General features: G+C 64.1%; 226 protein-coding genes, 1 other RNA gene, 3 pseudogenes and 1 riboswitch (2 of these 231 running past the window's edge). Of the genes and pseudogenes, 134 read left to right on the forward strand and 96 right to left on the reverse strand.

Going from position 1 to position 219,089, the window contains the following annotated elements; genetic code table 11:
* The 6 genes from HU825_RS09180 to HU825_RS09205 all read right to left on the reverse strand — a co-directional run.
* Window positions 1-1,188, reverse strand: the 5' portion of a protein-coding gene (locus HU825_RS09180) for an RNA polymerase factor sigma-54 (protein ID WP_043295794.1). It extends 318 nt beyond the left edge of the window; the window shows 1,188 of its 1,506 coding nt (coding positions 1-1,188); its start codon is at window positions 1,186-1,188; its stop codon lies beyond the left edge, outside the window.
* Between the two features lie 152 nt (window positions 1,189-1,340).
* Entirely contained in the window at window positions 1,341-2,066 is a 726-nt protein-coding gene (lptB, locus tag HU825_RS09185; protein WP_054093575.1) for an LPS export ABC transporter ATP-binding protein, read from the reverse strand.
* Window positions 2,066-2,611 carry a lipopolysaccharide transport periplasmic protein LptA gene (gene lptA / locus HU825_RS09190; protein WP_043295795.1) on the reverse strand — a complete coding sequence of 182 codons (546 nt, stop codon included), beginning with the start codon at window positions 2,609-2,611 and terminating at the stop codon, window positions 2,066-2,068. Before lptA ends, lptB begins: the two co-directional genes overlap by 1 nt.
* Window positions 2,598-3,170: an LPS export ABC transporter periplasmic protein LptC gene (gene lptC / locus HU825_RS09195; protein ID WP_054093576.1), complete on the reverse strand. Its 573-nt coding sequence runs from the start codon at window positions 3,168-3,170 to the stop codon at window positions 2,598-2,600. Before lptC ends, lptA begins: the two co-directional genes overlap by 14 nt.
* Before the next feature lie 8 nt (window positions 3,171-3,178).
* Window positions 3,179-3,703, reverse strand: coding sequence for a 3-deoxy-manno-octulosonate-8-phosphatase KdsC (gene kdsC, locus HU825_RS09200; RefSeq protein WP_043295797.1), 525 nt, complete (start codon window positions 3,701-3,703; stop codon window positions 3,179-3,181).
* Window positions 3,703-4,677, reverse strand: a complete 975-nt coding sequence (locus HU825_RS09205) for a KpsF/GutQ family sugar-phosphate isomerase (RefSeq protein WP_043295798.1) — start codon at window positions 4,675-4,677, stop codon at window positions 3,703-3,705. The genes kdsC and HU825_RS09205 overlap by 1 nt, the downstream gene beginning before the upstream one ends.
* A gap of 259 nt (window positions 4,678-4,936) precedes the next feature.
* On the opposite strand from HU825_RS09205, the gene HU825_RS09210 reads away from it, so the two are divergent.
* From HU825_RS09210 to hisC, 11 genes are all read left to right on the forward strand, one after another.
* The gene (locus tag HU825_RS09210; RefSeq protein WP_043295799.1) at window positions 4,937-5,752 is read left to right on the forward strand and encodes an ATP-binding cassette domain-containing protein; all 816 of its coding nucleotides are present in this window, start codon (window positions 4,937-4,939) and stop codon (window positions 5,750-5,752) included.
* A complete protein-coding gene (mlaE, locus tag HU825_RS09215; protein WP_043295800.1) occupies window positions 5,745-6,542 on the forward strand; it encodes a lipid asymmetry maintenance ABC transporter permease subunit MlaE in 798 nt (265 codons plus the stop codon). Before HU825_RS09210 ends, mlaE begins: the two co-directional genes overlap by 8 nt.
* Window positions 6,542-7,000 (forward strand): outer membrane lipid asymmetry maintenance protein MlaD, encoded by a 459-nt coding sequence (mlaD, locus tag HU825_RS09220; RefSeq protein WP_043295801.1) that lies wholly within the window; start codon window positions 6,542-6,544, stop codon window positions 6,998-7,000. Before mlaE ends, mlaD begins: the two co-directional genes overlap by 1 nt.
* A gap of 12 nt (window positions 7,001-7,012) precedes the next feature.
* Window positions 7,013-7,660 (forward strand): MlaC/ttg2D family ABC transporter substrate-binding protein, encoded by a 648-nt coding sequence (locus HU825_RS09225; protein ID WP_156716296.1) that lies wholly within the window; start codon window positions 7,013-7,015, stop codon window positions 7,658-7,660.
* Entirely contained in the window at window positions 7,653-7,982 is a 330-nt protein-coding gene (locus tag HU825_RS09230) for an STAS domain-containing protein (RefSeq protein ID WP_234303349.1), read from the forward strand. The genes HU825_RS09225 and HU825_RS09230 overlap by 8 nt, the downstream gene beginning before the upstream one ends.
* Entirely contained in the window at window positions 7,979-8,470 is a 492-nt protein-coding gene (locus HU825_RS09235) for a phosphate-starvation-inducible protein PsiE (RefSeq protein WP_156716298.1), read from the forward strand. The genes HU825_RS09230 and HU825_RS09235 overlap by 4 nt, the downstream gene beginning before the upstream one ends.
* 100 nt (window positions 8,471-8,570) lie before the next feature.
* The gene (locus tag HU825_RS09240) at window positions 8,571-8,810 is read left to right on the forward strand and encodes a BolA family protein (RefSeq protein WP_234303350.1); all 240 of its coding nucleotides are present in this window, start codon (window positions 8,571-8,573) and stop codon (window positions 8,808-8,810) included.
* Window positions 8,811-8,910: 100 nt separating this feature from the next.
* Complete coding sequence (gene murA / locus HU825_RS09245) at window positions 8,911-10,176, forward strand: UDP-N-acetylglucosamine 1-carboxyvinyltransferase (RefSeq protein ID WP_138299324.1); 1,266 nt, start codon at window positions 8,911-8,913, stop codon at window positions 10,174-10,176.
* 177 nt (window positions 10,177-10,353) lie between these two features.
* Window positions 10,354-10,986 carry an ATP phosphoribosyltransferase gene (gene hisG / locus HU825_RS09250; RefSeq protein ID WP_138299325.1) on the forward strand — a complete coding sequence of 211 codons (633 nt, stop codon included), beginning with the start codon at window positions 10,354-10,356 and terminating at the stop codon, window positions 10,984-10,986.
* A gap of 170 nt (window positions 10,987-11,156) precedes the next feature.
* Entirely contained in the window at window positions 11,157-12,464 is a 1,308-nt protein-coding gene (gene hisD, locus HU825_RS09255; RefSeq protein WP_234303351.1) for a histidinol dehydrogenase, read from the forward strand.
* Window positions 12,465-12,573: 109 nt separating this feature from the next.
* On the forward strand, window positions 12,574-13,638 hold the full coding sequence (gene hisC, locus HU825_RS09260) for a histidinol-phosphate transaminase (protein ID WP_234303352.1): 1,065 nt from the start codon (window positions 12,574-12,576) through the stop codon (window positions 13,636-13,638).
* 24 nt (window positions 13,639-13,662) lie between these two features.
* On the opposite strand, the gene algW is transcribed toward hisC, so the two are convergent.
* The gene (gene algW, locus HU825_RS09265; protein ID WP_234303353.1) at window positions 13,663-14,832 is read right to left on the reverse strand and encodes a Do family serine endopeptidase AlgW; all 1,170 of its coding nucleotides are present in this window, start codon (window positions 14,830-14,832) and stop codon (window positions 13,663-13,665) included.
* Window positions 14,833-15,025: 193 nt separating this feature from the next.
* Here algW and HU825_RS09270 point away from each other — a divergent pair, with 193 nt between their 5' ends.
* The 3 genes from HU825_RS09270 (at window position 15,026) to cysN (ending at window position 18,778) form a co-directional block, all read left to right on the forward strand.
* The gene (locus tag HU825_RS09270; protein WP_234303354.1) at window positions 15,026-15,784 is read left to right on the forward strand and encodes a Nif3-like dinuclear metal center hexameric protein; all 759 of its coding nucleotides are present in this window, start codon (window positions 15,026-15,028) and stop codon (window positions 15,782-15,784) included.
* 165 nt (window positions 15,785-15,949) lie between these two features.
* Window positions 15,950-16,867 (forward strand): sulfate adenylyltransferase subunit CysD, encoded by a 918-nt coding sequence (gene cysD / locus HU825_RS09275; RefSeq protein ID WP_234303355.1) that lies wholly within the window; start codon window positions 15,950-15,952, stop codon window positions 16,865-16,867.
* A gap of 12 nt (window positions 16,868-16,879) precedes the next feature.
* Complete coding sequence (gene cysN / locus HU825_RS09280; protein WP_054093586.1) at window positions 16,880-18,778, forward strand: sulfate adenylyltransferase subunit CysN; 1,899 nt, start codon at window positions 16,880-16,882, stop codon at window positions 18,776-18,778.
* A gap of 137 nt (window positions 18,779-18,915) precedes the next feature.
* Here cysN and HU825_RS09285 read toward each other — a convergent pair whose 3' ends face one another.
* From HU825_RS09285 to HU825_RS18760, 6 genes are all read right to left on the reverse strand, one after another.
* Window positions 18,916-19,800 carry an ABC transporter ATP-binding protein gene (locus tag HU825_RS09285; RefSeq protein ID WP_234303356.1) on the reverse strand — a complete coding sequence of 295 codons (885 nt, stop codon included), beginning with the start codon at window positions 19,798-19,800 and terminating at the stop codon, window positions 18,916-18,918.
* A gap of 14 nt (window positions 19,801-19,814) precedes the next feature.
* Entirely contained in the window at window positions 19,815-20,645 is an 831-nt protein-coding gene (locus tag HU825_RS09290; RefSeq protein WP_054093587.1) for a hypothetical protein, read from the reverse strand.
* A gap of 1 nt (window position 20,646) precedes the next feature.
* Window positions 20,647-21,456, reverse strand: coding sequence for an ABC transporter permease (locus HU825_RS09295; RefSeq protein ID WP_054093588.1), 810 nt, complete (start codon window positions 21,454-21,456; stop codon window positions 20,647-20,649).
* Between the two features lie 76 nt (window positions 21,457-21,532).
* Entirely contained in the window at window positions 21,533-21,712 is a 180-nt protein-coding gene (locus HU825_RS09300) for a type IV pilin protein (protein ID WP_081002739.1), read from the reverse strand.
* Between the two features lie 109 nt (window positions 21,713-21,821).
* Window positions 21,822-22,262 (reverse strand): hypothetical protein, encoded by a 441-nt coding sequence (locus HU825_RS09305; protein WP_152947535.1) that lies wholly within the window; start codon window positions 22,260-22,262, stop codon window positions 21,822-21,824.
* Between the two features lie 12 nt (window positions 22,263-22,274).
* A complete protein-coding gene (locus HU825_RS18760; RefSeq protein WP_284692207.1) occupies window positions 22,275-22,457 on the reverse strand; it encodes a type IV pilin protein in 183 nt (60 codons plus the stop codon).
* 374 nt (window positions 22,458-22,831) lie between these two features.
* Between HU825_RS18760 and pilB the strand changes: the two genes are divergently transcribed.
* The 5 genes from pilB (at window position 22,832) to yacG (ending at window position 27,530) form a co-directional block, all read left to right on the forward strand.
* Window positions 22,832-24,535: a type IV-A pilus assembly ATPase PilB gene (gene pilB / locus HU825_RS09315; protein WP_234303357.1), complete on the forward strand. Its 1,704-nt coding sequence runs from the start codon at window positions 22,832-22,834 to the stop codon at window positions 24,533-24,535.
* A 2-nt stretch (window positions 24,536-24,537) separates the two neighbouring features.
* Window positions 24,538-25,758 (forward strand): type II secretion system F family protein, encoded by a 1,221-nt coding sequence (locus HU825_RS09320; protein ID WP_043295815.1) that lies wholly within the window; start codon window positions 24,538-24,540, stop codon window positions 25,756-25,758.
* Window positions 25,759-25,761: 3 nt separating this feature from the next.
* Window positions 25,762-26,628: a prepilin peptidase gene (locus HU825_RS09325; protein ID WP_284692208.1), complete on the forward strand. Its 867-nt coding sequence runs from the start codon at window positions 25,762-25,764 to the stop codon at window positions 26,626-26,628.
* A 102-nt stretch (window positions 26,629-26,730) separates the two neighbouring features.
* Window positions 26,731-27,336, forward strand: coding sequence for a dephospho-CoA kinase (gene coaE / locus HU825_RS09330; RefSeq protein ID WP_043295817.1), 606 nt, complete (start codon window positions 26,731-26,733; stop codon window positions 27,334-27,336).
* Window positions 27,337-27,344: 8 nt separating this feature from the next.
* A complete protein-coding gene (yacG, locus tag HU825_RS09335) occupies window positions 27,345-27,530 on the forward strand; it encodes a DNA gyrase inhibitor YacG (protein ID WP_043296358.1) in 186 nt (61 codons plus the stop codon).
* Window positions 27,531-27,567: 37 nt separating this feature from the next.
* Here the strand turns inward: yacG and HU825_RS09340 are convergent, their stop codons facing one another.
* On the reverse strand, window positions 27,568-28,251 hold the full coding sequence (locus tag HU825_RS09340) for an energy-coupling factor ABC transporter permease (RefSeq protein ID WP_234303358.1): 684 nt from the start codon (window positions 28,249-28,251) through the stop codon (window positions 27,568-27,570).
* A gap of 372 nt (window positions 28,252-28,623) precedes the next feature.
* On the opposite strand from HU825_RS09340, the gene rplM reads away from it, so the two are divergent.
* The 7 genes from rplM (at window position 28,624) to HU825_RS09375 (ending at window position 33,421) form a co-directional block, all read left to right on the forward strand.
* Entirely contained in the window at window positions 28,624-29,052 is a 429-nt protein-coding gene (gene rplM, locus HU825_RS09345; RefSeq protein ID WP_043295819.1) for a 50S ribosomal protein L13, read from the forward strand.
* A 14-nt stretch (window positions 29,053-29,066) separates the two neighbouring features.
* Window positions 29,067-29,459, forward strand: coding sequence for a 30S ribosomal protein S9 (gene rpsI / locus HU825_RS09350; protein ID WP_043295820.1), 393 nt, complete (start codon window positions 29,067-29,069; stop codon window positions 29,457-29,459).
* A 251-nt stretch (window positions 29,460-29,710) separates the two neighbouring features.
* A complete protein-coding gene (gene petA, locus HU825_RS09355; protein ID WP_043295821.1) occupies window positions 29,711-30,304 on the forward strand; it encodes a ubiquinol-cytochrome c reductase iron-sulfur subunit in 594 nt (197 codons plus the stop codon).
* Window positions 30,304-31,515, forward strand: coding sequence for a cytochrome b (locus HU825_RS09360; RefSeq protein WP_043295822.1), 1,212 nt, complete (start codon window positions 30,304-30,306; stop codon window positions 31,513-31,515). Before petA ends, HU825_RS09360 begins: the two co-directional genes overlap by 1 nt.
* On the forward strand, window positions 31,515-32,294 hold the full coding sequence (locus HU825_RS09365; protein ID WP_043295823.1) for a cytochrome c1: 780 nt from the start codon (window positions 31,515-31,517) through the stop codon (window positions 32,292-32,294). The genes HU825_RS09360 and HU825_RS09365 overlap by 1 nt, the downstream gene beginning before the upstream one ends.
* Before the next feature lie 87 nt (window positions 32,295-32,381).
* The gene (locus HU825_RS09370; protein WP_043295824.1) at window positions 32,382-32,999 is read left to right on the forward strand and encodes a glutathione S-transferase N-terminal domain-containing protein; all 618 of its coding nucleotides are present in this window, start codon (window positions 32,382-32,384) and stop codon (window positions 32,997-32,999) included.
* A 14-nt stretch (window positions 33,000-33,013) separates the two neighbouring features.
* A complete protein-coding gene (locus tag HU825_RS09375) occupies window positions 33,014-33,421 on the forward strand; it encodes a ClpXP protease specificity-enhancing factor (RefSeq protein WP_234303359.1) in 408 nt (135 codons plus the stop codon).
* A 145-nt stretch (window positions 33,422-33,566) separates the two neighbouring features.
* On the opposite strand, the gene HU825_RS09380 is transcribed toward HU825_RS09375, so the two are convergent.
* From HU825_RS09380 to HU825_RS09395, 4 genes are all read right to left on the reverse strand, one after another.
* Window positions 33,567-34,142 (reverse strand): BON domain-containing protein, encoded by a 576-nt coding sequence (locus HU825_RS09380; RefSeq protein WP_043295826.1) that lies wholly within the window; start codon window positions 34,140-34,142, stop codon window positions 33,567-33,569.
* Window positions 34,139-34,732 carry a phosphoheptose isomerase gene (locus HU825_RS09385; protein ID WP_043295827.1) on the reverse strand — a complete coding sequence of 198 codons (594 nt, stop codon included), beginning with the start codon at window positions 34,730-34,732 and terminating at the stop codon, window positions 34,139-34,141. The genes HU825_RS09380 and HU825_RS09385 overlap by 4 nt, the downstream gene beginning before the upstream one ends.
* Window positions 34,733-34,810: 78 nt before the next feature.
* Window positions 34,811-35,173, reverse strand: a complete 363-nt coding sequence (locus HU825_RS09390) for a YraN family protein (protein WP_043295828.1) — start codon at window positions 35,171-35,173, stop codon at window positions 34,811-34,813.
* A complete protein-coding gene (locus HU825_RS09395; RefSeq protein WP_081002740.1) occupies window positions 35,170-36,987 on the reverse strand; it encodes a penicillin-binding protein activator in 1,818 nt (605 codons plus the stop codon). The genes HU825_RS09390 and HU825_RS09395 overlap by 4 nt, the downstream gene beginning before the upstream one ends.
* Before the next feature lie 119 nt (window positions 36,988-37,106).
* On the opposite strand from HU825_RS09395, the gene rsmI reads away from it, so the two are divergent.
* The 18 genes from rsmI (at window position 37,107) to lpxC (ending at window position 56,447) form a co-directional block, all read left to right on the forward strand.
* The gene (rsmI, locus tag HU825_RS09400) at window positions 37,107-37,973 is read left to right on the forward strand and encodes a 16S rRNA (cytidine(1402)-2'-O)-methyltransferase (protein ID WP_054093596.1); all 867 of its coding nucleotides are present in this window, start codon (window positions 37,107-37,109) and stop codon (window positions 37,971-37,973) included.
* 89 nt (window positions 37,974-38,062) lie between these two features.
* Window positions 38,063-38,422, forward strand: an RNA gene (gene rnpB, locus HU825_RS09405) — RNase P RNA component class A.
* A gap of 293 nt (window positions 38,423-38,715) precedes the next feature.
* Complete coding sequence (gene mraZ, locus HU825_RS09410; RefSeq protein WP_009867961.1) at window positions 38,716-39,171, forward strand: division/cell wall cluster transcriptional repressor MraZ; 456 nt, start codon at window positions 38,716-38,718, stop codon at window positions 39,169-39,171.
* On the forward strand, window positions 39,168-40,115 hold the full coding sequence (gene rsmH, locus HU825_RS09415; protein WP_054093597.1) for a 16S rRNA (cytosine(1402)-N(4))-methyltransferase RsmH: 948 nt from the start codon (window positions 39,168-39,170) through the stop codon (window positions 40,113-40,115). Before mraZ ends, rsmH begins: the two co-directional genes overlap by 4 nt.
* Complete coding sequence (gene ftsL / locus HU825_RS09420) at window positions 40,112-40,402, forward strand: cell division protein FtsL (RefSeq protein ID WP_043295831.1); 291 nt, start codon at window positions 40,112-40,114, stop codon at window positions 40,400-40,402. Before rsmH ends, ftsL begins: the two co-directional genes overlap by 4 nt.
* Window positions 40,399-42,126 (forward strand): peptidoglycan D,D-transpeptidase FtsI family protein, encoded by a 1,728-nt coding sequence (locus tag HU825_RS09425; protein ID WP_043295832.1) that lies wholly within the window; start codon window positions 40,399-40,401, stop codon window positions 42,124-42,126. Before ftsL ends, HU825_RS09425 begins: the two co-directional genes overlap by 4 nt.
* Window positions 42,126-43,592 (forward strand): UDP-N-acetylmuramoyl-L-alanyl-D-glutamate--2,6-diaminopimelate ligase, encoded by a 1,467-nt coding sequence (locus HU825_RS09430; protein WP_234301921.1) that lies wholly within the window; start codon window positions 42,126-42,128, stop codon window positions 43,590-43,592. Before HU825_RS09425 ends, HU825_RS09430 begins: the two co-directional genes overlap by 1 nt.
* Entirely contained in the window at window positions 43,585-44,958 is a 1,374-nt protein-coding gene (locus tag HU825_RS09435) for a UDP-N-acetylmuramoyl-tripeptide--D-alanyl-D-alanine ligase (RefSeq protein WP_234301922.1), read from the forward strand. Before HU825_RS09430 ends, HU825_RS09435 begins: the two co-directional genes overlap by 8 nt.
* Window positions 44,958-46,040, forward strand: coding sequence for a phospho-N-acetylmuramoyl-pentapeptide-transferase (gene mraY, locus HU825_RS09440; protein WP_043295834.1), 1,083 nt, complete (start codon window positions 44,958-44,960; stop codon window positions 46,038-46,040). The genes HU825_RS09435 and mraY overlap by 1 nt, the downstream gene beginning before the upstream one ends.
* A gap of 60 nt (window positions 46,041-46,100) precedes the next feature.
* A complete protein-coding gene (gene murD, locus HU825_RS09445; RefSeq protein WP_234303386.1) occupies window positions 46,101-47,390 on the forward strand; it encodes a UDP-N-acetylmuramoyl-L-alanine--D-glutamate ligase in 1,290 nt (429 codons plus the stop codon).
* A complete protein-coding gene (gene ftsW, locus HU825_RS09450; RefSeq protein ID WP_043295836.1) occupies window positions 47,390-48,616 on the forward strand; it encodes a putative lipid II flippase FtsW in 1,227 nt (408 codons plus the stop codon). The genes murD and ftsW overlap by 1 nt, the downstream gene beginning before the upstream one ends.
* Window positions 48,606-49,676: an undecaprenyldiphospho-muramoylpentapeptide beta-N-acetylglucosaminyltransferase gene (gene murG, locus HU825_RS09455; RefSeq protein ID WP_234301923.1), complete on the forward strand. Its 1,071-nt coding sequence runs from the start codon at window positions 48,606-48,608 to the stop codon at window positions 49,674-49,676. The genes ftsW and murG overlap by 11 nt, the downstream gene beginning before the upstream one ends.
* Window positions 49,669-51,129: a UDP-N-acetylmuramate--L-alanine ligase gene (murC, locus tag HU825_RS09460; protein ID WP_077683665.1), complete on the forward strand. Its 1,461-nt coding sequence runs from the start codon at window positions 49,669-49,671 to the stop codon at window positions 51,127-51,129. The genes murG and murC overlap by 8 nt, the downstream gene beginning before the upstream one ends.
* A complete protein-coding gene (locus tag HU825_RS09465; RefSeq protein WP_043295839.1) occupies window positions 51,126-52,070 on the forward strand; it encodes a D-alanine--D-alanine ligase in 945 nt (314 codons plus the stop codon). The genes murC and HU825_RS09465 overlap by 4 nt, the downstream gene beginning before the upstream one ends.
* Window position 52,071: 1 nt before the next feature.
* On the forward strand, window positions 52,072-52,929 hold the full coding sequence (locus tag HU825_RS09470) for a cell division protein FtsQ/DivIB (protein WP_043295840.1): 858 nt from the start codon (window positions 52,072-52,074) through the stop codon (window positions 52,927-52,929).
* Between the two features lie 12 nt (window positions 52,930-52,941).
* The gene (gene ftsA / locus HU825_RS09475; RefSeq protein ID WP_009867941.1) at window positions 52,942-54,189 is read left to right on the forward strand and encodes a cell division protein FtsA; all 1,248 of its coding nucleotides are present in this window, start codon (window positions 52,942-52,944) and stop codon (window positions 54,187-54,189) included.
* 47 nt (window positions 54,190-54,236) lie between these two features.
* Window positions 54,237-55,421 carry a cell division protein FtsZ gene (gene ftsZ, locus HU825_RS09480; protein WP_043295841.1) on the forward strand — a complete coding sequence of 395 codons (1,185 nt, stop codon included), beginning with the start codon at window positions 54,237-54,239 and terminating at the stop codon, window positions 55,419-55,421.
* A gap of 114 nt (window positions 55,422-55,535) precedes the next feature.
* A complete protein-coding gene (gene lpxC, locus HU825_RS09485) occupies window positions 55,536-56,447 on the forward strand; it encodes a UDP-3-O-acyl-N-acetylglucosamine deacetylase (RefSeq protein WP_009867939.1) in 912 nt (303 codons plus the stop codon).
* Between the two features lie 50 nt (window positions 56,448-56,497).
* On the opposite strand, the gene HU825_RS09490 is transcribed toward lpxC, so the two are convergent.
* From HU825_RS09490 to HU825_RS09515, 6 genes are all read right to left on the reverse strand, one after another.
* Complete coding sequence (locus tag HU825_RS09490; protein WP_234301924.1) at window positions 56,498-56,659, reverse strand: hypothetical protein; 162 nt, start codon at window positions 56,657-56,659, stop codon at window positions 56,498-56,500.
* A gap of 8 nt (window positions 56,660-56,667) precedes the next feature.
* Complete coding sequence (locus HU825_RS09495; RefSeq protein ID WP_234301925.1) at window positions 56,668-57,069, reverse strand: Rho termination factor N-terminal domain-containing protein; 402 nt, start codon at window positions 57,067-57,069, stop codon at window positions 56,668-56,670.
* Window positions 57,056-58,426 carry a PQQ-dependent sugar dehydrogenase gene (locus HU825_RS09500; RefSeq protein ID WP_167136097.1) on the reverse strand — a complete coding sequence of 457 codons (1,371 nt, stop codon included), beginning with the start codon at window positions 58,424-58,426 and terminating at the stop codon, window positions 57,056-57,058. The genes HU825_RS09495 and HU825_RS09500 overlap by 14 nt, the downstream gene beginning before the upstream one ends.
* Before the next feature lie 69 nt (window positions 58,427-58,495).
* The gene (locus HU825_RS09505; RefSeq protein ID WP_043295845.1) at window positions 58,496-58,990 is read right to left on the reverse strand and encodes an MgtC/SapB family protein; all 495 of its coding nucleotides are present in this window, start codon (window positions 58,988-58,990) and stop codon (window positions 58,496-58,498) included.
* Window positions 58,991-59,050: 60 nt separating this feature from the next.
* A complete protein-coding gene (locus tag HU825_RS09510) occupies window positions 59,051-60,073 on the reverse strand; it encodes a DUF5924 family protein (protein ID WP_234301926.1) in 1,023 nt (340 codons plus the stop codon).
* A 134-nt stretch (window positions 60,074-60,207) separates the two neighbouring features.
* Window positions 60,208-60,681, reverse strand: coding sequence for an SgcJ/EcaC family oxidoreductase (locus HU825_RS09515; protein WP_054093605.1), 474 nt, complete (start codon window positions 60,679-60,681; stop codon window positions 60,208-60,210).
* A gap of 781 nt (window positions 60,682-61,462) precedes the next feature.
* On the opposite strand from HU825_RS09515, the gene HU825_RS09520 reads away from it, so the two are divergent.
* Together HU825_RS09520 and HU825_RS09525 are read left to right on the forward strand one after the other, a co-directional pair.
* Window positions 61,463-61,666: a hypothetical protein gene (locus HU825_RS09520; protein ID WP_139346466.1), complete on the forward strand. Its 204-nt coding sequence runs from the start codon at window positions 61,463-61,465 to the stop codon at window positions 61,664-61,666.
* Entirely contained in the window at window positions 61,644-62,555 is a 912-nt protein-coding gene (locus HU825_RS09525) for an SDR family oxidoreductase (protein ID WP_077683659.1), read from the forward strand. The genes HU825_RS09520 and HU825_RS09525 overlap by 23 nt, the downstream gene beginning before the upstream one ends.
* Before the next feature lie 32 nt (window positions 62,556-62,587).
* Here HU825_RS09525 and dauA read toward each other — a convergent pair whose 3' ends face one another.
* Window positions 62,588-64,324: a C4-dicarboxylic acid transporter DauA gene (gene dauA / locus HU825_RS09530; RefSeq protein WP_054093607.1), complete on the reverse strand. Its 1,737-nt coding sequence runs from the start codon at window positions 64,322-64,324 to the stop codon at window positions 62,588-62,590.
* A 188-nt stretch (window positions 64,325-64,512) separates the two neighbouring features.
* Here dauA and HU825_RS09535 point away from each other — a divergent pair, with 188 nt between their 5' ends.
* Window positions 64,513-64,800: a PA4642 family protein gene (locus HU825_RS09535; protein WP_043295850.1), complete on the forward strand. Its 288-nt coding sequence runs from the start codon at window positions 64,513-64,515 to the stop codon at window positions 64,798-64,800.
* A gap of 338 nt (window positions 64,801-65,138) precedes the next feature.
* Complete coding sequence (mqo, locus tag HU825_RS09540) at window positions 65,139-66,629, forward strand: malate dehydrogenase (quinone) (RefSeq protein ID WP_234301927.1); 1,491 nt, start codon at window positions 65,139-65,141, stop codon at window positions 66,627-66,629.
* 89 nt (window positions 66,630-66,718) lie between these two features.
* Here mqo and HU825_RS09545 read toward each other — a convergent pair whose 3' ends face one another.
* Window positions 66,719-66,913 carry a hypothetical protein gene (locus tag HU825_RS09545; RefSeq protein ID WP_043295852.1) on the reverse strand — a complete coding sequence of 65 codons (195 nt, stop codon included), beginning with the start codon at window positions 66,911-66,913 and terminating at the stop codon, window positions 66,719-66,721.
* Window positions 66,914-67,084: 171 nt separating this feature from the next.
* Here HU825_RS09545 and HU825_RS09550 point away from each other — a divergent pair, with 171 nt between their 5' ends.
* Window positions 67,085-67,669 carry a YajG family lipoprotein gene (locus HU825_RS09550; protein ID WP_043295853.1) on the forward strand — a complete coding sequence of 195 codons (585 nt, stop codon included), beginning with the start codon at window positions 67,085-67,087 and terminating at the stop codon, window positions 67,667-67,669.
* Window positions 67,670-67,787: 118 nt separating this feature from the next.
* Here HU825_RS09550 and HU825_RS09555 read toward each other — a convergent pair whose 3' ends face one another.
* The gene (locus HU825_RS09555) at window positions 67,788-69,149 is read right to left on the reverse strand and encodes a DUF1329 domain-containing protein (protein ID WP_234301928.1); all 1,362 of its coding nucleotides are present in this window, start codon (window positions 69,147-69,149) and stop codon (window positions 67,788-67,790) included.
* 299 nt (window positions 69,150-69,448) lie between these two features.
* Window positions 69,449-70,615 carry a 1-acyl-sn-glycerol-3-phosphate acyltransferase gene (locus tag HU825_RS09560; RefSeq protein ID WP_138299350.1) on the reverse strand — a complete coding sequence of 389 codons (1,167 nt, stop codon included), beginning with the start codon at window positions 70,613-70,615 and terminating at the stop codon, window positions 69,449-69,451.
* Between the two features lie 214 nt (window positions 70,616-70,829).
* Here HU825_RS09560 and HU825_RS09565 point away from each other — a divergent pair, with 214 nt between their 5' ends.
* The 4 genes from HU825_RS09565 (at window position 70,830) to HU825_RS09580 (ending at window position 72,836) form a co-directional block, all read left to right on the forward strand.
* The gene (locus HU825_RS09565) at window positions 70,830-71,012 is read left to right on the forward strand and encodes a CPXCG motif-containing cysteine-rich protein (RefSeq protein ID WP_009867916.1); all 183 of its coding nucleotides are present in this window, start codon (window positions 70,830-70,832) and stop codon (window positions 71,010-71,012) included.
* Window positions 71,012-71,272, forward strand: a complete 261-nt coding sequence (locus HU825_RS09570; RefSeq protein ID WP_234303387.1) for a putative signal transducing protein — start codon at window positions 71,012-71,014, stop codon at window positions 71,270-71,272. The genes HU825_RS09565 and HU825_RS09570 overlap by 1 nt, the downstream gene beginning before the upstream one ends.
* A gap of 11 nt (window positions 71,273-71,283) precedes the next feature.
* Window positions 71,284-71,904 (forward strand): SOS response-associated peptidase, encoded by a 621-nt coding sequence (locus HU825_RS09575; RefSeq protein ID WP_054093611.1) that lies wholly within the window; start codon window positions 71,284-71,286, stop codon window positions 71,902-71,904.
* Between the two features lie 119 nt (window positions 71,905-72,023).
* Window positions 72,024-72,836, forward strand: a complete 813-nt coding sequence (locus HU825_RS09580) for a M48 family metallopeptidase (RefSeq protein WP_054093612.1) — start codon at window positions 72,024-72,026, stop codon at window positions 72,834-72,836.
* An 18-nt stretch (window positions 72,837-72,854) separates the two neighbouring features.
* On the opposite strand, the gene HU825_RS09585 is transcribed toward HU825_RS09580, so the two are convergent.
* The 4 genes from HU825_RS09585 to HU825_RS09600 form a co-directional block, all read right to left on the reverse strand.
* A complete protein-coding gene (locus tag HU825_RS09585) occupies window positions 72,855-73,298 on the reverse strand; it encodes an ester cyclase (RefSeq protein ID WP_043295858.1) in 444 nt (147 codons plus the stop codon).
* A gap of 80 nt (window positions 73,299-73,378) precedes the next feature.
* The gene (locus HU825_RS09590; RefSeq protein WP_043296364.1) at window positions 73,379-73,966 is read right to left on the reverse strand and encodes a TMEM165/GDT1 family protein; all 588 of its coding nucleotides are present in this window, start codon (window positions 73,964-73,966) and stop codon (window positions 73,379-73,381) included.
* A 27-nt stretch (window positions 73,967-73,993) separates the two neighbouring features.
* Window positions 73,994-74,175, reverse strand: a riboswitch (yybP-ykoY riboswitch).
* Window positions 74,176-74,216: 41 nt separating this feature from the next.
* Window positions 74,217-75,221, reverse strand: coding sequence for a methyltransferase (locus HU825_RS09595; RefSeq protein ID WP_102827551.1), 1,005 nt, complete (start codon window positions 75,219-75,221; stop codon window positions 74,217-74,219).
* Window positions 75,222-75,284: 63 nt separating this feature from the next.
* Window positions 75,285-76,247, reverse strand: a complete 963-nt coding sequence (locus HU825_RS09600) for a 2-hydroxyacid dehydrogenase (protein ID WP_102827550.1) — start codon at window positions 76,245-76,247, stop codon at window positions 75,285-75,287.
* Between the two features lie 71 nt (window positions 76,248-76,318).
* Between HU825_RS09600 and HU825_RS09605 the strand changes: the two genes are divergently transcribed.
* The 6 genes from HU825_RS09605 to HU825_RS09630 all read left to right on the forward strand — a co-directional run bounded on the left by HU825_RS09605 (window position 76,319) and on the right by HU825_RS09630 (window position 87,027).
* Window positions 76,319-76,945 (forward strand): LysE family translocator, encoded by a 627-nt coding sequence (locus HU825_RS09605; RefSeq protein ID WP_043295861.1) that lies wholly within the window; start codon window positions 76,319-76,321, stop codon window positions 76,943-76,945.
* 102 nt (window positions 76,946-77,047) lie between these two features.
* Window positions 77,048-78,730, forward strand: a complete 1,683-nt coding sequence (locus tag HU825_RS09610; RefSeq protein ID WP_054093615.1) for a fatty acid--CoA ligase — start codon at window positions 77,048-77,050, stop codon at window positions 78,728-78,730.
* A gap of 67 nt (window positions 78,731-78,797) precedes the next feature.
* Window positions 78,798-80,141: a D-serine ammonia-lyase gene (locus HU825_RS09615; protein ID WP_234301929.1), complete on the forward strand. Its 1,344-nt coding sequence runs from the start codon at window positions 78,798-78,800 to the stop codon at window positions 80,139-80,141.
* A 144-nt stretch (window positions 80,142-80,285) separates the two neighbouring features.
* Window positions 80,286-80,939: a YiaD family glycine zipper/OmpA-like lipoprotein gene (locus tag HU825_RS09620; protein WP_043295864.1), complete on the forward strand. Its 654-nt coding sequence runs from the start codon at window positions 80,286-80,288 to the stop codon at window positions 80,937-80,939.
* 152 nt (window positions 80,940-81,091) lie between these two features.
* Entirely contained in the window at window positions 81,092-84,799 is a 3,708-nt protein-coding gene (locus HU825_RS09625) for a CHASE domain-containing protein (RefSeq protein ID WP_234301930.1), read from the forward strand.
* Window positions 84,800-84,903: 104 nt separating this feature from the next.
* Window positions 84,904-87,027, forward strand: coding sequence for a two-component system response regulator (locus HU825_RS09630; RefSeq protein WP_043295866.1), 2,124 nt, complete (start codon window positions 84,904-84,906; stop codon window positions 87,025-87,027).
* A gap of 7 nt (window positions 87,028-87,034) precedes the next feature.
* Here the strand turns inward: HU825_RS09630 and HU825_RS09635 are convergent, their stop codons facing one another.
* The 3 genes from HU825_RS09635 to HU825_RS09645 form a co-directional block, all read right to left on the reverse strand.
* Window positions 87,035-87,940 carry a 1-acylglycerol-3-phosphate O-acyltransferase, YihG family gene (locus HU825_RS09635; RefSeq protein WP_054093618.1) on the reverse strand — a complete coding sequence of 302 codons (906 nt, stop codon included), beginning with the start codon at window positions 87,938-87,940 and terminating at the stop codon, window positions 87,035-87,037.
* 129 nt (window positions 87,941-88,069) lie between these two features.
* Window positions 88,070-90,166 carry a phosphate acetyltransferase gene (gene pta / locus HU825_RS09640; protein ID WP_234301931.1) on the reverse strand — a complete coding sequence of 699 codons (2,097 nt, stop codon included), beginning with the start codon at window positions 90,164-90,166 and terminating at the stop codon, window positions 88,070-88,072.
* Window positions 90,167-90,294: 128 nt separating this feature from the next.
* Window positions 90,295-91,482 (reverse strand): acetate kinase, encoded by a 1,188-nt coding sequence (locus HU825_RS09645; protein WP_043295869.1) that lies wholly within the window; start codon window positions 91,480-91,482, stop codon window positions 90,295-90,297.
* Between the two features lie 241 nt (window positions 91,483-91,723).
* Between HU825_RS09645 and HU825_RS09650 the strand changes: the two genes are divergently transcribed.
* From HU825_RS09650 to HU825_RS09665, 4 genes are all read left to right on the forward strand, one after another.
* Window positions 91,724-92,209 (forward strand): FKBP-type peptidyl-prolyl cis-trans isomerase, encoded by a 486-nt coding sequence (locus HU825_RS09650; RefSeq protein ID WP_043295870.1) that lies wholly within the window; start codon window positions 91,724-91,726, stop codon window positions 92,207-92,209.
* A gap of 107 nt (window positions 92,210-92,316) precedes the next feature.
* On the forward strand, window positions 92,317-92,799 hold the full coding sequence (locus HU825_RS09655) for a glutathione peroxidase (protein ID WP_043295871.1): 483 nt from the start codon (window positions 92,317-92,319) through the stop codon (window positions 92,797-92,799).
* Between the two features lie 142 nt (window positions 92,800-92,941).
* Entirely contained in the window at window positions 92,942-93,538 is a 597-nt protein-coding gene (locus tag HU825_RS09660; RefSeq protein ID WP_234301932.1) for a TetR/AcrR family transcriptional regulator, read from the forward strand.
* A 44-nt stretch (window positions 93,539-93,582) separates the two neighbouring features.
* The gene (locus HU825_RS09665) at window positions 93,583-94,692 is read left to right on the forward strand and encodes an NADH:flavin oxidoreductase (protein ID WP_234301933.1); all 1,110 of its coding nucleotides are present in this window, start codon (window positions 93,583-93,585) and stop codon (window positions 94,690-94,692) included.
* A 69-nt stretch (window positions 94,693-94,761) separates the two neighbouring features.
* Here HU825_RS09665 and cysZ read toward each other — a convergent pair whose 3' ends face one another.
* The 6 genes from cysZ to HU825_RS09695 all read right to left on the reverse strand — a co-directional run bounded on the left by cysZ (window position 94,762) and on the right by HU825_RS09695 (window position 98,262).
* Window positions 94,762-95,520 (reverse strand): sulfate transporter CysZ, encoded by a 759-nt coding sequence (gene cysZ / locus HU825_RS09670; RefSeq protein ID WP_234301934.1) that lies wholly within the window; start codon window positions 95,518-95,520, stop codon window positions 94,762-94,764.
* A 227-nt stretch (window positions 95,521-95,747) separates the two neighbouring features.
* Complete coding sequence (locus tag HU825_RS09675) at window positions 95,748-96,086, reverse strand: HopJ type III effector protein (RefSeq protein ID WP_234301935.1); 339 nt, start codon at window positions 96,084-96,086, stop codon at window positions 95,748-95,750.
* Window positions 96,083-96,376: a DUF1244 domain-containing protein gene (locus HU825_RS09680; protein ID WP_003287201.1), complete on the reverse strand. Its 294-nt coding sequence runs from the start codon at window positions 96,374-96,376 to the stop codon at window positions 96,083-96,085. The genes HU825_RS09675 and HU825_RS09680 overlap by 4 nt, the downstream gene beginning before the upstream one ends.
* A gap of 105 nt (window positions 96,377-96,481) precedes the next feature.
* Window positions 96,482-96,856 (reverse strand): dihydroneopterin triphosphate 2'-epimerase, encoded by a 375-nt coding sequence (gene folX / locus HU825_RS09685; protein WP_003287200.1) that lies wholly within the window; start codon window positions 96,854-96,856, stop codon window positions 96,482-96,484.
* A 20-nt stretch (window positions 96,857-96,876) separates the two neighbouring features.
* Entirely contained in the window at window positions 96,877-97,587 is a 711-nt protein-coding gene (gene folM / locus HU825_RS09690) for a dihydromonapterin reductase (RefSeq protein WP_003287199.1), read from the reverse strand.
* A 60-nt stretch (window positions 97,588-97,647) separates the two neighbouring features.
* Window positions 97,648-98,262 carry a PilZ domain-containing protein gene (locus tag HU825_RS09695; RefSeq protein ID WP_138299364.1) on the reverse strand — a complete coding sequence of 205 codons (615 nt, stop codon included), beginning with the start codon at window positions 98,260-98,262 and terminating at the stop codon, window positions 97,648-97,650.
* 204 nt (window positions 98,263-98,466) lie between these two features.
* On the opposite strand from HU825_RS09695, the gene HU825_RS09700 reads away from it, so the two are divergent.
* On the forward strand, window positions 98,467-98,919 hold the full coding sequence (locus HU825_RS09700; RefSeq protein WP_003287196.1) for a flavodoxin: 453 nt from the start codon (window positions 98,467-98,469) through the stop codon (window positions 98,917-98,919).
* 9 nt (window positions 98,920-98,928) lie between these two features.
* On the opposite strand, the gene HU825_RS09705 is transcribed toward HU825_RS09700, so the two are convergent.
* From HU825_RS09705 to olsB, 3 genes are read right to left on the reverse strand one after another with little or no spacing between them, the layout of a single operon-like run.
* Window positions 98,929-99,504, reverse strand: a complete 576-nt coding sequence (locus HU825_RS09705; protein ID WP_043295874.1) for an acyl carrier protein phosphodiesterase — start codon at window positions 99,502-99,504, stop codon at window positions 98,929-98,931.
* Between the two features lie 33 nt (window positions 99,505-99,537).
* The gene (locus tag HU825_RS09710; RefSeq protein WP_234301936.1) at window positions 99,538-100,308 is read right to left on the reverse strand and encodes a lysophospholipid acyltransferase family protein; all 771 of its coding nucleotides are present in this window, start codon (window positions 100,306-100,308) and stop codon (window positions 99,538-99,540) included.
* Window positions 100,308-101,054 carry an L-ornithine N(alpha)-acyltransferase gene (gene olsB / locus HU825_RS09715; protein ID WP_003287192.1) on the reverse strand — a complete coding sequence of 249 codons (747 nt, stop codon included), beginning with the start codon at window positions 101,052-101,054 and terminating at the stop codon, window positions 100,308-100,310. The genes HU825_RS09710 and olsB overlap by 1 nt, the downstream gene beginning before the upstream one ends.
* A 174-nt stretch (window positions 101,055-101,228) precedes the next feature.
* On the opposite strand from olsB, the gene HU825_RS09720 reads away from it, so the two are divergent.
* The 4 genes from HU825_RS09720 (at window position 101,229) to HU825_RS09735 (ending at window position 104,458) form a co-directional block, all read left to right on the forward strand.
* Complete coding sequence (locus HU825_RS09720) at window positions 101,229-102,167, forward strand: acyl-CoA dehydrogenase family protein (RefSeq protein WP_234301937.1); 939 nt, start codon at window positions 101,229-101,231, stop codon at window positions 102,165-102,167.
* 210 nt (window positions 102,168-102,377) lie between these two features.
* Complete coding sequence (locus HU825_RS09725; RefSeq protein ID WP_197424552.1) at window positions 102,378-103,535, forward strand: phospholipase D-like domain-containing protein; 1,158 nt, start codon at window positions 102,378-102,380, stop codon at window positions 103,533-103,535.
* Between the two features lie 60 nt (window positions 103,536-103,595).
* A complete protein-coding gene (locus HU825_RS09730) occupies window positions 103,596-104,177 on the forward strand; it encodes a DJ-1/PfpI family protein (RefSeq protein WP_009867865.1) in 582 nt (193 codons plus the stop codon).
* A gap of 59 nt (window positions 104,178-104,236) precedes the next feature.
* Window positions 104,237-104,458, forward strand: coding sequence for a VF530 family protein (locus tag HU825_RS09735; protein WP_009867864.1), 222 nt, complete (start codon window positions 104,237-104,239; stop codon window positions 104,456-104,458).
* Between the two features lie 63 nt (window positions 104,459-104,521).
* Here HU825_RS09735 and HU825_RS09740 read toward each other — a convergent pair whose 3' ends face one another.
* On the reverse strand, window positions 104,522-106,045 hold the full coding sequence (locus HU825_RS09740; protein ID WP_003287184.1) for a fumarate hydratase: 1,524 nt from the start codon (window positions 106,043-106,045) through the stop codon (window positions 104,522-104,524).
* Window positions 106,046-106,241: 196 nt separating this feature from the next.
* On the opposite strand from HU825_RS09740, the gene HU825_RS09745 reads away from it, so the two are divergent.
* Window positions 106,242-107,369 (forward strand): GGDEF domain-containing protein, encoded by a 1,128-nt coding sequence (locus tag HU825_RS09745; protein WP_054093630.1) that lies wholly within the window; start codon window positions 106,242-106,244, stop codon window positions 107,367-107,369.
* Window positions 107,362-108,300: an iron-sulfur-binding ferredoxin reductase gene (locus HU825_RS09750; protein ID WP_234301938.1), complete on the forward strand. Its 939-nt coding sequence runs from the start codon at window positions 107,362-107,364 to the stop codon at window positions 108,298-108,300. The genes HU825_RS09745 and HU825_RS09750 overlap by 8 nt, the downstream gene beginning before the upstream one ends.
* An 80-nt stretch (window positions 108,301-108,380) precedes the next feature.
* Here the strand turns inward: HU825_RS09750 and pyk are convergent, their stop codons facing one another.
* Window positions 108,381-109,835, reverse strand: coding sequence for a pyruvate kinase (pyk, locus tag HU825_RS09755; protein ID WP_009867860.1), 1,455 nt, complete (start codon window positions 109,833-109,835; stop codon window positions 108,381-108,383).
* Window positions 109,836-109,991: 156 nt separating this feature from the next.
* On the opposite strand from pyk, the gene HU825_RS09760 reads away from it, so the two are divergent.
* From HU825_RS09760 to HU825_RS09770, 3 genes are read left to right on the forward strand one after another with little or no spacing between them, the layout of a single operon-like run.
* Window positions 109,992-110,369, forward strand: coding sequence for a tetratricopeptide repeat protein (locus HU825_RS09760; RefSeq protein WP_234301939.1), 378 nt, complete (start codon window positions 109,992-109,994; stop codon window positions 110,367-110,369).
* A gap of 35 nt (window positions 110,370-110,404) precedes the next feature.
* Window positions 110,405-110,827, forward strand: a complete 423-nt coding sequence (locus HU825_RS09765) for a DUF4124 domain-containing protein (RefSeq protein ID WP_156716335.1) — start codon at window positions 110,405-110,407, stop codon at window positions 110,825-110,827.
* Window positions 110,828-110,875: 48 nt separating this feature from the next.
* Window positions 110,876-111,304: a PilZ domain-containing protein gene (locus HU825_RS09770; protein ID WP_043295882.1), complete on the forward strand. Its 429-nt coding sequence runs from the start codon at window positions 110,876-110,878 to the stop codon at window positions 111,302-111,304.
* Between the two features lie 9 nt (window positions 111,305-111,313).
* On the opposite strand, the gene HU825_RS09775 is transcribed toward HU825_RS09770, so the two are convergent.
* From HU825_RS09775 to HU825_RS09800, 6 genes and pseudogenes are all read right to left on the reverse strand, one after another.
* Window positions 111,314-112,645 carry a DUF58 domain-containing protein gene (locus tag HU825_RS09775; RefSeq protein ID WP_234301940.1) on the reverse strand — a complete coding sequence of 444 codons (1,332 nt, stop codon included), beginning with the start codon at window positions 112,643-112,645 and terminating at the stop codon, window positions 111,314-111,316.
* Between the two features lie 31 nt (window positions 112,646-112,676).
* On the reverse strand, window positions 112,677-113,678 hold the full coding sequence (locus HU825_RS09780) for an AAA family ATPase (RefSeq protein ID WP_234301941.1): 1,002 nt from the start codon (window positions 113,676-113,678) through the stop codon (window positions 112,677-112,679).
* Window positions 113,675-114,832, reverse strand: coding sequence for a DUF4350 domain-containing protein (locus HU825_RS09785; RefSeq protein WP_234301942.1), 1,158 nt, complete (start codon window positions 114,830-114,832; stop codon window positions 113,675-113,677). Before HU825_RS09785 ends, HU825_RS09780 begins: the two co-directional genes overlap by 4 nt.
* Window positions 114,829-116,352, reverse strand: a complete 1,524-nt coding sequence (locus HU825_RS09790) for a DUF4129 domain-containing protein (RefSeq protein ID WP_234301943.1) — start codon at window positions 116,350-116,352, stop codon at window positions 114,829-114,831. The genes HU825_RS09785 and HU825_RS09790 overlap by 4 nt, the downstream gene beginning before the upstream one ends.
* The gene (locus HU825_RS09795; protein WP_223250048.1) at window positions 116,339-117,319 is read right to left on the reverse strand and encodes a stage II sporulation protein M; all 981 of its coding nucleotides are present in this window, start codon (window positions 117,317-117,319) and stop codon (window positions 116,339-116,341) included. The genes HU825_RS09790 and HU825_RS09795 overlap by 14 nt, the downstream gene beginning before the upstream one ends.
* Window positions 117,320-117,328: 9 nt before the next feature.
* A pseudogene (locus tag HU825_RS09800) lies at window positions 117,329-118,021 on the reverse strand (RDD family protein); the annotation flags it as partial.
* Window positions 118,022-118,154: 133 nt separating this feature from the next.
* Between HU825_RS09800 and sbcB the strand changes: the two are divergent.
* On the forward strand, window positions 118,155-119,591 hold the full coding sequence (gene sbcB / locus HU825_RS09805; RefSeq protein ID WP_234301944.1) for an exodeoxyribonuclease I: 1,437 nt from the start codon (window positions 118,155-118,157) through the stop codon (window positions 119,589-119,591).
* 74 nt (window positions 119,592-119,665) lie between these two features.
* Here the strand turns inward: sbcB and mvaT are convergent, their stop codons facing one another.
* The gene (gene mvaT / locus HU825_RS09810; RefSeq protein ID WP_054093637.1) at window positions 119,666-120,046 is read right to left on the reverse strand and encodes a histone-like nucleoid-structuring protein MvaT; all 381 of its coding nucleotides are present in this window, start codon (window positions 120,044-120,046) and stop codon (window positions 119,666-119,668) included.
* 372 nt (window positions 120,047-120,418) lie between these two features.
* Between mvaT and purU the strand changes: the two genes are divergently transcribed.
* From purU to HU825_RS09825, 3 genes are read left to right on the forward strand one after another with little or no spacing between them, the layout of a single operon-like run.
* A complete protein-coding gene (gene purU / locus HU825_RS09815; protein ID WP_102827524.1) occupies window positions 120,419-121,270 on the forward strand; it encodes a formyltetrahydrofolate deformylase in 852 nt (283 codons plus the stop codon).
* A gap of 13 nt (window positions 121,271-121,283) precedes the next feature.
* On the forward strand, window positions 121,284-121,508 hold the full coding sequence (locus tag HU825_RS09820; RefSeq protein ID WP_234301945.1) for a hypothetical protein: 225 nt from the start codon (window positions 121,284-121,286) through the stop codon (window positions 121,506-121,508).
* Window positions 121,509-121,540: 32 nt separating this feature from the next.
* Window positions 121,541-123,010, forward strand: a complete 1,470-nt coding sequence (locus tag HU825_RS09825; RefSeq protein WP_234301946.1) for a helicase HerA-like domain-containing protein — start codon at window positions 121,541-121,543, stop codon at window positions 123,008-123,010.
* Between the two features lie 94 nt (window positions 123,011-123,104).
* On the opposite strand, the gene HU825_RS09830 is transcribed toward HU825_RS09825, so the two are convergent.
* The 3 genes from HU825_RS09830 to yaaA form a co-directional block, all read right to left on the reverse strand.
* Entirely contained in the window at window positions 123,105-123,317 is a 213-nt protein-coding gene (locus HU825_RS09830; RefSeq protein WP_009867834.1) for a hypothetical protein, read from the reverse strand.
* Between the two features lie 380 nt (window positions 123,318-123,697).
* Window positions 123,698-125,140 (reverse strand): mannose-1-phosphate guanylyltransferase/mannose-6-phosphate isomerase, encoded by a 1,443-nt coding sequence (locus HU825_RS09835; protein ID WP_234301947.1) that lies wholly within the window; start codon window positions 125,138-125,140, stop codon window positions 123,698-123,700.
* Between the two features lie 548 nt (window positions 125,141-125,688).
* On the reverse strand, window positions 125,689-126,468 hold the full coding sequence (gene yaaA, locus HU825_RS09840; RefSeq protein WP_054093641.1) for a peroxide stress protein YaaA: 780 nt from the start codon (window positions 126,466-126,468) through the stop codon (window positions 125,689-125,691).
* A 138-nt stretch (window positions 126,469-126,606) separates the two neighbouring features.
* On the opposite strand from yaaA, the gene dmeF reads away from it, so the two are divergent.
* The 5 genes from dmeF (at window position 126,607) to moaE (ending at window position 130,518) form a co-directional block, all read left to right on the forward strand.
* Window positions 126,607-127,602 (forward strand): CDF family Co(II)/Ni(II) efflux transporter DmeF, encoded by a 996-nt coding sequence (dmeF, locus tag HU825_RS09845; protein WP_234301948.1) that lies wholly within the window; start codon window positions 126,607-126,609, stop codon window positions 127,600-127,602.
* Between the two features lie 258 nt (window positions 127,603-127,860).
* A complete protein-coding gene (locus tag HU825_RS09850) occupies window positions 127,861-129,246 on the forward strand; it encodes a PhoH family protein (protein WP_043295896.1) in 1,386 nt (461 codons plus the stop codon).
* Between the two features lie 102 nt (window positions 129,247-129,348).
* Window positions 129,349-129,819: a cyclic pyranopterin monophosphate synthase MoaC gene (moaC, locus tag HU825_RS09855; RefSeq protein ID WP_009867826.1), complete on the forward strand. Its 471-nt coding sequence runs from the start codon at window positions 129,349-129,351 to the stop codon at window positions 129,817-129,819.
* A complete protein-coding gene (locus tag HU825_RS09860; RefSeq protein WP_043295897.1) occupies window positions 129,816-130,064 on the forward strand; it encodes a MoaD/ThiS family protein in 249 nt (82 codons plus the stop codon). The genes moaC and HU825_RS09860 overlap by 4 nt, the downstream gene beginning before the upstream one ends.
* Before the next feature lies 1 nt (window position 130,065).
* The gene (moaE, locus tag HU825_RS09865; RefSeq protein ID WP_043295898.1) at window positions 130,066-130,518 is read left to right on the forward strand and encodes a molybdopterin synthase catalytic subunit MoaE; all 453 of its coding nucleotides are present in this window, start codon (window positions 130,066-130,068) and stop codon (window positions 130,516-130,518) included.
* A gap of 39 nt (window positions 130,519-130,557) precedes the next feature.
* Here the strand turns inward: moaE and HU825_RS09870 are convergent, their stop codons facing one another.
* The 4 genes from HU825_RS09870 to HU825_RS09885 all read right to left on the reverse strand — a co-directional run bounded on the left by HU825_RS09870 (window position 130,558) and on the right by HU825_RS09885 (window position 134,131).
* A complete protein-coding gene (locus HU825_RS09870; protein ID WP_175415014.1) occupies window positions 130,558-130,722 on the reverse strand; it encodes a DUF6095 family protein in 165 nt (54 codons plus the stop codon).
* Window positions 130,723-130,859: 137 nt separating this feature from the next.
* Window positions 130,860-132,266, reverse strand: a complete 1,407-nt coding sequence (gene rhlB, locus HU825_RS09875) for an ATP-dependent RNA helicase RhlB (RefSeq protein ID WP_054093670.1) — start codon at window positions 132,264-132,266, stop codon at window positions 130,860-130,862.
* Between the two features lie 100 nt (window positions 132,267-132,366).
* On the reverse strand, window positions 132,367-133,302 hold the full coding sequence (locus HU825_RS09880; RefSeq protein WP_077683628.1) for a GGDEF domain-containing protein: 936 nt from the start codon (window positions 133,300-133,302) through the stop codon (window positions 132,367-132,369).
* Between the two features lie 172 nt (window positions 133,303-133,474).
* Entirely contained in the window at window positions 133,475-134,131 is a 657-nt protein-coding gene (locus tag HU825_RS09885; RefSeq protein ID WP_054093645.1) for an alpha/beta hydrolase, read from the reverse strand.
* Between the two features lie 336 nt (window positions 134,132-134,467).
* On the opposite strand from HU825_RS09885, the gene HU825_RS09890 reads away from it, so the two are divergent.
* The 7 genes from HU825_RS09890 to HU825_RS09920 all read left to right on the forward strand — a co-directional run bounded on the left by HU825_RS09890 (window position 134,468) and on the right by HU825_RS09920 (window position 144,670).
* Window positions 134,468-135,496, forward strand: coding sequence for an amino acid ABC transporter substrate-binding protein (locus HU825_RS09890; RefSeq protein WP_234301949.1), 1,029 nt, complete (start codon window positions 134,468-134,470; stop codon window positions 135,494-135,496).
* A gap of 97 nt (window positions 135,497-135,593) precedes the next feature.
* Window positions 135,594-136,775, forward strand: coding sequence for an amino acid ABC transporter permease (locus tag HU825_RS09895; RefSeq protein WP_234301950.1), 1,182 nt, complete (start codon window positions 135,594-135,596; stop codon window positions 136,773-136,775).
* Window positions 136,776-136,785: 10 nt separating this feature from the next.
* Window positions 136,786-137,883 (forward strand): amino acid ABC transporter permease, encoded by a 1,098-nt coding sequence (locus HU825_RS09900; RefSeq protein ID WP_043295902.1) that lies wholly within the window; start codon window positions 136,786-136,788, stop codon window positions 137,881-137,883.
* A gap of 9 nt (window positions 137,884-137,892) precedes the next feature.
* Complete coding sequence (locus tag HU825_RS09905; protein ID WP_054093649.1) at window positions 137,893-138,660, forward strand: amino acid ABC transporter ATP-binding protein; 768 nt, start codon at window positions 137,893-137,895, stop codon at window positions 138,658-138,660.
* Between the two features lie 122 nt (window positions 138,661-138,782).
* Window positions 138,783-140,123, forward strand: a complete 1,341-nt coding sequence (locus HU825_RS09910) for a cytochrome D1 domain-containing protein (RefSeq protein ID WP_234301951.1) — start codon at window positions 138,783-138,785, stop codon at window positions 140,121-140,123.
* A 123-nt stretch (window positions 140,124-140,246) separates the two neighbouring features.
* A complete protein-coding gene (gene purL / locus HU825_RS09915) occupies window positions 140,247-144,143 on the forward strand; it encodes a phosphoribosylformylglycinamidine synthase (RefSeq protein WP_234301952.1) in 3,897 nt (1,298 codons plus the stop codon).
* 209 nt (window positions 144,144-144,352) lie between these two features.
* Entirely contained in the window at window positions 144,353-144,670 is a 318-nt protein-coding gene (locus HU825_RS09920; protein ID WP_043295906.1) for a YqfO family protein, read from the forward strand.
* 37 nt (window positions 144,671-144,707) lie between these two features.
* On the opposite strand, the gene HU825_RS09925 is transcribed toward HU825_RS09920, so the two are convergent.
* Window positions 144,708-145,211 (reverse strand): L,D-transpeptidase family protein, encoded by a 504-nt coding sequence (locus HU825_RS09925; RefSeq protein WP_043295907.1) that lies wholly within the window; start codon window positions 145,209-145,211, stop codon window positions 144,708-144,710.
* Window positions 145,212-145,618: 407 nt separating this feature from the next.
* On the opposite strand from HU825_RS09925, the gene HU825_RS09930 reads away from it, so the two are divergent.
* From HU825_RS09930 to purT, 4 genes are read left to right on the forward strand one after another with little or no spacing between them, the layout of a single operon-like run.
* Window positions 145,619-146,236, forward strand: coding sequence for a CoA pyrophosphatase (locus tag HU825_RS09930; protein ID WP_043296375.1), 618 nt, complete (start codon window positions 145,619-145,621; stop codon window positions 146,234-146,236).
* Between the two features lie 49 nt (window positions 146,237-146,285).
* Window positions 146,286-146,807: a gamma carbonic anhydrase family protein gene (locus HU825_RS09935; RefSeq protein ID WP_054093652.1), complete on the forward strand. Its 522-nt coding sequence runs from the start codon at window positions 146,286-146,288 to the stop codon at window positions 146,805-146,807.
* Entirely contained in the window at window positions 146,804-146,995 is a 192-nt protein-coding gene (locus HU825_RS09940; RefSeq protein ID WP_054093653.1) for a DUF1289 domain-containing protein, read from the forward strand. The genes HU825_RS09935 and HU825_RS09940 overlap by 4 nt, the downstream gene beginning before the upstream one ends.
* A 45-nt stretch (window positions 146,996-147,040) precedes the next feature.
* A complete protein-coding gene (purT, locus tag HU825_RS09945; RefSeq protein WP_234301953.1) occupies window positions 147,041-148,222 on the forward strand; it encodes a formate-dependent phosphoribosylglycinamide formyltransferase in 1,182 nt (393 codons plus the stop codon).
* Window positions 148,223-148,242: 20 nt separating this feature from the next.
* Here purT and HU825_RS09950 read toward each other — a convergent pair whose 3' ends face one another.
* Both HU825_RS09950 and HU825_RS09955 read right to left on the reverse strand, forming a co-directional pair.
* Window positions 148,243-149,514 carry an HlyC/CorC family transporter gene (locus tag HU825_RS09950; RefSeq protein WP_054093655.1) on the reverse strand — a complete coding sequence of 424 codons (1,272 nt, stop codon included), beginning with the start codon at window positions 149,512-149,514 and terminating at the stop codon, window positions 148,243-148,245.
* Between the two features lie 16 nt (window positions 149,515-149,530).
* The gene (locus HU825_RS09955; RefSeq protein ID WP_043295911.1) at window positions 149,531-150,331 is read right to left on the reverse strand and encodes a cytochrome C assembly family protein; all 801 of its coding nucleotides are present in this window, start codon (window positions 150,329-150,331) and stop codon (window positions 149,531-149,533) included.
* 163 nt (window positions 150,332-150,494) lie between these two features.
* Between HU825_RS09955 and ffh the strand changes: the two genes are divergently transcribed.
* The 9 genes from ffh to thrC all read left to right on the forward strand — a co-directional run bounded on the left by ffh (window position 150,495) and on the right by thrC (window position 158,982).
* Entirely contained in the window at window positions 150,495-151,871 is a 1,377-nt protein-coding gene (gene ffh, locus HU825_RS09960) for a signal recognition particle protein (RefSeq protein ID WP_138299388.1), read from the forward strand.
* A gap of 176 nt (window positions 151,872-152,047) precedes the next feature.
* A complete protein-coding gene (gene rpsP, locus HU825_RS09965; RefSeq protein WP_009867795.1) occupies window positions 152,048-152,299 on the forward strand; it encodes a 30S ribosomal protein S16 in 252 nt (83 codons plus the stop codon).
* A 5-nt stretch (window positions 152,300-152,304) separates the two neighbouring features.
* Complete coding sequence (gene rimM / locus HU825_RS09970) at window positions 152,305-152,841, forward strand: ribosome maturation factor RimM (protein WP_054093657.1); 537 nt, start codon at window positions 152,305-152,307, stop codon at window positions 152,839-152,841.
* A gap of 5 nt (window positions 152,842-152,846) precedes the next feature.
* Window positions 152,847-153,599 (forward strand): tRNA (guanosine(37)-N1)-methyltransferase TrmD, encoded by a 753-nt coding sequence (gene trmD / locus HU825_RS09975; RefSeq protein WP_054093658.1) that lies wholly within the window; start codon window positions 152,847-152,849, stop codon window positions 153,597-153,599.
* A gap of 48 nt (window positions 153,600-153,647) precedes the next feature.
* Entirely contained in the window at window positions 153,648-153,998 is a 351-nt protein-coding gene (rplS, locus tag HU825_RS09980; protein WP_234301954.1) for a 50S ribosomal protein L19, read from the forward strand.
* A 132-nt stretch (window positions 153,999-154,130) separates the two neighbouring features.
* Entirely contained in the window at window positions 154,131-155,027 is an 897-nt protein-coding gene (xerD, locus tag HU825_RS09985) for a site-specific tyrosine recombinase XerD (RefSeq protein ID WP_234301955.1), read from the forward strand.
* A 138-nt stretch (window positions 155,028-155,165) separates the two neighbouring features.
* Complete coding sequence (locus tag HU825_RS09990) at window positions 155,166-155,891, forward strand: thioredoxin fold domain-containing protein (RefSeq protein ID WP_054093671.1); 726 nt, start codon at window positions 155,166-155,168, stop codon at window positions 155,889-155,891.
* 297 nt (window positions 155,892-156,188) lie between these two features.
* Entirely contained in the window at window positions 156,189-157,493 is a 1,305-nt protein-coding gene (locus HU825_RS09995; protein WP_234301956.1) for a homoserine dehydrogenase, read from the forward strand.
* A 64-nt stretch (window positions 157,494-157,557) separates the two neighbouring features.
* Window positions 157,558-158,982 (forward strand): threonine synthase, encoded by a 1,425-nt coding sequence (gene thrC, locus HU825_RS10000; RefSeq protein WP_054093672.1) that lies wholly within the window; start codon window positions 157,558-157,560, stop codon window positions 158,980-158,982.
* 102 nt (window positions 158,983-159,084) lie between these two features.
* Here thrC and rnt read toward each other — a convergent pair whose 3' ends face one another.
* Window positions 159,085-159,759 (reverse strand): ribonuclease T, encoded by a 675-nt coding sequence (rnt, locus tag HU825_RS10005; RefSeq protein ID WP_043295918.1) that lies wholly within the window; start codon window positions 159,757-159,759, stop codon window positions 159,085-159,087.
* The gene (gene pyrC, locus HU825_RS10010) at window positions 159,756-160,799 is read right to left on the reverse strand and encodes a dihydroorotase (protein ID WP_054093673.1); all 1,044 of its coding nucleotides are present in this window, start codon (window positions 160,797-160,799) and stop codon (window positions 159,756-159,758) included. Before pyrC ends, rnt begins: the two co-directional genes overlap by 4 nt.
* A 162-nt stretch (window positions 160,800-160,961) precedes the next feature.
* Here pyrC and HU825_RS10015 point away from each other — a divergent pair, with 162 nt between their 5' ends.
* The 3 genes from HU825_RS10015 (at window position 160,962) to gloA (ending at window position 163,631) form a co-directional block, all read left to right on the forward strand.
* A complete protein-coding gene (locus HU825_RS10015) occupies window positions 160,962-161,855 on the forward strand; it encodes a flagellar protein MotY (RefSeq protein WP_054093674.1) in 894 nt (297 codons plus the stop codon).
* Between the two features lie 75 nt (window positions 161,856-161,930).
* On the forward strand, window positions 161,931-163,151 hold the full coding sequence (locus tag HU825_RS10020) for an argininosuccinate synthase (protein WP_054093675.1): 1,221 nt from the start codon (window positions 161,931-161,933) through the stop codon (window positions 163,149-163,151).
* An 87-nt stretch (window positions 163,152-163,238) separates the two neighbouring features.
* Window positions 163,239-163,631 (forward strand): lactoylglutathione lyase, encoded by a 393-nt coding sequence (gene gloA, locus HU825_RS10025; protein WP_003287095.1) that lies wholly within the window; start codon window positions 163,239-163,241, stop codon window positions 163,629-163,631.
* A gap of 32 nt (window positions 163,632-163,663) precedes the next feature.
* On the opposite strand, the gene HU825_RS10030 is transcribed toward gloA, so the two are convergent.
* The 8 genes from HU825_RS10030 to rsxA form a co-directional block, all read right to left on the reverse strand.
* A complete protein-coding gene (locus HU825_RS10030) occupies window positions 163,664-163,843 on the reverse strand; it encodes a PA3496 family putative envelope integrity protein (protein WP_003287094.1) in 180 nt (59 codons plus the stop codon).
* 107 nt (window positions 163,844-163,950) lie between these two features.
* Entirely contained in the window at window positions 163,951-164,589 is a 639-nt protein-coding gene (nth, locus tag HU825_RS10035) for an endonuclease III (protein ID WP_008566806.1), read from the reverse strand.
* Between the two features lie 10 nt (window positions 164,590-164,599).
* Window positions 164,600-165,313: an electron transport complex subunit E gene (locus tag HU825_RS10040; protein ID WP_043295923.1), complete on the reverse strand. Its 714-nt coding sequence runs from the start codon at window positions 165,311-165,313 to the stop codon at window positions 164,600-164,602.
* Window positions 165,310-166,068: an electron transport complex subunit RsxG gene (rsxG, locus tag HU825_RS10045; RefSeq protein WP_043295924.1), complete on the reverse strand. Its 759-nt coding sequence runs from the start codon at window positions 166,066-166,068 to the stop codon at window positions 165,310-165,312. Before rsxG ends, HU825_RS10040 begins: the two co-directional genes overlap by 4 nt.
* Before the next feature lies 1 nt (window position 166,069).
* A complete protein-coding gene (rsxD, locus tag HU825_RS10050) occupies window positions 166,070-167,098 on the reverse strand; it encodes an electron transport complex subunit RsxD (protein WP_043295925.1) in 1,029 nt (342 codons plus the stop codon).
* Between the two features lie 78 nt (window positions 167,099-167,176).
* Window positions 167,177-169,684: an electron transport complex subunit RsxC gene (gene rsxC / locus HU825_RS10055; RefSeq protein ID WP_234301957.1), complete on the reverse strand. Its 2,508-nt coding sequence runs from the start codon at window positions 169,682-169,684 to the stop codon at window positions 167,177-167,179.
* Entirely contained in the window at window positions 169,681-170,256 is a 576-nt protein-coding gene (gene rsxB, locus HU825_RS10060; RefSeq protein WP_054093680.1) for an electron transport complex subunit RsxB, read from the reverse strand. The genes rsxC and rsxB overlap by 4 nt, the downstream gene beginning before the upstream one ends.
* The gene (gene rsxA, locus HU825_RS10065) at window positions 170,253-170,837 is read right to left on the reverse strand and encodes an electron transport complex subunit RsxA (RefSeq protein ID WP_043295927.1); all 585 of its coding nucleotides are present in this window, start codon (window positions 170,835-170,837) and stop codon (window positions 170,253-170,255) included. The genes rsxB and rsxA overlap by 4 nt, the downstream gene beginning before the upstream one ends.
* Before the next feature lie 196 nt (window positions 170,838-171,033).
* On the opposite strand from rsxA, the gene HU825_RS10070 reads away from it, so the two are divergent.
* Window positions 171,034-171,396: a hypothetical protein gene (locus HU825_RS10070; protein WP_054093682.1), complete on the forward strand. Its 363-nt coding sequence runs from the start codon at window positions 171,034-171,036 to the stop codon at window positions 171,394-171,396.
* Between the two features lie 16 nt (window positions 171,397-171,412).
* Here the strand turns inward: HU825_RS10070 and HU825_RS10075 are convergent, their stop codons facing one another.
* Window positions 171,413-172,231: an enoyl-CoA hydratase gene (locus tag HU825_RS10075; RefSeq protein WP_054093854.1), complete on the reverse strand. Its 819-nt coding sequence runs from the start codon at window positions 172,229-172,231 to the stop codon at window positions 171,413-171,415.
* A 136-nt stretch (window positions 172,232-172,367) separates the two neighbouring features.
* Window positions 172,368-173,612, reverse strand: a complete 1,245-nt coding sequence (locus HU825_RS10080) for an ABC transporter substrate-binding protein (protein WP_043295929.1) — start codon at window positions 173,610-173,612, stop codon at window positions 172,368-172,370.
* Between the two features lie 254 nt (window positions 173,613-173,866).
* On the opposite strand from HU825_RS10080, the gene ung reads away from it, so the two are divergent.
* Window positions 173,867-174,562, forward strand: coding sequence for a uracil-DNA glycosylase (ung, locus tag HU825_RS10085; RefSeq protein WP_054093684.1), 696 nt, complete (start codon window positions 173,867-173,869; stop codon window positions 174,560-174,562).
* A gap of 20 nt (window positions 174,563-174,582) precedes the next feature.
* Here ung and HU825_RS10090 read toward each other — a convergent pair whose 3' ends face one another.
* Both HU825_RS10090 and HU825_RS10095 read right to left on the reverse strand, forming a co-directional pair.
* On the reverse strand, window positions 174,583-175,419 hold the full coding sequence (locus HU825_RS10090; RefSeq protein ID WP_054093685.1) for an HDOD domain-containing protein: 837 nt from the start codon (window positions 175,417-175,419) through the stop codon (window positions 174,583-174,585).
* Between the two features lie 81 nt (window positions 175,420-175,500).
* Window positions 175,501-176,448 (reverse strand): CAF17-like 4Fe-4S cluster assembly/insertion protein YgfZ, encoded by a 948-nt coding sequence (locus HU825_RS10095; protein WP_234301958.1) that lies wholly within the window; start codon window positions 176,446-176,448, stop codon window positions 175,501-175,503.
* 158 nt (window positions 176,449-176,606) lie between these two features.
* Here HU825_RS10095 and HU825_RS10100 point away from each other — a divergent pair, with 158 nt between their 5' ends.
* A complete protein-coding gene (locus HU825_RS10100; RefSeq protein ID WP_003287075.1) occupies window positions 176,607-176,861 on the forward strand; it encodes an FAD assembly factor SdhE in 255 nt (84 codons plus the stop codon).
* The gene (locus HU825_RS10105) at window positions 176,845-177,300 is read left to right on the forward strand and encodes a protein YgfX (protein WP_054093687.1); all 456 of its coding nucleotides are present in this window, start codon (window positions 176,845-176,847) and stop codon (window positions 177,298-177,300) included. Before HU825_RS10100 ends, HU825_RS10105 begins: the two co-directional genes overlap by 17 nt.
* Here the strand turns inward: HU825_RS10105 and nadB are convergent.
* Window positions 177,269-178,885, reverse strand: coding sequence for an L-aspartate oxidase (gene nadB, locus HU825_RS10110; RefSeq protein ID WP_043295934.1), 1,617 nt, complete (start codon window positions 178,883-178,885; stop codon window positions 177,269-177,271). The two genes, HU825_RS10105 and nadB, sit on opposite strands and share 32 nt — an antisense overlap.
* Window positions 178,886-179,235: 350 nt before the next feature.
* Between nadB and rpoE the strand changes: the two genes are divergently transcribed.
* The 12 genes from rpoE to pdxJ all read left to right on the forward strand — a co-directional run bounded on the left by rpoE (window position 179,236) and on the right by pdxJ (window position 189,682).
* Complete coding sequence (rpoE, locus tag HU825_RS10115; protein WP_008566789.1) at window positions 179,236-179,817, forward strand: RNA polymerase sigma factor RpoE/AlgU; 582 nt, start codon at window positions 179,236-179,238, stop codon at window positions 179,815-179,817.
* Between the two features lie 31 nt (window positions 179,818-179,848).
* Window positions 179,849-180,445 carry a sigma-E factor negative regulatory protein gene (locus tag HU825_RS10120; RefSeq protein ID WP_043295935.1) on the forward strand — a complete coding sequence of 199 codons (597 nt, stop codon included), beginning with the start codon at window positions 179,849-179,851 and terminating at the stop codon, window positions 180,443-180,445.
* Between the two features lie 8 nt (window positions 180,446-180,453).
* Window positions 180,454-181,386, forward strand: coding sequence for a MucB/RseB C-terminal domain-containing protein (locus tag HU825_RS10125; RefSeq protein ID WP_054093688.1), 933 nt, complete (start codon window positions 180,454-180,456; stop codon window positions 181,384-181,386).
* Window positions 181,383-181,838, forward strand: a complete 456-nt coding sequence (locus tag HU825_RS10130; protein WP_043295937.1) for a SoxR reducing system RseC family protein — start codon at window positions 181,383-181,385, stop codon at window positions 181,836-181,838. The genes HU825_RS10125 and HU825_RS10130 overlap by 4 nt, the downstream gene beginning before the upstream one ends.
* A gap of 34 nt (window positions 181,839-181,872) precedes the next feature.
* Window positions 181,873-183,282 (forward strand): DegQ family serine endoprotease, encoded by a 1,410-nt coding sequence (locus tag HU825_RS10135; RefSeq protein WP_043295938.1) that lies wholly within the window; start codon window positions 181,873-181,875, stop codon window positions 183,280-183,282.
* A 175-nt stretch (window positions 183,283-183,457) separates the two neighbouring features.
* Entirely contained in the window at window positions 183,458-185,257 is a 1,800-nt protein-coding gene (gene lepA / locus HU825_RS10140) for a translation elongation factor 4 (protein ID WP_043295939.1), read from the forward strand.
* Window position 185,258: 1 nt separating this feature from the next.
* Window positions 185,259-186,113, forward strand: a complete 855-nt coding sequence (gene lepB / locus HU825_RS10145) for a signal peptidase I (RefSeq protein ID WP_043295940.1) — start codon at window positions 185,259-185,261, stop codon at window positions 186,111-186,113.
* Window positions 186,114-186,203: 90 nt separating this feature from the next.
* Window positions 186,204-186,581 carry a DUF4845 domain-containing protein gene (locus HU825_RS10150; RefSeq protein ID WP_054093690.1) on the forward strand — a complete coding sequence of 126 codons (378 nt, stop codon included), beginning with the start codon at window positions 186,204-186,206 and terminating at the stop codon, window positions 186,579-186,581.
* Entirely contained in the window at window positions 186,578-187,267 is a 690-nt protein-coding gene (gene rnc / locus HU825_RS10155) for a ribonuclease III (protein WP_043295942.1), read from the forward strand. Before HU825_RS10150 ends, rnc begins: the two co-directional genes overlap by 4 nt.
* On the forward strand, window positions 187,260-188,171 hold the full coding sequence (era, locus tag HU825_RS10160; RefSeq protein ID WP_156716358.1) for a GTPase Era: 912 nt from the start codon (window positions 187,260-187,262) through the stop codon (window positions 188,169-188,171). The genes rnc and era overlap by 8 nt, the downstream gene beginning before the upstream one ends.
* A gap of 70 nt (window positions 188,172-188,241) precedes the next feature.
* Window positions 188,242-188,943 (forward strand): DNA repair protein RecO, encoded by a 702-nt coding sequence (gene recO / locus HU825_RS10165; protein ID WP_234301959.1) that lies wholly within the window; start codon window positions 188,242-188,244, stop codon window positions 188,941-188,943.
* The gene (pdxJ, locus tag HU825_RS10170; RefSeq protein WP_234301960.1) at window positions 188,936-189,682 is read left to right on the forward strand and encodes a pyridoxine 5'-phosphate synthase; all 747 of its coding nucleotides are present in this window, start codon (window positions 188,936-188,938) and stop codon (window positions 189,680-189,682) included. Before recO ends, pdxJ begins: the two co-directional genes overlap by 8 nt.
* Before the next feature lie 38 nt (window positions 189,683-189,720).
* Here the strand turns inward: pdxJ and cmoB are convergent, their stop codons facing one another.
* The 5 genes from cmoB to HU825_RS10195 all read right to left on the reverse strand — a co-directional run bounded on the left by cmoB (window position 189,721) and on the right by HU825_RS10195 (window position 192,868).
* Complete coding sequence (gene cmoB, locus HU825_RS10175; protein ID WP_234301961.1) at window positions 189,721-190,683, reverse strand: tRNA 5-methoxyuridine(34)/uridine 5-oxyacetic acid(34) synthase CmoB; 963 nt, start codon at window positions 190,681-190,683, stop codon at window positions 189,721-189,723.
* Complete coding sequence (gene cmoA, locus HU825_RS10180; protein ID WP_234301962.1) at window positions 190,680-191,423, reverse strand: carboxy-S-adenosyl-L-methionine synthase CmoA; 744 nt, start codon at window positions 191,421-191,423, stop codon at window positions 190,680-190,682. The genes cmoB and cmoA overlap by 4 nt, the downstream gene beginning before the upstream one ends.
* Window positions 191,424-191,485: 62 nt before the next feature.
* On the reverse strand, window positions 191,486-192,055 hold the full coding sequence (locus tag HU825_RS10185; protein ID WP_008566773.1) for a hypothetical protein: 570 nt from the start codon (window positions 192,053-192,055) through the stop codon (window positions 191,486-191,488).
* A 110-nt stretch (window positions 192,056-192,165) separates the two neighbouring features.
* Window positions 192,166-192,570, reverse strand: a complete 405-nt coding sequence (locus HU825_RS10190; protein WP_043295948.1) for a protease inhibitor I42 family protein — start codon at window positions 192,568-192,570, stop codon at window positions 192,166-192,168.
* 73 nt (window positions 192,571-192,643) lie between these two features.
* Entirely contained in the window at window positions 192,644-192,868 is a 225-nt protein-coding gene (locus HU825_RS10195) for a DUF3203 family protein (RefSeq protein WP_043295949.1), read from the reverse strand.
* A gap of 223 nt (window positions 192,869-193,091) precedes the next feature.
* On the opposite strand from HU825_RS10195, the gene HU825_RS10200 reads away from it, so the two are divergent.
* Entirely contained in the window at window positions 193,092-195,107 is a 2,016-nt protein-coding gene (locus tag HU825_RS10200; RefSeq protein WP_234301963.1) for a TonB-dependent receptor, read from the forward strand.
* Window positions 195,108-195,117: 10 nt separating this feature from the next.
* On the opposite strand, the gene HU825_RS10205 is transcribed toward HU825_RS10200, so the two are convergent.
* Complete coding sequence (locus HU825_RS10205; protein WP_043295951.1) at window positions 195,118-195,744, reverse strand: TetR/AcrR family transcriptional regulator; 627 nt, start codon at window positions 195,742-195,744, stop codon at window positions 195,118-195,120.
* 275 nt (window positions 195,745-196,019) lie between these two features.
* Window positions 196,020-196,469, reverse strand: a complete 450-nt coding sequence (locus tag HU825_RS10210; RefSeq protein WP_234301964.1) for a DMT family transporter — start codon at window positions 196,467-196,469, stop codon at window positions 196,020-196,022.
* 343 nt (window positions 196,470-196,812) lie between these two features.
* Between HU825_RS10210 and HU825_RS18880 the strand changes: the two are divergent.
* Both HU825_RS18880 and HU825_RS18885 read left to right on the forward strand, forming a co-directional pair.
* Window positions 196,813-197,796 (forward strand): annotated as a pseudogene (locus HU825_RS18880) (cache domain-containing protein); the annotation flags it as partial.
* A 357-nt stretch (window positions 197,797-198,153) separates the two neighbouring features.
* Window positions 198,154-198,699, forward strand: a pseudogene (locus HU825_RS18885) (methyl-accepting chemotaxis protein); the annotation flags it as partial.
* A 208-nt stretch (window positions 198,700-198,907) separates the two neighbouring features.
* Here the strand turns inward: HU825_RS18885 and HU825_RS10220 are convergent.
* The 8 genes from HU825_RS10220 to puuE all read right to left on the reverse strand — a co-directional run bounded on the left by HU825_RS10220 (window position 198,908) and on the right by puuE (window position 207,645).
* On the reverse strand, window positions 198,908-199,732 hold the full coding sequence (locus HU825_RS10220; protein WP_054093696.1) for an outer membrane protein OmpK: 825 nt from the start codon (window positions 199,730-199,732) through the stop codon (window positions 198,908-198,910).
* 381 nt (window positions 199,733-200,113) lie between these two features.
* Window positions 200,114-201,694, reverse strand: coding sequence for a cation:proton antiporter family protein (locus tag HU825_RS10225; protein ID WP_234301966.1), 1,581 nt, complete (start codon window positions 201,692-201,694; stop codon window positions 200,114-200,116).
* Between the two features lie 139 nt (window positions 201,695-201,833).
* Entirely contained in the window at window positions 201,834-203,165 is a 1,332-nt protein-coding gene (locus HU825_RS10230; RefSeq protein WP_234301967.1) for a nucleobase:cation symporter-2 family protein, read from the reverse strand.
* A gap of 134 nt (window positions 203,166-203,299) precedes the next feature.
* On the reverse strand, window positions 203,300-204,529 hold the full coding sequence (locus tag HU825_RS10235) for a urate hydroxylase PuuD (protein WP_234301968.1): 1,230 nt from the start codon (window positions 204,527-204,529) through the stop codon (window positions 203,300-203,302).
* A gap of 48 nt (window positions 204,530-204,577) precedes the next feature.
* Window positions 204,578-205,081: an ureidoglycolate lyase gene (locus HU825_RS10240; RefSeq protein WP_077683605.1), complete on the reverse strand. Its 504-nt coding sequence runs from the start codon at window positions 205,079-205,081 to the stop codon at window positions 204,578-204,580.
* 59 nt (window positions 205,082-205,140) lie between these two features.
* Window positions 205,141-206,136, reverse strand: a complete 996-nt coding sequence (gene alc, locus HU825_RS10245) for an allantoicase (RefSeq protein WP_156716365.1) — start codon at window positions 206,134-206,136, stop codon at window positions 205,141-205,143.
* A gap of 64 nt (window positions 206,137-206,200) precedes the next feature.
* The gene (uraD, locus tag HU825_RS10250) at window positions 206,201-206,716 is read right to left on the reverse strand and encodes a 2-oxo-4-hydroxy-4-carboxy-5-ureidoimidazoline decarboxylase (RefSeq protein WP_234301969.1); all 516 of its coding nucleotides are present in this window, start codon (window positions 206,714-206,716) and stop codon (window positions 206,201-206,203) included.
* Window positions 206,713-207,645 (reverse strand): allantoinase PuuE, encoded by a 933-nt coding sequence (puuE, locus tag HU825_RS10255; protein ID WP_054093702.1) that lies wholly within the window; start codon window positions 207,643-207,645, stop codon window positions 206,713-206,715. The genes uraD and puuE overlap by 4 nt, the downstream gene beginning before the upstream one ends.
* 289 nt (window positions 207,646-207,934) lie before the next feature.
* On the opposite strand from puuE, the gene uraH reads away from it, so the two are divergent.
* Entirely contained in the window at window positions 207,935-208,288 is a 354-nt protein-coding gene (gene uraH / locus HU825_RS10260) for a hydroxyisourate hydrolase (RefSeq protein ID WP_043295961.1), read from the forward strand.
* A 626-nt stretch (window positions 208,289-208,914) separates the two neighbouring features.
* On the opposite strand, the gene HU825_RS10265 is transcribed toward uraH, so the two are convergent.
* Together HU825_RS10265 and HU825_RS10270 are read right to left on the reverse strand one after the other, a co-directional pair.
* Entirely contained in the window at window positions 208,915-209,541 is a 627-nt protein-coding gene (locus HU825_RS10265) for a LysE family translocator (protein ID WP_234301970.1), read from the reverse strand.
* Between the two features lie 64 nt (window positions 209,542-209,605).
* On the reverse strand, window positions 209,606-210,952 hold the full coding sequence (locus HU825_RS10270) for an NCS2 family permease (RefSeq protein WP_234301971.1): 1,347 nt from the start codon (window positions 210,950-210,952) through the stop codon (window positions 209,606-209,608).
* 437 nt (window positions 210,953-211,389) lie between these two features.
* Here HU825_RS10270 and HU825_RS10275 point away from each other — a divergent pair, with 437 nt between their 5' ends.
* From HU825_RS10275 to pcaD, 9 genes are all read left to right on the forward strand, one after another.
* Window positions 211,390-212,145 (forward strand): GntR family transcriptional regulator, encoded by a 756-nt coding sequence (locus tag HU825_RS10275; protein WP_043295964.1) that lies wholly within the window; start codon window positions 211,390-211,392, stop codon window positions 212,143-212,145.
* A gap of 239 nt (window positions 212,146-212,384) precedes the next feature.
* Window positions 212,385-212,564: a hypothetical protein gene (locus tag HU825_RS10280; protein ID WP_043295965.1), complete on the forward strand. Its 180-nt coding sequence runs from the start codon at window positions 212,385-212,387 to the stop codon at window positions 212,562-212,564.
* Window positions 212,565-212,717, forward strand: coding sequence for a hypothetical protein (locus HU825_RS10285; RefSeq protein WP_223250042.1), 153 nt, complete (start codon window positions 212,565-212,567; stop codon window positions 212,715-212,717).
* Window positions 212,718-212,796: 79 nt separating this feature from the next.
* The gene (locus HU825_RS10290) at window positions 212,797-213,231 is read left to right on the forward strand and encodes a hypothetical protein (RefSeq protein WP_156716369.1); all 435 of its coding nucleotides are present in this window, start codon (window positions 212,797-212,799) and stop codon (window positions 213,229-213,231) included.
* Between the two features lie 122 nt (window positions 213,232-213,353).
* Window positions 213,354-214,196 carry an IclR family transcriptional regulator gene (locus tag HU825_RS10295; RefSeq protein WP_054093705.1) on the forward strand — a complete coding sequence of 281 codons (843 nt, stop codon included), beginning with the start codon at window positions 213,354-213,356 and terminating at the stop codon, window positions 214,194-214,196.
* Window positions 214,197-214,376: 180 nt separating this feature from the next.
* Window positions 214,377-215,228, forward strand: coding sequence for a CoA transferase subunit A (locus HU825_RS10300; protein WP_234301972.1), 852 nt, complete (start codon window positions 214,377-214,379; stop codon window positions 215,226-215,228).
* Complete coding sequence (locus tag HU825_RS10305; protein WP_054093707.1) at window positions 215,228-216,016, forward strand: CoA-transferase subunit beta; 789 nt, start codon at window positions 215,228-215,230, stop codon at window positions 216,014-216,016. The genes HU825_RS10300 and HU825_RS10305 overlap by 1 nt, the downstream gene beginning before the upstream one ends.
* The gene (gene pcaF / locus HU825_RS10310; RefSeq protein WP_234301973.1) at window positions 216,013-217,218 is read left to right on the forward strand and encodes a 3-oxoadipyl-CoA thiolase; all 1,206 of its coding nucleotides are present in this window, start codon (window positions 216,013-216,015) and stop codon (window positions 217,216-217,218) included. The genes HU825_RS10305 and pcaF overlap by 4 nt, the downstream gene beginning before the upstream one ends.
* Window positions 217,219-217,374: 156 nt before the next feature.
* The gene (gene pcaD, locus HU825_RS10315) at window positions 217,375-218,163 is read left to right on the forward strand and encodes a 3-oxoadipate enol-lactonase (protein ID WP_043295971.1); all 789 of its coding nucleotides are present in this window, start codon (window positions 217,375-217,377) and stop codon (window positions 218,161-218,163) included.
* A 210-nt stretch (window positions 218,164-218,373) separates the two neighbouring features.
* Here the strand turns inward: pcaD and HU825_RS10320 are convergent, their stop codons facing one another.
* Window positions 218,374-219,089, reverse strand: the 3' portion of a protein-coding gene (locus HU825_RS10320) for a DUF2726 domain-containing protein (protein WP_234301974.1). Its footprint extends 67 nt past the window's final position; only the last 716 of its 783 coding nucleotides appear in the window; the start codon falls outside the window, past its right edge; its stop codon occupies window positions 218,374-218,376.

Here is a 219,089-nt window from a genome sequence, read left to right on the forward strand (position 1 = left end):
GGCGATGTCGTGTAGCACAAGGGGCTTCATCGCTTCGTCGCCGTGTTCGAGAAAGCCACGCTGATGCTCGACGATCTGCGTGGCGACCTTCATCAGCGTCTCGTTGCGGCTCAGCAGGCTCTTGATGAACCAGCGCGCTTCCTGCAGCTGGTTGCGCATGAAGGTGTTGTCGGCGCTGGAGTCGGCGCGCTTGACGAAGCCGGCGTATTGCGCGTTGACCCGCAGGCGCGGCATGGCGTCCTGGTTCAACTCCACCAGCCAGCGATCGTTGTGCTTGCGCACAATCACATCTGGCACCACATATTCTGGCTCGCTGGCCTCGATTTGCGAGCCGGGGCGCGGGTTGAGGCTCTGTACCAGCTCGATCACCTGGCGTAGCTCATCTTCCTTGAGCTTCATCCTGCGCATCAGCAGGCTGTAGTCGCGATTACCCAGAACATCCAGGTAATCGCTCACCAGTTGCTTGGCCTGCTCCAGCCAGGCGGTCTGTTCGGGCAGCTGGCGCAGTTGCAGCAGCAGGCATTCGCTCAGGTTGCGGGCGCCGATGCCGGCGGGTTCGAACTGCTGGATACGGTGGAGCACCACTTCAATCTCGTCGAGTTCGACCTCGAGCTCGGGGTCCAGCGACTCGAGCACCTCTTCCAGGCTTTCTTCCAGATAGCCTTGGTCATTGATGCAGTCGATGAGGGTCGTGGCGATCAGGCGGTCGGTATCGCTCATTGGCGCCAGGTTGAGTTGCCAGAGCAGGTGGCTTTGCAGGCTGACGCCGCTTGAGGTGCGGGTGGTGAAATCCCAATCGTCATCGTCACTGCTCGGCAGGCTGCTGGCGCTGGTCTGGTAGATGTCTTCCCAGGCCGTGTCGACGGGCAGTTCGCTAGGAATGCGCTCGCCCCAGTCGCCTTCTTCCAGGTGGTCGGCGTTATGTGCGGGTTCTTCGTAACGATTGTCGCTGCTTGTCTGGCTGGCAGAGGAGCCTTCGCCGTTCTGGTCGGCGGCTTCGGCCATGGGATCGGCGTGGCTGAAGTCATCGCCGTCCTCCTCGCGCTCGAGCATCGGGTTGGAATCCAGGGCTTCCTGGATTTCCTGCTGCAGATCCAGCGTAGAAAGCTGCAGCAGTCGTATGGCTTGTTGCAGCTGCGGCGTCATCGTCAGCTGCTGGCCCATCTTCAGGACTAGCGATGGTTTCATGGCAGAGGACTTCGAACCTTATGTGCCGGCGCAACCGCGCCTATTCCCAATAGGCGCCAGGCGCCGAATGAAAGCAAATTATATGCCTGCCAGCGAAGCCTTTGCCTAGGCCAGAACTGTTGGATTACGCAAAAAACCGACGTGCCGACCGCTCACAGGCGGAACTCGTGGCCCAGGTAGACTTCTTTGACCAACTGATTGGCCAGGATGGTTTCGGCGTCGCCCTCGGCTATCAGCTGGCCGTCGTTGACGATGTAGGCCGTTTCGCAGATATCCAGTGTTTCGCGAACATTATGGTCGGTGATCAGAACGCCGATACCTTTGGCCTTGAGGTGTTGGATGATCTGCTTGATATCGCCCACGGAGATCGGATCGACGCCAGCGAAAGGTTCGTCCAGCAGGATGAACTTGGGCGCTGTGGCCAGGGCGCGGGCGATTTCTACCCGGCGTCGTTCGCCGCCGGACAGGCTCATGCCAAGGCTGTCGCGAATATGACTGATGTGAAACTCCTGCAACAGCGCTTCGAGCGCCTGTTGTCGACCGGCGCGATCGAGGTCCTTGCGCGTCTCCAGGATCGCCATGATGTTGTCCGCCACCGAGAGTTTACGGAAGATCGACGCTTCCTGTGGCAGGTAGCCGATACCGGCGCGGGCGCGGCCATGCATCGGCAGGTGGGTGACGTCCTGCTGGTCGATCAGCACGCGCCCCTGATCGGCGCCCACGAGACCGACGATCATGTAGAAGCAGGTAGTCTTGCCGGCACCATTGGGGCCGAGCAGGCCGACGATCTGCCCGCTCTCGATCGACAGGCTGACGTCGCGCACGACCTGGCGACTCTTGTAGCTCTTGGCGAGGTGCTGCGCTTTGAGAACGGCCATTACTGCGCCTGCTCCGCCGGCTGCTCTTTCTTGCGTGGCTGGATGACCATGTCGATGCGCGGCTGCGGCGTGGTCACCGCGGTATTGGTGGCACGCCCGGCGTTGACGATCTGCCGCTGGGTGTCATAGACGATCTTCTCGCCCTCGAAGGTATTGCCTTCCTGCACCACTTTGGCTTGGTCGATCAGCACGATGCGCTCGTTCGCTGCGAAGTACTGGATGGTCAGGCCGTAAGCCTTGACGATCTCTTTGTCTACTGCCGGCTTCTGCTCGTAATAGGCAGGCTTGCCGATGGAGGTGAAGACCTCGACATCGCCATTGCCGTCCTGGGTAATAGTTACGGTGTCACCGGTGATCTTCATCGTGCCCTGGGTGATCACCACGTCGCCGCGATAGACCGCGACGCCCTGCTGGTCGTCCAGTTCGGCCGTGTCGGCCTGAACGCGGATCGGCTGGTTGCGATCTTCTGGCAGTGCCGAGGCAGTGGTACCAAGCAACAATGCGCTCAAACCGAGCAGGAGGGGGAGGGTCTTAACGCAGCTCATGCTTGCCTCTTACATTGGACAGCAGGTGCATCCTGCCATCATCCAGATACGCTTTCATTCCCGTGGCCGTCGTGACGCCGTTGGCGGCCTCGATTCTAACGGCTTGCCGGGTTTCGGCATAATCCTTCTCCGGCCACACCGTCATCCGGCTGGTGGTGAGAATGGTGGGGCGGCCCTTGGCGTCGGTACGCTCGACGCGCACCTGGTCGATCAGTTCGACTTCGCTGCCGCCAGCGGCAACTTCGCCGCGCTCGCTGCGAACATGCCAGGGCAGTTCGGTGCCGCGGTAGGCATACAGGTCGGGGCGTGTCAGCAGGCTGACATCGTTGGCTTTGAGGTGCTCCATCTTGTCCGCGGTCAGCTCATAGTGGCGCTTGCCATCCGGTTGGAACTGTACGGTGCGGGCGTTGAGCACGTAGAAATCGATCGGCGATTCCGCCGGGGCGGCCGCTGCCGGCTGCTGCATGAAGCTCTCCGGGCGGATGTTCCAGTAGCCGACCGCCACCAGTAGGGCGGCAATCAGCATCAGCAGGGCGGGAAAGCGCAGTTTGCGAAGCATCGGAACCTCTACAGGTAGGCCGATTGAGCGGCCGCCAGGTTGCCCTGGGCGTGCAGAATCAGCTCGCAGAATTCGCGGGCCGCACCCTCGCCGCCGCGCGCTCGGGTGACGCCGTGGGCATGCTGGCGCACGAAGGCATCGGCGCTGGCCACGGCCATGCCCAGGCCGACCCGGCGGATAACCGGCAGGTCGGGCAGATCGTCGCCCAGATAGGCGACTTCAGCGTAGCTCAGTCCCAGTTCGTCCAGCAGCTCGTCGAGCACCACCAGCTTGTCCTCGCGCCCCTGATAGAGATGCTGGATGCCGAGGTTCTGAGCGCGGCGCTCGACCACGGGAGTCTTGCGGCCACTGATGATGGCGGTGCGCACGCCGGAATTGATCAGCATCTTGATGCCGTGGCCGTCCAGTGTGTTGAACGTCTTGAATTCGCTGCCGTCAGTGAGAAAGTACAGGCGGCCGTCGGTCAGTACGCCATCGACGTCGAAGATCGCCAGGCGGATGTCGCGAGCGCGCTGCAGCAGATCCTGGTGCATCACATCACTCCCGCACGTAGCAGGTCGTGCATGTTCAGCGCGCCGATCGGCAGCCCTGTGGCGTCGATCACCACCAGCGAGTTGATCTTGTGATCCTCCATGATCTTCAGCGCTTCGGCAGCCAGCATGTCGGCATTGGCTGTCTTGCCGCGGGCCGTCATGACATCGTCGATGAGTGACTGGCGCACGTCGATCCCCTTGTCGAGGGTGCGGCGCAGGTCGCCGTCGGTGAAGATTCCCGCGAGGCGTCCATCGTGCTCCACCACAACGGTCATGCCCAGCCCTTTGCGAGTCATTTCCAGCAGGGCGTCGCGCAGCGAGGTGCCGCGCTGGACTTTGGGCAGACGCTCGCCGGTGTGCATCACGTGCTCGACCTTGAGCAGCAGGCGGCGGCCGAGTGCGCCTCCCGGATGTGAAAATGCGAAATCCTCGGCGGTGAAGCCGCGCGCTTCGAGCAGCGCGATGGCAAGTGCGTCGCCGAGTACCAGGCTGACGGTGGTCGAGGACGTGGGGGCAAGATTGAGCGGGCAGGCTTCCACGGCCACGCTGGCGTCGAGATTGACTGCCGCGGCCTTGGCCAGTATTGACTCGGGATTGCCGGTCATGCTGATCAGATTGAGCCCAAGGCGTTTGATCAGTGGCAGTAGGGTGACGATCTCGCTGGTGGTGCCGGAGTTGGACAGCGCCAGTACTACGTCGTCGCGGGTGATCATGCCCATGTCGCCGTGGCTGGCTTCGGCCGGGTGCACGAAGAATGCCGGGGTGCCGGTGCTCGCCAGAGTCGCGGCGATCTTGCGGCCGATGTGACCGGACTTGCCCATGCCCACGACTACCACGCGTCCCTTACAGGCAAGGATCAGCTCGCAGGCATGCACGAAGCGTTCGTCGATGCGGCTGCGAAGCTGTTCGACGGCTTCGGTTTCCAGCTGGATGGTGCGTTGCGCGGTGTCTATCAGTTGGCTGCTCTGACTCATCGTGGGCGAGGTCGGTCGATTAAAAGGGCGGGATTATAGCGCCAATCGAGCGCGCGCTGATGAGAAAAATGCCCATGCACAGATCGCGATTGCAGCGTCGGAGGGTGGGCAAAGTCTGCGCTGACATCTCCGGAAACTCCGGTCGGTTGGGTCGCTGTGAGGGCGGTGCTATAGTGCGCCGCCGAAAACGGTCATGGCAGAAAGTATCCCGCAGCGGTCGGGAGCCGTCTGTTTCGCAGACTGCATGCAAGGAGACCAGATGAGCGCCTGCAATGACTTCGCCGTCGAGCTGAAGGGAGTGACCTTCATGCGTGGTGAGCGAAGTATCTTCGACAACATCGATATTGCCATTCCTCGCGGCAAGGTCACTGCGATCATGGGGCCGTCCGGCTGCGGCAAGACGACCCTGCTGCGCCTGATAGCCGCCCAGCTGATGCCGCATCGTGGCGAGATCTGGGTGGCCGGCAACAACCTGCCGAGTCTTTCGCGTAGCGAACTGTTCGACATGCGCAAGCAGATGGGCGTGCTGTTCCAGAGCGGTGCGTTGTTCACCGATCTCGATGTGTTCGAGAACGTCGCGTTCCCGCTGCGGGTGCACACCCGGCTGCCGGAGGAGATGATCCGCGATATCGTGCTGATGAAGTTGCAGGCGGTTGGCCTGCGCGGCGCCGTCGAGCTGATGCCCGACGAGCTCTCCGGCGGGATGAAGCGTCGCGTGGCGCTGGCGCGGGCTATCGCGCTGGATCCGCAGATTCTCATGTACGACGAGCCGTTCGCCGGTCAGGATCCGATCGCGATGGGCGTTCTGGTGCGGTTGATCCGACTGCTCAACGATGCCCTCGGAATCACCAGTATCGTCGTGTCCCACGATCTCGCGGAGACCGCATCGATCGCCGACTACATCTATGTGGTCGGCGACGGTCAGGTGCTTGGCCAGGGCGTGCCGGCAGAGTTGATGGAGTCTAACAATCCGCGCATCCGGCAGTTTATGACTGGGTCGGCCGACGGCCCGGTTCCGTTTCATTTTCCTGCGCCGGCCTATGCTGACGATCTGTTGGGAGGCGCCGATGCGTAAGCGTTCGCTGTTGGACAGGATCGCCCTGCTCGGTCGCGCGGGGCTCGATGTGCTCGCGGCACTGGGGCGCTCGACGATCTTTCTGGTCCACGCGCTGTTCGGCCGTAGCGGGCTACGCAACGGCCTGGCGCTGCTGATCAGGCAGCTCTACTCGGTGGGTGTGTTGTCGCTGGCGATCATCGTCGTGTCTGGCATCTTCATCGGCATGGTTCTGGCGCTGCAGGGCTACAACATCCTCAGTAGTTACGGCTCGGAACAGGCGGTCGGCCAGATGGTCGCTCTGACCCTGCTGCGCGAGCTTGGGCCGGTGGTTACGGCCCTGCTGTTCGCGGGTCGTGCGGGCTCGGCGCTGGCGGCCGAGATCGGCAACATGAAGTCCACCGAACAGTTGTCGAGCCTGGAGATGATCGGGGTCGATCCGCTCAAGTACATCATCGCACCGCGCTTGTGGGCAGGCTTCATCTCGTTGCCGCTGCTGACGCTGATCTTCAATGTGGTCGGCATCTGGGGTGGGGCAATGGTTGCCGTTGATTGGCTCGGTGTTTATGAGGGGTCGTACTGGGTCAACATGCAGAACAGTGTCGACTTCCGCTCGGATGTGCTCAACGGCGTGATCAAAAGCCTGGTGTTCGCGCTAGTAGTGACCTGGATCGCGGTGTTTCAGGGCTATGACTGCGAGCCGACCTCCGAAGGGATCAGCCGGGCCACGACGCGTACCGTGGTATACGCCTCGTTGGCGGTGCTGGGCCTCGATTTCATTCTGACCGCGTTGATGTTTGGAGATTTCTGATGCGTATCCGCTCACTGGAAATGGGTGTCGGCCTGTTTCTGCTTGCCGGTCTGCTGGCGCTGTTGCTGTTGTCGCTGCGGGTCAGCGGGTTGAGTGTCGGTAATGCCGATACCTACAAGGTGTATGCCTTTTTCGACAATATTGCCGGTTTGACGGTCAGATCCAAGGTGACCATGGCCGGCGTGACCATTGGCAAGGTCACTGCCATCGATTTGGATCGCGATAGCTTCACTGGTCGCGTGACGATGGAAATACAGCAGGATGTCGACATGCTGCCGGTCGATTCCACCGCCTCGATCCTTACCGCCGGGCTGCTCGGCGAGAAGTACATCGGCATCAGTGTTGGCGGTGACGAGGAAGCGCTTGGTGATGGCGACACGATCAGCGACACCCAGTCTTCGCTTGTGCTCGAAGACCTGATCGGCAAGTTCCTGCTCAACTCGGTTAACAAGGAATAAGGAGTGCTTCGAATGATGACTGCCCTGCGTCGCGGGCTGCTGGTTCTGCTGGCCGTACTGCCGCTGTTTGCCCAGGCGGCGGTGAGCCCGCACCAGCTGATTCAGCAGACCACCGATCGGCTGCTGGCCGATCTGAAAGCCAACAAGGAGCAGTACCGCAGCGATCCTTCGGCGTTCTACGATGCGCTGAACGGCATTCTCGGGCCGGTCGTGGATGCCGAAGGCATTTCGCGCAGCATCATGACTGTCAAATACTCGCGCAGCGCTACACCCGAGCAGATGGCGCGCTTTCAAGAAAACTTCAAACGCAGCCTGATGCAGTTCTACGGCAATGCCCTGCTCGAATACAACAACCAGCAGATCCGCGTTTTGCCGCCGACCGGCAAACAGGACGGCAAGCGTACCAGCGTCGGCATGGAAGTGGTCGGGCGCCAGGGCGAGGTCTACCCGGTTTCCTACACGATGGTTAACGACGGCGAATGGCGTGTGCGCAACGTGATCATCAACGGCATCAACATTGGCAAGCTGTTCCGCGACCAGTTCGCTGACTCGATGCAGAAGAATGGTGGCGATCTGGACAAGACCATCGATGGTTGGGCCGAGGTCGTGGCTCGCGCCAAGGACACGTCGGCCGGTCAGCAGGCCAGCGGAAATGAATGACGGACGCATCGAAAGCCTGCCCGGCGGAGCATTGCGTCTGCTGGGTGTGCTTGATCTGCGTACCGGTCCGGTTCTGCGTGAGCAGGGTCGGGAGCTGATTCGTGCAGAGATGGGCGCGGCGCTGGTGCTCGACTGTTCGGCGGTGGAGAAGTCCAGCAGCGTCGGCCTGTCGCTGTTGCTGGCCTTCATGCGCGACGCCCGGGCGGCACAGCGTCAGGTGCGCATCACCGGGATGCCGGCCGACATGCTGGAAATCGCCCGGGTCTCCGGGCTGCTGGACATCCTGCCGCTGGATGCGGTATCTGCGGGGGGCGACACATGAGTCTGCGCTGGGCCGAACGCATGCGCGACCAGCTTCATGGCCTGGCCGAAGCGCTGGGCAACCTGCTGGTCGAGGGGTTTCATTATCTTGCGTTGTTCGCTATCGGTGGCGTGACGGCGTGGGCGGCTTTCCTGGCCTTCCTCGGCATGGTCGAGAAGGGGCATATTACGGTCGACGATATTCTGCTGCTGTTCATCTACCTCGAGCTGGGCGCGATGGTCGGCATCTATTTCAAGACCAACCACATGCCGGTGCGCTTCCTGATCTATGTGGCGATTACCGCGCTAACCCGACTGTTGATCTCTGATATTTCCCATCACCATCGCCCGGACATGGGCGTCGTCTACGTGTCTGGCGCGATCCTGCTGCTGGCGCTGGCGATTCTGGTGGTGCGCTTTGCCTCATCGCGCTTCCCGGCGGTGCAAAGCGATAGCGGCCGCCACGCGCGGCGTCCTGAACGCGACCAGGCGGCCGAGACGCTGGAATGAGACGAACCGCGTCTCGCCAGCGCGGTTCGGGGTTCGCAGCCTCCGGGCTTTTTTGTATGATGGCCGGCCCGTGCGCGTCCTGCGCCGATCGAGGTTGAACATGCAGGCCCTAGAAGTGAAGAATTTTCTGGAAGCGAAGCTTCCCGGAGCTGTGGTGGAAGTGGAAGGCGAAGGCTGCAACTTCCAGCTCAATGTGATCAGCGACGATCTGGCCACCCTGGGGCCGGTCAAGCGGCAGCAGCAGATCTACGCGCATCTCAATCCGTGGATCGCCGATGGCAGCATTCATGCCGTCACCATGAAATTCTTCAGTCGTGCCGACTGGGCCGCGCGCGCCTGAGCGGCGGTCGAGGCGATTCACATTCCAGGCCGCGCGCGTCGCGAAGACCGCGCCACGCCCTTCGACAGAGCTTTCCAGCCTGCGGGTTACGGGAACATTCATGGATAAACTGATTATTACCGGTGGTGCTCGCCTCGATGGCGAGATTCGCATTTCCGGCGCGAAGAACTCCGCCCTGCCGATTCTGGCTGCGACCCTGCTGGCCGACACGCCGGTCACCGTCTGCAACCTACCGCACCTGCACGACATCACCACGATGATCGAGCTGTTCGGACGCATGGGTGTTCAGCCAGTCATCGACGAAAAACTCAGCGTCGAGGTGGACGCCAGCAGTATCAAGACGCTGGTCGCGCCCTATGAGCTGGTCAAGACCATGCGTGCATCGATCCTGGTGCTCGGCCCGATGGTCGCGCGCTTCGGCGAGGCTGAAGTGGCATTGCCGGGTGGTTGTGCCATCGGTTCGCGCCCGGTAGACCTGCACATTCGCGGTCTGGAGGCGATGGGGGCGCAGATCGAGGTCGAAGGCGGTTACATCAAGGCCAAGGCACCGGCTGGCGGCCTGCGCGGCGCAACCTTCTTCTTCGATACCGTGAGCGTCACCGGCACCGAGAACATCATGATGGCTGCTGCCCTGGCCAACGGTCGCAGCGTGCTGGAAAACGCCGCGCGCGAACCGGAAGTGGTCGATCTGGCCAATTTCCTCAATGCGATGGGGGCCAAGGTTTCCGGTGCGGGCACAGACACCATCGTCATCGACGGCGTCAAGCGCCTCGGTGGCGGCCGCTACAGCGTCATGCCCGATCGTATCGAGACCGGCACCTATCTGGTAGCTGCGGCAGCGACTGGCGGCCGTGTGCGCCTGAAGGATACCGACGCCACGCTGCTTGAGGCAGTGCTGCACAAGCTGGTTGAGGCTGGCGCGCACATCGACAGCGGCAGCAACTGGATCGAGCTGGATATGAAGGGCAAGCGGCCGAAGGCCGTCAACGTGCGTACCGCACCTTACCCAGCATTCCCCACCGACATGCAGGCGCAGTTCATTGCCCTCAACGCCATCGCCGAAGGCACTGGCACGGTGATCGAGACGGTGTTCGAAAATCGCTTCATGCATGTTTACGAAATGAACCGCATGGGCGCGCAGATCCTCGTCGAAGGCAATACCGCCATCGTGACCGGTGTCGATCGGCTCAAGGGCGCGCCGGTGATGGCGACCGACCTGCGCGCATCGGCGAGCCTGGTGATCGCCGGCCTCGTGGCCGAGGGCGATACCCTGATCGATCGCATCTACCACATTGACCGTGGCTACGAGTGCATCGAGGAGAAGCTGCAGTTGCTGGGGGCGAAGATTCGCCGCGTTCCGGGCTGATAGCAATCCGCGACGCAGCGGTCGTGTTGCGCTGAAACAGGCTCGGAATGCTCGTTTACGGATTGTAGACTCCGCTTCCTGGCTTGTTCCTGTCATGCATGACGCTCGCTTGCGAGATCGTAGTTGGTCATGTGGTCGCCGTTAAGGTTGACCGTTGCCGTTCAAGGAAAACGCTTCATGCTCACCATCGCCCTATCCAAAGGCCGCATTCTCGACGATACCCTGCCGCTGCTCGCGGCCGCGGGCATCGTGCCCACCGAGAACCCGGACAAGAGCCGCAAGCTGATCATTCCGACCACGCAAGATGATGTGCGCCTGCTGATCGTGCGTGCCACCGACGTGCCGACCTATGTCGAACACGGCGCAGCGGACCTCGGCGTTGCCGGCAAGGACGTGCTCATGGAGTACGGCGGCCAGGGGTTGTACGAGCCGCTCGACTTGAGGATCGCCAACTGCAAGCTGATGACCGCCGGCAAGGTCGGTGCGCCGGAGCCCAAGGGACGGCTGCGGGTGGCGACCAAGTTCGTTAACGTCGCCAAGCGTTACTACGCCGAGCAAGGTCGCCAGGTCGACATCATCAAACTCTACGGCTCGATGGAACTCGCACCGCTGGTAGGGCTGGCCGACAAGATCATCGACGTGGTCGATACCGGCAACACCCTGCGTGCCAACGGTCTGGAGCCGCAGGAGCTGATCGCCACAATCAGCTCGCGGCTAGTGGTCAACAAGGCGTCGATGAAGATGCAGCATGGGCGCATCCAGGCGCTGATCGACTCGCTACGCGCTGCCGTCGAGCGACATTCGCACTGACTTCGCCTCGGCGCCGCTCTGCTCGCGCCTATCCGTGCCATACCGAAAATCTCGGGTGCGCGCGCGGTCGGCTTGCTAATCTAGCGGCGCTTTAGAGCCTGATCTTCGGGTCGTTGTGCGTACAACGACCACGAGCAGTTCCCGATGCCTAGCCAACCATGAGGCCCGCCATGACCGTTCCCGCCGCTATTCGCCGACTCAATGCTGCCGATGCCGATTTCGCCCGGCATCTGGATCATCTGCTGAGCTGGGAAAGCGTCTCCGATGACGGTGTGAATGCGCGAGTGCTGGAGATCATCCAGGCAGTGCGCACCCGCGGCGATGCGGCACTGGTAGAGCTGACCCAACGCTTCGACGGTCTGGAAGTTTCCAGCATGGCCGACCTGATCCTGCCGCGCGCGCGCCTAGAGCAGGCGCTGGAGCGCATCACGCCGGAGCAGCGCAAGGCGCTGGAGCTGGCTGCCGACCGGGTGCGCATCTATCACGAGCGGCAGAAGCAGGATTCCTGGACCTATACCGAGGCCGACGGCACGGTACTCGGACAGAAAGTCACCCCGCTGGACCGCGCCGGCCTCTACGTGCCGGGCGGCAAAGCGTCCTATCCGTCGTCGGTGCTGATGAATGCCATCCCGGCCAAGGTTGCCGGCGTGCCTGAAGTGGTAATGGTGGTGCCGACTCCGCGCGGCGAGGTCAATGAGCTGGTGTTGGCCGCAGCCTGCATCGCCGGGGTGGATCGTGTGTTCACCATCGGCGGCGCGCAGGCTGTAGCTGCGCTGGCCTATGGCACCGAAAGCGTGCCGCCGGTGGACAAGATCGTCGGTCCCGGCAACATCTACGTCGCCACGGCCAAGCGTCATGTGTTCGGCCAGGTCGGTATCGACATGATCGCCGGCCCGTCGGAGATTCTCGTGGTCTGCGATGGACAGACCGACCCGGATTGGATCGCGATGGACCTGTTCTCCCAGGCCGAACACGACGAGGATGCGCAGTCTATTTTGGTCAGCCCGGACGCGGCGTTCCTTGATCGCGTCGCCGAGAGCATTGCCCGGCTGCTGCCGACGCTGGAGCGTGCCGACATTGCGCGTACCTCCATCGAAAGTCGCGGCGCGCTGATCCAGGTCGCCGACATGGCTCAGGCCATCGAAGTGGCCAACCGCATCGCTCCTGAGCACCTGGAGCTGTCGGTGGAAAATCCCGAGCAGTACCTGGAGCAGATCCGCCATGCCGGAGCGATCTTCATGGGTCGCTACACCGCCGAGGCGCTGGGCGACTATTGCGCCGGTCCCAACCACGTGTTGCCGACCTCCGGCACTGCGCGCTTCTCCTCGCCGCTGGGCGTGTACGACTTCCAGAAGCGCTCGTCGATCATCAATTGCTCGGCCGAGGGCGCTTCGCAGCTGGGTAAGGTCGCATCGGTACTGGCGCGCGGCGAGTCGTTGACCGCTCACGCGCGCAGCGCCGAGTACCGCATCAAGTAAGCCGGAGGGTGGAAACGGCCGCAGGCCTTTCCACCACACCTCACTTGGTGGAAAACACCGCGCGGTTTTCCATCGACGCCAAGCATCGAATTCGAGGAGAGAAGGGCGGATGAGCAGATTCTGGAGCCCCTTCGTCAAGGACCTGGTGCCCTATGTCCCGGGCGAACAGCCGAAGCTGAGCAAGCTGGTCAAGCTCAATACCAACGAGAACCCCTACGGCCCGTCGCCGCGGGCGATCGCTGCGATGCAGGAGGAAGTCGGCGACGACCTGCGCCTGTACCCCGACCCCAACGGCGAGCGCCTCAAACAGGCGGTAGCCGACTATTACGGCGTGCAGCCGAACCAGGTGTTCGTTGGCAACGGTTCCGACGAGGTGCTTGCACATGCCTTCCACGGCCTGTTCCAGCACGGACGTCCGCTGCTATTCCCCGATGTGACCTACAGCTTCTACCCGGTTTATTGCGGACTTTACGGTATTGCCTACGAAACTATCGCGCTGGACGAACAGTTCCGCATCGACGTAGCCGATTACGCGCGCCCGAACGGCGGCATCATCTTCCCCAACCCGAACGCGCCGACCGGCTGCCTGTTACCGCTAGACGCCATTGAGCGGCTGCTGCAGGTCAACTGCGATTCCGTGGTGCTGGTGGACGAGGCCTATGTGGACTTCGGCGGCCAATCGGCCATCGCGCTGATCGATCGCTATCCGAATTTGCTGGTGACCCAGACGCTGTCCAAGTCGCGTTCGCTGGCAGGTTTGCGCGTCGGCCTCGCGGTCGGCCATCCGGAGTTGATCGAGGCGCTGGAGCGGATCAAGAACAGCTTCAACTCCTACCCGCTGGATCGCATCGCCATTGCCGGTGCCGCCGCGGCATTCGAGGATCGTGCGTATTTCGAGCAGACCTGCCAGCAGGTAATCGCCAGTCGCGAACAGGTCGTTGCGGCGATGACGGCACTGGGCTTCGAGGTGCTGCCGTCATCCGCCAACTTCATCTTCGCTCGTCATCCCCAGCACGATGCCGGCGGGCTCGCCGCCGGATTGCGCGAGCAGGGCGTGATCGTGCGTCACTTTCGCCAGCCGCGCATCGAGCAGTTCCTGCGCATCACCATTGGCACGCCGGAGCAGAACCAGGCGCTGCTGGCGGCATTGGGCGGGCTCTGCCGGCGGGCATAACTCGAGCCTGTCGGCAGCGGCGCGCTACTCGGGTTTGGTGGGCTTCTGCGTAGTGGCCGCGACCGGCGGCCGCATGCCGACTTCCGCGGTTAAGGTCAGCGGCTTGCCATTGCGCAGGATGTCGATGTCGATCTTGTCACCAGGGCGGGTGCGCGCAACCTGATTCATCGAGCTGCGCCCGTCGCTGGCCTGTTCACCGTCGATGCTCAGGATCAGGTCGCCGGGCTGCAGTCCGGCGCGCTCCGCCGGCCCATCGCGATAGACGCCGGCGACGACGATGCCCGGGCGGCCTTCCTGTCCGAACGACTCGGCCAGTTCCTGCGTCAGCGACTGCACCTCGACGCCCAGCCAGCCGCGGATGACCTGGCCGTGCTGGATGATCGACGTCATTACCTCCAGCGCCAGCTTCACCGGGATCGCGAAGCCGATGCCTTGTGAGCCGCCGGACTCGGAAATGATTGCCGTGTTGATGCCGATGAGGCTGCCGTTGGCGTCCACCAGCGCGCCACCCGAGTTGCCGCGGTTGATCGCGGCGTCGGTCTGGATGAAATCTTCGTAGGTATTGAGGCCCAACTGGTTGCGTCCGGTGGCGCTGATGATGCCCATCGTCACTGTCTGGCCAACGCCGAACGGGTTGCCGATGGCAAGGGCGACGTCGCCGACACGGATGCTGTCGGAGTGCCCGACCTTGATCACGGGTAGTTCGGCCAGGTCGATCTTGAGCACCGCCAGGTCGGTTTCCGGGTCGCTGCCGATAACCCGGGCCAGGGTTTCCCGACCGTCGCGCAACGCCACCACGATCTGCTCCGAGTTGGCGGTGACGTGGTTGTTGGTCAGCAGGTAGCCTTCCGGGCTCATGATCACCGCCGAACCGAGGCTCGATTCCATACGACGCTGACGCGGCAGGCTGTCGCTGAAGAAACGCTGGAACACCGGGTCCTTCGCCAGCGGCTGCTGTTGGGGCTTCTCGACCACCTTGGTGGTGTACAGGTTGGCCACCGCCGGTGCGGCTCCGCTGACGGCCGCTGCATAGGAATTCGGTCCGGGAGTCGTCGCGATGGGTTGCGGTGCGCGCTCCAGGGTGTAGCTCTCAGCGGCACCGCCGACCAGTTGTGGGTAGCGTTGAATGAGCAGCAGCGCGACGAGAATACCTACCAGCAGCGGCCAGCCAATGAAACGCAGGGCATTGAGCATCGCGAAGGATCCGGACAGGTTGCGAGCGCAGGGAGCGCCCCTTTAAGGTGGCGGCATTATACGAAGCTGCAAACGAAATGCAGCTGCGCTCTGCCGTATCGCGGTGTGTGCGAGATGCCTCAGACGAGTGCGCCCGGCCGAGCTTCGCTGCCGCAGAATCTGTTCGCTTTCCCATTGAATTCGAGAGGTGCGCATGTCCGTTGCGCTTACGACACTGGTCGCCGAGTGTGATCGTTATCTGAATGTGGCGAAGATCGCCGACTATTGCCCCAACGGTCTGCAAGTCGAAGGCCGGGCGCAAGTGCGGCGTATCGTCAGCGGCGTGACGGCCAGCCAGGCGCTGCTGGACGCTGCGGTCGAGGTGCAGGCTGACGTGGTGCTGGTGCATCACGGCTATTTTTGGAAGAACGAGGACGCGCGCATCGTCGGCATGAAGCAGCGGCGGCTGAAGACGTTGCTGAACCACGACATCAGTCTGCTCGCCTACCACCTGCCGCTGGATGTGCATCCGGAAGTCGGCAACAACGCGCAGCTCGCGCGGGTGCTGGGCTTGCGCGTCGAGGGGGCGCTGGAGCCGGATAATCCGAAATCAGTGGGGCTGGTCGGCTCGCTGCGTGCGCCCATGTCGCCGGTGGAATTCCAGCGCCAGGTGCACCAGGCGCTCGGCCGCGAACCGCTGTTGATTGATGGGCAGCGACCGATCCAGCGTATCGCCTGGTGCACCGGCGGCGCGCAGGGTTATATAGAGCAGGCGGTGGCCGCCGGCGTCGATGCCTACCTGACTGGCGAAATATCCGAGCCGACGGTACACATCGCGCGTGAGAATGGATTGAGTTTTTTCGCCGCCGGGCATCACGCCACCGAGCGCTATGGCGTGCAGGCGCTGGGCGACTATCTGGCCACGCAATTCGGCATCGAGCACCGCTTCATCGATTGCGCCAACCCGGCCTGACGACCGGATTCTTCGTCTAGCGCAAGCGCCGTTGCGCGCAGATCTGCGGCTATAAATCTATAAGATTTCGATCTAACTGACGCCCTGATTAGAATCGGGGCGCGTGCTAGAGTTGGCGCCTTTCCACGGCCCTGTGCCGTTCATCTGCACAAACCGCGAGTAGATATGGTCGACAAACTGACGCATCTGAAACAGCTGGAGGCGGAAAGCATCCACATCATCCGTGAGGTTGCCGCGGAGTTCGACAACCCGGTGATGCTCTATTCCATCGGCAAGGATTCGGCCGTGATGCTGCACTTGGCGCGCAAGGCCTTCTACCCCGGCAAGCTGCCCTTTCCGGTAATGCATGTCGATACGCGTTGGAAGTTCCAGGAGATGTACCGCTTCCGCGAGCGGATGGTTGCAGAGATGGGGCTGGAGCTGATCACCCACATCAACCCGGATGGCATCGCCCAGGACATCAACCCGTTCACTCACGGTAGCGCCAAGCACACTGACGTGATGAAGACCGAGGGGCTCAAGCAGGCGCTGGACAAGTATGGTTTCGATGCGGCCTTCGGTGGTGCGCGCCGCGACGAAGAAAAGTCCCGCGCCAAGGAGCGCGTCTATTCCTTCCGCGACAGCAAGCATCGCTGGGATCCGAAGAACCAGCGTCCCGAGCTGTGGAACGTATACAACGGCAAGGTCAAGAAGGGCGAGTCGATCCGCGTGTTCCCGTTGTCCAACTGGACCGAATTGGACATCTGGCAATACATCTATCTTGAGCAGATCCCAATCGTGCCGTTGTACTTCGCCGCCGAACGCGAGGTGATCGAAAAGAACGGCACGCTGATCATGATCGACGACGAGCGCATCCTCGAGCACCTGTCCGATGACGAGAAGTCACGCATCACCAAGAAGATGGTGCGTTTCCGCACCCTCGGCTGCTACCCGCTGACCGGCGCCGTGGAATCGACCGCCACCACGCTGCCGGAAATCATCCAGGAGATGCTCCTGACCCGTACTTCCGAGCGCCAGGGCCGCGTGATCGACCACGATCAGGCCGGCTCGATGGAAGAAAAGAAACGCCAGGGCTACTTCTAAGGATTTCGCACCATGTCTCACCAATCCGATCTGATCAGCGAGGACATCCTCGCGTACCTGGCCCAGCACGAGCGCAAGGAGCTGCTGCGCTTCCTCACCTGCGGCAACGTCGACGATGGCAAGAGCACCCTGATCGGGCGTCTGCTGCACGACTCCAAGATGATCTACGAAGATCACATGGAGGCCATCACCAAGGACTCCAAGAAGGTCGGCACCACCGGCGACGACGTCGACCTGGCACTGCTGGTCGATGGCCTGCAGGCCGAGCGCGAGCAGGGCATCACCATCGATGTCGCCTACCGCTATTTCAGCACTGCCAAACGCAAGTTCATCATCGCCGACACCCCCGGCCACGAGCAGTACACCCGCAACATGGCTACCGGCGCATCCACTTGCGACCTGGCGATCATCTTGGTGGACGCCCGCTACGGTGTGCAGACGCAGACGCGCCGCCACAGCTATATCGCCTCGCTGCTGGGCATCAAGCACATCGTTGTGGCCATCAACAAGATGGATTTGATGAACTTCGATCAGGCCGTATTCGAGCGCATCAAGGACGACTACCTGGCGTTCGCCGAGCGCATCGGGCTGCAGCCGACCTCGCTGTTCTTCGTGCCGATGTCGGCGCTCAAGGGCGACAACGTGGTCAACCGTAGCGAACGCGCCCCGTGGTACGACGGCCAGTCGCTGATGGAGATTCTCGAAAGTGTCGAGATCGCCGGCGATCGCAATTTCGACGACCTGCGTTTTCCCGTGCAGTACGTCAACCGGCCCAACCTGAACTTCCGCGGTTTCGCCGGCACCCTGGCCAGCGGCATCGTGCGTAAGGGCGACGAGATCGCTGTGCTGCCGTCCGGCAAGACCAGCAGAATCAAGTCCATCGTCACGTTCGACGGTGAGCTGGAGCAGGCCACGCCGGGCGAGGCCATTACTCTGACGCTGGAAGACGAGATCGACGTCTCGCGCGGCGACATGCTGGTGCATGCCGACAACCGCCCGCGTATTGCCGACAGCTTCGACGCCATGCTGGTGTGGATGGGCGAGGAGCCGATGCTGCCGGGCAAGAAATACGATATCAAGCGCGCTACCAGTTACGTGCCGGGTTCGATCGCCAGCATCATCCACAGCGTGGACGTGAACACGCTGGAGCGAGCTGCGGCGAGCAGCCTGCAGCTCAACGAGATTGGCAAGGTCCGGGTCAGCCTGGATGCGCCCATCGCGCTGGATGGCTACGCGCAGAACCGCACCACGGGTGCCTTCATCGTCATCGACCGGCTGACCAACGGTACCGTCGGCGCCGGCATGATCATCGCCGATCCGGTGGCTCACGGCGCCGGTGGCCACCACGGCACGCTGGCCCACGTCTCCACCGAGGAGCGAGCGACGCGTTTCGGCCAGCAACCAGCCACCGTGCTGTTCAGCGGCCTGTCCGGGGCCGGCAAGAGCACCTTGGCTTATGCCGTGGAGCGCAAACTGTTCGACATGGGGCGGGCCGTGTATGTGCTTGATGGTCAGAACCTGCGGCACGACCTGAACAAAGGACTGCCGCAGGATCGTGCCGGTCGCACCGAGAACTGGCGCCGCGCCGCACACGTGGCTAAGCAGTTCAACGAGGCCGGACTGCTGACGCTCGCCGCCTTCGTCGCTCCAGATGCCGAGGGCCGCGAGCAGGCCAAGGCCCTTATCGGCGCTGATCGGCTGATAACCGTGTATGTGCAGGCATCGCCGCAGACCTGCCGCCAGCGCGACCCGCAGGGGCTGTACGCGGCCGGCGATGACAACATCCCGGGTGAGTCCTTCCCCTACGATGTACCGCTGAATGCGGACCTGGTGGTCGATACCGAAACCGCGACGGTGGAAGAAGGCGCAACGCAGGTGATCCAGATGCTGCGTGAGCGCGGGGCGATCTAAATGGCCGCATAGAAGAAAAGAACGCCCTGCGGATGCAGGGCGTTTCTTTTTACGGGTAGATGACCGTCAGTTCTGCATCGATTCCAATCTGCGTAAACGGTTTGGATCGGCCGTAGGCGTGAAGGTGCAGGTGGCGCTCAGGAGGCTTCGGCGAGAATGCGAAAGAACACACTTTCCAGCGATATTGCCGGCTGGATGGCGAGCAGGTGCCCGCCGGTGTTGTTGAGGTGAGCAATGGCATTGGGGAGTTCGTGCTGTTCCATCTCACATTCGTACTCGCCGGGGCGAAGGGTAACGCAGCTTTTCCCAAGCGCCTGGTCGGCCTGGTAGCGCACAAGGAAATGGTCGGCCCGTTCGGCTGCCAACTCACGCGGTGAGCGGACCGTCAGCAACTGGCCCTTGTTGATGAAGCCGAACCGGTCGGCGATGCGTTCAACATCGTGCAGAACGTGCGATGTAAAAAAGATCGCGCCGCCCTGCTGCTTGTAGTCGTTGAGAATGTCGACCACATCCTTGCGACCCACCGGGTCCAGGCCGGACAGCGGCTCGTCGAGCACCAACAGCCGCGGCTGGACAGCCATCGCGTGGGCCAGCGCCGTGCGCTGCACGTTGCCCTTGGATAGATGCCGAATGCGCCGCTTGGCGTATTCTGCGATGGAAAAGCGTTCCAGCCACTGCATGCACCAAGCTTCGGCGTCGCTACGGTCGATGCCATACATCGACAGCCCCATACGCAGTATTTCCAGCGGCGTGAACTGGTCGTAAAGCGCTGGCGCTTCCGGAACGTAAGCCATGCCGCGCCGGGCTTCGGCCTGATGCGCATCGGTGCCGTAGAGCGTCACTTGTCCCTGGTAGTCGTTGATGATGTCCAGCATGATCTTGATCGTGGTGGACTTGCCCGCACCGTTGGGGCCCACGAAGCCGAATACTTCTCCTTCATCCAGGCGGAAGCTTACATCGCGTACAGCCTCGACCCGCTTGCCCTTGGTCCGGAAGGTATGGCTGACGCCCTTGAATTCCACGGCTGCGCTCAAGGCTATTCCTCCAATCCGGCAATCTTCAGTTTTTTCAGTTCGACCTGTCCGCCGCGCAGTTCATAGCCAAGGCGCAATGGATCGGCAGGTAGGTTGTCGAGGATATGCGTTTCGACCAGCTGTTCCAGATGGGTCAGCGGACCATATGTGGACTCGAAACGGCGCTGCGCTTCGCGCAGCATGAGCAGGCCCTGCAGTCGGATGACGCGCTTGTCGAGCATCTCCCGCAGCTGCGGGTCTGAGGTGCTGTCGCGTTGTTGGATCAGGTAATTGAGTGCCAGGCGCTCGTTGGCGAGCTGCTCGGCGCGCAGCATGATCGCCAGCTTGCGCATGGCCGCGGCATTACCTGTTGAACGCTGCGCGCCGATCTCCAGCATACGGGCCGCGGCTTCTTTATCGCGCTGAAAGAAGGAAAGGTTGATGCCATAGAAGAACGGCGGAAATTCATCCCAGAAGCGGCAGTCGACCGCAGCGCGCAGCACGTCATTGCCCTGCTCCACGGCGCCGCCCCAGGTGAGCAGGCCGTTGGCCAGATAGTAATTGTCTTCATGGCAGGCGTTGAGGCGGGCGACTTCGCGCTGGGCACGGACCAAATAACCGGTATCCACGCCGCGATCATCCATGCCAGTCGCAGCCAGGCGCATGGTTTCGAGATCGGCGGCCAGAAAGCGGTCACCGCCATGCAGGACGACCAGCAATGGCGCGGGAATTACCACGCGATCGGCGAAGAAGGCCGGTGTCAGCGTTACCGGTTGTTGGGCGCGCCAAATGGCGAGGGCTGCGAACAGCGCGAAACCCAGCAGGGCGACGCTCAGCGAGCGATGCATACGCATGTCAGGCGAAACGCTTACGCTGCAATGCCCATACCGCCAGTCCCAGCAGGCCGACCGTGTAGACTAGGCAAGACAACAGCAGCCAAGGCCAGTCGGCCGGCAGCAATTCCATTCGGCCATACAGGGCGATCATGCGCACATCCAGCGCGCCCAGGTCGGGCAACAAGTAGCCCAGAAGCCCGATGCCGGATCGATAATTTTCCGCATCGGTTACCACAGCGGTATTGCGGGTCAGCAGCTCGACAATCGCGCCGAACGAGCGCGCCACCAGCATGAAACCGAACGTGCCGATCAGGACGAAACTCGGTGTGGACGCGACCACCGCGAGCAAACTGGCGACTGCCGCAAGCAACTGTAGATCAACGGCGATAAAAGCAATCGTAACCAGATACTGGGGGCCCAAGGCAACCGGCGTTGCTTGTGCGTAATTCTGGCCAATCAACCAGACCAGCAGCGCCAGCGCGGCGGCCAACAGCACCAACAATCCGAGCGTCAGGGCTACAACGGCGGCGAAGCGACCCAGCAACAGATTGCGTCGCGGATTAGGATAGGAAAGCGTATTGAGGATATAGCGACGGTCAAATTCGCGCGACAGCAGTTCCTGGGTCGTCAGGACGAGTATCAGAGGCAACAGTAGTCGTAGCAATGACAGGCCGATATCCAGCGCCACGGTGGCGGGCTGACGACCGCTGAACTGTGCGGAAAGAAACACTGCAATGGTCAGTGCCAGCAGAGAGCTTGCCGCTAGCCAAGCAAAGCGAGCGCGAGATGCGAGGCGAAAGGCGATTACGACATCGGGAGAGGCTGCCATGAGTAAATTACCATGTGCGAATCTTTCGGAATTTTAGCTCCAATGTTGATTCGTTGTATTATTCAATGCTGGTGGATTATCTCGCTTTGCTTGCTGCTAAGATATTTATTGAGTTCTTGGCGTCTGCCCATGCGGAGGTGTCATTGCTGGTTGCTTGGAGCTCAAAAAACCTAGGAATGGCAATCGCGATTAGCGTAGAAATTATGGCAACAGTAATTAGCACTTCAATGAAGGTGAATGCTGATGAGTGCTTCATTTTAGTCTCATGGAGAAAGGGGCTGCGCGCCCCTTTCTGGTTTGGTAACGTTAGAGCGCCTTCGCGTATGTTGCATTCTTCACTTGCGCTGCTAAGCGTAGTTCCATTATTACTTAACAGCGGCTTCTAGCGGAGTTGCGCTATCGCAAAAGCCAGACAGGCTTTTTGCAGCAACGCTTCCGCCAGCGGTGGTTGCAAATGCAGCTTTGCCGAAATTTTGAGACTCGAACGTGTCATCGGTGGATTTGCAGGACGAGTCATTCCATACCGAGTTACCCGCTTCGTCTTTGTCTACTACGGCGCACTTGATCGTTTCGATTTTACGGTTGCCGCCTTTATGACAGGTGGCGACTTTGATTACATTGTTTGCTTTTTGGCAGGAGAAGGCGCCAAAGACATTGCTCGAAAGATTAATGGTTACTTCCTGGGAGAGAAGCTCGCAGCCCGCAGCGTCTGCAGTAATTGGAGTGCCGGATTTGATTTCTGCTGCATAGCCGTTTGCGGCAAAGATGCTGGTGGCCATAGCCAAGCCGATTAGGTATTTTTTCATGTTATGTGCTCCTTAAAGCTGGGCGGCTGCTAAAACGCTGATGGAATTTTTTGCATCGGCCGTTGCGACAGTGTCATTGGATTTTGCGCGGTATTCGTTGAACTGCGGAATAGCGATAGCAGCCAGAATGCCGATGATTGCAACTACGATCATCAATTCAATCAGGGTGAAACCTTTTTGCTTCTTGGACTTCATGGAAAAGCTCCTGTGTTGGTAAGGTCTTGGACCCGGCGTAACAGGAGCAGCTTCTATGCCAGGCGTGGCGGGATAGTTCGAGGTGAGGTCAAGGGTGTGCGCTGGCTCACTATTTGGTCTTCCCGATCTGGATTGGTTTTACGTGGCGGGCGCCGTGTGGCGGCGTTTACCCGTTTTTCGTCGCCATCCTTGCTCGGCCACGGTGCTCCTCCACGATTCTTGATAGGCCTGGGCGCCGAGGCGGGCGAATGGCAGTCACTACGGCTGCGCTCGTCAGCAAGTGACAAAAAACGCCACACGGTTTCTGTCGGTTTGGCTCGCTCTCGGAACTGCGTTATAAGGCAGCGATTCTTTCCCGCCTCTGGTTCGCTTTCATGAACGAAACTGTTTCCCTCGGTGGTCTCGCGCGGCAGTTGGTGCTGGCGGGCCAGTTGGATGAAAAGGCTGCGATGCAGGCGCAGCTGCAGGCACAGCGCAATCAGTCGTCGCTTGTGACGTGGCTGGTACAGAACAAGCTGGTCAAGAGTCGTGTGCTTGGGGAGATCGCCGCCGACCAGTTCGGCGTGCCGTTCTTTGATCTCTCGGCGCTAGATAAGGATACCCAGCCGCGCGATCTGGTCAGCGAAAAGCTGGTGCGCCAGCACCGTGCTCTACCGTTGCAACGCCGTGGCAATAAGCTGTACGTGGCAGTGTCGGACCCGACTAATCATCAGGCCATCAGCGATATCCAGTTCAATACCGGACTCTCTGTCGAGGGCGTGCTGGTCGAGGATGACAAGCTGGGCGAGGCCATCGAAAAGTTCTTCGAGTCGGCCGCTACGGCACTCGACGGTTTGAGCAGCTCGGATCTGGAGGATCTGGATGTTGAGGTGGCCGGAGAGGCGAAAGATGATGGCGCGGAGCACAGCGAGGCCGATGACGCGCCGGTGGTGCGCTTCGTCAATAAGATGTTGTTGGATGCCATCAAGGGTGGCTCGTCCGACCTGCACTTCGAGCCTTACGAGAAGACCTATCGCGTGCGCTTTCGTACCGACGGCATGTTGCACGAGGTTGCTCGCCCTCCAGTGCAGTTGGTCAGCAGGATTTCGGCGCGATTGAAGGTCATGGCCAGCCTGGATATCGCCGAGCGGCGTAAGCCGCAGGACGGGCGAATCAAGATGAAGGTGTCAAAAACCAAGTCCATTGATTTTCGCGTGAACACGCTGCCCACGCTGTGGGGCGAGAAGATCGTGATGCGGATTCTGGATTCGGCCAGCGCGCAGATGGGGATCGATGCCCTGGGTTATGAGGACGACCAGAAAGAGCTGTACATGAACGCCCTTAAACAGCCGCAGGGCATGATCCTGGTGACTGGCCCCACGGGATCGGGCAAGACGGTTTCGTTGTATACCGGCCTGAACATCCTCAATACCGTTGACGTGAACATCTCTACCGCGGAGGACCCGGTGGAGATCAACCTGGAGGGGATCAACCAGGTCAACGTCAATCCGCGTCAGGGAATGGATTTTGCTCAGGCGTTGCGTGCTTTTCTGCGCCAAGACCCAGATATCATCATGGTCGGCGAGATTCGTGACCTTGAAACCGCCGAGATTGCTATCAAGGCGGCGCAAACCGGGCATATGGTCATGTCGACGCTGCACACCAATAGCGCAGCGGAAACGCTGACGCGTCTGCGTAATATGGGGGTGCCGGCTTTCAATATTGCGACTTCGGTCAACTTGATCATTGCGCAGCGGTTGGCGCGCAAGCTTTGCCCGGCGTGCAAGAGGGAGGTTGACGTGCCGCGCGAGGTGCTTCTCAAGGAGGGGTTCCCGGTTGAAAAGATCGGCACATTCAAACTATTTGGTCCAGTGGGCTGCGATAGTTGCAAGGGTGGCTACAAGGGGCGTGTCGGTATTTATGAAGTGGTTAAAATCACGCCAGCGTTGCAGCGGCTTATCATGGAAGAAGGTAACTCCATCGATATCGCCCAGCAGGCGCGCAAAGATGGTTTCAATGATTTGCGCACTTCGGGACTGGTCAAGGCCATGCACGGCGTCACCAGCCTGGAGGAAGTCAACCGCGTGACCAAGGATTAACCATGGCGGAAAAAGCGTTGAAAACCAGTGTGTTCACCTGGGAGGGCACCGATAGAAAAGGTGGCAAGGTCAAAGGTGAGTTGACTGGTCAAAGTCCGGCGCTCATCAAGGCGCAGCTTCGCAAGCAGGGCATCAATCCGCTAAAGGTCCGCAAGAAAGCCGTTTCGCTGTTCGGCTCGGGTAAGAAGATCAAGCCGATGGATATCGCGCTGTTCACCCGGCAGATGGCGACGATGATGAAGGCGGGGGTTCCACTTTTGCAGTCGTTCGACATTATCGGCGAGGGTTTCGACAATCCCAACATGCGCAAGCTGGTGGACGAGATCAAACAGGAAGTGGCCGCGGGTAACAGTTTCGCCGGTTCGCTGCGCAAGAAGCCGCAATATTTCGACGATCTGTATTGCAATCTGGTCGAGTCTGGCGAGCAGTCCGGTGCGCTGGAAACGCTTCTGGATCGCGTAGCGACCTACAAGGAAAAAACCGAAGCGCTCAAGGCGAAGATAAAGAAGGCCATGACCTACCCGATCGCGGTGATCGTGGTGGCGATCATCGTTTCGGCGATTCTGCTCATTAAGGTCGTTCCACAGTTCGAGAGCGTATTCGAAGGGTTTGGCGCCCAACTACCGGCTTTCACCATGATGGTGGTCTACCTTTCGCGTTGGTTGCAGGAGTGGTGGTACGTAGTATTCGCGGTTATGTTTGCCGCAGCATTCGTATTCAAGCATGTCTACAAGTCATCGGAAAAATTTCGCGACTCGCTCGATCGGCTGCTGCTTAAGCTGCCGATCGTTGGAGATATTCTCTACAAGTCGGTAGTGGCGCGTTACGCGCGAACACTGTCTACCACGTTCGCGGCGGGTGTACCGCTGGTGGATGCGCTGGATTCGGTCGCCGGCGCCACGGGTAACGTGGTGTTTCGCAATGCGGTGGCGAAGATCCGTAGCGATGTTTCGTCGGGCGTTCAGCTCAATTTCTCCATGCGTACCACTGGGATCTTCCCAACGATGGCCATTCAGATGACGGCAATCGGCGAGGAGTCCGGCGCGCTGGATGAAATGCTGGATAAGCTGGCGAGCTTCTACGAGGCCGAGGTCGATAACATGGTGGACAACCTGACCACCCTGATGGAGCCGATGATTATGGCTGTCCTGGGTGTGTTGGTTGGGGGGTTGATCATTGCGATGTACTTGCCGATCTTCCAGTTGGGCAGCGTGGTCGGCTAATCGATGATGCTTGAATTTCTGGCCAGCCATGCGCTGGCCTTTGTTTTGTGTGCGGCGCTGCTTGGGCTGTTGGTAGGCAGCTTTCTCAATGTCGTCATCTATCGTCTTCCGATCATGATGCAGCGCGAGTGGCAGGCGCAGGCGCGGGAGTTTCTGGAGCTGCCGGCCGAGTCGGCTGAGGCGACGTTCAACCTATTCCTGCCTCCTTCGCGATGCCCGCATTGCGCACATTCGATTCGGCCATGGGAGAACATTCCGGTACTGAGCTGGATGGCGCTGCGGGGCAGATGTTCGTCTTGCAAGAAGCCTATCCCTGCTCGTTATCCGCTGGTTGAGCTTGCTTGCGGGCTTCTCTCGGGTTACGTGGCCTGGCACTTTGGCTTTACTTGGCAGGCTGGCGCCATGCTATTGCTGACCTGGGGGCTGCTGGCGATGAGCCTAATCGATATCGATCATCAGCTATTGCCGGATTCGCTGGTGCTGCCGCTGCTCTGGTTGGGGCTAATCGTTAATAGTGGTGACCTTTTTGTGCTGCTAGGAGACGCCCTGTGGGGAGCGATCGCCGGATACCTAAGCCTGTGGACGGTTTACTGGCTCTTCAAGCTGGTTACCGGCAAGGAAGGCATGGGGTACGGCGACTTCAAGCTGCTTGCGATGATTGGCGCCTGGGGAGGCTGGCAAGTGCTGCCGCTCACCATTCTGTTGTCCTCGCTGGTGGGGGCGGTGCTTGGCAGCGTCCTGCTGCGCGTGCGCGGTGCTGCGCACGGCACGCCGATTCCTTTCGGGCCTTATCTGGCCATTGCCGGGTGGATCGCGTTGCTGTGGGGTGATCCCATTACTCGTGGCTATTTGCAGTTCGCGCATATATGAGCCTGCGCTGCTTTAATGGTGGGCCGCAAGGCTGGCTGCGGCTTGCACTGGGCGCGGTGATTGAGTACTACTGCGAAACCATTGATTTGCGTGGATGTGTTGATGAGGCCTTGGATTCTCGGCTTGACCGGCGGTATTGGCAGCGGCAAGACTGCGGCGGCCAATCACTTCGCTAGTCTCGGCATACATGTGGTGGACGCCGATCAGGCTGCTCGTTGGGTGGTGGAGCCGGGGCGTCCGGCGTTGCAGCAAATTGTCGAGCATTTCGGCGCGGGCATGCTGCATGAGGGAGCTTTGAATCGAGCAGCGCTTCGCGAGCGGATCTTTGTGGATCCAAGTGAGCGCGTGTGGCTCGAGCGGTTGTTGCATCCGCTGATTCGTGCTGAGGTTGCCACACATCTGGCCAAGGCCGAATCGCCGTACGCGATCATGGTTTCGCCCTTGCTGGTGGAATCAGGGCAGTACCGGGAGGTCGATCGAGTGCTGGTGGTGGATGTTCCGGAGGCACTGCAGATCGAGCGCACCGTAGGGCGGGACCAGGCGAGTGAAGAGCAGGTCCGGGCTATTCTGAAAGTGCAGGCATCACGCGAGGAGCGACTGCGCCACGCTGACGATGTGTTGCTGAATGATCGTGACCTAACTTGGCTGCAGGCAGAAGTGGAGCGCTTGCATCGTTTTTATCTAACGTTACGGGGAGGTCGACCGTGACCGCGACCATGGTCTTGTGCCCTACCTGTGGAGCGCAAGTGGAGTGGGGTGCGCAGAGTCCGTACCGGCCGTTCTGTTGCGAGCGCTGTAAGCTGATCGACTTGGGGGCGTGGGCTGCCGAGGAGCATGCGATCCCCGGGGATGGCGTGGAAGACGAGCTGTTCTCCGCGGATCTGTCGTCGCGCCAGCATTGATTACGTGCTGTGCGGCGCTCCGTTTGGGGTGCGGTTGCTAGCGTTCTTCGTCCTTCCAGGGCGCTTGCAGGTAGCGGCTGCGGTTGAAGCTTTCCAGCCAGTCTGGATAGAACACCACCATTGCGGTAACGGCGGTGCCGTTGATGAACGCTTCCGGAAACATCACCAGCCAGAGATAGCCCGCAAAATCTTCGAGCCACGGTGGCATGGGAAATCTGCCGTCCATCAGCAGGATGCCAAGCGAGGCCAGCACGCAGAACATTGCGGCCAGCGCTGCTGGGAAGAATCCGGAAAAGAAGATAAACACGAACAGGTTGCGCGGTTGTGCCCGTTCGACCAGGCGGGCGCAGATTACGGTGACCAGTACGGGAATAAGCACCAGCAGAACGCCGTTCATTCCTAGTGCGACTGAGTGCTGGTGGCCGGTAAGGGTCAGGCCGAGCTGGGCGCTGAACGCGGCGAGGATCGCCAGCGGCCAATCCAGCAGGAGCGTAACGGCGGTCAGTCCGATGAAGTGGAAGGACAGCCCCGAATCGAAGTCGCGCCGTACCAGCCAGAGTAGGAAAATCGCCAGCATTGCGCCAAACAGCAGGTGCTGGCGCCTCGTGTCGCTGAACAGTTCGATCCAGGGGGCGCGCCAGGCAGCCCAGAGCAGGGCTAGGGCATAGATCAGCCAGCCCGCGAAAAGGCTGGTCGGCGCGAGCAGGTGCGCGGAAATCATTCGAAAGGCAATCCTCGGTGTTTGGCCTGCGGGCTTCGGGTTTGGTAGGCGCGCAGCTTAGCGGCGTGGTAGCGCAGGTGTCATTGGTGGCACGCTGTCGAAAATGCCAACGCGGTGCTGGGCGGCGTCGCAAAAGGCGGTTGCTATTTCTCCGGCAATCAGGATAATTCCGCAGCCTGTCGCCGGGGATGCCTAGCCTGGTGACACAAACAAGGCAGGGGATGCCTAGCCTGCCGAATCACCGCCGTAGCGGACGCGCTGACCCGAGCCCCCGATAGCGTCTGTTTCCGGCTGTCCTGGCCTTGCCAGGGCGAGCACCATTCAGTAAGATTCGCCGTCTTATTTTCAGGGCGGCCCCTGAGGCTATAACGAATGAAGACTTTTACTGCTAAACCGGAAACCGTCAAGCGCGACTGGTTCGTCGTCGACGCTGCCGGCCAGACCCTGGGTCGTCTGGCAACCGAAATCGCTAGCCGCCTGCGTGGCAAGCACAAGCCGGAATACACCCCGCACGTCGATACCGGCGACTACATCGTCGTGATCAATGCTGAGCAGGTGCGTGTTACCGGTGCCAAGACTTCCGACAAGATGTACTACTCCCACTCCGGCTTCCCGGGTGGCATCAAGTCGATCAACTTCGAGAAGCTGATCGCCAAGGCGCCCGAGCGCGTGATCGAGACCGCGGTAAAAGGCATGCTGCCGAAGAACCCGCTGGGTCGCGACATGTACCGTAAGCTGAAGGTGTACAAGGGTGCCAGCCACCCGCACACTGCCCAGCAGCCCCAAGAACTGAAGATTTAACGGAATAGTTCATTATGTCGGCGACTCAAAATTACGGCACTGGCCGTCGCAAGACTGCAACCGCACGCGTTTTCCTGCGTCCGGGCACTGGCAAGATCTCGATCAACAATCGTGAGCTGGATAACTTTTTTGGCCGCGAAACCGCTCGCATGGTGGTTCGTCAGCCGCTGGAGCTGACCGATACTGCCGAGAAGTTCGATGTATACGTTACCGTTCTCGGTGGTGGCGTGACTGGCCAGGCTGGCGCCATTCGCCACGGCATCACCCGCGCACTGATCTCCTATGACGAGACCCTGCGTAGTCCGCTGCGTAAGGCTGGCTTCGTCACTCGCGATGCTCGCGAAGTGGAGCGTAAGAAGATCGGTCTGCGTAAAGCGCGTAAGCGTCCGCAGTACTCCAAGCGTTAATACGCTTGCCAAAAGAAGCGCCCGGCTCCGCAAGGTCCGGGCGTTTTTTTTATGGGCGAGATATTCGCTGCGACAGCATGTCGCGCGCCAGAAGCCGCGATCTTGTAGGGCTCCAGCCGATTTGTGTCAGGCTATTACCTTGTCAGGTGGGGGGCTTTTCTTTACCATTTGGCGAATTTTTCGCGGCCCGATTTTACGTAGTAAATGCCTGCTTCCACGCAGGTCATAAGAAGCTGATGGGAGACGACTGAATGAGCAATGACGGCGTGAATGCTGGTCGGCGTCGCTTCCTCGTAGCCGCCACTTCGGTGGTAGGTGCTGCAGGAGCGGTGGGCGCCGCGGTCCCGTTCGTGGGATCGTGGTTCCCGAGTGCCAAGGCCAAGGCTGCCGGTGCACCGGTGAGAGTGAATGTCAGCAAGATCGAGCCGGGACAGCAGATGGTCGCCGAGTGGCGGGGTCAGCCGGTATTTATCGTGCGTCGCACCGAGGAGGTGCTCGGCAATCTGGAGAAGCTGACTCCACAGGTGGCCGACCCTGAATCCAAGGCTTCGGTGCAGCCGACATATGTCGACCCGAAGAACCGCGCGATCAAACCGGAACTGCTGGTGGTCGTTGGACTTTGCACCCATCTGGGATGCGCGCCGTCTTTCCGTCCTGAGGTGGCTGCGGCTGACCTCGGTGCTGACTGGCTGGGCGGCTACTTCTGTCCTTGCCACGGCTCCAAGTACGACATGGCTGGGCGTGTCTACAAGGCGCAACCCGCTCCGTTGAACCTGCCGGTGCCCCCGCACTCGTACGAAACCGATAATGTCATCATTATCGGCGTGGACCAGGAGAAAGCCTGATGAGCAAGTTCATGGAATGGGTCGATGCCCGCTTCCCCGCGACGAAAATGTGGGAAGACCATCTGTCCAAGTATTACGCGCCGAAGAACTTCAACTTCTTCTACTTCTTTGGCTCGCTAGCTCTGCTGGTGCTGGTCAACCAGATCCTGACCGGTGTCTGGCTGACGATGAGCTTCGAACCTTCGGCCGAAGGCGCCTTCGCGTCCGTCGAGTACATCATGCGCGACGTGGAGTACGGCTGGATCATCCGCTACCTGCACTCTACCGGCGCTTCGGCGTTCTTCGTGGTGGTGTATCTGCATATGTTCCGTGGGCTGCTCTACGGTTCGTACCAGAAGCCGCGCGAGCTGGTGTGGATCTTCGGCATGATGATCTACCTAGCACTGATGGCCGAAGCCTTCATGGGTTATCTGCTGCCTTGGGGCCAGATGTCCTACTGGGGCGCTCAGGTGATCATTTCGCTGTTCGGTGCGATTCCGGTCATCGGCGATGACCTGACCCAGTGGATCCGCGGTGACTACCTGATCTCCGGCATCACGCTGAATCGTTTCTTCGCGCTGCATGTCATCGCGCTGCCGATCGTGATTCTAGGCCTGGTCGTGCTGCACATCCTGGCTCTGCACGAAGTCGGTTCGAACAACCCGCTGGGCGTCGACATCAAGAAGACCAAGGACGAAAACGGCGTACCGTTGGATGGTATTCCGTTCCATCCGTACTACACCGTCAAAGACATCGTCGGTGTGGTGGTGTTCCTGTTCGTTTTCTGCGCCATCGTGTTCTTCTTCCCCGAAATGGGTGGCTATTTCCTTGAGAAGCCGAACTTCGAAGTAGCTAACGCATTCAAGACGCCCGCGCACATTGCGCCGGTCTGGTACTTCACTCCGTTCTACGCGATTCTGCGCGCGGTTCCGGACAAGCTGCTCGGCGTAGTGGCGATGGGGGCTTCGATCGCGGTGCTGTTCGTGCTGCCGTGGCTCGACCGCAGTCCAGTCAAGTCCATGAAATACAAGGGTTGGATGAGCAAGATCGCGCTGGTGGCCTTCTGCGTCGCCTTCGTCATCCTGGGTGTTCTGGGCGTTCTCGCGCCTACTCCGGAGCGCACGCTGCTGGCTCGGATCTGTACTGTTATTTACTTCGGATACTTCGTTCTGATGCCGTTCTACACCCGGCTCGAGAAGACCAAAGTGGTTCCGCAAAGGGTGGATGGCTGATGAAAAAGCAATTTGCTGCATTGATTCTCGCGATTCTGCCGGTCTTTGCGTTCGCTGCCGGCACCGAGGCTCACCTGGACAAGGTCGAGATCGATCTGACCGACAAGGCCGCGATGCAGGATGGTCTGAAGACCTTCGCCAACTACTGCATGGGCTGCCATGGAGCGCAGTACCAGCGTTATGAGCGTGTCGCTACCGATCTCGGCATTCCGGAAGACGTCATGATGAAGAATGTCGTCTTCACCGATGCCAAGTTTGGTGATCATATGAAGACCGGTATGAAGGCCGAAGACGCCAAGGTCTGGTTCGGTGCTCCGCCGCCGGATCTGACGCTGGTCGCGCGTGTTCGCGGTAATGACTGGCTCTATACCTACATGCGTAGCTTCTACGAGGACCCAGCTCGTCCGTACGGCGTCAACAATACTGTGTTCCCGAACGTCGGTATGCCGCACGTATTGGCACCGTTGCAGGGCCGTCGCGTGATGGGTTGCAAGCAGGTGCAGGTCGTTGAGGACGGGCGCAAGCAGTTTGATCCGCTGACCGGCACGCCGATCACTCAGGAAGCTTGCGATCAGCTGGTTGTGGAGCCGGGTACCGGCACGCTGACCGAGGCGGAGTATGACGAGAAGATCAAGAATCTGGTGACCTTCCTGGCTTACTCGGCCAACCCGGTCAAATTGGAAAGTCAGCGTATCGGCACCTATGTGCTGCTGTTCCTGGCATTCTTCTTCGTCTTCGCCTACCTGCTCAAGCGCGAGTACTGGAAAGACGTTCACTAAGTACTCTGCTGTTCAAGCTGTACCTAACGCGCGCCCATTGGGCGCGCGTGTTTTTTTGCCTTCGGATAATCGCATGAGGAAGGACCTATGGCCGCAGCCAACCGGTTGATCTGCTATTCCGATCCTGCCGATCATTACTCTCATCGAGTGCGCCTTGCGCTTGCGGAGAAGGGCGTCGCTGTCGAGGTCATTGACGTTCAGGCGGGGCAGTGCCCGGCGAGGCTGGCCGAGCTGAACCCCTATGCTGGTGTACCAACGCTGGTTGACCGTGATCTGGTGCTGTATGAGCCAGGGGTCATCCTCGAATATCTAGAGGAGCGTTATCCGCATCCGCCGCTGCTGCCGGTCTATCCGGTGGCGCGCGCCCACACGCGGCTGCTGGTGCATCGTATTCAGCGGGACTGGTGCTCATTGGTTGATCGCATTCTGGATCGGCGTACCCATGAAGAGGCGCGCACGCAGGCGCGCAAGGAACTCAGGGAAAGCCTGAGCGGCGTTTCGCCGATTTTCGCCGAGAAGCCGTACTTCATGAGCGACGAGATGAGCGTCGTCGATTGCGGCCTGTTGCCGATTCTCTGGAGGCTGCCGCTGCTCGGAGTTGAGCTGCCGCGAGCGTCCCGGCCGTTGCTTGACTACATGGAGCGCAACTTCGCCCGCAAGACTTTTCAGGATAGTGTTTCATCCATTGAGCGCACTATGCGTTGAAGGAGGACTTTCACATGAATTCGAGTCGCCCTTATCTGGTCCGAGCGCTTTACGAATGGATTGTTGATAACGATTGCACGCCCCATCTGTTGGTCGATGCCGAATACCGTGGGGTGCAGATTCCAGCCGGTTTTGCCAACGATGGCCAGATCGTGCTCAATGTGGCACCGAGTGCGGTGCGTAATCTACAAATGGGCAACGAGGCAATAAGCTTCGAGGGACGCTTCGGTGGCGTCTCGCACTCCTTGCACATTCCCGCTGGTGCGGTGATGGCCATCTACGCGCGGGAGAACGGACAAGGTATGGTCTTTGAAATCGAGCCGACATTCCCGGACGATTCGCCTGCCGATGGGAGCGGCCCGATGGATGGTGAGGGCGGCCAGCGCCCGGCGGGTCGACCGAGTCTGAAGGTTGTTAAGTAGGGAGCGGCGGAATCGGGGTGGGGCGACCAGGCGCGCTGTAACGCGGGAGTTGCTGAGTGCTCCCGGTTCCGGACGGCGACCGTTTCGTTTCTGCTCAGTGGCAGTCGGGTTGCTTTGCACAGCCCGGCCACCTGCCGCTCAATCGCTAATCGATATATTCAAATAGCTTGACGATGCGTTGTACGCCGCCGACACCCTGCACCAGACTGGTGGCGCGATTGCCTTCCTGGCGGGTCACCAAGCCCAGCAGATAGACAATACCGTTCTCGGTGATCACCTTGATGCGCGAGCCGGGAACACTGTTATCGGCGAGCATCTGAGCTTTGATCTTGGTTGTCAGCCAGGTGTCGTTGCTGCGCGCCAGGGCCGATGACGGTTGCAGTACCTGCAGCTCGTTATGGACGCGCTTCACGCGCTGCACGGAACTGGCCGCCTGCTCGGCCATCTGCTTGAGATCGCTGCGCGGCGTTTGTCCGGCCAACAGAACGACACCGTTGTAGCTGGCGACAACAATATGCGACCCCTGATCAAGGTCGGCGTGGGCCTTGGCGATATTGACCGCCGCCTTGGTTTCGATCAGCGAGTCGTCGATGGTGCTGCCGATGGTGCGAGTGCCGCGATTATCTGCAATCGGCTCATCGCGCGTGGCGTTCAATACCGAACTGCAGCCTGTAGCGAGCAGGCATAGGCCAAGAAATGCTGGCAGGCGCAGCGCTTTCATTCTTCACTCCCAAACAACTGATTATCTATCAGGTCACACAGGCAATGGATCGCCAGCAGATGGACCTCTTGGATGCGTGCGGTGACGTTGGCCGGTACCCGGATTTCGACATCTTCGGGAAGCAGCAGCGAAGCCATGCCGCCACCGTCTCGTCCGGTTAGAGCCACCACAAGCATCTCCCGGTCGTGCGCGGCCTGGATGGCCTGAATCACATTCGCGGAGTTACCGCTGGTGGAAATGGCCAGCAGAACATCGCCCGGCTGGCCCAGCGCGCGTATTTGCTTGGAGAAAACTTCGTTGTAGCTGTAGTCGTTGGCGATAGAGGTCAGCGTCGAACTATCAGTCGTCAGCGCGATGGCGGGCAGGCTCGGGCGTTCGCGTTCGAAGCGGTTCAGCAATTCGGAGGAAAAATGCTGGGCATCGCCGGCCGATCCACCATTGCCGCAGGTGAGAATCTTGCCCTCGCTTAGCAGTGCGTTGACCATCGCCTGCCCGGCTTGTTCGATGCTGGGCGCGAGAACGTCCATCGCTTGCTGTTTGGTGTCGATGCTGGCCTGAAAAAGCTGCCGAATACGGGTTTGTATATCCATCGATGGATGACCTTCAATGATGGGCAAGCCAGGGGAGGCCTGCTGTAAGCGTGCTCGATGCCGCGCTGTGGTAAGCGTTCAGCTGTCAAAGGCGTTGCGGATCCAATGCTGATCCGTGATCGGCTCGTTGGCGTCCAGTGCGATGACGTCGAAGCGGCAAGGATGTCTGGCCCAGCGAGCCTCTTTCTGCAGAAACAGTTCGGCGGCTCTGATCAGCTTTTGCTGTTTTCGGCCATCGACGCTGGCTGCAGCGCCACCCCAGGCCGCGTGGCGTCGGTAGCGAACCTCGACAAATACTACTGTATCGCCGTCCAGCATGACCAGATCGAGCTCGCCGCTGCGGCAGCTCCAATTCTGTGTCAGCAGACGCAGCCCCTGACGGACGAGATAATCGTGCGCCAAGGCTTCGGTGCTGCGTCCTCGTGCCAGATGCTCGCTCATGGTAGAGGATTGAGTGGCAGGCGCTCGACTTGACCGTCGCGGAATTGTGCCCAAGGCAGCTGTCGTTCGATGCGTTGCTGCGGATTGAGACTTAGTGTCCCCGACAGTCCATCCAGTCGTGTGTTCGGCAGGGCCAGCAGCTGATTTAGCCGCGGGGCGAGGAGGTAGGCATCGGCACCCATTGCGTATAGACGTCCCAGACTGCCCGCGGCTTGCGGCCACTGTCGCTCGATCTGCTGGCGCAGCGGGAGCTGCGGATCGAGTAGCCATGGCGTTTCAGCGAAGCGGATGCCGTCGAGATCGAGATACTGGGTGCGGTTCTGATTCGCCGCGTGCAAGTGGGATGTGGCGTATACCGGGATGTCGCCGGCGTACTGGAAGATCAGTGTCGGGCGGACCTGCTGAGCTTGCTGCGGGGTGGCCGCAAGGAATATGAAGTCGACATCCTGGCGGCGTGTGGGCTGGCTGGTCACATCCTTGCCGAGCGTGTTCTGCACGCTTTGCGCGCGCGATTCGCTGTTGCGCAGCTGGAGCAGTGCGGCGATCTGGTTGGCCAGTTCGACGGGTTCTGCCAGCGGCTCGGCGGCGACCAGCGTACCGCCGGCGTCCTCCCAGCTCTGGCGAAAGGCTGCGAGGATTCGCGCACCCCATTCGCCGCGTGGGGCTAAGGCTATAGCGCGGCGATGGCCGTCCGCCCATGCGCGCCGGGCCACTTCGCGCGCTTCGTCTTCGGCTGCCAGACCGAACTGGAACAATTGCGGCGGTGTGGTCCGGCCCGCGTCGCTGTAATTGAGCGCCAGCGTTGTGATCGGCAGTCGCTCGCGCTCGCTTAGCTGGCGGACCAGATCTTTTTCCAATGGACCGATGATGAGTTGGACGCCATCTGCTTGCGCCTGCTGGTAGACCGCGTCCAACGAGGTAATGCGCGAGCTGTCGTAGAGTTCGATCCGTAGGTCGGTTGCGCCTGCTTGCTGGGCCTGCAAGTGTGCGGCAAGGAAGCCGTCGCGCAGTGCCTGCGCTACGGACGCCAGCTGGCCCTGCATGGGCAGCAGCAGTGCGACGTGCGTAAGCGGCTGATCGGCGAGCTGGCGTAGCTGCTCGAGCGCCGCAGGTAGCTGTTTGGCGGCGGGGTGTTGAGGGTGCTGCGCAATCCAGCTGTCTATCGCTCGTTGCTGCTGCGCAAAGGTGCCGGCCTGCTTCACTGCTGTTGCGAGGGACAGCCAGCCGTCGAGATCGGTATCGCCACCAGCGCCTTGGCTTTCCCCGGCTGGCAGCGCGGAAAGCAGGCCCCAGATCGCCTCATGATTTTCCTTTGCTGCGGTGCCGCTGAGCAGCGGAGCGGTGAAAATGCGCTCGCGTGCGGCGGCCAGCGTCTGTCCCGTGGCTTCCAGTGTCCGGGCGCGAACCGTCTGGCTGCGAATTTGCTGGTCGACCGGTAGCTCGCCGAGGCGCTCGAAAGCCGGATGTGCAAGTGCTTGCTGAGCCTGTTGTGGTTGCCCTTCGATCAGTGCAATTTCGGCCAAAAGGGTACTGGCGAAGATCTGCTGGGCGGGCTTCAGGCTGTCCAGTGGCACCTGCTCGAGAATGCCGCGGGCACGCGCTGCCTCGCCCTTGGTGAGGCTCTGATCGGCCGCCGCCAGGCGCAGCTCGGCGGCTTTCGCAGGGTCGCTCTGGTCGGCCTGCTGCAACAATTGCTGCGTCGTCGCCTGCGGTGTGCGCGGCAGCTCGCCCAGCGTGGATGAGGGGGAGCTGGCGCAGGCCGTGAGTAGTGCGGCGAGGCCGAGAATCAGCAGCGGGCTTAGGCGAGCCATCATGTAGTTGTTCCTGAAAGGCAATGGCGAAATGCGCGGATTGTACCCAAGCACCGGCGCGGTCGCGATGTTACGGCCGGCAATAGGGCTACAATGCTTGCTTTTGTGATGAGGTAAGCCCTGTGACTGCCACGGTCGCTGCGAATTCCGGTGCGGGTACGCTCTATGTGGTCGCTACGCCCATCGGCAATCTGGAAGACATCAGCGCGCGGGCGCTGCGAGTTTTGGGCGAGGTCGCTCTGATCGCTGCCGAGGATACTCGCCACTCGGCGCGTCTGATGTCGCATTTCGGAATCGCCACGCCATTGGCGGCTTGCCATGAGCATAACGAGCGTGACGAGGGGGGGCGTTTTCTTGAGCGTTTGCAGACGGGCGACGATATCGCGCTGATTTCGGATGCCGGCACGCCGCTGATTTCGGACCCCGGTTATCATCTGGTGCGGCAGGCACGTGCGGCCGGTATTCGCGTGGTGCCGGTGCCGGGGGCGTGTGCGTTGATTGCGGCGCTGTCGGCGGCCGGGTTGCCCTCGGATCGCTTCATCTTCGAAGGATTTCTGCCGGCCAAAGCTGCCGGGCGCAGAGCGCGGCTGGAGTTGTTGAAGGAGGAGCCGCGCACGTTGATCTTCTATGAGGCACCGCATCGGATTTTGGAGTGTGTGGACGATCTCGAAGCAATCTTTGGCGCCGATCGGCCTGCCGTTCTCTGTCGTGAGCTGACCAAGACGTTTGAAACATTAAAGGGGCTGCCGCTCGGGCAGTTGCGCGCCTGGGTCGCCGGCGATAGCAACCAACAGCGTGGTGAGTGCGTGTTGCTGGTAGCCGGTTGGCAGGCGCCGGAGGGCGACCAGGCTGTCAGTGCCGAGGTGGTGCGTGTGCTCGATTTGCTACTGGGTGAGCTTCCGCTCAAGCGGGCTGCAGCTCTGGCGGCCGAGATCACCGGCGTACGCAAGAACCTGCTCTACCAGCTGGCACTTGAGCGCAAGACTTGAAATGGCTGCAGCGCCAGGTGGTCCGTAACGACCGCTACGCATCGGTCCGCCTTGCAGCGCCCTGCGCGCGACGGTACTCTGACGGCCGGAGAGTCGATCGGACAGTCGCTGTCTCTTTTTGTTCCGGCAAAAGGGGAGGGAGGAAAGTCCGGGCTCCATAGGGCGAAGTGCCAGGTAACGCCTGGGAGGCGCGAGCCTACGGAAAGTGCCACAGAAAATAACCGCCTAAGCGCTTCGGTGCCGGTAAGGGTGAAAAGGTGCGGTAAGAGCGCACCGCACGGCTGGCAACAGTTCGTGGCTAGGTAAACCCCACTTGGAGCAAGACCAAATAGGGATCCATTGGCGTGGCCCGCGCTGGATCCGGGTAGGTTGCTAGAGGCAGTCAGCGATGGCTGTCGTAGAGGAATGACTGTCCTCGACAGAACCCGGCTTACAGATCGACTCTCCGATTTTTCTGCGCTCCAACAACTCCGCAATTATTCCGAAAGATTATTGCTCTTAACAAAGCACTTTAACTTTGTTGAGTAACTCCTTCCGCCATCTCGTCTTTGATTTTCAGAATCCGTCCTTTTATTCCGTCTGTCCCGCTTAGCGACGCTAAATAACCGCGCCATAAAGGTTTTTCCCGTCGGGCTCGCCTTGACGGTGGGGGGCGGGCATTTCTATAGTGCGCCCAAGTGGTAGAAAGTGGCACGAAGTGGTTTATTTGGGCATGGATAGCTAATTCAGGGGAAGCGCAGCCGTGTTTCGCGGAGCCAACGCCATCAGTCTCGACGCCAAAGGCCGGCTGGTTATGCCCAGTCGGTATCGTGACGAGCTGAATTCGCGTGGCGAAGGCCAGTTGATCGTCACGATCGACGCGGTTGACCGCTGTCTGTGCATCTATCCCTTGCCCGAATGGGAGCTGATCGAGGCGAAGCTGCGTGAGCTGCCCTCGCTGCGCGAAGAGACCCGCCGGCTGCAACGTCTGCTCATCGGTAACGCTGTGGACGTGGAGATGGACGGCAGCGGTCGCGTGCTGGTGCCGCCGCGCCTGCGCGAGTACGCCCGGCTCGACAAGCACGCGATGCTGGTTGGGCAGCTGAACAAGTTTCAACTGTGGAACGAGGACGACTGGAACGCGATTTCTGACGCGGATCTGGCGGCCATCAAACAACCCGGCGGTCTGCCGGAAGAACTACGTGACCTAATTCTGTGAGCCAGATCAGCGAGCTGCGACATATCACCGTGTTGCTCGACGAAGCCGTCGCGGCGCTGGCCGTGCGGCCAGACGGTCGCTATCTGGACGGTACGTTCGGGCGCGGTGGGCACAGCCGGCTACTGCTCGAACAGCTTGGCTCGGAGGGGCGGTTACTGGGGTTCGACAAGGACCCGCTAGCGATCGCTACGGGGCAAGCACTGGCGGCCGAAGACGGCCGCTTTGTCGTTGTGCAGCGAAGCTTTGCGGAGCTCGGTGACGAAGTGGCGCAACGCGGCTGGACCGGTACGCTGAGCGGTATCCTGCTGGATTTGGGGGTTTCCTCTCCGCAGCTGGACGATCCGGAGCGCGGTTTCAGTTTCCTCAACGACGGCCCGTTGGACATGCGCATGGACCCGTCGCGCGGCGTCAGCGCGGCCGAGTGGATCGGTCAGGCAAGCGAAGAAGACATTGCCCGGGTCTTCAAGGATTACGGCGAAGAGCGCTTCGCCAGGCGCATGGCGCGTGCTGTGGTACAGCGGCGCGCGGAAAAGCCGTTCGAGCGCACGGCTGACCTGGCCAAGGTCCTGACCGACGCCAATCCCGCCTGGGAGAAAGGCAAGAATCCGGCGACTCGTGCGTTTCAGGGCCTGCGCATCTATATCAACAACGAGCTGGGTGACCTTGAGACTGGTTTGGACGCTGCCCTCGAAGCGCTCGAGGTCGGTGGTCGGCTGGTGGTGATCAGCTTCCATTCGCTGGAAGATCGCATCGTCAAGCAGTTCATGCGGCGTCACGCCAAGGGTGAGGCGGACCAGTTGCCGCGTGGCCTGCCGGTCATGCCGAAGCCATTCGAACCGCGCTTGAAGTTGATCGGCAAGGCGCAGTTTGCCTCCGAAACCGAAGTCCGCGCGAATCCCCGTTCGCGCAGCGCCGTCATGCGCGTCGCGGAGAAAGTGCGATGAGTCGCCGGCTTTCCGCGATGCCGCGTGGCAGCCTGCTCATGCTGGTGCTGTTCGTCTGCGTGCTGCTGTCTGCGATTGCGGTTGCCTACAGTGCACACTGGAATCGTCAGTTGCTCAACGAGATGTATGCCGAGTTGAGTGTGCGCGATAAGGCGCAGGCCGAGTGGGGAAGGCTGATTCTAGAGCAGAGCACCTGGACCGCTCACAGCCGTATCGAGGCGCTCGCTACCGAGCAATTGAAGATGCACATCCCCGCGGCGGCGGATGTGCAGTTGGTGGCGCCATGAAACTCGACGGCGCGCTGTATCCCTGGCGGTTTCGTATCGTTCTGGCCCTGCTTGCGCTGCTGGTCGGCGTGATCGCCTGGCGTATCGTCGATCTGCAGGTGATGGATCAGGCTTTCCTGCAGGGGCAGGGTGATGCGCGCAGCGTGCGGCATATTCCTATTCCGGCGCATCGAGGGCTGATCACCGACCGCAACGGCGAGCCGCTGGCCGTCAGTACCCCTGTCACGACTCTGTGGGGCAATCCCAAGGAGCTCCAGGCCGCGCGCGCGCGTTGGCCGGAACTGGCCGCTGCGCTGCGGCAGGATCCCGCCGCATTGAGCGAGCGTCTGCAGCAGCTGGCAACGCGCGAATTCACCTACCTGGTACGCGGCCTGACGCCCGAACAGGGCCAGGCCGTGCTCGACCTGAAGATTCCCGGCGTTTATGCGCAGGAAGAGTTCCGCCGCTTTTATCCGGCTGGCGAAGTGACTGCTCATCTGGTGGGTTTCACCGATATCGACGATCGCGGCCGCGAGGGCATGGAGCTGGCCTACGACGAGTGGCTGGCGGGTGTGCCGGGCAAGCGGCAGGTGCTCAAGGACCGTCGCGGGCGCCTGATCAAGGATGTGCAGGTCGTCCAGAACGCCAAGCCGGGCAAGCCAATGGCCCTTTCAATCGATCTACGTCTGCAATATCTGGCTCACAGCGAGCTGCGCAATGTCGTGCAGGAGTACGGCGCAAAAGCCGCCAGTCTGGTGATGGTTGACGTCGAGACCGGCGAAATCCTCGCGATGGCCAACCAGCCGACCTACAACCCCAACAACCGCCGCAACCTGCAGCCAGCAGCGATGCGCAACCGCGCGATGATCGATGTGTTCGAGCCTGGCTCGACTGTCAAGCCGTTCAGCATCGCCGCTGCTCTGGGAACCGGCAAATACCAGCCCGATTCGGTGGTCAATACCTTGCCGGGCTGGATGCGCATCGGTCGCTACACCATTCGCGACGTCTCGCGTGGCGGCATGCTCACGCTGACCGGCATCTTGATGAAGTCGAGCAACGTCGGCATCAGCAAGATCGCCCTGGATATCGGTGCCGAACCGGTCTACACGGTGATGCAACAGGCCGGTTTCGGCCAGGACACCGGTCTGGGCTTTCCTGGCGAGCGCGTCGGCAATCTGCCCAATCATCGCAAGTGGCGCGATGCCGAAACCGCCTCGCTGGCCTACGGCTACGGCCTTTCCGTGACTGCGGTGCAGCTCGCGCATGCCTATGCCGTGCTCGGCAACGAAGGCGTCAACGTGCCGCTGTCGCTGCTGCGTCTGGACCGTACGCAGGAAGGCGTGCAGGTCATCGACAAGCAGATTTCCAGCACGGTGCTGCAGATGCTGCAGGCCGTCGTCGAGGAAGAAGGCGGTGGCGGTGCGCGCGCGCAGGTGCCGGGTTACCACGTCGGTGGCAAGAGTGGCACCGCGAAGAAGATCTCCGGTACCGGCGGCTACACCAAGGACGCCTACCGTTCGTTCTTCGCCGGCGTCGCGCCGCTGTCCAACCCGCGCATCGCCGCCGTGGTGGTGGTCGACGAGCCGAGCAAGGGGCAGTACTACGGCGGCCTGGTGGCCGCGCCGGTGTTCGGCAAGGTGATGGCGCGGGCGCTGCGGCTGATGAACGTGGCTCCGGACAATCTGCCACCGCCGGCGCCGGTCCAGACCGCCGAGGCCACCACGAGCAAGGGAGGGCGTGGCTGATGCCGATGCCATTGAACCAACTGCTGCCCCAGGCCGACAGTTCCGTGCTGATCCGCGAGCTGACCCTCGATAGCCGGAAGGTGCTCCCGGGCGACCTGTTTCTCGCCGTTCCCGGTCTGCAGCACGACGGTCGCAGCCATATCGCCGACGCCATTGCACGTGGCGCCGCGGCCGTTGCCTATGAATCCGAAGGCGCTGCGCTGCAGCCTGCCGGCACTGATGCGGTGCTGGTGCCGGTTCGCCAGCTCGCCAGCCAGCTGTCGGCAATCGCCGGCCGCTTCTACGGCGAGCCGAGCCGCAGCCTGCATCTGCTCGGGGTGACCGGCACCAACGGCAAAACCAGTGTCAGCCAACTGATCGCGCAGGCGCTGGATCGTCTCGGCGAGCGCTGCGGCATCATCGGTACGCTGGGCCACGGCTTTCATGGGGAGCTGGAGCAGGGCTACCACACCACGCCGGACGCCATCGGCGTGCAGGCGACGCTGGCCAGCCTGAAGCAGCACGACGCGCGCGCCGTGGCGATGGAGGTCTCCTCGCACGGGCTGGAGCAGGGCCGCGTGGCCGCGCTGGCGTTCGACGTGGCGGTCTTCACCAACCTGTCGCGTGACCATCTGGATTACCACGGCAGCATGGAAGCCTACGCGGCGGCCAAGGCGCGTCTGTTCGACATGCCGGGTCTGCGCTGTCGTGTGATCAACCTGGACGACGCCTTCGGCCGTCGACTGGCTGCGCAGCCGCAAGAGTCGCGCCTGATCACCTACAGCCTGGAGGACGCCTCGGCCGATCTGTATTGCCCGGATCCGCAGCTGGACGACGACGGCATTCATGCGCGACTGATCACGCCGCAGGGCGAGCGCTCGCTGCGCAGCCCGCTGCTGGGGCGCTTCAATGTCAGCAACGTGCTGGCAGCCGTCGGCGCGCTGTTAGGCATGGACTGGCCGCTGGATGAAATTCTCGCCGTGCTGCCGGAACTGCACGGTCCGGCCGGTCGCATGCAGCGTCTGGGCGGCGGCGACCTGCCGCTGGTGGTGGTCGATTACGCCCATACGCCCGATGCGCTCGAAAAGGTGCTCACCGCATTGCGTCCACATGCGCGCGGACATCTGGTTTGCCTGTTCGGCTGCGGGGGCGAGCGCGACCGCGGTAAGCGTGCGCTGATGGCGCAGGTCGCCGAACGGCTGGCCGATCGGGTGGTGGCGACCGACGACAATCCGCGCAACGAGCCGGCCGACCAGATTCTCGAAGACATTCGCCAGGGCTTCGCCCAGCCGGAGCGGGTTCAATTCCGCCCGGGACGTGGAGCCGCGATCGCCGCGGCGATTGCCGCCGCGCAGCCGGAGGATGTGGTGGTGCTAGCCGGAAAGGGGCACGAGGACTATCAGGAGATCTGCGGCGTGCGTCAGCCGTTCTCCGACCTGGATGAGGCTCGCAAGGCCCTGACCGCCTGGGGGAAGCATGATGCGTGATGCCATGCGCCTGAGCGCGCTGACGCTCCCACTCGCTGGCCGGCTGGTCGGCTCTGATGCTGTCTTTACTGCGGTCAGCACCGACAGCCGCGCCATCGAACCGGGGCAGCTGTTCGTCGCCCTCAGCGGTGCGCGCTTCGACGGCCATGCCTATCTCGCCGAGGTGGCGGCCAAGGGCGCAGTCGCGGCACTGGTGGAGCGCGAGATGCCGGACGTGGCGCTGCCGCAGCTGGTGGTGGCAGATACCCGTCTGGCACTTGGGCGGCTCGGCGCGCTGAACCGCGACGGCTTCGATGGCCCGGTGGCGGCGATCACCGGCTCCAGCGGCAAGACCAGCGTCAAGGAAATGCTCGCCAGCATCCTGCGTGCCGCCTACGGCGAAGACGGCGTGCTGGCCACCCGCGGCAACCTGAACAACGACCTCGGCGCGCCGCTGACGCTGCTGGAGCTGGGTTCCCGGCATCGTGCCGCGGTCATCGAACTGGGTGCCTCCCGTCTCGGCGAAATTGCCTACACCGTCGCGCTGGTGCGCCCGCAGGTCAGCGTGATCACCAACGCCGGTACCGCCCACGTCGGTGAGTTCGGCGGACCGGAAAAAATCGTCGAGGCCAAGGGTGAGATTCTCGACGGCCTGCCGGCGGACGGTATCGCTGTGCTCAATCGTGACGACAAGGCGTATTCACTATGGGCTGCACGTGCCGCCGGCAAGCGCATCGTCAGCTTCGGTCTGCAGAGCCCGCTGGCGGATTTCCATGCCGAGTCGATTGCCTTCGATATCCGCGGTTGCGCCAACTTCGTTCTGAACGGCCCGCGCGGCACCGCACATGTCCAGCTCAACCTGCTGGGACGCCATAGCGTCGCCAATGCCCTGGCTGCCGCCGCCGCGGCGCATGCGCTGGGTGTCGCACCGCAGGCCATCGTCGATGGGTTGCAGAACCTGCAGCCGGTCAAAGGGCGCGGCGTCGCGCAGATGCTCGGCAGCGGCATGCGCCTGATCGACGACAGTTACAACGCCAACCCGGCTTCCATCTGCGCGGCGATCGACGTTCTCAGTGGTTTCGCCGGGCGCACCGTCCTCGTCCTCGGCGACATGGGTGAGCTGGGTGAATGGGCCGAAACGGCGCACCGCGACGTGGGTGCCTATGCACGCGGCAAGGTCGATGTGCTCTACGCGGTCGGTCCGCTGATGGCGCATGCGGTAACGGCATTCGGCGCCGGAGCCCGGCATTTCGCCGATCAGGCAAGCCTGATCGAAACGCTGCGTAGCGAGCAGGGCAACACCACCATTCTGGTCAAGGGCTCGCGCAGTGCGGCGATGGACAAGGTTGTCGCCGCCCTGAGCGATGTCGTCATGGAGAAACATTGATGCTGCTGCTGCTCGCCGAGTACCTGCAACAGTTCCACAAGGGCTTCGCGGTCTTCCAGTACCTGACCCTGCGCGGGATTCTTGGTGTGCTTACCGCACTGGTACTGTCGCTGTGGATGGGCCCCTGGCTGATCCGCACCCTGCAGCTGCGCCAGATCGGCCAGGCGGTGCGGACCGATGGCCCGCAGTCGCACCTGTCGAAGTCCGGTACGCCGACGATGGGCGGGGCGCTGATTCTCAGCGCCATCGCCATCAGCACGTTGCTCTGGGCTGATCTGTCCAATCGCTACGTCTGGGTTGTGCTGGCGGTAACCCTGCTGTTCGGAGCCATCGGCTGGGTCGATGACTACCGCAAGGTGATCGAGAAGAACTCGCGTGGCCTGCCGAGCCGCTGGAAGTATTTCTGGCAATCGGTGTTCGGCCTCGGTGCCGCGGTCTTCCTCTATACGACCGCGCAGACGCCGGTGGAAACCACGCTGATCCTGCCGCTGTTGAAGAACATCGAGATTCCGCTGGGCATCGGCTTCATCGTGCTGACCTACTTCGTGATCGTCGGCGCGAGCAACGCGGTGAACCTCACCGACGGCCTCGATGGCCTGGCGATCATGCCGACGGTGATGGTCGGTGGCGGTCTGGGCATCTTCTGCTACCTGTCGGGCAACATGAATTTCGCCGAGTACCTGCTGATCCCCTATGTGCCGGGTGCGGGTGAGCTGATCGTGTTCTGCGGTGCGCTGACCGGCGCCGGCCTGGGCTTCCTCTGGTTCAACACCTATCCGGCCCAGGTCTTCATGGGGGACGTTGGTGCGCTAGCGCTTGGTGCCGCGCTGGGCACCATCGCCGTCATCGTCCGCCAGGAAGTGGTGCTGTTCATCATGGGCGGTGTGTTCGTGATGGAAACCCTGTCGGTGATGATTCAGGTCGCCAGCTTCAAGCTGACCGGCAAGCGCGTGTTCCGTATGGCGCCGATCCACCACCATTTCGAACTCAAGGGCTGGCCCGAACCCCGAGTGATCGTGCGCTTCTGGATCATCACGGTGATCCTGGTGCTCGTCGGCCTGGCCACATTGAAACTGAGGTAATAGAGAGTGCTGATCGCTTCCGACCAGTTCCGCATCGTTGTCGGCCTCGGCAAGAGCGGCATGTCCGTGGTTCGCCATCTGGCGCGCCGTGGTCTGCCGTTCGCGGTCGCCGACACGCGCGCGAATCCGCCGGAGCTGGCCACGCTCAAGGCACAGTACCCCGGCGTGGAAGTGCGCTGCGGCGAGCTGGACGTCGAATTCGTCTGTCGCGCCAGCGAACTGCTGGTCAGCCCCGGCCTGGCCATCGCCACCCCGGCGTTGCAGGCGGCTGCCGCGCGCGGCGTGAAGCTCTCCGGCGATATCGACCTGTTTGCCAGGGAAGCGAAAGCGCCGATCGTCGCCATCACCGGCTCCAATGCCAAGAGCACCGTGACCACGCTGGTCGGCGAGATGGCGGTCGCGGCCGGCCGCAAGGTCGCCGTGGGCGGCAACCTTGGCACGCCAGCGCTCGATCTGCTGAATGATGAGGTCGAGCTGTACGTGCTGGAGCTGTCCAGTTTCCAGCTCGAAACCACCGACCAGCTGAACGCCGAGGTCGCCACCTGCCTGAACGTCAGCGAAGACCATATGGATCGCTACAGCGGGCTGCCGGCCTACCACCAGGCCAAACACCGCATTTTTCGCGGTGCCCGGCAGGTGGTGATCAACCGTGACGATCGTCTGAGCCGCCCGCTGATCGGCGAGGATGTGCCGGTCTGGTCGTTCGGCCTCGGCAAGCCGGATTTCAAGGGCTTCGGCCTGCTCGAGGAGGGTGGCGAGAAGTATCTGGCGTTCCAGTTCGAGACGCTGATGCCGGTCGGCGAGCTGAAGATTCGCGGCGCGCACAACCAAGCCAATGCGCTGGCGGCGCTGGCGCTGGGGCATGCGGTTGGTCTGCCGTTCGACGCGATGCTGCAGACGCTGCGTTCGTTCGCCGGTCTGGCGCATCGCTGCCAGTGGGTCGGTGAGCGCGGCGGCGTGGCGTTCTACGATGACTCCAAGGCCACCAATGTTGGCGCTGCGCTGGCAGCTATCGACGGGCTGGGTGCGGATATCCCCGGCAAGCTGGTACTGATTGCCGGTGGCGACGGCAAGGGCGCGGATTTTTCCGCCCTGCATGCACCGGTGGCGCGCTACTGTCGCGCTGTCGTTCTGCTCGGACGCGATGCCGACGTGCTGGCCGCCGCGCTGGACGGCGCCGCGCCGCTGCTGCGCGTGCGCACGCTGGAAGAGGCCGTACAGCAGGCGGCGACCTGCGCCACGACCGGCGATGCGGTGCTGCTATCGCCGGCCTGCGCCAGCCTGGACATGTTCAAGAACTTCGAGGAGCGCGGCCGCCTGTTCGCCGCTGCGGTGGAGGCGCTCGCCTGATGTTGGCCTTCCTGCGTGGTGCGCCTTCACCGCTGTTCGGTCCTCGCGGCCTGGATCTGGACTTCCCGATGCTGGCTGGCTGCTTGGCGCTGCTCGGCCTTGGGCTGGTGATGATCACCTCGGCCTCGTCTGAAGTGGCGGCGGTGAATTCGGGCAACGCGCTGTATCACATGACTCGCCACATGGTGTACGTGGTGCTCGGCCTGGGCGCCGCCGGCCTGATGCTGCTGGTGCCGGTTTCGACCTGGCAGCGGCTGGACTGGATGCTGCTGCTGGCGGCCTTCGGTCTGCTGATCCTGGTGCTGATCCCCGGTATCGGTCGCGAAGTGAACGGTTCGATGCGCTGGATCGGCTTCGGCGCATTCAACGTGCAGCCGTCCGAGCTGGCCAAGGTGTTCGTGGTGATCTATCTCGCCGGTTATCTGGTACGCCGCCAGGAAGAGGTGCGCGAGAGTTTCTGGGGCTTCGCCAAGCCGTTCTTGGTGCTGCTGCCGATGGCCTTCCTGCTGCTGATGGAGCCGGACTTCGGCGCCACCGTGGTGATGATGGGCTCGGCGGTGGCCATGCTGTTCCTCGGGGGCGTCGGCCTGATCCGCTTCAGTCTGCTGGTTGCCGCGGCGGTTGGTGCGGTGTTCGTGCTGGTGCAGACGCAGGAATATCGCCTGCAGCGCCTGATTACCTTCACCGATCCGTGGGCCGACCAGTACGGCGCCGGCTACCAGCTGACCCAGGCGCTGATCGCCTTCGGTCGCGGCGAATGGTTCGGCGTCGGGCTGGGCAACAGTGTGCAGAAGCAGTTCTACCTGCCCGAGGCGCACACCGACTTCGTGTTCTCCGTGCTGGCCGAGGAGCTGGGCATGGTCGGCGCGTTGCTGACCATCCTGCTCTTTGCCTTCGTCGGCGTGCGCGCGTTGTACATCGGCTTGCAGGCCGAGAAGGCGCGCCAGTTCTTTGCCGCCTACGTCGCCTGGGGCATGGCATTCCTCTGGCTGGGGCAATTCCTCATCAATGTCGGGGTGAACATTGGCCTGCTGCCGACCAAGGGACTCACGCTGCCGTTTCTCAGTTATGGCGGCAGCTCGCTGGTGGTGACCTGCGCGAGCATGGCGTTGCTACTGCGTATCGAGTGGGAAAGCCGCACGGTGCTCGGCAGCGAGGATGTCGAGTTCAGCGAAGCCGACTTCGAGGAGGCGCCAGCCGCCAAGGAGGTCGTCCGTGGCCGCTAACGTACTGATCATGGCCGGCGGGACCGGCGGCCACGTGTTTCCGGCGCTGGCCTGCGCCCGCGAATTCCAGGCTCGCGGCTACGCGGTGCACTGGCTGGGTACGCCGCGTGGTATCGAGAACGAGTTGGTACCGGCCGCCGGTCTGCCACTGCATCTGATCCAAGTCAGCGGATTGCGCGGCAAGGGCATCGCTTCACTGATCAAGGCACCGCTGCAGCTGATTCGCTCGCTGTTGCAGGCGCGTCGCATTGTGCGCGAGCTGCAACCGGTCTGCGTGCTGGGGATGGGCGGCTATGTCACCGGTCCGGGCGGTCTGGCGGCCTGGCTCGCTGGCGTGCCGCTGATCATTCACGAGCAGAACGCCGTCGCCGGCACTGCCAATCGCAGTCTGGTGCCGCTGTCGCGCCGTGTCTGCGAGGCGTTCCCGGATACGTTCAAGGCCAGCGACAAGCGTCGCACCACCGGCAATCCGGTACGCGAGGAGCTGTTTCTCGAAACGCCGCGCGACGCCCTGGTCAACCGCCGTCCGCGCCTGCTGGTGCTCGGCGGCAGCCTGGGCGCCGAGCCGCTCAACAAGCTGCTACCTGCTGCGCTGGCGCGTGTGCCGGGCGAGCTGCGTCCCGAGGTGTTCCACCAGGCCGGTAAGCAGCACGCTGACATCACAACCGAGCGTTACGCCGAAGCTGGCGTCGCCGCCGACGTGGCGCCGTTCATCAAGGATATGGCGCGCGCCTATGCCTGGGCCGATCTGGTGATCTGCCGCGCTGGCGCGCTGACCGTCTGCGAGCTGGCCGCCGCGGGTCTGCCGTCGTTTCTGGTGCCGCTGCCGCACGCGATCGATGACCACCAGACGCGCAATGCCGAATATCTGGCGAAGGAGGGCGCGGCCGTCCTTCTGCCGCAAGCCAAGACCGATGCTGCCGTCCTCGCCGCGCAGCTTGAAGAGGTACTGATGCACCCGGAAAAACTCAAGGTCATGGGCGCCACCGCTCGCCGGCTGGCGCGACCCGATGCGACGCGGCGCGTCGTCGATATCTGCCTGGAGGTGGCCAATGGCTAAGTCCCCGGCTGCGGTAAAGGCTGAAGTCCGGCGCATGCGGCGCATTCGCCGCATCCATTTCGTCGGCATCGGCGGCGTGGGCATGTGCGGCATCGCCGAGGTGCTGCTGAACCTGGGCTACGAGGTTTCCGGTTCGGATCTGAGGGAATCGGCCAGCACCGAGCGCCTGCAGAGTTTCGGCGCGCATATCTTCATCGGCCATCAGGCCGGTAACGTCGCCGGTGCCGACGTGCTGGTGGTGTCCAGCGCCATCAATGCCAGCAATCCCGAGGTCGCACTGGCACTGGAACAGCGTATCCCGGTGGTGCCGCGCGCGGAAATGCTCGCCGAGCTGATGCGCTACCGCCACGGCATCGCGGTGGCCGGTACCCACGGCAAGACCACCACCACCAGCCTGCTGGCTTCGGTGTTCGCCGCCGGCGGCCTGGATCCGACCTTTGTCATCGGTGGCCGGCTGACCGCGGCGGGCACCAACGCCCAGCTCGGCGGCAGCCGCTACCTGATCGCCGAGGCGGACGAAAGCGACGCCAGCTTCCTGCATCTGCAGCCGATGGTGGCGGTGGTCACCAATATCGACGCCGATCACATGAGCACCTACGGCGGCGACTTCGGCAAGCTGAAGAAAACCTTCATCGAATTCCTGCACAACCTGCCGTTCTACGGGCTGGCCGTGCTCTGCGTGGACGACCCGGTGGTGCGAGAAATCCTGCCGCAGATCGGCCGGCCGACCACCACCTACGGCATTAGCGAAGACGCCGACGTGCGCGCCATCAATATTCGCCAGGAAGGCATGCGCACCCATTTCACCGTGCTGCGCGCCGGCTGCGAACCGCTGGACGTGACGGTGAACATGCCCGGTACCCATAACGTGCTCAACGCGCTGGCGACCATCGCCATTGCCACCGACGAAGGCATCGATGACGAGGCCATCGTTCAGGGGCTGTCGCAATTCGCGGGCGTGGGGCGGCGCTTTCAGGTCTACGGTCAGCTGCCGGTTGAGGGCGGCAGCGTGATGCTGGTGGACGACTACGGCCACCATCCGCGCGAAGTGGCTGCGGTGATCAAGGCCGTGCGTGGCGGCTGGCCGGAGCGCCGACTGGTGATGGTCTATCAGCCACATCGCTTCAGTCGCACCCGCGATCTCTACGACGATTTCGTGCAGGTACTGGCCGACGCTAATGTGCTGTTGCTGATGGAGGTCTACCCGGCCGGCGAGGAGCCGATTCCGGGGGCCGACAGTCGCCAGCTCTGCCACAGCATCCGTCAGCGCGGCCAGCTCGATCCGATCTATGTCGAGCGAGGCGCCGACCTGGCCTCGATCATCAAGCCGCTGCTGCGCGCTGGCGACATTCTGCTTTGCCAGGGGGCTGGCGATATCGGCGGCGTAGCCCCGCAACTGATCAAGAGTCCCCTGTTTGGCGATGCCAAAGGCACCGCGAGGAAACAACCATGAGCGCCCTGCATTCGACCCGTGACCCGCAGGCGTTCGGCCGGGTTGCCGTGCTGTTCGGCGGCAAGAGCGCCGAGCGCGAAGTATCGCTGAAGTCCGGCGCGGCCGTGCTGCAGGCACTGCAGGCAGCCGGTGTGGATGCCTTTGGCATCGATGTCGGCGACGATCTGCTGCAGCGTCTTGATCGCGAGCGTATCGACCGGGCGTTCATCGTTCTGCACGGACGTGGCGGCGAGGACGGCAGCATGCAGGGTCTGCTGGAGTGCGCCGGCATCCCCTACACGGGCAGCGGCATCCTGGCGTCGGCGCTGGCAATGGACAAGCTGCGGACCAAGCAGGTCTGGCAGAGCCTTGGCCTGCCGACTCCGCGTCACGCCGCGCTGGCCAGTGTCGAGGACTGCCACGCGGCGGCTGTCGAGCTGGGGTTCCCGCTGATGGTCAAGCCGGCCCACGAAGGGTCGAGCATCGGCATGGCCAAGGTGGACGACGTCGAGGCGCTGATAGCCGCTTGGCGCGAGGCCAGTCGCTTCGATTCGCAGGTGCTGGTCGAGCAGTGGATCCAGGGCCCGGAGTTCACCATTGCAGTGCTGCGCGGCGAAGTACTGCCGCCGATTGGCCTGGGCACGCCGCACAGCTTCTACGACTACGACGCCAAGTACCTGGCCTCCGACACCCAGTACCGTATTCCCTGCGGGCTCGATCCGGTGCGTGAACAGCAGCTCAAGGACTTGTCGGCTCGCGCCTGCGAAGCGGTGGGCGTACGCGGTTGGGCACGGGTCGACGTGATGCAGGACGCCAACGGCGACTTCTGGTTGCTGGAGGTGAATACCGTACCGGGGATGACCGACCACAGTCTGGTGCCGATGGCGGCACGGGCCGCGGGTCTGGACTTCCAGCAACTGGTGCTGAGCATTCTCGACGACAGCGTCGGGGCGGAGAACTGAGATGATCACCACGCTGCGTCACTCGCAACCGGGAGGCGGCCGTGCGCTGCGCAAGCCGGCGCCGCGTGGGGCCAGCCGGCTGGTGGCCCGCGAGCCGCTGTCCGCACGGTTGCCGCGACCGAATCTGACGGGGCTCAAGCGCGCTGTCTGGCCATTGCTGCTCGTCGGTCTGGCCTTCGGCCTGTACGAGCTGGGTGAGCGCCTGCTGCCCTACGCTGACCGGCCGATCGCCAAGGTCAGCGTGCAGGGTGAGCTGAGCTACGTGGCGCGCGAGGCGGTGCAGCAGCGTATTGCGCCGTTCGTCGAGGCGAGCTTTTTCAAGGTTGATCTGAACGGCATGCGTCACGATCTCGAGCAGATGCCTTGGATCGCCCATGTGGAAGTGCGCCGTGTGTGGCCGGACCAGGTGCAGGTGAATCTCGAGGAACAGCTGCCGATTGCCCGCTGGGGCGACGAAGCGCTGCTGAACAACCGTGGGCAGGCCTTCGCACCGAATAACCTCAATCATTATGAACACTTGCCGCAATTGCATGGTCCGAAGCGGGCTCAGCAACGGGTCATGCAGCAGTACCAGATGCTCAGCCAGATGCTGCGGCCGCTGGGCTTTTCCATCGCGAGCCTGGAACTGCGCGAGCGTGGCAGCTGGTTCCTGACCACCAGCCAGGGCATCGAGCTGCTGCTGGGACGGGACCACGTGGTGGAAAAAATGCGTCGCTTCAATGCCATCTATCAAAAGGCGTTGCAGGCGCAAAGCGAGAAAATTGCAAGGATCGACCTGCGTTACGCCAACGGCCTCGCCGTCGCCTGGCGCGAACCGATCCCGACTGCGACGGACATGACCGTCGCGGCGAAGAATTGAGGAATGAAACACATGTCTAGCGTGCAAAGCGGCAAGATGATCGTCGGTCTCGATATCGGCACCTCCAAGGTGGTCGCGCTGGTGGGCGAGGTCACGGCCGACGGCGATCTGGAAATCGTCGGTATCGGTACTCACCCGTCCCGTGGCCTGAAGAAGGGCGTGGTGGTGAACATCGAGTCGACCGTGCAGTCGATCCAGCGTGCCATCGAGGAAGCCCAGCTGATGGCTGGCTGCCGCATTCACTCGGCGTTCGTCGGCCTCGCCGGCAACCATATCCGCAGCCTTAATTCGCACGGCATCGTCGCGATTCGCGACCGTGAGGTCAGCACCGCCGACCTGGAACGGGTGCTTGATGCCGCCCAGGCCGTGGCAATCCCGGCCGACCAGCGCGTGCTGCACACGCTGCCGCAGGATTACGTGATCGACAATCAGGAGGGTGTGCGCGAGCCGCTGGGCATGTCCGGCGTACGCCTGGAGGCCAAGGTGCACGTGGTGACCTGTGCCGTGAACGCCGCGCAGAACATCGAGAAATGCGTGCGTCGCTGTGGCCTGGAAGTGGACGACATCATCCTCGAACAGCTGGCCTCCGCTCATGCGGTGCTGACCGACGACGAGAAGGAACTGGGCGTGTGCCTGGTCGACATCGGCGGCGGTACCACCGACATCTGCATCTTTACCGAAGGCGCGATTCGCCACACCGCGGTAATTCCGATCGCCGGCGATCAGGTCACCAACGACATCGCGATGGCCCTGCGCACCCCCACGCAGTACGCCGAGGAAATCAAGATCCGCTACGCCTGCGCGCTGGCCAAGCTGGCCGGTGCCGGCGAAACCATCAAGGTGCCCAGCGTCGGCGATCGCCCGCCGCGCGAGTTGTCGCGCCAGGCTCTGGCCGAAGTGGTCGAACCACGCTATGACGAGCTGTTCACGCTGATCCAGGCCGAGCTACGGCGCAGTGGCTACGAGGATCTGGTACCGGCCGGCATCGTGCTTACCGGGGGTACGTCGAAGATGGAAGGCGCGGTCGAACTGGCCGAGGAAATCTTCCACATGCCGGTACGCCTGGGCGTCCCGCATACGGTCAAGGGGCTCAATGATGTGGTGCGCAACCCGATCTATGCGACTGGCGTTGGCCTGTTGCTGTACGGCGTGCAGAAGCAGGTCGATGGCGTCGGTCCGCGTGGCACCGGCAGCCTGAACGAAGAACCCAAAACGTCTGTTCTGGATCGGCTCAAGGGCTGGATTCAGGGCAATTTCTAATCAGTACGCGGCAACCCAAAACTAGAAAGCTGGAAGGAGAGAGGGCCATGTTCGAACTCGTAGATCATACCCCGCAGAGTGCAGTCATCAAGGTCATCGGCGTCGGCGGTGGTGGCGGCAACGCCGTCAATCACATGGTGCGCAACAACGTCGAAGGCGTGGAATTCATCTGCGCCAACACCGATGCGCAGGCGCTGAAGAAGATCGAAGCGCGCACCGTGCTGCAGCTCGGTTCGGCCATCACCAAGGGCCTGGGCGCCGGCACCAATCCAGACATCGGTCGCCAGGCGGCGATGGAAGATCGTGAGCGCATCGCCGAGGTGCTCGAAGGTGCCGACATGGTGTTCATCACCACCGGCATGGGTGGCGGTACCGGTACCGGCGCTGCGCCGATCATCGCTTCGGTGGCCAAGGAAATGGGCATCCTCACCGTTGCTGTGGTCACCCGTCCGTTCCCGTTCGAGGGCCGTCGCCGCATGCAGGTGGCCGACGAGGGTATTCGCGCGCTGTCCGAATGCGTCGACTCGCTGATCACCATTCCCAACGAGAAGCTGCTGACCATCCTCGGCAAGGACGCCAGCCTGCTGTCCGCCTTTGCCAAGGCTGACGACGTGCTGACCGGTGCGGTGCGCGGCATCTCCGACATCATGCAGCGTCCGGGTCTGATGAACGTCGACTTCGCCGACGTCAAGACCGTCATGGGCGAGATGGGCATGGCGATGATGGGTACCGGCTGCGCTACCGGCCCGAATCGTGCGCGCGAGGCCACCGAGGCGGCGATCCGCAATCCGCTGCTGGAGGACGTGAATCTGCAGGGCGCCCGCGGCATCCTGGTGAACATCACCGCCGGCCTGGATCTGTCGCTGGGCGAATACGCCGCGGTTGGCGAGATCATCGAGGCCTTCGCTTCCGACGAGGCAACCGTCAAGGTAGGCGCAGTGATCGATCCGGATATGCGTGACGAGCTGCACGTCACCGTGGTGGCTACCGGCCTGGGGCCGCGCAATGAGAAGCCGGTCAAGGTCATCGACAATACCCTGCAGGCTTCGGTTGCTCCGTCCGCACCGGTTGCACCGCGTCAGGAGCAGGTGGCAGTCAACTACCGTGACCTGGAGCGTCCGACTGTCATGCGCAATCAGGCCCATGCCGCGGCCACTGCCGCCAAACTGAACCCGCAAGAGGATCTGGATTATCTGGACATCCCGGCGTTTCTGCGTCGTCAGGCCGATTGACTGAAGTTATCAGGAGTATTGTTGTGATTGGTGTTCAGCAAAGTTGGCATCTGCTATTATCGCCGGCAATTGTTGAAAACAATTCGCAACTAGTGCAATAGCGAACCAAAGGCCATGATCAGACAACGCACCCTGAAGAACATCATTCGCGCCACTGGCGTCGGCTTGCATTCGGGAGAGAAGGTTTACCTGACCCTGAAACCGGCGCCGGTGGACACCGGAATCGTGTTCTGTCGCACCGATCTCAACCCGCCCGTGGAGATTCCCGCGCGGGCCGAGAACGTCGGCGAAACCACCATGTCCACGACGCTGGTCAACGGTGACGTCAAGGTCGACACAGTGGAGCATCTGCTTTCGGCAATGGCCGGGCTGGGAATCGACAACGCCTACGTCGAACTCTCCGCCTCGGAAGTGCCGATCATGGATGGCAGTGCCGGGCCGTTCGTATTCCTGATTCAGTCAGCCGGCCTGCAGGAGCAGGACGCGCCGAAGAAGTTCATTCGCATCAAGCGCGAAGTCACCGTCGAGGAGGGCGACAAGCGTGCGACCTTCCTGCCGTTCGACGGCTTCAAGGTGAGCTTCGAGATCGATTTCGACCATCCGGTGTTCAAGGGCCGTACCCAGACCGCCAGTGTGGATTTCTCCAGTACTTCCTTCGTCAAGGAAGTCAGCCGTGCGCGAACCTTTGGCTTCATGCGCGACATTGAATTCCTGCGCTCGCACAATCTGGCGCTCGGCGGCAGCGTGGATAACGCCATCGTGGTGGACGAGAACCGCGTGCTCAACGAAGACGGCCTGCGTTATGAGGACGAGTTCGTCAAGCACAAGATCCTGGATGCTATCGGCGATCTGTATCTGCTGGGCACCAGCCTGATCGGCGAGTTCCGTGGCTTCAAATCCGGGCATGCATTGAACAACCGCCTGTTACGCACCCTGATGGCCCAGAAGGATGCGTGGGAGCTGGTCACTTTCGATGACGCTCAGACCGCCCCGATCTCCTACATGCGTCCGGCGGCAGCCGGCTAAGCAATACCTCCTTCCTTAAGTATTCTTGAGCCACCTTCGGGTGGCTTTTTTTATGCCGTGGTGAACGCGTTGCCTTGCTCGGGCTCGCGCGCAGGCGGTTTTTCGACCGGTGGCGGCTGGCGCGGGTCGTCGATCGGTAGCGGCTCGCCCGGCTCCTCGCGCTTGGGGTTGGTAGTGGGATCGGGTGTGGTCGGGCAGTCAGGCGCGTGCATGTGTTCGCTCAGCTCAACGCGTGCAGCAATTCGGCTTTGCGCATCTTCGAGCGTCCGCGGATGCCGCGCTCGCGGGCCTTCTGCAGCAGTTCGTCGCGCGTCATTTCGGCGAGAGACGTACTGGCTGCGCCGCCGCGCTGACGTGTCGAGCCGCGATTGGGCGAGGTGCCGGCGCGCGTCTGCGCGGCGCGGTGTGCCGAGTCCTTGCGGTCAGCGCGCTTGGCCGTCTCGCTTTTCTTGCGGCCCGCGCCGCCCTTGCGCTCGCCGCCCCCGGATTGCTTGTTGACCGTGGCCCAGGCGCGCGCTTCGGCCTCCTTCGGCGCTACGCCGCGTTCTTCGTAGCTCTCCTCGATGTGTTCGGCCTTGCGCTGCTGCTTGTCGGTGTATTTGGATTTGTCACCGCGGGGCATCGGAACCTCCTTCGCGCGGTTGCGCGCGGGTGTCTTGATTGGGGGTGGGGGTTACGCGCCAGACACGGTTGCCGACATCATCGGCCACCAGCAGCGCGCCGCTGCGGTCGATCGCGACGCCGACCGGACGCCCCTGAGCGTCGCCGTCCGGGTTGACGAAACCGGTCAGCACGTCCTCGGCCGGACCGGCGGGCCTGCCGTCGCGAAACGGCACGAAGACCACCTTGTAGCCGCTGAGCGGCTTGCGGTTCCAAGAGCCGTGCTGTCCGACGAAGGCGCCTTTGGCATAGCGTCCGGGCAGCAGGTCGCCCTCGTAGAAGGCCAGACCCAGCGACGCGGTATGCGCGCCCAGTGCGTAGTCGGGCACGATGGCCTTGGCGACCAGGTCCGGGCGCGGCGGTTCGACTCGCTTGTCCACGTGCTGGCCGTAATAGCTATAGGGCCAGCCGTAGAAGCCGCCTTCCTGAACCGAGGTCATGTAGTCGGGAACCAGATCGCTGCCGATCTCGTCGCGCTCGTTGACGGTAGTCCACAGCTGGCCGCTGTCGGGCTGCCAGGCCAGCCCGTTGGGATTGCGCAACCCTGAAGCGAACAGGCGCAGCGTTTTGGCTTGTGGATCGACTTCGAGAATCGCTGCGCGGTTTTCCTCAGCCTGCATGCCGTTTTCCGCGACATTGCTGTTCGAGCCGCTGGTGACGTACAGCCGCGTGCCATCCCGGCTGGCGATGACATTCTTGGTCCAATGGTGGTTGATCGGCCCTGCCGGGAGGTCGACGACCTTCTCGCCAGCGGCCAGCTCCAGGCGCGTGGCGCCTTCCCGGTATGGAAAGCGCAGCAGGGCGTCGGTATTGGCGACGTACAGCTGGTCGTCGACCAGTGCCATGCCGAACGGCGAGTTGAGTCCTTCGAGAAAGACGCTGCGCTGTTCCGGTCGGCCGTCACCGTCGCGGTCGCGCAGCAGGGTGATGCGATTGGCGCTCGGTGTTCGCGAGCCGGCGCGGGCCATTACCTTGTTCATGATCCAGCCGCGGATGCCCTGGCTACCTTCCGGTTTGGGCGGAGCATCTGCTTCGGCAACCAGAACATCGCCATTGGGCAGCACGTGAATCCAGCGCGGATGCTTCAGGTCGTCGGCAAACGCGGCGACTTCCAATCCGGGCGCGGCCTGCGGTTTGCCGCCTTCGGGCCAGCCTTTGGCCGGGGCGATGTTGACGGTCGGCAGCAGCGTCTTGTTCGGAGCCGGTAGCGCCGGATCAGGACCATAGCCGGCTTCGACTGGCGTTTTCGCGGTATCGCCGCAACCGCCCAAGGCGAGGGCGAGTGAGGTGGCGATCAAACAGGGGCGGGCAGCGGGCATGGTCTCGGCTCCGGGACGCGGACTGTCTGATTTACGACCCCCCTGGCGGCGTCATCGTTCGCGCGTTCGTCAGGACGGCGGCGTGTCTTTCCGCTTGTGTGCCGCGTGACGTTCCACCGACGGCATGAGCAGCAGCACCAGCAATGTCAGCAACGTGCTCAGCACTGCGGTCGCCTCGTGACCGAGGCCGGCGGCGACACCGATGGCCGCCGTCATCCAGATATTGGCGGCGGTGGTCAGCCCCTGCACGTCTTCGATGGAGGTGCCCTTGAGGATGGTCCCTGCGCCGAGAAAACCGATACCGGTGATGATGCCCTGCATCACCCGCGAAACCTCCACGCCGGCATGCGCCGGCACCAGTACGAACAGTGCGGCACCGAGTGCCACCAGCATGTGCGTGCGCAGGCCGGCGGCGCGGCGTTTGAGTTCGCGTTCGTAGCCGAGCAGGCCGCCCAGCAAGGCAGCGAGCAGCAGGCGCGTGGCGATGCGCACGGCCTCGTCCAGATCGGGGATATCCGCGAATTCCGCGGCGATCGTCCGGGCAACGATGTCCCACCAGTCCATGTCAGCCTCCGATTCGCGCTGCGCTTTCTCGTTAGGAGTGGCGGCGCGCACGGACGTTCGCTATTCGCTGACCTCGAAGCGCAGCATGCCGATCATCTGGCCCGCCTCCGTCACGACCCGTACGCGCCACTTGCCGGTCGATTGTGGCGGGAAGTTGCGCTTGTGCGTCCAGGCGCGGTAGCCGGCCTCGCGGCCGCCGCTGATGTCCAGGGCGATGCGGTCGACCTGACGTCCTTCGTGCAGCCACTCGTGGTAAATGCGCTCTTTCAACCCGCGCGGGGCATTGATCGCGGTGAAGGCGTAGAGGCCGGTGGCGTGCAATTGAGCGCTGCTGAGCTGGCGCAGACCCTTGCCCGGCTTGCGCTGACGGTCGTCCAGGTGAGTCGTTACGGCGACATCGGTGAGCCACAGCGTCGCCGGCGGCACCCAGGTGCGCCCGAGCCAGCCTGCGCCCGCGAGCGCGACGGCCAGGCCGGCGATGCCAAGCAGGCTGCGCCAGCTCCACTGGCGGAACAGGCTGCCCAGGCTGGGCAAGGCCAAGAGCACCGTCACGGCGAGCGCCAACTGATAGCTCTGTGGCGTGGACAGATGAAGGATGATCGGTAGCGCGGTGAGCAGCACGGCGAACAGCGTCACGGCATGAAAGCCCAGGTAGACCCAGCGGCGGGGCGCCAACCAGCGGTAGTACAGCGGATCGATCAACGAGATCAGCGCCGCGCCGCCAAGCAGCCCGGTGAACACCGCCTGCCCGCTGTTCCAGGTCGTGGTGATGGCGAAGAACGGGATGATGAAGAACAGGCTTTCCTGGTGGACCATCTGCGTCGCATAGCGCAGCAGCGGCGCCGGCAACTGCCAGCCGAACCAGCGCTTCAGGCTGCGCCGCAGGCTGTGTTCGAGGGTCAGCCAGACCCAGCTCACCAACATGATGACGGCGATGCCCTTGGCCAGCCCGGCATGGCGCTCGACCAGCAGGAAACTGGCCACGCCCGAGCAGAAACCGAACAGCGCAACGGTGCCGGGGAAACGGCGGATGAGCGCGCTGATTCGGTCGATCAGCAGCGCCAGGCGGGATTTCAGGCGCATGCGAGGATCACTTCGAGCCGGTGGGTTTATCCGTTTGGACAGTGCAGGAATGCTGGGATTGCATGCGGCAGACGTGCTGCCCGCACATGCGGGCGGCACAATGGCCCGCTGCGACGGGCCGGTCAAGGGGGTTGTCAGGGTGTCGTCGCGGCACGCTCGGGCATTGCCGACGAGTGATGACTGCTGATCAGCCAGCGCGCCTGCTGCGGATCCCATCGGTAGGTGAAGGTATAGCGTGCCTGCACCGCCGAACCATCACCGAAGCGGAAGGTGTAGAGCCCGGTATCCAGCGCGGTGCGGCAGTCGATGCGGATCATGCGCGAGTCGATGCGCCCGTCCGGACGCTTGGCCATGAAGTGCGAGAAGTAGTCTTCCTTGCCCTCCGCGGTTTCGCGTGGGGTATTCGACAAGGTCGGCAGCAGCAGCGAGTCGGTCGCATAACGTTGGACTACTCGCTTGGGATCGCCGCTGCGCAGGTCTTCGTTCCATTGCGTGAACAGTGCGGCGATATCGTTCTCGCTGGTGCTCGGACAGGCATCGTCGGCGGCCTGCACGGTGAATGGCAGCAGTGCCGCCGTGGAGATGATCAGGGAGAGGGCGTATTTCATTCTTTTTTTCCGGATCGGTTGTTGGAAGCGAACAGTGTCCGTCGCCGGCAAGGCCGACCCGGTTGTGACCGCACGGTCGCCTCGGCAGTGCCCGCTCCGGTCGGGACAAATCAGCGCACCAGGCTTATCCACTCGTGCTGTGCGCTACCTTGTGGATAACGTCTGCATGGATGCGTGCACCTCAATCGTGGCGGGCGCTTGCCGCAATTGCTCGCTTTCTGAGCAGGTGCGTCGAATGGACATCATCGCGAGGGGCAGCGCGAGTTCCGTTATCCACGAATGCTGTGCAGTGATTTGTGGATAAGGTGGGCAAACAGCGCCGTACACCCCGCAGCATGAGGGCTACGGCGCATTGGGTAATATTTGAGCAACGATATCTTTGGGGTTATTCGTCCGCGCAGGTACCGCTGACAGCCGAGGCATAGTTGGCGAAAAGGCATTGCAAGATGGCATGACTGATCATGGCGTGACTCCGGGCTGCGACTGGCAGCTGAAGGTTACGCCTGGACCCGGCCGAGGACTGGTTGATTTAGGCCATGGCGGTAATAGCCATACGGCAATCGTGTTATCCCCGCGATCTGTGCAGCGTTCTGTGGATAACCTTTGGAGCAATGCTCGCCGAGGTGATGGCGCCTGGCCTGTGAAGGACTGCTCGATTTTTGATCGATCCGCTTTTTTGGCTTGATACCTCTAGTTAAATCAGCTGCTTGCAGTTTTCCAGCGAGCGCTGCTATGTGGGCGCGCGTGAAATTTTTTATCCCCGAAAACTGTGGATGCCGCTGTGGATAAACTGCTGGAAAAGCGGGCGAAGCGCCGTGGCATCGGGGCTGCGGGCCTGCGGTACAAAAAACGATCAGTGGACATGATCGACCGTTATGCCGGTCTATTCATTTCGAGGCGTTTGATTGTCGCGGCACCGGGCGACGGGGAGACTCGCGGCATTCATGACCGAGGAGCAGTCCATGTCGCAACCCATTCGTTTTGAAGACAAGGTGGTCATCGTGACCGGAGCCGGTGGCGGCCTGGGGCGCGCCCACGCGCTGCTGTTCGCCCGGCACGGCGCGCGGGTGCTGGTCAACGATCTGGGCGGGACTGCTGAGGGCGAGGGTGCCAGCAGCTCCGCCGCAGACCGGGTCGTCGAGGAGATCCGCCAGGCCGGCGGTACCGCTGTGGCCAACCATGACTCGGTGACCGACGGCGAGCGTATCGTCGAGCAGGCGCTGGATAGCTTCGGGCGTGTCGACGTGGTGGTGAACAACGCCGGCATCCTGCGTGATCGCACGTTCCACAAGATGGAGGATGCCGACTGGGATCTGGTCTACCGCGTGCACGTCGAGGGCGCCTACAAGGTCACGCGCGCCGCCTGGCCGCTGATGCGCGAGCAAGACCACGGGCGGGTGATCTTCACCGCGTCCACCTCCGGCATCTACGGCAACTTCGGTCAGGCCAACTACGGCATGGCCAAGCTCGGCCTCTATGGCCTGACCCGCACGCTGGCGCTGGAAGGACGCAAGAGCAACATCCTGGTCAACGCCATCGCGCCGACCGGGGGCACGCGGATGACCGAGGGGCTGATTCCGCCGCAGGTGTTCGAGCAGCTCAAGCCCGAGCTGGTAAGCCCGCTGGTGGTGTATCTCGCCAGCGAGCAATGCCAGGACAGTGGTGGGTTGTTCGAGGTTGGCGGTGGCTGGATGGGCAAGGTGCGCTGGGAGCGCAGCCTGGGCGTCGGCTTCGATCCGCGCACCGGTTTCGCGGCAGAGGACGTCGCCTCCAACTGGTCGCGCATCTGCGACTTTCACGAGGCAGCGCACCCAGCGGACAACCTCGAGGCGCTGCGGGAAATGATGGCCAACCTGCAGAAGTACGCCGGCTGACCATCACCGTGGCATTGGCTGCCGCGCGGCCCTCAGGCCGGCTGCGGCAGCGGTTTGTCTTCGTCCTGCAGCAGACGCAGGGCCTTTTCCCGCGCCTGGGTCAGATCGCGTACGTATAGCAGGCGACCCGGCAACCGGTGGATGCCGGCACGCCGCAGCTTCAGCCGCACGCGCGCATTGCTGCCGCTGAGAATCAGCGTGACGCCGAGCCGCCGGTAATCCACCAGCACGTTCTCCAGCGCCGCCAGGGCGGTCATGTCCAGCATGGGCACGGCGCTGATGTCGACGATGACCACCCGCACGTCGGGATTGAAGCGGCGCAGTGCGCCCAATGCCTTTTCCGCGGCGCCGAAGAACAGCGGACCGCGGATGGCATAGGCCGCCACGTGCTCCGGCAGGTCGGCCAGGACGCGACGCTGATCGCGTGACAGTTGACCGGTGTCGGTCAGCTCGCTCATGCGTTTGATGAACAGCCCCGCGGCCAGCAGCAGGCCAACGCCCACCGCCAGTACCATGTCGAACAGCACGGTCAGCACCAGGCAGGTCAGCAGCACCAGCACGTCGCTGCGCGGCGCGATGCGCAGCACATGCACAACGTGCGGCGCTTCGCTCATGTTCCACGCCACCATCAGCAGCAGCGCCGCCAGCGCCGCCATCGGCAGATAGCTGAATAGCGGTGCCAGCCAGAGAATCGCGACCAGCACCACGCCCGCATGGATGATCGCCGCCAATGGCGAGAAGGCGCCGGCGCGGATGTTGGCGGCGCTGCGTGCAATGGCGGCAGTGGCGGTGATGCCGCCGAACAGCGGGGCGATCAGATTGCCCAGGCCCTGGCCGATCAGTTCGCCATTGGGTTCATGGCTACTGCCGGTCATGCCATCGGCGATCACCGCGCAGAGCAGCGATTCGATGGCGCCCAGCATGGCGATAGCGAACGCCGGTGCGAGCAACTGGCGGAACAGCTCGTAAGTCAACTGCAGCGGCTGGCCGTCCGCGCCCGGGAGCAGCCACGGCCAGGTGAAGTCCGGCAGCAGCGGCGGGATGCCCGGATGACGGATGCCATCGAGCTCATAGCTGAAACGTTCGCCCAAGGTAGCGACCGCCAGGCCGGACGATTCCAGGGCGAGGCCGACCAGTGCGCCGATCGTCAGTGCGACCAGATGGCCGGGCACGCGCGGCACCCAGCGTGGCCAGAGAATCAGAACAGCCAGGCAGACGATAGCGACCAGCCCATCACCTATCTGCGCCCCCGGCAGCGAGCGCGCCAGCAGGACGACCTGGTCGACGTAGTGTTGGGGCTGTTCGCTAAGCGTCAGGCCGAACAGGTCCTTGACTTGCAGTGTGGCGATGACGATGCCGATGCCGGCGGTAAAGCCCAAGGTGACCGGATAAGGAATGAAAGCGATCAGCCGGCCGGCGCGCAGCACACCGAGCGCGATCAGAATCAGCCCGGCGAGCATGGTGCACAGCAGCAGGCCGCCGACGCCGAACTGCTGGGTGATCGGCAGCAGGATCACCACGAACGCGGCGGTCGGACCGCTGACGTTGAAGCGCGAACCTCCGGTCAGCGCGATCAGCGGCGCGGCTATCAACACCGTGTACAGGCCGTGCTGCGGCGGCGCGCCAACCGCGATCGCCAGCGCCATCGCCAGCGGAATGGCGATGATGCCGACGGTCAGGCCGGCGCTGAGATCGCCACGCAGCTGCGTCGGGCCGTAACCCAGGCGCAGCGTCTGACGCCAGGCGGCGAATAGAGGCGGTAGGTTCATGCCGTGACGCTCCTTGTACGCAATGCAGCAGTATAAGCACCGGCGTGGCGCTCGGATCGATGGTAATCCCCTGTCCGGGTACGCCGCTGCGAGTACGACCTTGGTCGCAAGCCGCCCTGGCGCGTTGAGCGTGCCGGCCGCGAGGAGTAAACTGCCGCCCCGGTGAGAAACCGCGGAGCAGAATCGACATGCGTAAAGACAAGAAGCAGGTGATTGGCGAGGAGATCGGCGACGAAGCGATCAAACTGTTTCTTCTGCCGGAACCGGCTGACGATACGCCGCCGTCGCTGCACAAACTGATCAAGGCCTATCGCGGGCTGCGCATCGATGACTTCGAGCGCTACATCGGTTTCTTCCAGGCCGCCGGCTACGACCTCGGCGCACGTGACGCCAAGGGGCGGGATTTCATCGAGCTGGTCGCCGATCAGCATCAGGCGCGGCCATACATCGAGGTGATCGAAGCGGCTCTCGGCTGACGAGGCTGCACCTACGCATTGGATATCCGGTGATCGGTGAGCGCGTGGCGCGCTCGGTATCGATCGCCAGCAGGATTCGCAAATCGTTTTTTTCGCCGCATCCGGCTGTAGAGCCCGGGTCTAACCCCGCTCCGGTCCGATCGAGGCGTCAGGAAGGAAGCCAAAAGCCGTCCTTCCAACAGCTGGCAGGCGTTCTTCTCGCCTGTTCTCGGGCACAGATATCCCGAGCAGCGGATACAGAGACTTCCTCCGTTTCTGGCCGTCTGGCTGGTGGGGTTATACGCGGCCGCGTACTGCGGACGTGACAGTTTAATGCTGTGATTCTGGAGAACGCGTTAATGACGCAACACGATAGCGAAGCAGTGGATATGGTGTTGGTGGGGGCCGGCATCATGAGCGTTACCCTCGCGGTACTGCTCAAGGAACTCGACCCCAGCATCAAGCTTGAGATCGTCGAACTGCAGGAATCCGGAGCCATCGAAAGCTCCAATCCCTGGAACAATGCCGGTACCGGCCACGCGGGGCTTTGTGAGCTGAACTACACCCCCGACAGCAAGGACGGCACGATCGATATCAAGAAGGCCGTCCATATCAATACCCAGTTCGAGGTCTCGAAGCAGTTCTGGGCATATCTCGCCGATCGCGAAGGCTTCGGCTCTCCCCGCGACTTCATCAATGCCGTACCGCATCTGAGCTTCGTGCGCGGAGCCAAGAACATCGATTTCCTCAAGCGCCGCTTCGATGCGCTGACGACCCACCACGCGTTCGCCGACATGGTTTATTCCGAAGACCGTGCCACGCTGGCCGAGTGGATGCCGCTGATGATGCCGGGACGCGCGGCCGACGAGCCGATTGCCGCGACCCGTGCGATGAACGGCACCGACGTCAACTTCGGCGCAGTCACCAACCAGATGCTCAGCTATCTGTCGCGCAGCGCCGGCGTCAAGGTCTCCTACAACCAGAAAGTCACCGGCCTGGCGCGCACCGCGACCGGCTGGAAGGTCGACATCAAGAACACCCGCAGCGGCGAGTCCCGTGAAGTGGCTGCCGGCTTCGTATTCCTCGGCGCCGGTGGCGCCGCTCTGCCGCTGCTGCAGATGTCCGGCATCGAGGAAGGCAAGGGTTTCGGCGGCTTCCCGGTCAGCGGTCAGTGGCTGCGTTGCGACAACCCGGAAATCGTCGCTCAGCACCAGGCCAAGGTCTACAGCCTGGCCGCGGTCGGCGCCCCACCGATGTCGGTGCCGCACCTTGATACCCGCGTAGTCGATGGCAAGAAGTCCCTGCTGTTCGGCCCCTACGCTGGCTTCACCACCAAGTTCCTCAAGCGTGGTTCCTTCATGGATCTGCCGCTGTCGATCCGCCCCAGCAACATCGGCCCGATGATGGCGGTGGCGCGCGACAACATGGATCTGACCCGCTACTTGATCAAGGAAGTGATGCAGTCCATGGAAGATCGCCTGGAAACCCTGCGCGGTTTCTATCCCGAGGCGAAGGCCGAGGACTGGCGTCTGGAGATCGCCGGGCAGCGCGTGCAGATCATCAAGAAGGATCCGAAGAAGGGCGGCATCCTGCAATTCGGTACCGAACTGGTTGCCGCGAAGGACGGCAGCATCGCCGCGCTGCTCGGCGCCTCGCCGGGTGCCTCGGTGACGGTTTCGATCATGCTCGAGCTGATCGAGCGCTGCTTCCCCGAGCAGTACCGGTCGCAGGCCTGGTCGACCAAGCTGGGCGAGATCTTCCCGGCACGCGAAGACCAGCTGCAAAGCGACGCGACGGCCTATCGCGAGATCAGCGCGCTGTCGGACAAGCGCCTGGGCCTGGCGGACTGATCACTGCCGCGTTCTTTGGCTGAACGAAAAACCGCCCTGTCTCCTGGAGGCAGGGCGTTTTTTTTGCAGGTGTTGCGACCTTGGCCGGTTCAGCGGCCTGCGAGGATCGCGTCGGCCGGCAACGGGCGGCCGATCCAGTCGAGCCGGACTTCGCCTACTTCGATCCAGCGGTGGCCCCGCGGGCGGTTGGTGGCGGTGCACAGCATGCGACAGCAGCCTTGCTCGTCGACGAATGCGTAGTGCTGGCGTGAGCGCAGGCGCAGCAGGCGGCGCAGGAAGTTCATAATCGGACACCTCAACGGAAGCGGTGCGCGCTTTATCGCAGGTGTCGATGACAGGCGAATGACGGAACGCGCCGGCCGGCCGGTCGGTCTGAAGCGCATCACTGTCGGGGTACGGAAGCGCCCGGTATACTGCGCCGCGTTCGTCATCCCCCTCACTTGGAGAAAAACAGCATGCTGCAGCGCCTGTTGTTCGGACTTGTCGCGGTTATTGGACTGGCTCTCGCAGGCTGTGCCCACAGCCCGCAGCAGCTCGATCCCAGCCCCAAACTGCTGGGCACCATCAATCCGGTCGGCCAGGGCCAGCCGGTCGTCGTGCGGGTTGTCGACGGACGTCCGTCGCCCACGCTGGGTACGCGTGGCGGTCTGTACCCGGAAACCAGCGCGGTGATCGTGCCGAGCGAGAAACTGCTGCCCAAGCTGCAGGCGCAGACCGAAGCGGCCGTGCGCCTGCTGGGCTTCACACCTTCGCCCAATGCCTACAACGCACCGCAACTGACGCTGACCCTGGCCGAACTGAAGTACCAGTCGCCCAAGGAAGGCCTGTACGTCACCGAGGCCAACATCGGCGCAACCCTGCGCGTCGACGTGCAGAACTCCGGTCGCCGCTACAGCGGGCGCTATGGCGCCTCGCTGAATCAGCGCTTCGGCATGGCGCCCAACGAGCAGACCAATACCAAGCTGGTCAGCGACGTGTTGAGCGATGCGCTGACCCGCGTGTTCAAGGACCAGAGCATCGGTCAGTTGCTGGCCCAGTAAGTGCTGACGAGGCACTTGCCGCACCCATGAAAAAGCCCGCAATTGCGGGCTTTTTCGTTTCCTACGAGTTGGTGCTGGCGGAATGAACGCCCGGTCCCCGGGGCGTTCTTCCTGTGCCTCAGCGGACGCCGGCGTTGCGCAGGGCGGCCGGGGTGTACTGGTTGGAGTTGGCCTTGTAGTTGTAGGTGTAAGGCGTCTTCTCCTCGTTCTTCATGCCCATCACCAGGTAGCGCCCGGAGATCAGGTCATACAGGGTTTCCACGGCATACAGCGGCACCTGCACGTTGTAGACCTGCTGCGCATGCGCCTCGGCAACGCGCCACAGCTGGTTGCGGCCGTCGTAGTGGTCGATCACTGCGGCCTGCCAGGTGTCCTCGTCGATGAACAGGTGGCGCTTGGCGTAGATGTGGCGGTCGCCCGGCTTGAGCGTCGCCTCGACTTCCCAGACGCGGTGCAGCTCGTAGCGCGTCAGGTCCTGATTGATATGGCCGGGCTTGACGATGTCGTCGTACTTCAGCTGCGGCGAGTCCAGGCGGTAGGAGTTGTAGGGAATGTACAGCTCGCGCTTGCCGACCAGCTTCCATTCGTAGCGATCCGGCGCGCCGTTGAACATGTCCAGATTGTCGGCGGTGCGCAGTCCGTCGGCCGCCGTGCCGGGGCCGTCGTAGGCCACCTGCGGAGCGCGGCGCACACGGCGCTGGCCGGCGTTGTAGATCCAGGCCATGCGCGGTTCTTTCACCTGATCGAGGGTCTCGTGCACCAGTAGCACATTGCCCGCCAGGCGCGAGGGCTCGGTCACCTGCTGCTTGAAGTAGAACAGCACGTTGCCATGCTTTTCGGCGTTGTAGTCGGTCAGGGTATTGGCGTAGACCACCTCGTCGATGAATTTGACGAGGCTGTAACTACCGTTGACCTGCGGTGTGGCCTGTGCGATCACGCGGCGCACGGAGGCACCGCGATAGCGGGTGATGTGGTTCCAGACCACCTGCAGGCCGTCCTGCGGGATCGGGAAGGCCAGTGCCGTGTCGAAGTTCTCCAGGCCGTTGCCGCCACGCACCAGCGTGGTGTTGCGCGCGTTGCGCGCCGCGGCATCGTAGATGTGCTGCGGCAGCGCGGCGCTGCGGCGGGTTTCGTATACCGGCAGGCGATAGGTTTGCGGATAGCGCTTGAGCATGGCGATCTGGCCGGGGCTCAGGTTGTCCTGATACTGCTCGTAATTCTGTGCGGTGATGGTGAACTTTGGCTGGTCGGCGGCGAACGGATCGCCGACGAAACCCTCGGCGCTCACCGGCGCGGCATCCACGGAAAGGCCGCCGGTCCAGGCCGGAATGGTGCCGGCGGCATTGCCGGCGCGCTCGGCGCCCACCGGGGTCAGGCTGTCGCCGAGCTTGGCGGCGTCCGCCTCGGATACCGCCGCGCTGGCGCTGCCGGCCAACAGGGCGAGTGAAAGAGTCCCCAATTTGAAAAGTGTCGTGCGCATCGTTGTGGTCCTGTGATCCTTGTTGTTGTGTCCCGGCGAAATGCCTGCGCAGTGCCGCATGCGAACCCTCATCGCGCGCGGCGCAGGCTGGTGGCGGGCCCCTCGAATTGCCTTCGCCGCCTGGGCGGAGGCTCTAGTTCGCCCCTTCGGGGGTATTCGGAGGGTGAGGGTGGGGAGCCCCCCACGTCAAGCCGATCCGGCGAAGGGCGGAGCATCAGCGGCATCAATAATGCAGCCGTGCCTCTTGCCAATTGGCACGGCACGGCATGGACAGCGGGAGCGCCGGCGCGGCGCCCCCTTCAGAGGGGCAGGCCGGCGTTCAGACGGTACTGGTTGCGGACCGGGTTGGCGTACTGCTGGATCAGGTAGGGTTGCTGCTCGGGCGGGCAGGCGGCCAGGCGCGCGCCCCACTGCGCCTCGGCGCGTTGCAGCTCGGCCGGTTCGAACAGCTCGGCCGCGCTTGGCACGCTGATCGCGGGATCCTGCGCGTCCCACATGCGGTACGCCAAGTAGTGCACCGGAAACAGCCGGTAGCCGCAGAGAATTTCGCGGTCGAGGGCGGAGGCCAGCTCCTTCGGATCATCCGCCACCTGGCTCATCGGTGCGCCGAAGTGCACGTGTACCCGGCCCTTGTAGCCGGTGATGCCGAGCGCGATGCTGGCGTCGTCCTCGCCCGGCGCCTTGGTGTAACTGCCGGTGGTGGCGCGGGTATACAGCTCGCGCGCCTTGGCCAGGTCGCAGGGGTCGTATTCGTAGCTGATCGCCACCGGTGTCGGTTGCAGCGCCGCCAGCACCTCGGCGAAGGGCTGGTCCTTGCGGCTCATGTGCAGCATCTTGAGGATCGCCGAATCGGTGCGATCATCACCGTCCTTGGCACGTCCCTCGGCCTGGGCGATCCATACCGATTCGCCGTCCTCGCGAATGGAGTGGTTGATGTACGCCGAGAGCACCTGGTAGGCCGCGAGCTTCTCGCGTCGCGCGGTGATCGAGCGGCGCACGATGAAGCTCTTGTTCAGTCGCATCAGATCGCTGACGAAGGGGCGTTGCAGGAGGTTGTCGCCGATGGCGATGCGCGGGGTGCGGATGCCGGCGTGGTAGACCGCGTAGTTGACGAACGCCGGGTCCATCACGATGTCGCGGTGGTTGGCGAGAAACAGGTAGGCGCGTCCGCGTTGCAGGTGTTGCACGCCTGAATAGGTCACCCCGTCGGTGGCACGTTCGATGGTCCGGTCGACGTAGGCTTCGATCTTGTGCTGCAGCGCGTCGACCGAATCGATCGTGGCGAATTCGCGGCGCAGACGATGCGCGATGATCGGCTTGAGCAGCCAGCCGAAGGTGTTGGCCAGCCGCGGGAAGCGAAAGCGCAACAGGATGTCGAGAAAGTCCCGATCGGTGAACAGGCGGGACATGACTGCCGGTACTTCGGCGTCGGCATAGGGTCGGATGGCTTCGAATTCGTCCATCATGCTCTCTGGTTGGAAGGAAACGGCGCAAGACCGTGCGACCTCACTGCAACACGGACGCGCTATACAGTAGGAGGGCGACGGTGCATGGCTCGCGCCAACGCGGATGCGCCCCGAGCCTGCTGTCCGGCCGTGCCTGCCGGGTTGTCACGGCGAGTTGCGGTAGTGGGCTGAAACTGGACGGCGATTATAGCGGCAAGTCACGAGGGAGACGTCCATGCTGGAATCACAGCTTTACCAATGTCCGTACTGCGGCGAACCGGCTGAGGCGCTGCTCGATCTGAGCGGCGGCGATCAGCAGTACGTCGAGGATTGTCCGGTGTGCTGCCGGCCGGCGGTATTCGACCTGAGTGTCGACGGCGAAGGGTGGCAACTGCAGGTTCGCCGGGAGGACGAATGATGCAGCGCATCTACGAGCCGCGAGACCTGCTGGAGGCGCAGATGCTCACCGGCATGCTGGCCGATGAAGGCATCGAGGTGTTTGTTGCCGGCGGCCATTTGGTCGGGGCGGTGGGCGAGCTGCCGGCGATCGGCCTGCTCGGGCTGATGGTGGCGGACCACGACGCGGCGAAGGCGCAGCAGCTGATCGCCGCGTACAATGGTGCGCTGCCGCTGCCGGAGAATGAACCGCAGAGTTATCCCGGCGAACTGATCTGCTGACGAGTGCCGTTATGTGTGGCCGCTATGCCTTTTTCCGCTGGAGCCCGGCGTTTGCCGCGTTGTCCGGGTTTCCCGCCGATCAGGCGCCGCACTGGAACCTCGCGCCTGGTGCCCAGGTGCTGCTGTTGCGCCGGCTCGACGGCGGCCTCACGCTTGACCGCGTGCGCTGGGGGCTGACGCCGGCCTGGCTCAGCGACCTGACCCGCACGCCCGCGCAGGCACGCGCCGAGACGCTGGCCGAGCAGCCGATGTTCCGCGAAGCCTTCCGCCTGCGTCGCGGGCTGCTGCCGGCCAACGGCTTCTACGAGTGGCGCGGCACGGCGCGCAAGCGCCCGTACTGGATGACCGCCGAAGGCTCGCTGATGTACTTCGCGGCGCTGTGGGAGGCCTATCCGGTCGAGGGCTACACCTACCTCAGCGCCGCGGTGGTCACCGTCGCGGCCGCTAACCAGCGGCGACCGTTGATTCTCGATGAGGCCGCGCAGGCCGCCTGGCTCGACCCGCAGGCTTCGCCGCAGACGCTGCAGGCACTGCTCGGTCAGGTGCAGCCGCCGCTGCGCGAGCGCCCGCTGGCGACGTTGGTCAACGACCCGCGCCTCGATGCACCGGAGTGCCTGACGCCGGCCAACTGAGGCGGCCGAACGGCGCTCAGCCGGTCGCCAGACCAGCGCCGGCAGCCGGCCAACAGCCTTGGTTGCCTGAGCGGCGACGCCGCTCTAATCTACCGCGCAGATTCCCCGGAGAACGCTCCATGCCCAAGCTGCAACCCTTGTCCGTGCTGATCGCCGCCGCGCTGCTGGCCGGCTGCCAGGCCGTCAACACCACCAGCGGCGGCGCCGTCGGCGTCGACCGTAAGCAGTACATGTTCAGCATGCTGTCGACCGAACAGGTCAACCAGATGTATGCCCAGTCGTATCAGCAGACCCTGAGCGAAGCCTCCAGCAAGGGCGTGCTGGCCAAGAGCGGACCGCTGACGCGGCGTGTCGACGCCATCGCGCAGCGCCTGATCGCCAAGGTTCCGGTTTTCCGCCCGGATGCGGCGCAGTGGGACTGGGCGGTCAACGTCATCGACAGCCCGGAACTCAACGCCAATTGCGGCCCGGGCGGCAAGATCATCTTCTACACCGGGCTGATCGAGAAGCTTCAGCTCAGCGACGACGAGATCGCCGCGGTGATGGGTCACGAGATTGCCCACGCCTTGCGCGAGCACGGCCGCGAGGCGATGTCCAAGGCCTATGGCGTGCAGATGGCCACCCAGCTCGGTTCGGCGATGGGGGTCGGTAGCGGCAGCCTGCAGCTGGCGAACATGGGCGTCGAATACCTGATGACGCTGCCCAACAGTCGGGGCAACGAAAACGAGGCGGATCTGATCGGTCTCGAGCTGGCCGCGCGGGCCGGCTACAACCCCAACGCGGCGCTGACCCTGTGGGAGAAAATGGCTTCGGCGGGCGGTTCGGCGCCGCCTGAGTTCATGAGCACCCACCCGTCTTCCAGCACGCGTACCGCGACGCTCAAGGCCAACATCCCGAAAGTGATGCCGCTGTACGAGCAGGCGCGTCGCTGACTGTCGTCCGGCCGCCGCTCAGCTGGCCGGGATAAACCCGGAGAGCGCGCTATGCAGCCCGAGCTGCAGGCGCGCATTTTCCAGATCGATCAACGTGCTGATTTCCTCGATGTCACCGGCGCTGTTCAGCGTCCAGGTGCTGATCGCCGCGATGGCGAGAATCTTGTCGCTCGCCGGCCAGCCCAGCAGCGGTTGAGTCAGGGTGCCCATCACCGTGCTGGTGGTGATGACCTTGTGGCCTTCGCAGAGACACTCATCGACCATCACTTCCAGGTCCGGCATCGCACCGCGAACGGCGCGCACCAGCTCAGCGAAGCCGGCCGCGTTCAGGGGCTGGCTGAGCAGCGAGCTCTTGTAGCTGAAATAACGGCTCTGCAACTGCTCGGAAAGGGCCAGGCGGCCCTTGTTCCAGCTCAGATCGATATGAGTGCAGACTCGTTTCTTGCGTCCATCCGCTGACATGCAGCCGGTCTCCTCGGGGTGCTGGGTGCTGCGGCTGAGCACTCTAGCAGCTCCCCCGATTCGCGGATTTGCGCTGCGTATCAGCCTGAGAGCATGCCGCTGAGCTTCAGCGCCTCGTACACGGCATACAGCGCCAGCAGACCGAAGCCGGCGGCGGCCACGCGGCGGATCAGCGTCAGCGGCAGGCGGTCGGCGGCGAAGTGGCTGACCAGCACCACCGGCACGTTGGCGATCAGCATGCCGGCGGTGGTGCCGAGAATGACCAGCAGGAAATCCGGGTACTGGGCGGCGAGCATCACGGTGGCGATCTGCGTCTTGTCGCCCATCTCTGCAATGAAGAAGGCAATCACCGTGGCGACGAAGGGGCCATAGGGTCGGCCCAGCTTGGCTTCGTCTTCATCCAGCTTGTCTGGCACCAGCGTCCACAGCGCGACGGCGGCGAAGCAGGCGGCGAGAATCCAGCTCAGTGCGGCGGGCGAGAACAGCCCCGAAACCCAGCTGCCCACAGCACCGGCAGCCGCGTGATTGGCCAGCGTGGCGACCACGATACCCCAGATGATCGGCCACGGGCGCCGATAGCGGGCGGCGAGCAGAAGGGCAAGCAGCTGCGTCTTGTCGCCGATCTCGGCGAGCGCAACGATCAGTGTGGGGATGAAGAACGATTCCAAGCGATATTCCTCAGGGCGGGTCGACATGAACACCATGACATGCACGACCTGCCCGCCCCGGGCCAGGTGTTCATGTCATGGGTCTTGTCAAACCGACGGCGAAACGTGGTGGTCACGATCGCGCGGGTCGCATGCGCCATGATCTGCCGATCAAGTGTGTTGACGCATGCCAGGCGGGCTGGCGCTCGCCCGAGACTACTCCCCCAGGGACGGGCGCGAGTTTGCCCAAGCGCTACGGGTTTCGCAACCGCTACGGCTGATGTACGGCGCGGTAGATGCGAAAACCGTCGGCCTCGGCGAGGGTCTGGCAGTGGCCCAGATGGGTCTCGATCAGCGGCGGATAGCGCAGAAAGGCGTTGGCCACCAGACGCAGCTCGCCACCAGCGGCCAGGTGCCGCGCGGCGCGTTCGAGCAGCGCTTCGCTGGCCTCGTAACTGGTGTGCACGCCGTGGTGGAACGGCGGATTGCTGACGATGGCGCTCAGCTCGAACGGCGCCGCGTCGATGCCGTCGCCGGCGATCAGCGTCGCCTCCAGACCGTTGGCGGCCAGGGTCAGGCGGCTGCTCTCGAGGGCGAAGGCATCCACGTCCAGCAGGAACAGCTCGCTCTGCGGATAGCGCCGCTTCAGGGTGGCACCGAGCACGCCGGCGCCGCAGCCGAAGTCCAGCAGTCGGCCGGTCGCGGGCAGGTCGTCGAGGTGTTCGAGCAGCAGGGCGCTGCCGCGATCCAGCCGGCCGTGGCTGAACACCCCGGGCAGACTGACCACCTGCAGCGGACCGTCCGCCAGCTCCAGCTGGAAGCGTTCGGCCAGCGCGCTCAGCTCGGGGTGGGCCGGGGTCTGCTCGACCTGCACCTGCCAGAGCTGGCAATGCCGCGCGCTGTCGAGCTTGCGTGCATGGCCGAAGGCGGCCAGCTGGCGTGCGGCGCGCTCCACGCCGGCGCGTTTCTCGCCGACCAGATACAGCGGGCGGCCGGCGAGGCGCGCGGCCAGCGTCTGCAGCAGGTACTCGGTCAGCTCGCGGGATTTGGGCAGGAACAGCACGGCGGCCTCGAAGTTGCCGGCCGGCGCATCGACGCCGAAGCTGCAGCGTCCGGCAAAACGCCGCTGCAGACGCTGCTGCTCGCCCGCATGCCAGCTCCAGCCGGACGCCTGCGGCAGCTGACCGAGCAGGTCGTCGGCCGGCAATCCGGCCAGCAGCAGCTTGCCGTCGAACAGCTGCGCCTGCCGCAGCATTACTTCGCTTCGCGGGTCCATGAGGCCTCCGGAAAAAGCGGCGAGCTTAACAGCCTTTACCCACCGCCATCAGCGCCCGTCGCTTCAGTTCACCTGCCGCGTCGGCGTGCCGGCGGCGAATGCCGTGGCGTTCTCCGCCAGCTGGCCGACGATGCGCTGGCGTGCCTCGCGGCTGCCCCACGCGCTGTGCGGCGTGACGATCAGCCGTGGCACATCGGCGGCCAGCAGCGGATTGTCATCGCTGGGTGGTTCGCTGGTCAGCACGTCGGTGGCCGCGCCGCCCAGGTGGCCACGGCGCAGGGCGTCGGCCAGCGCCTGTTCGTCGACCAGCCCGCCGCGCGCCGCGTTGATCAGAAATGCGCTGGGCTTCATCAGCTGCAGTTCGCGCGCGCCGATCAGGTTGCGGGTCTGCTCGGTCAGCGGGCAATGCAGTGTCAGCGCATCGACCTGCGGCAACAGCTCCTCCAGATCCAGGCGTCCCGGACGTGGCGGACGCCCCGGCAGGTTGCCGGTCAGGACGCGCATGCCGAAGGCTTCGGCCAGGCGCGCCACGGCGCTGCCGAGTTCGCCGTGACCAAGCAGGCCGAGCGTTTTCCCCTCCAGCTCGACGATTGGGTAATCCAGCAGACAGAACTGCCCGCTCTGCTGCCAGCGCCCGCGGGCGACGGCGGCCTGGTAGTCCGGCAGGCGGGTAGCCAGTGCCAGCAGCAGCATCAGCGTGTGCTGGGCCACGGTCGGCGTGCCGTACGCCTGGCAGTTGCAGACGGTGATGCCGCGCCGGCGCGCCGATTCCAGGTCGACATTGTTGGTGCCGGTGGCGGCGATCAGGATCAGCTTGAGGTCGGCGCAGCGGGCGAGCGTTTCGTCGGTCAGGGCGAGCTTGTTGACGATCGCCACCTGCGCGCCCTGCAGGCGCTCGACGATCTCCTGCGGCGCGCTCTGCGTGTGGCAGATCAGCTCGTCGAAGGCGGTCCGCAGCGGGGCGAGATCGAGATCACCCTGGTCAAGCGGGGCGAGATCGAGGAAAACGGCGCGATAAAGGGTCATCAACTGTACCTTTCGAAGTGGCACGGACTGGTCGAAAATACAGCCCGAGACGAATGAGCGAGGGATAGATCGTGTACTGGATGGAGTTTCTGACCGTAGCGCTGGTGCATCTGCTCGCCGTGGCCAGCCCCGGACCGGATTTCGCGGTGGTGGTGCGCGAGAGCGTGACGCAGGGGCATCGGATCGGCAGCTGGACGGCGCTGGGCGTCGGCTGCGGCATCTTCCTGCATGTCGCCTACTCGCTGCTCGGGATCGGCCTGATCGTCTCGCAGTCGATCGTCCTGTTCAACCTCTTCAAATGGCTGGCGGCCGCCTATCTGCTCTATCTGGGCTGGCGTGCGCTGCGTGCCCGGCCGCAGGCGCCGACCGACGTGACGGCTGCCGGTGGAACGGTACGTTCGGCCGGCAGCGCCTTCGCCATGGGCTTCGTCACCAACGGCCTGAATCCCAAGGCCACGCTGTTCTTCCTGTCGCTATTCACGGTGGTGATCAACCACGATACGCCGCTGCTGGTGCAGGCCGGCTACGGTGCCTATCTGGCGATCGCGACGATCTGCTGGTTCCTGCTGGTGGCCTGGCTGTTCAGCCGGGCCCGCGTGCGCGCTGGCTTTGCGCGCATGGGGCACTGGTTCGATCGTGCCACCGGAGCGGTGCTGATCGCGCTCGGCGCACGGCTGGCGCTCAGCGAAATTGGCTGAAGCGCCATGGTGGCACGACGGAAAAATCCTACTTTGGACTGATTTTGCCCCGCTTGCGACGCTCTAGAGTGCAGCTACAACTCCAAGAAAAAGGATGCCCTCATGCTGCAGACCCGCGTGATCAAGCCCGCCGCGACCGCCTATCAGTACCCTCTGTTGATCAAGCGCCTGCTGCTGTCGGGGCTGCGTTACGAGCGCAGCCGCGAGATCGTCTACCGCGACCAGCTGCGTTTCGACTACCGCACACTGAACCAGCGCATCGCGCGACTGGCCAACGTGCTGACCGCTGCTGGCGTCAAGGCGGGCGATACGGTGGCGGTGATGGACTGGGACAGCCATCGCTACCTCGAATGCATGTTCGCCATTCCGATGATCGGCGCGGTGGTACACACCATCAACGTGCGCCTGTCGCCAGACCAGATCCTCTACACGATGAACCACGCCGAGGATCGCTTCGTGCTGGTCAACAGCGAATTCGTGCCGCTCTACCAAGCCATCGCCGGGCAGCTGAGCACGGTGGAGAAGACCCTGCTGCTCACCGACGGCGAGGCCGTCGCGACCGATCTACCGGACTGCGTGGGCGAGTACGAAAGCCTGCTGGCGGCGGCCGAGCCGCATTACGACTTCCCTGACTTCGACGAGGATTCGGTCGCCACCACCTTCTACACCACCGGCACCACCGGTAATCCGAAGGGCGTGTATTTCACCCATCGCCAGCTGGTGCTGCATACGCTGGCGGCGGCGGTGACCGTCGGCTGTCGCGAAAATCCGCAGCTGATGGGTGCCGGCGACGTCTACATGCCGATCACGCCGATGTTCCACGTGCACGCCTGGGGCCTGCCGTACGTCGCCACCATGCTCGGGCTCAAGCAGGTGTATCCGGGGCGCTACGACCCGGATTTCCTCATCGAGCTGTGGCGTCGCGAGCGGGTGACCTTCTCTCACTGCGTGCCGACCATCGTGCAGATGCTGCTCAACGCCAAGGCCGCGCAGGACGTGGACTTTGCCGGCTGGAAGATCACCATCGGCGGCAGTGCGCTGACGCGCGGGCTGTACGATGCGGCCCGTGCACGCGGAATGAACCTGATCGCCGCCTACGGCATGTCGGAGACCTGCCCGCTGATTTCCGGTGCGCACATTAACGACGAGCTGCTCGCCGCCGATGACGAGACCCGTATCGCCTATCAGCTCAAGGCCGGCGTACCGGTGGTGCTGGTGGACGCCGCGATCCAGACGCCGGATGGTCGCTTCCTGCCTGCCGACGGCGAGTCGCAGGGCGAGCTGGTGCTGCGCGCGCCCTGGCTGACCCAGGGCTATTTCAACGAGCCGGAGAAGAGCGAGGAACTCTGGGCGGGCGGCTGGCTGCACACCGGCGATGTGGCAGTGATCGACGAGATGGGCAACATCGATATCCGCGACCGCCTCAAGGACGTGATCAAGACCGGCGGCGAGTGGATTTCCTCGCTGGCGCTCGAAGGACTGATCAGCCAGCACGCGGCGGTCCGCGAGGTGGCGGTGGTGGGCGTGCCGGACGAGCGCTGGGGCGAGCGGCCGTTCGCCTTGCTGGTGCTCCGCGAAGGACACACGCTGAGCGCCCAGGCGTTGAAGACATTCCTCGAGCCCGCCGTGGCGCAGGGGCATATCAACAAGTGGGCAGTGCCGCAGCAAATCGCGGTGGTCGGCGAGATCCCCAAGACCAGCGTGGGCAAGCTGGACAAGAAGCGTATCCGCGTGGATATCGCGCGCTGGCTGGAGGAGGGGCACGCGGCGATCTCGGGCCTCTGAGACTGCGGCTGACGTCCATGGGTCGCTCCTGTTAGGGTCGATACACACCGTCGACAGGAGCCCTCCGATGATTCACGGCAAGACACTCGAAGCCTGGTGCACCAGCCATCCGCTGCTCAGCGAGCTGCTGGCCCTGCGCGAAACCACGTGGTTCAACCCGGCCATCGCACCGACCGCGACGGCACTGGCCGATGTCGGTCTGACGGCGAATGACGTCGCCGAGGCCAGTGCCCGCCTGCAGCGCTTCGCGCCCTATCTGGCCAAGGTCTTCCCGGAAACCGCGGCGGCCGGCGGCATCATCGAATCGCCGCTGGTGCCGCTGCCGACGCTGGGGCGTCAGCTGCTGGACGAGATCGGCGTGGCCGCGGGCGGCGCGCTGTGGCTGAAGGCGGACAACCAGCTGCCCATCTCCGGCTCGATCAAGGCGCGCGGCGGTATCCATGAAGTGCTCAAGCACGCCGAAGATCTCGCGCTGCAGGCAGGCCTGATCCGTCCCGGCGATGATTACGCCGCGCTGGCCAGCGACGCCGCCCGGGCGTTCCTCGGCCGCTACCGTATCGCTGTCGGGTCCACCGGCAATCTCGGCCTGTCGATCGGCATCGTCAGTGCCCGGCTGGGCTTTCAGGCGACCGTGCACATGTCGGCGGACGCCCGCCAATGGAAGAAGGACCGGCTCAGGGCCAGCGGCGTGACGGTGGTCGAATACGCCTCGGACTACAGCGTCGCGGTGGCCCAGGGGCGCGAACAGGCGGCGAGCGATCCGAACTGCTATTTCGTCGACGACGAGAACTCGCCGCAGCTGTTTCTCGGTTACGCGGTTGCCGCCGAACGCCTGGCGCGGCAGTTCGAGCAGGCCGGCATTCAGGTCGATGCCGAACACCCACTGTTCGTCTATCTGCCCTGCGGCGTCGGCGGCGGTCCCGGTGGGGTTGCCTTCGGCCTCAAGCTGGCCTTCGGCGATGCGGTGCATTGCCTGTTCGCCGAGCCGACCCACTCGCCGTGCATGCTACTGGGCGTCTACAGCGGGCTGCACGATGCGGTCTGCGTGCAGGATTTCGGCATCGACAACGTCACCGCCGCGGATGGGCTGGCGGTCGGGCGACCGTCCGGTTTCGTCGGCAGGGCGATGCAACGGTTGATCGACGGCTACTACACGGTGACGGATGAGACGCTCTCGCGCCTGTTGGCCAGCGCCTGGGAGCTGGAACAGGTGCGCCTGGAGCCTTCGGCGCTGGCGGGGATGCCGGGCCTGCAGCGCGTGCTGCGCGCGCCCGACTATTTGCAGCGGATCGGCGTCGATCCGGCGCGGTTGGCGCGGGCGACGCATCTGGTCTGGGGAACCGGTGGCAGCATGGTGCCGGACGCGGAGTTCGCCGCCTATCTGGCCCAGGGGCGCGCGCTGCAACGGTAGGCATGAACCGGTGCGTCCCACGCCGCGCGGTTCTGCTGTCTTGGTTGCAGTCCTGCGACGTTGGCCGGTGTTAATCTAGCGCTGCGTTCGGGGCGCGCCGGCACGCTGCGCGCCCTGGTCACTGACGAAACGAAGGAAGTCCATATGAAAAAGCTGAACTTGACTGCCGCTGCGGTGGCCGTTGCCCTGCTGGTCGGTTGCACCACCAACCCTTACACCGGTGAACGCGAAGCCGGCAAGGCGGGTATCTATGGCGGCATCGGGGCGGTCAGCGGCGCGGTGATCGGTGCGGCGACTTCCAGCAAGAAGGACCGTGCCAAGGGCGCGCTGATCGGTGCGGCAGTCGGTGGCGCGGCCGGTGGTGGCTATGGCTATTACGTCGACACCCAGGAAGCCAAGCTGCGCCAGACGCTGCAGGGCACCGGCGTGCAGGTGCAGCGTGAGGGCGACAACCTGACCCTGATCATGCCGGGCAACATCACCTTCGCCAGCAGCTCGGCGGACATCGCCAGCAACTTCTATCCGACGCTGAATTCGCTGGTACAGGTGTTCAAGGAGTTCGACAAGAACGGTGTGGATATCGTCGGCCACACCGACAGCACCGGCTCGCTACAGCTGAATCAGGACCTGTCCAACCGTCGCGCGCAGAGCGTGGCGTCCTACCTGATCAGCAACGGCGTGCCGTCCTCGCGCATCTCCGCCTCGGGTGTCGGCCCGAGCCAGCCGGTCGCCAGCAACGACACGGCCGCCGGCCGCGCGCAGAACCGCCGCGTCGAGATCAATCTGCGTCCGCTGTAACGCCCGCAACATCCGGCGGAGCCGCAACGGCTCCGCCACTGCCGGAAAGCCGGCGTCATGGAATTCTCCCGCCGTTCGTCGCACGGAACCTCTGTCCGCTTCGTGACTCTCAAGCACTTGAAGCACGCCAGTAATGGCGCAGAGGAGGTCGAATGGATGATCGTCCCGCTCTCCATTCCCGCAAGCCTTGGCTGCCATTGTTCGTCACGCTGGCGTTGATGGCGGGGCTTGGTGGATGGATCGGCTGGCAATGGCATGCTCAGGAAACGCGCAACCGCATCGAGCAGGAACAGCGCTTCACCTTTGCCGTCGATGACATCGAGCACACGCTGCGCGAGCGCATGCGTGCCTATGAAATGGTCCTGCGCGGCGTGGCCGGTCTGGTCGCGGGTAGCGACAGCGTTTCCCTGGACGATTGGATGCGCGCGGCCGATCAGCTGCAGCTGCAGGATTTCTACCCGGGCATCCAAGCGGTGGCGCTGGCGCGCTATGCCACCAGCCAGACGGTCGAAGCGCAACTGCAGGCGATCCGCAAATCCGGGCGCGAGCGCTTTCGCATGTATCCACCCGGCGTGCGCGACGAATACTTGATCGTCGACTACATCCATCCCGTCGACTGGCGCAACCGTCGGGTGTTGGGGTTCGATCTGTTCAGCGAGACGTTCCGGCGCGAGGCCGCTGCGGCGGCGCGAGATAGCGGCAATCCGGTCCTGACCGGGCCGTTGCGGCTCAAGCAGGAAACCGAGCAGAACGTGCAGACCGGCGTGCTGCTCTACCTGCCGCTGTACCGTACCAACGCGCCGACCACTACCGAGGAGGAGCGACGCAGCGCCTTTGTCGGTACCTTGCATGGCGCCTTCCGGTTGACCGACCTGATGGAAGGCATCCTCGGTTCGCGCAGCAGCGCGCTGCAACTGCAGCTACGGGACGCCGCTGCACCCGACGTGCCGTTGCTCGCCGGGCGTCGGCCGGCCAATGAGGAGGCCGGCTTCCAGCGCACGCGCAACATCTACATGTATGGCCGCAGCTGGCAGCTGAAGGTGGCGAGCACGCCCGAGTACGAAGCGGTGCTGCGCCACAGCAATCGCACGTTCGATCTGGTGTCGCCGCTGCTCGCGGCTGCGCTGTTCTCGCTGCTGATCGGCGGCTATCTCTATCTGCGCGAGCGCGCGTTGCGGGCCAGCCAGCGGTTGAGCGTGCAGGCGCAGGAACGCGAGGCGCGCTTTCGCCAGCTCATCGAGCAACTGCCGGTGGCCACCCTGCTGTGCAATGCCGCCGGACGTATCGAGCTGGCCAACCAGAGCGCCGCCAGCCTGCTCGGCTCTAACGCCGGGCTGCTGGCCGGCGAGCGGGTCAGCCGCTACCTGCCGTTCCTGCTGGGCGGCGATTCGCTGGCCCAACGCAGCGGGCTCCATCAGCAGGAAACCCAGGCGCTGCGCGAGGACGCCAACCCGGTGCCGGTTGCGCTCAGCCTGACCAGTTTCAACCATGACGAGGCGCGCTACTACGTGCTCAACCTGCTCGACCTGCAGGCGCGCAAGCGCGACGAAGAGCGATTCCGCAACGTGGTCGAGGCGTCGCCCAATGCCTTCGTGCTGGTCGACAGCGAAGGACGCATTGTCATGGTCAATCGCCAGACCGAGTTGCTGTTCGGCTATGAGCGCGAGCAGCTGCTCGGCCAGCCGGTCGAATTGCTGTTGCCTGAAGCGGCGCGCGAGGCTCACCGCGGGGCTCGCCAGGCATATGTTGCGCATCCCGAACCGCGGCGGATGGGCGGCAACCGCGAGTTGTTCGGCCGCCATCGCGACGGCAGCCAGGTGCCGGTGGAGATCGGCCTGTCGCCGCTGCGCAGCGGCGACGAGCAATTGGTGCAGGCGGTGATCATCGACATCAGCCATCGCAAGGCGGCCGAGCGCCGCCTGCGTGACCAGGCCGACCAGCTGGTGGTCGCCAATCGCTACAAGTCGGAATTCCTCGCCAACATGTCCCATGAGCTGCGCACGCCGCTCAACAGCATCCTGATCCTCAGCGACCAGCTGCGTCAGAACGGCGCCGGCAACCTCACCGACAAGCAGGTACGGCATGCCGACATCATCTACCGCGCCGGCCACGATCTGCTGCAGCTGATTAACGACGTGCTCGACCTGGCCAAGATCGAGGCCGGGCACCTGCAGCTCAAGCTCGAGCCGTTGAATCTGCGCGACCTGTTGGCCGAGACCGAGGCGGCGCTGGCGCCGATGGCGCAGCAGAAGGGCCTGAAGCTGACGCTGGAAGTGGCGTCCAACGTTCCCGAGCGGCTGGAAAGCGACCGCCTGCGCCTGCGGCAGATACTGCATAACCTGCTGACCAATGCGCTGAAGTTCACCGAGCACGGCGAGGTGCAGGTGCTGGTGCGTTGCCTTGCGCAGGGCGGCGCGAGTGGTGGCGATACGTTGCAGATCGAGGTGCGCGACACCGGCATCGGCATCGCCCGGGACCAACATGAGCGGATCTTCCAGGCCTTCCAGCAGATCGATGGCTCGATCAGCCGGCACTACGGGGGTACCGGCCTGGGGCTGGCGATCACCCAGCAGCTGGTGACCGTACTGGGTGGCCGGATCGAGCTGCAGAGCGAGCCGGGACAGGGTTCGCGCTTCACCGTCGAGCTGCCGCTGCCGGAGCGTCGCCTGGCGCTGCCGGGCACCGAGCGGCCACGCGGCGACGAGCCGAGCCTGCTGATTGTCGAGGGCGATGGCGTGTTTGCCGCGCTGCTCGATGAAGTCGGCCAGAGCCACGGCTTCGTCAGTACGCGCTGCGCCACCGGCAACGAAGGACTGGCGATGCTGCGCGAACGGCGTTTCGCAGCGGTGATTCTCGACATCCTGCTGCCGGATATCAGCGGCTGGCAGGTCTATCGCGAGCTGCGCGCCGACGAGCGTTTGCAGGGATTGCCGGTCGCGATCATTTCCAGCGTGCCGCAACCGGGCGACTGGCACGACGATGACGCGCGCTACCTGACCAAGCCGGTCGACCGGGTGACGCTCGAACAACTGTTCATCGAGCTGCGCCGCCAGGGCCACAACCCGCTGCGCCTGCTGCTGGTCGAAGGCGATCCGCAGCGGCGACGGGAGATTCGCGACTGTTTCGAGACGCTGGGCTACAGCGTGACGGCCACCGGGCACAGTGAGTCGGCGCGCCTGGCGTTCGCCGAGCAGGCGTTCAGTGCGCTGGCTATCGATTTCGATCTGGCCGATGGCAACGGCCTGGAGCTGCTCGAGGCGCTCGAGCGCCTGCGGCCGCTGCAGGGCATGCTGGTGCTGGTGAGCAGCCAGGCACCGCTGGACGATGAGCAGCTACAGCGTCTGCGGCGCTATTCGGCGGTGCTGCTGGCGAAATCCGACAGCCCCGAGCGCATCGGCGAGTTGGTGCGCCAGGCCTCGGCGACGGAGAGGTCCGAGACGATGCACCAGACTCCGCGCCCGGAACTGGGTCGTCAGGTGCTGCTGGTCGGCGACGACGTGCGGCTGATCTATTCGCTCAGTGCCGATCTCGATCAGCTGGGCCTGCAGGTTGAGCCGGTGACCAGTGCCGAGTCGGCGCTGGCACGGTTTGCCGAGGGTGCCTTCGATCTGGTGCTGCTGGACATGAGCCGAGCGGACGCAGAAGGTGTGATGTTGCCCGCCGCGCTCAAGGGCGAACACGGCTGCCAGGTGCCGATCATCGCCCTGGTCGAGGATGCCGGCGAGGAGCAGCGCCAGCGCTGTCTGGCGCTCGGCGCCGATGATGTGCTGGCCAAACCCGTGGAGCGCGCCGCGTTGGCGACGCTGTTGCAGCACTGGCTGGGCCTGCAGGCGGAGCAGGGCAAGGCTGAAGAGGAGTAGGGGAGCGGTGGGAGTAGACGCTGGATTGGCCGCAAACAGGTACGGCGCCGTGACGCGCGAGGGTGCCCGCGTGCACGTGCGCACAGCGATGCGGGAGGGCTTCTATGGGCCGAGCGCAGCTTAGAACGCAGCCGCGCAGCCGCACGCTGCTGGTGGTGGATGATCGCGAGGCCAATCTGGTCGCGATGGAGGCCCTGCTCGGCGACGGCGACTGGCAGGTGCACAGCGTCAATTCCGGCGAGGCGGCGCTCAAGGCGCTGCTCGAACTGGACGTCGAGCTGGTCCTGCTGGACGTGCAAATGCCCGGCATGGATGGCTTCGAGGTCGCCCGGCTGATGCGCGGCAGCCCGCATACGCGCTACACGCCGATCATTTTCGTTTCGGCCATCGCGCACACCCGCGAGTCGGTGCTGCGCGGCTACGCCAGCGGCGCGGTGGATTTCATTCTCAAACCGTTCGATCCACAGGTGCTCAAGCACAAGATCAACACGCTGCTGGCACACGAACACAACCGTCGCGACCTGCAGTTGCTTTCCCAGCAGCTCGACAGTGCCCGGGCCTTCAACGCCTCGGTGCTGAGCAACGCCGCCGAGGGCATCCTGGTGGTGGGTGAGGACGGCTATGTCACGTTCGCCAATCCGGCCATCGCCGAGATGCTGCACGCCCGCGTGGAGGACCTGCAGGGCACCGCGCTGCTGGCGCATCTGGCGGTGCCCGAGGTGGGCGTGCCGTGGCGCGAGTCGGAGTTCTACGAGCACTGGCGCAACGGCGCGACCTACCGTCTGCACGAGGCGCAGCTCTACAAGAGCGACGGCTCGACGCTGCCGGTGGCGCTGTCCAGCTCGCCGTTGCCACGCCAGCAACGCTCGATGGTGGTCATTGCGCTGGATATGTCGGTGGTTCGCAACCTGCACGTGCAGCTGGAGACCCAGGCGGTGACCGACTCGCTGACCGGGCTGCTCAATCGCCGCGGTTTCCACCAGGCGCTGGAGTCGGCGCTGGCGCGGGTCGACCGCAACGGCAAGCGCATGGCGATCCTGTACATCGACCTGGACGGCTTCAAGCGCATCAACGATTCACTCGGTCACGACGCCGGCGACGAGATCCTCTGCAAGGTGGCGCGGCTGTTGGAAACCTGCATGCGGCCCTACGACATCATCGCGCGCATGGGCGGCGACGAATTCACCGCGCTGCTGGACTCGCTCGATCATCCGGAAGATGCGGCGCGCGTGGCGGAGAAGCTCATCGAGCTGATCTCGGTGCGTCACCGTGTCGAAGGCACCGAGGTCACCCTGGGCGCGAGCATCGGCATCGCGCATTTTCCCGACAGCGGGCAGAGCGTCGACGAGCTGCTGCGCTCGGCGGACATGGCCATGTACGAGGCCAAGCGTGCCGGGCGCCGACAGTATCGCTTCTTCTCCGACGAGATGAACGGCCGCGCCCACACCCGCCTGATGATGGAGGAGAACCTGCGCAGCGCCATCGAACGCAACGATTTTGAGCTGGCCTACCAGCCGCAGATCATGCTCGAGAGCGGCCGGCTGCGTGGTTTCGAGGCATTGCTGCGCTGGCCCAACGGGCAGAGCGGGCAGGTCGAGCCGGGGGTGTTCATTCCGCTGCTGGAGGAGACGCGGCTGATCGAGCGAGTCGGCGACTGGGTGCTGCGCGAGGCCCTGAATCAGCATCGCCTGTGGCCGCAGGCGCTCGACGAAGGGCTGATTCTCAGCGTCAACGTCAGCCCGGTGCAGTTTGCCCGCGCCGGCCTGCTGGATAGCCTCCAGCGCCTGCTCGACGAGTACCAGCTGCTGCCGGCGCAGCTCGAGCTGGAGGTCACCGAAGGCACGTTGATGCAGGATCTGGAGCAGAGCTGCGACAAGCTGCGGCGCCTGCGCAAGCTGGGGGTGCGCGTGGCGATCGACGATTTCGGCACCGGCTATTCGTCACTGGCCTACCTGCGCCACTTCGAGCTGGACACGCTGAAGATCGATCGCTTGTTCATCACCAACATGCTTGACTCTCCACGCGATGCGGCGGTGGTCAATGCCATCATCGACCTGGGACGCAACCTGGGGCTGGAGGTGATTGCCGAAGGCGTCGAGAGCCTGGCGCAGCGCGAGTGGCTGCTCGCCAATGGCTGCGATGTGATGCAGGGTTTCCTGGTCTCGCCGGCGGTCGCCCCGGCACAGGCAACCGCCTTTCCGGCGCGGGTGAGCTGGGAGTCGTGCTGAGACCGCCTCAGCGCGGCGGGAATTGCGCGTGCAGGCTGGCCAGCTGGGCATCCTTGGCGGTCCACAACTGGTTGACCCACTGCTGGAACGCCAGCCGATACGCCTCGTCCTGATCGTAATTGCGGCCGAGAAACTCGCCCGGAATCTCCCGTCGTTCGATGCGCAGCACCACCTGGCGGATGCGTCCGGCGAGCAGGTCCCAGAAGCTGGGGCGACCGTCGGGATAGTGGATGGTGATGTCGATCAGTGCGCTCAGCTGTTCGCCCATCGCGTCGACCACGAAGGCGATGCCGCCAGCGCGCGGCTTGAGCAGGTGGCGGAACGGCGAGTCCTGCTGGTCGTGCTTGGCGGGTGTGAAACGCGTGCCTTCGAGGAAGTTGAACACCGACACCGGATTGGTGCGGTAGCGCTCGCAGGCGCGGCGGGTGGTGGCGAGGTCCTCGCCGCGTTTTTCCGGGTGCTTGGCCAGGTATTCCTTGCTGAAGCGCTTCATGAAGGGGAACTCCAGCGCCCACCAGCACAGACCGATGACCGGCACCCAGATCAATTCCTGCTTGAGGAAGAACTTGAGGATCGGCATGCGGCGGCTGAGCTGGTACTGCAGCACCAGAATGTCGGCCCAGCTCTGATGGTTGCTGGTGACCAGATACGAATGGTGCATGTCGACCAGCTCGCGGCCTTGGACATTCCAGTCGATGGTCCGCGCCAGGTTCATCCAGAAGCTGTTCACCGACATCCAGGATTCAGCGATCCAGTGCATGCCGTAGCGCAGCGTGCGCTGGATCGGCGCGAAGGGCAGCACCAGCTTGAGCAGGGCGAGGGCGAACAGTGGCCAGCACCAGAACAGGGTATTGAGCGCGAGGATAAGCGCGGAAAGTACGCCGCGCAGCGGCGCGGGAAGAAAGCTAAGCATGGCTGGCTCATCGATACGGCTGAGTCGAGTCGCCAAGAGTAGCGATTATGCAGGCATCTGTAACTATCTGAAGTGACAGTAAAAAGCCCGCCCGCGCGAGGCGCGGGCGGGCTTTTTGGGGCGCGGACGTCAGGCTTTCCGGTTGGCCGCCTGCAGTGCGGTGAGGGCGATGGTGAAGACGATGTCCTCGACCAGCGCGCCGCGCGACAGGTCGTTCACCGGCTTGGCCAGGCCCTGCAGCATCGGGCCGACGCTGAGGCAGTTGGCGTTGCGCTGCACAGCCTTGTAGGTGGTGTTGCCGGTGTTCAGGTCGGGGAAGATGAACACGGTGGCCTGGCCGGCGACCTTGCTGTCCGGCGCCTTCTGCTTGCCGACGCTGAGTACCGAGGCGGCGTCGTACTGCAGCGGGCCGTCGATCGGCAGCTGCGGTGCGCGCTGTTGGGCGATGCGGGTGGCTTCGGCGACCTTCTCCACCTCGGCACCACTGCCGGAGCTGCCGGTGGAGTAGCTGATCATCGCCACGCGCTGCGGCACGCCGAGGGCGGCGGCCGATTCGGCACTTTGCAGGGCGATCTCGGCCAGTTCGGTGGCGCTCGGATTCGGGTTCACCGCGCAGTCGCCATAGACCAGCACCTGATCCGGCAGCAGCATGAAGAACACCGAGGACACCAGGCTGTAGCCCGGCGCGGTCTTGATCAGCTGCAGGGCCGGGCGGATGGTGTTGGCTGTGGTGTGCACGGCGCCGGAAACCAGGCCGTCCACCTCATCCAGCGCCAGCATCATGGTGCCGAGTACGACGGTGTCCTTGAGCTGCTCGCGCGCATCTTCGGGCGTCAGGCCCTTGGCCTTGCGCATTTCGCACATCGGCTCGACGTAGCGGTTGGCGATCAGATCCGGATCGAGGATTTCCAGGCTGGCAGGCAGGTTGATGCCCTGCTCGTGGGCGACCTGCTCGACTTCGGCCGGCTTGGCCAGCAGCACACAGCGGGCGATGCCGCGCTCCTGACAGATGGCCGCGGCGCGAATGGTGCGCGGCTCGTTGCCTTCCGGCAGGACGATGCGCTTGTTCGCGTCTTGCGCACGCTTGACCAGTTGATAGCGAAACGCAGCCGGCGACAGACGCGGCTCGGCACGCGGGACGCTGCAGCGGGTGTGCAGGAATTCGGGGTGCAGGTGCTTGGCGATGTAATCGGTGACCAGGCTGGCGCGCTCGATGTCGTCCGACGGGGTTTCCTTGTTCAGGCCGAACAGGTTGTTGGCCGTGTCATAGGAGTTGGTGCTCACCATCATCACCGGCAGGCCACCGGCCAGTGCGGTCTTGCACAGTTCGAGAATGCGCGGGTCCGGCGTGAAGTCGCCGGTCAGCAGCAGGCCGGCGAGCTTCTCGCCGTTGAGCGAGGCCAGGCTGGCGGCGAGGATGATGTCGTCGCGGTCGCCGGGCGTCACCACCAGTACGCCGGAGCGCAGCAGCTGCACGGTGTTCGGCACGGCGCGGGCGCACAGCACGATCTTGCCGACGCGGCGCTGATCAGCTTCGCCGGCGTTGAGCACCTGCGCACCGAGCAGTTCGACGATGTCACGGGTACGCAGCGCGTTGAGTTCTTCGGCGAAGGGAATAGCGCCGAGCAGCTGGAAGTCGGAGCTGCCGAGCAGCGGCAGATGTTCCTTGAGGCGCTCGACGAAGGCCGGCACGCCGTCCTCGCTCTTGACCTTGTTGAGGATCACGCCGAGCACCTTCGGGTCCTTGGCGCCGCCGAATTGCTGCGCCTGGATCTCGATGCGCTCGGCCATGCGCTTGATGCTGTCCTTGCCCTGGGCGGCGATCAGGATGATCTCGGCGTCCAGGCTCTTGGCCAGCTGGGTGTTGATGCGCGAGGTGTAGTCGGAGCTGGTGGTCGGCACCATGCCTTCGACGATGACCACGTCCTTGCCGGCAGCGGCCTGCTGGAAGCGGCTGACCACTTCCTCGAGCATCAGGTCCAGCTCGCCGTCGGCCAGCTGGCGCTCGACCTGTTCCAGCGCCAGCGGTTCGGGCGAGGGCAGGTTGAGGGTCTTTTCGACGAGGATGCAGGAGCGCTCACGGCCCTGGTCGACCGGGAAGGGTTGTGCGATCGGTTTGAAGAAACCGACCTTCAGGCCGGCGCCTTCGAGCGTGCGAATCAGGCCGAGGCTGATGGAGTTCAGACCGCCGCCGAAACCGGTTGGGGCTAGAAACAGAGTGTGCATGGGTTCTCCTTCAGGGGAGCGGGGAGCTCTGGCTGCAGAATGCGGGGCCGCAGGCGGGACGAGCGAAGGCCCGGCGACCTTTCGGTCTCCGGGCCTGCGAGACAGGCATCCCGCCTGTCGGGGGCGAATCAGGCGTCGAGCAGCGCAAGGGTGTCCAGAGCGATCTGGCGCTCTTCGTTGGTCGGCACCACCAGGACGCGGCGGCTGCCTTCGGCCTGGATCTCGCCGGACACACCGCGGGTGCAGCGGGCGTTGGCCGCGTCGTCAAGCTTGAAGCCGAGCAGCTTGAGGTGCTGGAGGGTGCGTTCGCGCACGGCAGCGGAGTTTTCGCCGATGCCGCCGGTGAATACCAGGCCGTCCAGGCTATCCAGGCCGCAGGACATGGCTGCCAGCGACTTGGCCAGGCGATAGCAGAACACCTCGAACGCCAGCACGGCGCCCGGATGACCGGCATTGCGGGCGTCGGCGAGGGTGCGCATGTCGTTGGACAGGCCGGACAGGCCCTTCAGGCCGCTTTCCTTGTTCAGCAGGTTGTCGATCTTGGCCAGATCCCAGCCGAGGGTGCGGTTGAGGAAATAGTGCAGGCTCGGATCGACATCGCCGCTGCGGGTGCCCATCACCAGGCCTTCCAGCGGGGTCAGGCCCATGCTGGTGTCGCGGCTCTCGCCGTTCTGCACCGCACAGGTGGAGCAGCCATTGCCCAGGTGAGCGACCAGCCAGCCGCTATTCTCCACCGGCAGGCCGGTCATTTCGGCGGCGCGTCGGCTGACGAAGCGCAGGCTGGTGCCGTGGAAGCCGTAGCGACGCACGCCGTGCTCCTCATAGAGGAAGCTCGGGATCGCATAGCGATAGGCATGCGGCGGCATCGTCTGGTGGAACGCGGTGTCGAACACGCCGACCTGCGGCAGTTCGGGGAACAGGTTGATGGCTGCGTGGATGCCGCTCAGGTTGGCCGGGTTGTGCAGCGGTGCCAGCTGGATGTTGGCTTCGATGCTGGCCAGGGTTTCGTCGGTGAGCAGAGTGGAGGCGAAGAACTTCTCGCCGCCGTGCACCACGCGGTGGCCGATGCCGTCCAGATGACCGCCGGCGGCGTCTTCGACGCGCGGCAGGATCTGCGCGAGCGCGGCCTGGTGGTCGGCGTTCGGCACCTTGACGCTTTCCTTGCCGGCAGCGCTCTCGAAGTGGATGACAGCCTCTGCGGTACCGATGCATTCGGCGAGACCTTGCAGCGGGAAGGTAGCTTGCGCTTCGTTGACCAGGGCGAACTTGATCGACGAGCTGCCACAGTTGATCACCAGGATGTTACGAGCCGGCATCGGTGCTCCTTGATTCACTGAAAGTTATTGATATGAAGTGACAAAAGAATCTCAGGCAGCCGGATTCTTGCATAACCATAGTAAAAGCGATGCCATCCAAAGGTTGTAGTCGGGCTGTCGATGGCACTACACGATTTGCTCATCGGGAACCACGCTGTCCGTTGCTCGGCCTTCGGTTCACATTCGGCCTGGCGCGCGGTTAGACTGTGTCGTCCATTTCCCCAAGCAAAGGTTTGAGCCCATGCTGATCGCCGCTAACAAGGCTGTCTCAATCGACTACACCCTCACCAACGACGCCGGTGAGGTGATCGACAGCTCCGCCGGCGGCGCGCCGCTGGTCTACCTGCACGGTGCAGGCAACATCATTCCTGGCCTTGAAAAGGCGCTGGAAGGCAAGCAGGGCGGCGATCAGATTCAGGTCACCATCGAACCGCAGGACGCCTATGGCGAGTACAGCCCGGAACTGGTCGCCACGCTGAACCGTGCCATGTTCGAAGGCGTCGACGAGCTGGAAGTCGGCATGCAGTTCCATGCCTCCGGCCCGGATGGCGGCATGCAGATCGTCACCATCCGTGACGTCGAGGGTGATGACGTGATCGTCGACGGCAACCATCCGCTGGCTGGCCAGCGTCTGAGCTTCGACGTCAAGATCGTCAGCGTCCGCGACGCCAGCGAAGAAGAAGTGGCCCACGGCCATGTGCATGGCGAAGGCGGTCATCACCACTGATCGGCACGCCCGCGGCGCCGGTCATTCGAGACCGCGCCAGGTCGAGCTGATCGTGTAGAAGGCGCTCCGGTCGCGGCCGGGGCGTTTTTTTTGTCTGGAGGGAAGACATGAGCGCATTTCATCAATTGGTCCTGCCGGGGCTGGGTGGTCAGGAGCTGCCGCTGGCGTCGTTCGGCGACAAGCTCACGCTGGTGGTCAACGTTGCCTCGCAATGCGGTTTGACGCCCCAGTACGCGGGCCTCGAGCGACTGCACCAGCAGTATCGCGAGCGTGGCTTCAGCGTGCTCGGCGTGCCGTGCAACCAGTTCGCCGCGCAGGAGCCGGGCAGCGACGAAGAGATTCGTGCGTTCTGCAGCCTCAATTACGGCGTCAGCTTCCCGCTGACCGGCAAGCTCGACGTCAACGGGCCGCAGCGTCATCCGCTGTACCGCCTGCTGGCAGGCGAGGGGGCGGATTTTCCCGGCGACATCAGCTGGAACTTCGAAAAATTCCTGGTCGACCGCGACGGCCGCGTGCTGGCGCGTTTCTCGCCACGCACCAGTCCGGACGATCCGGCGCTGATCCAGGCGATCGAGGCGGCGCTGCCCTGATCCCCAACACCCCGGCGCCTGCAACGGGCGCCGGGGTTGCGCGCTCGCCGGGCAGGTCGGTAGCGCCATCGTAAAACATCGCGGCCGATAAGCCCGGGTGATGATCCTAGGCTGGCGAGACGACCGGTCATATCCTCGCCGCATGACCGCTCAAACCCGCAACGACAAGCACGCATTGATCCTCGCCAGGGGTGCCCAGGTGATGATTCGTCGCGGCTATCACGGCACCGGCGTGCAGGAGATCGTGCAGGCCGCGGGCGTACCGAAGGGCTCGTTCTATCACTACTTCGCCAGCAAGGAAGACTTCGCCCTGCAAGCGCTCGAGGCGTTGTATTGCCCGCGCCTCGAACGTTACCGGGTGGCGCTCAACGAGGCGCCCGGCACCCCTTGCCAGCGCATTCTCGCCTATTACCGCGAGCTGACCGCGCACTTCTCGCGCCAGGAAAAGCCCGAGTACCACTGCTTCATCGGCAGCCTGAGTTTCGAGATGGCCGAGCTGTGTCCGCCCATCGGTCAGAAGGTATTGGCGATTCTCGGGCAGTCGGTCGAGCTGCTGGCCGACTGCCTGGAACAGGCGCGCCGTCAGGGCGAAATAGCCGCCGACAGCGATTGCGCCGCCATCGCCGAATTCATCGGCAACGCGTGGGAAGGCGCGCTGCTGCGTATGAAGGTCAGCGGCAGCGTGACGCCGCTGCAGCGTTTTCTCGATCAGCTGGCGCGGCTGCTGGAGTGCCAATGAGCCTGCGCCCCGCACCGTCGCAACACACACAACAGGAGAGTCGCATGACCGCTACCGTAAATGCCTTGTTCCAGCCGTTCGAGCTGGGTTCGCTGCACCTGCCGACCCGCGTGGTGATGGCGCCGATGACCCGCTCGTTTTCGCCCAACGGCGTGCCGACCGCCGATGTGGTCGAGTACTACCGGCGGCGGGCGGCATCCGGGGTGGGGCTGATCATCACCGAGGGCACCACGGTCGGACACGCGGCCGCCAACGGCTATCCGCAGGTTCCGCGGTTCTATGGCGCCGATGCACTGGCCGGCTGGAAGCAGGTGGTCGACGCCGTGCACACCGCCGGTGGACGCATCGTTCCGCAGCTCTGGCACGTCGGCAACGTGCGCCGCATCGGCACCGAGCCGGAGGCGAGCGTGCCGGGGTACGGCCCGATGGAAAAGCTCAAGGACGGCCAGGTCGTCGTGCACGGCATGACCAAGCAGGATATTCAGGACGTCATCGCCGCGTTTGCCCAGGCCGCCCGCGATGCTCAGGCGATCGGCATGGACGGTGTGGAGATCCACGGCGCTCACGGTTATCTGATCGACCAGTTCTTCTGGGCCGGCAGCAACCAGCGTATCGACGAATATGGCGGCAGCCTGGCCAACCGTTCGCGCTTCGCCATCGAACTGATCCAGGCGGTACGCGCGGCTGTAGGGCCGGACTTCCCGATCATCTTCCGCTTCTCGCAGTGGAAGCAGCAGGACTACAGCGCACGGCTGGTGCAGACCCCCGACGAGCTGGGCGAATTCCTCGCGCCGCTGTCGGCGGCGGGTGTGGATATTTTCCATTGCTCGACGCGGCGTTTCTGGGAGCCGGAGTTCGAGGGCTCGCCGCTGAACCTCGCCGGCTGGACGCGCCAGCTGACCGGCAAGCCGACCATCACCGTGGGCAGCGTCGGCCTGGACGACGAGTTTCTGCAGTACATGGTCAAGACCGACAAGGTCGCCCAGCCGGCGAACATCGAAGGTCTGCTGGAGCGTCTGAACCGGCAGGAATTCGATCTGGTCGCGGTGGGACGTGCGCTGCTGGTCGATCCGGACTGGGCGCAGAAGGTGCGCGAAGGGCGGATGCAGGACGTGCTGCCATTCAGCCGCGAGGCGCTGAAGACGCTCGCCTGACGCATTCGTCGCTATGCAAAAAGGCCGGAACGCTTGCGGCGTTGCGGCCTTTTTCTTTTTCGCCCGGCGCTAGGTCGGGCGTTTGACCAACGCGTGACTTTGGCCACCCTCGCGGACCCACAGCAGCGTCGCCCCGGCGACCGCGGCCGGCATGATCAGCAGGTTCAGGCCGGGCACCAGCAGCGCCGCATAGGTCACCGCGCCGAAGCTCAGGCTCTGCCAGCGGCGCTGGCGCAGCCAGGTCAGCATCTCCGCCCAGCTCACCCGGTTGTTGTCCGCCGGATAGTCGATGTACTGCACCGCCATCATCCAGACGCCGAACAGCAACCACAACGGCGCGGCGACGATGTTCAGCACCGGAATGAACGACAGCACCAGCAGCGCCAGTGCGCGTGGCGCAAAATAGGCCAGCTTGCGCGCTTCGCGGGCCAGGGTGCGCGGCAGCATGGCCAGCAGTTCGGCCCAGCTGAAGGGGGGCGCCGTATCCTCGCCGCGCGCCACCACCTCGACCTTCTCCGCGAGGAAGCCGTTGAACGGCGCGGCGATGACGTTGGCGAGCAGGGTGAAGGTGAAGAACACCATCAGCACGACCAGCGCGACGAACACCGGCCAGAGCAGATATTCGAGAAAGGTCAGCCAGTCCGGCAGGCTCGGCATGAACGCCTCGACCCAGAGCCCGAACTGTCGCATGGCAAGCCAGATCAGGCCGACGAACAGCAGCACATTGACGGTCAGCGGTAGGAGCACGAACAGCCGCAACCCCGGGCTGAGGACCAGTTTCAGGCCTTCACGAAGGTACTGCGGGCCGGAAAGGGCGGGCAACGACATGCGCAAGCTCCAGCAGAGGAAAACGACGGGACCATACCGGCTTTGCCCGGCGGCGCAAAGTCGCGGGCGAGCGATAGGCCAGGTCTATAGTGAGGATGCACGCGCTGAATTTTACCGGGCAGCGCGGGGCGCCTAGAGTGGCGCCATCGGTTTTCCCAAGGGCCATCCACTCACAGCCTTCCCCTAGCGCTTTGGGATGGCCCTTTTTTCTTCTGGCGACGCGGCGCTCAGCGCCGGCTGAGCGGCTGGCGGTCGAAGCGAACGCCTGGCAGACCGGTTTCCATCAGTGCGCGGATGTTGCGATGGTCGGAGCCGGTCGGCGAGGCCAGCACGGTCTGGTAATGCTCGCCGAAGGCCAGCAGCGCTTCCTCGGTGGAGAAGCCTTCCAGCAGCGCGAGGCCCAGCGTCTTGCAGGAACCCTCGTTCTCCCCCGCGGCGTTTTCCACGCCACCGTTGATGAAGCGGCTCGGCTGGTAGTCGTAGTGCTCAGCGATGAACGCCAGCGTGGCGCTGAACGGGTGGTTGCGGTTGCGCAGGCTGGCGCGAAAGTCCTTGAGGCTGCTCATGGCTTCTGGCCCTTGTCGAAGGCGGCCTGTTGCTCGGACGTCGCTTCCTTCTGGTAGCGCTTCTTCCATTCGGCGTAGGGCATGCCGTACACCTCTTCGCGCGCCTCGTCGACGCTGACGGCGACGTCGAGGTCGTCGGCGGCGGCCTTGTACCACTTGGACAGGCAATTGCGGCAGAAGCCGGCGAGGTTCATCAGGTCGATGTTCTGCACGTCCGGGCGGCTGCGCAGGTGCTGGACCAGGCGGCGGAAGGCGGCGGCTTCCAGTTCGGTGCGTTCTTGCTCGTTCATGTCTGCTTCTCGGCGTTGGCTGAGGTGGGCCGGATCATAACCTCGGTGTTGGGCAGCGACCAGCCTCGCCAGTGCCGGCTACGCGAGGCGCTGAGCCGTCGCGCTTCAGTCGCGGTGCGCGGCCAGGGTGATCGAGACGGACTCGGCGAAGCGCAGCGCGTGGGGCTTGTCGACTTCCACCTCGGCATAGCGCACCTGCGGGTGCTGCATGATCAGGTCGAGGATTTCCTGGGTGAGGCGTTCCAGCAGAGCGAAGCGGTTGTCCTCGACGTGACGGATGATCGCCTTGGTGATGGTGCGGTAGTTCAGCGCGTGGTCGATGACGTTGTCACGCACCGCATCGGCGGCGGGGTAGAGCATGGTCAGGTTGATCAGCACGTCCTGCTTGTTGAGGATCTCCTCTTCCTTGATGCCGATGAACGTGCGCAGGCGCAGGTCTTTGACGCGGATGCGTGCCATCGAGGGTTCCAGTCTGGGCATGGGGTCTCCTTGTGGGCGGGTCAGATCAGGTGGCGGCCGCCGTTCACCGTGAGGATGGTGCCGGTGACGTAGGGATTGTCGAGCAGATAGCGCAGACTCTGGTAGATCACCTCGGCGCCGGGCTCGATGCCCAGCGCCGATTTGGCCAGGGCCTTGCGCCGGTAGGCCTCGTCATCGTCGGGATTGAACTGGATCAGCGCCGGAGCGATGCCGTTGACCTTGATCTGCGGCGCCAGGCTGGCGGCGAACGACAGCGTTAGATTGTCCAGGCCGGCCTTGCTGGCCGCGTAGGCGATGTGCTTGCTGCTGCCGCGGCGGGTGACGTCGTCGCCGATGTGCACGATGTCCGCGGCGCCGCCGTGACGTAGCAGCGCGGCGCCGTGCAGGTTGATCAGGTATGGCGCGAGCATGTGCACGCTGAACATGCGCTGGAACAGCTCGGCTTCCTGGCCGGACGTTTCGCTGTGCCATTCCGAAGCGTTGTGCACGATGGCACGCAGGCCGTCGGTGTGCGCCTTGAGTGTTTCGATGAAGGCCTGAATGCCGGCCGCATCGGCGAAATCGGCCGCCAGCGTGATCGCTCCGCGGCTGCGCAGATGCGCCACGCCTTCGCGTTCGCGGCGGTAGCTGATGATGACGGAGTGGCCGTCGTCGAGCAGGCGCTCGGCGCAATGCAGGCCGATTCGCTGGCCGGCGCCGGTGATCAGGATGGGAAGCGGGGATTGGCTCATCGGGCGCCTCGGTCGGTCAGGCGCTGTCGTCATGCCGGTGCGCAGCGCTGGCCGGCCAGCTTACACCAGATCGGCGGACGACTCGGGATGCAGGCGCCGATGCTGGCGGTAGAGGAAGCTGCGGATGCGTTCGGCATCCTGCTCGCCGTTGAACTCCACCTCATAGGCCGCCAGGTCGTCGTCGATCTCGCGTACCCGGTGCGCTTCGACTTCCAGCGGCGCGTCGTCGGGCAGCGCCAGGCACAGATGGAAGTGTTTGGGGGGCTTGCGCCCGCGGCCGGCCTTGACCAGCAGCCCGTGCGAGGACAGCTCGCAGACGCGCAGCGGACTCGCCTCGCCGTCGCGCTTGAGCAGCGCCAGCGGCTGTTCGAGGTGCAGGCGCCAGGCCCGGTTGATCGGGCCGCGCTCGAAGATGACCGGCGGCGCCAGATGCAGATGCAGGCTGTGAAATTCGTCCTCCTTGATCTGCACCGGGAAGCTCATGCGGAACTCGGCGGTTTTCGCTTCGAGCGAAAGCTCCGCGTGGGTCGCCAGCGCCAGCAGCAGCTCGTTGGACTGCGGTCCGCCATCGAGGCGAAAGCCGGCGGTGCGCTCGCCATGGCCATTGGCCGCGCGATGCATGAGCTTGTTGATGAAGGCCAGCTCATCGCTGGTCAGGACTGTCCGTTCGGCCATGTCACTTCCTCGAGGAGTCGGCGCGGCGGGCGCCGACGACCGCGGCACGGCGATCCGTGCCGGGCGGTTTGTTGCGCGCTGTGATCGTGATTTCCAAGAGTAGTTCAGTACGGTTGTCGGATTTTGGCGATTCGCTGCCCGGGATGTCCGACAGGCGAGCGCCTTGCGGCATAATGGCCGGCTTCAATTTGCGGAGATTCCCTCATGAAAGTCGCCATCCTTTCCGGCAGCGTTTACGGCAGCGCCGAGGACGTCGCTCGTCATGCCGAGCGCCAGCTCAAGGCCGCCGGTTTCGATGCCTGGCACGATCCGCGCGCGCAACTGCCGCAGGTGCTGGAGTTCGCGCCGCAAGCGCTGCTGGTGGTGACCTCCACCACCGGCATGGGTGAGCTGCCGGACAGCTTCGTGCCGCTGTATTCTGCCATCCGCGAACAGTTCCCGGCCTGGCACGGACTGCCCGGCGGGGTGATCGCCTTGGGTGACGCCAGCTATGGCGATACGTTCTGCGGCGGTGGCGAGCTGGTGCGCGAGCTGTTCGCCGAGCTGGGCGTGCGGGAAGTGCAGGAAATGCTGCGGATCGATGGCAGCGAGACGGTCACGCCGGAAGTCGATGCCGAGCCCTGGCTGGCGCGCTTCGCCGAAATCCTGCGCGGCTGAGACGGGCGCTCAGCCCGCGGCGCGGCGGGCGAAGGCGCACAACTGCGGATAGAAGGCGCGAAAGTCATCCTGCAGCGGCGCGTACAACTGCTGCAGTTCCTCCAGGCCGCCGGCGAGGCCTTCCGGGCGACTGAGCCTGCGGCTCATGCCAGCCAGCACCTGTTCCAGCACGGCGAACTCGCGGTAGCTGCCCAGCCAGTCCTGCGCCGCCATGCGCGGTGCGATCAACGCCAGCTTGCCGGGCAGCTGCGGTTCGTTCTGCAGCACGCGGTAGACACGCAGGGTGAACTGCTCCAGCGGCTCGCTGGAATAGTCCGGCCAGTTGGCTGCCAGGCAGTGATCGAAGAACAGATCCAGCAGGATGCCGGCGTAGCGCCGCCGCTCGGCCGGGAAGCGCGCCTTGGCCTGCAGCACCAGCGGATGGCTGTCGGTGAAGGCGTCGATCTGCCGGTGCAAGCGAATGCCCGCTTCAATCTGCGCCGGCCAGCGGCCCTGCAGCGGTCCCTTGACGAAATCGCCATAGAGGCTGCCGAGCAGTTCGGCCGGCTGAGCGCCGCCCAGGTGCAGGTGTGCGAGGTAGTTCATCGGTCGAGCTTAACCAGTTGCCGGCCGCCGGCGCTAGGCCGCTCGCTGCAGTTGCGGGGTGTCGCCGAACAACCTCAGGGCGATCGCTTGCTGCGCCTGGCGTGCCAGTTCACGCGGGCTGCGGTCATGGCTGGCAATTGGCGGCAGCAGGTAGATTTCCACCTCCGCCACCTCGGCGTCGAGCAGACGCAGCAGGTGCGCGGGCAGCTCGTCGTCGTCGATGAACGGCGCCAGCGGATCGGCCTGGCCGTCGCGCCGATAGCGGATCGCAACGGGCTGAACCGGACAGCCGCATTCCACCGCGCAGGCGAACAGCCGCGAATGGAAGGTGCGCAGGGTGCTGCCATCGGTCGAGGTGCCTTCCGGGAAGATCAGCAGATGCCGGCCCTGGTGCAGGTGCCCGGCCAGTTCGCGGCTGACCCGCCCCGCATCGCCGGCGCCACGACGGATGAACAGCGTGCCGGCCTGCTGCGCCAGCCAGCCCAGTACCGGCCACTGACGCACCTCGGCCTTGGCCAGAAAGGAGATCGGCAGCAGGGCGCCGAGCAGCGGAATGTCGCTCCAGGAAATGTGGTTGGCGACCCACAGCATCGGCTCGCGCGGACGTTCGCCGATGATCCGCACGCGCAGCGGCAGCGCCCGCGCCAGACGGGCGAGGAACCAGCAGGTCAGGTGCTGCTTGCGTGCCATCGCTGTCTGCAGGCCGAGCCGCCGGCCCAGCTCGATGGCGCTGGCGAGCGCCAGACCCGCCAGCAGCACCGAGGCGATCCGTGCCAGCCGCCGGTAGCGGCGCAGTCGCCGCATCACACCGCCGCCTTGAAATGCCGTGCGTAGCGCGGGCAGAGCTCGTCGCGCTTGAGCAGGATGAACACGTCTGCCACCTGGAAGTCCGCGTCCCAGCACGGCTCGCCGCAGATCTTCGCGCCCAGGCGCATGTAGGCCTTGAGCAGCGGCGGTAACTGCGCGGTGACGTTCGCTGCCAGCTCCAGCGCGGGCAGCGGCGTCTTCGGTTCGGCGCGCAGCAGTTCGGTGCTCAAATGGCCCTCGCGCAAGCGCTGCATGATCGCCTGCGCCTGCACGCCGCCATCACGCATGGAGATGCTGGCGCAGCCCATCAGGTAGCGATAGCCGCCCTGGTTGAGCACCTCGGCCAGCTCGCCCCAGAGCACGGCGATGGTGGCGCCGTTGCGATAGGCAGAATCGACGCAGGTACGGCCGATCTCCAGCACGGGCTCGTCCAGCGCTGCCAGCCCGTGCAGGCTGAACTCCTGCTCGCTGTAGAAATGGCCGATGCGCCGCGCGGTGAGGTGATCGAGCAGGCGCGTGGTGGCCACCAGCGCGCCGCTGGACAGATCGCGCACGCCGATGTGGCTGCAATGCGCATCGTAGTCATCGATGTCCAGACCGAACTCGGCGCCTTGCAGGCGTGCGTCGAACTCGCTGCTGAACACGCGGTAGCGCAGCGCCTGGGCTTCGCGCAGGGCGGCGGTGCCGACCAGGCGCTCGGCTTGCAGTTGACGGGTGCTGCGGGGGTGAGCGATGGCGTTCATGCTGTCTACTCCTGTTCCGCCCGGCTGTGGCGGGTTGGTAATCGGCGGCGCCTGGTTGTTATGGTTGCGCTCGGTCGATCTGATGGCCGGGTCAGGCTAGGTAGCTGGCGTGTCACGCCTGTGACGGATCGGTGATGGTTGGGTGACGCCCGTAGCGGCGGTTCGGGAGGCAATATGGCTTGGCATGAATGGCTGGGGCCGCTGGCGCGGCTGCCGGCAGACGGGCGTTTGGAAGACTGGTACGCCGCGGTGCAGCAGCGTACGGCTGGCACCGAACCCTTCGCCGGTGCGCTGCTGGGTGGCCGGTTGGCGGCGACGCCGGGGCTGGCCTTTCTCGCCGGCTACCAGCAGGCGTTGCGGGCACTGTGGGCGGACGCACCGGCGGGGCTCGGCGCACTCTGCGCCACGGAAAACCGGCGGTTGCGCCCGGCCGACATGACCACCCGCCTGCGCGACGGCCGTCTGGACGGCCGCAAGGATTTCGTCACCGCCGGCGATGCTGCCGCCTGGCTGCTGGTGCCGGCCCGCGAAGAACGCATCGGCGACGCGCCGCGGCTGGGCATGTACGTGCTCGCGGCCGACGCTGGCGGGGTGGTGCTCGAAGCCGGCGCACCGCTGCCGCTGCTGCCGGATATCGCGCATGGGCGGCTGGTGCTGGTCGAGGCCATCGGCGAGCGTTTGCCGGGCGACGGCTGGGCCGACTACGTCAAACCCTTTCGCACGCACGAGGACCTCTACGTGCTGGTCGCGCTGCTCGGCTGGCTGTACGGCGTGGCGCTGGAGCATCGCTGGTCGCAGGCGCTGCTGCTGCGCCTGGTCGGGTTGCTGGCCGGCGCGGCGGAAGTCGCGCGCCAGCCGGTCGAGGCTGCCGCCACGCACGTGCTGCTGGCGGCGTTGAGCGAGCAGTTTGCCGCGCTGCAGGCGGAACTCGAAGGCGCCCTGGCGGCGACGCCCGGCGAATGGTCGGCGATGTGGCTGCGCGATCGCGGTGTGCTCGGACTGGCGCGTGGCGCGCAGGCCGAACGACTACGCAAGGCCTGGCTGCGGCTCGGGCTGGCGGGCACGGAGGAAGAAATTCAGGGGAACTCGACTCGCGGCGGCGCGCCTATATAGACGGGCGGCGATATCTGCCGGACGACTCGCCAGCGCGCGTGCTGGGCCGGTGGCAGCTCTTTGCCGGGACCGGCGGACTGGTTAAGCTGCCCCGGCCTCAGTCACACCGCCATGGCCGTCCTCGCGGCGACTCCATCGGAAAAGGGATTTCATGTCACTGCTTCGTTTGCCTGCCCTTGCCGGCATACCCACCGAGACTGGTCGTCGATGATGCTGGCCGGTGCGGTATTTCCCTGGCGCAAGGCCAATCGTTTTCGCCTGCTGATCGACGGCCCGCAGTTCTTTCCGGCGATGCTCGAGGCCATCGCCCGAGCCGAGCGGCGGGTGGATCTGGAACTCTATCTGGTCGAGGACGGCGGCTGCCTGGAGCGTCTGCTGGAGGTGCTACTGGCCGTGGCGGCGCGAGGCGTGCGGGTACGCTGTCTGTTCGACGGCTTCGGCTGCCTAAAGATGGGCCAGACGAGCCGCGACCGCCTCGCCGCGGCGGGCGTTGAGCTGCGGCTGTACAACCCGCTGGCGCTGCGCTTGAAGTTCCGCAACCTGCACCGCGACCACCGCAAGCTGTTGCTGGTCGACGGTTGCATCGGTTTCGTCGGCGGGGCAGGTGCGACCGATCAGTTCTGGAACCCGCAGCGCCCGGACGAGCATTGGCACGAGGTGATGGTCGAGATGAGCGGGCCGCTGCTGCAGGACTGGCAGACGCTGTTCGATGCGCAGTGGGTGAACTGCCAGCGTCGACGCATCTGGCAGCTGCCGCTGCCGCGCAAGATCCCGCGGATTCCGCTGCTGCCGACCGGCTCGGGTCTCGGTCGGGTGGCCTATGCGGCGGCACGCCAGCACACCGACATCCTGCACAGCCTGTTGCACAACCTGCGGCGCGCGCAGACGCGCATCTGGCTGGCTACCCCGTATTTCCTGCCTACCGGCAAGGTGCGCCGCGCGCTGATCTACGCGGCCCGGCGCGGGGTGGAGGTGCGCCTGCTGCTGACCAGCCGCAACACCGATCATCCGCCGGTGCGCTATGCCGGACAGCGGTTCTACCCGCGATTGCTGCGCGCCGGCGTGCGCATCCATGAATACCAGCCACACTTCTCGCACCTGAAGATGGTGCTGGTGGACGACTGGGTCAGCGTCGGTTCGTGCAATTTCGATCACTGGAACCTGCGCTGGAACCTGGAGGCGAACCTGGAAGCAATCGATCCGTCACTCACCGAGCAGGTCGTGCAGAGCTTCGAGCGCGACTTCCAGCAGAGTCAGGAAATCGATCTGCGCAGCTGGTATGCCCGACCGCTGCACATGCGTCTGTATCAGCGCATGTGGGGTTGGCTGGATCGCCTGCTGGTCAACATCTTCAACCGCGGCGGCTGATCAGCCGATGGCCGCCCTGCACCGGAGCGCAGCTCCCTATCTGGAAAAGAGGACGATCCAATGGCAGCGAAGAACATCCTGATGCTGGTCGGCGACTATGCCGAAGACTACGAGACGATGGTGCCGTTCCAGGCGCTGCAGATGGTCGGCCACCGCGTGCACGCGGTGTGCCCGGACAAGCAGGCCGGCCAGACCGTGCGCACCGCCATTCACGATTTCGAGGGCGATCAGACTTACAGTGAGAAACCCGGGCACAACTTTGCGCTGAACTTCGACTTCGCCGCCGTGCGCGCCGAGGACTACGACGCGCTGGTGATTCCCGGTGGCCGCGCGCCGGAGTACCTGCGCCTGAACGAGCAGGTGCTGGCGCTGGTGCGTGCCTTCGATGCGGCGAACAAGCCGATTGCCGCGGTTTGCCACGGTGCGCAGCTGCTGGCTGCCGCCGGCGTGCTCAAGGGCCGCGCCTGCAGCGCCTACCCGGCCTGCGCGCCGGAAGTGAAGCTGGCCGGTGGCGAGTATGTCGACATTCCGGTGGATCAGGCGCATACGCAAGGTAATCTCGTCAGTGCGCCCGCCTGGCCGGCACATCCGGCGTGGCTGGCGGGCTTCCTCAAGCTGCTCGGCACCGAGATAACCCTGTAGCATGCCGGACCGCCGCCCGCCGGCGGCCACGCTTTCGTCACCAACAAGGAGAACCGCAGGTGAGCAGCGCCCCGAACAATCCACTGCACGGCGTCACCCTCGAGGCGATGCTGGTCGAACTGCAGGCGCACTACGGCTGGGAAGGGCTGGCGCAGCGGGTCGATATCCGCTGCTTCAAGAGCGAGCCGAGCATCAAGTCGAGCCTGACGTTCCTGCGCCGCACGCCGTGGGCGCGGCAGAAGGTCGAAGCGCTGTTCGTGCAGCTGCGCCGCCGCGGCTGATCCGCGCGATGCGAAAGCAAAAAGCCCGGCACTAGCCGGGCTTTTCGTTTGCCGCTGAGACGATTACTGCACTTCCACCGCCAGGCTGTCGGCGATCTTCTGCTTCCAGATCGCCGGGCCGGTGATGTGCACCGATTCGCCCTTGGTGTCGACGGCGACGGTAACGGGCATGTCCTTCACCTCGAACTCGTAGATCGCTTCCATGCCCAGTTCGGCGAAGGCCAGCACCTTGGACTTCTTGATCGCCTGGGCGACCAGGTAGGCGGCGCCGCCGACGGCCATCAGGTACACGGCCTTGTTGTCCTTGATCGCCTCGATGGCGATCGGGCCGCGCTCGGACTTGCCGATCATGCCCAGCAGGCCGGTGCTTTCCAGGATCTGCCGGGTGAACTTGTCCATCCGCGTGGCAGTGGTCGGGCCAGCCGGGCCGACTACTTCGTCACCGACTGGATCGACCGGGCCGACGTAGTAGATGAAGCGGCCCTTGAGGTCCACCGGCAGCTCCTCGCCCTTGTTCAGCATGTCGACCATGCGCTTGTGCGCGGCGTCGCGGCCGGTGAGCATCTTGCCGTTGAGCAGGATGGTCTCGCCCGGCTTCCAGCTCTGCACTTCTTCCGGGGTGATGGTGTCGAGGTTGACGCGGCGAGCGCTCGGGCCGGCTTCCCAGACGATTTCCGGGTAGGCGTCCAGCGACGGCGCTTCCAGGCTGGCCGGGCCGGAGCCGTCGAGCACGAAGTGAGCGTGGCGGGTGGCGGCGCAGTTGGGGATCATGCACACCGGCAGGGAAGCGGCGTGGGTCGGGTAATCCATGATCTTCACGTCGAGGACGGTGGTCAGGCCGCCCAGGCCCTGGGCGCCGATGCCCAGCTGGTTGACCTTCTCGAACAGCTCCAGGCGCAGCTCCTCGATGCGGTTCTGCGGGCCGCGGGCCTTCAGCTCGTGGATGTCGATCGGGTCCATCAGCACTTCCTTGGCCATCACCGCGGCCTTTTCGGCGGTACCGCCGATGCCGATGCCGAGCATGCCCGGCGGGCACCAGCCGGCGCCCATTTCCGGCACGGTCTTCAGCACCCAGTCGACGATCGAGTCGGACGGGTTGAGCATGGCCATCTTCGATTTGTTCTCGGAACCGCCGCCCTTGGCCGCGACGTCCACTTCCACCTTGTCGCCGGGAACGATGGAGTAGTGGATGACGGCCGGGGTATTGTCCTTAGTGTTCTTGCGGGAACCAGCCGGGTCGGCCAGGATCGAAGCACGCAGCACGTTTTCCGGCAGGTTGTAGGCGCGGCGCACGCCCTCGTTGATCATGTCGTCCAGGCTCATGGTGGCGCCGTCCCAGCGCACGTCCATGCCGACGCGGACGAACACGGTGACGATGCCGGTGTCCTGGCAGATCGGCCGGTGACCGGTGGCGCACATGCGCGAGTTGATCAGAATCTGCGCCATCGAGTCGCGCGCGGCCGGCGATTCTTCACGCAGGTAGGCTTCGTGCATCGCCTGGATGAAGTCGACGGGGTGGTAGTAAGAAATGAACTGCAAAGCGTCGGCGACGCTTTGAATCAGGTCGTCTTGCTTGATCACGGTCATGCAGCGCGTCCTCTTGACGGGGCGGGGATTCGGCGCGTCGAGCGTGGCAGCCGGCGTGCCGAGTGAAAAAGGCGCGGCAGTATAACGCGTCGGGCTGGCGGGTACACGGATGGACCGGGAGCGAAGGGATGTTGGCTAGGTTTTTGAAATTTGCTCGCGTAGAGTGCGACCCATTGCCACGGCGGGATGGATCCCTATGAGTGCGCGTGTCGAGCTTGATCAGCAGGCGTTGCAGCAGTTGGTAATGAAACGGTTCGCGCTGGCGGCGCTGACCTACGGGCTGGCGTTGCTGCTGACCTGGGTGTCGGTTGCGGCGGGTTTCTATACCGCGCCGGTCTCCGTCGCGCTGGGCAGCTCGCTGCTCATCGTGCTCAGCCAGCTGGTGTTCCTCGCGCTGTTCTGGAGCGGCTTCAACCAGCGCTTCCGGGACCCGAGCCTGACCCAGCCGCAGGTGCTGGTGGCGCTGCTGTGGCTGACCTGCCTGCTGTTCAACCTGGGTAGCGCTCGCGGTTCGCTGCTGGTGCTTTACCTGCTGGTGCTGATGTTCGCGGTGTTTTTGCCGCCGAGAATCTTCATCCGCTATGCCGTGCTGGCGTTTCTCAGCTTCGTCGGGCTCACCCTGCTGGACTTCCACCTGGGGCGCCTCGCCGAGCCGGCGGCGTTCCTGCTCGAGGCGTCCGTACTGCTGGTGACGCTGGTGTGGATGTGCCTGTTCGTCAACTACGTCTACCAGCTGCGTCAGCGCATGCGCCAGCGCCGCTTTGCCCTGCAGGTCCACCAGGACACATTGCGCGGCATGTTGCGCCAGCTCGAGGATCTGGCGTCCACGGACGAGCTGACCGGCCTCTACAACCGCCGGCGTTTCCTGCGCATCGCCGAAGGTGAGCTGGCGCGGCTGCGCAAGGGGCATCAGATCGGCCTGGCGCTGATCGATCTCGATCATTTCAAGCGGATCAACGATGTGCACGGTCATGCCGCAGGCGACCGGGTGCTGCAGACCTTTGCGGCGATTGCGCGGGCCTGCCTGCGCGACGGCGACGTGCTGGCCCGCTACGGCGGCGAGGAATTCGTGCTGTTGCTGCCGGATACCGACGCCGAACAGTTCGGCATCTGCTGCGAACGCTTGCGCGAGGCGTTCGCCAACGCCCAGCCGGTGGACCCGGGCATCCCGGTGGGGCAGCTGAGTCTGTCGGTCGGGCTGACGCTCCTGAACGCCGGCGACGATCTCGATGCCTCTCTGCAGCGCGCCGACGAGGCGCTGTATCGCGCCAAGCGCGGCGGGCGCAACCGCTGCGAGGCGGCCTGGACGTCCGACAATGCCTGAGCTGGCGTGTGCCGGTCGGCGCTGGACGGTGGCAACCGGCAGCAATCTGCTCGATGCGCTGAATGCGGCTGGACTGCGCGTGCCTTACAGCTGCCGGGCGGGCAGCTGCCAGGCCTGCATGGTGCGCTGCCGCGGTGGCGAACCGCTCGATGAGCGTCCCGAGGCGCTGCCGGCCACGCAGCGCGAGCAGGGCTGGCGATTGGCCTGCCAGTGCCGGATCGATGGCGATCTGCAGGTGGAGCTGTTCGATCCCGTCCGCGATGGCCTGGCGGCGCAGGTGCAGGCGGTCGACTGGCTGCGGCGCGACGTCCTGCGCCTGCGCCTGTTGCCCGAACGACCGCTGCGCTACCGCGCCGGCCAGCACCTGCTGCTGTGGACGCCGGACGGCATCGCGCGACCCTACTCACTGGCGAGCCTGCCGGACGACGATCGCTGGCTGGAATTTCATCTCGACTGTCACCGCCCGGGTGCCTTCAGCGAGGCGGCGCGCCGCTTGCGCACTGGCGATGGCCTGCGGCTGGGGCAGCTGCACGGTGGCGCATTGCATTACGACCCGGACTGGGCGGAGCGCCCGCTGTTGTTGCTTGCCAGCGGTACGGGCCTGGCGCCGCTCTGGGCGGTGCTGCGCGAGGCGCTGCGCCAGGGCCATGCCGGGCCGATCCGCCTGCTGCATCGCACGCACGGCACCTCCTACCTGGCCGAACCGCTGCTGCAGCTCGCGCAGCAGCATGATCTCGACGTGCAGTGGCTCGACGCGGATCAGCCGTGGAACGATCAGGCACTGCGAATCGCGTCGCGACAGGAGATTGCGCTGGTCTGCGGTCATGCCGATTTCGTTGCCGCGTGCTGCCGACGGCTGTTTCTGGCCGGCCTGCCGCGCGGACAGGTGTTCAGCGACACCTTCATCGAGCGGAATGTGAGCGAGGACTGAGTGCTCGGCCGAACTGCGATGGGCAGCGGCCATGCGTTGCAAGGGAAGGCGCGAGCCGGCGGGCCGGCTCGCGTGGTCGATCAGTTCAGCGGAGCGCCGACCTGAAGGATCTTCAGCGTGTTGGTGCCGCCGGTGCTGTCGTGGTAGCTGTCGCCCTTGGTCAGGATCACCCAGTCGCCGGGCTGCACCATGTTGCGCTTGAGCAGCTCCTCGACCGCCATCTGGCTGACCTTGTCGGCCGGCAGCACGGCCGGATCGAAGGGGATCGTCTGCACGCCACGGAACAGCGCCACGCGGGCCTGGGTTTCGCGGTGCGGCGAGAAGGCGAAAATCGGCACCGCCGAGCGGATGCGCGACATGATCAGCGGGGTGTAGCCGCTTTCGGTCAGGCTGATGATGGCCTTGACGCCCGGGAAGTGGTTGGCGGTGTACATCGCCGCCAGCGCCGTGCTCTCGTCGCAGCGGCTGAAAGTCTGCCCCAGACGGTGGCCGGATTTGGTACTGGTCGGATGCTTCTCCGCGCCGCAGCACACGCGCGCCATGGCCTTGATTGCCTCGACCGGGTACTCGCCGGCGGCGCTCTCGGCCGAGAGCATCACCGCGTCGGTGTAGTCGAGCACGGCGTTGGCGACATCGGACACTTCCGCGCGGGTCGGCATCGGGTTGTGAATCATCGACTCCATCATCTGGGTCGCGGTGATCACCACCTTGTTGTTGCGCCGGGCGTGCAGAATGATCTTCTTCTGGATGCCGACCAGCTCGGCGTCGCCGATTTCCACGCCCAGGTCGCCACGCGCGACCATCACGCCGTCGCTGGCGCGGATCAGGCCGTCCAGGGCTTCATCGTCGGCGACCGCTTCGGCGCGTTCGATCTTGGCGATCAGCCAGGCGCTGGAGCCGGCCTCGTCGCGCAGGCGGCGGGCCAGATCCATATCGGCGGCGTCGCGCGGGAAGGACACGGCCAAGTAGTCGAGTTCGAGGTCGGCAGCCAGTTTGATGTCGGCCTTGTCCTTGGCGGTCAGCGCCGGTGCGGTGAGGCCGCCACCACGGCGGTTGATGCCCTTGTTGTCCGACAGCGGACCGCCGATCAGCACGGTGCAGTGCAGTTCGTCGGCGGTGGCGGCGTCGACGCGCATGACCACGCGGCCGTCGTCGAGCAGCAATTCGTCACCGACGCCACAGTCCTTGACCAGGTCCGGGTAGTCGATACCGACCACTTCCTGGGTGCCGGCATCACGCGGGTGGGTGACGGAGAAGCGGAAACGGTCGCCTTCTTTCAGCTCGATGCGCTTGTTGGCGAACTTGGCGATGCGAATCTTCGGACCTTGCAGATCGCCCAGCAGCGCGACGAAGCGGCCGTGGCGGGCGGCGATGGTGCGCACCAATTCGGCACGGGCGCGATGCTCATCGGGCGAGCCGTGGGAGAAGTTCAGGCGGGCGACGTCCAGCCCGGCGAGGATCATCTTTTCCAGGACTTCGGGCGAGCTGCTTGCCGGGCCCAGGGTGGCGACAATCTTGGTGCGACGCGGTGTCATTCGATGGCTCCTTTTTCGGTCTGGCCGCGAGGCTACTATGCCCGTTCGCTGTAGTCATCGTTATGCGGCACTACTCTTTTACCCGCGCGAAAGGCCGCCGGACGGCCTGCAGTTTTTCGCCCCGCGGTCGATAAGCCGGCTCCGGAGGAGCCATCCATGCGTACCCTGATCATTGCCTGTCTGACCCTGTTCACCGCTGGCTGCAGCAGCCAGCACGCCGTCGACCGCCAGCTCAACGAGGCCTACAGCCGTTACGAGGCCGGCGACTGCGGGGGCGCCATGCTCGCCCTGTCGCAGGCCGAGCGCCGCACGCGCGGACGTGGCGAGGTGCAGCCGGAAATTTCCCTACTGCGTGGCCAATGCCTGGAGCGTCAGGGGCTGTACGTCGATGCGGCACATACCTACCGCTTCATCCGCATGCGCTACCCGGCCAGCGAATACGCCTATCGCGCCGCCGCGCGACTGGAGACGCTGCGCCAGCTCGGGCACTATGAGCCCGCCGAACCCGCGATCAGCCACCCGGCACGCCCCTGAGGCGCATCGCGAGCAGCTCATCCACGGAGGGAATGATGCGCGTGCTGTTATTGCTGCTGGCTCTGGCGCCCATGCTGGCGATGGCCGAGATCTACCGCTGGACCGATGCCCAAGGCCAGGTGCATTTCGGTCAGCGTCCGGCGGCGGGCGCCGAGCGGGTCGACGTGCGACCGCAGGTGGTCGAGCGCGACGAGGCGACGCGACAGCGCGAACAGCGCAGCGAGAAGTTCTTCGAGGCACGGCGCGAGGAGCGCCAGCTCGCCGGCGAGCGGGCCGGGCATCAGCGGGCGCAGCGCGAGCGTGAGTGTCAGGGGCTGCGCGAGGAGCTGGAGGTGCTGCAGCGTGGCGGGCGTTACTTTCGTACCGATGCAGCGGGTGAGCGTGTCTACTACAGTGAAAACGAAATTGAGAAAGCCCGGCAGCAACTGGCCAGCCGTATTCGCGAACGATGTGACTGAGCGAACTGGAAGCAGTGGCAGGGGCGTGCGCACAGGCAGGCTCGAACCATGAATATCTCGAATCAGCGTCGCATCCAGCGGCACCAGCTGCCGTATTACCTGAACGTGTTCAATCGCCATACCGACAAGCCGCTGGGCTTCATCGGTAACCTCTCCGAGGGTGGCCTGATGCTGATCAGCCGCTATCCGATGATGCTGCAGGAACGTTTCGACATGCGCCTGAAGATTCCCGGGCAGGTCGGCCAGCTGCGCTTCGTGGATTTCAGCGCCATCAGCCTGTGGTCGCGCGAGGACGTCACTCCGGGCAGCTACGACACCGGCTTCGAGCTGATAACGCCGCCGGCCGAGATCATGGAAATGATCGCCGCGCTGCATCATTACTTCAGTTTCCAACCGAGCCCGCATGCCCCGCTGACCCAGCCGCCGCCCTTCGCGGCCGATCGCTCGCCCGATCACGACTGCTGCTGCGGGCGCTGACGGGGCGGTTCAGAGCACGCCAGCGCGTTTCCAGGCCAGGTAACGGCTGAGCAGCTCGGGCGCCACCTCGCGCGGACGTGCATCCAGCACGTGCAGGCCGTGCGCGATCAGGCGCCGGGACAGGGCCTCGCGCCGCTCCAGATGCGCCAGCGTTGCGCAGTAGCCGAGGGCGTCGTCGAGGTTGGTCACCGGCTGCTGACGCACGCGGTCGAGGACGTCCTCGCGCAGGCTGACCAGCAGCACCCGATGCCGGCGCGTCAGGCGCCGCATGGCGGCGAGCAGCTCGTCGTCGTCCTCGTCGCGCAGGTTGCTCAGCACGATCACCAGCGCGTGGCGCCGCTGCTGCGCCAGCAACTGATCAGCCGCGGCGGCGAAGTCGGCCGGCTGCAGGGTGCATTGCAGATCGTAGACGCTGTCGAGCAGCTGGCTGAGCTGGGCCTGGCCCTTGGCCGGGGCGACGCGCCGTGGCATATCGCTGGCGAAGGTCTGCAGCCCGACCGCGTCGCCCTCGCGCAGCGCGGCATAGGCCAGCAGCAGGCTGGCATTGAGCGCATGGTCGAAATGCGCCAGCTCGTCGTCCTGACTGCGCATACGCCGACCACAGTCGAGCAGCAGGATGATCTGTTGGTCGCGCTCGTCCTGATATTCGCGCGCAATGGGCGTGCGCATGCGCGCGGTGGCTTTCCAGTCGATCTGCCGCAGGCTGTCGCCGTCGCGGAATTCGCGCAGCTGATGGAACTCCAGGCCGAGGCCGCGGCGTGGCTGCTGGCGGACGCCGAGCCGGCTCAGCCAATGATCGACGCCCTGTAGGCTGGCGCCATGCAGTTGAACGAAGTCCGGGTAGACGCGGGTGCGCCCGGGCAGTTCCAGCAGGCGCCGGCCGCGCCACAGGCCGAGCGGCGACTGCAGACGGATCTCGCAGTGGGCGAAGGTGAATTGCCCGCGCTGCAGTGGACGCAGCCGGTAACTGAACGCGCACCGCTCGCCGGACCGCAGCGAAACGTGCCGCGGCAGCTGGTCGAAGGCCATCTGCGCCGGCGGGTGGTCGAAGATTTCCAGCTGCAGTGGCGCGACGCCGCGATGCTGTAGCTGCAGGCGTACCTCGCTCCAGTGTCCCAGCGGCAAGCGCGCCGGTAGCAGGCGTTCGACCTGCGGCGTGGCAATACGCCGTAAACGCAGCGCATCGGCGGCGGCGAGCAGGCCGAGCGCCAGCAGCAGCCCCCACCACAGCGAGCGCCAGGCGCTGGCCGGCGCATGGCCGAGGGCATCGAGCACGCCCAGCGGCAGCCCCGCTATCAGCAGCACGGCGACAGCAGCGAGCAGACGCACGGACGGGTTCACGAGCGCACCCGGCAGGTCGCAGACGGGCGATTCACAGGCGCGGCGCCGCGACCTGGTCGAGCAGCTGGCGCAGCACGCGTTCCACCGACAGCCCCTCGATATCCATCTCCGGCGTCAGCCGCACGCGGTGGCGCAGCACATCCGCCGCGCAGCCCTTGACGTCGTCCGGCGTGACGAACTCGCCACCGCGCAGCAGCGCCCGCGCCCGTGCGCCGCGCACCAGGGCAATCGAGGCGCGTGGCCCGGCACCCAGCGCCAGCCCCGGCCAGTCACGGGTGGCGCGCGCCAGGCGCACGGCGTAGTCGAGCACCTGATCGTCCAGCGGCAGGTCGCTGGCAATCTTCTGCAATGCCAGCACGTCCTTGGCGGTGAGCTGCTGACGCAGCGCGCTGACGTCCAGCATGTCGGCGCGGGCCGAGCGGGTCACCTGGCGCACCAGCCGCAGCTCTGCCTCGGCGTCGGGGTAGTCCATGCGCAGCTTCAGCATGAAGCGGTCCAGCTCCGCCTCCGGCAGCGGGTAGGTGCCCTCCTGCTCGATGGGGTTCTGCGTGGCCATCACCAGAAACGGCTGTGGCACCGCCAGCGCGCGGCCTTCGAGCGTCACCTGGCGTTCCTGCATCACTTCCAGCAGGGCAGCTTGGGTCTTGGCCGGGGCGCGGTTGATCTCGTCGGCCAGCAGCAGGTTGGTGAACACCGGCCCCTTGCGCAGCTTGAACTGCTCGCTCTGCAGGTCGTACACCGCATGGCCGGTGACGTCGCTGGGCATCAGGTCCGGGGTGAACTGGATGCGGCTGAACTCGCCGGCGAAGCAGCGGGCCAGGGCGCGCACCAGCAGGGTCTTGCCCAGGCCCGGCACGCCTTCGACCAACACGTGGCCGCCGGCGATCAAGGCGGTCAGCACGCCGTCTATGACTGCGTCCTGGCCGATCAGAGCCTTGCGCAATTCCTCGCGCAGCGCCTGTGCCAGCTGGCTCGCACGTTGGCGTGGGCTGGCGGTGGCGCCGGGAATGGGGTCGGCATGGGATTCGCTCATAGGGCATTCCTGAGTGCTTGCAGGTCGGCGACCTGCCGGGTGAAGTCGATGGCGCTGGCGTCCGCCGCCGGGCGCATGGCCTGTTCGATGGAGCCGGCCGGCAGTCCGCTCAGCGTGCCGAGCAGTTCGTGCTGCTGCGCGGCCGGTAACAGGTCGAAACCGGCATGGCGCCGGCCGGCGCGCTGCAGGATGTCCTGCTGCAAGCGCTGCAGCAGCACCGCGCGCCCGCCGTGGCGCTGAATGAACTCCGCCGAAGCCAGCAGGTGCTCCTGCAGGCGTCGGCGGGCAAGACCTGCCGGCGCCTGCAGCGGGCCGTGGCGCTGGCCGAAGTGCCAGGCGCTGAGCAGGATGAGCAACACAAGGGCGGCCAGCACCTCGGGAAAGTGACGCAGCAGCAGACTGGGCAACCCCGGGTGATCGGCGCGGTAGACCAGGGTGACCTGGCTGTCCTGGGTCAGATACCACAGCAGCCAGGCATGGTCGTATTCACCGATGCGGTCGTTGTGCCAGATCCAGGCGTCTGTCAGGGCGGTGACCAGCCCCTCGCCGTGACGCAGCTGCAGCATGTGCGTGGCGCCGGCGCTGTTGGCCCAGGCGTGGGCGCGCTTGTCCGCATCGTAGAGGTGGAAGCCGGTATCGAAGGCGAGAAAGGCGGGGCTGGCTTCGTTGTCCAGATACAGCCGCGTCAGTTGCGGCTGCTGCTCGTCGCTGGTCGATTCGCCTTGGGCGTTCGCGGTATCGCGATTCTCGCTGGTGTACTGCTGCAGATTAAGGCGGTCCGCCAGCAGGTCGCCGCTCTTGCCGTCCGCTTCGTTCCATAGCCGCTCGGCGACGAACAGCAGGTGGCCGCCGCGCGCAGCCCAAGCGAGCAGTCGCTGGGTCTGCCGCGGCGTCAGCTGGCTACGATCACCGAGCAGCAGCAGGCTGTGCCCCTTGGCCGGCGCCTGGTCGAGATCGGCCAGGTGCTCGTTGTGGCTGACCGGGCGGCCGATATCGGCGAGGAAGTGTTCGGCTGCCAGAAATGGGTTGGCGCGTGCCTGCGCCGCCGGGCCGCGGTCGACGACTTCGTCGTAGGGCTGCAGCGCGGTCAGCAGGCGCGCGCCGGCCAGCAGCGCCAGCGCCACGCCGAGCAAGATCAGCAGGCGTCGTTTCACGGCCGCGACTCCCGTTCGAACAGCCGGCGCCAGCCGGCGCACAGCGCAGTCCACGCCGCGTCGTCGGGTATCTGCCGGCCATAGGCGAGGCCTTGCCAGTGGTGCGTGAGGGTTGCGGCGAAGGAGTTCAGCTCGGGCTGCGCCAGGGTGTGCACGACCTCCAGCACTTCGCCTTCGGTGTGACCGGCCACCAGCGGTAACCGGTGGTCATGCAGCAGGCGGCTGAGCATGGCGCGATAGAGCAGGCCGAGCGCCTGACGGGGCTGTGTCGGCCAGAGCCGTTCGGCCGCGCTGGCGACATCGTCCGGCAGGCTTTCCGGGGTTACGGCAAGGCCGAACAGCTGTGCCGGCGGCTGATGACGTCTGTCACGTCGCGGCAAGCGCCGACCGAAGGCCTGCAGCCAGTCGCGACGGTGCCACAGCAGCAACGCGACCAGCAGTGCCAGCGCGCTCCACAGCAGGGTCTCGATCAGCAGCGTCAAGCGTTCGCGACCGTGCCAGAACGAGTCGAGCCGCAGCAGGTTCTCCAGCAGACGCGCCAGGACGCCGGGCTCGGCATCGGCCGGCGATTCGGCGAAACGCCAGCGGGTGACGGCCTCGCGCTGGGTGAAGGGAGGCTGATCGAGCAGGTCGCGCACTCGCTGGCGGGCCTCGTCGCGGCTCAACGGTGCGGGGGCGGTTGCGGGGGCGGCAGCGCCGTCGCTCGCAGCCCACACAGGGGTATTCGGCGACAGCAGGCAGAGGCCGAGCAGCAGCGCCGGCAGTGCCGTCAGCAGGTGTGCGCGCAGGCGGCGGAAGGCCAGTTCCAGGTCCCAGGCTTCGAGCCGGGTGCGGCGATTCAGGTAGAGGCTGAAGCCGCAGGCGACGTAGATCGGTTCCCAGACAATCAGCACCAGCACGTAGAGCAGGTTGGACAGGTGCTCCAGCCACAGCCAGTCGTCGTTCGCGCGCAGCAGGTCCTCCCAGCTCCAGCTGTCGTAGGCCAATTGCGCCGGCAGGAAGAAATACAGCAGCGCCAGCAGACCGAGCCAGAGCGCGCCTTCCAGGTGCATGCCGACCACCGTGAGCCAGCGCGCCACGCTGCGCTCGCGCTGGCTGAGTACCGCCAGGCGGCGCTGGCGGGCCGCACCGGCGAGCCCTTCGAGCTGCAGCACCGGCAGATCGAAGCTGCGCGTCGAGCTGAAGCGGCGCCAGGTCAGGCTGGCCAGCCACTGCGGGCGCAGCACGCCGGGCAGCGCCCGCAGACTCTGACGCACGCCGGGCGTCTGGCCGAAGACCGCCTGCGAGAGAATATGCAGCGGCAGGCGTTCATAGAGGGGTTTGAGCCACCAGAACAGCAGCAGCGCCAGGCTTGGCTGCTGCCAGCACAGCGCGCTGAGCAGGCCGAACACCGGCAGCGTCAGCGCCGCCCAGGCGAACATCAGTACACCGGCATGGCGTCGCGCCAGCAGCGTGCCCAGATCCAGCGCCTCCCAGGCGCTGCGCGGGCGGATCGTCAGGTTCGCCTCAGCCGGACGCATGGTGATTCCTGCCCGCGAAGAGGAAATAGAGCGCCACCAGCAACCAGAGCAGGGCACCGACCGCGTACTTAACGCCGGCCGGGCCGTAGGTCATCGACGACCAGTACGCTTCGATGAACGCCGCGATCAGCAGCATCAGCGTGGCACCGGCAACCAGCCGCACGCCGCGTTCGGCGGCCTGGCGCAGTGCTTCGCTACGGCGCAGTCGACCGGGTGTGAGCAGCGCTGCACCGAGCTTCAGGCCCGCCGCACCGGCCAGGGTGATGGCCGTGAGCTCGAAGGCGCCGTGGCCGATGACGAACGACCAGAACGGTTGGTGATAGCCGATCTCGCTCAGGTGTCCGGCCACTGCGCCGATGGTCAGGCCGTTGAACATCAGAAAGAAAAGACTGCCGACGCCCAGCAGCAGGCCGCCGGCGAAGGTCTGGAAGGCGATGCCGATGTTGTTCATCACGTAGTAGCCGAACATCATCCAGTCCTCGGCCGAGCCGCGCTCGCCGAAGCGCCCGAGCCGACTGGCGTCGGGGTCGTAGAGGGTTTCCATCTCGGCGACCTGATCGGCCGACAGCACGCTGTAGGCCAGCTCGGGGAACGCATAGACCAGCACGCCCATACCCAGCAGGCTGCCGTAGAACAGCAGGCTGGCGGCGAGTACGCCGCGCCATTCCTCGCGTGTCAGGCGGGCGAAGCCGCCAAGGACGAAGCCCAGCAGCCGGCCGAGCAGCGGACTGCGCTGGCGATAAAGCTGCTGATGGCCGCGCAGCACCCGCCGGCGCAGCTGTTCCAGCAACGGGCTGCTGTAGCCGCGCTGCTCGGCCAGGGCCAGCTGCTGGCATAAGCGACGGTAGGCGGCGGGGAAGTCCATGGCCTCGTCGGGGGCGGTCCGGCGACGTTCGAGAGCATCCAGATGGGCGTCGAAGCGCTCCCATTCGGGCTGATGCCGCTGCTCGAACTCTTCCTGCTTCAGCGTCACGCGCAGCAGCCCCTGGGCCATCGCGAGCAAACCGGGTACGGCCTGCGTGGCGGGCAGGTGCAGGGGCTCGGCTAGCAGCGCGGCCAGCTCCTGGGCGCGCTCCGGGCTCAGCGATGCCTGGCGTTCGGCGAAATCGAGCAGCGCCCGCTGGCCATCGCGATCCAGTTCGACCGGTGGCCGCTGTGCCTCCACGATCGGCAGGGCGGGACGCCTGCCGGGGCGCTCGACGTAGACCACCAAAGTGCCGGCGGCCAGATCGCCGAGGCGCTTGAATGCCGGGTGCGCCAGGCAGCTCAGGGCGCCGAGGAAATAGCCGAACGGCAGCATGTCGACGAAACGCAGCAGGTTGCGCGTGAGCGAAGCGGCCCAGCCGACCGGAGTGCCGTCGTCGTGCACCACGCGAAGGCCCAGCCACTGCTTGCCGGGCGTGCGGCCCTGGTTGAGCACTTCGAACAGCACCATGTACCACCACTGCACGAGAAAGAGCAGCAGCGCGCTCAGCCCGCTGCCGAACTTGCCAAGCAGGCCGAAACCGAGAAACAGCGCGAGCAGGATCGCCGCACGCAGCGCCAGATCCACGGTAAACGCCAGGGCGCGCGGCACCAGCCCGGCCGGCCGCAGCAGCAGGTCGATACCCTCGGGCGTTTCGACCCGATGGCGATTATCCAGCGGCGGGGAGGGTTGGGGGGAGGGCAAGACGAGGGCTCTGTGCGCGCGGCGGAGGCTGATGCTATGCGGCAACCGCCCGCCGGATCAATGCGCGACGGCTGCGGCTGTGGCGCGCGTGGCACTGTTAGACTGGCGGCCGATGACTGAGAAGGACCTTCGCGTGAGCCCGAGCATCTACTGGTACGACTACGAAACCACTGGCATCTCGCCGCGCCGCGACCGGCCGCTGCAAGTCGCGGGCATTCGCACCAACGAGGCGTTGGAGGAGATAGGCGAGCCGCTGAACCTGTATTGCCGCCCCGCCGACGACATCCTGCCGCACCCGGCGGCCTGCCTGGTGACGGGCATCACGCCGGGCGTCCTGCAAGAGCGCGGACTGTGCGAAGCCGAATTCATCACGCGCCTGCATCAGGAGCTGGCGCTGCCCGGCACCTGCGGCGCCGGTTACAACAACCTGCGCTTCGACGACGAGATGACGCGTTACAGCCTGTATCGCAACTTCTTCGATCCCTACGCGCGTGAGTGGCAGGGCGGCAACAGCCGCTGGGACCTGATCGACCTGGTGCGCACCGCCTATGCGTTGCGTCCGGAGGGCATCGAATGGCCGCAGGAGAACGGCCGGGTGACCCTCAAGCTCGACCGCCTGACGGTCGCCAACGGGCTGGAACACCTGCACGCGCACGATGCGCTGTCCGATGTGCGCGCCACCATCGCGCTGGCGCGGTTGTTGCGCGACCGGCAGCCGCGCCTCTACGACTATCTGTACCAGTTGCGGCGCAAGCAGGCGGTGCTGGACCAGATCGAGCTGCTCAAGCCGCTGGTGCATGTGTCCGGGCGTTTTTCGGCCGAGCGTCATTATCTGGCCGTGGTGCTGCCGCTGGCCTGGCATCCGCTCAACCGCAATGCGCTGATCGTCTGCGACCTGCAGGCCGAGCCGGCGCTGCTCTGCGATGAAAGCGCGCAGACCCTGCGCGAGCGTCTGTATACCCGCCGCGACGAGCTGGCCGCGGAGGCGCTGCCGGTGCCCTTGAAGCTGGTGCATGTCAATCGTTGCCCGGTGCTGGCGCCGTTGAGCGTGCTGCGCGAAGGCGACCTGGCGCGTCTGCAGCTCGATCTGACGCAGTGCCTGCAGCGCGCCCGCTGGCTGTGCGAAACCCGGGAGGCGTGGTTGCCGAAACTGGGGCAGATCTACGAACAGGAAGCCTTCGAGGAATGCCTCGATCCCGAACAGCAACTCTACGATGGCTTTCTCGGTGACCGTGATCGGCGGTTATGCGAGCAGGTGCGCAGCCTCTCGGCGGCAGAATGTGCCGCGCGCCGCTGGCCATTCGATGATCCGCGTCTGGCTGAGCTGCTGTTTCGCTACCGCGCACGCAACTTTCCCGAAGCGTTGTCGGCGGCCGAGCGGGAGCAGTGGGCGAGCTTCTGCCGGCAACGCTTGATCGAGGCGCGGTATGGTGCGCCGAATACCCTGCAGCAATTCGAGGAAGGACTTCGACAATACGCGGTCACGGCAACTGCGGCGCAGAGCGAAGTACTGGAGCAGTGGCGCAGCCATGTCCAGCAGCTGCGCGAGCGCTATGCAATAACCGACTGAACTGTTTTGGCAGGAAAACAAAAACGCCGCAGCCCAGTGAAGGGATGCGGCGTTCTGTTATTTCGTCCGAGAAATCAGTCGAGCAGAGTTGCCCAGCTTTCCACGGTGTCGGCGCCCCACTTGGCTTTCCACTCTTTCAGAGTCTTGTGGTTGCCGCCTTTGGTTTCGATAACTTCACCGGTATTCGGGTTCTTGTATTGCTTGACGCGGCGTGCGCGCTTGCTGGCGGTCGGCGCCTTGGCTGCACCGCGCGGAGCCTTGGTGCTGCGAGCGTCCGGATCGAGCAGGGCGATGATGTCGCGCAGCGACTTCTGGTATTCGCCCATGAGTTCGCGCAGTTTTCCTTCGAACTCCAGTTCCTTCTTCAGCTTGTCATCGGCAGAGAGGGATTTCAGCCGCTCTTGAAGTTCCTTGATGGCTTCTTCCGTGGCGCGGTATTCACTAATGAGAGACATATGGCTTCCTTGGGATAGGGTGTACGCAAGTGGCGTCAATCATAGTCATGCACAATCTGCAAGTAAATATAGCCGCCGCTGGAAAATGTGTTTTTTATTTGTATATAAATCATTCTTCGCGGCGCGCGTTGCAGCCAATAAAAGGGATGCGTACAACTCAAGGCGTGCGGCGAAAAGCTAAGCACCTTTGATAATTGCCTTAACGCGCCGAGGCAGATTCGCTAGTTATAACGACTATGCGCTTACCCATCGGCGAAGCGATCCGGCCGGGCGCATGGCTGACGGCTGATATTCCATCGATTGTCCCGATGGGCGCCAGTTGGTGGCTGGGCTAGAATGCCGCGTCTTTTGTTTAGAGCGGAGTCATCTCTAATGCGCACTTTCAGGCTGGTTATTGCCTGTCCCGACGGCGTCGGCATCGTGGCCAAGGTCAGTAATTTCCTCGCGACCTATAACGGCTGGATTACCGAAGCCAACCACCATTCGGATCATCAGAGTGGCTGGTTCTTCATGCGCCACGAGATTCGCGCCGACTCGCTGCCGTTCGATCTGGACGGTTTCCGTCAGGCCTTCGCGCCGATTGCCCGCGAGTTCTCGATGGAGTGGCGCATCACCGACTCCGAGCGGCGCAAGCGCGTGGTGCTGATGGCCAGCCGCGAATCGCACTGCCTGGCCGATCTCCTCCATCGCTGGCACAGCGGCGAGCTGGATTGCGACATCCCCTGCGTGATTTCCAACCACGACGATCTGCGCAGCATGGTCGAGTGGCATGGCATTCCTTATTTCCATGTGCCGGTCGATCCGGCCCGCAAGGAGCAGGCATTCGCTGAAGTGACCCGACTGGTGCGCGAGCATGAGGCGGACGTCATCGTGCTGGCGCGCTACATGCAAATTCTGCCGTCGGAGCTGTGCGAAGAGTTCGCCCAGCGCGTGATCAACATCCACCACAGCTTCCTGCCGTCCTTCGTCGGTGCCAAGCCGTACCACCAGGCGTCGCTGCGTGGCGTGAAGCTGATCGGTGCGACCTGTCATTACGTGACCGAGGAGCTGGACGCCGGCCCGATCATCGAGCAGGACGTGGTGCGCGTCAGCCACCGCGACAGCATCGAGGACATGGTGCGGCTGGGCAAGGACGTGGAGAAGATGGTGCTATCGCGCGGCCTGCGCTATCACTTGCAGGACCGCGTGCTGGTCCACAGCAACAAGACGCTGGTATTCAACTGATCGAGGAGCAGCCATGACCGACCCGCTCGCACGCGCCACGGCCGAGGCGCCGCCGATCATCGGCAGTGGCTGTACGCAACGCTACGATCCCGCTGCGCTGGGCACCGAACTGGGCACCGACTTTCCCGGCGCTGCCGAACTCTGGGAGCGCCTGCGCGCCGCAGATGAGCAGGCACCTGCCGATGTCGCGCGTGGCACCGGGCGACCGGCTGGTCGCGACCACGACGCGCTCGACTGAGCGCGCGTTTCCCCGCCTTGGAGAACCCCTTGATGGAAGCATTCGCCGATCATCTGGTACTGGGCGCTGACACCCACGGCCAGCCCAGCCTCCACCCGCTGCGCCTGGCCAACCGCCACGGGCTGATCGCCGGCGCCACCGGAACCGGCAAGACGGTGACGTTGCAACGCCTGGCCGAGCAGTTCAGTGATGCCGGAGTCGCGGTGTTTGCCGCCGATATCAAGGGCGACCTGAGCGGTCTGGGGGCAGCCGGTGCGCCGACGGGCAAGATCGCCGAACGCATCGCCAGCATGCCCTGGCTGGGGCACCAGCCGCGCGCCTATCCGGTGACGCTGTGGGACGTGCAGGGTCGCAGTGGCCATCCGCTGCGTACCACTCTCAGCGAGATGGGGCCGCTGCTGCTGGGCAACCTGCTCGAGCTGACCGACAGCCAGCAGGCGGCGCTCTACGCGGCGTTCAAGGTGGCCGATCGTGAAGGTCTGCTGCTGCTCGATCTCAAGGACCTCAAGGCGCTGCTGGGGCACCTGCGCGACCATCCCGAGGTGCTCGGTGAGGATCGTGCGCTGTTCACCGGCGCCTCGTCGCAGGCTTTGCAGCGGCGCCTGGCGACGCTCGAACAACAGGGCGCCGAGGCGCTGTTCGGCGAGCCGGCGCTGCAGCTGGAAGACCTGCTGCAGCCGGACCGCGACGGTCGCGGGCGCATCCACCTGCTCGACGCCAGCCAGCTGGTGCACGAGGCGCCCAAGGTTTATGCGACGTTCCTGCTCTGGCTGCTGGCCGAACTGTTCGAGCAGCTGCCCGAACGCGGCGATCAGGACCGTCCGCTTCTGGCGCTGTTCTTCGACGAAGCGCACCTGCTGTTCAACGACACGCCCAAGGCGCTGCAGGAGCGTTTGGTGCAGGTGGTGCGGTTGATCCGCTCCAAGGGCGTGGGTGTCTACTTCGTCACCCAGTCGCCGGGCGACCTGCCGGACGATGTGCTGGCCCAGCTCGGCCTGCGCGTCCAGCATGGCCTGCGGGCGTTTACGGTGAAGGAGCAGAAGGCGCTGCGCTCGGTGGCCGACGGCTTCCGCGAAAACCCGGAATTCTCCGCGCTTGAAGTGCTCACCGAACTGGGTATCGGCGAGGCGCTGGTCGGCGGTCTGGAGGCCAAGGGCACGCCGGCGATGGTGCAGCGGGTCGCGGTAGCGCCGCCGCAATCGCGCGTGGGCGTGCTGAGCGAGGCCGAGCGTGCCGAGCTGATCGCGCACTCGCCGTTGCGTGGTCGGTACGACCAGCCGGTCGATCGCGAATCGGCCTACGAGATGCTGACGGCGCGGGCACGCCAGGCCGCCGAGGCTGAGCCTGCGCCGGCAAACGCTGGCAAGCGCGGCAGCGAAGGCGGTGCGGTCGGCGATTTCGCCGGGCGGGTACTCAAGAGTGCCTTGAACCAGGCGGCCAGCCAGATCGGCCGGCAGATCGTGCGCGGCCTGCTTGGTTCACTGCTGGGTGGCAAGCGCTGAGTGACGGTGGCCGCTGATTGCCCGCGGCGGGTACTCAGCGGCTATCGATGTCCGGCACGCGGTTCCGGCCGTGTATTGAAAGTCGCCGGGCTTATCAGCTTTGCGCGTCTGCTTCCTGCCGGGCTTTTTCTTTTTCCATCTTCTGCAGTTCTTCCTGGAAAACTCGATCTTGCAGGGTTGCCTTCTTGCGCCAGGGTTTGCGCTCCGGCTCGGTCTTGGCTGCATAAGTTGTAACTTCGCCGCCATAGATATCCTGGTAGCGCTGCGCCTGACGCTCGAGTTCGATGCGCAGTTGTTCTTTTGTCACGTAATTGGACCTGTCTGTTTGTGTACGAATGAGTAGGGTGCTGAAGCGGTATATTGCCGTACCGTCAATCGAATGCGGCGGCGCCGCGGCCCGCGTGCATCTTTTCAGGCGTTGTAATGCCGGGGAAGTTCTGCCGTCTGGCATCTCTTCCTGCATTCGGGCTTGAAAAACGGGCAGCAGTTCAAAGAACTGGCAAAAGGTTTTGAAGCAAACCTGTGGACTCTGGAACGCGGAAAACGCATGTCGCATGAGTTCGCTGCGGACTTGCCATGCTTCAGCAGACCGCATTATGCGCCGGATCGTGGAGATTGGGCGACTTTACTTTGCAGCAAAATAAAACCCGCGGAGATGCGCGGGTTTTATTCGGCGTGAAACTTCGGTCAGCGAGCGACCTTGGCTTCGACACCCTCGGTACGACCGTAAACATCATCCAGGCGTTCGATATCGTCTTCGCCCAGATAACTTCCGGACTGCACTTCGATGATCTCCAGCGGAATCTTGCCCGGGTTGGCCAGACGATGTACCGAAGTGACCGGAATATAGGTCGACTGGTTTTCCGTGAGCAGGAACGTCTTTTCGTTGCAGGTCACCTGTGCGGTACCGGAGACGACGATCCAGTGTTCGGCGCGATGGTGGTGCATCTGCAGCGACAGGCTGGCGCCCGGGTTGACGCAGATCCGCTTGACCTGGAAGCGTCCGCCCATGTCGACCGAGTCGTACCAGCCCCACGGGCGGTACACGGCGCAATGGTTCTGCGTTTCCGGGCGCGCCTGTGCATCGAGGCGGGCTACGAGTTTCTTGACGTCCTGCACCTTGTCCTTGTGGGCGATCATGATGGCGTCCTTGGTTTCCACCACCACGACGTCCTCCAGTCCCAGCACAGTGACCAGCTTGCCGTTGCCGTGAACCAGACAGTTACGGGTGTCTTCGGCGATCACGTCGCCCTTGAGCACGTTGCCGTTGGCGTCCTTGTTGTGCACGTCCCAGATCGACGACCAGGAGCCGACATCGCTCCAGCCGGCGGACATGGGCACCACGCAGGCGAGACTGGTCTTCTCCATGACGGCGTAGTCGATGGAGTTGTCGGGGCAGCAGGCGAAGGTCGCCGGGTCGATCAGCAGCTCGTCGCCATTGAGGGTGCTGCGTTCGAGCGCAACGCAGCAGGTGTCGTAGATGTCCGGGTCGTGCTTCTTCAGTTCCTCCAGGAACACGCTGGCGCGGAACAGGAACATGCCGCTGTTCCAGTAGTAGTCGCCCGATTCGACATAGCTCTGCGCGCGGGCTTCGTCCGGCTTCTCGACGAACTGGCTGACGCGGCTGATGCCTTCCGGCAGCCCGCTGTTGTCGTTCGGATCGCACTTGATGTAGCCGTAGCCGGTTTCCGGGCGTGTCGCCGGAATGCCGAACAGCACCATCTCGCCGTTTTCCGCAGCGTTGGTGGCCAGGGCTAGCGAGCGCTGGAAGGCGCGCTGGTCGTCGATCACGTGATCGGCCGGCAGCACCAGCAGCAGTTCGTCGCGACCTTCTTCGACGAGCTTCATCGCGGCGATGGCGATCGCCGGGGCAGTGTTGCGTCCGAAGGGCTCGAGCAGCATGCCCTGGACCCCCAGTTTGCGTGCGGCCAGTTGCTCCTTGACGATGAAGCGATGCTCCTTGTTGCATACCAGCAGCGGCTGCTGGATGCCCTCGAAGGCCAGGCGCTCGACGGTTTGCTGAAACAGCGTCTGCTCACCGGTAAGGGCGAGAAACTGCTTGGGGAACAGCTTGCGCGAGAGCGGCCACAGTCGCGAACCGCTACCGCCTGAAAGAATTACCGGAATCATGTCGTCTCTCCTGCATCGTTAGAGCGTTCTGTTGCGAGCACACCGTCGGCATGCTCGGGAAAATGGGATGGGTCGAGCGGGATCAGGTGCGTGGTCGGCGCGCAGAACGCAGGCAGTGGCTGCGTGTTCGGCCGCGGCGCGCGCCACCTGCGCTTGGCGCGGATGCTCCGCCGCGGCGAGTCAGCCGGCTGATGGCTGCTTGGCGCGCGACGACGGGGGCAGGCCAGGCGCGATTGCCAAGCCGGGCGAGCGTTGGAGCGAGGCCCGTCTGAGTTCGGGCGGCATCACGCGCCGCTGCCGTTCGTGTCGCCAGCCGCTGGAGAGGCTGGCAGTGGTCAATGTTCGAGAACCCGAGCACGTTCATGTGCGACGTTCCTTTCCAGTCTGGAGTTGTCGGTACGCGCTTTATGATTCTCGGCGTCGCTCGATAGTTCCCGCGGGGAGAACCGTTGATCGGCCAGCATGAGGAGAGGGGCGGGGGAGCTGCGTCGTACCGGGTCTACGACGCGCTCGGGAGGCTTGCGGCGCGGCGCGCCACACGTGGCGGATCAGGCGGCAGGGGTGTCGCGCAGGAACACCAGGTGATCGTTCGAGGAGTCGGCGGCGCTGAACCGATAGCCTTCGTAGGCGAAGTCACGCAGGTGATCGACCGTCTGGATGCGTTCTTTGATGACGTAACGTGCCATCAGTCCGCGGGCCTTCTTGGCGTAGAAGCTGATGATCTTGTACTGGCCGTTCTTCAGATCCTTGAAGTCCACGTCGATCACCCGCGCCTGCAGCGCCTTGCGCTTGACGGCCGAGAAGTACTCGTTGGACGCCAGGTTGAGCAGCACTTGATCGCCTTGCGCCTGCAGTGCCTGGTTGAGCCATTCGCTGATGCGCTCGCCCCAGAATGCGTAGAGGTCCTTGCCTCGCGCGTTGGCGAGTTTCGTCCCCATCTCCAGGCGATAGGGCTGCATCAGGTCCAGCGGTCGCAGCAGGCCATAGAGTCCGGACAGCATGCGCAGGTGCTGCTGCGCGAAGTCGAAGTCGGCTTCGGAGAAGTCTTGCGCGGCAAGTCCGGTGTAGACGTCGCCCTTGAAGGCGAGCAGGGCCTGTTTGGCGTTCGCGCGGGTGAAAGGCGTGCTCCAGCTGCCGAAGCGGGCGACATTCAAGGCCGCCAGCTTGTCGGAAAGGTGCATCAGCTCGGCAATCTGTGCCGGCGAGAAGTCGCGCAGCTGTTCGATCAGCAACTGCGAATGGTCCAGGTGTTCGGGCTGGGTGAAGCGCTGGGTTACCGGCGGAGTCTCGTAGTCGAGGGTCTTGGCGGGGGAAATCACCATCAGCATGTAGTTGCTCTCCTGTGTGCAGCGGCGATTCTAGGCGCGATGGCGAGCCCGCCTCCAGCTATCGTGCCCATTGAGGGCGGTTGACCTTCTCCAGGGGGCAAGGTGCAAGCTACGTCCGCCCGATAATGAGGAGGCGGTATGAGTACGTGCGATCACTCGAACTGGCAAAGCTCACACGATTACCGTCCGCTGGAGCAGGGCGCCGAACGCCAGACCTGGGCGGTGGCGCTGCTTACCGGTGTGACGATGGTGGTGGAGATCGCCGCCGGCTACTGGTTCAACTCGATGGCGCTACTTGCCGATGGCTGGCACATGTCCTCGCACATGGTGGCGATCGGCCTGGCGGCGCTGGCCTACATGCTTGCCCGGCGTTATGCCGATGATCGGCGTTTCGCCTTCGGTACCTGGAAGATCGAGGTGCTGGCGGGCTTTTCCAGCGCGCTGTTCCTGGTCGGCATCGCGCTGATGATGATCTTCGAATCGCTGCTGCGGTTCTGGTCGCCTGCGAACATTCGCTTCGATGAGGCGCTCTGGGTCGCAGTGATCGGCCTGCTGGTTAACCTGGCGTCCGCCTGGCTGCTGCACGACGGCCATGATCATGGCCACGCGCAGGGTCATCATCACGATCACGATCACGATCACGATCACGATCACGATCACGACCATGCTGCGTCCAGACACGGGCGCGATCTCAATCGTCATGCCGCATTCATCCATGTGCTGACCGACGGGCTGACCTCGGTGGCGGCGATCGTGGCCCTACTGGGTGGCAAGTTTTTCGGCTGGAGCTGGCTGGACCCGCTGATGGGCGTGATCGGCGCGTTGGTGATCCTGATCTGGGCCAAGGGCCTGCTGATGGAAACCGCCAAGGCGCTGCTGGATCGGGAAATGGACGATCCGTTGGTGCGCCGCGTGCGCAGGCAGCTGGAAGCTGTGCCAGATACCGAGGTGACCGACCTGCATCTGTGGCGCGTGGGCCGCGCCCAGTACAGCTGCATTCTCAGCGTGGTCACGCATCAGGACCACAGCTCCGACGATTACAAGCGTGCCCTGCAGGACCTGCCGCAGCTGGTGCACGTAACCGCCGAAGTAAACCGCTGCGGCGAATCGGCGCACCTGAATTCCCGACTGTAGTCGGCTGCATTTCACACGCCAAGGGCGTTCCGTCGATACGGGCAATAAAAACGGAAATCGCATAAAAACGCTTTTGCCCGTCATCGGTTTTGGGTTATTACCAAATCAGACCGCCGAACCCTGCGACACAGGTGGCGGCCCCTGGGTGGCCCCGAACCCCTGGCCTCCCAAGCCCGTTCATCTGGCCAGCACGGTGGTCTTTCTGCGGCGGAGCGCCTATGGCTCTCCGTCGACTGACCCAACGAAAAGGTGATCGGTATGGATGATTTCGGCAGATCCCGCGCGACTCAGCCCACCCTGTATGTTCTCGACACCAACGTCCTGATTCACGATCCCAACGCCTTGCTCAACTTCCAGGAGCACCAGGTCGCGATACCGATGACCGTGCTCGAGGAGCTCGATCAACTGAAAGCTGGTAAGCACAGCGTCGCCGCCGAGTGTCGCCAGGCGATTCGCCTGATCGACCGCCTGCTCGGCAATGCCACGCCCGCCGAGGTGGAGGCGGGCGTACCGATCCAGCGGGACAAGAGCGGGCCTCGCGGCAGCCTGTCGATCCTGATGAGCCAGCGGCTGGAGAACGGTCTGCCGGAAGACCTGAACGACAACAAGATCATCAACCTGGTGGTCGCGGTCAGCAAACAGCGGCCCGGCGTGCCGGTCGTGCTGGTCACCAAGGACATCAACATGCGCCTCAAGGCGCGTGCCTGCGGCGTGGCCGCCGAGGATTACCACACCGATCAGCTGGTCGACGACGTCGGGCAGCTGTCGCGCGGTTATCACAGCTTGAGCGGCTCGTTCTGGGACCGCGTGAGCACGGTCGAGACCCATCAGGGGCACGGTCGCACCTGGCATCGCGTGCAGCTGATCGACAATCTGCCGGCGGTGCATATCAATGAGTTCATCCTCGACGAGCAGGGTTTCGTCGGCTGGATCAAGGGCATCAAGGAAGACGAGCTGCTGCTGCTCGACATGCACCAGGAGCCGCTGCTGCATCAGGAGGCCTGGGGCCTGCGTCCGCGTGACATCCATCAGGCGCTGGCGCTGTTCGCCCTGCTCGATCCGGATATCCACCTGGTCAACCTGTCGGGCGCGGCCGGTTCGGGCAAGACCATTCTGGCGCTGGCCGCCGCGATCGAGCAGACGGTGGTGAGCAAGCGCTACCGGCGCATCATCGCGACCCGCAGCGTGCAGGGGCTGGACGAGGACATCGGCTTCCTGCCCGGGACCGAGGCGGAGAAGATGGAGCCCTGGCTCGGCGCGATCACCGACAACCTCGAAGCGCTGCACATGGACGACGAGAACACCCCCGGCAGCATCGATTACATCCTGCAGAAGGTACCGTTGCAGTTCAAATCGCTGAACTACATCCGCGGGCGCAGCTTCCAGCAGAGCCTGATCCTCATCGACGAGTGCCAGAACCTCACGCCGCACCAGATGAAGACCATCATCACCCGCGCCGGCAACGGCTCCAAGGTGGTCTGCCTGGGCAACCTGGCGCAGATCGATACGCCCTATCTGTCGGCCACCAGTTCCGGCCTCACCTACCTGACGGAGCGTTTCAAGGACTTCTCCCACGGCGTACACATCACCCTGCAGGGCGTGCCGCGTTCGATTCTGGCCGAGTACGCCGAGGCGCACATGTAACTCGCGGTCGCGGCGAAGGGGTGTCGGTGGTACCCCTTCCGGGAGCGGGCCGAGCGTGGCTGGCTGGGTTAGACTCGCGACTTTCCCAGCCAGGAGCGTCATATGCTCACCCATCTCGATTCCCAGGGCCGTGCCAGCATGGTCGATGTGACCGAAAAGGCCGTCACCGCGCGCGAGGCGACGGCCGAGGCGCGCGTGCGGATGCTGCCGCAGACGCTGCAGATGATTCAGCAGGGCGGCCATCCCAAGGGCGATGTGTTCGCCGTGGCGCGCATCGCCGGCATCCAGGCGGCGAAGAAGACTTACGAACTGATCCCCCTGTGTCATCCGCTGCTGCTGACCAGTGTGAAGGTCGAGCTGCAAGCCGAAGGCGACGACAGCGTGCTGATCCGCGCCACCTGCAGGCTGGCCGGGCAGACCGGGGTGGAAATGGAGGCGCTGACCGCCGCCAGTGTTGCTGCCCTGACTATCTATGACATGTGCAAGGCGGTCGACCGCGGCATGTGCATCGAAGGCGTGCGCCTGCTGGAAAAGCGCGGCGGCAAGAGCGGGCATTGGCAGGTGCAGGCATGATTTGCGTACAGTTTTTTGCCCGTTACCGCGAGGCGCTGGGCAGCGATGGCGAACGCCTTGACTGGGACCCGTCGCTCACCTGCCTGGATGACCTGCGCCAGCGCCTGCTCGCCCGCGGCGGCGCCTGGGAGGTACTCGGTGAGCAGAACCTGATGTGCGCGCGCAATCAGGAGCTCTGCGGCCTGGACGAACCGCTCGTCGATGGCGATGAAGTGGCGTTCTTCCCGACCGTGACCGGAGGTTGAAATGAGTGTTCGGGTACAGCAGGCGGCCTTCGATCCCGGGGCCGAACTGAACGCGTTGCACGCGGCTAATCTGGGCATCGGTGCGGTCGCCGCCTTCGTCGGCTACGTGCGCGATTTCAATGACGGTCATGAGGTCGCCGGCATGTTCCTCGAGCATGCGCCGGGCATGACGGAGAAGGCGCTGGGCAAGATCGTCGCCGAGGCCGAGGAGCGCTGGCCGCTGCTGAGCATCGACGTGCTGCACCGCGTCGGCTCGCTGGAGCCGGGTGAGCCGATCGTGTTCGTCGGCGTGACCAGCGCGCATCGCGAGGCGGCGTTCGATGCCTGCCGTTTCGTCATGGATTACCTGAAGACCCGCGCACCGTTCTGGAAGAAGGAGAACACGCCGGACGGCGAGCGCTGGGTCGATGGGCGCGACAGCGATCAGGCCGCCGCCGAGCGCTGGCAGCGCTGAGCACCGTCGGCGTTGGCGCTGGTCGCGGCGGCCGGGCGGTCAGTGGAGCGCGATGTACAGCTTGAACGACACCGTGGAGAACATGACGATGATGCCCAGGCTGAGCAGCACGATGCCCCATTGCCGGTCGCGGTTGGCGAAGCCGGCGCACAACAGTACGAAGCCGGTAAGGATGAGCAGCAGCAGCCAGTCGAGGTTTTCCATGAAATCTCCTTGTACGTGCCGTCAGTACTTGTACGGTAGTTCCGTTTCGGTGGTGGCCGGCTGACCTGGGTCACGCACGGCGCAGCGCACAGAAAAAAGGCGAAGCCGCGGCTTCGCCCGTTGTTTTTCCGTGAGCCTCAACGGCTGCGTGGTACCGGCACCAGCAGCTCGGCCGGCGGCATCTCGCAGTGAATCTTGCGCCCGATCAGCTCCTCGATCGGCGGCAGGGCGAAGGCGTCATCCTCGCCGGCGAAACTGATCGAAGTGCCGCTGGCACCGGCACGGCCGGTACGACCGATGCGGTGCACGTAGTCGTCCGGATCTTCCGGCAGGGTGAAGTTGATCACGTGGCTGATGCCGTCGACGTGAATGCCGCGACCGGCGACGTCGGTGGCCACCAGGACGCGGATCTTGCCCTCACGGAAGCCTTCCAGAACCTTGATGCGCTTGTGCTGTGGCACGTCACCGGACATCTGCGCGGCGCTGATGCCGTCCTTGGTCAGGCGTTCTTCGATGCGCCGGACTTCGTCCTTGCGATTGGCGAAGACCATCACTCGGGTCCAGTCGTTCTGGCTGATCAGGTTGTAGAGCAGCTTGTACTTGTCGCTGCCGGCCACCGCGTAGACGTGCTGTTCGACGGTGTCGCTGGCGACGTTTTCCGGCTCGATCTCGACGATGGCCGGGTTCACCGTCCACTGGCGGGCGAGGTTCATCACGTCCTCGGTGAAGGTCGCGGAGAACAGCAAGGTCTGGCGTTCACCCTTCATCGGCGTTTGCCGGATGATCTGGCGCACCTGCGGGATGAAGCCCATGTCGAGCATGCGATCAGCCTCGTCCAGCACCATCACCTCGACCATGTCCAGATGCACCTCTCCGCGCTGGTTGAAGTCCAGCAGGCGGCCGGGCGTGGCGACCAGGATGTCGCAGAAGCGCGATTCGAGCTGCTTGAGCTGCTTGTCGAAGTCCATGCCGCCGACGAAGCTCATCACGTTCAGGCCGGTGTACTTGGCCAGGTCCAGCGCGTCGTTGGCGATCTGCACCACCAGCTCGCGGGTCGGCGCGATGATCAGCGCGCGTGGTTCGCCCATGTAGCGTTCCTTGGGCGGCGGCGTCTGCAGCAGCTGGGTGATGGTGGAAATCAGGAAGGCCGCGGTCTTGCCAGTGCCGGTCTGCGCGCGGCCGATGGCGTCCTGACCCTTGAGCGTGAAGCCCAGCACCTGCGCCTGGATCGGCGTGCAGTACGGGAAGCCCAGATCCTGGATGGCGTGCATCAGCTCGGGGGCGAGCTTGAAGTCATGGAAGCGGGTCTTGCCTTCGACCGGCTCGACTACGAAGTCTTCGAGCTTCCAGGCCGGAGCGGCCGGTTTGCTGTGGCGCGGGCGACGTGGCTTGTCGGCGGCGCGCTCGGCTTTCTTGGTGTCCGGCTGCGCGGGCTGGGTGTGCTGCGTCTGGGCAGTGTCGGCGGCGGAGCTGCTGGCGGCGGGCGTTATGGGCGCCGGCTGGGGCTCGTCCTTGGCAAAGATTTTCTTGAGTGCTTTGAGCACGGCCTTCTCGTTCATCAAATGGGAAATTCGCGCGCCAGTGTAATGCAAGAAGCAGGCATGGCGAAGTATTGGCCCTTTTCCGGGTTGACAGCGTTGCCGTTCAGACGCACAGGCGGTTTCGGCCCTGTTGCTTGGCCTGGTAAAGCGCCTTGTCGGCGCGATCGATCAGGTTGGTCAGCTCGTCGTCCGCCTGCATCTGCGCCAGCCCAATGGACACGGTGACGCCCGGCAGAGCGCCGATGGCGGTATCGAAGGTGCTCACCTGTTCGATGCTGCGCAACAGCCGCTCACCGATCAGCCGGGCCTCGGCCGTGTCCAGCTCCGGCAGCAGGATGACGAACTCCTCGCCGCCGAAGCGGATCAGGCTGTCCTTGGGCCGCAGCTGGCCGCCCAGCGTGCGGGCGACCATCAGCAGCGCGTGGTCGCCGGCCAGGTGGCCGTATTTGTCGTTATAGGCCTTGAAGTGATCGACATCGAGCATTAGCAGACACAGCGGCAGCTGGCTGAATGCACAGCGTGCGCGCTCGCGTTCGAAGATGTGCTCCAGCCAGCGCCGGTTGAAAACGCCGGTGAGCATGTCGACGTTGGCGTTGTGCTCGCTGTCGATGATCAGCCGGTCGCTCAGGCGAACGCGCTCGCAGAGCAGACCGACGAGATTGCGCATGAGCCGGGGCGAGGTTGTCAGGCAGACGAAGTCCCGGTTGTGCAGGCGCAGCAGCCGGCTCGGCTGGCTGGCGACGACATAGGTAGGCGGCGGAAGCCGGTCGATGAAGCTCACTTCGCCGGCGCACTCACAGGGCTCGATCAACCGCAGCGCAGGACTGTCCAGCGTGTCGAGGTGGACCGTCAGTTGGCCCTCGAGCAGCAGATAGAGGAAGCGGTTGACGCTGCGCGGCGACAGCAGCACCTCGTCGACCGCCATTTCGCACAGCTCGAACCGATCGGCGAGCATGCGCAGATGGCCGATGTCGACGTGCTGCATCAGGCGCATCTGGCTCAGTTGCAGCAGGTCAACCGGTTGTTGGAGCAGCTTCATCGCCGCGGGCCCGTATCGCGGCGACACTCTCTGGCGGTACTCATCGCGCCCCCTCCCACGCGCCGCGAACTGGCGGACGTGCGTCACGCGCAACGACTCCGAAGCATTCGGCCTTGCGACAAGCGTAGCTCCGTAACGTCGGCCGCGCCGCTTCGCTTTGCCGGACGAATTTTCAGGCCAGGCGTTCGGCCAGCCACTCGCCGATGTCGCGGATTTCCTGCGGCAGTACCTCGTGGCCCATGGGGTAGTCCCGCCAGGACGCCGCGACGCCCGCGGCCTGCAGGCATTCATAGGCCGCGCGCCCCATCGGCAGCGGCACCACGTCGTCACGGCTGCCATGCAGGCAGAGCACCGGCTGGCGGCGCGCCGTTTCGGCGAGCTGGAGGTTTTCGCTGAACGTCGGGGCGTAGGTGGACAGCGCGATGACACCGCCCAGCGTGCCCGGCCAGCGCAGGTAGGCGGTATGCAGCACGACCGCTCCGCCCTGGGAGAAGCCGGCGAGGAAGATGCGCGCCGGATCGATACCACTGTCGCGCTGCGCCTCGATCAGGCGGATGACCAGCTCGGTGGATTCCTCCAGTTCGTCGCGGTTGATCGCGCGTGCCGGGCTCAGCGCCTGGATGTCGTACCAGCTGGGCATCTGCCAGCCGCCATTGATGGTGACCGGGCGGGTTGGCGCCTGTGGCAGCACAAAGCGGGTGCTGAGCAGACGCTGCTGCAGGGCTTCGGCGACCGGCTGGAAATCATAGCGGTCGGCGCCCAGACCGTGCAGCCAGATGACGCAGGCATCGGCCTGCCGGGTTGGTTCGATGATCAGGGGTTCGCTCATGGGATGGCTCCGGCGGCTGAAGGCGGCATCGCCCTATCTTGGGGCGCGGGCGAATCGCCCGTGGTGAAAGTCGTGCGAGGTTACCCGGTTGTGCGGCGCCGGTGCACCCGTGGCACCGCGCAGCCTGGCGTTGTGGACGCTGGTACGCCGCTTGCAATCGCCTGCATTGTCGCCGCCAGCGTGCCGGGCGCCTTCGCTGGCGGCGAGATCAGGGCAGATCGACGACATTGCCGATCACTCAGCTGCGACTAGACTCAGGTCTGGCTCTGCCGTTACGCGCTCGCGCGACGGCAGACGGCCCCGACCCGAGAATAAGAAAGCAAACTGGAGGTTTCGATGATGAGGGTGAAATCCACACTGGCCGTGCTGAGTGCTGCGACGCTGTTCGCCATCAGCGGGGCGGCGCATGCCGGGGCGACCCTGGATGCCGTGAAGAAGAAGGGCTTCGTACAATGTGGTATCAGCGACGGACTGCCGGGGTTCTCCTTCGCCGACGCCAAGGGTCAGTACAAGGGAATCGACGTGGATGTCTGCCGCGCGGTGGCTGCGGCGGTGTTCGGCGACGCCGGCAAGGTCAAGTTCAGCCCGTTGACGGCCAAGGAGCGCTTCACCGCGTTGCAGTCCGGCGAGATCGACATGCTGTCGCGCAATACCACCTGGACCAGCTCGCGGGATTCGGCAATGGGGCTGAATTTCACCGGGGTGACCTATTACGACGGCCAGGGCTTTCTGGTGAACAAGGAACTCGGGGTCAGCAGCGCCAAGGAGCTGGATGGTGCCACCGTCTGCATTCAGGCCGGTACCACCACTGAACTCAATCTCTCCGACTACTTCCGCTCCAACGGCCTCAAGTACACCCCCATCACCTACGACACCTCCGACGAAAGCGCCAAGTCGCTGGAGTCCGGGCGCTGCGACGTGCTGACCTCCGACCAGTCGCAGCTCTATGCGCAGCGCATCAAGCTGGCCAATCCCGATCATTATGTCGTGCTGCCCGAGGTGATTTCCAAGGAGCCGCTCGGCCCGGCCGTGCGCCAGGGCGACGAGGAATGGTTCGATATCGTGCGCTGGACGCTGTTCGCCTTGCTCAACGCCGAAGAGCTGGGCGTGACCTCGGCGAACGTGGAGAAGACCGCCAAGGAAACCAAGAACCCGGACGTGGCGCGCCTGCTCGGTGGTGAGGGCGAGTACGGCAAGGACCTCAAGCTGCCGGCGGACTGGGCGGTGCAGATCGTCAAGCAGGTGGGCAACTATGGCGAGATCTTCGAGCGCAACGTCGGCGCCGGCAGCGAGCTGAAGATCGAGCGCGGCCTCAATGCCCTGTGGAATAAGGGCGGATTGCAGTACGCACCACCGGTGCGTTGAGGTATCCGGGGCCGTCAGCCAGCGCTGCCGGCCCGTTTCCAGGGAACGGCACTGACGGCGCGCGCGGCGTTCCGGCGGTGCCGCACGAGGGTTTTCGATGCGCAGCACTGAATCAAGGCTGGTGCGACGCTCGCCGCTGACCGATCCACGTGTGCGTGCCTGGGTGTTCCAGGTGCTGGCGGTGGCCGTGGTGGTGGCGTTCGGCTGGTTCCTGTTCATCAACACGCAGGCCAATCTGGCCCATCGCGGTATCACCTCCGGTTTCGGCTTTCTCGATAATGCCGCCGGCTTCGGCATTTCCCAGCACCTGATCGACTACAGCGAAAGCGACTCCTATGGCCGGGTATTCTGGGTCGGGTTGCTCAATACGCTGCTGGTGAGTGTCATCGGCATCATTCTCGCGACGCTCATCGGTTTTGCGCTCGGCGTGGCAAGGCTGTCGTCGAACTGGCTGATTCGCCAGCTGGCGACGCTGTATATCGAAACGTTCCGCAACATCCCGCCGCTGCTGCAGATCTTCTTCGTCTATTTCGCGGTGATCGGTCCGCTGCCCGGCCCGCGCGACAGCCTGAGCCTGGGGGGCGTGATCTTTCTCAACAACCGCGGCGTGCAGCTGCCGGCGCCCAGTGCCGCGGAAGGTTTCTGGCCATTCTGGCTGGCGCTACTGGTGGCGGTGCTGGCCGTCGTGGTGCTCGCGCGCTGGGCGCGTGCGCGTCGGCATGCGACCGGGCAACCGTTTCCGTTGCTCTGGTCCAGCCTGGGGTTGCTGGTGGCGATTCCGACCTTGAGTGTGCTGCTGTGGGGCGCGCCGTTCGACTGGGAGGTGCCGCAGCTGCAGCGCTTCAATATCCGCGGCGGCTGGATCGTGATTCCCGAACTGGTGTCGATTGTGCTGGCGCTGGCGGTCTACACGGCGGCGTTCATCGGCGAAACCGTGCGTGCCGGCATCCAGGCGGTCAGCCACGGACAGAGCGAGGCGGCTGCATCGCTGGGGCTGCGCACTGGGCAGACGCTGCGGCTGGTGATCATCCCGCAGGCGCTGCGGGTGATCGTCCCGCCGCTGACCAGTCAGTACCTCAACCTGGCGAAGAACTCCTCGCTGGCGGCGGCCATCGGCTACCCGGATATGGTCTCGCTGTTCGCCGGTACGGTGCTCAACCAGACCGGCCAGGCGATCGAGACGATGGCGATCACCATGAGCGTGTACCTGGCCATCAGCATCAGCATTTCCCTGTTGATGAACTGGTACAACCGGCGCATCGCGTTGATCGAACGGTGAGGACCAGGCCATGACGACTCATCGTTTCAAACCTGACCTGCCACCGCCATCGAGCAACCTGGGCGCCATCGGCTGGCTGCGGGCGAACCTGTTCTCCGGTGTCGGCAATACGCTGCTGACTCTGCTGGGGCTGTATGTAGTCTGGCTGGTGATTCCGCCGCTGCTGGACTGGGCGGTCTTCAGCGCCGATTGGACGGGCGAAACCCGCGCCGACTGCACGCGCGAAGGTGCGTGCTGGGTCTTCGTGCAGACGCGCTTCAGCCAGTTCATGTACGGCTTCTATCCGGCGGAGCTGCGCTGGCGGGTCGACCTCAGCGTGTGGCTGGCGATCCTCGGGGCGACGCCGTTCTTCCTGCGCCAGATGCCGCACAAGGTGCGCTACGGGTTTGCCTATCTGCTGATCTACCCAGTGCTGGCGTACTGGCTGCTGCATGGCGGCTTCCTCGGCCTGCAGACGGTGCCGACCAGTCAGTGGGGCGGCCTGATGCTGACCATCGTCATCGCTGCCGTGGGCATCGCCGGCGCGCTGCCCATGGGCATTCTGCTGGCGTTGGGGCGGCGTTCCGACATGCCGGCGATCCGCGTGTTGTGCGTGACGTTCATCGAGTTCTGGCGCGGCGTGCCGCTGATCACCGTGCTGTTCATGTCGTCGGTGATGTTGCCGCTGTTCCTGCCCGAGGGCATGAATCTGGACAAGCTGATGCGCGCCATGCTGATGGTGATCTTCTTCGAGGCGGCCTATATCGCCGAGGTGGTGCGCGGCGGCCTGCAGGCGATTCCGAGGGGGCAGTACGAGGCCGCCGCGGCAATGGGGTTGGGCTACTGGCGCAGCATGCTGCTGGTGATCCTGCCGCAGGCGCTGAAGCTGGTGATTCCCGGCATCGTGAACACCTTCATCGCGCTATTCAAGGACACCAGCCTGGTGATCATCATCGGCCTGTTCGACTTCCTCAACAGCATCAAACGCGCCACGGCGGACCCGGCCTGGCTGGGCATGTCCACCGAAGGCTACGTATTCGCCGCGCTGGTGTACTGGCTGTTCTGCTTCGGCATGTCGCGCTATTCGATGCACCTGGAGCGCAAGCTCGATACCGGTCACAGGAACTAGGAGAGGGTTATGAGCGATACCGTGGCACGACCGGAGCAGGCGAGCGAGCCGGTCATCCAGATGCAGGGCGTGCACAAGTGGTACGGCCAGTTCCATGTGCTCAAGGACATCAACCTGAGCGTGCGCCAGGGCGAGCGCATCGTGCTCTGTGGGCCCTCCGGCTCGGGCAAGTCGACCACCATTCGCTGCCTGAACCGGCTGGAAGAACACCAGCAGGGACGCATCGTCATCAACGGCGTCGAGCTGACCAGCGATCTCAAGCAGATCGAGGCGATTCGCAGCGAAGTTGGCATGGTGTTCCAGCATTTCAACCTGTTCCCGCACCTGACGGTGTTGCAGAACTGCACGCTGGCACCGATGTGGGTGCGCAAGCTGCCGCGCCGACAGGCCGAGGAAATCGCCATGCATTATCTGGAGCGGGTGCGCATTCCGGAACAGGCCGGCAAATATCCCGGCCAGCTCTCCGGCGGCCAGCAGCAGCGCGTGGCGATCGCCCGGGCGCTGTGCATGAAGCCCAAGATCATGTTGTTCGACGAGCCGACCTCGGCGCTCGATCCGGAAATGGTCAAGGAAGTGCTGGATACCATGATCGCCCTCGCCGAGAGCGGCATGACCATGCTCTGCGTCACCCACGAGATGGGCTTTGCCCGCACCGTGGCCGACCGGGTGATCTTCATGGACCGCGGCGAGATCGTCGAACAGGCCGAGCCGGAGGTGTTCTTCAGCAATCCGGTCAACGACCGGACCAAGCTGTTCCTCAGCCAGATCCTGCATTGAGCGAGGGCTGGGCGGAATACTGCTGCGCGGCGTCGCCCGGCCTTCGGTTGACGCCGGTCATGGGGTTGCGTTTGCGCCTGGCATGTAATCGTTGCCCATCGTCGCAGTTCGGGAAGCGGGTCATGTCCAAGCGCAGAAAAAGTGGTGTCATGCGGTCGCTGCAGGGCCTGGTCGCCGGACTGCTGGCGAGCCTGCTGGCCACCGCCGCGCAGGGGCGGGAGTCGTGGCGCGAGCAAGACATCCGCGCGTCCCGCCAAGTGCTGCGCGAGGCCACGATGGCGCAGGCGCCGGTCTACCAGGCCGATCCGCTGGGGCTGATGCTGGTGGTCGAGACTGGCGATTCTCACATCACGATCCTCGATGGCGACAAGTTCGATCCCTTGCATCGCTTTGCCACCCGGGCGCAGCTGCATGGCAGTCCGACATTCACCCGCGACGGTCGCTACGCATTCTTTGTGTCCCGCGATGGCTGGGTGACCAAGTATGACCTGTGGACGCTGGAAGTCGTGGCCGAGGTGCGCGCGGGGCTGGACACCCGCAACATTGCCGTCGACCCGACGGGCGAGCACGTCGCCGTGGCCAACTACCAGCCCCATACCCTGGTGCTGCTGGATGGCGACCTGAACCTGCTCAAATCGATGTCGGCGCTCGACCAGAAGACGCAGCGCAGCTCCCGGGTGTCGGCGGTCTACAGCGTGCCGTCGCGACGGTCGTTCGTCGTGGCGATGAAGGACATCGCCGAGTTGTGGGAGGTCAGCTATGACCCGCAGGCCGAAGACATGGCGATCGGTCTGGTGCACGACTTCCAGTATCGGGAGGGCACCTTCGTCACCGGATATCTCAATCCGCGACGTATCGAGCTAAATGCGCCGCTGGAGGATTTCTTCTTCAATCCCGGTCAGGCTGAGCTGTTCGGCGTGTCGCCGCAGGGCGAGGTGCAGGTGATCCACCTGGATGCGCGCCAACGAATCGGCGGCTTGCCTTTGCAGGGGCGCCCACACATGGGCACGGCCGTCACCTGGCGTCGCCAGGGGGTGACGCTGATGGCCAGCACCAACCTTAAGCTACCGGAAGTTGCGGTGATCGACCCGCAGCGGCGCGAGCGGGTGCAAAGCATTGCCCTGCAAGGGCCGGGGGTTTTTCTCGCTGGCCATGAGAACAGTCGCTACCTGTTCGTCGATTCGATGCTGGCGGTCGATTCGCGGCATGTGCTGCAGGCGATTGACCGGGACACCCTGGAGGTCGCCTGGCGCTTCGCGGCCGAGCCGGAAGACACGCTGGCGCACGTCGAATTCACCCGCGACGGTCGTTACGCGCTGGCCAGCCTGTGGCGCGACGACGGCGCCGTGATCGTGTTCGATACGCAGAGCCTGAAAGAGGTCAAACGTCTGCCAATGAAGCGGCCGGAGGGCACATACAGCGTCTGGCGTGGCATCGAGGCCCAGCAGGGCGCTGCGCGTTAGCGTCAGCCGGCTGGCCGGGCGTTCGTCGGCGGCTGCGCTTGCAGCGGGTCGCTGCCCCTTTGACCGCCGTCATGGGCTAGAATACGCGCCCCGACTGCTCCCCTCTTCGAGGCTGTTCCGACGATGTTGATTCTGCGCGGCGCTCCCGCTCTTTCCGCCTTCCGTCACGGCAAGCTCCTGGCACAACTGACCGAGAAGGTCCCCGCCGTGAGCGGGTTGTATGCCGAGTTCGCCCATTTCGCCGAGGTTTCCGGCGCGCTTGGCGCGGAAGAGCAGCAGGTCCTGACCCGCCTGCTCAAGTACGGCCCCAGCGTGCCGGTGCAGGAGCCAGCCGGTCGGCTGTTCCTGGTGGTGCCGCGTTTCGGCACCATCTCGCCCTGGTCGAGCAAGGCCAGCGACATCGCCCACAACTGCGGTCTGGAGAAGATCCAGCGCCTGGAGCGCGGCATCGCCTACTACGTGCAGGGTGAGCTGTCCGACAGCGACGCCGCACTCGTCGCCGCCGCGTTGCATGACCGCATGACCCAGCTGGTGCTCGGCCGCTTCGAGGAAGCCGCCAACCTGTTCAGCCATGCCCAGCCCAAGCCGCTCACTGCCGTGGATGTGCTCGGCGGCGGTCGCGCCGCGCTGGAAAAGGCCAACGTCGAGCTGGGCCTGGCGCTGGCCGAAGACGAGATCGACTATCTGGTACAGGCCTTCACCGGACTGGCACGCAACCCGCACGACATCGAACTGATGATGTTCGCCCAGGCCAACTCCGAGCACTGCCGTCACAAGATCTTCAATGCCAGCTGGGACATCGACGGCGAAAGCCAGGATAAGTCTCTGTTCGGCATGATCAAGAACACCTACCAGCTGCACAACGAGGGCGTGCTATCGGCCTACAAGGACAACGCCGCCGTCATCGTCGGCAGTGTTGCTGGTCGCTTCTATCCGAATCCGGAGACGCGCGAGTACGCTGCGAGCCAGGAGCCGGTGCACATCCTGATGAAGGTGGAGACCCACAACCACCCGACGGCCATCGCGCCGTTCCCCGGTGCCTCCACCGGCTCCGGCGGCGAAATCCGCGACGAGGGTGCGACCGGGCGTGGCGCCAAGCCCAAGGCCGGTCTGACGGGCTTCACCGTCTCCAACCTGAATATCCCCGGTTTCGAGCAGCCCTGGGAGAAGCCCTACGGCAAGCCCGAGCGCATCGTCACGCCGCTGGACATCATGATCGAGGGCCCCTTGGGCGGCGCCGCGTTCAACAACGAGTTCGGCCGCCCGGCGCTGACCGGTTATTTCCGCACCTTCGAGCAGGCGATCGACTCGCCGCGCGGCGAGGAAGTACGCGGCTACCACAAGCCGATCATGCTTGCCGGCGGCATGGGCAACATCCGTGAAGATCATGTGCAGAAGGGCGAGATCTCGGTCGGCGGCAAGCTGATCGTGCTCGGCGGCCCGGCCATGCTGATCGGCCTGGGCGGCGGTGCAGCGTCGTCGATGGCCACTGGTACCAGTTCGGCTGACCTGGACTTTGCCTCGGTGCAGCGCGACAACCCGGAAATGGAACGTCGCTGCCAGGAAGTCATCGACCGCTGCTGGCAACTGGGCGAGCACAACCCGATCAAGTTCATCCACGATGTCGGCGCCGGCGGCCTGTCCAACGCCTTCCCCGAACTGGTCAACGATGGCGGTCGCGGTGGTCGCTTCGAGCTGCGCAACATCCCCAACGACGAGCCGGGCATGGCCCCGCACGAAATCTGGTGCAACGAGTCCCAGGAGCGCTACGTGCTCTCGGTCGATGCCGTCGATCTGGAGCGCTTCGCGGCGATCTGCGAGCGCGAGCGCTGCCCCTTCGCGGTCGTCGGCGAGGCCACCGAGGAAGCGCACCTGACCGTCGCCGACAGCCACTTCGGCAACAAGCCGGTGGACATGCCGCTCAACGTGCTGCTCGGCAAGGCGCCGCGCATGCATCGCAGCGCACAGCGCGAAGCCGGGCAGGGCGATGATTTCAACGCCGCGTCGGTCTACCTCGACGAGGCCGTGGGCCGCGTGCTTCGCCACCCGGCAGTGGCGAGCAAAAGCTTTTTGATCACCATCGGCGACCGCAGCATCACCGGCCTGGTGGCGCGCGACCAGATGGTCGGCCCCTGGCAGGTGCCGGTGGCCGATTGCGCAGTGACCGCCGCCAGCTATGACGTCTACACCGGGGAGGCGATGGCGATGGGCGAGCGCACGCCGCTGGCCCTGCTCGACGCGCCGGCCTCGGGGCGCATGGCGATCGGCGAGACGCTAACCAACCTGGCCGCGGCACGCATCGAGAAGCTCTCCGATATCAAGCTGTCGGCCAACTGGATGGCCGCTGCCGGTCACCCGGGCGAGGATGCGCGGCTGTACGACACCGTGCGTGCCGTCGGCATGGAGCTGTGCCCGCAACTGGGCCTGACCATCCCGGTGGGCAAGGACTCGATGTCGATGAAAACGCGCTGGTCGGACGAGGGCGCCGAGAAGAGCGTGACCTCGCCGCTGTCGCTGATCGTGTCCGGCTTCGCGCCGGTGGTCGACGTCCGCCAGACCCTGACCCCGCAGCTGCGTCTGGACAAGGGCGCCACCGACCTGATCCTGATCGACCTCGGCCGTGGGCAGAACCGCCTGGGCGGCTCGATCCTCGCCCAGGTCTACGGCAAGCTCGGCCGTGAAGTGCCGGATGTCGATGATGCCGAGGACCTGCGCGCGTTCTTCGCGGTCATCCAGGGGCTTAATGCCGATGGCCTGCTGCAGGCCTATCACGATCGCTCCGACGGCGGCCTGCTGACCACCGTGCTGGAAATGGCCTTCGCCGGCCACTGCGGCCTCGATCTGAATCTCGATAGCCTGCTGGACGACGCCGACGACGTACCGGCCGTGCTGTTCAGCGAGGAACTGGGTGCGGTCATCCAAGTGCGTCAGGACGATACTGAAATCGTGCTGGCGCAGTTCAGCGCCGCCGGCCTCGGCGATTGCGTCGCGGTGATCGGTCAGCCGACCAACAACGGTTACGTGTCGATCCGTCTCGCCGGCAGTGAAGTGTTCAGCGGCGACCGTCGCCTGCTGCAGCGCCAGTGGGCCGAAACCAGCTACCAGATCCAGCGCCTGCGCGACAACGCCGACTGTGCCGATCAGGAATTCGATGCGTTGCTGGAGGAAGACAACCCCGGCCTCAGCGTCAAGCTTGGCTTCGACGTCAACCAGGACATCGCCGCCCCGTACATCAAGCGCGGCGTGCGTCCGCAGGTGGCGGTGCTGCGTGAGCAGGGCGTCAACGGCCAGGTGGAGATGGCAGCGGCGTTCGATCGGGCCGGCTTTGCAGCGGTGGACGTGCACATGAGCGATATTCTCGCCGGGCGCGTCAGCCTCGAGGCGTTCAAGGGGCTGGTCGCTTGCGGCGGCTTCTCCTACGGCGACGTGCTCGGCGCTGGTGAAGGCTGGGCTAAGTCGATCCTGTTCCATGCCGGCGCCCGCGACGCGTTCCAGGCCTTCTTCGAGCGCAAGGACAGCTTCGCTCTCGGCGTGTGCAACGGTTGCCAGATGATGAGCAACCTGCACGAGCTGATTCCGGGCACCGAGAACTGGCCGCACTTCGTGCGTAACCGCTCGGAGCAGTTCGAGGCGCGCGTAGCGATGGTCCAGGTGCAGGATTCGCCGTCGATCCTGCTGCAAGGCATGGCAGGGTCGCGTATGCCGATCGCCATCGCTCATGGCGAGGGGCATGCCGAGTTCGCCAGCGAGGAGGCTCTGCTGCAGGCCGATCTGTCCGGCACCGTGGCGCTGCGTTACATCGACAATCACGGCAAGGTCACCGAGCGCTATCCGGCCAACCCCAACGGCTCGCCGCGCGGCATCACCGGCCTCACCAGTCGTGACGGCCGGGTGACCATCATGATGCCGCACCCCGAGCGGGTGGTGCGTGCCGTGACCAACTCCTGGCGCCCGGACGAGTGGCGCGAAGACGGCGGCTGGATGCGCCTGTTCCGCAACGCCCGCGTCTGGGTGGATTGATCACGCGGATCGATCCATAACGCACAAGCCCGATGGACCCCGTGGCCATCGGGCTTTTTTGCGCCCGGGTGCTGTCGCCGAGGAGGTGAACCCGGATCGTCTTACCGCGTCTTAGCTTTGATCGACCGCACCGTTTCGCTGTGCATCGTCATGCCAAAATGCCATCCATTGTCGGTGGGCACTGGTCCACCTCCCGTCTGGAGAACCCGATGTACAAGCTGTGTTTCTACGTTCCGGAGAGCCATCTGGATGCAGTCAAGAAAGCAGTGTTCGCAGCCGGTGCCGGCCGTATCGGCGCTTACGATAACTGCTGCTGGCAGACGCTCGGGCATGGCCAGTACCGTCCGCTGGAGAACAGCCAGCCTTTTCTCGGGCAACTGGGGCAGGTGCAACAGGTCGCTGAGTGGAAGGTCGAGCTGGTGGTTGCCGACGAGCTGATTCATGACAGCGTCAAAGCGTTGAAGAAGGCGCATCCCTACGAAACGCCGGCGTTCGATGTCTGGCGTCTGTCGGACATGCAGTTCTGACGGAACGAAATCGGGCGTCAAAGGCGCCCGCGGTGATTCAAGGCCGGATTTCGATCAGCGTACCGTTGCGCACCAACTGCCAGATTTCCTGCATGTCGGCGTTCTTCAGCGCAATGCAGCCCTCGGTCCAATCGAGGGTGTGGAAGAACCACTCAGGATACTCCTCGTCCAGCGGCGTGCCGTGCAGCATGATCATGTCCCCGGGCGGCACGCCCTGCGCCTCGGCGCGAGCGAGGTCGCGGGCGTTGGGGTAGGAGATGTGCATGGACAGATTGAATTTGTCGCTGGGCTTGCGCCAATCGATCCAGTAGAGCCCTTCGGGAGTGCGCTGGTCACCCTCGCGCAGCTTGGCGCCGGCTGGCTGTTTGCCGAGCGAGACGCGATAACTCTTGAGGGTCTTGCCACGGCTGAGCAGATGTAGCTGGCGTTCGGACTTGATGACCAGCACCTTGTCGATTGACGTCCCGTCCAGATGCGGCGTTGCATTGGCATGGGAAAGAGTGGCGAAGGTAAAACAGAAAACGGCGAACAGCCAGCGCATCTGAACTCTTCCTGCAATACGACGACATCAGACCTGGGGTTGCGATGGCATGGCGCCTGCTCGTACCGGGAGGGTCTGCTGCACCCGGTCAGTGAGGCGACATTCTAGGTTACCGGTGGATGCGCGCAAAGGCGGGCCGACCGGAAGTGCGTCGCGCGAGCCTTTGGCGCCGGCTCTGCGGATTGGGATGTCGCCAGCGCATTGGCGAGCGGCGCGACAGGCTGCAACATTCCAGGCGCTTTGCGGGTCATTGCTACGGAACACACCAGCCGGATCATTGGCTCCGCGCAACGACCCGCGTGCTGGTCCGGCACGCCGTTCAGGCTGGCGTACAGGGCGCTGCGGCGGGCCTTGGGCGGTTGCGCCTTTCATGCCATGATGCCGGTCAAAGATGAATTGAGATGATTATGCTGGATACCATTCTTCGCCGGGTGCGCGACTACTCTCCGCATCTTCTGGAGCCGGAGGGGCGACTGCCCGAGGCGGCCGTCCTGATGCCCATCACCCGAAGCGAGGATCCGGAGCTGGTGTTGACACTGCGCGCCAGCGGGCTGTCGACGCATGGCGGCGAGGTGGCGTTTCCCGGGGGGCGCCGCGATCCGGAGGATCGCGACCTCATGCATACAGCGTTGCGCGAGGCGGAGGAGGAGGTCGGTCTGGCGCCGGGCATGGTTGAGGTCATCGGGCCACTGAGCAGCCTGATTTCGGTGCACGGCATTCATGTCACGCCCTACGTCGGCATCGTTCCCGATTACGTGGAGTATCGCGCCAACGACGCGGAGATCGCCTCGGTGTTCTCCGTCCCGCTGAGCTTCTTCTGTCAGGACCCTCGCGAGGTCACGCATCGTATCGATTATCAGGGGCAGAGCTGGTACATCCCATCTTACCGATATGGCGAATACCAAATCTGGGGGCTGACGGCGATCATGATCGTCGAGCTGGTGAATCTGGTTTACGACGCCGGTATCGAGATGCGCAAGGCCTCGGCATCTTTCATCGATCTCACCGGGCGCGCCGCACGCTGACAACCAGCACCGCGCGCCTTTTTCGTCGGAATTCAGAGAGGATCCGCATGTGAAATACCGTCTGGGAGAATCGCGCGTCCAAGCCCATCCGCAGAGCTGGGTTGCTCCGACGGCGACGCTGATCGGCAAGGTTCGTCTCGATGAGGGGGCGAGCGTGTGGTTCGGCGCCGTGTTGCGTGGCGACAACGAACTGATCCATGTCGGCCCGAACAGCAACGTTCAGGATGGCAGCGTGATGCATACCGACATGGGGCATCCGCTGACGCTGGGCACCGGCGTCACCGTCGGCCATAACGCCATGCTGCATGGCTGCAGCGTCGGCGATTACAGCCTGATCGGCATCAATGCGGTGATCCTCAACGGCGCGAAGATTGGCAAGCACTGCATCATCGGCGCCAACACGCTGATTGCCGAGGGCAAGGAAATACCTGACGGCTCGCTGGTGGTGGGCTCGCCAGGCAAGGTGGTGCGCGAACTGAGCGAGGAGCAGAAGAAGATGCTCGAAGCCAGCGCTGCGCACTACGTACACAACGCCCAGCGCTACGCGCGCGAGTTGGAGCCGGACGAGTGAGCGACCGCGACAAGCCTGTCAGCTCGCCCTGCGTCAGCCTCTGCGCGTTGGATGAGGACGACGTGTGCGTGGGCTGCCAGCGCAGCGCCGATGAGATTCGTCGCTGGGGGCTCATGGACAATGATGAGCGACGCCAAGTGTTGCGCCAGTGCGCCGAGCGAGCCCGCGCCAGCGGACAACTGATTTAGGTATGCGCATCGTGCGCCGCTGATTGACGAACGACGAGGACTTCCATGCCCCGAATTGGCACCCCGCTAACTGCCAGCGCCACGCGCGTCCTGCTGTGTGGCTCCGGCGAGCTCGGCAAGGAGCTGGTGATCGAGCTGCAGCGTCTGGGCGTGGAGGTGATCGCGGTGGATCGCTACGCCAACGCTCCGGCCATGCAGGTGGCGCATCGCTCCCATGTGATCGACATGCTTGATGGCGCGGCGCTGCGCGCTGTGATCGAGCGGGAGCAGCCGCACTACATCGTCCCGGAAATCGAGGCCATTGCCACTGCCACGCTGGTTGAACTGGAGGCCGAAGGTTTCACCGTGATCCCAACTGCGCGAGCCGCTCAGCTGACCATGAATCGCGAGGGTATTCGGCGCCTGGCAGCGGAGGAACTGGGCTTGCCGACGTCTCCCTATCATTTCGCCGACTCACTGGCAGAATGCCGGGCGGCGGCACTGGCGCTGGGCTTTCCCTGCCTGATCAAGCCGGTGATGAGTTCGTCCGGCAAGGGGCAGACGCTGCTGCGCAGCGAGGCGGACATCGACGCCGCATGGGAATACGCGCAGGCCGGCGGGCGCGCCGGGCGTGGTCGGGTCATCGTCGAGGGATTCATCGATTTCGATTACGAGATCACGCTGCTCACGGTGCGGCATGCCGGCGGCAGCACCTTCTGCCAGCCGATCGGACACCGGCAGCAAAAGGGCGATTACCAGGAGTCCTGGCAACCGCAACCGGTTTGCGCTGCGGCGCTTGCCCAAGCCGAGCGAATTGCGCTGGCGGTGACCGACGCACTGGGTGGCCGTGGCGTGTTCGGTGTGGAGTTGTTCATCAAGGGCGAGCAGGTCTGGTTCTGCGAGATTTCGCCGCGTCCGCACGATACCGGCCTGGTTACGCTGGTATCGCAGGACCTTTCGGAATTCGCCTTGCATGCGCGGGCGATTCTCGGCTTGCCGATCCCGGCGATTCGCCAGCTCGGCCCCTCCGCCTCGGCCGTCATTCTGGCGGAGGGCGAGTCGACCGAGGTCTGCTTCGGTAATCTGGAAGGAGCGTTGTCTGAGCCGGACACGTCGCTGCGCCTGTTTGGCAAGCCGGGTGTCAGCGGCCAACGGCGGATGGGAGTGGCGCTGGCCCGCGACGTGTCGCTCGAGACTGCGCGGGCGAAGGCTCAGCGCGCCGCGGCGGCGGTCAAGATTCAACTCTAGCGGTCGGGCCAGAGCGCCGCCTACTCGTCTCGAGGAGGCTCGATGGCCCAGGCGCGAACGCTTTTCACCCGGTTGTCCGCGGCCTGCAGGATTTCCAGCCGGTAGCGGCCGATCTGCAGGCATATACCGCTGTCGGGAATGTGTTCGAGGGCTTCGGTAATCAGCCCGTTGAGCGTCCTGGGCCCGTCGCAGGGAAGCTGCCAGCCGAGTGCCCGGTTGATCTCGCGCAGGTACGCGGCGCCATCGATAACCTGCGTGCCGTCGTCCTGAGGATGGATGTCTGGGCTGCGCAGGGTGTCCTGGTTGCTGAACTCGCCGACGATTTCTTCGAGGATGTCTTCCAGGGTCACGATCCCCATCACATCGCCGTACTCGTCGACGACGATGCCGATGCGGCGCTTCTGTTTCTGGAAATTGAGCAGCTGGGTGGAGAGCGGCGTGTTCTCCGGCACGAAGTACGGCGGGCTGCAGGCCTCGAGCAGGCTGTCGCGGGTCAACTGATCATGGCTGAGCAGGCGGGCGATATGCCGCATGTGGATGATGCCTTCGATCTGGTTGATGTCCTTGCGGAACACCGGCAGACGGGTGTGCGAGGTGGTGCGCAGCTGGCCGATGATGGTTTCCAGATCGTCTTCGAGATCAATGCCCGCGACCTCGTTGCGCGGGATCATGATGTCGTCCACCGTCACCCGCTCGAGATCCAGAATGCCGAGCAGCATGCTCTGGCGATTCAGTGGCAGATCGCTGCCGGACTCACGCACTACGCTGCGCAATTCCTCGCTGGACAGGCTGTCGCTGCGCTTGGCGGTCGGATCGATGCCGGCCAGGCGCAGCAGGCCGTTGCTGATCCAGCCGAGCAGGGCGACCACCGGATACAGCACCTTCTGCAGTGCGGCCAGCGGCAGGCTGACTGGATAGGCCACCGTTTCCGGATGCAGCGCGGCGAAGGTCTTGGGCGCGATTTCGCCGAAGATCAGCAACAGCAGCGTCACGCCGAGGGTGGCGATGGCGATACCGGCTTCGCCCCACAGCTGCACGGCGATCACCGTAGCGATCGAAGAGGCGAGGATGTTGACGAAGTTGTTGCCGACCAGAATGGTGCCTAGCAGCCGATCCGGTCGCGCCAGCAGGTCGATGGCGCGCCTGGCTCCGCGATGGCCTTCTCTGGCGCGATGGCGCAGGCGATAGCGGTTGAGGCTGAGCATCCCGGTTTCGGAGCTCGAAAAGAACGCGGAACATAGGATCAGGAAAACCAGCAGTCCGACCACTAGGCCGGGATGTAGATGTTCCACGTATCTGTCCCGTGTCTTAGATGTGCAGGATGAATTCGCGAACCAGCTTGCTGCCGAAGTACGCCAGCATCAACAGGCAGAAGCCGACCAGGGTCCAACGGATGGCCTTGTAGCCACGCCAGCCGAGCTGGTGGCGACCCCACAGCAGCAGGCCGAAGACCACCCAGGCGACCACCGACAGCAGGGTTTTGTGCACCAGATGCTGGGCGAACAGGTCGTCAAGGAACAGCCAGCCGGACAGCAGCGAAGCCGAAAGCAGCAGCCAGCCGGCCCAGAGGAAGCCGAACAGCAGGCTTTCCATGGTTTGCAGCGGCGGGAAGTTGCGGATCAGCCCTGATGGGTGCTTGTTCTTCAGATGGTGATCCTGCAGCAGCAGCAGCAGCGCCTGGAACACCGCGATGGTGAGCATGCCGTAAGCCAGGATCGACAACAGGATGTGTGCCAGGATGCCCGCTTCTTCAGTAATCGCTGGCGCGGTGCCGGTCGGCGCGAACTGTGCGAACAAAACCGTCAGGCAGCCGAGCGGAAACAGCAACACCAGCAGGTTCTCAACCGGCATCCGTTGCAGGGCCAGGAGAATCAGCAGGATCACGGCGGCGGCGATCAGGCTTGAGGCATTGAAAAAGTCCAGGTGCAGGCCGCTCGGGGAAAGCAGCTGCATGAACAGGCTGGCGCCGTGCGCCAACAGTGCCAACGCGCCGAGCACGAGCAGCAGACGTTTGTCCGGGACAGAACGTTGTGCCAGACGCAAACTTTGATAGCCCGTGACGCCAGCATATAGAAGAGCGGCAGTGAGGCTGGGCAGCAGAGGGTGCATAGGTTCTGGTAGCGACTCGAAAGGCCGTGAGTGTGGCACAAACCCCCAAGGTGCAAAAGCGGCGGGAGGTCGCTTACATGAAAAGCATCATTGCCGGGGTACCGGCCGGATGCCCCGAGTCTCTATAATCGCTGCCTTCACCACATCCAACGTGGAACGCCTCATGTTCGAGAACCTAACCGATCGCCTGTCACAAACCCTTCGCCATGTCACGGGCAAGGCGAAGCTGACCGAGGACAACATCAAGGACACCCTGCGCGAGGTGCGGATGGCCCTGCTCGAGGCCGACGTCGCGCTGCCGGTGGTCAAGGACTTCGTCAACAAGGTCAAGGAGCGTGCGGTCGGCACCGAGGTGTCGAAGAGCCTGACGCCGGGCCAGGCGTTCGTGAAGATCGTGCGTGCCGAGCTCGAGGAGCTGATGGGTGCCGCCAACGAGGATCTGGCGCTGAGTGTCGCGCCGCCGGCAGTGGTGCTGATGGCAGGTCTGCAGGGTGCGGGCAAGACCACGACCGTGGGCAAGCTTGCGCGGCTGCTCAAGGATCGCAAGAAGAAGTCGGTGATGGTCGTGTCGGCCGACGTCTACCGTCCGGCGGCGATCAAGCAGCTGGAAACGCTGGCTGGCGAAGTGGGTGTGACCTTCTTCCCCTCTGATATCAGCCAGAAGCCGGTAGAGATTGCCCAGGCGGCGATCCGCGAGGCGCGGCTGAAGTTCATCGACGTGGTGCTGGTGGATACGGCTGGCCGTCTGGCCATCGATGCCGACATGATGGCCGAGATTCAGGCGCTGCATGCGGCGATCAATCCTGTCGAGACGCTGTTCGTAGTGGACGCCATGACCGGCCAGGATGCCGCCAATACCGCACGTGCCTTTGGCGACGCGCTGCCACTCACTGGCGTGGTGCTGACCAAGGTCGATGGCGATGCCCGTGGCGGTGCCGCGCTGTCGGTACGTCACATTACCGGCAAGCCGATCAAGTTCCTCGGTATGGGCGAGAAGAGCGACGCGCTCGAACCGTTCCATCCTGACCGCATCGCATCGCGCATCCTCGGCATGGGCGACGTGCTCAGTCTGATCGAGCAGGCCGAGCAGACCCTCGATCGCGAGAAGGCCGAGAAGCTCACCAAGAAGCTAAAGAAGGGCAAGGGCTTCGACCTCGAGGACTTCCGCGACCAGTTGCAGCAGATGAAGAACATGGGCGGGCTCGGCGGGCTGATGGACAAGCTACCGTCGATCGGTGGCGTTAACCTTGCGCAGATGGGCAATGCCCAGGGCGCGGCAGAAAAGCAGTTCAAGCAGATGGAGGCCATCATCAACTCGATGACGCCGGCCGAGCGCCGCAATCCCGATCTCATCAGCGGTTCGCGCAAGCGTCGCATCGCGCTAGGCTCCGGTACCCAGGTGCAGGACATCGGTCGGCTGATCAAGCAGCACAAGCAGATGCAGAAGATGATGAAGAAAGTCACCGGCAAGGGGGGAATGGCCAAGATGATGCGCGGTATGGGCGGCATGTTCCCCGGTGGCGGGATGCCGAAGTTCTGAGCTGCAGCGGTACTTTGAACGACGGGTCGCCTGCAAGCGGCCCTGCTTGCCGGGATTACTTGTGGCTGGCAGCTTGAAGGTTGTCGCTTTTACTCGTAAAATGCGCGGCCTTTCGGGCCTAGGCCCATTTTAAGTGTGTGCCTTAAGTTAGCACCGACTACAGGAACGATGTTCACATGGTAACTATTCGTCTCGCCCGTGGCGGCTCCAAGAAGCGCCCTTTCTACCACCTGACCGTGACCAACAGCCGCAATGCGCGCGATGGTCGCTTCGTCGAGCGCATCGGTTTCTTCAATCCGATCGCCAGCGGTGCGGAAGTGAAGCTTTCGGTGAACCAAGAGCGCGCCGCGTACTGGCTGAGCCAGGGCGCCCAGCCGTCTGAGCGTGTTGCTCAGCTGCTGAAGGAAGCTGCCAAGGCTGCTGCCTGAATCGCATGAGCGCAACGTCTGCTCCGGCCGAGGATCTTATCGTCATCGGCAAGATCGTTTCGGTGCATGGCGTGCGAGGTGACGTAAAGGTCTACTCCTTTACCGATCCGATCGACAATCTGCTCGACTACCGTCACTGGACGCTGCGGCGAGGTGACGAGGTCAAGCAGGTCGAGCTGGTCAGGGGCCGCCTTCAGGGCAAGATCCTGGTGGCGTCGCTGAAAGGGCTGAATGATCGCGAGATCGCGCGTTCGTACGCGGATTTCGAAATCTGCATTCCACGTACGGAACTGCCCGCGCTGGCCAGCGATGAGTACTACTGGTACCAGCTTCAGGGGTTGAAGGTCATCAACCAGCTCGAGCAGTTGCTCGGTGTTGTCGATCATCTGCTCGAGACCGGTGCCAATGACGTTCTGGTGGTCAAGCCCTGCGCCGGCAGCGTGGATGAGCGGGAGCGGCTGCTGCCCTATACCGATCAGTGCGTGCAGCGCATCGATTTGGAGCTGGGTGAGATGCGGGTCGACTGGGATGCGGACTTCTGAGCCTCATGTCTGGTTTGCGCGTTGAAGTCATCAGTCTGTTCCCAGAGATGTTCGCTGCGATCCGCGATTACGGGATAACCAGTCGCGCGGTCAAGCAGGGGCTCTTGCAGCTGCGCTGCTGGAACCCGCGGAGCTACACCGACGATCGTCATCAGACCGTGGATGACCGACCATTCGGTGGCGGCCCCGGAATGGTGATGAAGATCCAGCCACTGGAGCGCGCCTTGACGGACGCACGTCATGTGGCTGGAGAGGCGGCGAAGGTGATTTATCTTTCGCCGCAGGGACGTCAGCTGAAGCAGGCGGACGTCCGGCAGTTGGCGAAGGAGGAGGCACTGATCCTCATCGCTGGCCGCTATGAAGGCATCGACGAGCGTTTCATCGAGGCGCACGTAGATGAGGAGTGGTCGATCGGTGATTACGTGCTGTCCGGTGGCGAGCTGCCGGCGATGGTGCTGATCGATGCAGTGACCCGTCTGCTCCCCGGAGCGTTGGGCCATGCTGATTCCGCCGAGGAGGATTCGTTTACTGACGGCCTGCTCGACTGTCCGCATTACACGCGACCTGAGGTGTATGCGGACAAGCGTGTTCCTGAAGTGCTGCTCAGCGGCAACCATGAACACATCCGGCGCTGGCGTTTGCAGCAGTCCCTTGGGAGAACCTGGGAGCGCCGTGCCGATCTTCTGGATAGCCGCTCGCTTTCTGGAGAAGAACAGAAGCTGCTGGAGGAGTACATCCGCCAGCGGGACGATAGTTAACGCAACGTATCGATGGCAGGCCATAAGGGCTTGTCTTAGGAGCACAGCATGACCAACAAGATCATCCAGCAGCTCGAAGCCGAGCAGATGAACAAAGAAATCCCGGCATTTGCCCCTGGCGACACCGTGATTGTCCAGGTGAAGGTGAAGGAAGGCGATCGTCAGCGTCTTCAGGCCTTCGAAGGTGTGGTGATCGGCAAGCGTAACCGCGGCCTGAACAGCGCCTTCACCGTCCGTAAGATCTCCAACGGTGTGGGTGTCGAGCGTACCTTCCAGACCTACAGCCCGGTCGTCGACAGCCTGAGCATCAAGCGCCGCGGCGACGTACGCAAGGCCAAGCTGTACTATCTGCGCGATCTGTCTGGTAAGGCCGCACGCATCAAGGAAAAGCTGTCCTGAGAGCGCATTTCTCGATGCACGAAAAAAGCAGCCTGCGGGCTGCTTTTTTTATGCCCGTCCCCCACGTTATTGCCGGTGAGGCACGGGCGGTGCTGAGTGGCAGATTCGCGGGTAATTTACGAGAGTCTCGATATGCCGGCACTACACGATCCAATCATTGATCGTTTTCTGGATGCGCTGTGGCTGGAGAAAGGCCTGGCAGACAATACGCGCGACGCCTATTGCAGTGACCTTGCCCTGTTCAATGGTTGGCTCGCGGAGCGTGGGGCTTCCCTGGTCGGTGTGGGCCGCGACGCCATTCTCGATCACTTGGCCTGGCGCCTGGCTAATGGCTACAAGGCGCGTTCGACCGCGCGGTTTCTCTCCGGTATGCGTGGCTTCTATCGCTATCTGCTGCGTGAAGGTTTGGTGGAGAGCGATCCGACGCTGAGGATCGAGCTGCCGCGACTGGGCCGATCGCTACCCAAGGCCTTGTCCGAGGCCGACGTCGAAGCGCTGCTGGCCGCGCCGGATATTGGTGATGCGCTTGGCCTGCGCGACCGCGCGATGCTCGAGGTGCTCTACGCCTGCGGCCTGCGCGTCAGTGAGCTGGTCGGTATGCATCAGGAGCAGATAAGCCTGCGCCAGGGTGTATTACGCACCTTCGGCAAGGGCAACAAGGAGCGCCTGGTGCCGCTGGGCGATGAAGCTATGTACTGGCTGGAGCGCTATCGACGCGACGCGCGTGGCCTGTTGCTTGGCGATAAGCCGGGCGATGTCGAATTTCTGAGTCGGCGAGGCGATCCGATGACTCGCCAGACGTTCTGGCATCGAATCAAACTGCATGCCAGACAGGCCGGGATCGCTGCCGCCATCTCGCCGCATACCCTGCGGCATGCCTTTGCAACGCATCTGCTCAATCATGGCGCCGATCTGCGCACCGTGCAGATGCTGCTTGGCCACAGCGATCTATCGACTACGCAAATCTATACGCACATCGCGCGCGCGCGCCTGCAGGCGCTGCATGCCGAGCACCATCCGCGGGGCTAGCTGCGAGTGGTTGAGGAAAATCGCACCAATCTGCGACGCGCTTCGGTGTTTGTGCCTGTCGGCTTGCATGCAACGATTTGCAGGCGGCTGCTGTGATAGGCTGTACGCCTTTTCTCGACCGTCGTTGCAGGAGTTTTCATGGGCGCGATTCGTTTGTTTACCGTCGTGGTCGCCAGCCTGGCCAGTACCTTCGTCTTCGCTGCTGACCCTGATCAGGCGATTCGCAAGACGCTGCAAACGGCTCAGCCGGACCTGCCGATCGAGGCGATTGCCGAAAGTCCGATGTCGGGGCTCTATCAGGTGCAGCTGAAGGGCGGTCGCCAGCTTTACGCCAGCGCCGACGGCCAGTTCGTCTTGCAGGGCTTCCTCTATCGTTTTCAAGACGGCCGGGCAGTCAACCTTACCGAACAGGCGCAGAGTCAGTCGGTCGCGCGGGAGATCGACGCGATTCCGGCGAGCGAGATGGTGGTGTTCGCGCCGAAGAATCCGAAAACCCACATCACCGTCTTCACCGACACCGATTGCGGTTATTGCCAGAAGCTGCATAGCGAGGTTCCCGAGCTGAACCGTCTGGGCGTGGAGGTACGGTACGTCGCCTTTCCGCGCCAAGGCATGGGTAGTCACGGTGCCAATACTCTGACCAGCGTCTGGTGCGCGAAGGATCGCCAGGCCGCGATGAACTTGGCCAAGGCGCGTAAGGATGTGCCGCAGGCCAGCTGCGACAGCCCGATTGCCAAGCAGTACGCTCTCGGCCAGCTGATCGGCGTGCAGGGTACGCCTGCCATTATCCTCGCCGACGGTCAGATGATTCCTGGTTATCAGCCCGCACCGCAGCTGGCGGAGCTGGCGCTGCAGGCCAACTGACGGCTGGCCCGAGCTGATTCGTCGCCACGCCTCGGCGGGTCGATGCGCAATCCGCCGAGGCGTGCACCTGATGGTGGGCTCGTGCCTCGGCCGGGCGCGGTACGACATTGCTAGGGGCAGCAAAAGCCTCAGCGCACAGGCGGATGAGTTGCTGGCGTAGCGGCATCGGCGGCTGGGCCTGGCTGGTGTCGATGACGCGGCGATGGCCGATTGACTAACGGCGACGCCCTTCGTAATGTGCGACTCTTTTGTTCGGCCGGTGCCCCCGGTCGATCGCCGTAAATGGGGGAGTGCAGCTTGAAACCGGTGAAAGTTGGCATCTGTGGGCTGGGAACCGTCGGTGGCGGTACCTTCAATGTGCTCAAGCGCAACGCCGAGGAGATTGCCCGCCGCGCCGGACGTGGCATCGAGGTCGCGCAGATCGCCACACGCCAGCCAAACCCCAAGTGCGACACCACCGGCACCCCGGTAACCGATGACGTGTTCGACGTCGTCAACAATCCCGAGATCGATATCGTCGTAGAGCTGATCGGCGGTTATACGCTGGCGCGCGAGCTGGTGCTCAAGGCCATCGATAACGGCAAGCACGTGGTTACCGCCAACAAGGCGCTGATCGCTGTCCACGGTAACGAACTGTTCGCCAAAGCCCGCGAGAAGGGCGTGATCGTCGCATTCGAGGCGTCGGTGGCCGGTGGCATTCCGGTAATCAAGGCGATTCGCGAAGGGCTGGCCGGCAACCGTATCAACTGGGTGGCCGGGATCATCAACGGCACTGGCAACTTCATTCTCACCGAGATGCGCGACAAGGGGCGGGCCTTCGCGGACGTGCTCAAGGAGGCACAGGCACTGGGTTACGCCGAGGCCGATCCGACCTTCGATGTCGAAGGCATCGACGCTGCGCACAAGCTGACCATCCTAGCTTCCATTGCCTTCGGCATTCCGCTGCAGTTCGACAAAGCCTATACCGAAGGCATCGGCCAGCTGACTACCGCCGACGTCAACTATGCCGAAGCGCTGGGCTACCGCATCAAGCACCTCGGCGTGGCCCGTCGCACCGAAGCGGGCATCGAACTGCGGGTGCACCCGACCCTGATTCCCGCCGATCGCCTGATCGCCAACGTCAACGGTGTCATGAACGCGGTGATGGTCAATGGCGATGCCGTGGGCAGCACGCTTTACTACGGCGCCGGGGCCGGCATGGAGCCGACCGCATCGGCGGTGGTCGCCGATCTTGTCGATGTCGCCCGCGCGCTGACCACCGACCCGCATAATCGCGTGCCGCATCTGGCGTTCCAGCCGGATTCGCTGTCCGATCATCCGATCCTGCCGATTGCCGCCTGCGAGAGCGCCTACTACCTGCGCATCCAGGCCAAGGATCATCCGGGTGTGCTGGCGCAGGTCGCCACCATCCTCTCCGAGCGCGGGATCAACATCGAGTCGATCATGCAGAAGGAAGTCGAGGAGCATGATGGCCTGGTGCCGGTGATTCTGGTCACCCATCGGGTTGTCGAGCAGCGCATCGATGACGCGATTGCCGCGCTCGAAGCGCTCGACGACGTGGCGGACAAGGTCGTGCGGATTCGCGTCGAACAACTGAACTAACCGGAGCTTACGAGCCGTAGGCCTTGCTGCTTGCGGTTTCAGGCTCAAACCGAAGGTTTGCAAAATGCGCTACATCAGTACCCGCGGCCAGGCTCCGGCCCTGAATTTCGAAGATGTGCTGCTGGCCGGTCTGGCCAGCGACGGCGGCCTCTATGTGCCGGAAAACCTGCCGCGCTTCACCGTCGAGGAGATCGCCTCCTGGGCGGGGCTGCCGTACCACGAGCTGGCTTTCCGGGTGATGCGGCCGTTCGTCAGCGGCAGCATTCCGGATGCCGATTTCAAGCAGATTCTCGAGCAGACCTACGCCACTGGCGAAGGTGGCGTATTTGCCCACGCTGCGGTGGCGCCGCTGCGCCAGCTGAACGGTAACGAGTGGGTGCTGGAGCTGTTCCACGGCCCCACCTTGGCCTTCAAGGATTTTGCCCTGCAGCTGCTCGGCCGCCTGCTCGACTACGTGCTGGCCAAGCGCGGCGAGCGCGTGGTGATCATGGGTGCGACCTCCGGCGATACCGGCTCGGCCGCCATCGAAGGTTGCCGCCGCTGCGAGAACGTCGACATCTTCATCCTGCATCCGCATAACCGAGTGTCGGAAGTGCAGCGCCGGCAGATGACCACCATCGCCGGCGACAACATCCACAACATCGCCATCGAAGGCAACTTCGACGACTGCCAGGAGATGGTCAAGGCCAGCTTCGCCGACCAGGGCTTCCTCAAGGGCACCCGGCTGGTGGCGGTCAACTCGATCAACTGGGCGCGGATCATGGCCCAGATCGTCTACTACTTCCATGCGGCGCTGCAGCTGGGTGGTCCTGCACGTTCGGTAGCGTTCTCGGTGCCGACTGGCAACTTCGGCGACATCTTTGCCGGTTACCTGGCGCGCAACATGGGCCTGCCGGTGAGCCAGCTGATCGTCGCCACCAACCGCAACGACATCCTGCACCGCTTCATGTCCGGCAATCGCTACGACAAGGACACCCTGCACCCGTCGTTGTCGCCGTCGATGGATATCATGGTGTCGTCCAACTTCGAGCGTTTGCTGTTCGACCTGCACGGGCGTAATGGCAAGGCCGTGGCTGATCTGCTGGATGCGTTCAGGGCCAGCGGCAAGTTGTCGGTCGAGGAAGACCGCTGGACCGAGGCGCGCAAGCTATTCGATTCGCTTGCGGTGGATGATGCGCAGACCTGCGCGACCATTGCCGAAGTGTTCCGCGAAACCGGTGAATTGCTCGATCCGCACACCGCGATTGGCGTGCGCGCCGCGCGTGAATGTCGACGCAGCCTGAGCGTGCCGATGGTGACGCTGGGCACCGCTCATCCGGTGAAGTTCCCTGAGGCAGTGCAGAAGGCAGGAGTGGGCAAGGCGCTCGGGCTGCCGGTGCACCTGGCCGATCTGTTCGAGCGGCCTGAGCGCTGCACGGTGCTGGCCAATGAGTTGAAGGCGGTTCAGGCCTTCGTCAGTCAGCATGGTAATCGCGGTAAGCCGCTGTAAGCGGAGCGCAGCAAGGTAAAAGGCCAGTCGCGAGACTGGCCTTTTACATTCTAGCGGGGGCGTTTCAGACGCCTCGCCGCCGCGGCGGATGTCGCTGTGGGGTTATTCGTCGAACTCTTCCCAGCCACCCATTTCCCGCCAGCGGTTGACGATCCCACAGAACAGTTCGGCCGTCTTCTCGGTGTCGTAGCGTGCCGAGTGTGCCTCGCGCCCGTCGAAATCGATCCCGGCAGCCTGGCAGGCCTTGGCCAGTACGGTTTGGCCGTAGGCAAGGCCGGCGAGCGTGGCGGTGTCGAAGCTGGAAAATGGATGGAACGGGTTGCGCTTGATATCGCAGCGGGCGATCGCGGCGTTAAGGAAGCCCAGGTCGAAGCTGCTGTTGTGACCGACCAGAATCGCCCGCTTGCAGCCACTGGACTTCACTGCCTTGCGCACGTTGCGGAAGATCTCGTGCAGCGCGTGGTCTTCACTGACTGCCATGCGCAACGGGTGATCGAGCTTGATGCCGGTGAATTCCAATGCTGCCGGCTCGATGTTGGCGCCGGCGAACGGTTCGACGCGAAAGAACTGCGTCTCCTGCGGATAGAGCAGGCCCTGCTCATCCATGCCGATGGTCACCGCGGCGATTTCCAGCAAGGCGTCGGTGGCGCAGTTGAAACCGCCGCACTCGACGTCGATGACGACGGGCAGGAAGCCGCGGAAGCGACGCGCCATCGGCGAGCGTGGGCGGCCCGGCTGGTTGGCGTCCAGCTCGTCGTCGAAGTGCTCTTCGCTCATCTGCTTGCCTCCAGGCGCCAGCGCAGGATTTCCCCGGCGCGCAGCGGAATCAGCTGCTGCTCGCCGAACGGCAGGCTGGCCGGCATCTCCCAGGCGTCGCGCACCAGCGTGATCTGCTCGGTGTTGCGCGGCAGGCCATAGAAGTCGGCGCCGAAATGGCTGGCGAACGCTTCCAACCGGGCCAGTGCGTTGCGCTGCTCGAAGGCCTCGGCATACAGCTCGATGGCCGCATGCGCGGTATAGCAGCCTGCGCAGCCGCAGGCGGATTCTTTGGCGTGCTGGGCATGTGGCGCCGAATCGGTGCCGAGGAAGAACTTCCGATTGCCGCTGGTAGCGGCATCCAGCAGTGCTTCCTGATGCACGTTGCGCTTCAGAACGGGCAGGCAGAAGAAATGTGGGCGAATGCCGCCGACCAGCATGTGGTTGCGGTTATACAGCAGGTGGTGGGCGGTGATGGTGGCGCCGACATTGGCCCCGGCCGCCTCGACGAACTGCACGGCATCGCGCGTGGTGATGTGCTCGAACACTACCTTCAGCTGCGGGAAGCGCTCGGTCACACGGCTCAGCTGCTCGTCGATGAAATGCTTCTCGCGGTCGAAGATGTCGATCTCGCTGCGCGTCACCTCGCCGTGCACCAGCAGAGGCAGCCCGACCTCGGCCATCGTTTCCAGTACGGGGAAGATGTTGTCGATCCGCGTTACGCCCGATGCCGAGTTGGTGGTGGCGCCGGCAGGGTAGAGCTTGGCCGCGTGCACGAAGCCGCTGGCCTTGGCCGCGCGCACATCTTCGGCGCGGGTGCTGTCGGTGAGGTAGAGCACCATCAGGGGCTCGAAGCGACTGCCGTCCGGGCGGACGGCGAGGATACGCTGGCGATAGGCGGCGGCTTCATCGGCGTTGCGTACTGGCGGCACCAGGTTGGGCATGATGATCGCGCGGGCGAACTGGCGCGCGACGTCGGCCACGGTGTGCGATAGCACCGCGCCGTCGCGCAGGTGGATATGCCAGTCGTCGGGGCGCAGCAGGGTGATTCGGTCGGACATGCGGGTTTCCTGGCGGGTGAAACGTGCGCGAATGCTACCGGAAAAGCCTGCCGGCGGCACGTGTCGCGCCCGGGAGCCCGGAGCGTGCGCGGGCGGTAGCGACTCAAGTTTTGTGGCATCGCTCCGATACCCCGGAGGAATGCGTTCTCTCCGGAGTTTCCCGTGCGCCTGCGTCCGCTCGTGCTGTGCTGCCTGTTGGCCTCCCCGGCCGACGCTATCACCTTCCAGACCCGTCTGGAGCGGGTGCAATGGCATGTCGAGGGGGATCAGTTCGAGTGCCGCCTGAGCCAGCCGATCGCCGGTTTCGGCAGCGGGCAGTTCGTCCGGCGCGCCGGCGAGGAGGCGATCTTCCGTCTGCAGTCCCCGCAACGCTGGCTGGGCGCGGGGGCGGCCACGCTCTATGCGGCCGCGGCGCCCTGGCAGCCGGCGCGAGGCGATATCAACCTGGGCGTGGTATCGGTCGGTGGCGGGGAGATTCCGTTCAACAGCTCGCATCTGCAGGCCGGACGCCTGCTCAGCGGGCTGCTCGAAGGCCGTAGCCCGGTCGTGCGTCACCGCACCCTGCACGGCGGCGAAACGCTGGAGGTGCGCCTGCTGCCGGCGCGATTCGCCAAGGCGTACGAAGACTATCGCGCGTGCGCGGCCAAGCTGCTGCCGGTCAACTACGATCAGGTGCGCCAGTCGCAGGTCGGTTTTCCGTCCGGCGACGTGGTGCTGGACGATGTCGCTCGGGCCAAGCTGGACATCATCCTGCAGTTCCTCAAGGCCGATCCCAGCGTCAATCGCATCGTGCTCGACGGGCATTCGGACAACAGCGGCAACCGCCTGACCAATCGCGATCTGTCGCGCAGAAGGGCGGTGGCGGTCCAGGAGTACTTGCAGGCCAACGGCGTGCCGGAGGCGCAGATTACCCTCCGCTTCCATGGCGAGCGCTATCCGCTGGTACGCAACGACAGCGCCGCGGCACGGGCGAAGAATCGCCGCGTGACGCTGCGTCTGGAGCGCGAACCGGTCAGCGAGACCGCAGCGACGGCGCCGACGACACCGGCTAGCTGAGGCGCGCGCCCCTGTAAATACAGCCCCGTGATCGGTAGAATCCACGGTTTTCCGTACAACCGTGGAGCTGATGGCATGGCGGACGTTAAGAAGGTGGTTCTGGCCTATTCCGGTGGCCTGGACACCTCGGTGATTCTCAAGTGGCTGCAAGACACCTACAACTGTGAAGTGGTGACCTTCACTGCCGATCTGGGCCAGGGTGAGGAAGTCGAGCCGGCTCGCGCCAAGGCACAGGCGATGGGCGTCAAGGAAATCTACATCGACGACCTGCGCGAAGAATTCGTCCGCGACTTCGTGTTCCCGATGTTCCGCGCCAACACAATCTACGAAGGCGAATACCTGCTGGGCACCTCCATTGCCCGTCCGCTGATCGCCAAGCGCCTGATCGAGATCGCCAACGAGACCGGCGCCGACGCCATCTCTCATGGCGCCACCGGTAAGGGCAACGACCAGGTGCGTTTCGAGCTGGGCGCCTATGCGCTCAAGCCGGGCGTGCAGGTGATCGCGCCCTGGCGCGAGTGGGACCTGACTTCCCGTGAAACGCTGATGGCCTACGCCGAAAAGGCGAAGATCCCGGTCGATTTCGCCAAGGCCGGCAAGAAGTCCCCGTACTCCATGGACGCCAACCTGCTGCACATCTCCTATGAAGGCGGCGTGCTGGAAGACACCTGGACCGAGCACGAGGAAGACATGTGGCGCTGGTCCGTCTCCCCAGAGAAGGCGCCTGACGTTCCCACCTACATCGAACTGACCTACCGCAAGGGCGACATCGTCGCCATCGACGGCGTCGAGATGACCCCGGCCACCGTGCTGGCCAAGCTGAACGAGATCGGCGGCGCCAACGGCATCGGTCGCCTGGACATCGTGGAAAACCGCTATGTGGGCATGAAGTCCCGCGGCTGCTACGAAACCCCCGGCGGCACCATCATGATGAAGGCCCACCGCGCCATCGAGTCGATCACCCTGGACCGCGAAGTCGCTCACCTGAAGGATGAGCTGATGCCCAAGTACGCCAGCCTGATCTACAACGGCTACTGGTGGAGCCCCGAGCGCCAGATGCTGCAGACCATGATCGACGCCTCCCAGGAGCACGTGAACGGCGTGGTGCGCCTGAAGCTGTACAAGGGCAACGTCATCGTCACCGGCCGCAAATCCGACGACAGCCTGTTCGACACCCGCATCTCCACCTTCGAGGACGATGCCGGCGCCTACAACCAGGCCGACGCCGGTGGCTTCATCAAGCTGAACGCCCTGCGCATGCGCATCGCCGCTGGCAAAGGCCGTTCGCCGCTCTGATAAGCTGCGCGGACCCGAGCCTGACCCGACCCCGGCCCTGCGCCGGGGTCTTGCTTTATGCACCGTATCTGCGAGGAGAACCTACCCATGAGACTGCTGCATACCATGCTGCGCGTTGGCGACATGGACAAATCCATCGCCTTCTATACCGAAGTGCTGGGCATGACGCTGCTGCGCCGCAAGGATTACCCGGATGGCCAGTTCACCCTGGCGTTCGTCGGCTATGGCGACGAGGCGCATAACAGCGTGATCGAGCTGACGCAGAACTGGGGAGTGGAGCATTACGCGCTGGGCGATGGCTACGGCCATATCGCCCTGGAGGTGGAAGATGTCTACAAGGCCTGCGAGGACATTCGTGCCCGTGGTGGCAAGGTCACCCGTGAGCCGGGGCCGATGAAGCATGGCTCGAGCATTCTGGCGTTCATCGAGGATCCGGACGGCTACAAGATCGAGCTGCTCTCGCCGCAGCGCCGCGACTGACCTATAAAAAAGCCCCGAAAGGGGCTTTTTTTTTACAGGTCGAAATCGAAGTCGTTGAGCTGCTTCTGCAGGCGTCGCTCTTCTAGCAGGTTGTCGATGATGCGGCGCTTGGTCAGGTTGGTCTTGGCGACTTCGGCAGGGGCATCGGTGGTTTCGTCGTCGTCTTCGGCGATGAAATCGTCTTCGATCTGGATATCTTCTTTCTCGGCCACGTGTTCACTCCAAGGCTACTGGGCGCTTTGGCGCACCTTATAGCGGCAAACCCGGGCTCGGTAAAAAAGATTTTTTCAATCGTGACAGAAGAATTTATCAGGTGAACTCAATCGTCTGAGGTCTTGTGCTTGTATTCGCACAGGTCCTCGATACGACAGCTCCCACACTGCGGTTTGCGAGCCTTGCAGACATAGCGACCATGCAGGATCAGCCAGTGGTGGGCGTCGAGCAGATACTCCTTGGGCACGAACTTGATCAGCTTGCGCTCGACCTCCAGCACGTTCTTGCCTGGCGCGATGCCGGTGCGGTTGCTGACGCGAAAGATGTGCGTATCAACCGCCATCGTGAACTGGCGAAAGGCCGTGTTGAGCACCACGTTGGCGGTCTTGCGACCCACGCCCGGCAGCGCCTCGAGGTCTTCGCGATTGTCCGGCACCTGGCTGCCGTGCTTTTCCACCAGAATCCGGCAGGTCTCGATGACGTTCTTTGCCTTGCTCGGATACAGACCGATGGTCTTGATGTACTCGCAGAGCCCGTCATAGCCGAGGGCGTAGATCGCTTCCGGGGTATTGGCTACCGGAAACAGCCGAGCGGTGGCCTTGTTCACCCCGACATCGGTCGCCTGCGCCGAAAGAATCACAGCGATCAGCAGCTCGAACGGTGTGCTGTACGCCAGCTCGGTCTTGGGCTCGGGGTTGTCTTCGTGCAGGCGTCGGAAGATCTCCCGGCGTTTTGTGGCATTCATTCAGGCAGCTTCATTCGATGACCCCGGTGACACGCACCCGCCGGCTCGCTGCGGCGACCTTCGGTTCGCGCGCCGCGGCGCGGGCGGCGAGTTGTTCGTCGATGCGGTTCTTCAGCGCGATCAGCAGGCCCAGCACGATGAAGGCGCCGGGCGGTAGAATCGCCAGCAGGAAACCCTGGTAGTCCTTGATCAGCGTGATCTGCCAGTTGGCCGCCAGCGGGCCGAGCAGCAGCTGCATGTTGGCGAACAGCGCGCCTGTACCAAGCAGTTCGCGGATGCTGCCGAGCACCACCAGCACCAGACAGAAACCCAGGCCCATCACCAGTCCGTCGTAGCCGGCCACCAGCGGCTTGTGCTTGGCGGCGAAGCCGTCGGCGCGGCCAAGGATGATGCAGTTGGTGGTGATCAGCGGGATGAAGATACCCAGAATCTGGTACAGCTCGTAGGTGAAGGCCTGCATCAGCAGCTCGATGCAGGTGGTCAGTGCGGCGATGATCATCACGAAGGCCGGCAGGCGCACGGCGGTATTCACCACGCCGCGTACCAGCGATACGGCAATGTTCGAGCAGGCCAGCACGAGCATGGTCGCCAGCCCCAGGCCCAGCGCGTTAACGGCCGAGTTGCTCACGCCCAGCAGCGGGCACAAGCCCAGCAGCTGTACCAGGCCGGGGTTATTTTTCCACAGTCCGTTGAGGGTCAGTTCGCGGTAGCTGGGTGTGCTCATGGCGTGCTCCCTTGCGGCGTGACGGCCGGCTCGCGGGCACGCAGCTCGTCGCTGGTTGCCGTGCCGGCGCGCGAGTGGATGGTGCTGACAGGCTCGTCAGCCGGGGCGGTCGCGTCGTCCGCAGCGGTATTGGCGCCCTGCAGCAGTTCGTCCTTGTGCGCATCGAAGTACTGCAGGGCGCGATGCACAGCGCCGACCACGGCGCGCGGGGTGATGGTGGCGCCGGCGAACTGGTCGAAGTCGCCTCGATCCTTCTTCACTGCCCAGCCCGCTTCGTCGGGGTCGCTCAGCGACTTGCCGGCAAAGGCATGGATCCAGTTGCTTTTTGCCAGCTCGATCTTGTCGCCCAGGCCCGGGGTTTCCCGGTGGCTGAGTACGCGTACGCCAGCCAGGCGGCCGTCGGCGAGCACCCCGACCAGCAGGCGGATGGCGCCGCTGTAGCCGTCCGGCGCGGTGGCCTGGAGAATGACCGCAACCGGCTGGCCATCCTTGCGGGCAATGTAGGCGGGCAGCGGCTGGCGGTTGCCCAGCAGCCGATCATGCACCTCGACCACGTTGTCAAGCAGATGATTGTCGTAGCTGCCCGGGGGCAGGATCTCGCCGAGCGCGCGAACCTGCGCCTCGCGCTCGGCGGCCTGAATGCGTTCGGCGGTGCCCTGCTGCAGCAGTGTGACGGTGCCCACGGTGACGATGGCGAACAGGCCGAGTACGGCGGCGTTCTTCAGCATCGAGCGGCTGATTTCCGGAAGCATCATGTCATTCGCCCAGCTTGAAGCCGCGCTCGGCCTTGCGATGGCCATAGGTGCGCGGGCGCGTGTAGTAGTCGATCGTCGGCGCCGCGAGGTTCATCAGCAGCACGGCAAAAGCGACGCCATCCGGATAGCCGCCCCAGGCGCGGATCACATACACCAGGACGCCGACGCCGGCACCGAAGATCAGTCGGCCCCGGGTGCTGGTGGCGCCGCTCACCGGGTCGGTGACGATGAAGAAGGCGCCGAGCATGGTGGCGCCGCTGAGCAGGTGGAACAGCGGCGAGCCGTGGCTGTCGGAGCCGGCGCCGTTCCAGAACAGCAGGCTCATCAGCGCCAGCGCGCCGAGCATGCCGACCGGTGCGTGCCAGCTGAACAATCGCCGATGCAGAAGAAACAGGCCGCCGGCGAGGAAGGCGAGATTGACCACCTCCGAGCCGATGCCGCCGAAATGCCCGAAGGCGGGGTTGCGCCACAACTCCTCGATGGTCAGCCGGTTGTTGAGTTTGAGCACGTCCAGCGCGGTGGCCTGGCTCCAGCCGTCGGGCAGCGAACCGATACCGAGTATCTGCCGCAATCCATCCAGAAGGCCGACGCCATGGGGCACCGGCCAGGTGGTCATCTCCACTGGGAAGGAGATCAGCACGACTACGTAACCGACCATCGCCGGGTTGAAGGGGTTCTGCCCCAGCCCGCCATACAGCTGCTTGCCGAAGACGATGGCGATGCCAGTGGCGATGAGCGTCAGCCACCAGGGAGAGTAGGGTGGCAGCGCCAGCGCCAGCAGCACGGCGGTGACCAGTGCGCTGCCATCGCGCAGGAAGAAGCGCACCGGACGGCCGCGCAGCTGGAGGACGGCCGCTTCGCAGGCCAGTGCCACTGCGCTGGCCCAGCACAGGTTGATCAGCGTGCCGGCGCCGTACAGCCAGGTCAGGGCAATCACGCCGGGCAGCGTCGCGGCGAGCACCAGCAGCATGACGCGCTGGGTGCGGTTGCCGCCCTGGGCATGGGGCGATGTGATGCGGGGCAGGGCCATTGGTGCTGTGGTTCCTGTGGTTTTGTGCGGTGGCACCGATGCCGGCGCGACCATGAGGGTGTGTTCGGTGCGGCCTCGTCAGCCGTCCATATGCTCGGCCAGGCGTTGCTCTGCAGTCAGCAGACGAGCGCGTGCCGATTCGATGCTGGCTGCGGCGCTGGCCGGGTCGCGTTCGAGCTTGCGCAGGTCGGCGCGGGCAAACGCCACGTCGGTCTTCAATTCGCGCAAGCGTTCGTCGACGCCCGGCTTGCTGGTGCGCAGGAGGACCGGTGCGGGCTTCCCGGAGTCCGCCTCGGCGGCATGCAGGGCCTGCTCGGCGGCAGCGAAGGCGTCGCGCAGGCGGGCCAGCTCAGCATCCGCGCAGCCCGCCTGTTCGGCTTTCTTCAGCTCGGCGCGCTTGAGTGCTAGTTCGATCTTGGCTTTCTTCAGTGCCTCGTCGCCCTCGGGTTTGGCGGGTGCGCTGGGCCTGGCGCTTTCAGCTTCCGCCAGGGCCGTCTCGGCTGCGTGCAGCTGCTGGCGCAGGCGGGCGAGTTCGGCCTGCTGGTCGTCGTCCGGGGCTTCGATTTTTTCCAGCTTGCGAATCTGCGCCCGGAGCATCGCGGCTTCGATCTTGGCTTTCTTCAGGGCCTCGTCGCCTGCGGGTTTGGCGGGTGCGCTGGGCGCGGCGCTTGCGGCTGTGCTCAGGGCCGTCTCGGCCGCGTGCAGCTGCTGACGCAGGCGGGCCAGTTCGGCCTGCTGGTCGTCATCCGGGGCTTCGGTTTTTTCGAGCTTGCGGATCTGCGCGCGGAGCATCGCGGCCTCGATCTTGGCTTTTTTCAGCGCTTCGTCCCCCGCAGGCGGAGGCGCAGCCGGCGGTACGGCAGCGGCCAGCGCCCGTTGTGCAGCTTCGGCAGCTTGCCGCAGTTCAGCGACCTGCGCCTGCAGTTCCGCAGTGGCGTGGGTCGCCAGCTGTTTTTCGGCTTTCTTCAGCGTGACCTGGGCCAGACTGGCCTCGATCTTCAGGCGCTTCTGCTCATCGCTCAACGGATTGCTCTTGCCGGCTGCGGGATCGTCCTCTCCTGGCGCGCCGGCGGACGGTGTCTGCGCCGCTTTGGCGCGTGCAGCTTTCTCGGCGCGGGCCTTGCGCTCGGCTTCCTTGTGTTCCTCGGTGCGGCGCAAGCGCTCCTGGCGCAACTCGAAGCGCTGCTTGGAGTGTTCGGCCTTCTGCTGCTTGAGCTCCAGCTCGCGGATTTCCGCCTTGGCCGCCCGGTAGTACTGCACCAAGGGAATGCTCGATGGGCAGACGTAGGCGCAGGCGCCGCATTCGATGCAGTCGAACAGGTTGTGCGCGCGCAGCTGCGCATGCTCGTGGCCGAGCGCGAAGAAGTGCAGCTGCTGCGGCAGCAGGCTGGCGGGACAGGCTTCGGCACACTCGCCACAGCGAATGCATGGCAGCGCCGGGGCGGGTGGCGGTAGCTCGGCGGCCGTGACGGCCAGCAAGCAATTGGTGGTCTTGATCAGCGGCACATCGAGACTGGGCAAGGTGAAACCCATCATCGGGCCGCCCATGAGCAGGCGGTCGAGGCGGGACGCGTCGAGCCCGGCGAACTCCAGCAGTTCGCGCACCGGCGTGCCGATCAGCGCCTCGACGTTCATCGGGCGAGCCAGCGCTTCGCCGGTGAGCGTGGTGACACGTGAGATCAGCGGTTTGCCGAGCAGCACCGCGTCGTGGATGGCCACGCAGGTGCCGACGTTCTGGCAGAGCATGCCGATGTCCGCCGGCAGGCCGCCGCTGGGCACCTCCTCGCCAGTGAGGATCTGGATCAGCTGTTTCTCGCCGCCCGACGGATACTTGGTCGGGAACACCTTGACGGTGAATGGTCGCTCACCGACCGCCGCGCGCACGGCGGCGATGGCCTCGGGTTTGTTGTCCTCGATGCCGATGAGGATCGTCTCGGGTCCGATCAGATAGGCAAGAATCTCGATCCCGGCCACCAGTTGTTCGGCCTGCTCGCGCATCAGCAGGTCGTCGGCGGTGATGTACGGCTCGCATTCGGTGCCGTTGATGATCAGGGTGTGAATTTTCTGCGTGGTGCGTGCGCCCAGTTTGACTGCGGCGGGAAAGCCCGCGCCGCCAAGACCGCTGACGCCGGCCTGGCGGATGATTTCAAGCAGCACGGCGGGCTCGACAGAGCGGTAATGCGGCTGCGGATGCAGTTCGGTCCACTGCTCCAGGCCGTCGCTGTCGATGACGATTGCGGTGCTGGGCAGGCCGGATGCGTGCGGGTAAGGCTGTGGGCCGATGAAACTGACCACGCCCGAAGTCGGTGCATGCACTGGCGCGCTGATCAGGCCTGCAGCATCGGCGATCTTCTGCCCCTTGAGTACGCGCTCGCCGAGCTGCACGCACGGCTCGGCCGGTGCGCCGAGGTGCTGCGCCAGCGGCACGATCAGCCGCTTGGGCAGCGGCGCCGGCTGGATCGACGTGCGGTTGGACAGCGCCTTGTGCTCGGCCGGGTGAATGCCGCCGGGAATGTCCCAGACTTTCGTGGCATCCGCATGGCTTGTGCGTGCTACGCCCGCGTCGTTCTTCGCTGTGACACTCATGCGGCCTGCTCCCGATCCGTGCCGATCAGCTGGCCGGGCGCCAGCGGCTGATCCCATTTCCAGCTTTGCAGGTTGCTGCCCAGTTCGATCATGTCGATGCAATCCACCGGACAGGGCTCGACGCACAGGTCGCAGCCGGTGCATTCGCTGACGATCACCGTATGCATCTGCCGCGCCGCGCCGACGATGGCGTCCACCGGGCAGGCCTGGATGCACTTGGTGCAGCCGATGCACTCGGCCTCGCGGATATAGGCAACCATCTGCGGTTTCTCGCCGCCTTCAGCGTCCAGCGGCTCGGCTTCGACGTCCAGCAGGTCGGCCAGCGCCTGGATGGTCGCTTCGCCGCCGGGCGGGCATTTATTGATCTTGTCGCCGGCGGCAATCGCCTCGGCGTAGGGCTTGCAGCCGGGATAGCCGCACTGGCCGCACTGGGTCTGTGGCAACAGGGCATTGATCTGTTCGGCGATGGGGTCGCCCTCGACGCGAAAGCGCACTGCGGCGAAGCCGAGAATCGCACCGCACGCCAGACAGAGCGCCAGCAGGGCGAGAACCGCCACGAGCACCAGGCTCATAGCTTGATCAGCCCGGTGAAGCCCATGAACGCCAGCGACATCAGGCCGGCGGTGATCAGGCCGATGGAGGCGCCCTGGAACGACCGGGGCACGTCGGCGATGGCGATGCGCTCACGCATGGCGGCGAACAGCACCAGCACCAGTGAGAAGCCGAGCCCGGCGGCGAACCCGTTGACGGTGGCGGTCAGGAAGGTGAACTCGCTCTTGTTGGCGTTGAGCAGGGCGACGCCGAGCACGATGCAGTTGGTGGTGATCAGCGGCAGGAAGATCCCTAGCACGCGATAGAGCAGCGGGCTGGTCTTGTTAACCACCATTTCGGTGAACTGCACCACCACCGCGATCACCAGAATGAAACTGATGGTTCGCAGAAACTCCAGATCCAGCGGCTTGAGCACATACTGCTGCACGAGGTAACTGCACATCGCCGCCAGTGTGAGCACGAAGGTGGTCGCCAGGGACAGGCCGATGGCGGTCTCGATCTTCTTCGAGACGCCCATGAACGGGCATAGACCGAGAAACTGTACCAGTACAAAATTGTTGACCAGGATGGCGCTAACCATGATCAGGGCGAGTTCGGTCATCAGAAGTTCCGTCGCGCGCTGCGGAGCCATGAGGCTGAAGGGCCGCTATTATCGGGAAGCCACCGCAGGCAAACAAGCTGCGACTGGCCGTCGCGGTGGCGAACGCGCCCATTGCAACGTTTTGCTCGTCCGCATTCGGATGCCGCCGGCCGCGGTCAAACCGACAGATGGGGGCCTTGCGCTTCGGAGGTGACAGATGAACATTCGTGTCGTGTTGCTCCTGTGCAGTCTGGTGTGGCTGGCGCCAGCGCAGGCTGATCGTGACAATCGCGTGTGGGCGCCAGCGAACCCGCCAATCCATCGCGGTGATGTGCCGCCGTATCGCTACGATCCGCGCAATCCATATCCGTATTACCCGCGTCATCAGCCCAATCTGCCCCCGCGCTATCAGGGGCAGTTGCCGCCGCGCTATTACCAGCGGCATTGGGAAACGGGGCGGCCGTACTACTGGCAGGATCGGCATTACCAGCAGCGGCCGCCGTTGATCCGCGACGGGCGCGACTATCGCTCGCTGCAGCAGCGCCGCTACGACTATCGCCATCGCTACGAGCGCTACTGAACGCGCCGCGTGGGTATTAGCGATTACGCCAGCGTGGCTCTCGCTCTTCCAGGTACGCGTTGATGCCCTCCAGCGTGTCCTCGGCCTCGAACAGTTCGACGAAGGCTTCACGCTCGGCGGCCGCGAAGGTATCCGGCAGACGCTGGCGAGCGCCATTGATCAAGGGTTTGATCGCGCGGATTGCCACCGGGCTCTGGCGGGCGATGCGAGCCGCCAGCAGCAGGGCATGTCCACGTGATTCGCCGGACTCTGCGAGCTGCTCGACCAGGCCGATGCGCAGTGCCGTTTCGGCGGTGATGCGTTCCCCACAAAGAATCATCCGCTTGGCCCAGCCTTCGCCGACCAGCCACGCCAGTGCCTGGGTGCCGCCTGCGCAGGGCAGTAGGCCGACCGCCGCGTCCGGCAGGCCGAGCTGCGCATGTTGTTCGGCGATGCGTAGGTCGCAGGCCAGCGCGCATTCCAGCCCGGCGCCGAGCGCGAAACCGTTGATCGCCGCGATGGTGACACCGCGAAAGTCACGCAGCGCCTCGAAGGCCTCGCCGAAGCGGCGCGCCATTTCCCGGGCGCGCAGGCGGTCGCCGTCGGCGAACAGCTGTAGGTCGGCACCGGCGCTGAAGAATTCGGCACCCCGGCCGGTAATCACCAGCGCATAGATGGCGTCGTCATGGTCGAGATGCTCGATCAGCAGCTTGAGGCCGATCAGCGATTCGCGATCCCAGGTATTGGCCGGCGGATGGTTGATAGTGATGAGGGCGGTGTGACCGTGCTTTTCCACGGTCAGTTTGTGGGTCAGGTCGAAGACCCCGGACTGATACGGTTCGAGTGCGGTGCTCATGTGGTCGTCCTCGGCGATGCCCGCCGGCATGCGCAGCGGGGCGGCTCTATCAAGGCAGCGAGGAGCGCGAGTCGTCGGGGATCAGCCCGTCCGCTAAGGGCGGGCCGCCTGTGCTGGCAACCCGCTTCCGAGGTGCTTACTGCAGGGCGTTGGCCTGTCCGGCGCTGCGCCGCTCTTCCTGCCATTGGGCAAGTGTAGGCGCTGCCTGGTCGCCATCGAGGCGATGGACGATCTCGAAGTAGTCCTGCTTGAAACGGTCCCTGAGCACTTCCTCGCGCGGCTTGACGCGTACGGCATACACCGTCTGCACGTTCTGGTGATCGAAGCTGCGCCAGTGCTGCTCATCCTTGAGCAATTTGTAGCGATGGTTTTCCAGCGCGGCGATCACCGACTCGCTGGCAAGGCTGCGGGCACGCGTGACGGCGTCGGCCCATTGATGCACGATGCTGTATGCCGAGGCGGCGGAGCTGGACGGATGGGTCTGGTAGCGCTCGTCGAAGTTGCGAACGAAGGCCTGCCCGCGTTCGGAGCCCTCCAGTTCGGGAACGCGCCAGGTCCAGGGCTCGGTGCCAAGGACGCCGCGCATGATGTCCGGGCCGGCGAGCTCGACCATGCTCTGGGTCAGGTTGGGCACAGCGATCTGCATCTTGGTGTTCAGGCCGAGTTCATCGGCGATGCGCATGGCGCGCACCAGATCCTCGCCGAACAGCACGAGCACCAGCACTTCGGTGTCACTGCTGGCCGCCTGCTGCAGGGCCTTGCGATAGTCGGACAGCCGGGCGCCGGGGAAGGCGGTCTTCACCCCAGGGTGCTTGTTCTGGTCAGTGGTGCCGGTGGCCTGGCGCAGCGAACTTTCGCTGGTGTGGCCCCAGGTGTAATCGGAGGTGACGTAGAAATAGCGTTTTCCCGGCAGATTCTGGTTGAGGTATTGCCCCAGCACCTGAGCGCTCATCCAGGCGTTGTTGCACTCGCGGAACATATAGCGATGGCCGTCCTTGCCGGTCGTGTCGTTGGAGTAGGTCAGGGTGCCGAAGTACAGCAGGCCATGTTCCTTGGCACGCTTGCTGGCAGCGATGGCAACGGCGCTGGACACCCCGCCGAAGAGCATCGCGACGCCTTCGTCGGCCATCTTGTCGACGTTGGCGACAGCCTTTTCCGGGCGCGAGGCGCTGTTGCGGCTGATCAGCTCCAGCGGACGACCAAGCACGCCGCCGCGGGCATTGATTTCGTCGATGGCCAGCAGCGCGCCGCGCATCTGGGCGAGGCCCTCTTCCTTGTAGCTGCCGGTGCGGGGGTAGTTCAGGCCCAGTTTGATGGGATCGGCTGCCTGGACCGCAGCGCAGCAGCTCAGCATGAGCGCCAGGAGGGTAGTCCGTTTCATCGCGGGAGTTCCTTGCTTACTTGTTATGGTTGTTGGCAATTGCCGCTTTTTACTCCGACGTGGAACGGGCGTCATTACCTCGGGGAAGCTTCGCGGCCGCCAATGTGACTGCGGCAGCATTTTGATGGCGTTTCGACTTTCGCCTTGTTGACCCGGCGCAACGCATCGGTTGGAGACGGCGCTGGGGTTTGCGTTGACAGCGCGCCGCGGCTTTTCTAGGGTGCGGCAGCTCCGTCGCAAGCAAAGGTGAACCGATGACCCAGGATGATCGAATCAAGCTCGAACCGAGCTGGCGGGATGCGCTGCGTGAGGAGTTCGATAAGCCTTATATGCATGAGCTGTCCGCTTTCCTGCGTCGTGAGAAAGCGGCTGGCAAGATCATCTACCCACCCGGGCCGCTGATCTTCAATGCGCTGAATTCGACGCCGCTGGAGCGGGTCGAGGTGGTCATCCTCGGACAGGATCCCTACCACGGGCCCGGGCAGGCCCACGGGCTGTGCTTCTCGGTGCAGCCGGGCGTTGCGCCGCCACCGTCGCTGCAGAACATTTTCAAGGAGCTCAAGCGCGATCTGAACATTGATCCGCCGGGTCACGGCTATCTTCAGCATTGGGCGGATCAGGGGGTGCTGATGCTCAATACCTCGCTGACCGTGGAGCAGGGCAATGCCGGCTCGCATGCCGGCGCTGGCTGGCAGCGCTTCACCGATCGGGTCATCGAGGTGGTGAGCGAGCGGCGGCCGCATCTGGTTTTTCTGCTCTGGGGTGCGCATGCGCAGAGCAAGGCGCGGCTGATCGACCCAACCCGCCATCTGATTCTCAAGTCGGCGCACCCTTCGCCGCTCTCGGCGCATCGCGGTTTTCTGGGTAACGGCCATTTCAGCCGCACCAACCAGTTTCTCCGGCAGCACGGCATGCAGCCGATCGACTGGCAGCTACCCGCGCAGGTCTAGCGCGGGCAGCTCAGTTCCGCTTACTGAAGCATGCTCATCGCCGCGTCCATTGCGGCCGAGAGGTCCTCGTCTTCCTGAAGCAGGGTGCTTGGGTCCAGGCCGAGCTTGGTGAATGCCGGAATCTGGCTCCAGTCCAGCTGCGTGTAGGGGTGATTGCTGCCCAGGTAGCTTTGCAGTGTGGCGACTTGCACGATGTCGACATAGTCGACCGTCGGCGAGTTTCGGGTGAAATCGCTGTATTGGCCGGGCACGATCGCGATCGGCTCGCGAAAGTCCCAGGCGCGCAGGATCTTTTCGCCAAGCAAGGGATGGATGCGGTCGATCACATGATTGAGGCTGATGGAATCGGCCATCAGTTCGCCGTGCTCCTCGGCATAGGTGAGGATGGGCAGGATGCCGATCTGGTGCACGAGGCCCGCCAGCGTCGCCTGATCAGGCAGCAGGCGCGTGTAGTGCCGGCACAGCACGTGGCTGATGGCCGCCACCTCCGTGCTCTTGTTCCAGACTTCCCGCATCTTGCGATCGACCACATCGGTCGTGGCCTGAAACATCTGCTCCATGGCCAGGCCCGTGGCGAGGTTGCAGGTGTAATTGATGCCCAGGCGGCTGATCGCCATCTGCAGATCGGTGATCTCGCGATTGGTGCGCAGCAGCGGGCTGTTGACCACCTTGATGATGCGAGCGGTCAGCGCGGCGTCGTTGCCGATCACCTTGCTCAGCGCGAGGATGCTGACGTCCGGGTCTTCTGCGGCTTCGCGCACCTGCAACGCCACTTCTGGCAGCGTCGGAAGAATCAGTTCGTCGTTCTCGATGGCGTGGGTCAGTTCGCGTTGAACCTTGTCGGCGAGGGTGCTCATGCGATTCCTTCAGTCGTGGAGTGCTGCGTCATGGCCAGCCGCGATGTGCTGTCGGCCGTGTGACCGCCGTTTATACGGGCTTCAGCGCTGGATTTCCTGGTCGGCGTTCAAGGTGTAGGGAAGGTCAAGCAAATTCAGCGGTATGCCATCGGGCGAACCGAGGAAGATGCGGCCGTCTGCGACGGCGTCTTCCTGGACCACCGCCAGCAGTTCCATGCCATTTCCGGCGGCTGCCGCCAACACGACCTCGCCCACGCTCGAGCCGTGCACCGGCGAGAACAGCTCGACGCCTGCGGCTGGCAGTTCGCTCTGCGCGCCTTCCGCGGCAAGGCGATACAGCCTGCGTTTGAGCTTGCCGAGGTATTGCATGCGCGCAACGATTTCTTGTCCGGTGTAACAGCCTTTCTTAAAGCTGACCCCGCCCAATGCCTGCAGATTGATCATCTGCGGAATGAACAGCTCGCGCGTGGTCCCGAAGACCTGGCCCACGCCGGCGCGAATCTGGTCGAGCAGCCAGCGCTGGAGCGGGGCTTCGGCAAGCTGGGCACCTAGACGCAGGCGGACCTGCTCGGCATCCTGCGCCTTGCACCACAGCTCGGCACGTCCGTCGGCCAGACGCAGCGCAATCAGACCATTGCCGCGTACCACCTGATCGGCGGTCTGGGGCAACTCGAGCCCGAGGCCGACCAGGGCGCCATCTCCCTGGCTCAGGCCGAAGCGACACCAGAGCGCACTTTCATCGCTCAGTTGCGACTTGGAAAATACGGCGTACTTGCCGAGATCGGCGAGTTGCGGCTGCAGCAGCTCGCTGGCCATCGCCAGCAGCAGGCCGTTGCCTTCAGTCAGAATGCGAAAACTCGATTGCATCCGCCCCTTCGGGGTGCAGCGGGCGCCGAGGCTGGAGGTGGCGTGATCGAGGTAGTTGAGGTTGCAGGTCAGCTGACCCTGCAAGAACTTGCTGGCGTCTGGGCCGCGTACGGCAAGGACGCCTTCATGCGACAGGACGCAAAAATAGGCAGTGTCGGTCATGGTCGGTCGCCGTGAGAAATCCGGGCGGCCATCATAGCAGGCGGCCGCGAAAAGGCAGCCGCCCCGCAACGGCCGCGATGTACGAATAGACGGTCGTCGGCGTGCCGCTTGCCGGCGGCTGTCGCTATAATGCCGGCCCCCTACGAAGGAGCCGTCGCATGGTCGATCAATCTGAACTCAACCGCCTGTTCTGGCAGAGCCGTCGCGGCATGCTCGAGCTGGACGTGCTGCTGGTGCCATTCGTCAAGGAAGTCTATCCGGGGCTGGATGAGGCGGATCAGCAGCGCTATCGCAAGCTGTTGAGCTGCGAGGATCAGGATCTGTTCGGCTGGTTCATGCAGCGGGGCGAGCCCGAGGATGAGGACCTGCGTCGCATGGTTCGCATGATCCTTGATCGTGTCCAGCCGCAGTAAGGCGCCCTTCGAGTGCCACTGGCAGGCGTCGCGCCTGCTGCTGGGACTCTATCTGTTGCTACAGGGGCTGGCGCTGGTCGGTGTCGGGCTGTCCGCGGCGCCGCTGTCGCTCAAGACTCTGTTGTGGATGTTCGGCGCCGCGCATGCGGGGTGGGTCCTGCCAAGGTCCATTCTGCTGAACAGTCCTGCCGCCTGGCGCGGGCTGCGCCACGATGATGATGGCTGGAGCCTGTGGTCGAAGCGCACCGGCTGGCAGCCGATCCAGTTGCGCCCCGACAGCCTGGCATTGCCGATTGCGATAGTGCTGCGTTTTCGTCTGCCGGGGCAGCGCGTCACCCGTGGCATCTGCATTGCGCGCGATGCGCTGCCGGTGGGGGACCACCGGCGGTTACGGGTGCGGCTGAAGTTCAGTCGCAATAGGTGGGCGGCTGCAGAATAGTATCGACCGCCACCGGCAGTTGCTCGGGGTAGTCCAAGGTGAAGTGCAGGCCGCGGCTTTCCTTGCGCTGCATCGCCGAGCGAATCATCAGGTCCGCTACCAGTGCGAGGTTGCGTAGCTCCAGGAGATCGCGGCTGACCTTGTAGTTTGAATAGAACTCGTCGATCTCATCCAACAGCAGCTTGACCCGATGCTGCGCGCGCATCAGGCGCTTGTTGGTGCGCACGATGCCGACGTAGTCCCACATGAAACGCCGCAGTTCGTCCCAGTTGTGCGCGATAATCACGTCCTCGTCGGAGTCGGTGACCTGGCTGGCATCCCAGGCCGGCAGGTTGCCCGCCAGCTCTATTTCCGGCAGCTGGCGGAGCATGTCCTCAGCGGCCGCGCGCCCATAGACGAAGCATTCGAGCAGCGAGTTGCTCGCCATGCGATTCGCCCCGTGCAGGCCGGTGAAGCTGGTTTCGCCTATCGCGTACAGTCCCGGAATGTCGGTGCGGCCATGCTGGTCGACCACCACGCCGCCGCAGGTGTAATGCGCGGCTGGAACCACCGGGATGGCCTGGCGGGTGATGTCGATGCCGTACGTCAGGCAGCGTTCGTAGACCGTCGGGAAGTGGCCGCGGATGAAGTCGGCCGGTTTGTGGCTGATGTCCAGGTAGACGCAGTCGATGCCAAGGCGTTTCATCTCGTGGTCTATCGCACGGGCCACGATATCGCGTGGCGCCAGTTCCTCGCGCGGATCGAAGCGCGGCATGAAGCGTTCGCCGTTGGGCAGCTTGAGCAGCGCCCCCTCGCCGCGCAGTGCTTCGGTGATCAGGAAGCTCTTGGCCTGGGGGTGGTATAGGCAGGTCGGATGGAACTGGTTGAACTCCAGATTGCCCACTCGGCAACCCGCGCGCCAGGCCATGGCGATGCCGTCGCCACAGGCGCTGTCGGGGTTGCTGGTGTACAGATACACCTTCGCGGCGCCGCCGGTGGCCAGGGCGACGAAGCGGGCCTGGAAGGTCTCCACTTCACCGCTGTTGCGGTTCAGCACGTACGCGCCGAGGCAGCGCTTGCCGGCAAGACCCAGCTTGCGCTCGGTGATCAGGTCCACCGCGACGCGCTGCTGCAGCAATTCGATATTGCTTCGGGCCTGCGCGCGAGTCAGCAGCGTATTGAAGATGGCAGCGCCGGTGGCATCGGCAGCGTGGATGATGCGCCGATGGCTGTGGCCTCCCTCGCGCGTCAGGTGGAACTCGAAGCTGCCATCCTCGCGGTCCGGCGTGTCGTCACGAGTAAAAGGTACACCCTGCTCGATGAGCCACTTGATAGCATCGCGGCTGTGCTCGACGGTGAAACGCACAGCCTCTTCGCGACACAGTCCTCCGCCCGCCACCAGGGTATCGGCGACGTGGGATTCCACCGTGTCGGTGTCATCCAGTACGGCGGCAACTCCGCCCTGGGCCCAATAGGTCGATCCGTTGGCAAGGTCGCCCTTGCTGAGCACGGCGATGCGCAGATGGCTTGGCAGGTTCAGCGCCAGCGTCAGGCCGGCGGCCCCGCTGCCGATGACTAGTACGTCGTACCGATGATGGTGGCTCATGAGCGAGTTCCGCGGAGAAATCGTTTCGTAGTATATAGAGCGAGGCCCGCGACGAGACAGTGGCCGGATTTATATGTTGCTGAGTCAGTGGAACTTTTTTGGGTCCGATTCGCTCAATAAATAGTTGTGGATGCAGACCGGACTCTTGGTGCACGACGGTCCGGTCTGCCAGGGACACCAGGGCGGCATAGACCGCGAATTTCGATTGCGACACCAGGGTGCAATCGCCGTCAGGTATTGCAGGATAGCTTGCTAGTAGGGGGAGAACTTTTGCGTAGAGCCCGTGTCTATTCTGGCAGGTCGGTTTGCTGGTGTGAGCGATACCCCTTCGGTAGGACGGAGGCGTATACATGCTGACCCAGGAGCAGGACCAGCAGCTGGTTGAGCGAGTGCAGCGGGGCGACAAGCGAGCGTTCGATCTCCTTGTGCTGAAGTACCAGCACAAGATTCTTGGTCTGATCGTGCGTTTCGTTCATGACTCTCATGAGGCCCAAGATGTGGCGCAAGAGGCTTTCATCAAAGCCTATCGTGCACTCGCAAATTTTCGCGGTGACAGTGCGTTCTATACGTGGCTGTACCGCATCGCCATCAATACGGCGAAGAACCATCTGGTGGCGCGTGGCAGACGTCCGCCGGACAGTGATGTGAGTTCCGAAGATGCCGAGTTTTACGAAGGCGATCACGCCCTGAAGGATATCGAGTCTCCCGAACGCTCGCTGCTTCGGGACGAAATCGAAGATACGGTACATCGGACCATTCAATTGCTTCCCGAAGATTTGCGCACCGCTCTAACGTTGCGTGAATTTGATGGTCTTAGTTACGAGGACATCGCGAGCGTGATGCAGTGTCCCGTAGGAACGGTGCGCTCTCGGATTTTTCGGGCGCGCGAAGCCATAGATAAAGCGTTGCAACCCTTGTTGCATGAGTCCTGAGACAGCGGCGACAGCCAAGAGAGGAACCGCCATGAGTCGTGAAGCCCTGCATGAATCGCTGTCCGCGGTGATGGATAACGAAGCGGACGAGTTGGAATTACGTCGTGTGCTCGCCGCAGGTGATGACGGTGAGATGCGGTCGACCTGGTCGCGCTACCAGATTGCCCGTGCTGCCATGCACAAGGAGTTGCTCGAGCCGCGCCTGGATATTGCAGCTGCCGTCTCCGCAGCGCTGGCCGACGAGGCTGTGCCAGTCAAACCGCAGGGCTCGCCTTGGCGCGGCCTTGGCCGGCTGGCGGTAGCGGCTTCGGTTACCGTCGCCGTTCTGGCGGGTGTTCGTCTGTACAATCAGAGCGAAGTTGCCGGTCCGCAGATGGCACAACAACAAGCTGCTCAGCCTGTCCTCGCTGTTCCGCAGGTTGGGCAGGGCCCGGCGGTTCTGGCCGGCTACAGCGAAGGGCAGGTTGAAGCGCCGGCGCAGACGGCGGCTCAGACGGCTCCTGTGGAGCGCTGGCACGAAGAGCGGCTGCCGTCCTACGTGCGTCAACACGCACAGCAGGCCGCATTTGGTAGTGGTGCAGAGGGTGCACTGCCATATGCGCGTGCCGCGAGCATGGAAGAACGTTAGGGAGAAGCATGCGCGTCTTACCGCTGTGTGTGATGTTCGGAGGCTGGCTATCGATGCCGGCCTTCGCTGTTGATGCCGGAACGTGGATGAGCAAGCTTGCCCAGGCGGAACGGACTCAGAACTATATGGGCACGTTCGTCTACGAGCGCAATGGCAGTTTTTCCAGTCATGCGATCTGGCGACGGGTCGAGGAAGGGCATCTGCAGGAGCGCATGCTCCAGCTCGACGGGCCGGCGATAGAGGTTGTACGGCGCGACGGTCAGGTGCAATGCGCTACCGACGGGTTGACGACCCAGGTCGACCGCCAGGGCACTTGGGATGATCGGCGCCTCGACGTAAAGGCGCTCTCGGAGTGGTACGAGTTTCGCCTGATGGGCGAGTCCCGGGTTGCCGGCCGACCTGCGGTTGCGCTGGGAGTGCTGGCTAAAGACCAGCATCGTTACAGCTTCGAGCTTCATCTCGACCGCGAGACGGCTCTACCGCTCAAGTCGCTCATGCTGAGCGACAAAGGACAGCTGCTTGAGCGGTTTCAGTTTACTCGTTTCGAACCCGACGCGGCCGATGCGCAGTCAGTGCGTCAGGGCCCAGCATGTGAAAATGTCTCGCTTAAAGCCGCCCCTCATCAGGTCGATACGGCATGGCGTTCCGACTGGTTACCGCCTGGTTTTGTATTACAGGGGGCGGACGTGCGGCCGAGTCCAGTTTCAAGCGAATCGGTTTCCTGGCTGTCCTATAGTGACGGGCTGACGAGTTTTTCCGTGTTTCTCGAGCCGCTGGGCGACGCGACGGTCAGTGACGCTCGCAGTCAGATGGGACCGACGGCGTCGGTTGCTAAGCGCATCAGCACGCCGGAAGGCGACGTGATGGTGACTGTCGTGGGTGAGATCCCGCTCGGAACCGCAGAGCGCGTGGCGCTTTCGATGCGCGCGGCCTCGCAATGATCGAAGAGCAGGGACGCGTTGTCGCTGTGGAACCAGGCGCCGTCTGGGTCCAGACGCAGCGTCGCAGCACTTGTTCAGGATGCGTTGCAAAAAATGGCTGCGGGCAGGGCCTGATGGAGCGTCTGGACGTACGCGAGCGAAGCGGGCTGGTCCGTGCGGTGTCGGCGCTGCAACTGCAGGTCGGTGATGCCGTCGTGCTGGGTATCGAGGAGCGCGTATTGCTGCGTGGGGCGCTCCTTGTCTATCTTTTTCCCCTGCTCATGATGCTGATTGCCGCCGCAGCGGCGGCACAGTGGTCGGCTAGCGAGCCTTGGATCATCGCGGCGGGGTTGGGTGGATTCGTTATCGCCTGGGGTATCGTGCGCCTGCGTAGCCGGCGCGTGGCGAACGATCCGAGTCTGCAACCCGTGGTACTGCGGGCCATGCTCGCCGGTTCGCCTGGCATGCAGTGAGATTTTCCGTTCGTTCGTCAGTGGGGGCTAGTTCATGTTCAATCGAAACAGCTGCTTCGCCTTTTTGGCGGGGCTGGCGTTGCTGGGGCAGGCGGTTGTTGCGCAAGCGGCGCTGCCGGATTTCACGCCGCTGGTAGAGAGCGCATCCCCGGCAGTGGTCAACATCAGCACCAAGCAGAAACTCCCGACACGTGGCGCGTCGGCGCAGATTCCCGATCTGGAGGGCTTGCCTCCGATCTTTCGGGAGTTCTTCGAGCGCAGTATTCCTCAATTACCCGACGGTCGCGGCCAGCAGCGCGAGGCGCAATCGCTGGGTTCGGGTTTCATCATTTCAGCTGATGGTTATGTGCTGACTAACAATCATGTCGTTGCAGACGCCGACGAGATCATTGTGCGTCTGCCCGATCGCAGTGAGTTGGAAGCCAAGCTGGTCGGTGCCGATCCGCGTACCGATGTTGCCGTGTTGAAAGTCGAGGGTGAGGGATTGCCGACCGTCAAACTGGGTGATTCCAGTGCGCTCAAGGTTGGCGAGTGGGTGTTGGCGATTGGCTCGCCGTTCGGCTTCGATCACACCGTGACCGCAGGTATTGTCAGCGCAACCGGGCGCAGTCTGCCGAACGAGAGCTATGTGCCGTTCATTCAGACCGATGTTGCGATCAACCCAGGCAACTCCGGCGGTCCGCTGTTTAATCTCGCGGGTGAAGTCGTCGGGATAAATTCGCAGATATTCACCCGGTCAGGCGGTTTCATGGGCTTGTCCTTCGCCATTCCGATCGATGTGGCGATGGATGTCGCCAATCAGCTGCGCACAGAGGGCAAGGTCAGTCGTGGGTGGCTGGGCGTGGTCATCCAGGAAGTGAACAAGGATCTGGCGGAGTCGTTCGGCCTCGAGCGTCCGGCCGGGGCTCTGGTGGCCCAGGTGATGGATGGTGGCCCAGCTGCTCGCGGTGGATTGCGCGTGGGTGACGTGATTCTGAGTATGAATGGTAAGCCCATCATCATGTCGGCTGATCTGCCGCACCTCGTCGGTGCGCTCAAGCCAGGAAGTACCGCTCGAATGGAAGTCGTACGCGAGGGTGAGCGGCGCGAGGTCAGCGTGCAGATCGGTGCGCTGCCGGAAGAGGGCGACGAAATCGCCGCGGCGGGCGCCGGGCCGGAGCAGAGCGACAACCGCCTGGGGGTCAAGGTTTCCGAGTTGACTGCGGAGCAGCGCGCCAGCTTGGATCTGCAGGGCGGGGTGGTTATCACCGAAATTCTAAATGGTCCGGCTGCGATGATCGGTCTGCGTCCGGGTGATGTGATCACGCATCTGAACAACCAGGCCATCGATTCAGCCAAGACCTTCGGTCGGGTGGCCGCCCAATTGCCTAAGAATCGTTCGGTATCGATGCGGGTGTTGCGTCAGGGACGCGCGAGCTTCATCACCTTCAAATTGGCGGAATGACGCGGGCGTCATGTTGAAGAAAAAGGGCGGCGATGGCCGCCCTTTTTCTTGTGTCCGCGTTATGCAAGTGAGTGTCGACCCGGTTGGGCGCGTGGCGCTCGCGGGGCTGATCAGTTAAACTTCGCGGCTATTTTCGGCGGGCAATCGGCCTGCGGCATTTTTCGAGTGTTCAGCTGTGAGTGACCTGAGTCATATCCGCAACTTCTCCATCATCGCCCACATCGACCATGGCAAGTCGACCCTGGCCGATCGGTTCATTCAGATCTGCGGCGGCCTGTCCGAACGCGAGATGGAGGCTCAGGTCCTCGATTCCATGGATCTCGAGCGCGAGCGCGGCATCACGATCAAGGCGCACAGCGTGACCCTGCACTACAAAGCGCAGGACGGCAAAACCTACCAGCTGAACTTCATCGACACCCCTGGTCACGTCGACTTCACCTATGAAGTCAGCCGCTCGCTGGCGGCCTGTGAGGGCGCGCTGCTCGTGGTGGACGCTGGTCAGGGCGTCGAGGCGCAGTCGGTGGCCAACTGCTACACAGCCATCGAGCAAGGCCTCGAGGTCATGCCGGTGCTGAACAAGATGGACTTGCCCCAGGCCGAGCCGGAGCGGGTCAAGGAAGAGATCGAACACGTCATTGGTATTGACGCCACCGACGCCGTGGCCTGCAGCGCCAAGAGCGGCATGGGGGTGGAGGATGTGCTGGAGCGCCTTGTGCAGATCATCCCGCCGCCCGAGGGAGATATCGAGGCGCCATTGCAGGCACTGATCATCGACTCCTGGTTCGACAACTATCTCGGCGTAGTGTCCCTGGTCCGCGTGCGCCACGGGCGAGTGAAGAAAGGCGACAAGATCCTCGTCAAGTCGACCGGCAAGATCCATCAGGTCGACAGTGTTGGCGTCTTTACTCCGAAGCACACTGCTACCGCCGATCTCAAGGCTGGCGAGGTGGGCTTCATCATCGCCGGCATCAAGGACATCCAGGGCGCCCCGGTGGGCGACACCCTGACCCTGTCCACGACCCCGGATGTCGAGGTGCTGCCGGGTTTCAAGCGGGTCAAGCCACAGGTCTATGCCGGCCTGTTCCCCGTCAGCTCGGATGATTTCGAAGACTTTCGCGACGCCTTGGAGAAACTGACGCTCAACGACGCCGCGCTGCAGTACGAGCCGGAAAGCTCCGACGCGCTGGGTTTCGGCTTCCGTATTGGTTTCCTTGGCATGCTGCATATGGAGATCATTCAGGAGCGCCTGGAGCGCGAGTACGACCTGGATCTGATCACCACCGCACCGACGGTAGTGTTCGAGGTGGTGCTGAAGAACGGCGACACCGTCTACGTCGACAACCCTTCCAAGCTGCCTGATCTGGCCTCGATTGCCGAGATGCGCGAGCCGATCTGCCGCGCCAACATCCTCGTGCCGCAGGATCACCTGGGCAGTGTGATCACCCTGTGCATCGAGAAGCGCGGCGTGCAGCGCGACATGCATTTCCTCGGCAGCCAGGTGCAGGTCAGCTATGACCTGCCGATGAACGAGGTGGTGATGGATTTCTTCGACCGCCTGAAGTCGGCCAGCCGCGGCTATGCCTCGCTGGATTACGGTTTCGACCGCTTCCAGCCGGCCAATCTGGTGCGTCTGGACGTACTCATCAACGGCGAGCGAGTCGATGCGCTGGCGCTGATCGTCCACCGCGACAACGCGGCGTACAAGGGGCGCCAGCTGGTGGAGAAGATGAAGGAACTGATCCCACGGCAGATGTTCGACGTGGCGATTCAGGCGGCCATCGGCGGGCAGGTGATCGCGCGCTCGACGGTCAAGGCGCTTCGGAAGAACGTCCTCGCCAAGTGCTATGGCGGTGACGTCAGCCGCAAGCGCAAGCTGCTGGAGAAGCAGAAGGCGGGCAAGAAGCGTATGAAGCAGGTCGGCAGCGTGGAGATTCCACAAGAGGCGTTCCTCGCGGTACTGAAGGTAGATAGCTGATATGTCGATCAATTTCCCGCTGGTGCTGGTCCTTGCGGTCATTGTCTGTGGGCTGCTGGCGCTGAGCGACCTGCTGTTCTTCGCGCCCAGGCGTCGCGCCGCCATCGCCAGTTATGAGGGGCGCAATGGTGCGATCGATTCGGCTACGCTCGAAGCGCTCAGCCGCGAGCCGGTACTGATCGAGTACGGCAAATCGTTTTTCCCCGTGCTGGCGATCGTGTTGGTGCTGCGCTCGTTTCTGGTCGAGCCGTTTCAGATTCCCTCGGGATCGATGAAGCCGACGCTGGAAGTGGGCGATTTCATTCTGGTCAACAAGTTTGCCTATGGCATTCGCCTTCCGGTGGTTGATACCAAGATCGTCGAGGTAAGCGACCCGCAGCGTGGCGACGTCATGGTGTTCCGCTATCCGAGCGATCCGAACGTCAACTACATCAAGCGGGTGGTCGGCTTGCCGGGCGACGTGATTCGCTACAGCAGTGAACGTCGGCTGTACGTCAACGATCAGCTCGTGGCCGAGACATTGATTGGCGACGAGCCGGGCAGTCTGGGCAGTGCGCGCCTGTATCGCGAGAAACTGGGCGAGGTAGAGCATCTGATCCGTAAGGAAATGGGGCGATATCGGATGGAGCCCAGCCGCCAATGGACGGTCCCGCAAGGCCATTACTTCATGATGGGCGACAATCGCGATAATTCGAATGACAGTCGCTATTGGCAGGATGATGCGATCCCCACGACATTGGCCGGAATGGTACCGGATCGCAATATCGTCGGTAAGGCATTCGCGGTGTGGATGAGCTGGCCGGATCCAAAGTTCAGCAACCTGCCGCATTTCTCCCGCGTGGGGCTGATTCACTAAGCTGTGAATTATGGCCTCCGCGCCAGCAGCATGGCTGTTTATAGTGGCGCTGCCCCGATCGGTGGGTATCGCAACGACATAGAGGTCGACATGAGCTTTGCGCATTCGCAAAAAGGGCTGTCCATGCTCAGCTGGATCATGGTGCTGGCGCTGGTAGCATTTCTGGCCAGCACGGCATTTAAGATGCTTCCTCACTACTTTGACTACATGTCCATGGACAAGATCATCCAGTCCGTGGAAACCGATACGGCAGCGGAAGTCCGCAGCGTGGGCGAGTTCTATACTCATGTCAGCAAGGGCATGCAGGTCAACGGTATTCAGGACGTCAATCTGAAAGAAGTGCTCAAGGTCGAGATCCAGGAAAACGAATTCCGAGCGCACCTGAAGTACGAAAAACGCGAGCCGCTGATCCGCAATCTCGATCTGGTGGCCAACTTCGACAAACACTATCGCCTAAGGATGCCGTGAGCACTTCGCTAGCCCGCCTCGAGCGCAAGCTCGGCTACCAATTCAAGGATCAGGAGCTGATGCTCCTGGCGCTGACCCATCGCAGCTACGCCGGGCGCAATAACGAGCGCCTGGAGTTTCTTGGTGATGCGATCCTCAACTTCATCGCTGGCGAAGCGCTGTTTCATCACTTCACCCAGGCGCGGGAAGGCCAGCTATCGCGCCTGCGGGCGCGACTGGTGAAAGGCGAGACCCTGGCGGTGCTGGCGCGTGGTTTCGAGCTCGGCGACCACCTCAGGCTGGGCTCTGGCGAGCTCAAGAGCGGTGGTTTTCGCCGTGAATCCATTCTTGCCGATACGCTCGAAGCACTGATCGGTGCCATCTACCTGGATGCCGGCATGGAGGCCGCGCGCGAGCGCGTTCTCGCCTGGTTGGCCAACGAGTTGCAGGGGCTGACCTTGGTCGATACCAACAAGGATCCGAAAACGCGACTGCAGGAGTTCCTGCAATCGCGCGCCTGCGAGCTGCCGCGCTACGAGGTGGTGGATATCCAGGGAGAGCCGCACTGCCGAACGTTTTACGTGGAATGCCAGGTGGCGCTGCTGGTGGACAAGACGCGCGGACAGGGTGCCAGTCGCCGCATCGCTGAACAGGTTGCCGCGGCAGCCGCACTGATCGCCCTCGGCGTGGAGAACGGAAATGACTGACCAGCAGCTGCAATCGGAAGATGTCAGTCGTTGTGGTTATGTAGCCATTGTCGGGCGGCCGAACGTCGGCAAGTCGACGCTGCTGAACCACATCCTCGGGCAGAAATTGGCGATCACTTCGCGTAAGCCGCAGACCACCCGCCACAATATGCTCGGGATCAAGACTGAGGGTGCCGTGCAGGCGGTCTACGTTGATACCCCAGGTCTGCACAAGAACGGTGAGACGGCGCTCAATCGCTACATGAACCGGACTGCCGCCTCGGCGCTGAAGGATGTCGACGTGGTCATCTTCGTTGTCGACCGCACCCGCTGGACCGACGAGGATCAGGCTGTGCTCGAGCGGGTACGGTACGTCACCGGGCCGCTGATCGTCGCAGTGAACAAGACCGACCGTATCGAGGACAAGGCCGAGCTGCTGCCGCACCTGCGCTGGCTCGCCGAGCAGCTGCCGAACGCCGAGATCGTGCCGATTTCCGCACAGCACGGACAGAACCTTGAAACGCTGGAGCAACTCGTAGCCGAGCGTCTACCGGAGAGCGAGCACTTTTTCCCGGAAGATCAGATCACCGATCGCAGCAGCCGCTTCCTTGCCGCTGAACTGGTGCGCGAAAAGATCATGCGTCAGCTCGGCGCCGAGGTGCCGTACCAGATCACCGTGGAGATCGAGGACTTCAAGCAGGAAGGTCCCGTACTGCACATCCATGCGCTCATTCTGGTGGAGCGCGACGGACAGAAGAAGATCATCATCGGCGACAAGGGCGAGCGCATCAAACGCATCGGCCAGGAAGCGCGCAAGGACATGGAGGTGCTGTTCGACTCCAAGGTCATGCTCAACCTGTGGGTCAAGGTGAAAGGCGGCTGGTCCGACGACGAGCGCGCGCTGCATTCGCTGGGTTATAACTGACGCCGTAGCGACCAGCCTCTGCCAGCGGCAGGCGCGCCCGCTGCCGGCTCGACTCGAGCGTCACCGACCGATGGATTTCACCTCTCCCCAACCTGCCTTCGTTCTGCACAGCCGTCCCTACAAGGAAAGCAGCGCGCTGGTCGATCTGCTCACGCCCCTGGGAAGGCTGCGCGCGGTCATGCGCGCGGCCCGTGGCAAGGCCGGCAGCCTGATTCGCCCGTTCGTCTCGCTGGAGGTGGAACTGCGCGGCAAATCCGACCTCAAGACCATCGCTCGCCTCGAAGGCGCCGGGCCGGCGCACTGGCTCGATGGCCAGGCGTTGTTCGGCGGGCTGTACCTCAACGAATTGCTGATCCGCTTGCTGCCAGTCGAAGATGCCCATCCGGCGCTGTTCCAGCATTACGTGGCCACGCTGCCGGCGCTGGCGGCGCACCGGCCGCTGGAACCGTTGCTGCGAGCGTTCGAATGGCGTCTGCTCGGCGAGCTGGGCTATGGTTTCGCCCTCGAGACCGATATCGCTGGCCGGCCGATCGAGCCGCAGCGTCTCTACCGGCTGCTGCCCGACGCCGGGCTCGAACCGGTCGAGTCGTTCCAGCCAGGGTTGTTCAGCGGAGCCGAGTTGCTGGCGATGGCCGAGGCCGATTGGCAGGTGTCCGGTGCGCTCGCGGCCGCCAAACGACTGATGCGCCAGGCGCTGGCACCGCATCTGGGCGGTCGACCGTTGGTCAGCCGCGAACTGTTCATGAATCTGAAGGAGGCCCCGCGTGGCTGAAGCCAATCGAATTCTGCTCGGCGTCAACGTCGATCATATTGCTACGTTGCGCCAAGCGCGTGGCACGCGTTACCCGGATCCGGTCAAGGCGGCGCTGGATGCCGAAGAAGCCGGGGCAGACGGCATCACCGTGCATCTGCGCGAGGACCGTCGGCATATCCAGGAGCGTGACGTGTTGCTGATGAAGGACGTTCTGCAGACGCGGATGAACTTCGAGATGGGCGTCACCGAAGCCATGCTTGCCTTTGCCGAGCAGCTGCGCCCGGAGCATGTCTGTCTGGTGCCGGAAACCCGCCAGGAGCTAACGACCGAAGGTGGGTTGGATGTCGCCGGCCAGGAAGCGCGCATCCGCGCCGCGGTCGAGCGCCTGCATGCTTGCGGCGCCGAGGTTTCGCTGTTTATCGATGCCGACCCGAGGCAGATCGAGGCGGCGGCGCGCATTGGGGCGCCAGCCATCGAGTTGCACACCGGCCGCTATGCCGACGCGCACGGTGCAGCCGAGCGTGCCTGCGAGCTGGCGCGCATCCGCGAGGGGGTCGAGGCCGGGCTCAGCCACGGACTGATCGTCAATGCCGGGCACGGGCTGCATTACCACAACACCGAGGCGATCGCCGCGATCCGCGGGATCAACGAGCTGAACATCGGCCACGCCATCGTTGCGCATGCGCTGTTCGTCGGGTTCAAGCAGGCGGTAGCGGAAATGAAGCAGTTGATACTCGCGGCTGCCGCGCGGGGTTGAGTGCGCAGCGGCGGAAAAGAGCTTCGCGCGTTTTCCGCCTACGGCTTGCGCGCCAGCAACACGGCGCGCATGGGCGCCGGCAGGCCCTCCAGGGTTCTGCTATGGTCCTGCGGATCGAGAAAATCGGGAAGCGACTGGTAGCGCATCCATTCGGTGCTGCGCTGTTCTTCGACGCGGGTCACGCTGACATCCACGCAGCGGACGTCGACGAAGCCGGCCCGGCGCAGCCAGAGTTCCAGCGCGGACACCGAAGGCAGGAACCAGACGTTGCGCATCTGCGCGTAACGGTCCTCGGGTACCAGCGCGGTGTTTTCGTCGCCGTCGACTACCAATGTCTCCAGCACCAGTTCGCCACCCCGGATCAGGCAGTCCTTCAGGTCGAGCAGGTGGTCGATGGGCGAGCGGCGGTGGTAGAGCACACCCATGGAGAATACGGTCTCGAAGCCTTCGAGCTTCGCGGGTAACTCTTCCAGCGCGAAGGGCAGGTGCCACACCGGCAGCTCCGGCAGGTAACGCTTCATCGCATGGAACTGGCAGAAGAACAGCCAGTTGGGATCGACGCCCACCACACTGTCGGCGCCGGCGCCGAGCATGCGCCACATGTAGTAGCCGTTGCCGCAGCCGACATCGAGGATGCGCTTGCCGACCAGATCCAGATGCGGCGCGACGCGCTGCCACTTCCAGTCCGAGCGCCACTCGGTGTCCACATGCACGCCGAACACCTCGAACGGTCCCTTGCGCCAGGGCGAGAGTCCCATCAGGGCTTCGCGGGTCGCCTGACGGGTCGCGTCGTCGCAACCGGCCTCCAGACGAAAGCCGTCACGCAGTTCGATTGCCGCAGGCGTCAGCGCGGGCAGCGCGTCGACGGCGCGGCGCCAGCGTGGCAAGTCGCCGTGGCCGATTTCCAGCTTGGCGTTCAGCTGCTGCTGCACGCCATTGGCCCAGGCGGCCAGCGGAGTGCCGGCCAGGCGCCAGGCGAGGGGAGTCAGGTCGAGATTCATGGCAGGGCGATCAGCGAGGCAAAGTTCAGACACTGGAACCAAGGCACAACCTTGGAGAAACCGGCATCCAGCAGGCGCTGGCGGTGGACTTCCAGGCTGTCCGGCTTCATCACGTTCTCGATGGCACTGCGCTTCTGCGCGATTTCCAGTTCGCTGTAGCCGTTGGCGCGTTTGAAGGCGATGTGCAGGTCGGTGAGCAGCTGCTGTTCGCCTTCATCGGCGAAACGCAGTTTTTCCGAGAGGATCAGCGCACCGCCCGGTATCAGTGTCTGGCGAATGGCCCCGAGCAGCGCGGGACGCTGCTCGGGGGCGATGAACTGCAGGGTGAAATTCAGCGCAACCAGCGAACTCGGCTGAAATTCCAGCGCGAGAATGTCGCGTTCGATCACCTCGACTGGCAGCAGCTCCTGGAAAATCGAATCCTGTGCATGCAAATACTCGCGGCAGCGCTCGACCATGGCCGCGGAGTTGTCCACGGCCAGCACCCGGCAGTTGTCGGCCTTCACATGGCGGCGCAGCGCCTGGGTCACCGCGCCCAGCGAGCAGCCCAGGTCGTACAGGCATGTGTTTGGCTGGGCGAACTGCGCGGCGATCACGCCGATGTTCTCGACGATCGCCGGATAGCCGGGCACCGAGCGCTTGATCATGTCGGGGAAGACGCGCACCACGTCCTCGTTGAACACGAAATCAGCGACCCGCGCCTGAGGGGTGGCGTAGATGCGGTCGGGGAGTTGCGTCACGGCTGCCTTCCGGGCGAAGCAAAAAAGGCGCGCATTTTAGCTCAAGTGCAGCGCCCGTTCGCTCATTTCAGCTGATCGGAAAGAAACTCCCCGGCACCCTGCAGCGGCCCCAACGGGTTGCGTTGGACCTGATAACGGCGGATCTGCGGCTCGCCGTTGCTCACCTTGTGAACCAGCACGTCGTCCACCAGGACGAACACGGCACGCAGATTCCAGCCTTGCACCTGACGATTCTTGCGGAAGTTCAGCACGTCCGCCCAGAAGCTGCCGACGCGCTGGCTGTCGGTCTGGGTGAACTCGAAGGCGTAGCCGTTACAGCGCTCCTTGGCCTCCAGACAGCGGACCAGGCTGTCCGGCAGGTAGTCGATGGGAATGTTCGGCTGCACGAACAGCATGCGCACGTCGAGGAACGAGAGGATACGGCCATTGCCCCCTTGCTGCGGATCGAAGCCGAGGGTGAACAGCTCGCTGCGCGTGGTGCGACCGGGAATGGCGCGCTCGAAGCTGGTTTCGGCGTCCAGATAATCGCGGAAGGTCGAACTGACCTCTGCTCGCTCGCTGGGTAGCAGGTTGCCGCAACCGGCCAGCAGGGCCAGTGCGCAGCACAGTGGGTACGCTCTGAAGCCGTCCATTTCCCTTTCCCCCGACAGCTGACGATCCCTGTGTTTGGTATAGGCGATTTTCAGGATTTCTGCCGGGCGGAAGCGGGGGATTTACGGCTGTAATGGTCTGGCGCGGCAGGCTACTGGCTGACGTGGATGCGGCAGTCCAGCGTTCGGGCCGGGGCGACACCGATCTCCCACGGTCGGGCGTAATCGAGGGCGAGCAGGGCCTCTCCAGGCGTCACAGCGCGGAAGCGCCAGGTCGATACGCCCGCGCTACCCACCAGGCCCGCGTCCTCGGGCACGGTGTACACCTCGGGACCTAGCAGTTTGAGCTGCGGCGCGCCGTCGGCACGCACGGTCCAGCGAAAACCGGTGGTGGGGTTGCTCGGCAGACGCAGGTTGAACTCCTGGCCGGCGCTCAATCGCAGCGGCTGGCAGTGGCTCGGATGGTTCTCCAGCGTCAACGTGCTGGGTGCTTGCTGCGCGCAGGCGCTGAGCAGCAGCGCGGCGGTGGGAACGAATGCACGACGGAGAAAGGACATGGACGGCACCGGTTACATGGAGGTGCTAAGGATAGCCGTCCTGCCGATGCAGCCCCAAGCCCCTGCCGCTGGGTCAGTCGTCGGCGATCAGATTGGCGCGGTCGTCTTTTGCGCCTGCCGCGATCAGATGTTCGGCCTGTTCTTCGGGCACATGGATGCTGGTGCCGTCGATGTGCAGGACCGACATGCGCGCCTGCGGATCGGTGCTGATACGGGCATCGGCGATGGCGCAGCGGTGCGTGTGGCCGGCGATCACGGCGGTGCAAGTGCCGCTGGTAGTGTCGATTTGAACGCTCATATCGGGTCTCCTCAGGTGACCGGTGATGCATTGGACCGTGGCTGTTTCTCTTCGGACCGTCGATCCCGGCGCCGGGTTGTATGTGTCAGGGAAAAAGATGCTGATTTGTTACGATATAACATGTTAGATTCTCCCGCCCACACCAACGCGCCTGCCTATTGGAAGAGCCGGCGTGTCGTCTTTTCGCGGTTCTGCAAGCAACCGTCACAGTATGGAGAGTCACATGAAATCGAAGCTTCACCCTCTGGCCTGGGCCATCGGTCTGGCGCTGCCGGCGTCCGTCTGGGGCGCCGATCCGCTCGAACTGCAACCGGTGGTGGTGAGCGCCAGCGGGCTGGATAGACAGAGCCACGAGATGACCACGCCGGCCGCGGTCATGGAGGGTGACGAACTGGTGCTGCGCCGCGAGGCGACCCTCGGTGAAACGTTGGAAAGCCTGCCCGGCGTGCGTTCCAGCAGCTTCGGCGCCGGTGTGGGCCGGCCGGTGATTCGCGGGCTTGATGGCGCGCGAGTCAAGGTACTGAGCGATGGTGTGGAGCTGCTCGATGCATCGACCATCAGCCCCGACCATGCGGTGTCCAGCGAACCGCTGCTGGCCGAGCGAATCGAGGTGCTCAAGGGGCCGGCTGCGTTGCTGTACGGCGGCGGTGCCATCGGCGGCGTGGTCAACGTTATCGACCGGAAGATTCCGACCTACGTCCCGGAGAAAGGCTACGAAGGCGCGCTCGAACTGCGCGCCAACAGCGTGGCAAACGAAGGTGCAGGTGTGTTCGGCATCACCGCTGGCAGCGGCAACTTCGCCGTGCGCGCCGAAGGCACCAAGCGCCAGGCCGACGAGTACGAGATACCCGGATCGCCTAACAAGCAGGCCGGCTCCTACAACGACACCGACAGCTTCACCCTGGGCGCCAGCTACATCGGCGAGCGCGGCTATCTGGGCGCGGCCTACGGCGAACAGAACAACCGCTACGGGCTGCTGGCTCACGAGCATGCCGACTGTCACACCCACGGCAGCGATTGGCACTGCGGCGGCCATGACGATCATGACGACGAGCACGACCATGATCACGAAGGCGCGGTGCCCTACGTCGACATGCGGCAGAAACGCTGGGACCTGCGTGGCGAGCTCAGCGACCCGCTGCCGGGCTTCGCGCTGGCACGCCTGCGCGTCGGTCACAGCAACTATCAGCACGAGGAGATCGAAGGCGGCGAAGTGGGCACCCGTTTCAGCAATGACGCCACCGATGCGCGCCTGGAGCTCACGCACCAACCGCTGTTCGGCTGGCGCGGTGTGCTCGGCGCGCAGACCCTGCGGCGTGACTTCGAGGCGCTCGGCGAGGAGGCCTACATACCGCAGACGCTGACGCGCAACCACGGCCTGTTCCTGCTCGAGGAGTACACCGCCGGGGCCTGGCGTTACGAGCTCGGTCTGCGTCACGAATGGCAGGACATCGACGCCGACGGCCGCCCGGATACCGATCACCGCGGCACGTCCATGTCCGCCGGCGCGGTGTGGACGTTCACCCCGCAGTACTCGCTGGGCTTCTCGCTGTCGCGCTCGCAGCGTCTGCCCAGCGCCGAGGAGCTGTACGCCAACGGCCCGCATGCCGCCACGCGTACCGTCGAGCTGGGTAATCTCGATCTGGAAGAGGAAACCTCGCACAACGCCGAGCTGACTCTGCGCAAATTCGCCGGGCGCACCACCTTCAGCTTCAGCCTGTTCCGTAATCAGGTGGATGACTTTATCTATGCCGCGGACACCGGCCACGATATCGGCGGCGGCTACCGTGAAATCGAATACCGCCAGCAGGATGCGGTGCTTACCGGCGCCGAAGGCGAGGTGCGTTTTCAGGCCACCGATGCCACCGCCTTCACCCTGTTCGGCGACCATGTGCGCGGCAAGTTGCGCGATGGTGGCGGCGACCTACCGCGCATTCCGGCCGACCGCCTCGGCGTGCGGCTGGACCAGAGCTTCACCCCTGCGCTCAGCGGCCAGCTGGAGTTCTACCGCGTGCAGCGACAGGACGAACTGGCCGATTACGAAAGCGAAACCGGCGGCTACAACATGCTCGGCGCCAGCCTGGGTTACAGCGGCTCGCTAGACCAGACCGACTACCTGCTCTATCTGAAGGCCAACAACCTGCTCGATGAGAAGGCGCGTCAGCACACCTCCTTCATCAAGGACGAGGTGCTGTTACCGGGCCGCAACCTGACCGTGGGCGTGCGGCTGGCATTCTGATCTTCGACGCTCACGCAGACGGAGCGGCTGCCTCGTCGATCTCGCAGCCTTTGAGTACCAGGCGGATGATGGTTTCGGCGGCGGCGTCATAGTCGGCATCGTCGAGCTGCGCCTTGCCGGTGACGGTGCTGATCTGCCAGTCGAAGTCGGCATAGGTCTGCGTCGCCGCCCAGATACTGAACAGCAAGTGATGTGGGTCGATCCGGGTCATCAGGCCCTGATCGATCCAGCGCTGGATGCAGGCGATGTTGTGCGCCGCCTGTGCATTGAGCTGGGCGGTGCGTTCCGGCGACAGGTGCGGCGCGCCATGCATGATCTCGCTGGCAAAGACCTTCGAGGCGCAGGCGTGATCGCGCGAGATACGGATCTTGGTGCGGATGTAGGCGCGCAGCACATCCGCCGGCTGGCCCGGCTGGTTGAACGGCGCCGAAGCCTCCAGCAGCGGCTCGACGATGCTCTCCAGCACCTCCCGATACAGATTTTCCTTCGACTTGAAGTAGTAGTAGACGTTGGGCTTGGGCAGCCCGGCGCGCGCGGCGATATCGCTGGTCTTGGTGGCGGCGAAGCCCTTCTCGGCGAATTCCTCGCTGGCGGCGTGCAGGATCAGTTCTTTGTTGCGCTCTCGGATACTGGACATGGATTGTTCGATTTCCGCGGCGGGGCCGGTCGATACCGACCCGGGATTGCTCAATGACGAGCGCTGGGCAAAAAGTGCGGAAATTCTGCTGCAGCGGGGCGGTTCCAACAAGGGTGAACTGCAAGGCGATTCGGCACCCGAGTGCGCTCAGTCAGGTGTACAGCTTTATTCGCTCATCGATCACTGCGATACGAACCCTCGCGCGACCGGCGATGCGCTGCGTTGTGCACCGCATACCAGCACGGCACGCAGGTGCTGGATGCGGAGTCGTCCGATCATCCGCGCCGGATCAGCCAGACGCCGGTGAACACCAGCAGCATGCCGCCCACCTTGCGCAGGCTGATCGGCGCCTGGCGATAGCCGGCCCAGCCGAACTGGTCGAGCAGCAGCGCCATCAGCAATTGCCCGGCCAGCAGGAGCGCCATGAACAGCGAGGCGCCCACGCGCGGTGCGGCGTACGCCGCCGTGGCGATGAGGAAGACACCGAGCAGGCCGCTGCTCCAGTGCCACCAGGTGATTCCGCGCAATCCCTGCAGGGTGGGTGGGTCGCGCTGAACCAGCACGATGCACAACAGCGCCAGCGTGCCGACTGCGAACGATACCAGCGCGGCGTTCATCACGCTGGAGAGCTGGCGTGCCACTTCGCCATTCATCCCGGCCTGCAGCGGCAACAGCGCGCCGGCGATCAGCGGGAGGGCGAGTAGCCACCAGGCAAGCATCGGCATCGTAAATTCTCCAGACAAGGCTCTCAAAGATTGTATACATTAATTGTGTGGGGAGGTTCCATTCATCTTGCATAACGTCCGCAGGTGGCGTTGCAAGCGAGCGTGCCATCGCACCGCAGGTGCTACGCGCTCGAACCGGGTAGGCCAGATCAGTCCCGTCGCATGCGGGTTCTGTAATGGACGAGCGGTCTCAAGTAAATGGCTGCACAAGCCGATAGCGACTTACCGAGTCGTGCTCTCGGTATACAAGATTGCCCACAGAATAATCGTTAATATCTATAAAGCCCGGAGTCATGCCATGCGCTTCATGCAACGCAGTATCCAATGGCAGTTGGCTGTCAGCATGGGCGCGGCCCTGTTGGCCAGCTTGCTGATCGTGATCCTGGTCTATGCCTCGGCCGTCGACCGGCTTGCCGAGCGCTACCTGATCGGCGAAGCCCTGCCAGCCAACATCACCGCCATCCGCAACGATATCGAGCGCACGCTCAGCGGGCCTGTTACCGCAACGGCCGGTATTGCCGGCAATACGCTGGTGCATGACTGGCTCACGGCCGGCGAGGACGCGAGCGAGGGGCAGGCCATCGCCCGCTATCTGCAGGGCGTGAAGACGCAGCAGAACGCGCTGACGACCTCGATCGCGGTACTCGACAGCGGCAACTACTATTCCGAGACCGGCCTGAGCCGCACGCTGTCGCGCGCAGCGGCGGGCGACGCCTGGTTCTACAGCCTGATCGACGGCGGCGTGGATAAACGCTTCGAGATCGACATCGACAAGACCACCCGCCAGCCGACGCTGTTCATCAACCAGCGCATCAGCGCCAACGGCCGCACCCTCGGCGTCGCCGGACTGGGCTACAGCCTGAGCAGCATGTCCGAGCTGGTGGCCGATTTCCGCTTCGGCGAGCGCGGCGAGGTGTATCTGGTCGGTGCCGACGGCCGGGTCAAGGTGCATCCTCGCAACGAGAACAACGACCGTGTGGCGCTGGCCGAGCTGACCGGCGATGCGGCGGCCGGCGAACTGCGCAGCGGCGGCGACAAGGTGGTGCGCTTCGAGCGCGACGGCGAGGCATTCCTGGCGATGGCGCAGCCGCTGGAGGCGCTCGGCTGGTGGCTGGTCAGCGAGGTGCCCGAAGCCGAGATCTTCGGTGAAGCACGGCGCACGCTGTGGGTCACCAGCCTGATCGGCGCGGCCGTCGGACTGGCGTTCCTCGGCGTGATCGTGCTGCTGGCGCGCGGGCTGGTGCGACCAATCCGGCAGGTAACCGCGGCGCTGGTGGAGATCGGCGGCGGCGGTGGTGACCTGACGCGGCGTCTGGATGAAAGCCGCGCCGATGAGCTGGGCGACCTGGCGCGCGGCTTCAATCGCTTCCTCGGCAGCCTGCGTGAACTGATCGGCGACGTGCTGACGACCAGCGAGCGGCTGCGCAACGCCGTCGGCCAGGTCGCGCAGGTGGTCGACAACACCGCCGCGCGCGCCGGCCGCCAGCACGAGATGACCGACATGGTGGCCACCGCCGTGCACGAAATGGGGCTGACCGTGCAGGAGATCGCGCGCAATGCCAGCAGCGCGGCGCAGGCCTCGCAGGGGGCGCGCGACGAGGCGGTGCAGGCGCGCCGGGTGGTCGGCGAGTCGATCGCGCATATCGAGAAGATGTCCGGCGAGATCGGCGAGGCGGCCGGCTCGGTGACCGAACTGGCGCAGCAGGTGGCGTCGATCGATCAGGTGCTGGCGGTCATCCGGGGCATTTCCGAGCAGACCAACCTGCTGGCACTGAACGCGGCCATCGAGGCGGCGCGGGCCGGCGAGATGGGGCGCGGTTTCGCCGTAGTCGCCGACGAGGTGCGCACGCTGGCCAGCCGCACGCAGGGCTCGACCGACGAGATCCAGCAGATGATCCAGCGGCTCAAGAGCGGGGCCGACAACGCGGTTGCCTCGATGCACGCCGGGCAGGCGGCCACCGGTACCGGCGTGCAGGCCAGCCAGCGCACCGGTCAGTCGCTGGGCGCGATCACCGAGCAGGTCGAGGCGATCAGCGACATGAACACCCAGGTCGCCGCCGCGACGGAGGAGCAGAGCAGCGTCACCGAGGAGATCACCCGCAACGTGCAGGGTATCGCCGACCTGGCCCAGGCCACGGCGCGCGATGTGCAGGCCTGCCGCAGCGACTGCCAGGCGCTCTCGCAACTGGCCGAAGCCCTCGGGCGGCAGATGGGCAGTTTTCGGCTGTAAGCGGTTGCTTAGGGAAGGGGTATTGAACTGGAAGGCCGGAACGCCGGTGCGTTGCGACTTCCTGAGAGCGCGCTGATTACCGAGTGCGCCGGAGCTGGGTTCCGGCGCCACCCGGAAAGCGCGGGCGCTGCGACAGCACTGGCCGAGCCACGAAAAAGGCGACCCGCAGGTCGCCTTTTTTCTTACCGCATCAGGCCTGTATCAGACCCTAGAAATGCGCCTTGACGATGGCGCTGAAGGTGTTCTGATCGGTCTTGCCGACGAAGTTGCGGCTCACGTAGCCGCCGTCCTCGATGCCGTACTTGTTCGACCAGTAGTCGTACTCGATACCGACGTAGAGCCGCCCCGGGGTGTAGTCCAGCGCCTTGCCCAGGTCGTACTTGATCTGCGGCACGATGTGCAGGTTCTTCGAGATGAAGTCGCCGCGCCGCTCGGAACCGGCGTCGTTGATCACCCAGTCGATGAAGCCGTCGAAGAGGATGTCCGACTTGCCCACCGGGAAGGTCATCGCCCAGGTCGGGGTCAACTGCCACTGGCCGGAGGCTTTGCCGGTGCTGCCGTCGGGCTTGCGGTAATAGAGGTTCAGCGCCAGGCGGTCGAAGCCGGGTACGTTGAGGTCCACCGCCGGGCCGAGCAGGTAGTTCTGGTTCGGTGTGCCGTCGGCCTGGCTTTCGCCGCGCTCGTAGGTGGCGGCGATCAGCACGTCCTTGACCGGGCCGAACGACAGGTCACGGCCGCTGATCTTGCCCAGCGACAGGCGCGGGCTGAACTCGCCGTAGTAGGTGTGGCCGTCGTTGCCGTTGGGGCCGTTGTACCAGATGTTGTCGACGAACAGGAACATGTCACCCCAGGTCCAGCCGCTGGCGTGCTCGAAGGTGACGGTCTGTTGGGTGTCCGGGTCGATCTTGTAATCCTTGCCGTACAGGTAGGTCAGGCTGTTGTCCTGCCAGAGCAGCGCGTCACCGGCCATCGCGGGGGCGGCGAGAAGGCTGCCGGCGAGGGCGAGGCAGAGCGGGGCGGTCTTGAAATGCATGGTGGTGGTCCCTGTGGAAATCTTTGTGCGTGAAGCCGGGCAGTGAGCGGCGCGTATTGTCGGTGATGCGCCGGGCGGCGCAAGAGCGCGAAGCGATGGCGCCGCGAACGCATCGTCGGAAGACGATGATGCGTGGACGGAATCGGGCGGGTGGGCGTGGGCTGCTCGGCCGGTACGGCGATGGCGAGCGGCAGCGCTGCGGATTGCGGTCATGGTTAAGCCTGCCTTATTTGTTGTTGTTCGGCTTGAGAGGCTTCACGGCGCCTCCAACACCCGCGCGCCGCACAGCGAGAGGGAACGCGGGATGGGCAGACTATAACAACCTGTGCACAGTATTTTAAACAACAAGATGTGCGGATTGTGCACAATTATTCCTGCCGTTCATCCGGCCAGTCGTTCGGCGGCGGGCCGCGCCTCTTCGGGCAGCAGTTCCCGCGCGACGTTCTCGGCGAGGCCGGTGCCGGCTTCGGTCATGGTCAGGTAGGTGTGATCGGCGCCGGCTGCCTGGATGCGCTGGGCGATGTCTTCGTACAGCGCGTGGGAGATGATCAGGCCCTTGAAGCCGATCGAGCGCAGCTTGGTGGTGGAGATGATCTTGGCCTCGGCGTCGTTCATCGCCAGCACCACGGCCTGCACGTCGTTCATCTGCAGGTTCTGCCAGAACATCTGGTCCTCGGCGTCGGCGAAAAACACGTTGCGGCCTTCGGCGACGTTGCGCTCGACCATCACCGGGTCGGAGTCCAGGCTGACCAGGCGAAACCCTTTGCGTAGCAGGTGATCGTAGGCGGCGCGCCCGGTCCGGCCCATGCCCATCACCAGGATTTGCGCATCGCCCAGCGACACCGGCTGCTCGTCGGGATGGCGGGTGTTGCGTTCCAGCGGGATCAGCCATTTGGCCAGGCGTTCATAGGCCGGGTGGACGATGCGGTTGAGCTGCGCGGAGATCACGAACGACAGCGCCACGCTGATCGCCAGCGGCGTCAGCCATTGCGGCAGCACCACACTGGCGACGATCAGGCCGAATTCGCTGTAGTTGGTCAGGCTCGAGGCGCTGAGGAACGCGCTGCGCGCGCGCAGGCGGAAGCTGAGGAACAGGAAGAAGAACAGCATGCCCTTGAGCGGCAGCAGCAGCGCCACGACCGTGGCGAAGATCATCGCGTTGGTATCCGGCAGGCCGCCGATGCCGATCTGCAGGAAGAAGCCGACCAGGAACACTTCCTTGATCGCCCACAGCGAGTTGGACAGTTCGGTGGCGCGCTTGTGCTTGGCGAGCATGGCGCCGAAGGCCAGCGCACCGAGTTCCGAACTCAGCCCGACCGCCTCGAAACCCATGCCGCCAACCACCAGCGCCAGCATCAGGCCGAGCAGGACCAACAGCTCCTCATGGCCGCTGTGGTCCAGCAGGCGGAACAGCAGCGGACGCAGTAGCGGCAGCAGAAATACCAGCAGCGCCCAGGGCGACGGCACCTGGCCGGCCGCCAGGCTCATCACCACCAGCGCAATGAGGTCCTGGATGATCAGCACGCCGATCGCCACCCGGCCGTGGAAAGCCTTCAGTTCGCGCTTGCCTTCCAGCACCTTGGCCGCCAGCACGGTGCTGGAGAACGACAGCGCGATGGCCAGCAGCAGGCTCTCCTGCCAGCTGGCATCGAAGACCAGCACGATCGCCGGCAGCACCAGCACGCTGGAAATGGCGAAGTGCAGCAGGCTGCCGCCGATCACCTCGCGGCGCGCCAGGTTGCCCAACTTGAGCTTGAGGCCGACGGTGAACAGCAGCAACAGCACGCCCAGGTGCGCCAGATGCTGCAGGATCACGCCGTCCTGGCGGCCGACGCCGACGTGCTCGCCCACCGCCGCCAGGGCGAAGCCGGCGCCCAGGTAGCCGATCAGCGGCGGCAGGCCGATGGCGCGGGCGATCAGGCCCAGGGTGAAGGCGAAGGCGATCCAGCTGGCTTCAATCATCGGGGAAGGTGTCCGGCGGCGGTGGCGGGGCGCGCATTTTAGCCAAGCCGGCGAATCCGTGGATGATCGATCGCAATTCGTTTTCGCGAAAAGCACGAAGCCCGCCAATGGCGGGCCTCGTGATCGACGGGCGGGGTACTCAGTGGCTGGCGCCGGTGAGCAGGCTGCGCTCGGTACCGCCGAGCACGTTGAACAGCAGGTTGAGCGTCACCGCGCTGATGGTCGCCACGGCGATGCCGCTATGGGTGATCGGCTCCATCCACTGCGGCAGCTGGGCGAAGAACTCCGGACGGATCACCGGCACCATGCCCAGGCCGATGCTCACGGCCACCAGCAGCTGGTTGCGCCGGTCGGCGATGTCGGCTTCCTGGAGAATCTTGATGCCGGTGGCGGCAACCATGCCGAACATGGCGATGCCGGCGCCGCCGAGTACCGCGGCCGGAATCGAGGCAACCAGAAACGCCGCCTTGGGCAGCAGGCTGAGGCTGATCAGGATGACCCCGGCCAGTGCCGTGACATAGCGGCTGCGCACGCCGGTCATCTGCACCAGGCCAATGTTCTGCGCGAACGAGGAGTGGGTGAAGGTGTTCATGAAGCCGGCGAAGAAGGTCGCGCCAGCGTCGCACAGCAGCCCGCGGCGCAGGCGCTGTGGGTCGACGCTTTCGCCGGTGATCTTCCCGAGCGCGAGGAACATGCCCGCCGACTCGACGAAGATGATCACCACCACCAGGCACATCGACAGGATCGGCGCGAGCGAGAAGGTCGGCGCGCCGAAGTGGTTCGGCGTCACCACCTGCAGCCCCGGCGTCTGCGCCAGCCCGGACAGATCGACCATCCCCAGCATGCCGGCCAGCACGTAGCCCAGCGCCATGCCGATCAGCACCGAGACATTAACCCAGAAGCCGCGCATGAACTGGTTGATCAGCAGGATCGTGACCAGCACCGCAGTCGCCACGCCCAGATAGTGCAGCGCGCCGAACTGCGTCGCGCCGCTGCCGCCGCCGGCCCAGTTGACCGCCACCGGGAACAGCGAGAGGCCGATCGAGGTGATCACCGTGCCGGTTACCAGCGGCGGGAAGAAGCGCACGATCTTGCAGACGAAGGGGGCGATCAGCAGGCCGAACAGGCCGGCCGCGATGGTCGCGCCGAAGATGCCGGTGAGACCGACGCCGGGCATGCCGGCCATCACCACCATGCTGCTCACCGCGGCGAAGCTGGCGCCCATCATCACCGGCATGCGGATGCCCGCCGGGCCGATCCCCAGCGACTGCACCAGTGTGGCGATGCCCGCCACCAGCAGATCGGCATTGATCAGCAGGGCGATTTCCTCGCGCGACAGGCCGGCCGCCTGGCCGATGATCAGCGGCACGGCAACGGCGCCGCCGTACATCAGCAGCACGTGCTGCAGGCTCACCAGCAGCAGTTGCAGGGGCGGCAACCGTCGCTCGGCGGGCGGATTCTGGTCGTTCATCAAAACACCTCGGGCGATTCTTGTTGTTGGCTTTCGCGATAGCGCCCTCGAGGAGGGGCCGGGTATTTCGTCGTGCAGCGTTGGCTTTTCTAGGAATGATCGGGCCGTACCTGAAGAGGTACGGCCCGGGGGTGTCACTCGATGCGGGCGCCCTGGGCGATCCAGCTGGCAAGCAGGTCGCGCTCATCCTGCGTCATCTGGGTGATGTTACCCAGCGGCATGATCTGGCTGGCGACGGTCTGCGCGTGGATCTTCGCCGCCTGCTGGCGAATCTGCTCGGGCGTGTCGAACATCACCCCGGCCGGCGCGGCGCTGAACATCGGGCTGCTCGGCTGGGCCGAATGGCAGACGGTGCAGCGCTCGTGGATCACCTCGTTGACCTCCTCGAACATCGAGCCCTGCGCATGGGCGGCGGCCGCTGCGCTGGCGCGTTCGGCCGGGGTGGCGGCGAGGTTCGGCGCGGCCGGCTGGCGATTCGGCGTGGTGACGAAGGCCAGGCAGACCATGCCGACGGCGGCCGCCGGCAGTGCCCAGGCGAAGCGGTTGCTGTCGTGGCGGGTGTTGAAGAAGTGCCGCACCAGTACCGAGAGTGCCGCCAGGCCAGCGAGGATCAGCCAGTTGTACTGACTGCCGTAGGTGCTCGGGAAGTGGTTGCTGATCATGATGAACAGCACCGGCAGGGTGAAGTAGTTGTTGTGCCGCGAACGCAGCAGGCCCTTGGCCGGCAGTACCGGATCAGGCGTGCGGTTCTGCTCGATGGCGGCGACCAGCGCGCGCTGTGCCGGCATGATGATGCGGAACACGTTGCCGACCATGATGGTGCCGAGCAGCGCGCCGGTGTGGATGTAGGCTGCGCGGCCGCTGAAGATCTGCGTGTAGCCCCAGCAGGCGGCGATCACCAGCACGAACAGCACCAGACCGAGCAGCGCCGGGGTCTTGCCCAGCGGTGAATCGCAGAGCAGGTCATAGATGAACCAGCCGACGATCAGCGAACCGAAGCCGATAGCCACGGCAGCGGCGGGGGACAGCTCGACGCCCGGTGCGATCAGGTACAGGCTTGGGTTGAGGTAGTAGACCACCAGTAGCAGGGCGACGCCCGACAGCCAGGTGGTGTAGGCCTCCCACTTGAACCAGTGCAGGTTCTCCGGCATCTGCGGCGGTGCCAGCTTGTATTTTTCCAGATGGTAGATACCGCCGCCGTGGATGGCCCAGAGGTCACCCGATAGCCCTTCGCGCGGGTTGCTGCGGTTGAGGTTGTTCTCCAGCCAGACGAAATAGAACGAAGCACCGATCCAGGCGATGCCGACGATCATGTGAATCCAGCGGATTCCCAGGTTTAGCCATTCGGTCAGATGAGCATCCATTTTTACGTACCTCTTCCCGACCTTCGCAGAGAGGGCCGGGCTTTCTTATTAGGGTTGGGGGTCGAGGAGGAGTTGCTGATCCTCTGTAAAAAAGAACTCGTCGCAGTTGTTGCCAGAACCGCTGCGATCGACCACCAGGAATTCATCCCGCTTTTCGATCGTCAGCACCGGGTGGTGCCAGACGCCGCGGTGGTAATTGACGCCCTGCCTGCCATTGCTGGCGAATGCGCGGACGTGGCCCGGTACAGGTGCATCGCCAAGTGGCGCGACCACGACCAGAAAGGGGTTGCCGTGCAGTGGCACGAAGGCCTGACTGCCCAGCGGATGACGCTCCAGCATGCGGATGACCAGCGGCATCTCGAGCGCTTCGGCGGCGAAGATGCTGATGATGGCGCGGTCGTCCGGCTGTGCGGTCTCCACCGTTGCCAGCTTGTGATAGCGGCGGGTGGAGCCGTTGTTGATCATGAAATAGTCGCTGCCCTCGGTCTCGATGACGTCGCCGAAGGGGGCGAAGGCTTCCTTGGTCAGCGGTTCGATGGTCAGCGTACGCATGGCAATCTCGTTATTAATGGGGTGGGAGGCAGGGCGACGTGCGCCGCCCTGCCCGTGACTCAGCGCGCCACCTTGCCGAACAGGCGCAGCCGGCTGACGCCGCCGTCCGGGAAGATGTTCAGGCGCACGTGGGTCACCGGGCCGAGCTTGGCGATCTGCTCGACGAACTCGTGCTCGGCGTGCATGGAGAGCTTCTGGCTCGGCAGCAGTTCGCGCCAGAACAGGCTCTGGGTCTCGATCTGGCTGTCGGTGCCGCCCTTCACGTAGGCCGCCTGGATGGTGCAGCTGTCCGGGTAGTTGCCCTTGAAGTGCAGGGTGTCGACGACGATGCGCTCGATCTCGCCCGGATGGCCGAGGGCGACGATCACCCAGTCATTGCCTGGCGTGCGGCGGCGCGCGGTTTCCCAGCCGTCACCCATGTTCTCGCCGCGGTTCGGGTTGAGGATGTTGCTCATGCGACCGAAGTGCTCGTCGGAGCAGGCCAGCGCGCGACCGCCGTTAAGTGCGGCAGCCAGATCGACCTGTTCGTTGTCGCCGATGCTGCTCCAGTCGCGATAGGGGATGCCGTGCACGCGCAGACGCGCCACACCGCCGTCCGGGTAGATATTGAAACGCAGGTGGCTGACCGGCTGCTCGCAGGCGATCTCGTGGTAGTGGTGGCTGTCGCCCTTGAGGTCCACCGCCGGAAGGATTTCCGTCCAGACCGTGTCTTCGCGCGGGTCACCCTCGGCGACGAAGCAGGCTTCCAGCGAGGCCGACGGCGGCACGTTGCCGCGGAAGAAGCTGGTGTCGATGTCCACACCCTTGATCCAGCCCGGCACGCCAAGGCGGATCACCGCGTGGTCATAGCCCTCGAAGCGCTTGCGGCGCGACTCCCAGCCGTCCATCCACTTGCCGTTGTCATCGAACACGCCCTCCTTCCATACGGCCGGACCGGGCTGGAACATCCGGTTGACATCGGCGAACCAGTCATCGGTGACGGAAATGGCACGGGTGCCCAGACGGGCGTCGGCCAGGTTGACGTATTTTTCGAAGGGTGCGGCGTAAGCTTTCATGTCATCTGCCCTGATTGGAATTGAGCGGTTTCTGCCTTTGTTGCCTGTGTTGCGGTGTTGCCTGTTACATCGCCTCCAGCCGGAACCGGGCGATCTTGTTGATCTCCGCCAGCGCCCGGGCGAATTCCTGCTCGGGGCTGTTGTGGATGCGCTCCTCGAACGCGGCGAGGATCTGGTGCCGGTCGCTGCCCTTGACCGCCATGATGAAGGGGAAGCCGAACCTGGCCTTGTACGCATCGTTGAGTTCGGTGAAGCGGGCGAACTCCTCGGCGGTGCATTCGTGGATGCCGGCGCCGGCCTGCTCGTTGGTGCTTGCTGCGGTCAGCTCGCCGCGGATGGCGGCCTTGCCGGCGAGATCCGGGTGGGCGTTGACCAGTGCCAGCTGGGTGGCGTGGTCGGCGGCGAGCATGACCTGCGACAGGCGGCGGTGCATGACGTCGATGTCGTCCAGCGTGGCGTCGACGCCGGCGTCGTAGACGGTTTCGGCGACCCACGGCGAGTGCTCGTAGACATCGGCAAAGGCGGCGACGAAGGCGTCGCGGTCGAGAGTCGAAGGCTTGATGGTCTTGAACGCGCTCATGCGTTGCGCTCCGCAGTCATGGGGTGGGTGGTGTGCCAGTGGCGCGCGATATCGACGCGGCGGGCGAACCAGACCTTCTCATGCCCCTTCACGTAGTCGATGAAGCGAGCCAGCGCGGCCATGCGCGCCGGACGCCCGAGCAGGCGGCAGTGCATGCCGATGGTCAGCATCTTTGGTGCGCCTTCGCAGCCTTCGGCGTAGAGCACGTCGAAGGCGTCCTTCAGGTAATTGAAGAAGTCGTCGCCGCTGTTGAAGCCCTGCACCTGGGTAAAGCGCATGTCGTTGGTGTCCAGCGTGTAGGGGATCACCAGGTGTGGCTTGACCGGCGCCGAATCGGGGTCCCAGTAGGGCAGGTCGTCGTCATAGGTGTCCGAGTCGTAGAGAAAGCCGCCTTCCTCGCGTACCAGGCGCCGGGTGTTGGGGCTGGTGCGGCCGGTGTACCAGCCCAGCGGGCGTTCCCCGGTCAGTTCGGTGAGGATGCGGATGGCCTCGAGCATGTGCTCGCGCTCCTCGGCCTCGTCCATGTATTGGTAGTCGATCCAGCGATAGCCGTGGCTGCAGATCTCGTGACCGTCGGCGACCATCGCCTTGATCACTTCCGGGTGGCGCTGGGCGGCCATCGCGACGGCGAAGATGGTCAGCGGAATGTCGTGGCGCTTGAACAGCCGGAGCAGGCGCCAGACGCCGGCGCGGCTGCCGTATTCATAAAGCGATTCCATGCTCATGTGACGCACGCCCTGCAGCGGCTGCGCGGCGACCATCTCGGAGAGGAAAGCCTCGGATTCCTTGTCGCCATGCAGCACGCAGCGTTCGCCGCCTTCCTCGTAATTGAGCACGAAGGACAGGGCGATACGAGCCTCGCCTGGCCATTGAGGGTGGGGCGGGTTGCTGGCGTAACCGATTAGGTCGCGGGGGTAGTCGGCGCTCACGGCGATGGGTCCTGTATGGCGGGTCGCAGCAGCGCGACCGGATGGCCTGATTGTATACAAAATAGATTACCCAATGTAAACCATAAAAATCTTCGAGCGTGCCGCCCGCTGGCTTATGGCAGTCTGCTATATGTCGCTGATCTTTAGCGGTGCCGGAGCGGTGGCTGATAGGGCGGGCGGTGGAAAGCGTGGTGTTTCAGTTGTGTATACAAAAAATAAGAATATTGTCTTGAATGTTTTGCGTCGACTTGGCTATTCTCAAGCCACTTTCAAACATGCGGAGGTGCTCGTGGGACGTTTGACCACACACGTACTGGATGCGGCGCACGGTTGTCCGGGCAGCGGCATCAAGGTGACGCTGTTTCGCGTCGAAGGGCAGGGCCTGGAATTGGTCGCTACCCGCGAAACCAATGCCGACGGCCGTTGCGACAGCCCCTTGCTGGAAGGGGACGACTACCGCTCGGGCGTCTACCAGCTGCATTTCCAGGCGGGCGATTACTACCGGCGCCGCGGTGTGACGCTGGGCGCGCCGGCGTTTCTCGATGAGGTGGTGCTCAGATTCGGTATCGATGCCGGGCAGGATCACTATCACGTGCCACTGCTGATTTCGCCGTACAGCTATTCCACCTATCGGGGTAGCTGATTCCGTTTGCCGTGCAACGACTCTCCCTGAGTCCCTTTTTACCCGCCCTTGTGGCGGGTTTCTTATGAGCGGTGGAGGCGCGCAGTGTGGGCTACAGATCGCGCGTTGCTCGGCGTTACTTTCCTATGGTGTCGGCGAATCGTAGGGTGGAAAACCGCGCAGCGTTTTCCACCAGAGTGGCGCGCCTGACATGGCGCTTTCCGGGGCGGAGCTGCAGGCCGTGCCTCGCACGGCGCGTCACTTTCTCTTGCCTCGCCAAGAGAACGTAACCAAAGAGAAGGCGACCCCTACATCCGGGTCTGGCCGCTGCGCGACCAGACTTCCCTCACTGCGGCGCCGCTCCGAGGGCACGTCACGAAGGTACGTCCCGCCTGGGCGGCCCCGTCCTTCGTGACTCGCTCGGCGTCCATGCCTCGCGTCCCCCTTCGCAACGCCTGCGTTCGGCCTCCTGAAGGGGCAGTCCGAGTCGCCTGAAGGATCGAAAGTCAGCTTCGGCGTGCAAGGCGCAACCTATAGACCGAGCCGAGGAAAGCGCCACGCCAGAAATAAACCGGTACGCCACCTGTGGTGGAGAACGCTACGCGGTTCTCCACACGGCCCGAGCCGCCGCTACGCGGCCAGCCAGGTCACCGACTCATCAGAGACGCCGCCCCGGCCCCTCCAAACAGCGCCGCGCTGGTCCGGTTGAACCATACGTGCCCGCGCCCGGTGCGCAGGTAGCGCGCCGCGCCCTGCGCGCCCTGCCCGTAGGCCAGTTTGCAGCACAGATCGAGCACCGCCCAGGTCACGATCATCACCAGCAACTGTGGCAGCAACGGCTGCCCGGCGCTGAGAAACTGCGGCAGGAAGGCCGCGAAGAACAGGATGTCCTTCGGGTTGCTGCCTCCCAGCATGAACGCCCGTCCGAACAGCCGACCGAAGCGCGGTGCCAGCGCCGGGGTTTCGATTGCTCGCGCGGCCGGGGCCTGGCGTGCCTCCTGCCAGCTCTGCCAGGCGAGATAGAACAGGTACAGCGCACCGATCAGCTTCAGCGCGCTGAACAGTCGCTCCGACGCCAGCAGGATGGCGCCGAGCCCCAGCGCCGAGGCGCTGAGCAGGAGGATCGAGGCCGTGACCCCGCCGAGAAAGGCCGGCCACGAACGGCGCACGCCGTAGTTCAGGCTGTTGCTGATCATCAACAGCGACAGCGGACCGGGGATCAAAATCACCACCAGCGCCGCACTCGCATACAACAACCAGGTTTCCAGACTCATCATTTCCTCCTGACAAATGCAAAAGCCCCGCCGCGATGCGACGGGGCGGTGATGCGTACCTCGTTCAGAGGAACGCGAACTTGGCGATGAAGATCACGCACAGCACGTACAGGCTGATCGACACCTTATCGCGCTGGCCGGTCAACAGCTTCAGCGTGGCGTAGGTGAGAAAACCCAGCGCGATGCCGTTGGCGATGGAAAAGGTCAGCGGCATCATCACCACGGTCACGATGGCCGGGATGGTGTCGGTGTGATCTTTCCAGTCGATGTGCGCCATGCCACTCATCATCAGCATGGCCACATAGATCAGTGCGCCGGCGGTGGCGTAGGCCGGAATCATGCCGGCCAGCGGGGCGAGGAACATGGCGGCGAGAAACAGTAACCCGACCGTGATCGCGGTAAGTCCGGTGCGGCCGCCGGCGGCGACGCCCGAGGCACTTTCCACGTAGCTGGTCACCGGTGGGCAGCCGACGAACGCGCCGACCACGCTGGAGGTGCTGTCGGCCTTCAGCGCGCGCGACAGGTCCTTGATGCGGCCCTCGTCATCCACCAGGTTGGCGCGATGCGCGACGCCCATGAGCGTGCCGGCGGTGTCGAACATGTTCACGAAGAGGAACGCGAGGATCACACTGATCATCGCCACGTCCAGTGCACCCAGGATATCCATCGCCAGCCAGGTCGGCGCCAGGCTCGGCGGCATCGACACCAGACCGCGGTACTCCACCAGGCCGAAGGCCCAGCCGATGGCGGTAACGGTCAGCATGGCGATCAGGATCGCGCCGAATACGTTGCGATGGCTGAGCACGGCAATCAGCAGGAAGCAGATGCCGGCGAGCAGCGCCGAAGGCTCGCCGAACGAACCCAGCGTCAGCAGCGTGGCGGGGCTGTCCACCACGATGCCGGCGGTCTTCAGGCCGATCAGCCCGAGGAACAGTCCGACGCCGGCGCCCATGGCGAAGCGCAAGCTCATCGGAATGCTGTTGAGCAGCCATTCGCGGATCTTCGACAGGCTCATGAAGACGAACAGCACGCCGGAGATGAACACCGCACCCAGCGCGATCTGCCAGCTGTAGCCCATCTCGCCGACCACCGTGTAGGTGAAAAACGCGTTGAGGCCCATGCCCGGTGCCAGGCCGACCGGCCAGTTGGCGTACAAACCCATGAGGAAGCAGCCCAGCGCCGCGCCGATGCAGGTGGCGACGAAGGCGGCACCGTGGTCGACGCCGGCTTCGGCCATGATGTTCGGGTTGACGAAGATGATGTAGGCCATGGTGACGAACGTGGTCAGGCCTGCGAGCAGTTCGGTACGCACGCTGGTGCGGTGTTCGCTGAGCTTGAAGAAGCGATCGAGTCGGCCGGGCGCCCGGTGCTGCGCCGGGGTGGCCCGCTGTTCCTGCGTGATGTTTTCCACTGGGGTGTTCCTCATCGTTCTTGTTGTCGATCACCCAGAGCCTGAGTGCTCCCGAGGGCGGGTGATGGGTGCGCTCGATCTGTCTCAAGTTGACTGAGAGGTCAGAAAGGCGTGTCGCGATTATGATGTTGTATACAAAAAAAGCAAACGTGGATTGGCTATAAAATTCGCGTCGAATGTCGTGATCGCATCTAACCAAAGGTGGAATATTCGGGCGAAGCGCAACGGTACGATACTGATACAGGCTCGTGCGGCGGTTTCGAGCACCCGAAAAGTGGGTGATTCAACGAACCGCGTCGCGCATTCCAGAGCATTTCGTGTGATAGATTGTGCACAATCGTCGGGTGCGTCATTTTCGCCAATCTGCTTCGGCGAACTGCCAGCGGCTCGCGGAACACAGTAAAGTTGCGCTGCCGACACCAGGATGCGAACTCTCGATGAACGAACAACTGCAGCCGCTGAAGAAACCAACACGCTCGGGCAAGGGCCGGACCGGAACCCAGGACGATATCGTCTACGCGCACATATTCGACGCCATCCTCGAACAGCGGCTGGCCCCGGGCACCAAGCTCAGCGAAGAAGCGCTGGGGGAAATTTTCGGCGTCAGCCGTACCATCATTCGCCGTGCGCTGTCGCGACTCGCCCATGAGGGTGTGGTGCTGCTGCGGCCCAATCGCGGCGCGGTGGTGGCCAGCCCGAGCGTCGACGAGGCGCGGCAGATCTTCTTTGCCCGCCGGCTGGTCGAGCGTGCGATCACCGAGCTCGCGGTACAGCACGCCAGCGGCGCCCAGCTGGCCGAGCTGCGACAGATGGTGAGCGACGAACGCGACTGCTTCGCCCGCGGTGACCGCGGCGCCGGCATCCGCCTGTCCGGCGAGTTTCACCTCAAGCTGGCCGAGGCGGCAAAGAACGCCCCGCTGATCAGCTTCCAGCGCAGCCTGATCTCGCAGACATCGCTGATCATCGCGCAGTACGAAAGCGGAAGCCGCTCGCACTGCTCCTACGACGAGCACAACGAACTGATCGATGCCATTGCCGCACGCGATACCGAACTGGCCGTGCGCCTGATGCTGCATCACATGGATCACATCGACAGCAAGCTCAACCTCGAAGAGGACAGCGCCTCGGGCGACCTGCACGCGGTGTTCTCGCACATCCTCGGCAAGAACGGCAAAGTCGCAAAGAAGCGCTGACGACCCACTGGCTGTCGCGCATCGGCTTCGTGATACCGCGATTCGCGGCTGGGGTCGATTGGGCTCGTGCGCTGACCGCCATCGGTAAACGCAATCGAACACACCGTTGATCGAGAAAGAATTAATACCCCGTAACGGAACGCGACCGTTTCGGTTGCGGTCTGATTCTTCGCCCAGCCCCGTATTGCGGCGCGCGGGTAGCTCGGGCGATGGCCCGCTGAGAATCAAGGAGTATCTCGATGAGAATCTGGACGGTGGTATTGCTTAGTGCGGCGCTGGGGCTGGCGGGTTGCAGTTTCAGCGCGCCGGGAGTGCATGCGCGTATCGGCGATGCCGACGCGGTGCATCTGGATATCGGTGGCCATGGACATGGCGGTGGCTTCTGCCCGCCAGGCCATCGCATGAAGGGGAGCTGCTAAATGTTCTCGCGCCTACTTGCAGTTGCGCTGGCGGCCCTGTTGATATCCGGCTGCAGCCTGCGTCTGCCGGGTATCGGAATCGATATCGGCGATGTGGGGCACGGCGGCCCGCCGCATTGTCCGCCAGGGCAAGCGAAGAAGGGCAACTGCTGACCCCGATGGCGGGCGCCTCGCCCGCCGCGTTCCGCTCTGACAGGGTCGCTACGCCGACCTTGTTTCTCAGGAGGCAATCATGCCCCGACTCCCCCTGTTGCTTCTCGTGCTGAGCCTGCTGGGTGGCTGTACGGTTTACGGTCACAGCGATCATGACTATTACCGGCCGTATTACTACGGTGGCTACAAGGATCATCACCACTCGAGCTATCCGACGCGTTACTACTACTACGACCGCCACGACTATCGTCGCTATGCACCGTCGGTTCGCTACTACGACCGTCACGAGCGCCACTACGACCGTCGTTACGACGGTCGCCACGACCGTGGCGACTATCGCTACGATCGGCACGACCGACGTTTCGACGGCGACAGACGGCACCCGTCCAGGTCTTACAGCCGCGCGCCAGAGCCCAGACCGCAGGGTAAACCGACGCACCGTGCCGGCTTGTATAAAGCGCAGCCGCAAGGCCGCTGGCGTGAACATCAGCGCGACGGACGACGCGAACACTGAAGCCGCGCTAAAGCGGTCGGCGTTGCGTGACGGGCTCAGGTGACTCCATGTGAGTGGGGTGGCGATTATCGAGCAGGATGTCGATAATCGCCCAACCGTCAGCCGCCTTCCGGAGCATCGCCATGACCGACGACACGCGCTTCCATCCCGCCGCGATGGCGCCGCCCATCGTCGCCTCGCCGGCCAAGCGCATCGAAGCGCTGACCGGCGATCCCAATTTCATGACCTCGCTGGCGCGCGGGTTGGCGGTGATCCACGCCTTCCAGGAACGCAAGCGCCACCTGACCATCGCGCAGATCAGCCATCGCACCGAAATTCCCCGCGCCGCCGTGCGCCGCTGTCTGCACACGCTGATGAAGCTCGGCTACGTCACCACCGACGGGCGCACCTATTCGCTGCTGCCCAAGGTATTGACGCTGGGGCATGCCTATCTGTCCTCGACGCCGCTGGCGCTGACCGCGCAACCGATCCTCGATCATCTCAGCGAGCAGCTGCACGAAGCCTGTTCGATGGCCACGCTGGAAGGTGACGAGGTGCTCTACGTCGCGCGCTCAGCCACGCCACAGCGGCTGATCTCGGTGGACCTGTCGGTGGGCAGCCGACTGCCGGCGTATTGCACGTCGATGGGCCGCATCCTGCTGGCGGCGCTGGACGACACGGCGCTCGACGAATACCTCGAACGCGCCGACCTGCAGGTCAAGACCAGCCGCACCTTGCACACGCCCGAGGCACTGCGGGCGAGCATCGCGGAAATCCGCCGTCAGGGCTGGGTCATCGTCGACCAGGAGCTGGAAGTTGGCCTGCGCTCGCTGGCGGTTCCGCTCAAGGATTCCGCCGGCCAGGTGCTGGCCGCGCTGAACGTCGGCACCCATGCGGGACGTGTCTCGCGTCAGGAGCTGGAGACGCGTTTCCTGCCGGTGCTGCTCGAAGCCAGTCGCGAACTGAGCACGCGGCTATTTCATTGACGCAGCATCGGTCGGGCCTCGCAGCCGGTGCGTGGCGTCGTGCGCTTGGCGCGGTGTGAAGGCGCTATTTGGTTCGATAATCGAACGGTATGTCGATTATCGGATTGTTAGGTGTGAGCTGGACCGTTACCGTTTTCTCCAACGCATACGGCGTAATGAAAACCACACGAGATCCGACTCATGGCTGAACTCCTCTCGCTCCGCGAAGCCGTCGAGCGCTTCATCCAGAACGGCGATACCGTCGCGCTGGAAGGTTTTACCCATCTGATCCCCACCGCTGCGGCCCACGAGATCGTGCGCCAGAACAAACAGGAGCTGACCCTGGTGCGCATGACGCCGGACCTGGTCTACGACCTGCTGATCGGCGCCGGCTGCGCGAAGAAGCTGATCTTCTCCTGGGGCGGCAACCCCGGCGTCGGCTCGCTGCACCGCCTGCGCGATGCGGTGGAGAAGCAGTGGCCGCAGCCGCTGGAGATCGAGGAGCACAGTCACGCCGACCTCGCTAACGCCTACGTCGCCGGCGCCTCGGGCCTGCCGTTCGCCGTGCTGCGTGCCTATGCCGGCTCCGACCTGCCGAAGGTCAACCCGGTGATCAAGTCGGTCACCTGTCCGTTCACCGGCGAAGTGCTGGCCGCCGTGCCGAGCGTGCGTCCGGACGTCACCGTGATCCACGCGCAGAAGGCCGACCGCAAGGGCAACGTGCTGATCCAGGGCATCCTCGGCGTGCAGAAGGAGGCCGCCCTGGCCGCCAAACGCTGCATCGTCACCGTCGAGGAAATCGTCGACGACCTCAACGCGCCGATGAACGCCTGTGTGCTGCCAACCTGGGCGCTGACTGCCGTCTGCCTGGTGCCGGGCGGCGCGCATCCATCCTACGCCCACGGCTACTACGAGCGCGACAACCGCTTCTACCAGGCCTGGGACCCGATCGCCCGTGATCGCTCGGCGTTCGGTGCCTGGATCGACACGTATATCCGCGGCACGGCCGATTTCGCCGAGTTCAAGCAAAAGCTCGCAGGGGAGGCCATCTGATGAGCGTTCACGATTACAGCACCAATGAAATGATGACCGTCGCCGCCGCCCGCCGCCTGGGCAATGGCAGCGTCTGCTTCGTCGGCATCGGCCTGCCGTCCAAGGCCGCCAACCTGGCGCGGCTGACCCATGCGCCGGAAGTCGTGCTGATCTACGAATCCGGCCCGATCGGCGCCAAGCCGAGCGTCCTGCCGCTGTCGATCGGCGACGGCGAACTGGCCGAGACCGCCGACACCGTGGTGCCCACCGGCGAGATCTTCCGCTACTGGCTGCAGGGCGGGCGCATTGACGTCGGCTTCCTCGGTGCGGCGCAGGTGGACAAGTACGGCAACATCAACACCACGGTGATCGGCGACTACCACCAGCCCAAGGTGCGCCTGCCGGGCGCCGGCGGCGCGCCGGAGATCGCCGGCAGCGCCAAGCAAGTGCTGATCATCCTCAAACAGTCGCACCGCACCTTCGTCGACAAGCTGGCCTTCATCACCTCGGTCGGCTTCGGCGAGGGCGGCGAGCACCGCAAGCAGCTCGGCCTGCCGGGCCAGGGCCCGGTGGCGATCATCACTGACCTGTGCATCATGGAGCCCGAAGCCGGTACCCACGAGTTCGTCGTCACCGCGCTGCACCCGGGCGTGACCCGCGAGCAGGTGATCGAGAACACCGGCTGGGCGATTCGCTTCGCCGATGAGGTCGCCACCACCGAGGCGCCGCGCGCCGAGGAACTGGCTGCACTGCGCGCCCTGGAAGCGCGCACCGCCGCCGCCCACGGCCAGGCTGGAGGTGACGAATGAGTCGCGACGTCTTCATCTGCGATGCCGTGCGCACGCCTATCGGCCGCTTCGGTGGTGCGCTGGCGGCGGTGCGCGCCGACGACCTGGCGGCGATCCCGCTCAAGGCCCTGCTCGAACGCAACCCCGAGCTCGACCCGGCGGCGATCGACGAGGTGTTCATGGGCTGCGCCAACCAGGCCGGCGAGGACAACCGCAACGTCGCGCGCATGGCAGCGCTGCTCGCCGGGCTGCCGGACAGCGTGCCGGGCGTGACACTGAACCGCCTGTGCGCCTCGGGCATGGACGCGGTGGGCACCGCCTTCCGCGCCATCGCCAGCGGCGAGCTGGAACTGGCCATCGCCGGCGGCGTGGAGTCCATGTCCCGCGCGCCCTACGTGATGAACAAGGCCGACACGGCGTTCGGCCGCGGCCAGAAGATCGAGGACACCACCATCGGCTGGCGCTTCATCAACCCGCTGATGAAGGCGCAGTACGGCGTCGATGCCATGCCGCAGACCGCTGACAACGTCGCCGATGACTGGCACGTCAACCGCGCCGACCAGGACGCCTTTGCCCTGCGCAGCCAGCAGCGCACCGCGGCGGCCCAGCAGGCCGGCTTCTTCGCCGAGGAGATCGTCCCGGTGGTGATCAAGACCCGCAAGGGCGAGACCGTGGTCGACACCGACGAGCATCCGCGCGCCGACACCACGGCCGAGGCCCTGGCCAGGCTCAAGCCGGTCAACGGCGAAGGCAAGACCGTCACCGCCGGCAACGCCTCGGGCGTCAACGACGGCGCGGCGGCGATGATCCTCGCCAGCGCCGAGGCGGTGCAGAAATACGGCTTGAAGCCGCGCGCCAAGGTGCTCGGCATGGCCAGCGCCGGCGTCGCGCCGCGGGTCATGGGCATCGGCCCGGTGCCAGCGGTGAAGAAGCTTTGCGAGCGCCTGGGCAAGGCGGTGGACGAGTTCGATGTGATTGAGCTCAACGAAGCGTTCGCCGCCCAGGGCCTGGCGGTGATCCGCGCGCTAGGCCTGGCCGATGACGATGCCCGCGTGAACCCCAATGGCGGCGCCATCGCCCTCGGCCACCCGCTGGGCATGAGCGGCGCGCGCCTGGTGCTGACCGCGGTGCACCAGCTGGAGAAGTCCGGCGGCAAGCTCGGCCTGGCGACCATGTGCGTCGGCGTCGGCCAGGGCCTGGCGCTGGCAGTTGAGCGGATCTGAATGCAGGCACGGTAGAGTCCGCGCAGCCGTAAGTGCTCACGGCTGGCCGGATACCTACCCAGCCGAGCGAGGATTCGAACCGTTCTTTTATCCTGGCCGACCGCATCGTTGAACGATACGCCGGCCGAACATCCCGTTTGAAAAGAGTGAATGACCATGCCGACCCTGAAATTGGCCGATGCCAGTCTGAACTACCGTTTCGATGGCGCCGAAGGCCTGCCGGTACTGGTGCTCTCCAATTCGCTGGGCACCAGCCTGGGTATGTGGGATGAGCAGATTCCGGTGTTCGCCAACCATTTTCGCGTGCTGCGATACGACACCCGCGGCCACGGCGAATCGAGCGCCAGCCCCGGCCCCTACAGCATCGAACAGTTGGGCCGCGACGTGCTCGGTTTGCTCGATGGGCTGGGAATTGAAAGTTTTTCTTTCTGCGGACTGTCGATGGGCGGGTTGATTGGCCAGTGGCTGGCGCTCCATGCCGGTCCGCGCCTGCAGCGCCTCGTGCTGTGTAACACCGCCGCGAAGATCGGCACCGAACAAATCTGGAACGACCGCATCGAGACGGTACTCAGGGGGCAGCAGCAAGCCATGCGCGACATGCGCGACGCCTCCGTCGCACGCTGGTTCACTCCTGGCTTCGCCGAGCAGCACCCGGACATCGCGAGCCGTATCACCGACATGATCGCCAACACCTCACCGGACGGCTACGCCGCCAACTGCGCCGCCGTGCGCGATGCCGATTTCCGTGAGCAGCTAGCCGCCATCACCGCGCCCACCCTCGTGGTCTGTGGCGCCAAGGATCCGGTGACGACCGTGGAGCACGGTCAGTTCATCCGGGCACAAGTTGCCGGCGCGGAACTGGTAGCCTTCGAAGCCGCCCACCTCTCGAACGTCGAAGCTGGGCAAGCCTTCACCCAGCGCGTATTGGAATTCCTGCGCGGGTGAGACAGTGGAGAGAAGGTCATCCTGAAGACATAAAAAAGCCCTGTAAAAACAGGGCTTTTTTATTTCGTATCTGGAGCGGGCGAAGGGAATCGAACCCTTTTGCTTAGTGTGTCGTTCCGGCTCAATGCGTGTCGTTATGTGGTTTCCGGGCTGAGCCGTCTGCTCGTTTCGACGCAATTCGGCACAGTGTTTTCGACACTTTATCGACAGCTAACCGGGCTGCGATGGTGAGCGTGGCTCGACCTGCACCGGCCGTTCAAAAGTAGGCTCGATCCGCTCCACATTTGCACTTGGCTCAATGACCGGCTCAGCAGCAGGGGTCGGAACAGCTCTTTGAGGCTGCGGCTCGGGCGCCCGTTTGCACTCCGGGAAGGTAAGGGCGATCTGCTCTACGGACGGCATGATCTCGCAACGCCAGCGCACAACGCGAATGCCCGCTGCGGTTAGAACCTTGTCCTTCTTGGCATCGGCTTTGTGTCGATCCTCGTCCGAGTAGTGCGATTTGTCGTCCAGCTCTACGGCCGCAACGGTGTTCAAGAACTCGTCCGCGATCACGAAATCAACGCTCATCTGACTGATGCGGGAAAACCACATCTTGAAGCTGTGGCCTTTCTTGATCGCCACCAGCTGCGATAGCTGCACCTGGGTGAAGATGTAGTGATCCGGTAATGCTTGCCGTAGGCGCTCGAACAGCACTGTTTCCGTTGCGGTTATCAGCTTCCGCTTCTGAAACGGCCATTCGCCCTCTGGGTCGTAGCGAAAACCATCCGCGGCGATCTTGCGACTCGGTTGGGCTGACTGTGGCGTTTGTTGTGGTTGCTGCGGTTGAGGCTGAGCGCTGGCTGTCCCAGTGAACGTCGGCTCTTGCTTCTTTGCTGGCTCCTTCCATGGCGCGCGAGCTGGCCGCTTGTAGCGATTTGATTTTG

Source organism: Pseudomonas phenolilytica, from assembly GCF_021432765.1.
Classification (GTDB): domain Bacteria; phylum Pseudomonadota; class Gammaproteobacteria; order Pseudomonadales; family Pseudomonadaceae; genus Stutzerimonas; species Stutzerimonas phenolilytica.

What these genes read in the sequence shown, in the direction of transcription:
- ftsZ (WP_043295841.1), top strand. Translation starts at nt 54,237, where the DNA reads ATGTTCGAACTCGTAGATCATACCCCGCAGAGTGCAGTCATCAAGGTC.
- HU825_RS09225 (WP_156716296.1), top strand. Translation starts at nt 7,013, where the DNA reads ATGATGACTGCCCTGCGTCGCGGGCTGCTGGTTCTGCTGGCCGTACTG.
- HU825_RS09550 (WP_043295853.1), top strand. Translation starts at nt 67,085, where the DNA reads ATGCTGCAGCGCCTGTTGTTCGGACTTGTCGCGGTTATTGGACTGGCT.
- HU825_RS10120 (WP_043295935.1), top strand. Translation starts at nt 179,849, where the DNA reads ATGAGTCGTGAAGCCCTGCATGAATCGCTGTCCGCGGTGATGGATAAC.
- HU825_RS09780 (WP_234301941.1), bottom strand. Translation starts at nt 113,678, where the DNA reads ATGAGCGAATCCCATGCCGACCCCATTCCCGGCGCCACCGCCAGCCCA.
- HU825_RS09635 (WP_054093618.1), bottom strand. Translation starts at nt 87,940, where the DNA reads ATGCTTAGCTTTCTTCCCGCGCCGCTGCGCGGCGTACTTTCCGCGCTT.
- HU825_RS10205 (WP_043295951.1), bottom strand. Translation starts at nt 195,744, where the DNA reads ATGTCCAGTATCCGAGAGCGCAACAAAGAACTGATCCTGCACGCCGCC.
- alc (WP_156716365.1), bottom strand. Translation starts at nt 206,136, where the DNA reads ATGAAAGCTTACGCCGCACCCTTCGAAAAATACGTCAACCTGGCCGAC.
- HU825_RS10275 (WP_043295964.1), top strand. Translation starts at nt 211,390, where the DNA reads ATGAACGAACAACTGCAGCCGCTGAAGAAACCAACACGCTCGGGCAAG.
- HU825_RS09430 (WP_234301921.1), top strand. Translation starts at nt 42,126, where the DNA reads ATGCCGATGCCATTGAACCAACTGCTGCCCCAGGCCGACAGTTCCGTG.
- mraY (WP_043295834.1), top strand. Translation starts at nt 44,958, where the DNA reads ATGCTGCTGCTGCTCGCCGAGTACCTGCAACAGTTCCACAAGGGCTTC.
- HU825_RS09425 (WP_043295832.1), top strand. Translation starts at nt 40,399, where the DNA reads ATGAAACTCGACGGCGCGCTGTATCCCTGGCGGTTTCGTATCGTTCTG.
- lpxC (WP_009867939.1), top strand. Translation starts at nt 55,536, where the DNA reads ATGATCAGACAACGCACCCTGAAGAACATCATTCGCGCCACTGGCGTC.
- ung (WP_054093684.1), top strand. Translation starts at nt 173,867, where the DNA reads ATGACCCAGGATGATCGAATCAAGCTCGAACCGAGCTGGCGGGATGCG.
- HU825_RS09240 (WP_234303350.1), top strand. Translation starts at nt 8,571, where the DNA reads ATGCAGGCCCTAGAAGTGAAGAATTTTCTGGAAGCGAAGCTTCCCGGA.
- HU825_RS09890 (WP_234301949.1), top strand. Translation starts at nt 134,468, where the DNA reads ATGATGAGGGTGAAATCCACACTGGCCGTGCTGAGTGCTGCGACGCTG.
- mqo (WP_234301927.1), top strand. Translation starts at nt 65,139, where the DNA reads ATGACGCAACACGATAGCGAAGCAGTGGATATGGTGTTGGTGGGGGCC.
- HU825_RS09305 (WP_152947535.1), bottom strand. Translation starts at nt 22,262, where the DNA reads ATGAAAAAATACCTAATCGGCTTGGCTATGGCCACCAGCATCTTTGCC.
- moaC (WP_009867826.1), top strand. Translation starts at nt 129,349, where the DNA reads ATGCTCACCCATCTCGATTCCCAGGGCCGTGCCAGCATGGTCGATGTG.
- yacG (WP_043296358.1), top strand. Translation starts at nt 27,345, where the DNA reads ATGGTCTTGTGCCCTACCTGTGGAGCGCAAGTGGAGTGGGGTGCGCAG.
- HU825_RS09900 (WP_043295902.1), top strand. Translation starts at nt 136,786, where the DNA reads ATGACGACTCATCGTTTCAAACCTGACCTGCCACCGCCATCGAGCAAC.
- HU825_RS09700 (WP_003287196.1), top strand. Translation starts at nt 98,467, where the DNA reads ATGAAAGTCGCCATCCTTTCCGGCAGCGTTTACGGCAGCGCCGAGGAC.
- kdsC (WP_043295797.1), bottom strand. Translation starts at nt 3,703, where the DNA reads ATGCACCAGGATCTGCTGCAGCGCGCTCGCGACATCCGCCTGGCGATC.
- HU825_RS09990 (WP_054093671.1), top strand. Translation starts at nt 155,166, where the DNA reads ATGGGCGCGATTCGTTTGTTTACCGTCGTGGTCGCCAGCCTGGCCAGT.
- HU825_RS09375 (WP_234303359.1), top strand. Translation starts at nt 33,014, where the DNA reads ATGAATTCGAGTCGCCCTTATCTGGTCCGAGCGCTTTACGAATGGATT.
- HU825_RS09370 (WP_043295824.1), top strand. Translation starts at nt 32,382, where the DNA reads ATGGCCGCAGCCAACCGGTTGATCTGCTATTCCGATCCTGCCGATCAT.
- HU825_RS09515 (WP_054093605.1), bottom strand. Translation starts at nt 60,681, where the DNA reads ATGAAATACGCCCTCTCCCTGATCATCTCCACGGCGGCACTGCTGCCA.
- HU825_RS09825 (WP_234301946.1), top strand. Translation starts at nt 121,541, where the DNA reads ATGGAAGCATTCGCCGATCATCTGGTACTGGGCGCTGACACCCACGGC.
- HU825_RS09435 (WP_234301922.1), top strand. Translation starts at nt 43,585, where the DNA reads ATGCGTGATGCCATGCGCCTGAGCGCGCTGACGCTCCCACTCGCTGGC.
- HU825_RS09625 (WP_234301930.1), top strand. Translation starts at nt 81,092, where the DNA reads ATGGATGATCGTCCCGCTCTCCATTCCCGCAAGCCTTGGCTGCCATTG.
- HU825_RS10200 (WP_234301963.1), top strand. Translation starts at nt 193,092, where the DNA reads ATGAAATCGAAGCTTCACCCTCTGGCCTGGGCCATCGGTCTGGCGCTG.
- HU825_RS09895 (WP_234301950.1), top strand. Translation starts at nt 135,594, where the DNA reads ATGCGCAGCACTGAATCAAGGCTGGTGCGACGCTCGCCGCTGACCGAT.
- HU825_RS09930 (WP_043296375.1), top strand. Translation starts at nt 145,619, where the DNA reads ATGCTGGATACCATTCTTCGCCGGGTGCGCGACTACTCTCCGCATCTT.
- HU825_RS09560 (WP_138299350.1), bottom strand. Translation starts at nt 70,615, where the DNA reads ATGATGGACGAATTCGAAGCCATCCGACCCTATGCCGACGCCGAAGTA.
- HU825_RS09290 (WP_054093587.1), bottom strand. Translation starts at nt 20,645, where the DNA reads ATGCGTATGCATCGCTCGCTGAGCGTCGCCCTGCTGGGTTTCGCGCTG.
- HU825_RS09555 (WP_234301928.1), bottom strand. Translation starts at nt 69,149, where the DNA reads ATGCGCACGACACTTTTCAAATTGGGGACTCTTTCACTCGCCCTGTTG.
- HU825_RS10150 (WP_054093690.1), top strand. Translation starts at nt 186,204, where the DNA reads ATGAGCTTTGCGCATTCGCAAAAAGGGCTGTCCATGCTCAGCTGGATC.
- HU825_RS09925 (WP_043295907.1), bottom strand. Translation starts at nt 145,211, where the DNA reads ATGCGCTGGCTGTTCGCCGTTTTCTGTTTTACCTTCGCCACTCTTTCC.
- rnt (WP_043295918.1), bottom strand. Translation starts at nt 159,759, where the DNA reads ATGAGCGAAGAGCACTTCGACGACGAGCTGGACGCCAACCAGCCGGGC.
- cysZ (WP_234301934.1), bottom strand. Translation starts at nt 95,520, where the DNA reads ATGTCGTTGCCCGCCCTTTCCGGCCCGCAGTACCTTCGTGAAGGCCTG.
- HU825_RS09320 (WP_043295815.1), top strand. Translation starts at nt 24,538, where the DNA reads ATGGCGGAAAAAGCGTTGAAAACCAGTGTGTTCACCTGGGAGGGCACC.
- HU825_RS09395 (WP_081002740.1), bottom strand. Translation starts at nt 36,987, where the DNA reads ATGATGGCTCGCCTAAGCCCGCTGCTGATTCTCGGCCTCGCCGCACTA.
- purT (WP_234301953.1), top strand. Translation starts at nt 147,041, where the DNA reads ATGCCCCGAATTGGCACCCCGCTAACTGCCAGCGCCACGCGCGTCCTG.
- HU825_RS10185 (WP_008566773.1), bottom strand. Translation starts at nt 192,055, where the DNA reads ATGGACGGCTTCAGAGCGTACCCACTGTGCTGCGCACTGGCCCTGCTG.
- HU825_RS10225 (WP_234301966.1), bottom strand. Translation starts at nt 201,694, where the DNA reads ATGATTGAAGCCAGCTGGATCGCCTTCGCCTTCACCCTGGGCCTGATC.
- yaaA (WP_054093641.1), bottom strand. Translation starts at nt 126,468, where the DNA reads ATGCTGATGGTGATTTCCCCCGCCAAGACCCTCGACTACGAGACTCCG.
- HU825_RS09905 (WP_054093649.1), top strand. Translation starts at nt 137,893, where the DNA reads ATGAGCGATACCGTGGCACGACCGGAGCAGGCGAGCGAGCCGGTCATC.
- mvaT (WP_054093637.1), bottom strand. Translation starts at nt 120,046, where the DNA reads ATGTCTCTCATTAGTGAATACCGCGCCACGGAAGAAGCCATCAAGGAA.
- HU825_RS10095 (WP_234301958.1), bottom strand. Translation starts at nt 176,448, where the DNA reads ATGACCGACACTGCCTATTTTTGCGTCCTGTCGCATGAAGGCGTCCTT.
- era (WP_156716358.1), top strand. Translation starts at nt 187,260, where the DNA reads ATGACTGACCAGCAGCTGCAATCGGAAGATGTCAGTCGTTGTGGTTAT.
- HU825_RS09325 (WP_284692208.1), top strand. Translation starts at nt 25,762, where the DNA reads ATGATGCTTGAATTTCTGGCCAGCCATGCGCTGGCCTTTGTTTTGTGT.
- HU825_RS09470 (WP_043295840.1), top strand. Translation starts at nt 52,072, where the DNA reads ATGATCACCACGCTGCGTCACTCGCAACCGGGAGGCGGCCGTGCGCTG.
- HU825_RS09745 (WP_054093630.1), top strand. Translation starts at nt 106,242, where the DNA reads ATGAGTGCGCGTGTCGAGCTTGATCAGCAGGCGTTGCAGCAGTTGGTA.
- HU825_RS10210 (WP_234301964.1), bottom strand. Translation starts at nt 196,469, where the DNA reads ATGCCGATGCTTGCCTGGTGGCTACTCGCCCTCCCGCTGATCGCCGGC.
- rpsP (WP_009867795.1), top strand. Translation starts at nt 152,048, where the DNA reads ATGGTAACTATTCGTCTCGCCCGTGGCGGCTCCAAGAAGCGCCCTTTC.
- nadB (WP_043295934.1), bottom strand. Translation starts at nt 178,885, where the DNA reads ATGAGCCACCATCATCGGTACGACGTACTAGTCATCGGCAGCGGGGCC.
- HU825_RS09380 (WP_043295826.1), bottom strand. Translation starts at nt 34,142, where the DNA reads ATGAAAGCGCTGCGCCTGCCAGCATTTCTTGGCCTATGCCTGCTCGCT.
- HU825_RS10290 (WP_156716369.1), top strand. Translation starts at nt 212,797, where the DNA reads ATGCCCCGACTCCCCCTGTTGCTTCTCGTGCTGAGCCTGCTGGGTGGC.
- HU825_RS10190 (WP_043295948.1), bottom strand. Translation starts at nt 192,570, where the DNA reads ATGTCCTTTCTCCGTCGTGCATTCGTTCCCACCGCCGCGCTGCTGCTC.
- HU825_RS10130 (WP_043295937.1), top strand. Translation starts at nt 181,383, where the DNA reads ATGATCGAAGAGCAGGGACGCGTTGTCGCTGTGGAACCAGGCGCCGTC.
- HU825_RS09750 (WP_234301938.1), top strand. Translation starts at nt 107,362, where the DNA reads ATGCCTGAGCTGGCGTGTGCCGGTCGGCGCTGGACGGTGGCAACCGGC.
- thrC (WP_054093672.1), top strand. Translation starts at nt 157,558, where the DNA reads ATGCGCTACATCAGTACCCGCGGCCAGGCTCCGGCCCTGAATTTCGAA.
- HU825_RS09630 (WP_043295866.1), top strand. Translation starts at nt 84,904, where the DNA reads ATGGGCCGAGCGCAGCTTAGAACGCAGCCGCGCAGCCGCACGCTGCTG.
- ftsL (WP_043295831.1), top strand. Translation starts at nt 40,112, where the DNA reads ATGAGTCGCCGGCTTTCCGCGATGCCGCGTGGCAGCCTGCTCATGCTG.
- lptA (WP_043295795.1), bottom strand. Translation starts at nt 2,611, where the DNA reads ATGAGCTGCGTTAAGACCCTCCCCCTCCTGCTCGGTTTGAGCGCATTG.
- HU825_RS09880 (WP_077683628.1), bottom strand. Translation starts at nt 133,302, where the DNA reads ATGAAGCTGCTCCAACAACCGGTTGACCTGCTGCAACTGAGCCAGATG.
- rsxG (WP_043295924.1), bottom strand. Translation starts at nt 166,068, where the DNA reads ATGATGCTTCCGGAAATCAGCCGCTCGATGCTGAAGAACGCCGCCGTA.
- HU825_RS09385 (WP_043295827.1), bottom strand. Translation starts at nt 34,732, where the DNA reads ATGGATATACAAACCCGTATTCGGCAGCTTTTTCAGGCCAGCATCGAC.
- HU825_RS09955 (WP_043295911.1), bottom strand. Translation starts at nt 150,331, where the DNA reads ATGCACCCTCTGCTGCCCAGCCTCACTGCCGCTCTTCTATATGCTGGC.
- HU825_RS10125 (WP_054093688.1), top strand. Translation starts at nt 180,454, where the DNA reads ATGCGCGTCTTACCGCTGTGTGTGATGTTCGGAGGCTGGCTATCGATG.
- HU825_RS09210 (WP_043295799.1), top strand. Translation starts at nt 4,937, where the DNA reads ATGAGCGCCTGCAATGACTTCGCCGTCGAGCTGAAGGGAGTGACCTTC.
- HU825_RS09205 (WP_043295798.1), bottom strand. Translation starts at nt 4,677, where the DNA reads ATGAGTCAGAGCAGCCAACTGATAGACACCGCGCAACGCACCATCCAG.
- pcaF (WP_234301973.1), top strand. Translation starts at nt 216,013, where the DNA reads ATGAGTCGCGACGTCTTCATCTGCGATGCCGTGCGCACGCCTATCGGC.
- HU825_RS09595 (WP_102827551.1), bottom strand. Translation starts at nt 75,221, where the DNA reads ATGGACCCGCGAAGCGAAGTAATGCTGCGGCAGGCGCAGCTGTTCGAC.
- cysN (WP_054093586.1), top strand. Translation starts at nt 16,880, where the DNA reads ATGTCTCACCAATCCGATCTGATCAGCGAGGACATCCTCGCGTACCTG.
- HU825_RS10020 (WP_054093675.1), top strand. Translation starts at nt 161,931, where the DNA reads ATGGCGGACGTTAAGAAGGTGGTTCTGGCCTATTCCGGTGGCCTGGAC.
- ftsW (WP_043295836.1), top strand. Translation starts at nt 47,390, where the DNA reads ATGTTGGCCTTCCTGCGTGGTGCGCCTTCACCGCTGTTCGGTCCTCGC.
- rplM (WP_043295819.1), top strand. Translation starts at nt 28,624, where the DNA reads ATGAAGACTTTTACTGCTAAACCGGAAACCGTCAAGCGCGACTGGTTC.
- HU825_RS09570 (WP_234303387.1), top strand. Translation starts at nt 71,012, where the DNA reads ATGCAGCGCATCTACGAGCCGCGAGACCTGCTGGAGGCGCAGATGCTC.
- HU825_RS09710 (WP_234301936.1), bottom strand. Translation starts at nt 100,308, where the DNA reads ATGCGGCGACTGCGCCGCTACCGGCGGCTGGCACGGATCGCCTCGGTG.
- hisG (WP_138299325.1), top strand. Translation starts at nt 10,354, where the DNA reads ATGCTCACCATCGCCCTATCCAAAGGCCGCATTCTCGACGATACCCTG.
- HU825_RS09765 (WP_156716335.1), top strand. Translation starts at nt 110,405, where the DNA reads ATGCGCGTGCTGTTATTGCTGCTGGCTCTGGCGCCCATGCTGGCGATG.
- HU825_RS09660 (WP_234301932.1), top strand. Translation starts at nt 92,942, where the DNA reads ATGACCGCTCAAACCCGCAACGACAAGCACGCATTGATCCTCGCCAGG.
- HU825_RS10235 (WP_234301968.1), bottom strand. Translation starts at nt 204,529, where the DNA reads ATGGATGCTCATCTGACCGAATGGCTAAACCTGGGAATCCGCTGGATT.
- HU825_RS09505 (WP_043295845.1), bottom strand. Translation starts at nt 58,990, where the DNA reads ATGGACTGGTGGGACATCGTTGCCCGGACGATCGCCGCGGAATTCGCG.
- HU825_RS09680 (WP_003287201.1), bottom strand. Translation starts at nt 96,376, where the DNA reads ATGAACGAGCAAGAACGCACCGAACTGGAAGCCGCCGCCTTCCGCCGC.
- HU825_RS09655 (WP_043295871.1), top strand. Translation starts at nt 92,317, where the DNA reads ATGAGCGCATTTCATCAATTGGTCCTGCCGGGGCTGGGTGGTCAGGAG.
- HU825_RS10040 (WP_043295923.1), bottom strand. Translation starts at nt 165,313, where the DNA reads ATGAGCACACCCAGCTACCGCGAACTGACCCTCAACGGACTGTGGAAA.
- rimM (WP_054093657.1), top strand. Translation starts at nt 152,305, where the DNA reads ATGAGCGCAACGTCTGCTCCGGCCGAGGATCTTATCGTCATCGGCAAG.
- HU825_RS09610 (WP_054093615.1), top strand. Translation starts at nt 77,048, where the DNA reads ATGCTGCAGACCCGCGTGATCAAGCCCGCCGCGACCGCCTATCAGTAC.
- ffh (WP_138299388.1), top strand. Translation starts at nt 150,495, where the DNA reads ATGTTCGAGAACCTAACCGATCGCCTGTCACAAACCCTTCGCCATGTC.
- HU825_RS09790 (WP_234301943.1), bottom strand. Translation starts at nt 116,352, where the DNA reads ATGCGTCCGGCTGAGGCGAACCTGACGATCCGCCCGCGCAGCGCCTGG.
- moaE (WP_043295898.1), top strand. Translation starts at nt 130,066, where the DNA reads ATGAGTGTTCGGGTACAGCAGGCGGCCTTCGATCCCGGGGCCGAACTG.
- HU825_RS09860 (WP_043295897.1), top strand. Translation starts at nt 129,816, where the DNA reads ATGATTTGCGTACAGTTTTTTGCCCGTTACCGCGAGGCGCTGGGCAGC.
- xerD (WP_234301955.1), top strand. Translation starts at nt 154,131, where the DNA reads ATGCCGGCACTACACGATCCAATCATTGATCGTTTTCTGGATGCGCTG.
- HU825_RS09525 (WP_077683659.1), top strand. Translation starts at nt 61,644, where the DNA reads ATGTCGCAACCCATTCGTTTTGAAGACAAGGTGGTCATCGTGACCGGA.
- HU825_RS09360 (WP_043295822.1), top strand. Translation starts at nt 30,304, where the DNA reads ATGAGCAAGTTCATGGAATGGGTCGATGCCCGCTTCCCCGCGACGAAA.
- HU825_RS10295 (WP_054093705.1), top strand. Translation starts at nt 213,354, where the DNA reads ATGACCGACGACACGCGCTTCCATCCCGCCGCGATGGCGCCGCCCATC.
- HU825_RS09390 (WP_043295828.1), bottom strand. Translation starts at nt 35,173, where the DNA reads ATGAGCGAGCATCTGGCACGAGGACGCAGCACCGAAGCCTTGGCGCAC.
- cysD (WP_234303355.1), top strand. Translation starts at nt 15,950, where the DNA reads ATGGTCGACAAACTGACGCATCTGAAACAGCTGGAGGCGGAAAGCATC.
- HU825_RS10265 (WP_234301970.1), bottom strand. Translation starts at nt 209,541, where the DNA reads ATGAGTCTGGAAACCTGGTTGTTGTATGCGAGTGCGGCGCTGGTGGTG.
- HU825_RS09510 (WP_234301926.1), bottom strand. Translation starts at nt 60,073, where the DNA reads ATGCGCCTGAAATCCCGCCTGGCGCTGCTGATCGACCGAATCAGCGCG.
- HU825_RS09650 (WP_043295870.1), top strand. Translation starts at nt 91,724, where the DNA reads ATGCTGATCGCCGCTAACAAGGCTGTCTCAATCGACTACACCCTCACC.
- HU825_RS10075 (WP_054093854.1), bottom strand. Translation starts at nt 172,231, where the DNA reads ATGAGCACCGCACTCGAACCGTATCAGTCCGGGGTCTTCGACCTGACC.
- rpoE (WP_008566789.1), top strand. Translation starts at nt 179,236, where the DNA reads ATGCTGACCCAGGAGCAGGACCAGCAGCTGGTTGAGCGAGTGCAGCGG.
- gloA (WP_003287095.1), top strand. Translation starts at nt 163,239, where the DNA reads ATGAGACTGCTGCATACCATGCTGCGCGTTGGCGACATGGACAAATCC.
- HU825_RS09295 (WP_054093588.1), bottom strand. Translation starts at nt 21,456, where the DNA reads ATGGCAGCCTCTCCCGATGTCGTAATCGCCTTTCGCCTCGCATCTCGC.
- petA (WP_043295821.1), top strand. Translation starts at nt 29,711, where the DNA reads ATGAGCAATGACGGCGTGAATGCTGGTCGGCGTCGCTTCCTCGTAGCC.
- HU825_RS10240 (WP_077683605.1), bottom strand. Translation starts at nt 205,081, where the DNA reads ATGCGTACGCTGACCATCGAACCGCTGACCAAGGAAGCCTTCGCCCCC.
- HU825_RS09645 (WP_043295869.1), bottom strand. Translation starts at nt 91,482, where the DNA reads ATGCCGGCTCGTAACATCCTGGTGATCAACTGTGGCAGCTCGTCGATC.
- HU825_RS10090 (WP_054093685.1), bottom strand. Translation starts at nt 175,419, where the DNA reads ATGAGCACCCTCGCCGACAAGGTTCAACGCGAACTGACCCACGCCATC.
- dmeF (WP_234301948.1), top strand. Translation starts at nt 126,607, where the DNA reads ATGAGTACGTGCGATCACTCGAACTGGCAAAGCTCACACGATTACCGT.
- HU825_RS10080 (WP_043295929.1), bottom strand. Translation starts at nt 173,612, where the DNA reads ATGAAACGGACTACCCTCCTGGCGCTCATGCTGAGCTGCTGCGCTGCG.
- HU825_RS10220 (WP_054093696.1), bottom strand. Translation starts at nt 199,732, where the DNA reads ATGCATTTCAAGACCGCCCCGCTCTGCCTCGCCCTCGCCGGCAGCCTT.
- HU825_RS09705 (WP_043295874.1), bottom strand. Translation starts at nt 99,504, where the DNA reads ATGAACTACCTCGCACACCTGCACCTGGGCGGCGCTCAGCCGGCCGAA.
- rsxB (WP_054093680.1), bottom strand. Translation starts at nt 170,256, where the DNA reads ATGAGCCTGGTGCTCGTGGCGGTTCTCGCCCTGCTGGCGCTCTGTCTG.
- HU825_RS09585 (WP_043295858.1), bottom strand. Translation starts at nt 73,298, where the DNA reads ATGTCAGCGGATGGACGCAAGAAACGAGTCTGCACTCATATCGATCTG.
- HU825_RS09365 (WP_043295823.1), top strand. Translation starts at nt 31,515, where the DNA reads ATGAAAAAGCAATTTGCTGCATTGATTCTCGCGATTCTGCCGGTCTTT.
- pcaD (WP_043295971.1), top strand. Translation starts at nt 217,375, where the DNA reads ATGCCGACCCTGAAATTGGCCGATGCCAGTCTGAACTACCGTTTCGAT.
- HU825_RS09730 (WP_009867865.1), top strand. Translation starts at nt 103,596, where the DNA reads ATGGCAGCGAAGAACATCCTGATGCTGGTCGGCGACTATGCCGAAGAC.
- HU825_RS09620 (WP_043295864.1), top strand. Translation starts at nt 80,286, where the DNA reads ATGAAAAAGCTGAACTTGACTGCCGCTGCGGTGGCCGTTGCCCTGCTG.
- HU825_RS09910 (WP_234301951.1), top strand. Translation starts at nt 138,783, where the DNA reads ATGTCCAAGCGCAGAAAAAGTGGTGTCATGCGGTCGCTGCAGGGCCTG.
- HU825_RS09490 (WP_234301924.1), bottom strand. Translation starts at nt 56,659, where the DNA reads ATGCACGCGCCTGACTGCCCGACCACACCCGATCCCACTACCAACCCC.
- ftsA (WP_009867941.1), top strand. Translation starts at nt 52,942, where the DNA reads ATGTCTAGCGTGCAAAGCGGCAAGATGATCGTCGGTCTCGATATCGGC.
- folM (WP_003287199.1), bottom strand. Translation starts at nt 97,587, where the DNA reads ATGAGCCAATCCCCGCTTCCCATCCTGATCACCGGCGCCGGCCAGCGA.
- HU825_RS09885 (WP_054093645.1), bottom strand. Translation starts at nt 134,131, where the DNA reads ATGAGCGAACCCCTGATCATCGAACCAACCCGGCAGGCCGATGCCTGC.
- algW (WP_234303353.1), bottom strand. Translation starts at nt 14,832, where the DNA reads ATGCTCAATGCCCTGCGTTTCATTGGCTGGCCGCTGCTGGTAGGTATT.
- HU825_RS09270 (WP_234303354.1), top strand. Translation starts at nt 15,026, where the DNA reads ATGTCCGTTGCGCTTACGACACTGGTCGCCGAGTGTGATCGTTATCTG.
- HU825_RS09495 (WP_234301925.1), bottom strand. Translation starts at nt 57,069, where the DNA reads ATGCCCCGCGGTGACAAATCCAAATACACCGACAAGCAGCAGCGCAAG.
- HU825_RS09535 (WP_043295850.1), top strand. Translation starts at nt 64,513, where the DNA reads ATGCGTAAAGACAAGAAGCAGGTGATTGGCGAGGAGATCGGCGACGAA.
- dauA (WP_054093607.1), bottom strand. Translation starts at nt 64,324, where the DNA reads ATGAACCTACCGCCTCTATTCGCCGCCTGGCGTCAGACGCTGCGCCTG.
- murA (WP_138299324.1), top strand. Translation starts at nt 8,911, where the DNA reads ATGGATAAACTGATTATTACCGGTGGTGCTCGCCTCGATGGCGAGATT.
- murD (WP_234303386.1), top strand. Translation starts at nt 46,101, where the DNA reads ATGTCCGTGGTTCGCCATCTGGCGCGCCGTGGTCTGCCGTTCGCGGTC.
- HU825_RS10135 (WP_043295938.1), top strand. Translation starts at nt 181,873, where the DNA reads ATGTTCAATCGAAACAGCTGCTTCGCCTTTTTGGCGGGGCTGGCGTTG.
- HU825_RS09665 (WP_234301933.1), top strand. Translation starts at nt 93,583, where the DNA reads ATGACCGCTACCGTAAATGCCTTGTTCCAGCCGTTCGAGCTGGGTTCG.
- HU825_RS09820 (WP_234301945.1), top strand. Translation starts at nt 121,284, where the DNA reads ATGACCGACCCGCTCGCACGCGCCACGGCCGAGGCGCCGCCGATCATC.
- HU825_RS09615 (WP_234301929.1), top strand. Translation starts at nt 78,798, where the DNA reads ATGATTCACGGCAAGACACTCGAAGCCTGGTGCACCAGCCATCCGCTG.
- HU825_RS18760 (WP_284692207.1), bottom strand. Translation starts at nt 22,457, where the DNA reads ATGAAGTCCAAGAAGCAAAAAGGTTTCACCCTGATTGAATTGATGATC.
- HU825_RS09600 (WP_102827550.1), bottom strand. Translation starts at nt 76,247, where the DNA reads ATGACCCTTTATCGCGCCGTTTTCCTCGATCTCGCCCCGCTTGACCAG.
- HU825_RS09575 (WP_054093611.1), top strand. Translation starts at nt 71,284, where the DNA reads ATGTGTGGCCGCTATGCCTTTTTCCGCTGGAGCCCGGCGTTTGCCGCG.
- hisD (WP_234303351.1), top strand. Translation starts at nt 11,157, where the DNA reads ATGACCGTTCCCGCCGCTATTCGCCGACTCAATGCTGCCGATGCCGAT.
- recO (WP_234301959.1), top strand. Translation starts at nt 188,242, where the DNA reads ATGGATTTCACCTCTCCCCAACCTGCCTTCGTTCTGCACAGCCGTCCC.
- HU825_RS10070 (WP_054093682.1), top strand. Translation starts at nt 171,034, where the DNA reads ATGAACATTCGTGTCGTGTTGCTCCTGTGCAGTCTGGTGTGGCTGGCG.
- HU825_RS09465 (WP_043295839.1), top strand. Translation starts at nt 51,126, where the DNA reads ATGAGCGCCCTGCATTCGACCCGTGACCCGCAGGCGTTCGGCCGGGTT.
- HU825_RS09695 (WP_138299364.1), bottom strand. Translation starts at nt 98,262, where the DNA reads ATGGCCGAACGGACAGTCCTGACCAGCGATGAGCTGGCCTTCATCAAC.
- HU825_RS09920 (WP_043295906.1), top strand. Translation starts at nt 144,353, where the DNA reads ATGTACAAGCTGTGTTTCTACGTTCCGGAGAGCCATCTGGATGCAGTC.
- lepB (WP_043295940.1), top strand. Translation starts at nt 185,259, where the DNA reads ATGTCGATCAATTTCCCGCTGGTGCTGGTCCTTGCGGTCATTGTCTGT.
- HU825_RS09230 (WP_234303349.1), top strand. Translation starts at nt 7,653, where the DNA reads ATGAATGACGGACGCATCGAAAGCCTGCCCGGCGGAGCATTGCGTCTG.
- HU825_RS10280 (WP_043295965.1), top strand. Translation starts at nt 212,385, where the DNA reads ATGAGAATCTGGACGGTGGTATTGCTTAGTGCGGCGCTGGGGCTGGCG.
- pilB (WP_234303357.1), top strand. Translation starts at nt 22,832, where the DNA reads ATGAACGAAACTGTTTCCCTCGGTGGTCTCGCGCGGCAGTTGGTGCTG.
- purL (WP_234301952.1), top strand. Translation starts at nt 140,247, where the DNA reads ATGTTGATTCTGCGCGGCGCTCCCGCTCTTTCCGCCTTCCGTCACGGC.
- rsxC (WP_234301957.1), bottom strand. Translation starts at nt 169,684, where the DNA reads ATGAGTGTCACAGCGAAGAACGACGCGGGCGTAGCACGCACAAGCCAT.
- rsxA (WP_043295927.1), bottom strand. Translation starts at nt 170,837, where the DNA reads ATGACCGAACTCGCCCTGATCATGGTTAGCGCCATCCTGGTCAACAAT.
- cmoB (WP_234301961.1), bottom strand. Translation starts at nt 190,683, where the DNA reads ATGAATCTCGACCTGACTCCCCTCGCCTGGCGCCTGGCCGGCACTCCG.
- nth (WP_008566806.1), bottom strand. Translation starts at nt 164,589, where the DNA reads ATGAATGCCACAAAACGCCGGGAGATCTTCCGACGCCTGCACGAAGAC.
- pta (WP_234301931.1), bottom strand. Translation starts at nt 90,166, where the DNA reads ATGCACACTCTGTTTCTAGCCCCAACCGGTTTCGGCGGCGGTCTGAAC.
- HU825_RS09235 (WP_156716298.1), top strand. Translation starts at nt 7,979, where the DNA reads ATGAGTCTGCGCTGGGCCGAACGCATGCGCGACCAGCTTCATGGCCTG.
- HU825_RS10305 (WP_054093707.1), top strand. Translation starts at nt 215,228, where the DNA reads ATGAGCGTTCACGATTACAGCACCAATGAAATGATGACCGTCGCCGCC.
- HU825_RS10100 (WP_003287075.1), top strand. Translation starts at nt 176,607, where the DNA reads ATGGTCGATCAATCTGAACTCAACCGCCTGTTCTGGCAGAGCCGTCGC.
- folX (WP_003287200.1), bottom strand. Translation starts at nt 96,856, where the DNA reads ATGCCCAGACTGGAACCCTCGATGGCACGCATCCGCGTCAAAGACCTG.
- HU825_RS10285 (WP_223250042.1), top strand. Translation starts at nt 212,565, where the DNA reads ATGTTCTCGCGCCTACTTGCAGTTGCGCTGGCGGCCCTGTTGATATCC.
- pyrC (WP_054093673.1), bottom strand. Translation starts at nt 160,799, where the DNA reads ATGTCCGACCGAATCACCCTGCTGCGCCCCGACGACTGGCATATCCAC.
- mlaE (WP_043295800.1), top strand. Translation starts at nt 5,745, where the DNA reads ATGCGTAAGCGTTCGCTGTTGGACAGGATCGCCCTGCTCGGTCGCGCG.
- HU825_RS09870 (WP_175415014.1), bottom strand. Translation starts at nt 130,722, where the DNA reads ATGGAAAACCTCGACTGGCTGCTGCTGCTCATCCTTACCGGCTTCGTA.
- HU825_RS10195 (WP_043295949.1), bottom strand. Translation starts at nt 192,868, where the DNA reads ATGAGCGTTCAAATCGACACTACCAGCGGCACTTGCACCGCCGTGATC.
- HU825_RS09675 (WP_234301935.1), bottom strand. Translation starts at nt 96,086, where the DNA reads ATGAGCAGCCTCAAGGACTTTCGCGCCAGCCTGCGCAACCGCAACCAC.
- pyk (WP_009867860.1), bottom strand. Translation starts at nt 109,835, where the DNA reads ATGACACCGCGTCGCACCAAGATTGTCGCCACCCTGGGCCCGGCAAGC.
- HU825_RS09850 (WP_043295896.1), top strand. Translation starts at nt 127,861, where the DNA reads ATGGATGATTTCGGCAGATCCCGCGCGACTCAGCCCACCCTGTATGTT.
- hisC (WP_234303352.1), top strand. Translation starts at nt 12,574, where the DNA reads ATGAGCAGATTCTGGAGCCCCTTCGTCAAGGACCTGGTGCCCTATGTC.
- mlaD (WP_043295801.1), top strand. Translation starts at nt 6,542, where the DNA reads ATGCGTATCCGCTCACTGGAAATGGGTGTCGGCCTGTTTCTGCTTGCC.
- HU825_RS09545 (WP_043295852.1), bottom strand. Translation starts at nt 66,913, where the DNA reads ATGAACTTCCTGCGCCGCCTGCTGCGCCTGCGCTCACGCCAGCACTAC.
- HU825_RS09725 (WP_197424552.1), top strand. Translation starts at nt 102,378, where the DNA reads ATGCTGGCCGGTGCGGTATTTCCCTGGCGCAAGGCCAATCGTTTTCGC.
- purU (WP_102827524.1), top strand. Translation starts at nt 120,419, where the DNA reads ATGCGCACTTTCAGGCTGGTTATTGCCTGTCCCGACGGCGTCGGCATC.
- rsxD (WP_043295925.1), bottom strand. Translation starts at nt 167,098, where the DNA reads ATGGCCCTGCCCCGCATCACATCGCCCCATGCCCAGGGCGGCAACCGC.
- HU825_RS10300 (WP_234301972.1), top strand. Translation starts at nt 214,377, where the DNA reads ATGGCTGAACTCCTCTCGCTCCGCGAAGCCGTCGAGCGCTTCATCCAG.
- olsB (WP_003287192.1), bottom strand. Translation starts at nt 101,054, where the DNA reads ATGAACGCCATCGCTCACCCCCGCAGCACCCGTCAACTGCAAGCCGAG.
- HU825_RS09770 (WP_043295882.1), top strand. Translation starts at nt 110,876, where the DNA reads ATGAATATCTCGAATCAGCGTCGCATCCAGCGGCACCAGCTGCCGTAT.
- lptB (WP_054093575.1), bottom strand. Translation starts at nt 2,066, where the DNA reads ATGGCCGTTCTCAAAGCGCAGCACCTCGCCAAGAGCTACAAGAGTCGC.
- HU825_RS09340 (WP_234303358.1), bottom strand. Translation starts at nt 28,251, where the DNA reads ATGATTTCCGCGCACCTGCTCGCGCCGACCAGCCTTTTCGCGGGCTGG.
- lptC (WP_054093576.1), bottom strand. Translation starts at nt 3,170, where the DNA reads ATGCTTCGCAAACTGCGCTTTCCCGCCCTGCTGATGCTGATTGCCGCC.
- HU825_RS09835 (WP_234301947.1), bottom strand. Translation starts at nt 125,140, where the DNA reads ATGATTCCGGTAATTCTTTCAGGCGGTAGCGGTTCGCGACTGTGGCCG.
- trmD (WP_054093658.1), top strand. Translation starts at nt 152,847, where the DNA reads ATGTCTGGTTTGCGCGTTGAAGTCATCAGTCTGTTCCCAGAGATGTTC.
- HU825_RS09740 (WP_003287184.1), bottom strand. Translation starts at nt 106,045, where the DNA reads ATGACCGTGATCAAGCAAGACGACCTGATTCAAAGCGTCGCCGACGCT.
- murC (WP_077683665.1), top strand. Translation starts at nt 49,669, where the DNA reads ATGGCTAAGTCCCCGGCTGCGGTAAAGGCTGAAGTCCGGCGCATGCGG.
- HU825_RS10230 (WP_234301967.1), bottom strand. Translation starts at nt 203,165, where the DNA reads ATGAACGACCAGAATCCGCCCGCCGAGCGACGGTTGCCGCCCCTGCAA.
- coaE (WP_043295817.1), top strand. Translation starts at nt 26,731, where the DNA reads ATGAGGCCTTGGATTCTCGGCTTGACCGGCGGTATTGGCAGCGGCAAG.
- HU825_RS09580 (WP_054093612.1), top strand. Translation starts at nt 72,024, where the DNA reads ATGCCCAAGCTGCAACCCTTGTCCGTGCTGATCGCCGCCGCGCTGCTG.
- HU825_RS09720 (WP_234301937.1), top strand. Translation starts at nt 101,229, where the DNA reads ATGGCTTGGCATGAATGGCTGGGGCCGCTGGCGCGGCTGCCGGCAGAC.
- uraD (WP_234301969.1), bottom strand. Translation starts at nt 206,716, where the DNA reads ATGAGCGCGTTCAAGACCATCAAGCCTTCGACTCTCGACCGCGACGCC.
- rpsI (WP_043295820.1), top strand. Translation starts at nt 29,067, where the DNA reads ATGTCGGCGACTCAAAATTACGGCACTGGCCGTCGCAAGACTGCAACC.
- rplS (WP_234301954.1), top strand. Translation starts at nt 153,648, where the DNA reads ATGACCAACAAGATCATCCAGCAGCTCGAAGCCGAGCAGATGAACAAA.
- HU825_RS09500 (WP_167136097.1), bottom strand. Translation starts at nt 58,426, where the DNA reads ATGCCCGCTGCCCGCCCCTGTTTGATCGCCACCTCACTCGCCCTCGCC.
- HU825_RS09760 (WP_234301939.1), top strand. Translation starts at nt 109,992, where the DNA reads ATGCGTACCCTGATCATTGCCTGTCTGACCCTGTTCACCGCTGGCTGC.
- HU825_RS09300 (WP_081002739.1), bottom strand. Translation starts at nt 21,712, where the DNA reads ATGAAGCACTCATCAGCATTCACCTTCATTGAAGTGCTAATTACTGTT.
- HU825_RS09565 (WP_009867916.1), top strand. Translation starts at nt 70,830, where the DNA reads ATGCTGGAATCACAGCTTTACCAATGTCCGTACTGCGGCGAACCGGCT.